The 230686-nt window shown below is 41.5% G+C and carries 215 protein-coding genes, 3 tRNA genes, 1 other RNA gene and 9 pseudogenes (1 of these 228 only partly in view); 136 read left to right on the top strand and 92 right to left on the bottom strand.

Features of this window, described 5'->3' with window-relative positions; translation table 11 throughout:
• The first annotated feature begins 49 nt into the window (after positions 1 to 49).
• From ACQY3F_RS15565 to ACQY3F_RS15505, 13 genes are all read left to right on the top strand, one after another.
• Positions 50 to 508 (top strand): VF530 family DNA-binding protein, encoded by a 459-nt coding sequence (locus tag ACQY3F_RS15565; RefSeq protein WP_428355852.1) that lies wholly within the window; start codon positions 50 to 52, stop codon positions 506 to 508.
• Positions 509 to 619: 111 nt separating this feature from the next.
• Positions 620 to 931 (top strand): type II toxin-antitoxin system HigB family toxin, encoded by a 312-nt coding sequence (locus tag ACQY3F_RS15560; RefSeq protein ID WP_428355851.1) that lies wholly within the window; start codon positions 620 to 622, stop codon positions 929 to 931.
• Entirely contained in the window at positions 928 to 1392 is a 465-nt protein-coding gene (locus ACQY3F_RS15555) for a helix-turn-helix domain-containing protein (RefSeq protein ID WP_428355850.1), read from the top strand. The genes ACQY3F_RS15560 and ACQY3F_RS15555 overlap by 4 nt, the downstream gene beginning before the upstream one ends.
• A gap of 220 nt (positions 1393 to 1612) precedes the next feature.
• Positions 1613 to 2056 (top strand): hypothetical protein, encoded by a 444-nt coding sequence (locus ACQY3F_RS15550; protein WP_428355849.1) that lies wholly within the window; start codon positions 1613 to 1615, stop codon positions 2054 to 2056.
• Between the two features lie 31 nt (positions 2057 to 2087).
• Positions 2088 to 2315 carry a hypothetical protein gene (locus ACQY3F_RS15545; RefSeq protein WP_428355848.1) on the top strand — a complete coding sequence of 76 codons (228 nt, stop codon included), beginning with the start codon at positions 2088 to 2090 and terminating at the stop codon, positions 2313 to 2315.
• Between the two features lie 187 nt (positions 2316 to 2502).
• Positions 2503 to 3447 (top strand): 1-aminocyclopropane-1-carboxylate deaminase/D-cysteine desulfhydrase, encoded by a 945-nt coding sequence (locus tag ACQY3F_RS15540; protein ID WP_428355846.1) that lies wholly within the window; start codon positions 2503 to 2505, stop codon positions 3445 to 3447.
• A gap of 6 nt (positions 3448 to 3453) precedes the next feature.
• On the top strand, positions 3454 to 5550 hold the full coding sequence (ppk1, locus tag ACQY3F_RS15535; RefSeq protein ID WP_428355844.1) for a polyphosphate kinase 1: 2097 nt from the start codon (positions 3454 to 3456) through the stop codon (positions 5548 to 5550).
• A gap of 436 nt (positions 5551 to 5986) precedes the next feature.
• Positions 5987 to 8149 (top strand): ABC transporter substrate-binding protein, encoded by a 2163-nt coding sequence (locus ACQY3F_RS15530; RefSeq protein WP_428355843.1) that lies wholly within the window; start codon positions 5987 to 5989, stop codon positions 8147 to 8149.
• Between the two features lie 471 nt (positions 8150 to 8620).
• Positions 8621 to 9598 (top strand): ABC transporter permease, encoded by a 978-nt coding sequence (locus ACQY3F_RS15525; protein ID WP_428355842.1) that lies wholly within the window; start codon positions 8621 to 8623, stop codon positions 9596 to 9598.
• Positions 9599 to 9910: 312 nt separating this feature from the next.
• Entirely contained in the window at positions 9911 to 10120 is a 210-nt protein-coding gene (locus ACQY3F_RS15520) for a hypothetical protein (protein ID WP_428355841.1), read from the top strand.
• Between the two features lie 53 nt (positions 10121 to 10173).
• Positions 10174 to 10587 carry a hypothetical protein gene (locus ACQY3F_RS15515; protein WP_428355840.1) on the top strand — a complete coding sequence of 138 codons (414 nt, stop codon included), beginning with the start codon at positions 10174 to 10176 and terminating at the stop codon, positions 10585 to 10587.
• Between the two features lie 101 nt (positions 10588 to 10688).
• A complete protein-coding gene (locus ACQY3F_RS15510; RefSeq protein ID WP_428355839.1) occupies positions 10689 to 11291 on the top strand; it encodes a c-type cytochrome in 603 nt (200 codons plus the stop codon).
• 144 nt (positions 11292 to 11435) lie between these two features.
• Positions 11436 to 11720, top strand: a complete 285-nt coding sequence (locus ACQY3F_RS15505) for a hypothetical protein (protein WP_428355838.1) — start codon at positions 11436 to 11438, stop codon at positions 11718 to 11720.
• Between the two features lie 211 nt (positions 11721 to 11931).
• Here ACQY3F_RS15505 and ACQY3F_RS15500 read toward each other — a convergent pair whose 3' ends face one another.
• The 5 genes from ACQY3F_RS15500 to ACQY3F_RS15480 all read right to left on the bottom strand — a co-directional run bounded on the left by ACQY3F_RS15500 (position 11932) and on the right by ACQY3F_RS15480 (position 16152).
• Positions 11932 to 12525: a hypothetical protein gene (locus ACQY3F_RS15500; RefSeq protein ID WP_428355837.1), complete on the bottom strand. Its 594-nt coding sequence runs from the start codon at positions 12523 to 12525 to the stop codon at positions 11932 to 11934.
• Positions 12526 to 12763: 238 nt separating this feature from the next.
• Complete coding sequence (locus tag ACQY3F_RS15495; protein ID WP_428355835.1) at positions 12764 to 12964, bottom strand: hypothetical protein; 201 nt, start codon at positions 12962 to 12964, stop codon at positions 12764 to 12766.
• A 9-nt stretch (positions 12965 to 12973) separates the two neighbouring features.
• Positions 12974 to 13981 carry a M14 family metallopeptidase gene (locus ACQY3F_RS15490; RefSeq protein WP_428355833.1) on the bottom strand — a complete coding sequence of 336 codons (1008 nt, stop codon included), beginning with the start codon at positions 13979 to 13981 and terminating at the stop codon, positions 12974 to 12976.
• Between the two features lie 4 nt (positions 13982 to 13985).
• On the bottom strand, positions 13986 to 15419 hold the full coding sequence (locus ACQY3F_RS15485) for a glutamate--cysteine ligase (protein ID WP_428355832.1): 1434 nt from the start codon (positions 15417 to 15419) through the stop codon (positions 13986 to 13988).
• Positions 15420 to 15882: 463 nt separating this feature from the next.
• Positions 15883 to 16152, bottom strand: coding sequence for a hypothetical protein (locus ACQY3F_RS15480; protein ID WP_428355831.1), 270 nt, complete (start codon positions 16150 to 16152; stop codon positions 15883 to 15885).
• Positions 16153 to 16452: 300 nt separating this feature from the next.
• Here ACQY3F_RS15480 and ACQY3F_RS15475 point away from each other — a divergent pair, with 300 nt between their 5' ends.
• From ACQY3F_RS15475 to ACQY3F_RS15405, 15 genes and pseudogenes are all read left to right on the top strand, one after another.
• The gene (locus ACQY3F_RS15475) at positions 16453 to 17181 is read left to right on the top strand and encodes a hypothetical protein (protein ID WP_428355830.1); all 729 of its coding nucleotides are present in this window, start codon (positions 16453 to 16455) and stop codon (positions 17179 to 17181) included.
• Between the two features lie 5 nt (positions 17182 to 17186).
• Positions 17187 to 17579 carry a hypothetical protein gene (locus tag ACQY3F_RS15470; RefSeq protein WP_428355829.1) on the top strand — a complete coding sequence of 131 codons (393 nt, stop codon included), beginning with the start codon at positions 17187 to 17189 and terminating at the stop codon, positions 17577 to 17579.
• Entirely contained in the window at positions 17576 to 17953 is a 378-nt protein-coding gene (locus ACQY3F_RS15465) for a hypothetical protein (RefSeq protein WP_428355828.1), read from the top strand. The genes ACQY3F_RS15470 and ACQY3F_RS15465 overlap by 4 nt, the downstream gene beginning before the upstream one ends.
• Before the next feature lie 135 nt (positions 17954 to 18088).
• A complete protein-coding gene (locus ACQY3F_RS15460; protein ID WP_428355827.1) occupies positions 18089 to 19759 on the top strand; it encodes a B12-binding domain-containing radical SAM protein in 1671 nt (556 codons plus the stop codon).
• A gap of 206 nt (positions 19760 to 19965) precedes the next feature.
• A pseudogene (locus ACQY3F_RS15455) lies at positions 19966 to 20873 on the top strand (tyrosine-type recombinase/integrase).
• Positions 20870 to 21946 (top strand): IS91 family transposase, encoded by a 1077-nt coding sequence (locus ACQY3F_RS15450; RefSeq protein WP_428352924.1) that lies wholly within the window; start codon positions 20870 to 20872, stop codon positions 21944 to 21946. Before ACQY3F_RS15455 ends, ACQY3F_RS15450 begins: the two are co-directional and overlap by 4 nt.
• A 415-nt stretch (positions 21947 to 22361) precedes the next feature.
• The gene (locus ACQY3F_RS15445) at positions 22362 to 22736 is read left to right on the top strand and encodes a copper resistance CopC family protein (protein ID WP_428355826.1); all 375 of its coding nucleotides are present in this window, start codon (positions 22362 to 22364) and stop codon (positions 22734 to 22736) included.
• Between the two features lie 9 nt (positions 22737 to 22745).
• Entirely contained in the window at positions 22746 to 24386 is a 1641-nt protein-coding gene (locus ACQY3F_RS15440) for a copper resistance D family protein (protein WP_428355825.1), read from the top strand.
• Positions 24387 to 24586: 200 nt separating this feature from the next.
• Complete coding sequence (locus ACQY3F_RS15435) at positions 24587 to 24970, top strand: hypothetical protein (RefSeq protein WP_428355823.1); 384 nt, start codon at positions 24587 to 24589, stop codon at positions 24968 to 24970.
• A 42-nt stretch (positions 24971 to 25012) separates the two neighbouring features.
• Entirely contained in the window at positions 25013 to 25330 is a 318-nt protein-coding gene (gene tnpA, locus ACQY3F_RS15430; RefSeq protein WP_428352923.1) for an IS66 family insertion sequence element accessory protein TnpA, read from the top strand.
• Positions 25327 to 25692, top strand: coding sequence for an IS66 family insertion sequence element accessory protein TnpB (gene tnpB, locus ACQY3F_RS15425; RefSeq protein ID WP_428353150.1), 366 nt, complete (start codon positions 25327 to 25329; stop codon positions 25690 to 25692). Before tnpA (ACQY3F_RS15430) ends, tnpB (ACQY3F_RS15425) begins: the two co-directional genes overlap by 4 nt.
• A 46-nt stretch (positions 25693 to 25738) precedes the next feature.
• Positions 25739 to 27226, top strand: a complete 1488-nt coding sequence (gene tnpC, locus ACQY3F_RS15420) for an IS66 family transposase (protein ID WP_428355822.1) — start codon at positions 25739 to 25741, stop codon at positions 27224 to 27226.
• Between the two features lie 101 nt (positions 27227 to 27327).
• A complete protein-coding gene (locus ACQY3F_RS15415; RefSeq protein ID WP_428352931.1) occupies positions 27328 to 28524 on the top strand; it encodes an ISAzo13 family transposase in 1197 nt (398 codons plus the stop codon).
• A 20-nt stretch (positions 28525 to 28544) separates the two neighbouring features.
• Positions 28545 to 28694: pseudogene (locus ACQY3F_RS15410) on the top strand (transposase domain-containing protein); the annotation flags it as partial.
• 60 nt (positions 28695 to 28754) lie between these two features.
• Positions 28755 to 30041 carry a mechanosensitive ion channel family protein gene (locus ACQY3F_RS15405; RefSeq protein WP_428355821.1) on the top strand — a complete coding sequence of 429 codons (1287 nt, stop codon included), beginning with the start codon at positions 28755 to 28757 and terminating at the stop codon, positions 30039 to 30041.
• Positions 30042 to 30537: 496 nt separating this feature from the next.
• Here the strand turns inward: ACQY3F_RS15405 and ACQY3F_RS15400 are convergent, their stop codons facing one another.
• Genes ACQY3F_RS15400 through ACQY3F_RS15390 form a run of 3 tightly spaced genes read right to left on the bottom strand, consistent with a single transcriptional unit; the run spans position 30538 to position 34903 of the window.
• On the bottom strand, positions 30538 to 31674 hold the full coding sequence (locus ACQY3F_RS15400) for a lipocalin-like domain-containing protein (protein WP_428355819.1): 1137 nt from the start codon (positions 31672 to 31674) through the stop codon (positions 30538 to 30540).
• 2 nt (positions 31675 to 31676) lie between these two features.
• Positions 31677 to 34211 carry an FtsX-like permease family protein gene (locus ACQY3F_RS15395; RefSeq protein WP_428355818.1) on the bottom strand — a complete coding sequence of 845 codons (2535 nt, stop codon included), beginning with the start codon at positions 34209 to 34211 and terminating at the stop codon, positions 31677 to 31679.
• Positions 34208 to 34903, bottom strand: a complete 696-nt coding sequence (locus ACQY3F_RS15390; RefSeq protein WP_428355816.1) for an ABC transporter ATP-binding protein — start codon at positions 34901 to 34903, stop codon at positions 34208 to 34210. The genes ACQY3F_RS15395 and ACQY3F_RS15390 overlap by 4 nt, the downstream gene beginning before the upstream one ends.
• Before the next feature lie 536 nt (positions 34904 to 35439).
• Between ACQY3F_RS15390 and ACQY3F_RS15385 the strand changes: the two genes are divergently transcribed.
• The 4 genes from ACQY3F_RS15385 (at position 35440) to tnpC (ACQY3F_RS15370) (ending at position 39951) form a co-directional block, all read left to right on the top strand.
• Positions 35440 to 37206 (top strand): ABC transporter transmembrane domain-containing protein, encoded by a 1767-nt coding sequence (locus tag ACQY3F_RS15385; RefSeq protein WP_428355814.1) that lies wholly within the window; start codon positions 35440 to 35442, stop codon positions 37204 to 37206.
• Between the two features lie 384 nt (positions 37207 to 37590).
• Positions 37591 to 37908, top strand: a complete 318-nt coding sequence (gene tnpA / locus ACQY3F_RS15380; RefSeq protein WP_428352923.1) for an IS66 family insertion sequence element accessory protein TnpA — start codon at positions 37591 to 37593, stop codon at positions 37906 to 37908.
• On the top strand, positions 37905 to 38270 hold the full coding sequence (gene tnpB / locus ACQY3F_RS15375) for an IS66 family insertion sequence element accessory protein TnpB (RefSeq protein ID WP_428353231.1): 366 nt from the start codon (positions 37905 to 37907) through the stop codon (positions 38268 to 38270). Before tnpA (ACQY3F_RS15380) ends, tnpB (ACQY3F_RS15375) begins: the two co-directional genes overlap by 4 nt.
• Before the next feature lie 46 nt (positions 38271 to 38316).
• The gene (gene tnpC / locus ACQY3F_RS15370; RefSeq protein WP_428355813.1) at positions 38317 to 39951 is read left to right on the top strand and encodes an IS66 family transposase; all 1635 of its coding nucleotides are present in this window, start codon (positions 38317 to 38319) and stop codon (positions 39949 to 39951) included.
• A 137-nt stretch (positions 39952 to 40088) separates the two neighbouring features.
• Here tnpC (ACQY3F_RS15370) and ACQY3F_RS15365 read toward each other — a convergent pair whose 3' ends face one another.
• The 5 genes and pseudogenes from ACQY3F_RS15365 to ACQY3F_RS15345 form a co-directional block, all read right to left on the bottom strand.
• Complete coding sequence (locus tag ACQY3F_RS15365; protein WP_428355811.1) at positions 40089 to 41012, bottom strand: hypothetical protein; 924 nt, start codon at positions 41010 to 41012, stop codon at positions 40089 to 40091.
• Between the two features lie 233 nt (positions 41013 to 41245).
• Entirely contained in the window at positions 41246 to 42268 is a 1023-nt protein-coding gene (locus tag ACQY3F_RS15360; protein WP_428355810.1) for a sulfotransferase family protein, read from the bottom strand.
• A gap of 1220 nt (positions 42269 to 43488) precedes the next feature.
• A complete protein-coding gene (locus ACQY3F_RS15355) occupies positions 43489 to 44565 on the bottom strand; it encodes an IS91 family transposase (protein ID WP_428352924.1) in 1077 nt (358 codons plus the stop codon).
• Positions 44562 to 45469, bottom strand: a pseudogene (locus ACQY3F_RS15350) (tyrosine-type recombinase/integrase). Before ACQY3F_RS15350 ends, ACQY3F_RS15355 begins: the two are co-directional and overlap by 4 nt.
• An 86-nt stretch (positions 45470 to 45555) precedes the next feature.
• The gene (locus tag ACQY3F_RS15345; RefSeq protein ID WP_428355809.1) at positions 45556 to 46551 is read right to left on the bottom strand and encodes an alpha/beta hydrolase; all 996 of its coding nucleotides are present in this window, start codon (positions 46549 to 46551) and stop codon (positions 45556 to 45558) included.
• A 757-nt stretch (positions 46552 to 47308) separates the two neighbouring features.
• Here ACQY3F_RS15345 and ACQY3F_RS15340 point away from each other — a divergent pair.
• The 6 genes and pseudogenes from ACQY3F_RS15340 to ACQY3F_RS15315 all read left to right on the top strand — a co-directional run.
• Positions 47309 to 47893 (top strand): YSC84-related protein, encoded by a 585-nt coding sequence (locus ACQY3F_RS15340; protein WP_428355808.1) that lies wholly within the window; start codon positions 47309 to 47311, stop codon positions 47891 to 47893.
• A 342-nt stretch (positions 47894 to 48235) separates the two neighbouring features.
• Positions 48236 to 48332, top strand: an RNA gene (ffs, locus tag ACQY3F_RS15335) — signal recognition particle sRNA small type.
• A gap of 34 nt (positions 48333 to 48366) precedes the next feature.
• Positions 48367 to 50013: a DNA polymerase III subunit gamma/tau gene (gene dnaX, locus ACQY3F_RS15330; RefSeq protein WP_428355806.1), complete on the top strand. Its 1647-nt coding sequence runs from the start codon at positions 48367 to 48369 to the stop codon at positions 50011 to 50013.
• A gap of 2 nt (positions 50014 to 50015) precedes the next feature.
• On the top strand, positions 50016 to 50339 hold the full coding sequence (locus ACQY3F_RS15325) for a YbaB/EbfC family nucleoid-associated protein (RefSeq protein WP_428355804.1): 324 nt from the start codon (positions 50016 to 50018) through the stop codon (positions 50337 to 50339).
• A 2-nt stretch (positions 50340 to 50341) separates the two neighbouring features.
• A complete protein-coding gene (gene recR / locus ACQY3F_RS15320; protein WP_428355803.1) occupies positions 50342 to 50941 on the top strand; it encodes a recombination mediator RecR in 600 nt (199 codons plus the stop codon).
• A gap of 9 nt (positions 50942 to 50950) precedes the next feature.
• Positions 50951 to 51286: pseudogene (locus tag ACQY3F_RS15315) on the top strand (histidine triad nucleotide-binding protein); the annotation flags it as partial.
• Between the two features lie 311 nt (positions 51287 to 51597).
• Here the strand turns inward: ACQY3F_RS15315 and ACQY3F_RS15310 are convergent.
• From ACQY3F_RS15310 to ACQY3F_RS15285, 6 genes are all read right to left on the bottom strand, one after another.
• Positions 51598 to 52344: a hypothetical protein gene (locus ACQY3F_RS15310; RefSeq protein ID WP_428355801.1), complete on the bottom strand. Its 747-nt coding sequence runs from the start codon at positions 52342 to 52344 to the stop codon at positions 51598 to 51600.
• A 178-nt stretch (positions 52345 to 52522) separates the two neighbouring features.
• Positions 52523 to 54259, bottom strand: coding sequence for a SulP family inorganic anion transporter (locus ACQY3F_RS15305; RefSeq protein WP_428355799.1), 1737 nt, complete (start codon positions 54257 to 54259; stop codon positions 52523 to 52525).
• A gap of 338 nt (positions 54260 to 54597) precedes the next feature.
• Positions 54598 to 55851 (bottom strand): FAD-dependent oxidoreductase, encoded by a 1254-nt coding sequence (locus tag ACQY3F_RS15300; RefSeq protein WP_428355798.1) that lies wholly within the window; start codon positions 55849 to 55851, stop codon positions 54598 to 54600.
• Positions 55852 to 56124: 273 nt separating this feature from the next.
• Positions 56125 to 57216 (bottom strand): MBL fold metallo-hydrolase, encoded by a 1092-nt coding sequence (locus tag ACQY3F_RS15295; protein WP_428355796.1) that lies wholly within the window; start codon positions 57214 to 57216, stop codon positions 56125 to 56127.
• A 1022-nt stretch (positions 57217 to 58238) separates the two neighbouring features.
• A complete protein-coding gene (rsgA, locus tag ACQY3F_RS15290; protein WP_428355795.1) occupies positions 58239 to 59120 on the bottom strand; it encodes a ribosome small subunit-dependent GTPase A in 882 nt (293 codons plus the stop codon).
• A gap of 88 nt (positions 59121 to 59208) precedes the next feature.
• Complete coding sequence (locus ACQY3F_RS15285) at positions 59209 to 60450, bottom strand: M48 family metallopeptidase (RefSeq protein WP_428355794.1); 1242 nt, start codon at positions 60448 to 60450, stop codon at positions 59209 to 59211.
• Between the two features lie 218 nt (positions 60451 to 60668).
• Between ACQY3F_RS15285 and orn the strand changes: the two genes are divergently transcribed.
• From orn to ACQY3F_RS15260, 5 genes are all read left to right on the top strand, one after another.
• Entirely contained in the window at positions 60669 to 61214 is a 546-nt protein-coding gene (gene orn / locus ACQY3F_RS15280) for an oligoribonuclease (RefSeq protein ID WP_428355793.1), read from the top strand.
• A gap of 12 nt (positions 61215 to 61226) precedes the next feature.
• The gene (gene crcB, locus ACQY3F_RS15275) at positions 61227 to 61934 is read left to right on the top strand and encodes a fluoride efflux transporter CrcB (RefSeq protein ID WP_428355792.1); all 708 of its coding nucleotides are present in this window, start codon (positions 61227 to 61229) and stop codon (positions 61932 to 61934) included.
• 313 nt (positions 61935 to 62247) lie between these two features.
• A complete protein-coding gene (locus ACQY3F_RS15270) occupies positions 62248 to 62448 on the top strand; it encodes a hypothetical protein (protein ID WP_428355790.1) in 201 nt (66 codons plus the stop codon).
• A 182-nt stretch (positions 62449 to 62630) separates the two neighbouring features.
• Positions 62631 to 63911: a serine--tRNA ligase gene (gene serS / locus ACQY3F_RS15265; protein ID WP_428355789.1), complete on the top strand. Its 1281-nt coding sequence runs from the start codon at positions 62631 to 62633 to the stop codon at positions 63909 to 63911.
• A gap of 21 nt (positions 63912 to 63932) precedes the next feature.
• A complete protein-coding gene (locus ACQY3F_RS15260; protein ID WP_428355788.1) occupies positions 63933 to 64454 on the top strand; it encodes a hypothetical protein in 522 nt (173 codons plus the stop codon).
• A gap of 92 nt (positions 64455 to 64546) precedes the next feature.
• Here ACQY3F_RS15260 and ACQY3F_RS15255 read toward each other — a convergent pair whose 3' ends face one another.
• A complete protein-coding gene (locus ACQY3F_RS15255) occupies positions 64547 to 65737 on the bottom strand; it encodes an OmpA family protein (RefSeq protein ID WP_428355787.1) in 1191 nt (396 codons plus the stop codon).
• A 106-nt stretch (positions 65738 to 65843) separates the two neighbouring features.
• On the opposite strand from ACQY3F_RS15255, the gene ACQY3F_RS15250 reads away from it, so the two are divergent.
• From ACQY3F_RS15250 to ACQY3F_RS15230, 5 genes are all read left to right on the top strand, one after another.
• A complete protein-coding gene (locus ACQY3F_RS15250; RefSeq protein ID WP_428355786.1) occupies positions 65844 to 66305 on the top strand; it encodes a tetratricopeptide repeat protein in 462 nt (153 codons plus the stop codon).
• Between the two features lie 3 nt (positions 66306 to 66308).
• A complete protein-coding gene (gltX, locus tag ACQY3F_RS15245) occupies positions 66309 to 67718 on the top strand; it encodes a glutamate--tRNA ligase (protein WP_428355785.1) in 1410 nt (469 codons plus the stop codon).
• A 41-nt stretch (positions 67719 to 67759) separates the two neighbouring features.
• Positions 67760 to 67835, top strand: a tRNA-Ala gene (locus ACQY3F_RS15240).
• A gap of 24 nt (positions 67836 to 67859) precedes the next feature.
• Positions 67860 to 67935 (top strand) — tRNA-Glu (locus ACQY3F_RS15235).
• Positions 67936 to 68026: 91 nt separating this feature from the next.
• Positions 68027 to 68102: transfer RNA gene (locus ACQY3F_RS15230), tRNA-Glu, on the top strand.
• A gap of 313 nt (positions 68103 to 68415) precedes the next feature.
• Here the strand turns inward: ACQY3F_RS15230 and ACQY3F_RS15225 are convergent.
• The 3 genes from ACQY3F_RS15225 to ACQY3F_RS15215 form a co-directional block, all read right to left on the bottom strand.
• On the bottom strand, positions 68416 to 68763 hold the full coding sequence (locus ACQY3F_RS15225; protein WP_428357702.1) for an STAS domain-containing protein: 348 nt from the start codon (positions 68761 to 68763) through the stop codon (positions 68416 to 68418).
• 2 nt (positions 68764 to 68765) lie between these two features.
• A complete protein-coding gene (locus ACQY3F_RS15220) occupies positions 68766 to 69194 on the bottom strand; it encodes an ATP-binding protein (RefSeq protein ID WP_428355784.1) in 429 nt (142 codons plus the stop codon).
• Between the two features lie 237 nt (positions 69195 to 69431).
• Complete coding sequence (locus ACQY3F_RS15215; RefSeq protein ID WP_428355782.1) at positions 69432 to 69854, bottom strand: tellurite resistance TerB family protein; 423 nt, start codon at positions 69852 to 69854, stop codon at positions 69432 to 69434.
• A 203-nt stretch (positions 69855 to 70057) separates the two neighbouring features.
• Here ACQY3F_RS15215 and ACQY3F_RS15210 point away from each other — a divergent pair, with 203 nt between their 5' ends.
• Both ACQY3F_RS15210 and ACQY3F_RS15205 read left to right on the top strand, forming a co-directional pair.
• On the top strand, positions 70058 to 70690 hold the full coding sequence (locus ACQY3F_RS15210; RefSeq protein WP_428355781.1) for an Hpt domain-containing protein: 633 nt from the start codon (positions 70058 to 70060) through the stop codon (positions 70688 to 70690).
• A gap of 1 nt (position 70691) precedes the next feature.
• A complete protein-coding gene (locus ACQY3F_RS15205; protein ID WP_428355779.1) occupies positions 70692 to 71876 on the top strand; it encodes a PP2C family protein-serine/threonine phosphatase in 1185 nt (394 codons plus the stop codon).
• A gap of 260 nt (positions 71877 to 72136) precedes the next feature.
• On the opposite strand, the gene ACQY3F_RS15200 is transcribed toward ACQY3F_RS15205, so the two are convergent.
• From ACQY3F_RS15200 to ACQY3F_RS15190, 3 genes are all read right to left on the bottom strand, one after another.
• Entirely contained in the window at positions 72137 to 73009 is an 873-nt protein-coding gene (locus ACQY3F_RS15200) for an IS1634 family transposase (protein WP_428355778.1), read from the bottom strand.
• Entirely contained in the window at positions 72981 to 73940 is a 960-nt protein-coding gene (locus ACQY3F_RS15195; protein ID WP_428353366.1) for an IS1634 family transposase, read from the bottom strand. Before ACQY3F_RS15195 ends, ACQY3F_RS15200 begins: the two co-directional genes overlap by 29 nt.
• Before the next feature lie 114 nt (positions 73941 to 74054).
• On the bottom strand, positions 74055 to 74603 hold the full coding sequence (locus ACQY3F_RS15190) for a hypothetical protein (protein ID WP_428355777.1): 549 nt from the start codon (positions 74601 to 74603) through the stop codon (positions 74055 to 74057).
• 376 nt (positions 74604 to 74979) lie between these two features.
• On the opposite strand from ACQY3F_RS15190, the gene ACQY3F_RS15185 reads away from it, so the two are divergent.
• The 3 genes from ACQY3F_RS15185 to ACQY3F_RS15175 all read left to right on the top strand — a co-directional run bounded on the left by ACQY3F_RS15185 (position 74980) and on the right by ACQY3F_RS15175 (position 79636).
• The gene (locus ACQY3F_RS15185; RefSeq protein ID WP_428354718.1) at positions 74980 to 76476 is read left to right on the top strand and encodes an ISNCY family transposase; all 1497 of its coding nucleotides are present in this window, start codon (positions 74980 to 74982) and stop codon (positions 76474 to 76476) included.
• A 326-nt stretch (positions 76477 to 76802) separates the two neighbouring features.
• Positions 76803 to 77999 (top strand): ISAzo13 family transposase, encoded by a 1197-nt coding sequence (locus ACQY3F_RS15180; RefSeq protein ID WP_428352931.1) that lies wholly within the window; start codon positions 76803 to 76805, stop codon positions 77997 to 77999.
• A 668-nt stretch (positions 78000 to 78667) separates the two neighbouring features.
• Positions 78668 to 79636: a hypothetical protein gene (locus tag ACQY3F_RS15175; protein ID WP_428355776.1), complete on the top strand. Its 969-nt coding sequence runs from the start codon at positions 78668 to 78670 to the stop codon at positions 79634 to 79636.
• Positions 79637 to 79682: 46 nt separating this feature from the next.
• Here ACQY3F_RS15175 and ACQY3F_RS15170 read toward each other — a convergent pair whose 3' ends face one another.
• The gene (locus ACQY3F_RS15170; RefSeq protein ID WP_428355775.1) at positions 79683 to 80453 is read right to left on the bottom strand and encodes an elongation factor-1 alpha; all 771 of its coding nucleotides are present in this window, start codon (positions 80451 to 80453) and stop codon (positions 79683 to 79685) included.
• A gap of 93 nt (positions 80454 to 80546) precedes the next feature.
• On the opposite strand from ACQY3F_RS15170, the gene tnpA (ACQY3F_RS15165) reads away from it, so the two are divergent.
• Genes tnpA (ACQY3F_RS15165) through ACQY3F_RS15155 form a run of 3 tightly spaced genes read left to right on the top strand, consistent with a single transcriptional unit; the run spans position 80547 to position 81917 of the window.
• A complete protein-coding gene (tnpA, locus tag ACQY3F_RS15165; protein WP_428353701.1) occupies positions 80547 to 80864 on the top strand; it encodes an IS66 family insertion sequence element accessory protein TnpA in 318 nt (105 codons plus the stop codon).
• Positions 80865 to 80872: 8 nt separating this feature from the next.
• Positions 80873 to 81226 carry an IS66 family insertion sequence element accessory protein TnpB gene (gene tnpB / locus ACQY3F_RS15160; RefSeq protein ID WP_428355774.1) on the top strand — a complete coding sequence of 118 codons (354 nt, stop codon included), beginning with the start codon at positions 80873 to 80875 and terminating at the stop codon, positions 81224 to 81226.
• 46 nt (positions 81227 to 81272) lie between these two features.
• Positions 81273 to 81917 (top strand): hypothetical protein, encoded by a 645-nt coding sequence (locus tag ACQY3F_RS15155; protein WP_428355773.1) that lies wholly within the window; start codon positions 81273 to 81275, stop codon positions 81915 to 81917.
• Positions 81918 to 81944: 27 nt separating this feature from the next.
• Here the strand turns inward: ACQY3F_RS15155 and ACQY3F_RS15150 are convergent, their stop codons facing one another.
• The gene (locus ACQY3F_RS15150) at positions 81945 to 82949 is read right to left on the bottom strand and encodes an IS630 family transposase (RefSeq protein ID WP_428353111.1); all 1005 of its coding nucleotides are present in this window, start codon (positions 82947 to 82949) and stop codon (positions 81945 to 81947) included.
• Between the two features lie 70 nt (positions 82950 to 83019).
• On the opposite strand from ACQY3F_RS15150, the pseudogene tnpC (ACQY3F_RS15145) reads away from it, so the two are divergent.
• Positions 83020 to 84009: pseudogene (gene tnpC, locus ACQY3F_RS15145) on the top strand (IS66 family transposase); the annotation flags it as partial.
• A gap of 151 nt (positions 84010 to 84160) precedes the next feature.
• Complete coding sequence (locus tag ACQY3F_RS15140; RefSeq protein ID WP_428355771.1) at positions 84161 to 84427, top strand: hypothetical protein; 267 nt, start codon at positions 84161 to 84163, stop codon at positions 84425 to 84427.
• A gap of 26 nt (positions 84428 to 84453) precedes the next feature.
• Here the strand turns inward: ACQY3F_RS15140 and ACQY3F_RS15135 are convergent, their stop codons facing one another.
• From ACQY3F_RS15135 to ACQY3F_RS15105, 7 genes are all read right to left on the bottom strand, one after another.
• Entirely contained in the window at positions 84454 to 84717 is a 264-nt protein-coding gene (locus ACQY3F_RS15135) for a DUF2442 domain-containing protein (protein WP_428355769.1), read from the bottom strand.
• A gap of 10 nt (positions 84718 to 84727) precedes the next feature.
• Positions 84728 to 84994 carry a DUF4160 domain-containing protein gene (locus ACQY3F_RS15130; protein ID WP_428355767.1) on the bottom strand — a complete coding sequence of 89 codons (267 nt, stop codon included), beginning with the start codon at positions 84992 to 84994 and terminating at the stop codon, positions 84728 to 84730.
• A 686-nt stretch (positions 84995 to 85680) separates the two neighbouring features.
• Entirely contained in the window at positions 85681 to 85974 is a 294-nt protein-coding gene (locus ACQY3F_RS15125; RefSeq protein WP_428355766.1) for a DUF2288 domain-containing protein, read from the bottom strand.
• 30 nt (positions 85975 to 86004) lie between these two features.
• The gene (gene mutM, locus ACQY3F_RS15120) at positions 86005 to 86820 is read right to left on the bottom strand and encodes a bifunctional DNA-formamidopyrimidine glycosylase/DNA-(apurinic or apyrimidinic site) lyase (RefSeq protein ID WP_428355764.1); all 816 of its coding nucleotides are present in this window, start codon (positions 86818 to 86820) and stop codon (positions 86005 to 86007) included.
• 18 nt (positions 86821 to 86838) lie between these two features.
• Complete coding sequence (locus ACQY3F_RS15115; RefSeq protein ID WP_428355763.1) at positions 86839 to 87354, bottom strand: adenine phosphoribosyltransferase; 516 nt, start codon at positions 87352 to 87354, stop codon at positions 86839 to 86841.
• On the bottom strand, positions 87354 to 88730 hold the full coding sequence (locus ACQY3F_RS15110) for an FAD-dependent oxidoreductase (protein WP_428355762.1): 1377 nt from the start codon (positions 88728 to 88730) through the stop codon (positions 87354 to 87356). Before ACQY3F_RS15110 ends, ACQY3F_RS15115 begins: the two co-directional genes overlap by 1 nt.
• A 47-nt stretch (positions 88731 to 88777) precedes the next feature.
• The gene (locus ACQY3F_RS15105) at positions 88778 to 91018 is read right to left on the bottom strand and encodes a terpene cyclase/mutase family protein (protein ID WP_428355761.1); all 2241 of its coding nucleotides are present in this window, start codon (positions 91016 to 91018) and stop codon (positions 88778 to 88780) included.
• Between the two features lie 237 nt (positions 91019 to 91255).
• Here ACQY3F_RS15105 and ACQY3F_RS15100 point away from each other — a divergent pair, with 237 nt between their 5' ends.
• The 6 genes from ACQY3F_RS15100 to ACQY3F_RS15075 all read left to right on the top strand — a co-directional run bounded on the left by ACQY3F_RS15100 (position 91256) and on the right by ACQY3F_RS15075 (position 99451).
• Complete coding sequence (locus ACQY3F_RS15100; protein WP_428355759.1) at positions 91256 to 91897, top strand: hypothetical protein; 642 nt, start codon at positions 91256 to 91258, stop codon at positions 91895 to 91897.
• 140 nt (positions 91898 to 92037) lie between these two features.
• The gene (locus ACQY3F_RS15095; RefSeq protein ID WP_428355757.1) at positions 92038 to 93171 is read left to right on the top strand and encodes a sulfotransferase family protein; all 1134 of its coding nucleotides are present in this window, start codon (positions 92038 to 92040) and stop codon (positions 93169 to 93171) included.
• 254 nt (positions 93172 to 93425) lie between these two features.
• Entirely contained in the window at positions 93426 to 96026 is a 2601-nt protein-coding gene (locus ACQY3F_RS15090; RefSeq protein ID WP_428355756.1) for an MMPL family transporter, read from the top strand.
• Between the two features lie 66 nt (positions 96027 to 96092).
• A complete protein-coding gene (locus tag ACQY3F_RS15085) occupies positions 96093 to 97220 on the top strand; it encodes a glycosyltransferase (RefSeq protein ID WP_428355755.1) in 1128 nt (375 codons plus the stop codon).
• A 992-nt stretch (positions 97221 to 98212) separates the two neighbouring features.
• Positions 98213 to 98713: a hypothetical protein gene (locus ACQY3F_RS15080; protein WP_428355754.1), complete on the top strand. Its 501-nt coding sequence runs from the start codon at positions 98213 to 98215 to the stop codon at positions 98711 to 98713.
• A 159-nt stretch (positions 98714 to 98872) separates the two neighbouring features.
• Positions 98873 to 99451, top strand: a complete 579-nt coding sequence (locus tag ACQY3F_RS15075; protein WP_428355753.1) for a hypothetical protein — start codon at positions 98873 to 98875, stop codon at positions 99449 to 99451.
• 101 nt (positions 99452 to 99552) lie between these two features.
• On the opposite strand, the pseudogene ACQY3F_RS15070 reads toward ACQY3F_RS15075, so the two are convergent.
• From ACQY3F_RS15070 to ACQY3F_RS15050, 5 genes and pseudogenes are all read right to left on the bottom strand, one after another.
• Positions 99553 to 99701: pseudogene (locus ACQY3F_RS15070) on the bottom strand (IS66 family transposase); the annotation flags it as partial.
• A gap of 604 nt (positions 99702 to 100305) precedes the next feature.
• Positions 100306 to 101295, bottom strand: coding sequence for an SDR family oxidoreductase (locus ACQY3F_RS15065; RefSeq protein ID WP_428355752.1), 990 nt, complete (start codon positions 101293 to 101295; stop codon positions 100306 to 100308).
• Positions 101296 to 101582: 287 nt separating this feature from the next.
• Positions 101583 to 102773 carry a Rieske 2Fe-2S domain-containing protein gene (locus ACQY3F_RS15060; RefSeq protein ID WP_428355751.1) on the bottom strand — a complete coding sequence of 397 codons (1191 nt, stop codon included), beginning with the start codon at positions 102771 to 102773 and terminating at the stop codon, positions 101583 to 101585.
• Between the two features lie 59 nt (positions 102774 to 102832).
• Positions 102833 to 103435 carry a nuclear transport factor 2 family protein gene (locus ACQY3F_RS15055; RefSeq protein WP_428355750.1) on the bottom strand — a complete coding sequence of 201 codons (603 nt, stop codon included), beginning with the start codon at positions 103433 to 103435 and terminating at the stop codon, positions 102833 to 102835.
• 9 nt (positions 103436 to 103444) lie between these two features.
• The gene (locus ACQY3F_RS15050; RefSeq protein WP_428355749.1) at positions 103445 to 105061 is read right to left on the bottom strand and encodes a cytochrome P450; all 1617 of its coding nucleotides are present in this window, start codon (positions 105059 to 105061) and stop codon (positions 103445 to 103447) included.
• A 244-nt stretch (positions 105062 to 105305) separates the two neighbouring features.
• On the opposite strand from ACQY3F_RS15050, the gene ACQY3F_RS15045 reads away from it, so the two are divergent.
• Together ACQY3F_RS15045 and ACQY3F_RS15040 are read left to right on the top strand one after the other, a co-directional pair.
• Positions 105306 to 106133: an aspartyl/asparaginyl beta-hydroxylase domain-containing protein gene (locus ACQY3F_RS15045; RefSeq protein WP_428355748.1), complete on the top strand. Its 828-nt coding sequence runs from the start codon at positions 105306 to 105308 to the stop codon at positions 106131 to 106133.
• A 1042-nt stretch (positions 106134 to 107175) separates the two neighbouring features.
• Complete coding sequence (locus tag ACQY3F_RS15040) at positions 107176 to 109407, top strand: IS4 family transposase (RefSeq protein ID WP_428355746.1); 2232 nt, start codon at positions 107176 to 107178, stop codon at positions 109405 to 109407.
• A 330-nt stretch (positions 109408 to 109737) separates the two neighbouring features.
• Here ACQY3F_RS15040 and ACQY3F_RS15035 read toward each other — a convergent pair whose 3' ends face one another.
• The 8 genes from ACQY3F_RS15035 to apaG all read right to left on the bottom strand — a co-directional run bounded on the left by ACQY3F_RS15035 (position 109738) and on the right by apaG (position 116489).
• Positions 109738 to 110307, bottom strand: coding sequence for a hypothetical protein (locus ACQY3F_RS15035; RefSeq protein WP_428355744.1), 570 nt, complete (start codon positions 110305 to 110307; stop codon positions 109738 to 109740).
• A 231-nt stretch (positions 110308 to 110538) separates the two neighbouring features.
• Entirely contained in the window at positions 110539 to 111924 is a 1386-nt protein-coding gene (locus ACQY3F_RS15030) for a class II fumarate hydratase (protein WP_428355743.1), read from the bottom strand.
• A gap of 75 nt (positions 111925 to 111999) precedes the next feature.
• Positions 112000 to 112233, bottom strand: a complete 234-nt coding sequence (locus tag ACQY3F_RS15025; protein ID WP_428355742.1) for a glutaredoxin family protein — start codon at positions 112231 to 112233, stop codon at positions 112000 to 112002.
• Positions 112230 to 112727 carry a TIGR00645 family protein gene (locus ACQY3F_RS15020; RefSeq protein WP_428355741.1) on the bottom strand — a complete coding sequence of 166 codons (498 nt, stop codon included), beginning with the start codon at positions 112725 to 112727 and terminating at the stop codon, positions 112230 to 112232. Before ACQY3F_RS15020 ends, ACQY3F_RS15025 begins: the two co-directional genes overlap by 4 nt.
• A 67-nt stretch (positions 112728 to 112794) precedes the next feature.
• Positions 112795 to 114462 carry a hydroxylamine reductase gene (gene hcp / locus ACQY3F_RS15015; protein WP_428355740.1) on the bottom strand — a complete coding sequence of 556 codons (1668 nt, stop codon included), beginning with the start codon at positions 114460 to 114462 and terminating at the stop codon, positions 112795 to 112797.
• A gap of 112 nt (positions 114463 to 114574) precedes the next feature.
• Positions 114575 to 114832 (bottom strand): Rho-binding antiterminator, encoded by a 258-nt coding sequence (locus ACQY3F_RS15010; protein ID WP_428355739.1) that lies wholly within the window; start codon positions 114830 to 114832, stop codon positions 114575 to 114577.
• 185 nt (positions 114833 to 115017) lie between these two features.
• Complete coding sequence (locus ACQY3F_RS15005) at positions 115018 to 115842, bottom strand: symmetrical bis(5'-nucleosyl)-tetraphosphatase (protein WP_428355737.1); 825 nt, start codon at positions 115840 to 115842, stop codon at positions 115018 to 115020.
• Between the two features lie 269 nt (positions 115843 to 116111).
• A complete protein-coding gene (gene apaG / locus ACQY3F_RS15000) occupies positions 116112 to 116489 on the bottom strand; it encodes a Co2+/Mg2+ efflux protein ApaG (RefSeq protein ID WP_428357701.1) in 378 nt (125 codons plus the stop codon).
• 153 nt (positions 116490 to 116642) lie between these two features.
• Between apaG and nadE the strand changes: the two genes are divergently transcribed.
• Positions 116643 to 117476, top strand: coding sequence for an ammonia-dependent NAD(+) synthetase (nadE, locus tag ACQY3F_RS14995; protein ID WP_428355736.1), 834 nt, complete (start codon positions 116643 to 116645; stop codon positions 117474 to 117476).
• A gap of 217 nt (positions 117477 to 117693) precedes the next feature.
• Here the strand turns inward: nadE and ACQY3F_RS14990 are convergent, their stop codons facing one another.
• From ACQY3F_RS14990 to ACQY3F_RS14980, 3 genes are all read right to left on the bottom strand, one after another.
• The gene (locus ACQY3F_RS14990; protein ID WP_428355734.1) at positions 117694 to 117879 is read right to left on the bottom strand and encodes a CbtB domain-containing protein; all 186 of its coding nucleotides are present in this window, start codon (positions 117877 to 117879) and stop codon (positions 117694 to 117696) included.
• Between the two features lies 1 nt (position 117880).
• Positions 117881 to 118603 carry a CbtA family protein gene (locus ACQY3F_RS14985; RefSeq protein ID WP_428355732.1) on the bottom strand — a complete coding sequence of 241 codons (723 nt, stop codon included), beginning with the start codon at positions 118601 to 118603 and terminating at the stop codon, positions 117881 to 117883.
• 109 nt (positions 118604 to 118712) lie between these two features.
• The gene (locus ACQY3F_RS14980) at positions 118713 to 119543 is read right to left on the bottom strand and encodes an outer membrane protein assembly factor BamD (RefSeq protein ID WP_428355731.1); all 831 of its coding nucleotides are present in this window, start codon (positions 119541 to 119543) and stop codon (positions 118713 to 118715) included.
• Between the two features lie 278 nt (positions 119544 to 119821).
• Here ACQY3F_RS14980 and rluD point away from each other — a divergent pair, with 278 nt between their 5' ends.
• The 12 genes and pseudogenes from rluD (at position 119822) to ACQY3F_RS14920 (ending at position 126026) form a co-directional block, all read left to right on the top strand.
• Positions 119822 to 120775, top strand: coding sequence for a 23S rRNA pseudouridine(1911/1915/1917) synthase RluD (rluD, locus tag ACQY3F_RS14975; RefSeq protein WP_428355730.1), 954 nt, complete (start codon positions 119822 to 119824; stop codon positions 120773 to 120775).
• Positions 120753 to 121478, top strand: coding sequence for a peptidoglycan editing factor PgeF (pgeF, locus tag ACQY3F_RS14970; RefSeq protein WP_428355729.1), 726 nt, complete (start codon positions 120753 to 120755; stop codon positions 121476 to 121478). Before rluD ends, pgeF begins: the two co-directional genes overlap by 23 nt.
• Before the next feature lie 215 nt (positions 121479 to 121693).
• Complete coding sequence (locus ACQY3F_RS14965) at positions 121694 to 121924, top strand: type II toxin-antitoxin system HicB family antitoxin (protein ID WP_428355722.1); 231 nt, start codon at positions 121694 to 121696, stop codon at positions 121922 to 121924.
• A 9-nt stretch (positions 121925 to 121933) separates the two neighbouring features.
• Entirely contained in the window at positions 121934 to 122149 is a 216-nt protein-coding gene (locus tag ACQY3F_RS14960; RefSeq protein ID WP_428355728.1) for a type II toxin-antitoxin system HicA family toxin, read from the top strand.
• A gap of 187 nt (positions 122150 to 122336) precedes the next feature.
• Positions 122337 to 122630: pseudogene (locus ACQY3F_RS14955) on the top strand (helix-turn-helix domain-containing protein); the annotation flags it as partial.
• A gap of 12 nt (positions 122631 to 122642) precedes the next feature.
• Positions 122643 to 122828: a hypothetical protein gene (locus ACQY3F_RS14950; protein WP_428355727.1), complete on the top strand. Its 186-nt coding sequence runs from the start codon at positions 122643 to 122645 to the stop codon at positions 122826 to 122828.
• On the top strand, positions 122818 to 123129 hold the full coding sequence (locus ACQY3F_RS14945; protein ID WP_428355725.1) for a type II toxin-antitoxin system RelE/ParE family toxin: 312 nt from the start codon (positions 122818 to 122820) through the stop codon (positions 123127 to 123129). The genes ACQY3F_RS14950 and ACQY3F_RS14945 overlap by 11 nt, the downstream gene beginning before the upstream one ends.
• A 291-nt stretch (positions 123130 to 123420) precedes the next feature.
• A complete protein-coding gene (locus tag ACQY3F_RS14940) occupies positions 123421 to 123558 on the top strand; it encodes a hypothetical protein (protein WP_428355723.1) in 138 nt (45 codons plus the stop codon).
• 15 nt (positions 123559 to 123573) lie between these two features.
• Positions 123574 to 123804, top strand: coding sequence for a type II toxin-antitoxin system HicB family antitoxin (locus tag ACQY3F_RS14935; protein ID WP_428355722.1), 231 nt, complete (start codon positions 123574 to 123576; stop codon positions 123802 to 123804).
• Entirely contained in the window at positions 123804 to 124028 is a 225-nt protein-coding gene (locus tag ACQY3F_RS14930; protein ID WP_428355721.1) for a type II toxin-antitoxin system HicA family toxin, read from the top strand. The genes ACQY3F_RS14935 and ACQY3F_RS14930 overlap by 1 nt, the downstream gene beginning before the upstream one ends.
• A gap of 192 nt (positions 124029 to 124220) precedes the next feature.
• The gene (locus ACQY3F_RS14925) at positions 124221 to 125069 is read left to right on the top strand and encodes a transposase (protein WP_428355720.1); all 849 of its coding nucleotides are present in this window, start codon (positions 124221 to 124223) and stop codon (positions 125067 to 125069) included.
• Positions 125070 to 125219: 150 nt separating this feature from the next.
• Positions 125220 to 126026, top strand: a complete 807-nt coding sequence (locus ACQY3F_RS14920; RefSeq protein WP_428355718.1) for a ZIP family metal transporter — start codon at positions 125220 to 125222, stop codon at positions 126024 to 126026.
• A gap of 141 nt (positions 126027 to 126167) precedes the next feature.
• Here the strand turns inward: ACQY3F_RS14920 and ACQY3F_RS14915 are convergent, their stop codons facing one another.
• Positions 126168 to 126986 (bottom strand): hypothetical protein, encoded by an 819-nt coding sequence (locus tag ACQY3F_RS14915; RefSeq protein WP_428355717.1) that lies wholly within the window; start codon positions 126984 to 126986, stop codon positions 126168 to 126170.
• 15 nt (positions 126987 to 127001) lie between these two features.
• The gene (locus ACQY3F_RS14910) at positions 127002 to 127358 is read right to left on the bottom strand and encodes a SirB2 family protein (protein WP_428355715.1); all 357 of its coding nucleotides are present in this window, start codon (positions 127356 to 127358) and stop codon (positions 127002 to 127004) included.
• Positions 127359 to 127839: 481 nt separating this feature from the next.
• Between ACQY3F_RS14910 and ACQY3F_RS14905 the strand changes: the two genes are divergently transcribed.
• On the top strand, positions 127840 to 129201 hold the full coding sequence (locus ACQY3F_RS14905; protein WP_428352972.1) for an IS1380 family transposase: 1362 nt from the start codon (positions 127840 to 127842) through the stop codon (positions 129199 to 129201).
• A gap of 437 nt (positions 129202 to 129638) precedes the next feature.
• On the opposite strand, the gene ACQY3F_RS14900 is transcribed toward ACQY3F_RS14905, so the two are convergent.
• Entirely contained in the window at positions 129639 to 130529 is an 891-nt protein-coding gene (locus tag ACQY3F_RS14900; protein WP_428355714.1) for a hypothetical protein, read from the bottom strand.
• A 357-nt stretch (positions 130530 to 130886) separates the two neighbouring features.
• Here ACQY3F_RS14900 and ACQY3F_RS14895 point away from each other — a divergent pair, with 357 nt between their 5' ends.
• The 9 genes from ACQY3F_RS14895 (at position 130887) to ACQY3F_RS14855 (ending at position 139565) form a co-directional block, all read left to right on the top strand.
• Positions 130887 to 131810: a branched-chain amino acid transaminase gene (locus ACQY3F_RS14895; RefSeq protein WP_428357699.1), complete on the top strand. Its 924-nt coding sequence runs from the start codon at positions 130887 to 130889 to the stop codon at positions 131808 to 131810.
• A gap of 66 nt (positions 131811 to 131876) precedes the next feature.
• Complete coding sequence (locus tag ACQY3F_RS14890) at positions 131877 to 132383, top strand: hypothetical protein (RefSeq protein WP_428355713.1); 507 nt, start codon at positions 131877 to 131879, stop codon at positions 132381 to 132383.
• A gap of 357 nt (positions 132384 to 132740) precedes the next feature.
• The gene (locus ACQY3F_RS14885) at positions 132741 to 133412 is read left to right on the top strand and encodes a hypothetical protein (RefSeq protein WP_428355712.1); all 672 of its coding nucleotides are present in this window, start codon (positions 132741 to 132743) and stop codon (positions 133410 to 133412) included.
• Between the two features lie 630 nt (positions 133413 to 134042).
• Positions 134043 to 134933, top strand: coding sequence for a hypothetical protein (locus ACQY3F_RS14880; protein WP_428355711.1), 891 nt, complete (start codon positions 134043 to 134045; stop codon positions 134931 to 134933).
• Between the two features lie 665 nt (positions 134934 to 135598).
• Positions 135599 to 136057: a copper resistance protein NlpE gene (locus tag ACQY3F_RS14875; RefSeq protein WP_428355709.1), complete on the top strand. Its 459-nt coding sequence runs from the start codon at positions 135599 to 135601 to the stop codon at positions 136055 to 136057.
• Between the two features lie 284 nt (positions 136058 to 136341).
• Complete coding sequence (locus tag ACQY3F_RS14870; RefSeq protein WP_428355708.1) at positions 136342 to 136875, top strand: glycosyltransferase; 534 nt, start codon at positions 136342 to 136344, stop codon at positions 136873 to 136875.
• Between the two features lie 43 nt (positions 136876 to 136918).
• On the top strand, positions 136919 to 138115 hold the full coding sequence (locus tag ACQY3F_RS14865; protein WP_428352931.1) for an ISAzo13 family transposase: 1197 nt from the start codon (positions 136919 to 136921) through the stop codon (positions 138113 to 138115).
• Between the two features lie 66 nt (positions 138116 to 138181).
• Entirely contained in the window at positions 138182 to 138568 is a 387-nt protein-coding gene (locus ACQY3F_RS14860) for a hypothetical protein (protein ID WP_428355707.1), read from the top strand.
• Positions 138569 to 138650: 82 nt separating this feature from the next.
• Positions 138651 to 139565, top strand: a complete 915-nt coding sequence (locus tag ACQY3F_RS14855; RefSeq protein ID WP_428355706.1) for a glycosyltransferase family 2 protein — start codon at positions 138651 to 138653, stop codon at positions 139563 to 139565.
• A 235-nt stretch (positions 139566 to 139800) separates the two neighbouring features.
• Here ACQY3F_RS14855 and ACQY3F_RS14850 read toward each other — a convergent pair whose 3' ends face one another.
• Positions 139801 to 141492 carry an NAD-dependent malic enzyme gene (locus ACQY3F_RS14850; protein ID WP_428355705.1) on the bottom strand — a complete coding sequence of 564 codons (1692 nt, stop codon included), beginning with the start codon at positions 141490 to 141492 and terminating at the stop codon, positions 139801 to 139803.
• 356 nt (positions 141493 to 141848) lie between these two features.
• Positions 141849 to 142514: a thiopurine S-methyltransferase gene (locus ACQY3F_RS14845; RefSeq protein WP_428355704.1), complete on the bottom strand. Its 666-nt coding sequence runs from the start codon at positions 142512 to 142514 to the stop codon at positions 141849 to 141851.
• Positions 142515 to 142828: 314 nt separating this feature from the next.
• Here ACQY3F_RS14845 and rmuC point away from each other — a divergent pair, with 314 nt between their 5' ends.
• Positions 142829 to 144472: a DNA recombination protein RmuC gene (rmuC, locus tag ACQY3F_RS14840; protein ID WP_428355702.1), complete on the top strand. Its 1644-nt coding sequence runs from the start codon at positions 142829 to 142831 to the stop codon at positions 144470 to 144472.
• Positions 144473 to 144837: 365 nt separating this feature from the next.
• Positions 144838 to 146433, top strand: a complete 1596-nt coding sequence (locus ACQY3F_RS14835) for a BatD family protein (RefSeq protein ID WP_428355700.1) — start codon at positions 144838 to 144840, stop codon at positions 146431 to 146433.
• Between the two features lie 95 nt (positions 146434 to 146528).
• On the opposite strand, the gene ACQY3F_RS14830 is transcribed toward ACQY3F_RS14835, so the two are convergent.
• The 4 genes from ACQY3F_RS14830 to glf form a co-directional block, all read right to left on the bottom strand.
• Entirely contained in the window at positions 146529 to 147944 is a 1416-nt protein-coding gene (locus ACQY3F_RS14830) for a glycosyltransferase family 2 protein (protein ID WP_428355698.1), read from the bottom strand.
• A complete protein-coding gene (locus ACQY3F_RS14825) occupies positions 147941 to 148834 on the bottom strand; it encodes a glycosyltransferase family 2 protein (RefSeq protein ID WP_428355697.1) in 894 nt (297 codons plus the stop codon). Before ACQY3F_RS14825 ends, ACQY3F_RS14830 begins: the two co-directional genes overlap by 4 nt.
• A 133-nt stretch (positions 148835 to 148967) precedes the next feature.
• Positions 148968 to 150026, bottom strand: a complete 1059-nt coding sequence (locus tag ACQY3F_RS14820; RefSeq protein WP_428355696.1) for a S1 family peptidase — start codon at positions 150024 to 150026, stop codon at positions 148968 to 148970.
• A gap of 440 nt (positions 150027 to 150466) precedes the next feature.
• Complete coding sequence (glf, locus tag ACQY3F_RS14815; RefSeq protein ID WP_428355695.1) at positions 150467 to 151621, bottom strand: UDP-galactopyranose mutase; 1155 nt, start codon at positions 151619 to 151621, stop codon at positions 150467 to 150469.
• 624 nt (positions 151622 to 152245) lie between these two features.
• Here glf and ACQY3F_RS14810 point away from each other — a divergent pair.
• The 7 genes from ACQY3F_RS14810 (at position 152246) to ACQY3F_RS14780 (ending at position 158773) form a co-directional block, all read left to right on the top strand.
• Positions 152246 to 152425, top strand: coding sequence for a hypothetical protein (locus ACQY3F_RS14810; RefSeq protein ID WP_428355693.1), 180 nt, complete (start codon positions 152246 to 152248; stop codon positions 152423 to 152425).
• A gap of 493 nt (positions 152426 to 152918) precedes the next feature.
• Positions 152919 to 153335, top strand: a complete 417-nt coding sequence (locus ACQY3F_RS14805; protein WP_428355692.1) for a hypothetical protein — start codon at positions 152919 to 152921, stop codon at positions 153333 to 153335.
• 310 nt (positions 153336 to 153645) lie between these two features.
• Positions 153646 to 155082 (top strand): hypothetical protein, encoded by a 1437-nt coding sequence (locus ACQY3F_RS14800; protein WP_428355690.1) that lies wholly within the window; start codon positions 153646 to 153648, stop codon positions 155080 to 155082.
• Between the two features lie 89 nt (positions 155083 to 155171).
• Positions 155172 to 156062 (top strand): peptidylprolyl isomerase, encoded by an 891-nt coding sequence (locus ACQY3F_RS14795; RefSeq protein ID WP_428355688.1) that lies wholly within the window; start codon positions 155172 to 155174, stop codon positions 156060 to 156062.
• Positions 156063 to 156215: 153 nt separating this feature from the next.
• Positions 156216 to 156665, top strand: coding sequence for a DUF1566 domain-containing protein (locus ACQY3F_RS14790; protein ID WP_428355686.1), 450 nt, complete (start codon positions 156216 to 156218; stop codon positions 156663 to 156665).
• 1167 nt (positions 156666 to 157832) lie between these two features.
• Positions 157833 to 158231: a DUF1566 domain-containing protein gene (locus ACQY3F_RS14785; RefSeq protein WP_428355684.1), complete on the top strand. Its 399-nt coding sequence runs from the start codon at positions 157833 to 157835 to the stop codon at positions 158229 to 158231.
• A complete protein-coding gene (locus tag ACQY3F_RS14780; protein WP_428355682.1) occupies positions 158213 to 158773 on the top strand; it encodes a DUF1566 domain-containing protein in 561 nt (186 codons plus the stop codon). Before ACQY3F_RS14785 ends, ACQY3F_RS14780 begins: the two co-directional genes overlap by 19 nt.
• A 293-nt stretch (positions 158774 to 159066) precedes the next feature.
• Here the strand turns inward: ACQY3F_RS14780 and ACQY3F_RS14775 are convergent, their stop codons facing one another.
• From ACQY3F_RS14775 to ACQY3F_RS14730, 10 genes are all read right to left on the bottom strand, one after another.
• On the bottom strand, positions 159067 to 160134 hold the full coding sequence (locus tag ACQY3F_RS14775; RefSeq protein ID WP_428355681.1) for an acyltransferase family protein: 1068 nt from the start codon (positions 160132 to 160134) through the stop codon (positions 159067 to 159069).
• A 393-nt stretch (positions 160135 to 160527) separates the two neighbouring features.
• Positions 160528 to 162162 carry an IS66 family transposase gene (gene tnpC / locus ACQY3F_RS14770; protein ID WP_428352934.1) on the bottom strand — a complete coding sequence of 545 codons (1635 nt, stop codon included), beginning with the start codon at positions 162160 to 162162 and terminating at the stop codon, positions 160528 to 160530.
• A gap of 46 nt (positions 162163 to 162208) precedes the next feature.
• Positions 162209 to 162574, bottom strand: a complete 366-nt coding sequence (gene tnpB / locus ACQY3F_RS14765) for an IS66 family insertion sequence element accessory protein TnpB (protein WP_428353150.1) — start codon at positions 162572 to 162574, stop codon at positions 162209 to 162211.
• Positions 162571 to 162888, bottom strand: a complete 318-nt coding sequence (gene tnpA / locus ACQY3F_RS14760) for an IS66 family insertion sequence element accessory protein TnpA (protein WP_428352923.1) — start codon at positions 162886 to 162888, stop codon at positions 162571 to 162573. Before tnpA (ACQY3F_RS14760) ends, tnpB (ACQY3F_RS14765) begins: the two co-directional genes overlap by 4 nt.
• Before the next feature lie 42 nt (positions 162889 to 162930).
• A complete protein-coding gene (locus ACQY3F_RS14755) occupies positions 162931 to 163332 on the bottom strand; it encodes a hypothetical protein (protein ID WP_428355679.1) in 402 nt (133 codons plus the stop codon).
• A complete protein-coding gene (locus tag ACQY3F_RS14750; protein ID WP_428355678.1) occupies positions 163284 to 163925 on the bottom strand; it encodes a hypothetical protein in 642 nt (213 codons plus the stop codon). Before ACQY3F_RS14750 ends, ACQY3F_RS14755 begins: the two co-directional genes overlap by 49 nt.
• A complete protein-coding gene (locus tag ACQY3F_RS14745) occupies positions 163922 to 165250 on the bottom strand; it encodes an NAD(P)/FAD-dependent oxidoreductase (protein ID WP_428355677.1) in 1329 nt (442 codons plus the stop codon). The genes ACQY3F_RS14750 and ACQY3F_RS14745 overlap by 4 nt, the downstream gene beginning before the upstream one ends.
• Positions 165240 to 166232 (bottom strand): lysylphosphatidylglycerol synthase transmembrane domain-containing protein, encoded by a 993-nt coding sequence (locus tag ACQY3F_RS14740; RefSeq protein WP_428355675.1) that lies wholly within the window; start codon positions 166230 to 166232, stop codon positions 165240 to 165242. Before ACQY3F_RS14740 ends, ACQY3F_RS14745 begins: the two co-directional genes overlap by 11 nt.
• Positions 166229 to 167248: a glycosyltransferase family 2 protein gene (locus tag ACQY3F_RS14735; protein ID WP_428355674.1), complete on the bottom strand. Its 1020-nt coding sequence runs from the start codon at positions 167246 to 167248 to the stop codon at positions 166229 to 166231. Before ACQY3F_RS14735 ends, ACQY3F_RS14740 begins: the two co-directional genes overlap by 4 nt.
• 9 nt (positions 167249 to 167257) lie before the next feature.
• Positions 167258 to 168430, bottom strand: a complete 1173-nt coding sequence (locus tag ACQY3F_RS14730) for a hypothetical protein (protein ID WP_428355673.1) — start codon at positions 168428 to 168430, stop codon at positions 167258 to 167260.
• Positions 168431 to 168577: 147 nt separating this feature from the next.
• On the opposite strand from ACQY3F_RS14730, the gene ACQY3F_RS14725 reads away from it, so the two are divergent.
• Complete coding sequence (locus tag ACQY3F_RS14725) at positions 168578 to 169378, top strand: acyltransferase family protein (protein WP_428355672.1); 801 nt, start codon at positions 168578 to 168580, stop codon at positions 169376 to 169378.
• Positions 169379 to 169407: 29 nt separating this feature from the next.
• Here ACQY3F_RS14725 and ACQY3F_RS14720 read toward each other — a convergent pair whose 3' ends face one another.
• Positions 169408 to 171162, bottom strand: a complete 1755-nt coding sequence (locus tag ACQY3F_RS14720) for a putative transposase (protein WP_428357615.1) — start codon at positions 171160 to 171162, stop codon at positions 169408 to 169410.
• Positions 171163 to 171200: 38 nt separating this feature from the next.
• Positions 171201 to 171665, bottom strand: coding sequence for a hypothetical protein (locus ACQY3F_RS14715; RefSeq protein WP_428353676.1), 465 nt, complete (start codon positions 171663 to 171665; stop codon positions 171201 to 171203).
• An 833-nt stretch (positions 171666 to 172498) separates the two neighbouring features.
• Here ACQY3F_RS14715 and ACQY3F_RS14710 point away from each other — a divergent pair.
• The 12 genes from ACQY3F_RS14710 (at position 172499) to ACQY3F_RS14655 (ending at position 186699) form a co-directional block, all read left to right on the top strand.
• Positions 172499 to 173287 carry an ABC transporter permease gene (locus tag ACQY3F_RS14710; RefSeq protein ID WP_428355671.1) on the top strand — a complete coding sequence of 263 codons (789 nt, stop codon included), beginning with the start codon at positions 172499 to 172501 and terminating at the stop codon, positions 173285 to 173287.
• Positions 173284 to 174501, top strand: coding sequence for an ABC transporter ATP-binding protein (locus ACQY3F_RS14705; RefSeq protein ID WP_428355670.1), 1218 nt, complete (start codon positions 173284 to 173286; stop codon positions 174499 to 174501). The genes ACQY3F_RS14710 and ACQY3F_RS14705 overlap by 4 nt, the downstream gene beginning before the upstream one ends.
• On the top strand, positions 174498 to 175385 hold the full coding sequence (locus ACQY3F_RS14700) for a lysophospholipid acyltransferase family protein (protein ID WP_428355668.1): 888 nt from the start codon (positions 174498 to 174500) through the stop codon (positions 175383 to 175385). Before ACQY3F_RS14705 ends, ACQY3F_RS14700 begins: the two co-directional genes overlap by 4 nt.
• A 78-nt stretch (positions 175386 to 175463) precedes the next feature.
• Positions 175464 to 175721, top strand: a complete 258-nt coding sequence (locus ACQY3F_RS14695) for a hypothetical protein (protein ID WP_428355666.1) — start codon at positions 175464 to 175466, stop codon at positions 175719 to 175721.
• A 127-nt stretch (positions 175722 to 175848) separates the two neighbouring features.
• Positions 175849 to 178695 (top strand): glycosyltransferase, encoded by a 2847-nt coding sequence (locus ACQY3F_RS14690; RefSeq protein ID WP_428355665.1) that lies wholly within the window; start codon positions 175849 to 175851, stop codon positions 178693 to 178695.
• A gap of 87 nt (positions 178696 to 178782) precedes the next feature.
• Positions 178783 to 180513 carry a hypothetical protein gene (locus ACQY3F_RS14685; RefSeq protein ID WP_428355663.1) on the top strand — a complete coding sequence of 577 codons (1731 nt, stop codon included), beginning with the start codon at positions 178783 to 178785 and terminating at the stop codon, positions 180511 to 180513.
• Between the two features lie 7 nt (positions 180514 to 180520).
• Positions 180521 to 181489 (top strand): glycosyltransferase family 2 protein, encoded by a 969-nt coding sequence (locus tag ACQY3F_RS14680; protein WP_428355661.1) that lies wholly within the window; start codon positions 180521 to 180523, stop codon positions 181487 to 181489.
• Entirely contained in the window at positions 181489 to 182124 is a 636-nt protein-coding gene (locus tag ACQY3F_RS14675; protein ID WP_428355659.1) for a class I SAM-dependent methyltransferase, read from the top strand. The genes ACQY3F_RS14680 and ACQY3F_RS14675 overlap by 1 nt, the downstream gene beginning before the upstream one ends.
• 5 nt (positions 182125 to 182129) lie before the next feature.
• Positions 182130 to 183032: a hypothetical protein gene (locus ACQY3F_RS14670; RefSeq protein WP_428355657.1), complete on the top strand. Its 903-nt coding sequence runs from the start codon at positions 182130 to 182132 to the stop codon at positions 183030 to 183032.
• An 85-nt stretch (positions 183033 to 183117) separates the two neighbouring features.
• Complete coding sequence (locus ACQY3F_RS14665; RefSeq protein WP_428355655.1) at positions 183118 to 183261, top strand: hypothetical protein; 144 nt, start codon at positions 183118 to 183120, stop codon at positions 183259 to 183261.
• Positions 183258 to 184274 carry a glycosyltransferase family 2 protein gene (locus tag ACQY3F_RS14660; protein WP_428357697.1) on the top strand — a complete coding sequence of 339 codons (1017 nt, stop codon included), beginning with the start codon at positions 183258 to 183260 and terminating at the stop codon, positions 184272 to 184274. The genes ACQY3F_RS14665 and ACQY3F_RS14660 overlap by 4 nt, the downstream gene beginning before the upstream one ends.
• A gap of 10 nt (positions 184275 to 184284) precedes the next feature.
• Positions 184285 to 186699: a GtrA family protein gene (locus ACQY3F_RS14655; RefSeq protein ID WP_428355654.1), complete on the top strand. Its 2415-nt coding sequence runs from the start codon at positions 184285 to 184287 to the stop codon at positions 186697 to 186699.
• 313 nt (positions 186700 to 187012) lie between these two features.
• Here ACQY3F_RS14655 and gmk read toward each other — a convergent pair whose 3' ends face one another.
• Together gmk and ACQY3F_RS14645 are read right to left on the bottom strand one after the other, a co-directional pair.
• Positions 187013 to 187627, bottom strand: coding sequence for a guanylate kinase (gene gmk, locus ACQY3F_RS14650; protein ID WP_428355653.1), 615 nt, complete (start codon positions 187625 to 187627; stop codon positions 187013 to 187015).
• A 997-nt stretch (positions 187628 to 188624) separates the two neighbouring features.
• On the bottom strand, positions 188625 to 188810 hold the full coding sequence (locus ACQY3F_RS14645; protein ID WP_428355651.1) for a hypothetical protein: 186 nt from the start codon (positions 188808 to 188810) through the stop codon (positions 188625 to 188627).
• Positions 188811 to 188961: 151 nt separating this feature from the next.
• Here ACQY3F_RS14645 and ACQY3F_RS14640 point away from each other — a divergent pair, with 151 nt between their 5' ends.
• The 4 genes from ACQY3F_RS14640 (at position 188962) to ACQY3F_RS14625 (ending at position 190522) form a co-directional block, all read left to right on the top strand.
• Complete coding sequence (locus ACQY3F_RS14640) at positions 188962 to 189255, top strand: type II toxin-antitoxin system RelE/ParE family toxin (RefSeq protein ID WP_428355649.1); 294 nt, start codon at positions 188962 to 188964, stop codon at positions 189253 to 189255.
• Positions 189256 to 189265: 10 nt separating this feature from the next.
• Positions 189266 to 189577, top strand: a complete 312-nt coding sequence (locus ACQY3F_RS14635; protein WP_428355648.1) for a HigA family addiction module antitoxin — start codon at positions 189266 to 189268, stop codon at positions 189575 to 189577.
• A gap of 234 nt (positions 189578 to 189811) precedes the next feature.
• Entirely contained in the window at positions 189812 to 190240 is a 429-nt protein-coding gene (locus ACQY3F_RS14630) for an REP-associated tyrosine transposase (protein WP_428355647.1), read from the top strand.
• A 57-nt stretch (positions 190241 to 190297) separates the two neighbouring features.
• Positions 190298 to 190522 (top strand): hypothetical protein, encoded by a 225-nt coding sequence (locus tag ACQY3F_RS14625; RefSeq protein WP_428355646.1) that lies wholly within the window; start codon positions 190298 to 190300, stop codon positions 190520 to 190522.
• A gap of 601 nt (positions 190523 to 191123) precedes the next feature.
• Here the strand turns inward: ACQY3F_RS14625 and pip are convergent.
• Complete coding sequence (gene pip / locus ACQY3F_RS14620) at positions 191124 to 192146, bottom strand: prolyl aminopeptidase (RefSeq protein WP_428355645.1); 1023 nt, start codon at positions 192144 to 192146, stop codon at positions 191124 to 191126.
• A 638-nt stretch (positions 192147 to 192784) separates the two neighbouring features.
• Here pip and ACQY3F_RS14615 point away from each other — a divergent pair.
• From ACQY3F_RS14615 to ACQY3F_RS14605, 3 genes are all read left to right on the top strand, one after another.
• Positions 192785 to 194356 (top strand): alkaline phosphatase, encoded by a 1572-nt coding sequence (locus ACQY3F_RS14615; protein WP_428355644.1) that lies wholly within the window; start codon positions 192785 to 192787, stop codon positions 194354 to 194356.
• A gap of 206 nt (positions 194357 to 194562) precedes the next feature.
• Positions 194563 to 196446, top strand: coding sequence for an IS1634 family transposase (locus tag ACQY3F_RS14610; RefSeq protein WP_428353388.1), 1884 nt, complete (start codon positions 194563 to 194565; stop codon positions 196444 to 196446).
• 419 nt (positions 196447 to 196865) lie between these two features.
• A complete protein-coding gene (locus ACQY3F_RS14605) occupies positions 196866 to 197570 on the top strand; it encodes a hypothetical protein (RefSeq protein ID WP_428355642.1) in 705 nt (234 codons plus the stop codon).
• Positions 197571 to 197882: 312 nt separating this feature from the next.
• Here the strand turns inward: ACQY3F_RS14605 and clcA are convergent, their stop codons facing one another.
• Complete coding sequence (gene clcA / locus ACQY3F_RS14600) at positions 197883 to 199235, bottom strand: H(+)/Cl(-) exchange transporter ClcA (protein ID WP_428355640.1); 1353 nt, start codon at positions 199233 to 199235, stop codon at positions 197883 to 197885.
• A 592-nt stretch (positions 199236 to 199827) separates the two neighbouring features.
• On the opposite strand from clcA, the gene ACQY3F_RS14595 reads away from it, so the two are divergent.
• The 7 genes from ACQY3F_RS14595 to ACQY3F_RS14565 all read left to right on the top strand — a co-directional run bounded on the left by ACQY3F_RS14595 (position 199828) and on the right by ACQY3F_RS14565 (position 206784).
• Entirely contained in the window at positions 199828 to 200292 is a 465-nt protein-coding gene (locus ACQY3F_RS14595; protein WP_428355639.1) for a hypothetical protein, read from the top strand.
• 186 nt (positions 200293 to 200478) lie between these two features.
• A complete protein-coding gene (gene ypfJ, locus ACQY3F_RS14590) occupies positions 200479 to 201228 on the top strand; it encodes a KPN_02809 family neutral zinc metallopeptidase (protein ID WP_428355638.1) in 750 nt (249 codons plus the stop codon).
• A 159-nt stretch (positions 201229 to 201387) separates the two neighbouring features.
• Complete coding sequence (locus tag ACQY3F_RS14585) at positions 201388 to 201852, top strand: hypothetical protein (protein WP_428353676.1); 465 nt, start codon at positions 201388 to 201390, stop codon at positions 201850 to 201852.
• Positions 201849 to 203645, top strand: coding sequence for a putative transposase (locus ACQY3F_RS14580; protein WP_428357611.1), 1797 nt, complete (start codon positions 201849 to 201851; stop codon positions 203643 to 203645). Before ACQY3F_RS14585 ends, ACQY3F_RS14580 begins: the two co-directional genes overlap by 4 nt.
• Before the next feature lie 256 nt (positions 203646 to 203901).
• Positions 203902 to 205470 carry a phytoene desaturase family protein gene (locus tag ACQY3F_RS14575; RefSeq protein WP_428355636.1) on the top strand — a complete coding sequence of 523 codons (1569 nt, stop codon included), beginning with the start codon at positions 203902 to 203904 and terminating at the stop codon, positions 205468 to 205470.
• Entirely contained in the window at positions 205467 to 206024 is a 558-nt protein-coding gene (locus ACQY3F_RS14570; protein WP_428355635.1) for an NAD(P)-binding protein, read from the top strand. Before ACQY3F_RS14575 ends, ACQY3F_RS14570 begins: the two co-directional genes overlap by 4 nt.
• A gap of 70 nt (positions 206025 to 206094) precedes the next feature.
• Positions 206095 to 206784 carry a transposase gene (locus ACQY3F_RS14565; protein WP_428353770.1) on the top strand — a complete coding sequence of 230 codons (690 nt, stop codon included), beginning with the start codon at positions 206095 to 206097 and terminating at the stop codon, positions 206782 to 206784.
• Positions 206785 to 206994: 210 nt separating this feature from the next.
• On the opposite strand, the gene ACQY3F_RS14560 is transcribed toward ACQY3F_RS14565, so the two are convergent.
• Positions 206995 to 208071 carry an IS91 family transposase gene (locus ACQY3F_RS14560; protein ID WP_428352924.1) on the bottom strand — a complete coding sequence of 359 codons (1077 nt, stop codon included), beginning with the start codon at positions 208069 to 208071 and terminating at the stop codon, positions 206995 to 206997.
• Positions 208068 to 208975: pseudogene (locus ACQY3F_RS14555) on the bottom strand (tyrosine-type recombinase/integrase). Before ACQY3F_RS14555 ends, ACQY3F_RS14560 begins: the two are co-directional and overlap by 4 nt.
• Positions 208976 to 209108: 133 nt before the next feature.
• On the opposite strand from ACQY3F_RS14555, the pseudogene ACQY3F_RS14550 reads away from it, so the two are divergent.
• Together ACQY3F_RS14550 and ACQY3F_RS14545 are read left to right on the top strand one after the other, a co-directional pair.
• A pseudogene (locus tag ACQY3F_RS14550) lies at positions 209109 to 209900 on the top strand (IS1380 family transposase); the annotation flags it as partial.
• 264 nt (positions 209901 to 210164) lie between these two features.
• Entirely contained in the window at positions 210165 to 210722 is a 558-nt protein-coding gene (locus ACQY3F_RS14545; RefSeq protein WP_428355634.1) for an FAD-dependent oxidoreductase, read from the top strand.
• Between the two features lie 350 nt (positions 210723 to 211072).
• On the opposite strand, the gene ACQY3F_RS14540 is transcribed toward ACQY3F_RS14545, so the two are convergent.
• The gene (locus tag ACQY3F_RS14540) at positions 211073 to 211504 is read right to left on the bottom strand and encodes a hypothetical protein (protein ID WP_428355633.1); all 432 of its coding nucleotides are present in this window, start codon (positions 211502 to 211504) and stop codon (positions 211073 to 211075) included.
• 161 nt (positions 211505 to 211665) lie between these two features.
• Positions 211666 to 212178 (bottom strand): hypothetical protein, encoded by a 513-nt coding sequence (locus ACQY3F_RS14535; protein ID WP_428355632.1) that lies wholly within the window; start codon positions 212176 to 212178, stop codon positions 211666 to 211668.
• Positions 212179 to 212345: 167 nt separating this feature from the next.
• Here ACQY3F_RS14535 and ACQY3F_RS14530 point away from each other — a divergent pair, with 167 nt between their 5' ends.
• A complete protein-coding gene (locus tag ACQY3F_RS14530) occupies positions 212346 to 213755 on the top strand; it encodes an IS4/Tn5 family transposase DNA-binding protein (protein ID WP_428355630.1) in 1410 nt (469 codons plus the stop codon).
• 35 nt (positions 213756 to 213790) lie between these two features.
• On the top strand, positions 213791 to 214510 hold the full coding sequence (locus tag ACQY3F_RS14525; protein ID WP_428355562.1) for an IS4 family transposase: 720 nt from the start codon (positions 213791 to 213793) through the stop codon (positions 214508 to 214510).
• Positions 214511 to 214760: 250 nt separating this feature from the next.
• On the opposite strand, the gene ACQY3F_RS14520 is transcribed toward ACQY3F_RS14525, so the two are convergent.
• Both ACQY3F_RS14520 and ACQY3F_RS14515 read right to left on the bottom strand, forming a co-directional pair.
• Entirely contained in the window at positions 214761 to 215120 is a 360-nt protein-coding gene (locus tag ACQY3F_RS14520; RefSeq protein ID WP_428355629.1) for a hypothetical protein, read from the bottom strand.
• A 354-nt stretch (positions 215121 to 215474) separates the two neighbouring features.
• Positions 215475 to 215900 carry an HIT domain-containing protein gene (locus ACQY3F_RS14515; RefSeq protein WP_428355628.1) on the bottom strand — a complete coding sequence of 142 codons (426 nt, stop codon included), beginning with the start codon at positions 215898 to 215900 and terminating at the stop codon, positions 215475 to 215477.
• A gap of 79 nt (positions 215901 to 215979) precedes the next feature.
• On the opposite strand from ACQY3F_RS14515, the gene ACQY3F_RS14510 reads away from it, so the two are divergent.
• The 7 genes from ACQY3F_RS14510 (at position 215980) to ACQY3F_RS14480 (ending at position 222615) form a co-directional block, all read left to right on the top strand.
• Positions 215980 to 217020, top strand: a complete 1041-nt coding sequence (locus ACQY3F_RS14510) for a hypothetical protein (protein WP_428355626.1) — start codon at positions 215980 to 215982, stop codon at positions 217018 to 217020.
• A gap of 848 nt (positions 217021 to 217868) precedes the next feature.
• Positions 217869 to 218378 (top strand): exosortase H, encoded by a 510-nt coding sequence (gene xrtH / locus ACQY3F_RS14505; protein ID WP_428355625.1) that lies wholly within the window; start codon positions 217869 to 217871, stop codon positions 218376 to 218378.
• Entirely contained in the window at positions 218368 to 218991 is a 624-nt protein-coding gene (locus ACQY3F_RS14500; protein WP_428355624.1) for an exosortase H-associated membrane protein, read from the top strand. The genes xrtH and ACQY3F_RS14500 overlap by 11 nt, the downstream gene beginning before the upstream one ends.
• A gap of 101 nt (positions 218992 to 219092) precedes the next feature.
• The gene (locus tag ACQY3F_RS14495) at positions 219093 to 219461 is read left to right on the top strand and encodes a hypothetical protein (RefSeq protein WP_428355622.1); all 369 of its coding nucleotides are present in this window, start codon (positions 219093 to 219095) and stop codon (positions 219459 to 219461) included.
• Between the two features lie 105 nt (positions 219462 to 219566).
• Complete coding sequence (locus ACQY3F_RS14490) at positions 219567 to 220619, top strand: Druantia anti-phage system protein DruA (RefSeq protein ID WP_428353913.1); 1053 nt, start codon at positions 219567 to 219569, stop codon at positions 220617 to 220619.
• Positions 220598 to 221347, top strand: coding sequence for an ISAs1 family transposase (locus ACQY3F_RS14485; RefSeq protein WP_428353157.1), 750 nt, complete (start codon positions 220598 to 220600; stop codon positions 221345 to 221347). The genes ACQY3F_RS14490 and ACQY3F_RS14485 overlap by 22 nt, the downstream gene beginning before the upstream one ends.
• A gap of 38 nt (positions 221348 to 221385) precedes the next feature.
• Positions 221386 to 222615, top strand: coding sequence for an alkaline phosphatase family protein (locus ACQY3F_RS14480; RefSeq protein ID WP_428355621.1), 1230 nt, complete (start codon positions 221386 to 221388; stop codon positions 222613 to 222615).
• A 239-nt stretch (positions 222616 to 222854) separates the two neighbouring features.
• Here ACQY3F_RS14480 and ACQY3F_RS14475 read toward each other — a convergent pair whose 3' ends face one another.
• The 10 genes from ACQY3F_RS14475 to rsxC form a co-directional block, all read right to left on the bottom strand.
• Positions 222855 to 223031, bottom strand: a complete 177-nt coding sequence (locus tag ACQY3F_RS14475) for a hypothetical protein (protein ID WP_428355619.1) — start codon at positions 223029 to 223031, stop codon at positions 222855 to 222857.
• Positions 223032 to 223348: 317 nt separating this feature from the next.
• Positions 223349 to 223939 (bottom strand): electron transport complex protein RnfA, encoded by a 591-nt coding sequence (locus ACQY3F_RS14470; RefSeq protein ID WP_428355618.1) that lies wholly within the window; start codon positions 223937 to 223939, stop codon positions 223349 to 223351.
• Between the two features lie 27 nt (positions 223940 to 223966).
• Complete coding sequence (locus ACQY3F_RS14465; RefSeq protein WP_428355617.1) at positions 223967 to 224434, bottom strand: GtrA family protein; 468 nt, start codon at positions 224432 to 224434, stop codon at positions 223967 to 223969.
• A 7-nt stretch (positions 224435 to 224441) separates the two neighbouring features.
• Complete coding sequence (locus ACQY3F_RS14460) at positions 224442 to 225908, bottom strand: ArnT family glycosyltransferase (RefSeq protein WP_428355616.1); 1467 nt, start codon at positions 225906 to 225908, stop codon at positions 224442 to 224444.
• Complete coding sequence (locus tag ACQY3F_RS14455) at positions 225901 to 226848, bottom strand: glycosyltransferase family 2 protein (protein ID WP_428355615.1); 948 nt, start codon at positions 226846 to 226848, stop codon at positions 225901 to 225903. Before ACQY3F_RS14455 ends, ACQY3F_RS14460 begins: the two co-directional genes overlap by 8 nt.
• Entirely contained in the window at positions 226845 to 227678 is an 834-nt protein-coding gene (locus ACQY3F_RS14450) for a hypothetical protein (RefSeq protein ID WP_428355613.1), read from the bottom strand. The genes ACQY3F_RS14455 and ACQY3F_RS14450 overlap by 4 nt, the downstream gene beginning before the upstream one ends.
• A gap of 137 nt (positions 227679 to 227815) precedes the next feature.
• Positions 227816 to 228499 carry an electron transport complex subunit RsxE gene (rsxE, locus tag ACQY3F_RS14445; RefSeq protein ID WP_428355612.1) on the bottom strand — a complete coding sequence of 228 codons (684 nt, stop codon included), beginning with the start codon at positions 228497 to 228499 and terminating at the stop codon, positions 227816 to 227818.
• 235 nt (positions 228500 to 228734) lie between these two features.
• Positions 228735 to 229415 carry an FMN-binding protein gene (locus ACQY3F_RS14440; protein WP_428355611.1) on the bottom strand — a complete coding sequence of 227 codons (681 nt, stop codon included), beginning with the start codon at positions 229413 to 229415 and terminating at the stop codon, positions 228735 to 228737.
• Positions 229412 to 230470: an RnfABCDGE type electron transport complex subunit D gene (locus tag ACQY3F_RS14435; RefSeq protein ID WP_428355609.1), complete on the bottom strand. Its 1059-nt coding sequence runs from the start codon at positions 230468 to 230470 to the stop codon at positions 229412 to 229414. Before ACQY3F_RS14435 ends, ACQY3F_RS14440 begins: the two co-directional genes overlap by 4 nt.
• Positions 230463 to 230686 carry the 3' end of an electron transport complex subunit RsxC gene (rsxC, locus tag ACQY3F_RS14430; RefSeq protein ID WP_428355608.1) on the bottom strand. It continues 1123 nt past the right edge of the window, so 224 of the gene's 1347 nt are visible here — the last part of the coding sequence; its start codon lies off the right edge, out of view — the gene reads right to left on this strand; it ends in the stop codon at positions 230463 to 230465. Before rsxC ends, ACQY3F_RS14435 begins: the two co-directional genes overlap by 8 nt.

The following is a 230686-nucleotide window of genomic DNA, read 5'->3' as shown; positions in this document are numbered from 1 at the left end:
ATGTGATGCCACAATAGGTATAATGTAGATATTGACTTAGGTATTTTAAGTGGACATTAACATGAGTAATGAGATCAATTATAAGAACAACCCGTTACACGGTGTTGGGTTGAAAAATTTGTTGGTTGAAATAGTAGATCACTACGGTTTTGAAATTCTCTTTGCCTATTTAAACATTAATTGTTTTAAGATCAGGCCGAGCATTGATTCTAGTGTGAAGTTTTTAAAAAAAACAGATTGGGCGCGTGAAAAAGTTGAAGTTTTCTATTTATACGAGTTTAAAAACTTACCTAGAGCATCTTTCGAACAGTTTTCGTTACCTCCTAGGGATAGAGTTATTCCAGAAGGTCAATCCCCAGGTGAACCAGCAGAGTTAAGTTTAGAAGACGCTGAGCGATTGCGCTCAAAACGCGAAGCTAAATCGGCTGAATGGGGTCAGGGGACAAAACATGGCTCGGATAAGCGTGTCGATCCATGGGCAAACTGGAAACCCAAATCTGAACGCTGAGGTAAAGGGAAGGCTTTCATTTTTAAGTAATCTCAAAGGTTTACATTTTGTAAATCATCAAGCGTGGTAATATAATTCACATTATGTAAACGAAAAGAGAAGCTTATTATTGTGCATGTTATTTCAAAGAAGCCATTTTCAGAAGCATCAAATACATATCCAAATGACCGAGAGGCAATTATTGATATTTATAATGTGCTTAGGAAAGGTGGATTTGAAACACCACAAATATTAAAAGAAACATTTGCTTCGCTTGATAATTTTAAATACAAAGACAAATGGTGGGTTATAGATATTGGAGGCAACAACGTAAGGTTAATCGTTGCAATACTTTTTTCTACTCAAAAAGTATTTGTAAAGCATATTGTTACCCACCCTGAATATGACAAACTGACGCAGAGATACAAGAAAGGAGAATTATGATGTTAGCTTTAAAACCAGAAACTCTAACAAACTCTTTTTTAGGGTTTGCTTCAGAGGCTTCAAATATTCTACATATAAAAACTGAAAAAGATTATCAGGATGCTCTTGCAACAATAGAACATTTATTTTCAGAGGCAAACGATACAACAAATGATCCTTTGAATGATTTAATAGAAATTATTTCAAGAGCAATTGAAAAGTATGAATTAGGTCAAGAGGAGATAGTTTCTTTTGACCAACAGGCTAATAGCAAAAGTCAGGAAATATCTGTCATTAAAGTATTAATGAGCCAGCATAACTTGACACTTGCAGATTTTAAAATGGAAATTGGCTCAAAATCATTGGTATCAATGATTTTGAATGGTAAAAGAAATCTCACAAAAGAGCATATAGCTAAACTATCAAGTAAGTTTAATCTTGACCCTGCATTATTTTTTAATCTTAATTTATTGAAATTATAATAAAAACCATGCAAGTACGTAAAGCATAGGATCTGCTAAAGCAGGGTTGCTTTTTGGCATTCTACTTTTTATTAACAAACCATTCAAACTGACGCGAAAAGAACAATCAAGGCTTCATCCAGCTTGATCCCTCCTCTATTGCCTAGATCATTCACCCGTCAGGGATGAAAAGCATACACTTTGCGGTGCAAAGCCTAACGCCCTCTGATAAGCTTGCCTTATGAAATACGAAGATATTTACAATTTATCTATGCGGTTTGCACCACCTAAAGTTGACCTTAGGAAGGCACAAATACAAGATGATTATGGTGACGAATCTTTTGCAAAGCTAACTGTAGATCATAAAAAACCAGATGATGTGAAAAGAGAGGAGTTCGACTATTATGGCTGGGTTTATCCCTTTATGGAGCCTGAAGATCTCTTGTTCTATTTATATGCAATGGTTATTGAGTTTAGCAATGACCAAGAAATAGATTGTATTGAATCTTTTATGTATTCAATGGATAGAGAAATAAGTGTGCTACAAGCTATCCTGTCAGGCGAAGAGCAACAGACTCTAAAAAATGCATTTCAACAAATTTGGGATATAAGCGGCCATGATTATATCGTTTTTGCACAGTGCAAAAATTTACAAAAATTAATTGGTATTACAGTAGAAGTATAGTGCAAACATGTAAAAAAACCAGGCTATAGCAATGGCTGAATGGCAAGGTCCGAATGCTGGGTTGGTTGTATTGCAATTAATTGATAGCCCGATATGGCTCAACAGTTCGTATCATTGGAGTGCAGTTCTGGCAGAGTTGCAATACCGCTGTGGCATGACTACTTTAGCGCAGAAAAACGCTGAACAGGCGTTACAAAAAGCACCGACGGAGAATATTAAGAAAATGTTGCGTAACCGTCTCGAAAAATACAGTCTTTGAGAAGGTAGCGATACAGCGTTCTAAAAAAGGGAGCTTCAAGGAAAAACTTCAGGGTCTTTGATTTATGATTCTTAATAATATTGACTGATTTTTCTAGGATAAAGTAAATACAGTATGCTGAAAATATTAATTCAATTAACTGAACAACGTTGCAATTTCATCAATGCTGAATTACTAAATTATTGATATGCTAAATAAGCAGCTTGTTGCCCTAGAGCAAAAACTAGGCAGCTCAATATTAAATTTTATCGATGAGCCATTTATAAAAGAGCAGGGCGTAGAGCTCTGGCTAAAAAGGGATGATTTATTGCATCCCGTTATTTCAGGAAATAAATGGCGTAAATTAAAGTATATTCTGGATCATGCTCTCTCACTTAATACCCAAAAGATTATATCTATGGGAGGCGCATATTCTAATCATCTACATGCTCTGGCCTATGTAGCTAAACAATTAGGCATAGCAAGTCATGGGATAGTTCGCGGTGAACGACCTGAAGTATTGAACCCAAGTTTAGTCGATATGTCTGCATGGGAGATGTCTTTGGAGTTTATATCCCGTTGTGAATATCGTAAACTAAGATCATATACACTCTCTACGACCTTGCCAGAGCTGCAACCCGGGGAGTACTGGCTACCTGAAGGGGGGGCTTTAGAACTTGCATTACAAGGGGTTGCCGAGTTAGTTGGTGAGTGTGATATAAACTATGATGTGCTTTGTGTGCCTTGTGGAACAGCAACGACTATGGCTGGACTGATTAACGCAGTGCCTGAAAATAAACAAGTGCTTGGTTTTGCTGCTTTAAAAGGCGCGGGATTCTTAACTAATGAGATAAAAAGATTATTAAATCACGTTGATTGTCATAACCTTGACTGGTTTGTTAACTTAGAATATCACTTTGGTGGTTTTGCAAAAATAACGCCGACTCTTGATTGTTTTATTAATCAGTTTGAGCAAACGCATAAGATAAAATTAGAGCCAGTGTATACTGGGAAAATGCTCTATGGAATTTATGACTTAATAAGGCAGGGCTATTTTAAATCAGGGCAAAAAATCATTGCGATCCATACAGGTGGATTGCAAGGCAATAGAGGGTTTGCTTCACAAAATTTACGTTATATGGAAAAGAGTTAAATATCGATGGCTGATAAAAATGAAAATACACAAGTGCTTGATGAGATTGATCTCAATGATCCATCACTCTATTATAATCGCGAATTGAGTCTATTAGAGTTTAATGAGCGTGTTTTGGCGCAGGCAAAAAATGAAGACTTGCCTTTACTTGAACGCTTAAATTATTTATGTATTTCCTGCTCAAATTTAGATGAATTTTATGAGGTCAGAGTAGCAAGTGTCATTCAGTTAGCCAGCCTAGATCCACAGGCGACTATGTGTGATGGCATGAATGCCCAGGAACAACTGGATGCGATTGCACCAAAAGCACATGAATTAGTTGATGAGCAATATCGTGTACTCAATGAAGTCTTGATTCCACAACTGGCGGAGGAAAATATTCGCTTTATTCGCCGTCATAACTGGACCGATCGACAAAAGGAGTGGTTACAGGTATTTTTCCATGAAGAGTTATTACCGATTTTAACTCCGGTAGGGCTGGATTCTGCGCACCCGTTTCCACGCATATTAAATAAAAGTTTAAACTTTATTATCTCTTTAACCGGAAAGGATGCCTTTGGGCGAAATAGTGGTCGTGCAATCCTGCAGGCACCACGAGCATTACCAAGAATTATACAATTACCCAGCGAAGAAACAGGCAGCGGTGAATATGACTTTGTATTTTTATCCTCTATCATTCACGCGTTTGTTGATGAATTATTCAATGGTATGACTGTTAAGTGCTGCCATCAATTTAGAGTGACACGCAATAGCGACCTATTTGTTGATGATGATGCTATCGATGATTTACTGAATGCAGTGGAAGGCGAGTTAGCCATGCGTAATTATGGCGATGAAGTACGTCTGGAAATTGATGCTCATTGCACTGAGGGTACGGTAGAATTTTTGGCAAAACGCTTTGGTATTACCGATGATCAGGTTTTTCAGGTTAATGGCCCGGTAAATTTGAGCCGTGTACAAGAGATCTCTGATCTTGTTGATCGCCCTGATTTAAAGTTCACCCCTTATAAGCCATCTATCCCTAATCAGTTAGGGCGCAATAAAAATTACTTTCAGGCCATAAAAAAACAGGATATTTTGCTCCACCATCCGTATGAATCTTTTTCTCCGGTAGTAGAATTTATCCGTCAGGCGGCTATAGATCCGGATGTATTGGCGATTAAACAGACCCTGTATCGCACCAGTTCTGATTCGCCTATTGTTAATGCTTTGCTTAAAGCAGCGAGAGCGGGTAAAGAAGTGACCGTCGTTATTGAATTACGTGCGCGCTTTGATGAAAAAGCCAATATTACCTTGGCTGCAAAATTACAGGATGCTGCCGTACATGTAGTGTATGGTGTAGTAGGTTATAAGACACACGCGAAAATGTGTCTTGTGGTGCGCAAAGAAGGCAAGGAATTTAAGGACTATGTGCATTTGGGGACAGGCAATTATCACCCCAATACGGCAAAATTTTATACGGATTATGGCTTGTTTTCGAGTAATCGAGAACTGGGTGAGGATGTCAGAAAGGTATTTGTACAATTAACCAGTTTGGGAAAGGTAACGAAATTAAATAAATTATTACAATCGCCGTTTACATTGCACAAAAGCTTATTAGAAAAAATTGATCGGGAAATAGGTTTTGCTAAAAAAGGTAAGCCGGCAAAAATTATTATCAAAGTAAACTCGGTGGTAGAAATTAAATTAATTCAAGCTTTCTATCGGGCTTCTCAGGCAGGCGTTGAGGTTAAATTAATTGTGCGCGGCATTTGTTCATTAAGGCCGGGTATTAAAGGGGTTTCTGAAAATATCGAAGTGCGCTCGATTATTGGCCGGTTTTTAGAGCATACCCGTGTTTATATGTTTGAGAATGGCGGTAATCCAGAAGTGTTTGGCGCGAGTGCTGATATTATGAGCCGTAATATGTTTAGCCGCGTTGAGGTCTGTTTTCCTATTGAGAAGAAGCAGCTAAAAGAGCGAGTTTTAGGCGATCTGAAAGCGTATTTAAAGGATAGTGCAGGGTCTTGGATTATGCAAAGCGATGGTAGCTATAAGCAGAGTGTCGTTGAAGGAGAAGCTTATCAGGCACAAGCCGCTTTGATGGAGCAGTTCTCTGGCTAGTACAGCAACTTGTTAATCGGGTTAATTGAGAGTTGCGTCTGCGCCGCTCCACTTCACTTTGTTCCGTTAATGTTTTAAAATCAATTGGATGTATACTTCGCGCGGTCGTGACCGCGCGAAGTATAATTGTTCCTTGGCTATCATATCCTCACGGTGTTGTACGAGTTAAAGCTAATCTTTATGAGACGTAAGCCTACTAATAGTTTGCAGGTTTACACTCCGGCAAACGTTCTATAGTCAGTGAGTGTGCAGCTGATATCTGCCAAGACGATATGGCCCTTCTCCAATATGAGATGAGTCTTAAAATAGCGGCCTATTCTAATATAGGATAGATCAGAGCCAATATATGTACAGATTTAAAAGGCGGGGATGTGAAGTTTCGCTGTATGATCTGAACACTATTTGCTAAAGTTGGCAGTATCTTTAAGAGTAGCATTTGCTTATAACTTCCTTACCAGTGACTGACTTATTAAAAATTGTCTTTTTTATCCTTAGCTACCTGAGCTTATCTGCCTGCAATGACGGGGTACTCAATAATCCTTATTCAGCGTCTTCTGGAAATAATCAGGCAGTTCTGTATTCTTCATTTTCAGAACGTCCGCGTCATCTGGACCCTGCAAAATCTTACAGTTCCAATGAATATGTCTTTATCGGCCAAATCTATGAGCCGCCGTTTCAATATCATTATTTAAAACGTCCGTATCAACTGGAGCCGTTAACAGCAACACAAATGCCTGAGCTTATTTATCTGGATAGTGCAGGCAAGGCATTGCCTAAAGACGCACCGGCAGAGGATATTGCCTTTTCCGATTATATTATCGACATCAGGCCCGATATTAGCTATCAACCCCATGCTGCTCTGGCTAAGGATCAACAAGATGAGTATTTATATCATCAACTTACACAAGCGCAGCTATCTGATATCAATTTTCTCAATGATTTTACCCAAACTGGGACCCGTGAATTAATCGCGGCCGATTATGTGCATCAGATCAAACGTTTGGTACATCCCAAAATTTCTTCGCCGATAGGCGAATTAATGAAGCAATATATTGCAGGCTTGGGGGAATATGCTGAAACGATTAAAGATAAACCATTAACTGCTTTAACAGGGGCTGAGATTAGCGGCGTTGAAGTATTAGAAAAGTATCGCTATAAAATCCGCATTAAAGGTAAATATCCACAGTTTACTTATTGGCTGGCGATGTTGTTTTTTGCGCCTATGCCGTGGGAAGCGGATGCTTTCTATAGCCAACAAGGCTTGATTGATAAGAATATTACGCTGGATTGGCACCCCCTAGGTACCGGGCCTTTTATGCTCGAGGAGAATAATCCTAATCTGCGTATGGTAATGTTAAAAAATCCTAATTTCCATGCTGATTATTACCCGCAAGCAGGTGAACCAGAAGATAAGGAAAAAGGTTTATTGGTTGATGCCGGAAAGCAGTTACCGTTTATCGATAAAGCTGTGTATAGACTGGAAAAAGAATCTATTCCTTACTGGAATAAATTTCTCCAGGGTTATTATGATGCCTCGGGTATTGCCTCGGACAGCTTTGATCAGGCAGTGCAATTTACCGGCGATGGTGAGCTGGGCTTAACTGCTGAGATGCAGGATAAAGGTATACAGTTACAAACGGCCGTTACCAGTTCTATTTTTTATATGGGCTTTAATATGCTGGACTCGGTGGTGGGTGGCAGTAGCGAGCAAGCCCGCAAATTGCGCCTTGCGATTTCCATTGCCATTGATTATGAAGAATATATTTCGATTTTTATGAATGGTCGCGGTGTGACTGCGCATGATGTGATTCCCCCTGGAATTTTTGGTTTTAGCGAGGGTAAGCAGGGCATAAATCCTTATATTTATGACTGGGATGGCGAACAGGCGCGGCGCAAGCCTTTACAAGATGCTATACAATTAATGCAGGAAGCAGGGTATGCGGATGGCATTGATAAGCAAACCGGCGAAGCCTTGATTTTATATCTGGATACAGCGGCCAGTGGCCCTGATGACCGGGCGCGGCTTAATTGGTATCGCAAGCAGTTTGCTAAACTGGGTATACAGTTAGTTATTAGAGCAACGGACTATAACCGCTTCCAGCAGAAAATGCTCAATGGTAATGCGCAAATTTTTATGTGGGGCTGGAATGCAGATTACCCTGATCCAGAGAACTTTTTTTTCCTCCTATATGGCGCGAATAGCAAAGTTAAGCAGGGTGGAGAAAATGCAGTAAATTATGAGAATAGCGACTTTGATCGTTTGTTTAAGCAAATGAGCAATATGGAAAATAGCCCTGAACGTTTGGCTATGGTTAAGAAAATGCAGGAAATAATTCGTCATGATGCTCCGTGGGTATTTGGGTTTCATCCCAAGAGTTTTTCCTTATTTCATGATTGGTACTATAATTTAAAGTCCAATTTAATGGCGAATAATAAATTAAAATACCAGCGTATAGACCCACAGAAGCGCGAAGTTTCAAGACAGGAATGGAACCAGCCGATATTATGGCCGGTTTTATTGGTGATTATTCTGCTGATTTTGTTAGTGCTACCGGCAGTACGAAGTTTTCAGCGACGTGCTAGAGAGACTATTAAATAATGCTGTTTATAATTTGCTTTATTCCCATAAAGCGAATGAAGAGAAGCGTGAAGTATGGTTTTAGGAGCGAGGATTTAATAATATCCGAAAGTATGACGCAGGGTTTTGGCATCACAGGCGTGCTAGGAAAACAGGCGCATAGCAGGCTACGTAACTGTTTTTATAGTGCGACTGTGGCGTCAAAAGACAAGTCAGACTCGGGTATTATTGAATCCTCGCTCCTTAATCCTAGAAAAATCAGTTGCTCACAGTTTCTAGCACAAGCTATTGATTCCACCGCACTTCCAAAAAATGCCCACTTAACCTATGGGTGAAGCTAAGATTTTTTGAAAGCACTGTGAAACCAATATCTTGCACTATAAATTCGCGCTCAACTGATTTTTCTAGGTTAATGAACAATCTTGATGAAAAACAGGCGAATACAGCAATTTCTTCATGATAAAAATAATGATATTTTAAGAGCCCCATTCTATGTTTAACTATATCTTACGGCGTTTTTTATATGCCTTTCCCTTATTGCTTGGGGTCAATATTCTCACCTTCGTGTTGTTTTTTATCGTTAATAGCCCTGATGATATGGCGCGTATGCAATTGGGGCAGAAGCATGTCACAGAGCAGGCGATAGATAACTGGAAGCAGCAGCGGGGTTATCATTTGCCACTACTCGTAAATGAACATAAAACAGGATTAGATAAGATTAAAGACACTATCTTTTATCAAAAATCTCTGCGCTTATTCGCATTTGACTTTGGTATTTCAGATAGCGGTAGAAATATAGGTAAGGATATCCAGCAAAGGATGTGGCCTAGCCTGGCTATTGCCTTACCTGCATTGGTAGTCGGCTTGATGGTGAATATTAGCGTGGCTTTAATGATGGTGCTGTTTCGCCAAAGTTATCTGGAATTCAGCATTATTGTGCTGTGTATAGTGATTATGTCGATCTCTTCTTTGTTTTATATTATTGGTGGCCAGTTTGTAGTCGGCAAGCTACTGATGCTGGCGCCAATTTCGGGTTACGATACCGGGATAAATGCATACAAGTTCCTTATACTTCCGGTAATTATCAGTGTTGTGTCTGGAGTAGGCGCAGGAGCGCGTTGGTATCGCACTTTATTTTTAGAAGAAATAGAACAGGATTATGTGCGTACCGCACGGGCAAAAGGACTGACTGAAACTCAGGTATTGTTTAAACATGTCCTGAAGAATGCCATGATTCCTATTTTAACCGGGGTTGTAGTGGTATTGCCGCTATTGTTTATGGGCAGCCTGATTACAGAGTCATTTTTTAGTATTCCAGGGCTGGGCAGTTATACGATTGATGCCATTAACAGCCAGGACTTTGCTATTGTCAGAGCGATGGTTTTTCTAGGCTCTGTGCTTTATATTATTGGTCTGTTATTAACAGATATTTCATATACGTTAGTTGATCCACGAGTAAGGTTGTCATGATACTAAGGAATGCGCACGAAATAACTTAAGCAACTGACTTGTCTTTTTATCCGTTTTCTGCGTTGTAGAAACTGTTACATAGCTGGCTATGCGTCTGTTTCTACGTCTTGAATACGAATAAAAATCCTGCGCCAGATGCTCAACTTATTCCGTGCGCGTTCCTAAGGAGCGAGAATTCAATAATACCCGAAGCCTGGCTTGTTCCTGCCTACGCAGGAATGACGCTAAAATCCTGCGTCATACTTTCGGGTATTATTAAATCCTCGCTCCTAAGGCGTATTTATAAATTTAATTATCAAGCAGGGCGTATTGATGGATAGAAAAGAGCAATTTGAAAAACTCGCTCGAGAATTTAATTTAAAAGCAGCGGATTTTTATTTTCTGGATCTGATTCCATTGATCGAAGTGATGTGGCTGGATGGGAAAAATCAGCAAAGCGAATTAAGGCAACTCGCAATAAATAACCCACCCACCTTGCTGGTCTTTTTGTTCGTCTTCTGCGTTGTAGAAATAGTTACGTAGCTAGCTATGCGCCTATTTCTACGCCTTGAAGACAAACAAAAACCCTACGCAATATGGGTGGGTTATTTATTGCGCGTTACCTAAACCTTCTGTATCAGTTTGTAATAGAGCATATCGCTTTTATAGACCAAGCTGCTGGCGCTCAGGTACTCACCGTTAATGATGCTAATGATTTTCTGGGTCGCTTTGCGCACCGCAGACCGTCACAAAAACTATTAACTGAATTGCACAATATTGTGGCTAATGAAGCGGGTGTCACCGAGTGTCGTAAAATGGATATACTTGAATATTGTCTGGATATTTCGGCTGCCTGTGTAGTGCATTACCCCTACGGTATCCGTGAGCGGATTCGTCATGATGAAAAAAAATATCTGTTGAAACTATTTGCTGAATTTAATATTTCTCCGCAAAAAAAACCGAGTTCTTTTAAGCCGCTAGCGAGCAGTTATGGGCTTGTAGACGAATGATCTCTCGATTGTATTTTTTAGCTTGCAGTATGCACTATTAATAAGCCGTTATTTTGCGTAAAATAGCCTTAAAATTCATTAACTCAGGAAATATTTTTATTATGAAAAACAAAGCAATGGCATTAGCTATAGGGCTTACCGCTTTATCGAATATTCAGGTGACAGCGCAGGCTGCAAGTGTTGATGCAGGAAGAGATGCTTTTGAAACTTGCCGAGGTTGTCATAGTGCGCCTGGCTATAGTAATGTTTATCCGACCTATTATGTACCTAAAATCGGTGGGCAGGTAGCGGCTTATACTGTCGCTGCTTTAACGGCGTATAAGGAATCTAATCGTCCGCACGGTACCATGATGGCAAATACTTATGATTTATCTGAGCAAAAAATTGCAGATATCGCAGCCTATCTGGCAACCAATGCCGACGGTTCTAAATTAGCCAATGCAAATGGTGGAGATGCTAAGAATGGTGAACAATTAGCCGCAGCTTGTTTGGCTTGTCATAATGATGATACTAAGGATGGCGCAGCTAACCCACGTCTTGCAGGGCAGCATGCGAATTATATGGAAAGAGCAATGCAGGAATACCAGTCGGGCGCACGTAAAAATGCATTAATGCAATCGATGCTACAAGGTTTATCAGCTGATGAGATTAAAGATATCGCAGCATATTTCACTAGCTTAAAAGGTTTAACAGCAACAAAGTAACACTAGTTACTAACAGGCAGTGCGTCTATCTGCCTGTTTACCCCCTTATCTATGACTTAGCTGGCTCCCGGCAAATCACTGCCCAGTGCCTTTGCTAAAGCTATACATTCAAAAGTCAGGAACAATACCCAGGAGAAATAAGAAATGGCAGAAACCGTCGAAGAATTAACCGTTACCTATGAAGATGGTGGTATAGAAACGGTCAAAGAGCTGGATAAAAAAGTACTCACAAAAGGCGCGTGGGCAACTGTGATCTACCGCTATAAGGATTGGAACAGAAGCAAAGAAGAATACAGCCTGGACAAATTCACTATACGCCGTTATCAAAAACGAGATGGTGAATATCAACAAAAATCAAAATTCAATATCTCTAGCGAAAAGCAGGCCAGAGAAATTATCGTTGCTTTGCAGGACTGGTTAGAGGAATAGTGCCTAAGGTTGCCTGTATTGGAGCTTGCGGAATGCTGGAGAGGGTGAGGAGAATAAAATCATGCATTTATAATCCCCTCATCCCAACCTTCTCCCTCTGGAGAAGGAGTTTATTCTTAAGTCAACAGAATTGTTGGGTTTTGTACCTCTATTCAATCTACAAAAATACTTTCACAGGCTCTGAAAACCTCGCTTCCGAGTGTGTGTAACACTAAGAAAATAGCTTAGCTATACGCTGATAAATAGTGGGTTTTAATAGCGCTTTTATCTGTAAGGTGTCACTTGCTTTAGGAGCAGCTGCCTGCAATTTCTCAAATAATTCCGCAGCCTGTTCGACTTGCTTTTTCTGGATATAGTATTCGCATATAACAGAAATTAAGCCGGTGTATTCGGTGATATGAAACTGTTGTCTTTTTGGATAAAGCGTTTTTAACTCGATGTGGTTAGCAAAAATTATAGGGATTTCATCCGGGTTATTTTCAGCCAGACATAGGCGTGCATAATTACAGCGGGCAAATATATTTTTTGGGTTTGTCTGGTAATTTTCTTTAATAATCTGCTTTTGTTTCTCTGGGTCTACGCGCCCATAAGCAATCGCCAGACAACTATAAATTAAGGGCAGCGGATAGCTCTGTATCAATTCTTCTAATCTGGGTATGGCTTCTGCACCATTAACGTCTGCAATTTCAGAGAGACTGTTAAATTCATCCTGTATTTCCTGCGGAAGGTTGCGAAAGCGTTGATCTAAAATCGGCGCAGTCGTGAGTTCATAGGGTTCCTCTGTGGCTGCATTATTACTTGCCATATTAGCTGCTGTTCTGCTGGCGTTTCTGATTTTTTTAGACATATAGATTAATTAAATTGATCGTTGTCTGGTTTTAAATTTGGCCATTTGCCGAAAGCAAAAAACCAGATCATAACAATATTAGCGATGGGGATTAATAAGCACAAAACAAAAAATTTAGGGTAGCCTGCTTTTTCTAGAATTATACTGCCTAACCATAAGGTAAAAAGCATAAACAAAAATATTAAGAAAAATTCCATTATTTTTGCTCCTTAGTTTTTGAGTTAGGCCAAGGCAGAAAAGCAAGTTGTAGAAAAATCAATAATAAGCCAAAACCGGGTAGAAAGACTAATAGACCCCAGGCTGGGTGGAAGCCTACTTTTTTATAAATCATGCATACCGGCACTAGTATCATAAGGCCAATGATGACTAGTCGACCAAATTCGGGAAAGATAAACATAGCTTACTCCTACAGATGTATTCGTTCCATTAAATAACACAGACAGTCCTGGCGTATGACGCGCTCATCTAGAGTTAGCATAGAAGGCATGGTATTACGCTTAATTTGTAATTGCTGTTGCTCAATTTTGAAAAATTGCTCTGTAACATCAATTCCATGTTCATCGATAGCGGATAACGGCATTGTGTTATCAGAGTGTACCGTGCCAAAACAGGTTCCTGCAGAAATTTCACTGAAATTCATGCGCTCAATCTCGGTATCAAAAAATAGCTCTGAGTTTTGATCACTAAAACTAAAAGAACTATCTGCTTTGATTTTAACTTGCGCGGTCGTGTGGAATAAATCTAAATCTTGAATATGAGCTGGAAGTCCTACTAATTCAGTTAGATGGATACAGTCTTTTAGATAGGTATATGCGTGGTCAACCCCATGTATCTGCCCTGGGCGACCACATTCCAGCGTGACAGCAGGGCAGAGGTGGGCAAAAGCTGCTGATTGTACACCCAGAGGCCTTAAAAAGTAGACCACTAGTCGGCCAAATAAACGAGCCAGGTGTAGATAGCGATTATCAAGCTTGTTGATACAGGCATAATGAGGGTTTAATCCAGTATTATTATGTATATCGATGCTAGCAAACACCTTTTTTTCACGCATAATATCGACAATCTGACTGGCCATTTTAGTTTCTGCGCAAGGGGATGTCTCTGTTCCGGGCCAGATACGGTTGAAATCAGGTTGCGAGTCTAGTCTGCGTAAACCAGATGCTGCAGCATGCGTATTGCCAAAAAAAACAGATAAAGAACGTGGCAGTTTCTGTAATGCATATTGATTTAGTAAGCGCTGTATCGCCAGAAATCCTGTTGTTTCATTGCCATGCAATAAAACAGAGATAAATAAAGGTTGCGGGTTTTTCCCCTGTAAATGCAGCAGAGTCGGTTGCGGAAAAAGTGTATGTAAATCTTTTGCCTCACAACTGAGCAGTGCTTCAGGGTAGGTGTCTATTTGCTGGAGTTGCATGGCGTTAAGATATATCCCATCGACTGACAGGTAGTTCTGAATATTGGTGTGCTAGATAGGCTTTGGTCATATCCTGGAAGTTTTTCCCCTGTTGCTGTATAAATTGACGCTGCCACTGGCTACCGGTTTGTTTATTGGCGATGCGTTGCTCCATAATGCCTAAATAGGTATCAATATCTTTGTGATCAACTTGCAAAAATTGTAGACCTTTTCTTGCCCGTGATAATAAATCAGTCTGGATTAATTTTTGTAAATTTTGTTTATTGCCATCAAACCAGACGATATTGCCATCTAGGCCAAAACGGGCGGCCTGATAAAAATTATCTTTTGCCTGGGTAAACGGTAAAGGAATGCCATTCGCCATAATTTCGTTACTTAAATCTATCGTCAATCCATAATAAAACGCCGCATTGGCGATGGAATCAATAATGGTGGGCCCGGCCGAAGGGGTACGATGCTCAATTCTGATATGCGGAGTATGATCAGCATCAAAACCAATTAAAGGTCTATTCCAGCGCCAGATAGTGCCATTATGCAGGCGCAAGTGTTCAAAATTATCAATTGGATCATCAAATAGCTCGGGCAGCAACACGGGGAAATGCTCCAGGTTTTCCTGAAAACATTCCATAATGGATGCGCGTGCATAATCAGAGCCAAAACTAACTCGTTTTAAGGGACCGTGTGCAGCTCCACCATATCCCCCAGTTTCTATTGCTTGTTCAAACAGTGGGATACGCGATTCATGCCACAAGCTTTTACCAAATAAATAGGGGGCATTGGCACAGCTAGCAACGATAGCTGCCGAGGCTATGATAGAGGCATTATAAAAATGATGTGCCTGAGTCAGAGGGATTTGCGTATGTAGTTGTAAAGAAGTAGTTGCTGATTCCAGCATGACATCATAATGGTCAAATTTTAAATGTTCCTGCCCCACAATATCCAGATTAATCGGTTTGCCGCGCGCATTAAGGATTTGCTCATTTAGCACCCGGTAGCGATTCATATCCGACATATTGGCTAGGGTCATATCGGAGGGTTTGAGCGTCGGTAAAGTGCCTATAATCAGAATATGATTATCAAGTTCTTTAGCGTGATGACAGGACTTATCCCAGGTTGCTAATAAATTTTTATGTAAAGTGCTGAATACATCTGCTGTTAAGCGCTTTGGCACACCATTAAGTTCGATATTGAACTTTGCTAATTCAGGGAAGGCCAGAGGGTCATTCAGGTTTTGCAGAAAAGAAGCATTATTAGGTGCCGCTTGCATAGCATCATCAATCAGCCAGGCTTCAATTTCAAATCCTGCGGTAGGTGGTAATTCTGAGAGCTGCTTTTGCTCAATTACGCTTTTTAGGTGCTGAGTTTCCAGCTGCAGGTTTTTGTGAAAGTGAGCGAAGTGATCATCATTAAAAAGCGTTAAATTTATTTCCTGCCCCATAATTTCACCCTGCATTCTAACGGTTTGTATTGATCATAATAGCTTGATTGCTATAGACCATAAAGGTTAAGCTGCTTTCCTTGAGATTATCTGTGCTTGATTTTAGGTTGAAGGTCGATCACAAATTAGGTACAAATTTTAACTAGAAGATAACTCAATATGAGCTGGATCGCAATAGATATCACTGTAGACGCTTATTATCGAATAGTTCTTGAGTCTGGAGGAGATATTCTTAGGAAAGGAATTAATGAATTCTATTTTTGAAATTAGAAAGAATTGCAAGGGTAGTTAGAAACAACTGTGAAATTATTTTTAGCTTAACATTTGCTGATAGCGTGGAAGATTATATGAAGGTGCTGGGCTAAAGTCTCTAAGGAACAAGATTAAATAATATACAAAATTATAGGATATGCTGAGGTACGAAGCGCATCAATCGCACTGCTATCCCAGCCAGATCTACAGTTTAAGATAATGTATCTAGCCAATCATTGAGCTGTTCTGCATCTTCAAATTGATAGCGATCCATGATCCGTCTTGGAAGTGGCCAGGCTGCAATAATTTCATCGGTAAAGTCATGTACTGTCGTTTTATATTTTACTAATACATCTATCGCTTCAAGTGCATCGTGTTTACTACTCAGGTCATGACCAAGTAATTCTGCATCGGCTAAAGAACTCGTTTCTGGTGCTTTAGAAAATAGTTGCGAATAGATTTGTTGAATTGATAAAGTCATGATCTATTACCTCATTATTAGTGTTTGATGAGTTATATTGTGACGGGACAACAATACAGAAACTGTGACCAAATACTCAGTTTCTGTATTTGTTAAACATTATAAGTATAGTGGGATTATACAGTCAACAAAAAATAGTTGATTAACATAGTTTAATTAATTTTTACCGCTTTCATTGCTATCTTAAAGCTTTATTTAAGCTACAATTGTTTATAACAAATATTGCCTGTTTTTACACAGCGAAACAGTGTTTATGGCGTGTTGGATTAGCAGTTTTTCAGGGGTGTCAGGGTTATTAATATGCAGAGAAAAATGTTAGCTTTACTAATTTTGTTTGGGGGGATAGTTGCTTGTAGTCAGGTGACCCCGGATATTCGATATCCAGATAAGCACGTGAGTTATGAAAACACTGGTTTTAGCCCTTGGCAGGCAGGGCAGTGGAGTCGCTATCGAACAAGTTCGATTAGCCGTGATGGAATGTTTCACCTGTTTGATTCCAGTGTCTCCAAAGGTGAGATTCTATTGCTAATTGCTGGTAGGGAAGGTAATGGGTATTGGCTGGAAATGCAGGAAAAAGAGCAAGACAGTGTGCAAAATATTGCTGCACTTATCATAGCAGATACCTCTAAAGGCTACCTGGATTACCAAATCAAAGCACTAAAACTTCTTGAAGACGGGCAAGAAAAGTACTTTAGCTCAGTGGATCTAAGGGGTGGCAAAGCCGAAGAGCAGCTGGAAATGGTAAACATCTGGCTTAATTTGCTTGTATTTTCTTTACATGATGGGTTTTACCGGAATATACAACTTCCAGCGGGGCAATTTTTGGCGGTAAAAGAAGTACCGATGACCGTTTCTTTGAGGTTGGGGAGAATGAGTGGCTACCTTTGGTATCATAATACGGTACCAATATTTCCTGTTACAAAAATTAACTTAACCACCAGTACCTCTGAATGGTTTAATACCACAGAGTCGATCGAGTTAGTTGATTTTGGTAGTGTTGGGCAAGCAAATTATTTTTCTTACGAGTAATTAATATGTATTTAAAATCTAAAAGTGCAATACGTATTTTCAGTGTATTAGCCAGTGTTCTATTGTTTTCTGGTTGTGGAACTGTGCGTCTGGAGGTGCCTGAAGGACATCAGGTTAGAATATTAGCACAAGACGAATCAGCCGAGATTCGTGTAGAGAGAACTGTGTGGTTCTGGTTGTGGGGTGCGCGACCTATTTCGGATAACACTACAAAGTCAGATATAGAGAAATATAACTTAAAAGAAGTGCGTGCCTATACAACGCAAACCATGACCGATAACCTACTACTGATAATTACCAGCCTGGTTTCTATTGTGCGCCGAACCTTGATTGTCGAAGGTAATACTGACACTGTTTTACCTACGAGTGTGATTGTCACTGAAGAGGTCAAGTTATGAAAAATCGATTAATACTGGTGTTACTGACACTGAGTTTGAGTGCCTGCTTTTCAGTTCCCCTAGAAGCGCCTTACGGCCAGGATGTGAAACTACTACCTGCTGGAACACCGGTAGAAGTGACCAAAAGATATCAGAAATGGTATGCCATCTGGGGGATTTTTCCGCTAACCATGAGTGATTACCCAGCCGAAGTTATTGCCCGCGAAGATTTAGCAGAAGCACGCATTTACACGGAAGATACTATTGAGGACGCTTTTTCAGGTTTCGTCTACGTGATGCTTATTCCTGCGGGTATTTTGCCTCAATCAATCGTAATTGAAGGCAATCGACGTAAATATGCGCGGCCTACAAAGAGCGTTTTAGAAAATAATTAATCATATACTTTACCATAAAGGAACTTGTTGGCTGCTAGAACAAATAAATACCCGGAAGTGGCATCTTTAGTCCCGCAAATTAGCAGTTGCACAGTTGAAGTGGTTTTGTAGATTTTTCAGTTGGGGGGGGGGGGGGTGAGCAAGATAATTGGCCATAAAGCTGTCCTGATCTATCCAGAATTTGATACTCAGGATACCTTCTGGAGTTATGCAAAAAGTCTGAAAATGTATGCTCCCCCTGGCGAATTTGGACGGCCAAAACGCTTGTTACCTCCGCTAGGGCTTATGGGTTTGTATAATCACCTAAAACCCTATTATGAACAATTATGTTTGATTGACAAAAATATAGACCCACGGCCGATAAGTGAATTTATCAAAGATGCCGATCACGTTTATATCGGCGGAATGATGGCTCAGGAACAGAGCCTGGTAAAACTCGCACAGCAAGTAAAAAAAGCCCATAAAATTTTAATCGTCGGTGGCACTGCTATTAGCCCGCAGTCGCCACTGATGCAAATAGCCGATCATTTACTGGAAAATGAAGCCGAAGGGGTTATCGACCAGTTGTTAGATGAATTAGGTAAAGGTAGCGCCAAGAAATACTACAAGGGCAGTTTTGCGCCAGCCGAGAATTTTTTTCAGCCAGATTATGCGGCAATTAATATGCAGAACTATGTGCATATGGCGGTGCAAATTAGCCGAGGTTGTCCCGAACGTTGTGAGTTTTGTGATATTCCTTCCCGCTTTGGCAAAGCATTTCGCGTTACTCCCTGGCAAAAAACTGAACAATCTTTTCAGCAGATGAAAGATCTAGGCTGGACTGGACAAGTGTTTATCGTTGATGATAATTTTATCGGAAATCCACGAAAAGCACTGGATGTGCTTAAAAGCCTGTATAAAATAGGTGAGAAAATCGGCTACCATCACCCCAAATATACTGAACTGACCTTGCGCCTTGCTGATGAATCACCGGTAATGGCAGAATTACGCCATTGGTTTCATAAGGCAAACTTTATCAACGGCTTTTATGGTGTAGAAACCCCGAATGAAGCATCCTTGCTGGAAACGGATAAACGCCAGAACCTGCGTGGCGAACGTAGTCTGGTGGATAAATTAAGATTCATTTCTGAACAAACGGGTGCGGGGGTGATGATGGGCATGATCTATGGTTTTGATCATGATAGCGATGACTCAGTACAGGAATTTATTGATTTTGTGAATGCCAGCCATGCGCCGATTGTCATGGCAGGCTTACTTAATGCTTTGCCTTGCACTCCTTTAATAGCGCGTATGCAGAAAGAAGGGCGCATGATTCAGGCGAGTAGCGGTAATAATTCAGATGGCATTATTAATTTTATTCCCTACAATTTTTCAGTGCGGCAGGCGGAACAGAATTATCTGCGTATTTTGCAAGGTATCTACCATCCACAGGCATATTTTGACCGAGTGATGAGGCATCTTGAGTTGATTGATCCTGATTTACAAAGTAACTTCCGGGCGAGTAATGGCGCGGTTGCTTATTTAGTCAAGATTTTGTCAAAAAAACATGCATTAACCTATTGGCGATATTTACCTGTCGCGCTGGCAATCGCGAATAGGCGCTGTGGCTTGAATACCTCGGGTTATTTAGCAATAGTGGCTGAGTATTTTTCGCTTTGCGGGCAATATACGCATTTCAGTAGCCAGGTAAATGCACAAGAGAAAAATATTGCGCAACGGGATTATACAGACTCGCAGAAAGTTACATGGAGCGAGTTAAAGTCTGAGGTGAGTACGGTCACAGATGCGGAAAATATAGAGAGCTGAAAGGGAGGGGGTGTGGTGTTACGAATATTTCTATTCTTTTTGCGTCATAACGGATTAAAAGGAATTGTCTTGATTGTTGGACGAAGCCGCTATCGCGGAGAAAAACAGCGCATCCCTTAAATTTAAAGTGTAACCTCATTGCCTGTTATATGCATAACAGGTAACTTGTAAGCTCATCCAACTAACAATAATGAGGTTACACTGTTATGACACCATCGATAGAGCTTAAATTCAACCATTATTATATCCAGCACTGTAAGCATTTAAAGCTTAAGGGACTGCAACCCAAAACCATTGACGCTTATTCACGCGCTATTCGCCGTATCGGGGAACACTTTCAGGGGCATCTGGATAACTTAACGCAAGATCAACTGGTGGATTATTTTCATGCTCTTTTAAGCCGCCTTTCCTGGAGTGCCGTGAAACTAGATCTCTATGGTCTCAAGTTTTTCTATACACATGTGCTACAAAAGCCGTGGGTTGATGTGCTAATGATTAAACCACCACGATGTACGCGTATACCCGATATTGTCACTGTGGTTGAAGCACAACAACTGTTTATGTCGACCCGTAATCTAAGCTATCGAGTTTTTTATTTTACGATTTACAGTCTAGGTTTACGTTTGGGCGAGGGCTTAAGCCTGAAAGTAGGTGATATTGATGCGACACGCATGCGGGTACATATTCGCAATGCCAAAGGCAATAAGGATCGGCTTGTGCCTTTGCCTGTGAATACCTTGAAGGTGTTGCGTAAGTTTTGGGCTGTGCATAAAAATCCAGTGCTGGTATTTCCCAACCGTGCCCGGGGTCTAAAAGGTGCACATCTTGCTGAATCCCCCCTTGATCGCGGTGGCATCCAGAAGACAATCCGTCTTGTGACGCAAGAAATGGGACTAAAAAAAAGATTTCCTGCCACTCGCTGCGCCACAGTTACGCCACTCACCTGTTAGAAGCCGGGGTTGATTTAGTTGAGTTGCAGAAGATTCTGGGCCATACCAGTTTAGTAACCACGGCTCGCTATACGCATTTGACCGATATTACCGATGAGAATGCAGAGCTGCACATTAATCAGTTAGTCAATGACTTTTCTATTCACTGGGGGCAGATTTCATGATAACCCTAGCTGCAGTGATTGATCAATTTCAGTCTGACTTTTTAAGCGAGTATCAATCTCGTTTACGCTCCAATCAGATCAGTGCATTACATGCCATGAAGAGCTGTCGGACACAGCTGAGTCCTGTGATGCAGGTTAACTGTGCAGACTGTGACTATCAAACCTTTGTGCCTCATTCCTGTGGCCAGCGTAACTGCCCGCATTGTCAACATCATGAGAGTCAACAATGGATTGAACGACAGGTACAAAAACAAGTCCCTGCTGATTATTTTATGAATACCTTTACCTTACCTGCGCAGTTAAGGTCGTTAGCCAGGCAGCATCCGCGGTTACTTTACAGTATGATGTTTGACTGTGCCTGGGCGACTTTACAGAGTTTTAGTAAAAATGATAAGCAGTTGCAAGGCGATGCCGGGGCGATTGCTGTCTTACATACACACTCACGCGAATTAAATTATCATCCGCATATTCATGTCATTATGCCTGCGGCAATCGTGGATAAAATCAAGAAGCTCTGGCGCACTAAGGAAGGCAAATACCTGTTTCATCATAAAGCACTAGCAAAAGTATTTCGTGCAAAGATGCTAGCGCGTATGAACGAAGAAAAGTTGCCATTTCCCACAGCTATTCCGGAAAAATGGGTGGTCGATTGTAAGTTTGTCGGTGCAGGCGATAAAGCATTGATATATCTGGGTCGATACCTGTATCGTGGTGTGATTCGTGAACAGGATATCTTATCCTGCCAAAATGGCAAAGTAACCTACCGTTATCAAGACAGCAAAACCAAACGCTATCAAACCAAAACGGTATCGGGGGCTAAATTTCTGTGGCTGGTGCTGCAACATGTTTTGCCTAAAGGCTTTCGTCGTGCGCGCAATTATGGCTTTTTACATCCGAATAGCAAGGGTGTTATTAAGTTGATTCACTCCCTGCTAAAGTTTGACCCGACGAAGATATTGCGTGCACTCAAAGTACGGCCGGCATTCAGTTGCAAATGTTGTGGCGGGGCGATGGTTGTTGGGCGTCGGCAAATACCCAGGGTGGAAATAATGTTTCAGCCTTTGCCAACTTAACAATTGGAATCACTAGCGCTTATGTAAATTTAAACACTTCGACCCAGGCTATCAGCGGATTAAATGCTGAGGGAGTTGCTTGGGCTAAAATCGGAGATTAAGGCAGAATTTTGCTCCGATACTTGGACTTTGAGAGTTGACTGCAATGGACAACGCTCAAAGTTCAGTTAAACAGGTAAAAACAGAGGTTCGATTCATCAGTCGGGCTGATCAACAAAAAGCTATTTTCATAGAGCGCATTAAATGAATTCCTACTATCGTGCCGGGCTTGTCCAACAAACGGTTCAGATTGTGGCTCGCTTCGCGATCACAATCTAACCTTATTCGTTAGAAAATGAGGGCCAATCAGGAAATTCTTTATTCAACTTGAATTCAGTTATAAAATAGAGGGTTTGATTTAACCAGGAATCCATATATGCCCCTTAGAACAAACCAAATGCATCGTCTGCTTTTTCGATCGATACTTTTATTCTGTTGTTTTACGGGCCTGGTAAACGCCCATGCAGTGGTCACGGATCATTCATTAAAAATTCAACCTATCAGTGCCGGTCAGGCAAGTCCGGTTAAATTAAATTTTAATTCGAGTATTGAGCTGGGTTTATCACAGGTTTTTCTGGTAAGTACGGGGGATGTTGAAGAAGTACTTAATATAACTGCAGGCAAAGAACCCGGCGTTGTCATCATCGATGTTCCCGCGTTAGCAACCGGTGTGTACGCCCTGCATTATAAGATTTTTGCGGCAGACGGGCATATTACCGAAGACGTAATCCACTTTACCGTCCAGCCATAAGGGAAGCAGATGCAGGGTATTGCTGATTTTTTAGATTCCATTATTGGTGGAATTGATCTTATATGTTATTCATTAGCCATTGGCGGTTTGATTTGGGGGCTTTTTATATTACGTCCCTGGGAGCAGTCTGATAAGCAAAATCAAGTACAAAGCTTATTGTCAGCGCGAACAATTCGCCTAATTTATCAAGGAGCTTTTGCTTTAGCACTCGTGCAGTTAATTAAAATCATGCTCAAAATCTGGGTGATGGATTCTATATTAGGGCGCTGGCCTTTTCCTGAGTTTGCAGCAACGACACAGTTTATCGGTGGCATAATTCGCATGCTATTAGCCTTGTCACTGGGAGCCTTTGTTTATTATGTGTTGCGTGCTAATGCTACGGTGCGTAAGCAATGGATGTACGCTGCGATCATAGCCGGGCTAATGATTATTTCAGGCGCATGGCTGGTACATGCTGCAGGCCGTTTTGAGGATCGTATTTTATTAATGAGCCTGACGACTATGCATCAGGTCGCTGCGGCTGCCTGGGTAGGGGGTGTATTTCAGTTAGTGAGTATCTGGCAATTAACCCGACAAAAGCAAATCCCTGATAGCTATTGGCCTGACAGTCTGAAACGATTTTCCAAAATAGGCATGATTGCAGTGGCAGGAATATTATTGTCTGGTACGTTTATGGCACTGGGTTATATCACCACCTGGAATGGTTTTATTGGTACCGGTTATGGCAATATTCTGCTAGTTAAAATTTTGTTGCTGGCAATTGCTCTGGGTTTTGCATGGCTTAACCGTAGCGCTGTATTAAAGTATGAAACATCTGCCAATAGACAAGATGTTTTCAATCGAGTGCCGTATTATATTGAAGCAGAAACCTTTGTTTTAATTACCTTATTGTTTACCGCCGCCAGTCTTGCTTCGCAGCCACCTGCGATAGATATTCCTGGTTTAACCGCGAGCTGGAGTGATGTATTGCATTCCTTCGCGCCACGTATTCCGCGCATCACTTCGCCTAGCCATGCGGCACTGCTTGCAGGGGAGGCCGGACGAACAGCGATTATCGGCCAGACACCTTCAGCAGCAGCAACGGCATGGTCTGATTATAATCATAATATTGCCGGTATATTTGTCACGGTGATGAGCCTGTTTGCCATGCTATCGTATAGAAAATCGTTCACTTGGACACGTTATTGGCCGGTGGGTTTTATTGGTCTGGGGATCTTTATCTTATTGCGTGCTGATGCTGAAACCTGGCCAAATGGAACGATGGGATTTTGGGAAAGCATGTTGGAAAATGGCGAGATTTTTCAGCATCGTATTGCCACCCTGTTAGTTTTTTTATTGGGGGGTATGGAATTGCGCGCCAGAATGACTAGCGACCCGGAGAGTAAGTTACCTTATATCTTTCCCATTCTATGCGCCTTTGGGGGGTTAATGTTGTTAACTCATTCGCATGTGGGATTCCAGGCTAAAAGCTCTTTTCTGATTCAGATCGGGCATACTTTTATGGGCTTATTTGCCTTGATTATGGCCATCGGTCGTTGGCTAGAATTAAAACTGGATTCGCCCGGAAAACAGATTGCCGGCTTTATTTCTGTATTTGCTTTTTTTCAAATTGGTTTGATATTGATTTTTTACCAAGAACCTTTGTACTAAAGAAACTATGGAAATATTAGTGTATATTCTGATGGTGGGTTTCTGTAGGCTGGGATGGTGCGTGTAATCCCAACTTTAACTTTTCTGGGTTTCGTACCTCAGCCTCAGCCTCAGCCTACATTGAATGCTTTCAAGGTCCCAAATGCCCCCGCTTTCAGTTAATAGTTATAATTCAATTAACAACTGCTTTCAGAGTTCTTATGATAAAAGTAAGCCTAGTTAAATATCGTCAAATTGTACTTTTTGCACTGGTATTAGTGCTATTCCAGGTACCTGCTTTTGCCAAAGACATAACTGTGGAGGCACCCACAGTCAAGGATATGCTTAAGGTAGATAGCAAGGAGGAAGTTCAGCAGGAAGTGCCTAAGGAGCAAGCGCCGTATGACCGATTAAACCGGGGGACGCCACGTGGTAGTGTAATGTCATTCTCGGAATCAATTAAACAAGGGGAGCAGAATCTTGTTATGGATTTCCTGGATATGCGTCAGGTACCCAGACATATTGCAGATGAAGGGTCGGAATTAATGCGTAAGTTAGGGAGTAAGCGCTCAATAGTCAGCGTACTTCACGGCAACTCAGATTAATGCCAAACTATCCCCATTGTTAAATACCACGGGGAATTTTAAATGGCAGCGTTAGAAAAAATACAGGCAAAGACTTTCTGGCCTATTCACATAGAGCACTGGCAGGCATCAGGCCAATCACAGGTAGCTTATTGTCGACAGCATGATTTATGTCCGCAAAAGTTAGGCTACTGGAAACGTAAATCGACTGTAAAGCCGACTACTTCCCCTACAGGGTTTACACGTATTCGGGTTGACGGGGATCGTTCATCTGCGCCAGTCCCAGGATTATCTTTGCAATTTAATGATGGTATTCGGTTGGAAGGTATTACGCAGGATACTATGCCGTGTATTCAACCACTGCTTGAGCTGTTGCGATGACGGTTGTTATGCGTCCCTCTCTGTCTTTGACAGAAGTGTATCTGTATCGGCAGCCCATTGATTTTCGTAAGTCACATCGGGGCTTATCGGCGATTGTTGAATGTGAGTTAGGGCATAATCCTTTTGAGGGGGCTCTCTATGCCTTTACGAATAAACGGCGGAATAAGATTAAATGCCTGTTTTGGGAAGATAATGGTTTTGTCCTTTATTACAAGTCATTGGTAGAAGAAACATTTAAGTGGCCTAAGGGTGAGGAAGAGACATTAACCTTAACAGGCCAGCCGTTAAACTGGCTGCTGGATGGCTTTGATATTAGCGCGATGAAAGGTCATAAAAAACTTCAATATGAGTCTGTTTTTTAGCTGTTTTTGTGTTCATTATTGCCACTATAAATGCTATAATAAAGCCATGATTTTAGCCGATATTTCAAATATAAAACAACAAGATAAAGCCGGTTCTTTGCTGTCGGAGAGTGTTGCTTTGTTGCTTGAAAAAAAACAGGCTATTGATGAACTGACGCGTGTGATTGAAGTTAAGTCTGGGGTGATTTCCGAACAGAAAAAACGCATCCTTATTCTGGAAGAGGTACTACGCTTATCTAAAATAAAACGCTTTGGATCATCCAGTGAACAATCTCATCAATCCTCTTTGTTTGATGAAGCAGAGAATGAAGCGGATAGCGATGAGGAGCTAGACCTGGAGGCTGATGAAGCACCTGAGGACGAAAAACAAACAAGTTCTACTGGCACCAAGAAAAAGCCGGGACGCAAACCCTTCTCAGATAAGTTACCTCGCGAGCAAATTTTTATTTATTTAACCGATGAAGAAAAAGAAGGTGCTATTGATACTTTCTTTACTAAAGTGAAAGAAGAGCTGGATATTATTCCTGCTAAAGTACGTGTTCTTGAATACATGCAGGAAAAAGCGGTCTTTATCAAACAGATTGAAGGCGAAAAACAACGCCAGGTTAAAGCCGCACAAATGCCCAGACACCCTATTGCCAGAGCAATGGGAAGCATCAGTTTAATGTGCTTTGTTATTATCGCCAAGTATGCTGACGGCTTACCTTTATATCGGCAAGAAGGCATCTTGTCTCGTTATGGGGGTGACATCTCCAGAGCGACATTAGCAAACTGGATGATCGCACTGGCTAAACAACTTCAGCCCCTGATTAACCTGATGCGAGAGCATCAACACACAGGGGCAGTCATACTCGCTGATGAAACGCGGGTTCAGGTATTAAAAGAACCGGGGCGGCCAGCGACCTCAGATAAATATATGTGGGTGACGCTTGGCGGGCCACCGGGTGAAAAAAGCATCCTGTTTGAATACGATCCCTCTCGTAGTGGAGACGTCCCCATGCGCCTGCTTGACGGCTTTAGTGGCTATCTGCAAACCGATGGCTATGCGGGGTACAATGCCGTGTGCCAAAAAAACAGCATCACCCAGCTGGGGTGCTGGGATCATGCGCGTCGTTATTTTAAAGATGCCCAGAATGCACAGCCTAAACGCAAAAAGGGACAAAATAACAAACCCTCAAAAGCAGGTAAAGCGCTGAGCCTGATCAATAAACTGTATGTCATTGAGCGAGAAATTAAAGACCTGTCAGTGGATGAAAAATATCAGCAGCGCCAGGAGAAGAGCATTCCTGTATTGAACCAGCTCAAAGCCTATCTGGAAGAAAACCAGCATAAAGTACCTAAAGATAGCCTGACAGGAAAGGCAATGACTTACCTGAGTAACCAGTGGGAAAAACTCAATGTGTATTGCACCCATGGTGAACTCAATATTAGCAACATCCTGGCAGAAAATGCGATTCGCCCGTTTGTGATAGGGCGCAAAGCCTGGTTATTTTCTGATACCCCTGCGGGTGCTCGTGCCAGTGCAATACATTAGGGAGATGGAAAGAAATAATCATCCAAACGAAGTAAGCTTGTGTCTCAATAATTTATAATAATGAATTCTGAATTTATTCTCACACTAGGCAGATAAGCTTGTTGATATTAACAGATAGCATTATAGGTTGGATTATAAATACAGCCCATCGTTTAAAAGGCTCGGTACGTCGTATATTCATGGCTGAAACGGTGGAGCTACTAGGCTCAGGTGGTGCAAGTATTGCTGAAGAAAAACTAGGATGGAATAGAGGCACTATCCGAAAAGGACAATATGAACTTGAAACTCAGCCCATAGAAGATAATTTTTCAGCGAGAGGGCGTAATAAAAGTGAAGAGCATTTTCCTCATCTACTTGATGACATAAAAAAAATTGCTGAACCGGAGTGTCAAACGGATCCCTCTTTTAATTCCTGTCGATTATATACCCGGCTAACGGCTAAAGAAGTTAGAAAACGTTTACTGGAGATTGATTATTACGATGAAAAAACATTACCTTGCTCAAAAACTATCAATACAAAATTAAATGACCTGAGTTACCATCCAAAAAAGGTACAAAAAACAAAGCCTCATAAGAAAATCAAGGAAACGGATGCAATTTTTGAACAAGTTCATTCAGTCAATGGAATGGCAGATATCAACCCAAAAGAGATTCGTATATCAATTGATGCCAAAGCAAGAATGAATATAGGAAATTTTTCACGGGGAGGACGAAATCGGGTTTTAACAAAAGCAGAGGATCATGATTTAGATGTTAAGGAAAAGTTAACTCCTTTTGGTTTTTATCTGCCTGAACATGATGATTTTTTCCTTTTCTTTACAGCAGGCTATGCCAGCAGTGATTTCATCGTTGACCGATTGGAAGAAATTTGGCCAGAAATTCAAGAAAAATATGGAGTAGATATTCTGACAATTAACGCTGACAATGGTATGGAGAACAGTAGCTCCAGAACTCAGTTTATAAAAAGGCTTGTGGAGTTTGCTGAAAAAAGCAACATAAAGATAAAACTGGCCTACTACCCTCCTTATCATAGTAAATATAACCCAATTGAACGAGTATGGGGAGCCTATGAAAATCATATTAGTGGCGACATAATGGATACAGTTGAAACAACTTTAAAATTTGCCAAAAGTATGACCTACAATGGCAAAGCACCTATTGTTAAATTAACAGAAAAAATATATGAAACAGGAGTAAAGGTAGGTAAAAAAGCAATGAAGACGTATTATCAGTTTGTTGACCGAATGCCATCGTTGGAGAAATGGTTTTTGACCATTTCTCCTGGTTGTTCTGGATGATTATTTCTTTCCATCTCCCTTACAGCCTGATAGAAACAGCTAAAGCAAATGGGCTGGAGCCTTATGCATATCTTAAGCAGGTTCTCACTGCTTTACCTTATGCTGATACGGTTGATAAAGTGGAGGCTTTGTTGCCCTGGAATATTAAAAAATCAGATACGCCTGAATAGGGCAAGTACGTGCTTCGTTGAGCGCTTACGTTAGGGATAGTAGCGGAGCGAATATTCTGGATGGGGCCTGAAAATTTAAGTATTGAACCCACAGGGCACCTTGATGATGGCTTACCCAGCTACCGTGATCGGGTTGCTACGATAAATACCCCGGATGGGCCCGTAGATATCTTAATGCAAAGAGTCCCTGGCGATAAAAAAGGTGATTATATATGGAAAGTTTCTAATCGTACGGTTATGGAAATCCCCAGGCTATATGAACTATATGGTTATGGTGAACTGGGTGATAAACTTTCTACGCTGATACCTGAAATTAAAGGGCTTGCTTTTCAGCCTTGGCAAATGGTAATACTGATAGCTATTTTAGTTGTTGCCTATATCATTGCCTGGCTTTTGACATGGTTGGTCACTTTATTTCTCAAACGCAGTAAATCATCCAAGTCAGAACAGCGACAGAGGTTTTTACAGGGGCCTGTTCGCTTTATGCTTCTGGTCATAATCTTTAGGAACTATTTTTATTTAACTGCACCATCACTTAAGGTGAATGCATTATTTGAGGCAAGAACGCTATATGTTGTTGCTTTCGGGTGGTTGCTTTTTGGCATAGTTAATCTTTTCACGTCTCGATTGGCCGATCGAATGGCTGAAAATGGCAATAGTAATGGTTCTTTGATGTTACGACCTGCCGCCCGGGTAATTAAAGGAATTATTATTCTGATTGCAATTATGGTCTGGCTGGAGAATATGGGCTTTAGTATCTCCACCTTGCTGGCTGGACTAGGGGTAGGGAGTATTGCTGTCGCTTTGGCCGCACAGAAATCCATAGAGAACCTGATCGGAGCTATTACCCTGTATTCCGCTCAACCGGTGCGGGTGGGCGAGTTTTGCCGAATCGGTGATGTCGTTGGTACTATTGAAGAAATTGGCCTGCGTGCTACCAAGATACGTACTCTGGCGAACACGGTAATCGATATTCCTAATGGGAGCTTATCCAATATGGAAATTGAAAATATAAGCCAGCGGCAGAAAATACTTTATCGACATAATATTCGGCTGAGATCGGATAGTACTTCTGACCAGGTTCAATCTGTGTTGGATAGTATCAGTCTATTTTTAAAAGAGCATAGCAGGGTAGACCGGCTTCCAGCAAGGGTGAGGTTTAAAGAGTTTGGCAAATATTCGCTGGATCTGGAAGTTTTTGCCTATTTGCAAACCACTGATTACAACGAATATCTGCAGATTGCTGAAGAACTGAACCTGCTTATAATAGATGCCATCGTAAACGCAGGGACGAGTCTTGCAGTTCCTGTGTCTATACCTTTTCTAGGTTTAAAGAATGAGTGCTGATTCCTCTGGAATATGAGTCATATAGGTACCTGATTACGTACAACTCTCAGCCATAAGAGAATAAAACATTAAAAACAGTATATTAAAAAACTCGTCATTCCCGAAGTCTACCCAGTCAAGCGTGGGCACAAGCTTTATCGGGAATCTATGCTTAACCTACGAGATCCCTGCTAAAAGCATGCAGGAATGAGGGCTACGCACTTAAGACGGGACACCGTAGGCTGGGTTAGATCTTTTTAACGAAGTAAAAAAACGTAACCCAGCAAAGCCCCGTATACGTAAAGTGCTGGGTTACGTTATCTGCGCTTCGCTAGATAAGCTAACCCAGCCTACATTGCTTTGTCCCGTTTTAAAATGGTAGCTGGAATGACGGAGTCTAGCTGAGAGTTGTACGTAATCAGCTATATGTATGAAGCTTTAGCCTATGCCAAGAAAAAATAGGTATACACAATATGACTCCTGTTGTTTTGTTCTGCCTTAGATGGATAGTCAGTCATTATTGATAACCCGTGAGTTCAACATAACCCTGTCCATTAATCACCTCGTCGTATTTTTTGCCTGCAACACTCACCGCGCCCTCCCAGTAACGATATCTGACATTGATCTCCTGATCGCTGGTTAATGGCGTGACATCCAGTTCTAGTCCCAGTTTGGGAATGGATAAATGCCATTTTGCAGGATAGCTGACCTGGGTTTTTGGGCTTTTCCAATGATCCAGAACTTTGATATCAACCTCTGTAAAAGTTAAGCTTATTTTGGAATTATCGGCATTAAAAATGGCCCCGGCGTTATTCTCATCCTGCTTGTCATCTTTGCGTCTAAAGCGGTAAAACATGAGTTCGCTGTGATCGGATAATTGCAATGCAAACCAATCCCAGCCTACTTGCTCAGCAGCAAGCGAAGCACTGCTCCATTCTCTGTCCATCCAGCTTGAGCCACTTACTTCAAATGCTTGTAGATTAAGCTGAATATTGCCTGTTGTAGCCATACGGGTATATGAATAATAATAGGAGGCGTTACCTGCTTGCGCATTCTTTTTACTAAAGCCATCCAGACCCTGCAAGGCGATTTTCTTTTCTGGCTTCAGGTATAAAGAAATAGAAAAATCCTCGGTTTTTGCATCCAAATGAATACTTGAATCAGTTGTATCAACAGCTTCCGCTTTCCAGTCATGTAACCACACATGATATTTTGCTGTTTCCGCGCCTGCTAATTTATTACCGGCACGACTGAAGCGTTCAGCAAAATGAAATTCTTCAGCATCAACATCGGTCAAGGCAAAATGTGCCATATACATTTGCTTATCACGCCATTTAGAGGCTGTTTTTTGTTGCTCGGGTGTTAAGGCAAAGCGAAAAAAGGTTAATTCATAACCAAACTTGCGTTCTGCTGAGGATTGTAAAATGCCGGTAAAATACCACCATTCGATATGATATTCCGGGTGTGCACCATGATCTTGCGGAAAAACAAAGGCCCGTGGTTTTAATACCCGCGCATAGTTTTCATTGTCTGCTGATAAAAGATTGTCGGACGTCGTTAAAGGTTCAGGTGGCTCAGAATTTTGTTGCGCAAAAAACAGTCTTCCTAGTGCTACTATTATTATAATAATCAAAGAGTAAATCACGGTTTTCATTTTTATTCAGACCTCAATGCTTCCGCCGGTTTAGTTTGCGCCATTTTTAACGCAGGCAGCACTCCGGCAAGTAAGGCGGCAAAAAATGCAAGCAGCAAGGCTTGAACAATGACCAAGGCATCAAAATGAAAAGCCATAGTCCAGCCGAATGAACGTTGATAAACCACAAAAATTAACACATAAGCCATGATAAAACCTACTGGCACGGCAAACACTCCCGCTATAAGTCCCATTAAGCCGGTTTCGATACTGATGATTCGACCTATTTGTATAGGTGTCATGCCTATCGCGCGCAATATACCCAGTTGCCGGGTACGTTCAAATTGCAATGCCATCAAGGCACTGAATACGCCGATAAAGGCAATGCTGGCGGCCAGCAAGCGCAAGATTTCAGTGATTTTAAAAGTTTGCTCAAACATTTGCATGGATGCCTGGAAAATAGCCTGTTCGGAGCGCACGCTTTGATAGGGTTTGAGGAGTTGTTTAACGCGCATTTCCAGTTGTTGCCTATCGGCCCTTTGATCAGCATAAATTCCGATGCCAGAATACCCGAGATCTAGCCAGTATTTTTCATAGATATTGCGGCTCATGGCAAGATGACCTTGGTCGCCACTATAATCGGCATAGATAGCTATAACCTCAAAGGCTTGTTCTCCCTGATCGGTACGCAGCAAAATTTTGTCACCTATTTTAGTGTGATGGTGATAAGCGTAGGGTTCAGTAACGAAAAGAGAATTTTGCTGAATAAATGTACCCCAGACATCTTTACCTTTTTGTTTAAAAATAAACCCTTGTCTGGATTTTTCGTTTAATTCAAACACTGACACTTTTGTCAGCTTCTGGTCATGGATTAACTGCGTGTGTAGCACACTGCTGAGCATTTCTACATCTTCTAGCCCAGCGATACTGGCTTTCAATTTTTGATCACTGAGAGATTTATGGGTTGCCTGGGTATTTCCTACCACATTAACATACAGGTCCGCTTGTAAAGAGGTTTGCAGCCATTCAGCAACAGTCAGGCGAAAACTGCCGATCATGATATCCATGCCTATCGAAACAGCAACAGCAATCATTAATGTGGCAATCGCTATACCGGTTCTACTGATTTCAGCTTTGACCATACGCACCGGTAACCTTGCGACTATACTGGAGTAGCGTCCCAAGGTTTGTTCCAGAAAATTCATCAGCAATAGAGTAACCACCGGTGTGAGCAAGGCAAAGCCGAACAATAACAGGAAAATACTGATTAATCCCAGGCTGACATTGGTGCCTGACAGAAAAATAAGCGCAAAACTACAGAGTATAAAGAAGAGAGCCACTACAATAGCTAAACGTATTAATTTCCGTACACCTGATTCCAGTTGTGAACGTAATAAAGTATGTTGCGGTGATTGACGAGTAGCTTCCCAGGCAGGTGCTATCACAGCGAGTAAAGTCGCTCCTACGCCTAATAGCAGACCTTTGGCTATCTGCACAGGGCTTAATATTAACAGGCTGTGATCCACCCGAAAAAAAAAGGCATTAATAGTCCCAGAGATGATATGTAATAAGCTCTGCCCCAGAAGAATGCCTAATACTAGGCCTAAAGTTGTCCCTATTAGTGCCAGAATCAAGGCCTCACTGATTATGAGCTTAAATATCTGCTGCCGGGTGACACCGATTGAGCGCAAATTGCCAATAAGTCCTCTGCGCTGAATAACTAAAAAGGTCATGGTGTTATAAATCAAAAACATGCCGACTAATAGTGAAAGCAGGCCCATGGCATTTAAGTTAATTGCAAAGGCATGAGTCATTTGCTTTAGCGATTCAGCCTGATTATCCAGTGATATCAATAATACATCCGCGGGTAGAACCTGACGTATAGCCTGTATTTTTGCAGCCAGATCTGGCGCTATGATCACGTCAATTGCGCTAAGATTACCCACTAAGCCTAATATTTCCTGCGCGGTGGCTATATCGGTAATCAGTAAATTCTCAAACAATTCCCTGGTTACCGCATCATCTTCGGGTAACCAGTCTATAATGATTAAATCATAAGTACCCGTATCAGTTATAACGGTTATGTGATCATCTATTTGCAAACCCATTTTCTCTGCAGTCTGCTGATTCATTAACACGGTATTAGCTTCGCTAATCAAGCGCAGACCATTGTCTGTTCCCTCTTGTTGCTGCCAGTCGGATTGAAATGTGTTTTCAATCATAGGGTCTATCGCATAAATTTTAAACTTGATTTCAGGTGTTGTAGCGGAAACAACGTAACCGTTAATGGCAGGGGACAAATTACGGATACCATGCTCAACCCTCAAGGCTGTATACAATTTTTCATCCAGGCCGCCATCACTGGCAACAATTCTATGTGTTGCTTTGCCTGATAATGCTTGAGTAGTCTGGGTAAAAGCCTGTAATGAACTATCCAGCGTCAGATCTATCGCAACCACAACAGCAACACCGAGAGTAATCCCTAATATAGCTAAGCATAGCTGCCAGGGGTGCCGGTATAAAAAATTGCGACTGGCTTTGTTAAGAATGCTGCTCATTGGGAATCAGTGACTAACTGCAGTGTTTTATTATTGATGGCAAACACCCGGTCGGCCTGACCGATAACTTCATGGCTGTGGGTTGCCATAATCAGCGTTTTGCCTGCATCGCGAACCAGCTTATCTAATAGCTCTAATACTTGTTCACCCGTTTCAAGGTCCAGATTACCAGTCGGCTCATCGGCGAGAATAATATCCGGGTCATGAATCAAAGCTCTGGCAATCGCAACCCGTTGCTGCTCACCGCCGGATAAACGATCAGGATAGCTATCCAGGCGGTCAGCCAGTCCCAGCCGTGCTAACAAGTCACTGACTTTATCCCGGTCATCGTCGTCTATAGGCTTGATCAGCTCTAAAGGCAATAACAGATTCTCAGCAACCGTTAAGGTCGCGATTAAATTATAGGCCTGGAATATAAAGCCTATATGATGACGACGAAACAAAGTGCGTTGATGTTCGGATAAACTGCAAATATTAGCTGCGTTTACCCAGATATCACCCGATGAAGGCTGGTCTATACCACTGATCAAATTAAGTAAGGTTGATTTACCTGAACCACTGCGACCAAGCAATACGATGAATTCCCCCTCAGCAACAGACAAATTCAAATGCTCAAAAATCAGCTGTTGTAGTCCAGACTCCTGATAATGTTTACTCAGTTGAGAAAATTCAATAGCGGGTTTATTTGTCATAGTGAAGCACCGATAAGTGACAGTTTAGTTTTGCAGGTTAGTTTTTTTTTGAGTATCAAGCAAAGGAAATCCAACAAAATCCGGTTTAGCTTATAGAGGCTGGATTACCCTATCTGTCATAGCCTGTTTTTATTATTGTAAATGAGTTTTTAGGTAATCGTTCGTCCCCCTCATTGGCAAGGACAATGCTGTTGACTTAAGCATAAACGCCTTCTCCAGAGGGTAGAAGGTTGGGATGAGGGGATTGTAAATGCTTGATTTTTTCCTCCTCACCCAACCCTCCAGCAAAAGCGACTTAAGACAACAGCATTGCTTGGCAAGGAGGAGTTAGGGGAGGTTTTATTAAAAAAACTTTGCTCAACCCATGCTTTCCAGAGGGGACGATGAACGGTTAGGTTTTTAGTGGTACAAAGCCTTCCGCTTTAAATCGGGAGACAAAAATCATGGCCAGTAAAAATAACTCCAATTTACCCTCTCAATAGGTGATAATTTAGCCAAAGACGCTTTGATTCTTGTCACCTATCTTGCAAAATCTTATGCCTAAAACAAAATCCAGTTATCGCAGGTTTGACTCATTAATACAACTGATCGATTTTTTTAAGCCATATAAACTACGCCTATTAGTCGGATTTATGGTATTGATAATAGCCGCCGCAGCTGCACTGGCTTTGCCCATAGCAATTAAATTGATTATTGATCAAGGCTATTTACTGCACCAAAGTGACAAACTGAATCAATATTTTCTCTTGTTGCTAGGGATTGTTACGGTTATGGCGGTGTTTTCTGCGGGTAGATATTATATGGTGATGTGGCTGGGTGAACGTATTGTGGCCGATATACGTGCAAAACTGTATCAACATATACTGCAAATGGAGCCTGCTTTTTTTGAGTCTACCCCCACTGGCGAAGTGCTGTCGCGGTTGACTACGGATACCACTTTAGTCCAGTCAGTTGTCGGTGCGGGTCTTTCCGTGACCTTGCGTTGTACTTTGCTACTCGCAGGTAGTTTGATCATGTTATCAGTGACCAATCTGCAACTGACCGGCTTAATTTTATTTATCGTACCGCTGATAATCCTACCCTTGGTTATCTTCGGGCGTAAAGTCAGGCGATTATCAAAGAAAAACCAGGATTGTATTGCCGAATCCAGTGCCATAGCCGGGGAAACATTTAATGCTATACACGTGTTACAGTCCTATAATCTGGAGGGATATTTTACCGGACGTTTTAATAACACCGTAGAAAACTCCTTTGCGACTGCACGGCATCGCTTAACAGCCAGGGCCTTGCTGGCTGCTTTTGCCTTATTCACCGTATTCACAGGCTTAATGGCGATCATCTGGTTAGGTGCCCAATGGGTACAAGCAGGAAAAATGTCATTGGGCGAGCTCAGCCAGTTTTTGCTTTATGGTGTATTGGTCGCCACTAATTCGGCTGCATTAAGTGAAGTCTGGGGCGATATTCAAAGAGCCGCCGGAGCTATGGAACGTATCCTGGAATTATTAAAATATCAGCCGGGTATTATTTCACCGCAAAATCCAGTCATCATACCCCCAGCTAAAGACCAAGCTATTAGCTTCCAGAATGTTTTTTTTAATTACCCCTCAAGACCTGAACAACACGCCTTGCATGATTTTAACCTGAGCATAGCACCCGGCGAAACAGTCGCACTAGTGGGGCCTTCAGGGGCTGGTAAAAGTACTGTATTTCAATTGTTATTACGCTTTTATGCAATTCAGCAGGGAAAAATCTGCATCAACGGGATAGATATTGCACGAGCCGACACCACCCAACTACGTCAACACATAGCCATCGTTCCTCAAGAAACCTCAATATTTGCCGCCAGTGTGATGGAAAACATTCGCTTTGGAAATCCTGCCGCCAGTGATGCAGAAATCAAAATAGCCGCGAAAGCGGCAGCAGCCGATGAATTTATCCAGCGATTACCCGGGCGATACGATACTTTTCTAGGTGAACGAGGTCTCAGGTTGTCAGTCGGCCAACGTCAACGTATTTCTATCGCCCGTGCCATTCTTAAAAATGCGCCGGTCTTATTACTCGATGAAGCCACCAGCTCGCTGGATGCAGAAAGCGAAAAACTAGTTCAAGATGCGCTCCAGCATTTAATGCAAAAGCGCACAACGCTGGTTATTGCTCACCGTCTTGCGACGGTGTTAAAAGCAGATAGAATTGTGGTGATGAATCACGGCAAAATTGTTGCCATAGGAAGTCATCAGCAATTGCTGGAACAAAAAGGGCTGTATGCTAGATTGGCGGCGTTGCAGTTTGGAGAGCTGTCGTGATCAAGCATGAACTATGCATCAGCTGACTCTTTCAGTCCCTAAAAAATGAATTGCACATATTAGTTGAATCTAGGTTATATGAATTCGGGAACTCTTAAACCTAGAAAAATCCGTTGGGCGCGGAATTATAGTGCAAGATATTGAATTAATATAACACTTTCAAAAAATCTTAGATTCACCCGTAAGTTAATCGGGCATTTTTTGGAAGTGCTGTGGAATCAAGAGCGTGTGCTAGAAATCGTGAGCAACTGATTTTTTTAGGTTCAAAGCCATCAGTCATCGAAATCGCGAACCGTTGGTAAGCGCTCAATAGTCAGCGTACTTCACGGCAACTCAGATTAATGCCAAACTATCCCCATTGTTAAATACCACGGGGAATTTTAAATGGCAGCGTTAGAAAAAATACAGGCAAAGACTTTCTGGCCTATTCACATAGAGCACTGGCAGGCATCAGGCCAATCACAGGTAGCTTATTGTCGACAGCATGATTTATGTCCGCAAAAGTTAGGCTACTGGAAACGTAAATCGACTGTAAAGCCGACTACTTCCCCTACAGGGTTTACACGTATTCGGGTTGACGGGGATCGTTCATCTGCGCCAGTCCCAGGATTATCTTTGCAATTTAATGATGGTATTCGGTTGGAAGGTATTACGCAGGATACTATGCCGTGTATTCAACCACTGCTTGAGCTGTTGCGATGACGGTTGTTATGCGTCCCTCTCTGTCTTTGACAGAAGTGTATCTGTATCGGCAGCCCATTGATTTTCGTAAGTCACATCGGGGCTTATCGGCGATTGTTGAATGTGAGTTAGGGCATAATCCTTTTGAGGGGGCTCTCTATGCCTTTACGAATAAACGGCGGAATAAGATTAAATGCCTGTTTTGGGAAGATAATGGTTTTGTCCTTTATTACAAGTCATTGGTAGAAGAAACATTTAAGTGGCCTAAGGGTGAGGAAGAGACATTAACCTTAACAGGCCAGCAGTTAAACTGGCTGCTGGATGGCTTTGATATTAGCGCGATGAAAGGTCATAAAAAACTTCAATATGAGTCTGTTTTTTAGCTGTTTTTGTGTTCATTATTGCCACTATAAATGCTATAATAAAGCCATGATTTTAGCCGATATTTCAAATATAAAACAACAAGATAAAGCCGGTTCTTTGCTGTCGGAGAGTGTTGCTTTGTTGCTTGAAAAAAAACAGGCTATTGATGAACTGACGCGTGTGATTGAAGTTAAGTCTGGGGTGATTTCCGAACAGAAAAAACGCATCCTTATTCTGGAAGAGGTACTACGCTTATCTAAAATAAAACGCTTTGGATCATCCAGTGAACAATCTCATCAATCCTCTTTGTTTGATGAAGCAGAGAATGAAGCGGATAGCGATGAGGAGCTAGACCTGGAGGCTGATGAAGCACCTGAGGACGAAAAACAAACAAGTTCTACTGGCACCAAGAAAAAGCCGGGACGCAAACCCTTCTCAGATAAGTTACCTCGCGAGCAAATTTTTATTTATTTAACCGATGAAGAAAAAGAAGGTGCTATTGATACTTTCTTTACTAAAGTGAAAGAAGAGCTGGATATTATTCCTGCTAAAGTACGTGTTCTTGAATACATGCAGGAAAAAGCGGTCTTTATCAAACAGATTGAAGGCGAAAAACAACGCCAGGTTAAAGCCGCACAAATGCCCAGACACCCTATTGCCAGAGCAATGGGAAGCATCAGTTTAATGTGCTTTGTTATTATCGCCAAGTATGCTGACGGCTTACCTTTATATCGGCAAGAAGGCATCTTGTCTCGTTATGGGGGTGACATCTCCAGAGCGACATTAGCAAACTGGATGATCGCACTGGCTAAACAACTTCAGCCCCTGATTAACCTGATGCGAGAGCATCAACACACAGGGGCAGTCATACTCGCTGATGAAACGCGGGTTCAGGTATTAAAAGAACCGGGGCGGCCAGCGACCTCAGATAAATATATGTGGGTGACGCTTGGCGGGCCACCGGGTGAAAAAAGCATCCTGTTTGAATACGATCCCTCTCGTAGTGGAGACGTCCCCATGCGCCTGCTTGACGGCTTTAGTGGCTATCTGCAAACCGATGGCTATGCGGGGTACAATGCCGTGTGCCAAAAAAACAGCATCACCCAGCTGGTGTGCTGGGATCATGCGCGTCGTTATTTTAAAGATGCCCAGAATGCACAGCCTAAACGCAAAAAGGGACAAAATAACAAACCCTCAAAAGCAGGTAAAGCGCTGAGCCTGATCAATAAACTGTATGTCATTGAGCGAGAAATTAAAGACCTGTCAGTGGATGAAAAATATCAGCAGCGCCAGGAGAAGAGCATTCCTGTATTGAACCAGCTCAAAGCCTATCTGGAAGAAAACCAGCATAAAGTACCTAAAGATAGCCTGACAGGAAAGGCAATGACTTACCTGAGTAACCAGTGGGAAAAACTCAATGTGTATTGCACCCATGGTGAACTCAATATTAGCAACATCCTGGCAGAAAATGCGATTCGCCCGTTTGTGATAGGGCGCAAAGCCTGGTTATTTTCTGATACCCCTGCGGGTGCTCGTGCCAGTGCAATACATTACAGCCTGATAGAAACAGCTAAAGCAAATGGGCTGGAGCCTTATGCATATCTTAAGCAGGTTCTCACTGCTTTACCTTATGCTGATACGGTTGATAAAGTGGAGGCTTTGTTGCCCTGGAATATTAAAAAATCAGATACGCCTGAATAGGGCAAGTACGTGCTTCGTTGAGCGCTTACAACCGTTGGGGCTTCTGGCACATGAGTCAATTTGCTATCGATTACCGTCGATTCTTAGGTGAATTACCTTTTGAAACACGACAGTCAGCGTAATTTATTAAGTAAAAACTAACCGGCTGGAATGGTTATCAATGGCACCGCGTTAGGTGATTGCGGAGCCTGTAGCATATACAGATAGGTTAACAGGCCAAAAGCCTGTTTACTGGCATGATCAGAATGATCAATATAGAACCAGTAATTCTGATATTCGATAGCGACGAAAGCATTATCAGGTTTCGCATCTGAAGAGTGTATATTTACCGGCACAAATAAATCATTGTTTGCTATTTGAGTGATTGCCGGGTTTTGTTCGACGAACTTATTCTGCATATGCTCTTCTGGTACTTCTACGCCATGTGACAGGAAACCCATTAGCGTTAAAAGAGAGCGTAGCTTGAGAATGACTTCGTCAGGTTTGCGATTTATTTGCCGATCGGTAATACGAAAAACTGAAATATCTGGATCTAGTTGTAAGACCTGCTTAAATTGTGCAATTATTGTTTGCGTTTCAGGGCTAGGGTTTTCTGCAAAAACAAGATAGCGGTTTTTGGCATCTTTACCAATACCACGATAACTTTCGAAGCCATTATGTTTTCCCAGTTTAACAATCAGTCTGACTGCAAGCTCAAATTCCTGCATTTGTTCGATTTGTTGCTGACTTAATACCGGGCCAAAAGCAGTATTATTCAGGTGATTTAAACGTTCGAATCCCATCATCATTAATTCTGCTGCAGGCCAGCCGGATTGGGCTAGAGAGAAAATGGAGGCACTGGGTATCGGGGTGAGCAATTGCTGGGCAAATTCTTCACCGCTTAACGGACTGTAGGAAATGGTGGGGCGATCGATATAGGTCACACCCAAACCGCCACCTGCAGTTCCAGCCGCGCCATTGACATTCGCCGACCCTAAATAAACATATTGTGAAAGCACTGAGCTGACGGATAAGAAAACCGGGACATCCCGGTAGCGTAAGCGTACCAGGTTTAATAGCATTTGTTGATTAGCTGATTGACCGATTGACTGATTATAATCGAAGCGATCGGGTACGATGCGGCCGGTGCCCAGTGATGAGCATGCTGTAAGAACTGTGAGGGTAAATAATGTTAGCAGAAAACGCATCGCTAATTTTCGGGTTTTATTCGTCATGGCTCAATTAAACTCTAAAGTTATGCTCTGGATCCTGCGCAGAAGTACCTAAGGTATTACTAGTCTAAGGCTTACAGGGTTTATTCTAGCTCGTGGTATTTTTCATCGAATGCCTGATCCTCGGCAGACTGATTAGCAATATATTGTTCAATTTCGTCGCTAGTGAAACCATAATCCTCAACGGTATAGACATGAGAGCTTTTATAAGATTTTGCGGCAATGCTGTCTTGCTTCAAGCTAGCCTTATATGTATCACTCATGGCCAAAGAAAAATGCTGGTAGATAGAGTTGACCGTCGCTTCAGGGTCGGAGACCAGGTGGTCATACTGGATATCAACAGCATTTTCAGGTGCAAAATTGAGTCTATGGCTGATAATACCCTGATGGTTAGTACGCACCATTTCTATAATACTCATGCTTTCATATTTTCTTTTGTAACAGGCGGGCGAATGAAATGACCAGGGTTTACTAAAGACGCTTAGAGAAGAGGCAATAGATTTGAAAATATCACTATGAATATAGATAGCGCGCATATCAGGGAAAGCTTCCTGATATAGCCCGAGTCTGCCTCCTGCAACAGCATTTTTTGCTAGAAATATTTGTCCACCCGAAGCATAAACATGGCGTTGAACGGATAAACGAAAATTTTTAATGACTTTCTGGCGTGCTTTTTCAGGGAGATTATCAATTGAATAAATCTCTGCGACTTCATGTAGATAGGGGAAAAAGAGAACAAGGCCAGGCGCTAGAAAAGAACTGACAAATAAAAACTCATCTTCTTCAGAAAATCGCAAACCTGCTTTATGCAGACCATCCCAACCTTTAAAAAAATGATTATCAAGATAATCTACTATGCGACCAATTGGGTCACCGATACTCATATCAACCCGAGTAATAAATGCGACCAGCTTATAGATCGTAATTGAATTAAACAGTGACTGCCACAAGGATAAATAGGTGAATTGCTGATCTTTTTCCAGCATACGATGTAAAAAAGTTGAACCACTGCGCGGGTTGCTTAAAATGAACACCGGTTGTTTAACTTGCTGACGCCAAAAACCAGGAAATAGAATATAGTCCAATGCTTGAAACAGGGTGACCATCAGCCTCAGCAACAGAATTGCCGGAACAATAATAAAGCCAACAAAAAACAAATTTCGGCCGAAAATACCTTGGCGTAAACATGCGCGCCATTAATTTCAGAAAAATTGGCCAATACAGAAAATACAAAGGGAATCCTTGTGGTTTACTGCTCTGACGACTTTATATATCAGAGCAAGTGTTTAAATTGTTTCGTGCATGACCCTTAATTAATATGTGAATGTATAACACAAATAATAAGGTCGATAACTCTCTGTTGCTAATGACGGACAAAAATCCTGCCCAAATATTGGGCGTTTATTTATTTCCAGGTGCCTAAGGAGCGCGCACGAAATAACTTAAGCAACTGGCTTGTCTTTGTATCCGTCTTCTGTGTTGTAGAAACTGTTACGTAGCTGGCTATGCGCCTGTTTCTACGTCCCCGTATCAAGCACGGGGCAGGCTTTGAATACGAATAAAAATCCTGCGCCAGATGCTCAACTTATTCCGTGCTCGTTCCTTAAGTTTAAACCAAGTGTGAATTGTCATTTCATTATAAGCGCTAGCATCATATATAAAAAGCAACAAATGTTACATCAAAAATCCGCAATCTACTTAAAGTTTACGCAAGGGTTTGATTGCTATTGTTTCGGTAAGGTATAAGTATCGTCCGAAATTATCCACATATTGACGTTAGCAGGCTCAAGAGGTCTGCCAAACTCTACACCAGGCGCTGCGCCATACCTTAATAACATGATTAAGTCAGAGCTGACAGCCGGGTTGGTATTAAAATAATTATGCCCGAAATTTTCAGCTCTGCCGCGCATTTCAATGATGCTTAGATTATTAGTGAGTATTTGTGGTTGTGCTGAAGTAAGCGATTTATTCTGGGTGTCTTCAATTTTGTCCCTAATAACGAATAAGGTTAGATTGTGATCGCGAAGCGAGCCACAATCTGAACCGTTTGTTGGACAAGCCCGGCACGATAGTAGGAATTCATTTAATGCGCTCTATGAAAATAGCTTTTTGTTGATCAGCCCGACTGATGAATCGAACCTCTGTTTTTACCTGTTTAACTGAACTTTGAGCGTTGTCCATTGCAGTCAACTCTCAAAGTCCAAGTATCGGAGCAAAATTCTGCCTTAATCTCCGATTTTAGCCCAAGCAACTCCCTCAGCATTTAATCCGCTGATAGCCTGGGTCGAAGTGTTTAAATTTACATAAGCGCTAGTGATTCCAATTGTTAAGTTGGCAAAGGCTGAAACATTATTTCCACCCTGGGTATTTGCCGACGCCCAACAACCATCGCCCCGCCACAACATTTGCAACTGAATGCCGGCCGTACTTTGAGTGCACGCAATATCTTCGTCGGGTCAAACTTTAGCAGGGAGTGAATCAACTTAATAACACCCTTGCTATTCGGATGTAAAAAGCCATAATTGCGCGCACGACGAAAGCCTTTAGGCAAAACATGTTGCAGCACCAGCCACAGAAATTTAGCCCCCGATACCGTTTTGGTTTGATAGCGTTTGGTTTTGCTGTCTTGATAACGGTAGGTTACTTTGCCATTTTGGCAGGATAAGATATCCTGTTCACGAATCACACCACGATACAGGTATCGACCCAGATATATCAATGCTTTATCGCCTGCACCGACAAACTTACAATCGACCACCCATTTTTCCGGAATAGCTGTGGGAAATGGCAACTTTTCTTCGTTCATACGCGCTAGCATCTTTGCACGAAATACTTTTGCTAGTGCTTTATGATGAAACAGGTATTTGCCTTCCTTAGTGCGCCAGAGCTTCTTGATTTTATCCACGATTGCCGCAGGCATAATGACATGAATATGCGGATGATAATTTAATTCGCGTGAGTGTGTATGTAAGACAGCAATCGCCCCGGCATCGCCTTGCAACTGCTTATCATTTTTACTAAAACTCTGTAAAGTCGCCCAGGCACAGTCAAACATCATACTGTAAAGTAACCGCGGATGCTGCCTGGCTAACGACCTTAACTGCGCAGGTAAGGTAAAGGTATTCATAAAATAATCAGCAGGGACTTGTTTTTGTACCTGTCGTTCAATCCATTGTTGACTCTCATGATGTTGACAATGCGGGCAGTTACGCTGGCCACAGGAATGAGGCACAAAGGTTTGATAGTCACAGTCTGCACAGTTAACCTGCATCACAGGACTCAGCTGTGTCCGACAGCTCTTCATGGCATGTAATGCACTGATCTGATTGGAGCGTAAACGAGATTGATACTCGCTTAAAAAGTCAGACTGAAATTGATCAATCACTGCAGCTAGGGTTATCATGAAATCTGCCCCCAGTGAATAGAAAAGTCATTGACTAACTGATTAATGTGCAGCTCTGCATTCTCATCGGTAATATCGGTCAAATGCGTATAGCGAGCCGTGGTTACTAAACTGGTATGGCCCAGAATCTTCTGCAACTCAACTAAATCAACCCCGGCTTCTAACAGGTGAGTGGCGTAACTGTGGCGCAGCGAGTGGCAGGAAATCTTTTTTTTAGTCCCATTTCTTGCGTCACAAGACGGATTGTCTTCTGGATGCCACCGCGATCAAGGGGGGATTCAGCAAGATGTGCACCTTTTAGACCCCGGGCACGGTTGGGAAATACCAGCACTGGATTTTTATGCACAGCCCAAAACTTACGCAACACCTTCAAGGTATTCACAGGCAAAGGCACAAGCCGATCCTTATTGCCTTTGGCATTGCGAATATGTACCCGCATGCGTGTCGCATCAATATCACCTACTTTCAGGCTTAAGCCCTCGCCCAAACGTAAACCTAGACTGTAAATCGTAAAATAAAAAACTCGATAGCTTAGATTACGGGTCGACATAAACAGTTGTTGTGCTTCAACCACAGTGACAATATCGGGTATACGCGTACATCGTGGTGGTTTAATCATTAGCACATCAACCCACGGCTTTTGTAGCACATGTGTATAGAAAAACTTGAGACCATAGAGATCTAGTTTCACGGCACTCCAGGAAAGGCGGCTTAAAAGAGCATGAAAATAATCCACCAGTTGATCTTGCGTTAAGTTATCCAGATGCCCCTGAAAGTGTTCCCCGATACGGCGAATAGCGCGTGAATAAGCGTCAATGGTTTTGGGTTGCAGTCCCTTAAGCTTTAAATGCTTACAGTGCTGGATATAATAATGGTTGAATTTAAGCTCTATCGATGGTGTCATAACAGTGTAACCTCATTATTGTTAGTTGGATGAGCTTACAAGTTACCTGTTATGCATATAACAGGCAATGAGGTTACACTTTAAATTTAAGGGATGCGCTGTTTTTCTCCGCGATAGCGGCTTCGTCCAACAAGATTTCCCAGGCGATTAACGCTACTAAAGAGTATCTGCGAAAGTCTGATGGCTCTATCTCCGGCCGAGGTATAGACACTCAGCTGTTTTATATCGTCGCCAATTCTTTCAGCGATCAAACGTTGCGAAAGCACCTCGGTATCAATATCCGGGGCAACCAGAATTAAATTTTCAATACGATAAACATCACCTGGGTCTTTACCTGCCCCAATAGAGACTAAAAACAGTTCACGCAAAGCAGTTGATATGATGTCTGTACCGCGACTATGAGCCAGAATATGGATTTTCTCAATCCCGGGGTGAGCGGCCAAAGAGCGTAAAAATTGTTTGAGGTGAAAAATCGTAAACTCTCCCGACTCTCTATCATAGGCATAACCAGCGGCTCCCCCTCGGCCAGCGGGCCAGGTGTATAGGATAGGTACCATTTCCCGGGCATTAAAATGCCATAACTCGGCTAAAGCATAAGCCGCATCCGCAAAGGTATTACTTACACCATGCACATAAATCAGTACTTCTTTTCTGGGGGCAATAGCAAGACGTTGTGAAAGTTCGGCGTGAAATTTTTGGTTTAATTCGCGTGCTTCCTGGAGGGTAGCGGGATCTTCAATGATATCGCCATTGCTTTGCTTTATTAAAGGGTAGGGGGTTTCCGGAAAGCGAGCCTGTTCAGTAATAAGGTCAATGCTTAATTCAATTTCCTCTGTTCGTTCAGCAACTTGGCTTTCTGTCACCAGTTTCGTCCAGCTTATTTCAGATGTGGTTTTAATAGTCACATTGCCGTAAGCAAGAGAGCGTGAGCGCTGAAAATTATAATTTAAATTTTCTAATTCATCCCGAAAAGGGTGTCTGTCCGTTACATAGAGTATGTTAAAGCTATTGTTTTGCAGCGGGGCCGGGATTTTTTCAAAACCCGCTGAATGATTATCCGCATAAAGGGAAGGCGTGGGCATTAAATATTTTTTGCTATTGCATGCACAAAGCAAAAGACTGATGAGTACAATAAATAGCTTATTATTGATAGCTAAGAGAAATGGGGTATTTTGCATGGGTACTCCAGATATTAGAGCTATACTCCTTGTGCTAGGGGGGCGGGTATAAGGCACAGTGCGTAAAACACACCCTGTTTACTTCGCGCAGTCGCGACCGAGCGAAGTATATACATCTATCAGCATAGATATAGATACAAGTCTGTCTTTCCACATGAAGTTTATGCAATGCTAGAAATAGGTGCCAGAAATATTTCGTATTCCGAATGCTGCATAAGGGGTTACGTTTAATTTATAAAAATGACGGAAGGTTATTCGAAATTTAGTTAATTGTTCTCGTCGATTCTTAATCCAAAATCCTAGAAAAATCAGTTGAGCGCGAATTTATAGTGCAATATATTGAATTAATATAACACCTTCAAAAAATTTTAGCTTCACTCATAGGTTAAGCGGACATTAGTTGCAAGTGCGGTGGAATCAAGAGCTTGTGCTAGACATCGTGGGCAACTGATTTTTCTAGGATAATATGATTTTTCGAAGATGACTATTTTTCTCATTTGCCTGATATTCTGATTATGAATTGAAAATTCCTTGACACCTATCATCAGAAGTGAAAGTATAAAAGTGTAATTACATTAATACGTGGTATGTTTTTGCTTATGGCGGGGAGTAGCCGTTTATTAATTTAGCTAAGATTAACAATAAACCTAAAGGAAATATAATGAAAATAATAAAAGTGTTATCGTTTACAAAAATTGCATCAACAATTGCCGCTGTTGCTCTTGTTGCAGGTTTAGGTGGTTGTGCATCTGCTCCGCAGAAAAATGCAGGCGATCGTCTGGTGCTGGAAACTAAAGTGGGTGTTGCACTAGATGACTTTTATAAAGAAGCCACTAACGCACGGAAAATTGTAGAAATTTCTCAGGGCGTTCTAGTCTGCCCAACGATTACCAAAGCAGGTTTCGTATTTGGCGGTGAAGGTGGAACCTGTGCTATGCAAATACATGGAAAAACGACAGAATATTATCGCGCAGCTGCCTTTAAAGCAGGTTTGCTAGCAGGTGCTGAGTCGTATTCTTTGTTGGTCGTATTTAATGATTCTGGAGCACTTGCCAAGTTCCGCGAAGGCAATCGCAACTGGCAGGTCGGTGGTAATCTTTCAGTTGTTGTAGCTAAGAAGGGAGCTAGCGGTGGTTTTGACACCAAAACTATGGGCGCCCCTATCTCGGTTTACGTGTATAGCCAGTCAGGATTTATGGGCGATATTTCTGTAGATGGTTCAACCTTTAAAAAGCTAGTAAAGTAACGGGCTCGTAGTTGCAGAGAATTCTCTTTTACGCTGTTCTTTTGGGGGAGTTGTATTGTTTCCAGGCTTTTTTGCCTGCTCCCCCTTTGCAATCATGTGCATCTAATTGAAATTTGCTGATTTTTTGACTATCAACTAGAGCGTCTACATCAGGCGAAATATGTACAGCTACTATTAAATAAAAATTAAAATTGCTGCATAGTTCTAAACGTATTATAAAACCCTGTAAAAAAGGTTTTAGCATCAGACATGATAATTTGAGAATTACGCTTGAACTGTACTCATAAATAACGCATAATACTCGCTCTTCAACGCTAGTGGTTGTCGACATTATGGTTACTGTGTCGGTCCTCTCGCAACGATATTCTGTCAACTCCGCCAGGCCTGGAAGGGAGCAACGGTAGCAGAAGATTCGTGTGCCGAGATGTGGCTGGCATGGTATCCGCCCAATATCTACACTCTTCCACTCTGTCATGAATCATCAGGTTCTCGCCAGAAAATGGCGTCCACATAATTTCACCGAAATCGTTGGTCAGGAGCATGTTAGCCAGTCGCTGATCAATGCATTACAACATGATCGTTTACACCATGCCTATCTATTTACCGGTACTCGCGGTGTAGGCAAAACAACTATCGCCAGAATCCTGGCAAAAGCAATTAACTGTGAAAACCTTCAGGATTTTAATCCCTGTGGGCAATGTGCTGTGTGTCAGGCGCTTGATGAAGGCCGCTTTCTGGATTTAATTGAAGTGGATGCCGCTTCACGTACTAAAGTTGAAGACACCCGCGATTTACTGGATAATGCGCAATATGCTCCGAATTCAGGTAAATATAAAGTGTACCTGATCGATGAAGTACATATGTTGTCTGGACATAGTTTCAATGCTTTGCTTAAAACGCTGGAAGAACCTCCCGAACATGTTAAATTCCTATTAGCCACGACAGACCCGCAAAAAATTCCGGTAACCGTTCTTTCGCGTTGCTTACAATTTAATTTAAAGCGCCTTACCCCTAGCCAGATCAGTGACCAGATGGCTTATATACTAGGTGAAGAAAAAATAGAATTTGAACTAAATGCCTTACGCTTAATTGCGCGTGCTGCTGATGGTAGTATGCGTGACGGCTTAAGCTTACTGGATCAAGCAATTGTTTTTGGAAATAATGCGGTGAGTAGTGAAACGGTTAGTCAGATGCTGGGTACGGTTGCTCAGCAACCCGTAGAAGAAATACTGCGTTGCCTGGCGGAAAAAGATGCGCAAAAGGTCCTGCAAACTGTTGCGCAGATGGCTGAACTGTCACCCGACTATGGCGATGCATTACAGCAAATATTACAGATCTTGCATCGTCTTGCATTAGTTCAGCTTGTACCTTCAGTGGCAGAAACAGAAGATGATGCAGAGGTTTTGCAGCAACTTAGCAAGCTGTTTTCGGCAGAAGAATTACAGTTGTATTATCAGATTGCACTAATGGGTCAAAAAGACCTGGGGCTGGCACCTGAGCCACGATCCGGATTTGAAATGATTATGCTGAGAATGCTGGCTTTTAATCCTCTGTCTAATGATGCTAAAACGCAAACTCAAGTTAAAGTTGCGCCTGTAAATATTCAAAAGCCCGTGGCAAGTCAGGCTCAACCCCGAGTAGCTGAACCTAAGGTCGTTAGCAAGGTCGTTTCTGAGCCAGATAATGCACCCGTTGCGGTAAGCCAACCTCTCGATCCCAGAGATGATTTAGTTTGGCATGATATAGTGGATGCAATGAATTTAATGGGGCTTACGCGTGAATTAGCCAATAATTGTATTTTAGATTCAGTAGATGAGATGCAATGCAAATTGATTTTAGACTCAAAGCAGGCGCAAATACGTAGCTCCCGATCGGAAGAAAAATTACAGACAGCGCTGCAAAAATATTTTAGTAATTCACTTAAACTGGTTATTAAAACCGAGGCAGTTGCAAGTGATACGCCGGCAGTAAAAAACCATAAAGAAAAATTAAATCGACAGCAAGAAGCGGTTGATGCGATAGACAATGATGAAAATATACAGGCATTAAAAAAAAATTTTGATGCTCGCGTAATTCCTGGCTCAATTGAGCCAGTGCAAAATAATAGTGAGGAGAATTAAATATGAAAGGTGCACTTGGTAATATCATGCAGCAGGCTCAGCAGATGCAAGAAGATATGCAAAAAGCACAAGCTGAACTTGAGGCACTAGAAGTCACCGGAGAATCTGGTGGTGGCATGGTCAGCATTTTAATGACGGGAAAAAGAGAAGTGCGTAAAGTATCTATCGATGATGCTTTGGTAGGTGATGACAAGGAAATGCTAGAAGATTTAGTGGCGGCTGCAATCAATGATGCCGTGCATAAAGTAGCTAAACTTAAAAAAGATAAAATGGGGGATATCACATCAGGTATTCCTTTACCGCCAGGGTTTAAAATGCCGTTTTAAATATGCCAAAACAGGAATTGCTGACAGAAGTCATAGATGCTCTATGTTGCATGCCGGGTGTTGGTCCCAAGTCAGCACAACGTATCGCCCTGCATTTATTTCAACGCGATAGAGGTGGCGCCGAAAATCTGGCGAAAACATTACAAACTGCTGTTGATAAGCTAGGGAATTGTGCAAAGTGTCGTACCCTTTGTGAGCATGAGCTGTGTGAGTTGTGTGCCAATTCTGAACGCGACGCAGATTTATTATGCGTAGTAGAAAGCCCGGCAGATGTCTGGTTAATTAATCAGGCTACCGATTTTAAAGGTGTGTTTTTTGTCTTAAATGGGCGTTTATCCCCCTTAGATGGCATAGGTCCTGATGAAATAGGCCTGGATGCATTAGAGCAACAACTAGAAAAGAGTCAGATAAAGGAGCTTATTCTGGCGACAAATTCCACGGTTGAAGGCGAAGCGACAGCCCATTATATTGCGCAGTTAGCCTTACCCTATCAGATTAAAGTCAGCCGCATCGCGCATGGCGTGCCGGTGGGTGGTGAGTTAGAATTTATTGATAGTAGTACTCTGGCTCACGCTTTCAGTGGGCGACGCGATATAGCATAGGAGCAAACAATGACTGATTGTCTATTTTGTAAAATGGTGGCAAAAGAAATTGAACCGGATATCGTCTATGAGGATGAGCAGATACTTGCTTTTAGAGATATACATCCGAAAGCGCCTACGCATATTTTAGTGATACCTAAACAGCATGTTGCGACTTTGAATGATTTAGACGATGAACAACTCGCAGGGCATCTATTACAAACCGTAGCCCAGCTTGCAGCTTCTGAAGGCATAGCCGAAACAGGCTACCGTACAGTAATTAATTGCAATAATGCGGGTGGACAGGAAGTGTATCATTTGCATTTACATTTATTAGGCGGCAGACAAATGAGCTGGCCAGCGGGCTATTTTAGAAGGTATGTTCCACCCCAGATTTCAATCTATTTTGTTCTATATACTTCGTGCGGTCACGGATGCGGATTTCTAGCGGCTGAGTTTTTGCCACTAGCTACGTTGCTGAAACCGTTACGTAGCTAGCTATATGCAAGTTTCAGCGTCCCCGTATCAAGTACGGGGCAGGCCTTGTTATCGACAAAAATCAGCTCACTATACAATCGCATCCCTTAATAATATTGCAAAGCTATGTCTTATTTTGTAGCTCTCTTAGACCCCGTATTTTGAAAACAAACAAATTTCTACAATTGGCCCTTAGGCAGTTAATTGGCAGGGCTTGCATTTTGTAATTTAAAAACAAAATTTCCTTGATCTTTGAGAGTCGCACGATAAAAATCACCTTTATAGCCCACTTTAGGGATAAAAAGCTCTCCATTTTCATCATTGTATGAAGCAGACATAGTATCTGAAATTCGTAAACCAGTTAATGGATGGCTTTGGGTAAAAATATCCTCCCGAGTTTTTTCAATTGTTTCGCCAAGACCAAAAAATCCAGTAGTTACACTGTTTTCATGGAGGACTATGAATATTCCTGAAAAAAGATCTTGAGCAATATTGGAAAAACATAAATAAACAATAGTGTCACTTTCGGTGATCACATCGCCACAAATCAAATCAAACCCATTGCCCGCTTGATCTGGAAAATACTTACCAATGGGTAGCACCGTGCCATCACTAGTTGTTGTAGTATCGTTAATTTCGATCTTGTCAGTATGTCTCGTGTCGTCGTAAGTGTAGGACAGCAGCCAGGTCCCCGCCAATTCTTTAAAATCCTGAATATTTCTAGGTGTTCTATGGTTTACAGGTGGAAGCCCAGTATCCATTTCTACATATAAGGTGTTTTCGCTTAAATTATTAACTAGGGTTGCTAAAGATTCGGAGTTAATACCTTCCGTTAAGAGCTGGTTTTCTGAGGTTTCATTTGCATACCCAAGATTAGCTAAAGTTATAAGGCAAGAAGCTAAAAGTAATTTTAGGAGTTTGCTATGCCAAGTATTTAAGTCTTTCATTTAATTTCCCAAGTAATCAAGCTAGAAGTGATAGTTGTTATCGGTGTCTATTGCTTTCAAATATACCGAGTATTCATTTAAATAACAATAGCTTATTTTTAGTGAAGTTTAGAGCATTACCCTACAAAATTTTATCTATCATTACTTCTTGTTTTCTAATTCATTTAAATGGAAATAACTACTTTTTATCTGTAAGCTGCTCAACAGCCATAATAGTTTGAAAAAACACTTTTCCTGGACTTAATTGCTCTAGAAAAGTGGTTTGCTTCAACTTATCAAGCACTGGGCCTTTGACTTCTGCTAAATGTAGCGATATTTGCTGGTTTTTTAACGAGTTGATTAAGTTTTCCAGTGCTTCAAAAGCAGTACGGTCTATATAACTCACTGAAGAAAAAATCAGCACAATATGCTTTAATTCAGCATTGTTAATAGTTTCGTCTTCTATAAAATCAATAATATAACTGACATTGGCAAAGCTTATATTTTCATCAATTCTAATTAACAGCAGATTTTTCCAGGTTTCTACCTGATGGCGTTTTATATTTCTAAAGTGATCTGTTTCCTTTATGCGACCTACGACTGCGATATGGGGGCGGCTGGTACGTCGTAAATAACTTAATATAGTTATAACGACACCCAAGGCAATACCTTCTTCTATGCCTAGTGCGAGTACGCCAAGCAAGGTGATTAATTCAGCAAATCCATCGCCCTGATCGTATTTCCATGTGCTAATTATTTCACGTATTTTTATCAAAGGGAAAATTGCGATAAGGATAACGGCGGCTAAAGCCGCTTTAGGAAGGTAAGTGAATTGCTCGGTAAAAAAGATAACTGCAATGCTGAGTAATGCCACGGCTATTAGCATGGCCATTTGTGTGCGAGCTCCGGCCGTGAAATTAACCATAGTGCGACTAAATCCTCCGGCAACCGACATACCGCCGGAAAATGCTGTTGCCAGATTGGCGACTCCTAGAGCAATGAGCTCCTGATTGGGATTGATTTTCTGGTTTCTTAAATTGGCGGTGACTTTGGCAATAGCCACACTCTCCACATAGGCAATAAGGGCGATAAAAGTAGCGCCGGGTAATAAAGCTTGCCACTGAGTTGCATTGCTGAAAAAAGCAAAACTAATGTCTGGCAAACCAGGCTGAATTTCACCGACGATAGCGACGTTCTGCAGGTCAGATAATTGATAGACAATCACTAGTATAGTGGTAATGATAACGGCTAATAAAGGCGCGCATTTACTCAGGCCGATAATTATATTAGTTTTAACGTTAAAGCGTTTCAGTAGTGTTGCTAAAGGTGAGCCGAATGAGAGCAGTAGTAAAATACTAAACAGGCTTAGCCCCAGTGTGTAATGGTTGATGTGTTGCAGATATTCGTTATAGCAGGATAGGGTTAAACCACACTGGTTTTTTGCTAAACCAAGTAAGTGTGGAATCTGGCTTAAGACGATTAATATAGCTGCGCCACTGGTGAAGCCTGTTAGTACTGGATGACTAATAAAATTGACTAATCCCCCCATGCGCAACATCGCCATAAACAACAAAATAAAGCCACCCTCCGCTGCTAGAATAATGGCATTTTCTACTGGGCTGCCAAGTTCTATTATTTCGGGAGCCGCTAAAACACTGGCAATCATAATAGCTGCGATAGACACAGGGCCCACCGATAAGGTCCTACTGCTGCCTAATAAGGCATAAATAAGCGGAGGTAAAATGCTGGCATATAAACCGACTTGTGCAGGAAGCCCCGCCAGCATGGCATAGGCTATGCCCTGAGGAACCAATAAAATAGCGGTAATAATACCTGCAAAAATATCACCATTCAGGTCTTCACGGGTGTAATTTTTTAACCAGATTGAGATAGGGAAGTAGCTGTTAAGCCAGTTGCTAGTTTGCTGGTTTGCCATGAAACTAAATAGAATATTTTGCGGTTAAGAGTGAAAATGCATAACTCATGGAGTGGGTTATTTGATGAGTTTTATGCACAGACAAGGGGGGTGCGGGAAATTAACCGGAAGCGGGGGCTAATGACCCCACTTCCAGATTGACTTTGTTATTAGGCGCCTGGAAACACACATCATCTAAATTTGCTGGTCTTTTTGTCCATCATTAGCACTGTAGAAATAGTTTCGTAGCCAGCTATGCGCCTATTGCTACTGCACTAATGACAAACAAAAATCCTGCCCAAATATCGGACGCTTATTTATTTCCAGGTGCCTTAGCCTCAAACAAAGAAGAAGTCCAGTTAGTCTTCTTTGGTTAACTTTTCCACATAAGACGCTTTGTGAGGAATATCAAAACGAATCCCTTTAATCATGATATGCCAATACAACCATGGAAACCCGAATGTTTTACCAAACCACCATAGGCGGCTATTGGTTCTAGGGTCAAAAAACGGGAAGGAAGGCGTTACTTTACCAGCATAGGCAAATTCAGCTAGCATAACCGTATTTAATGAAGTGGTTAATGGGCAAGAACCATAACCATCATAGCCTTCAACCAGTTCTTGACTCCCTAGCAACTTGAGAATGTTATCAACGACCACAGGAACCTGCTTTCTGACAGCAGCAGCGGTTTTAGCATTAGGTGTAGAAGTCGCATCGCCCAGGCCAAAAATATTACTGAATTTATTATGCTGCAAAGTACCCGGGTGTACATCGACCCAACCGCCTTCGTTTGCCAGGGGACTAGTCTTGATAAAGTCAGGCGCACTTTGTGGCGGGGTAACATGAATCATATCAAATTCTTTGGTTACCGTAGTCTGATTACCATCGGCATCAGTTGCAGCAAAGGTGGCTGTTTTAGTTTCGCCGTCTATAGCGACTAAATTATGATTAAAGTGCGTGGTAATACCGTAATCTTTAATAACCAGGCTCAGTGCTTTGGCAAAGAAAGGTACACCGAACATGCCTGGGCCAGCATTTAGAAATTCCACATTAACTTTATCGGCTATGCCTTTTTTGCGGAAGCGGTCAGCTGCCAGATACATGATTTTTTGTGGCGCACCGGCACATTTAATCGGCATCGGTGGTTGAGTAAATAAGGCGTTGCCCGATTCTATTTTTTGCAAAACTTCCCAGGTATATTCAACTGTATCTGCAGAATAATTACTGCAAACACCATTCTTGCCTAATGTTTCAACTAAACCGTCTATTTTATTAAAATCCAGTTGCAGACCCGGGCAGACCACTAAAAAGTCATAACTGACAACATCACCAGATCTTAAGGTGATTTTATTTTCATCAGGCTGAAAGCTCTCGGCAAAATCTTTAATCCAGTTGACACTTGAATGTATTAGATCCGCTTCATTCTTAGTGGCTCTTTTTAGCGTATAAGCGCCACCGCCAATTATAGTAAAGCCGGGTTGATAATAATGTTTTTCAGAAGGTTCGATCAGGGCAATATCAATGGTCGCATTTTGCCGACGCATATTATTTGCTACAGAAACACCTGCAGCCCCTCCGCCAACAATAAGAATAGAATGGTGTAGTTCAGACATAGTTCCTCGCTTTATATTATGTTAATTATTATTATTTTTTGTAGGGTAATGATTTACAAAACTTTACCTGATTACCCATAACTATCAGCCATTCTCCGTCATTCCTGCAAGCTTTTAGCAGGAATCTCGTAGGTTTAGTACAGATTCCCGATAAAAGACTTCGGGAATGACGAGGTTTTTAACATGCTAATTTTCTAGGTTTATTCTACCGTAGCTGAGAGTTGTACGTAATCAGGAAACTTTATTAAAGAATTGCTGACTCAATAATACTCTTTAAATTTGTTGTTTCCAAGCTTCATAACCGCCGGCAACAGAAAGCACATTGGTGTAACCCATATTTTGCAGGGTGTTAGCCGAAAGAGCTGAGCGTTTACCACTGGCACAATAAACGATGACTGCAGCAGATTTATCTTCAAGTTGTGCTACCGTATTGATTTTAAATTCCAGTAGCCCGCGCGGTAGCAGGATGGCATTATCAATATGCCCGGCATTAAATTCGTTCTCTTCTCTTACATCTACGATAGTTATTGAGTTATTAGCTATTAGGTCATTGGCTTTATGCGGATCAATTTCGGTAATGTTTTGTTTAATCTGCTTAATCAGCTCGTCCATGCTTGAAGTCTGGCGCTTTGGATCCGAACCTTCAATCCGGTGTTCTGCTGCTTGATTGGCAAGCTCTTCATCTATTCCGCAATAGCGATTCGCAGGCACAGCCATATCAATCAACTTAGGCGTAGGCAAGTTCAGGTTAGTCATAATATCCAGAAATTCTTTTTTAGTTTTTCCCGCGATGCGTGAATTGGCAGTGCGTTCCTGAGCTATATTACTAATCCAGCGGCCTTTATAATCATGTCCTGGATAAACGATGGTATCGTCTGGCAGGGTGAATAAGCGTTGTGTGATGCTATCGTATTGCGCTTCAGCACTACCGCCTTGAAAATCAGTACGCCCGCAACCATCAATAAATAAAGTATCACCGGTAAAAATCCGGTCGCGCCATAAAAAAGACGTGCTACCAGGTGTATGCCCTGGCGTAGCGATTACTTTAATAGATTCACCTGCACCGAATTCAAACACATCGCCATCCTGAATTTGAATATCTGCAGTAGGAGCACCACAAAGCGAACTTACGGCTGTTTGCGCACCTAGTTTTTGTCTTAACATGCCGCTTGCGGTGACATGATCAGCGTGTACATGAGTTTCCAGTGAGTACTTTAGAGTTAGCTCATTTTCTTGTAATAAGTTGATATATTCGTCTAAATGCGTATCCACCGGATCAATTAAAACGGCCTCTTTGGTCTCAGGGTCAGCAATCAAATAAGTGTAAGTGCAACTGTCTTTATCGAATAGTTGTTTAAACAACATGGGAATAACTCCTGATGTAAAGGGTGGGGGTATTATACTTTGCACGGCCACGGCCACGGTTTTTTGGCGGCCCATTTTTGCCGATAGCTGCGTTGCTGAAACAGTTACGTAGGATGGGTAGAGCGTCTTTTTGCGAAACCCATCATTTCACTTATGTGCCTGTTTCAGCGCTTTGCTCTCGACTAAAATCAACTCGCTATAAAATCCGCAATCTTCACCAAGCGAAGTATAATCAAAAATAATAATTTGAAATAATAAAGCTTATAATATAATAAAATACTAATATATGTAAATACTTTGTTGCTTTTATTTTCCATTCGTAAGGTTAAAACCTTCGCCTTTCAGGCGAACAGATTTATCTCAAATATGACAATAATGTTTAGATGTATCCATTGTCAAAATGGCAGAAAATCAGATGTAAGTTAAGGAGGAGGCACCTCATGAAGCAGAGTTTGATTAATTGGGGCGCGCTGGCTTTAGCCTGCTTTTTTACAAAGCATTGCAGGCTGTAAAGCCAGCGCGCCAAAATAACAGGGCTACTCGCCCTGTATCCTGACTTTCAGTCACCAATCTCTCTAACCCACCCGTCTTTTAGCGGGTGGTTGTTTAGTTTATATTCTTTAATTATAGGCAGCAAAATATAAGGTTTCCTGATTACGTATAACCCTCAGCTATACTTCGTCATTCCTGCATGCTTTAAGCAGGAATCTAGTCGGATAAGCATAGATTCCCGATATAAGACTTCGGGAATGACGAGGTTTTTAACATACTGGTGTTTCAAGCTTTATTCTACTATGGCTGAGAGTTGTACGTAATCAGGTAAGATTTTGCCGAAGAAAGGTGTGCGTTCTAGGTAGAAGGGAAAGGTTATCTTCGCGAGAATGGTTTATGGCGTGGGCTAGCAACCAATGAATCAGAAAATTAATAATGGGTACTTCTATATCTTATAGAAATTGTTTAGGCCTTTTTAATTCAGGAGTTCTAAGTTGGCACCAGTAGAGCTTACTCGTTGAATAAAAAAATTAATCTGTAGGCATTTTCTCGCGCAATTTTAAAAAACGCTGATATCGGGACAGTGAAATAGTACCCTTTTCAACTGCTTCCCGTACCGCACAGCCTTTATCTTGCAAATGCCTGCAATTATTGAATTTGCAGTGCTCTATAAAGGGTTGGAATTCTCTATACCCATGGGCTAGTTGATTTTCTGATAGCCCTGCCAAACCAAAGATAGCAACACCTGGGCTGTCGATTAGATCTCCGCCTTTGGGTAAATGATAAAGCGTAGCTGCGGTTGTGGTATGCCTGCCATGTTTGGTAATAGCAGAGACGGTATTGGTTTTAAGCTCCTTATCCGGGATAAGAGCATTAGTTAAAGATGATTTACCTACGCCTGATTGCCCAGAAAAAATACTAATTTTATTGCTTAACTCTTGTTGTAGCTCGTCTATTCCCAGATTGTTTTTGGCGCTTACGCGAAACAAAGGGTAGCCAAGGTTTTGATAGCAAACGAGTTCCTGTTCTATATTTTCAATAATCGCTAAATCCGATTTATTGTAGATTAACAGGGCATTGATATTCCGGTTTTCACAAATAGCCAGGTACTGGTCTATTAATAAAAAATCACAATAAGGTTCGTTGGCAAAGACGACAAAAATCTGATCAATATTCGCAGCAACTGGGCGAGTCTTTGAGCCTTTACTAGGCCTTTCTAGTAAGGAGTTGCGCGGTAAAACCTCTTCAATACGGCCCTGGCCTTTTGCGACGATAGTCATTTTAACTTGATCGCCTGCAGCAACAGTCTCTAATTTACGCCTCGTCTGGCAAAGGATTATATTGCCATCAACTTCAACAGCAACACCCTTACCTAAGTGTGATATGACGAGTCCTGATTGCAACTCTGTCATAAAAGACATGCTAATAATAGGACTGTATGACAGAGAGCATAGCAAGCACAAGTAGACATATGTGCCATCTGTGGATTAATCAGTAGCATTATAATTTTGGCTCCAGATGTGCAATGCGGATAGCAGCAGGAGGGTGACTATAATGGAAGGCAGAAAATAAAGGGTCTGGTGTTAAAGTACTGGCATTTTCTTTATACAACTTTACCAAGCCACTGATTAGTTTACTTGCCTGAGCATGCTCGGCAGCGAAGTCGTCAGCTTCAAATTCAAACTTACGCTGGAAAAATGCGCTGATAGGCGTCATAAACGTAGTGAAAGCAGGTGAAACTAGCATAAACAGTAATAAGGCCGCTGCATTTGAAGGTACATCAACGCCTAATCCAGTGAAGAACCAGTTTTCGGTTATCAGCCAGCCTAATATTGCTAGACTAATTAAACTCATTATCGAGCTTGCGACCAGCATCTTAATGACGTGCTTGCGCTTAAAATGGCCTAATTCATGCGCTAATACTGCTTCCATCTCATCGTCATCCAGAGATTCTGCAAGAGTATCAAAAAAGACGATGCGTTTATTATTACCCATGCCTGTAAAGTAGGCGTTACCGTGGCCTGAGCGTTTTGAACCATCCATAATGAAGATACCGTTGCTGCTGAATCCGCAACGCTCTAATAGCTGATTAATACGGTCTTTTAAAGTACCATCTTCAAGTGGGGTGAATTTATTAAATAATGGCGCGATAAGTGTAGGGTAGAGCCAGCTTAACAACAACGAAAAACTGATCAAAATGGCCCAGGTCCAGACCCACCAGCTACTTCCAAGCGCTTGCATAACCCATAGTATAAGAGCCAATAAAGGGAGCCCTATTAAGGCAACCAGTGCCAATTGCATGACTTGGTCTTTAATAAACTGGCTTACGGTGCTTTTATTAAAGCCAAACTTTTCTTCGATAACAAAGGTGAGATAAAGACTGGTAGGTATTTCAAACAGAGACATAATCAGGAAAACTGAGCCTAATGATGCAATGCCTGTCATGATCTGGGAAAACTCGAAGCCAGCCCAGAAGTTGAATATCAGGCTGATGCCTCCACCCAGTGTTAATACTAATAAGAAGATTAGACCAACAATGCTGTCTATATCACCTAGCTTACCTTTTGCTATCGTGTAATCAGCGGCTTTTTGATGCGCTTCCAGAGTAATAGACTCAGTAAAAGCGGCAGGAACTTCTGTTCGGTGTTTAAGTACGTAGGCTGATTGGCGTCTAGATAGCCAGAATTGCACGGCATAGGACAATGCCAATGCGATTAAAAAAATATAAGTAAAAGTATTCATTGCTAGTATTTTTGATAAATAAGTGGGGGATTATTAAAAATAACCTTATTTTCTAGAGATAAAGATGTATTTTAAATTATTATAGATATTTTTGTTAAAATTCCTGATTTTTGGTGTAATGCAGTATCGGTTAGAGCTTCACCGTGCTGGACTATGGCTATACATATAAGCCAGTGCTACAATTCAGCGCATATTATATTGAACTCTTTGGACAACAAATGTCACAACAGCAAGAAAACCTAGTCTGGCTAGACCTAGAAATGACGGGACTGAACCCGGATACCGACCGGATTATTGAGGTTGCTACCATAGTGACCGATAAGCATTTAAATGTTCTGGCAACAGGACCCGTAATCGCGGTGCATCAAAGTGATGAGGTGCTTGCTGGTATGGATGACTGGAATCAAGAACATCATGGCAAATCTGGCTTAATTACGCGTGTAAAAGCTTCAAGCCTGAGCGAACAAGAGACGATGCAACAGACACTGGGATTTATACAGCAGTGGGTGGGTGCGGGTGAATCACCCATGTGTGGTAATAGTATTGGTCAGGACAGACGTTTTTTATATCGCTATATGCCTGAACTTGAACAGTATTTTCATTATCGCAATATAGATGTTTCTACTATTAAAGAATTAGCGCGGCGTTGGGCGCCTGCTATTTTTGATGGTGTGCAGAAAAAAGAAACTCACCAGGCACTGGATGATGTGCTTGAATCCATAGAAGAGTTAAAGCATTATCGTGAGCATTTTATTAAAATCTAGCACGGGTTAATTATGAATCCATTAATCGCAATAGCTTTTGGGGGCGCTTGTGGTGCAGTACTGCGTTTTTTAGTCTCTAGTGGCGTATACCAATGGTTAGGTCGTGGTTTTCCATACGGAACCTTGACTGTGAATATACTCGGCTCCTTTTTAATCGGTTTATTAACCGAAGTATTAGTATTGCAACGTATTGCTATTACCATGGAATACCGCTCTGCAATATTAGTCGGGTTGTTCGGCTCGTTTACCACTTTTTCGACCTTTTCACTGGAAACCTTGTACTTAATTGAGCAAGGTAATCTACTTAAAGCAGCATTAAATATTTTAATTAGTGTCTGTGCCTGTGTATTTGCAGTTTGGATAGGTTTGCTGGCCGGGCGTGCCTTATTTGCTTATTCGGATGGCGTCATACGCTGGATGGGCTGGATATTTCCTTATGCGCTGGTGGCGGTCAATGCACTGGTTGCTTTCTTAATAGGCTTGTTTGCATCACTGTTAATGTATAAAACTGCTATATCAGACGAGTACAGAGCAGCGCTAATTATTGTATTAGTGGGTATGTTTGCAACGCTATCGAGCCTGTACATAGTGTTATATCTGATAGAAGAAGGCCATCAGTTTGAAAAAGAACTGAATATGATGCTCAGTGTGTTTTTAGGTAATGCACTATTATGTGGTGCTTCTATCTGGGCGGGATTACTGTTAGGCAATCAGGTTTAACAAAGGGTAGAGCGGACTTCAGTCCGCTAAGCTATAAGTACCCAAGCATAATTAATTTAACATTTTTCTTGTCTTTTTTCTCATTTTCAGCGTTGCATAAAGAGTTGCATAGCCAGCTATGCGCCTATTTATGCGTCTTGAAAATGAAAAAAAATTCTGCGTAAAATTTGTTAAATTAATTATGCTTGGGTACTTAGCTATCGGTGATAGCTTGATCAGGGCCTTAAGTTATAACGAATGCTGTCCGAAACATTGCCACTAGCGTTTTATTGCTTATGCTAAAATAACTACAGAATAATAGGCAGGTAAAGCAATGACAGATCAAAATATAAAGTTAGAATTAAACAAGATGTTGACGCAGCAGCAACAATGGCATGACGAATTTGAATTAAAACAAGCAGAGTTTGCGCAGCGTGAAAAGCATTGGTGGTGGCAAAGGGGGTTTTGGTTGGTTGTCGCCAGCATTTCATTGACCGCCTTGCTGATGAAGTTATTGATGTCATTACCTGGGTAACTCTAGAAAAAAATCAATCATCAATTCTTAAAAAAGGACTCTTCGTAGTCCTTTTTTATTTTCTGCTATAAGTTATGCTACGCACGGCTACGGCAAGTATAAGTAATGGTATAGTCACTGGTGAATTTCCTCTATAATTATTGGCATTAATAGTATTCATATTTTAAAGGTAACAAAGAATTATGTTAGATCCGCATTTATTTAGATCAGATCTCGAATTTGTACAGACCCAATTAAAAAGACGTGCGGTGGATTTTGATGCAGATTTTTATACTGATTTAGAGAACAGACGCAAAGCGATCCAGGTTAAAACTCAGGAATTACAAAATGAGCGTAATCTAAGTTCTAAATCCATAGGTAAGGCAAAAGCAAAAGGTGAGGATGTTCAGCCCTTGCTGGATCAGGTGCAAGGCTTAGGTGAGCAGCTAAAGTCCGCCGCAACAGAGCTTTCCGAAATTCAGGCGCAAATGCAGGAATTAATGGAAGGCCTGCCCAATATTCTTGATGCGTCAGTGCCGGAAGGTAATGATGAAGATGATAATGTAGAAATTAGTCGCTGGGGCGATGTGCCTGAATTTGAATATGAAATTAAGGATCATGTGGATCTGGGAGCCTTACATAAGGGAATGGACTTTGAGGTCGGTGCAAAAATAACGGGTGCTCGTTTTGTTGTTTTAAAAGGTAATATAGCCCGTCTACAAAGAGCGATTGTTCAATTTATGTTAGATACTCATGCTGATGAGCATGGGTACTCGGAAACCTATGTGCCTTATATCGTTAATGCAGACAGCTTGTATGGTACTGGGCAGCTTCCAAAATTTGCCGATGATTTGTTTAAGGTCAGTGAAGACCCTGACTTATATTTAATCCCCACAGCCGAAGTGCCGGTTACTAATATAGTACGCAATGAAATTGTCGATAATGTAGATATGCCAGTTAAAATGGTCTGTCACACACCATGTTTTCGCAGTGAGGCGGGGGCCTATGGTAAAGATGTGCGTGGTTTGATTCGTCAGCACCAGTTTGAAAAAGTTGAATTAGTGCAGGTAGTAAAAGCAAGCGAATCAGAACAGGCGCATGAAGCATTAACCAGTCATGCAGAAAATATTCTGAAAAAGCTTAATTTACCTTATCGTAAAGTTTTGTTATGTTCAGGCGATACTGGCTTTTCATCGACTAAGACTTATGATCTTGAAGTCTGGTTGCCGGGGCAGGAGACTTATAGGGAAATTTCATCGTGTAGTAACTTCAAAGACTTTCAGGCGCGCCGTTTAAAAGCGCGCTGGCGTAATCCTGAGACAGGTAAGCCTGAGTTAGTGCATACTTTAAATGGCTCGGGATTGGCAGCAGGCCGGACGCTGGTAGCCATTATGGAAAATTATCAAACAGCAGAAGGGAATATTACTGTGCCTGAAGTGCTGCAACCCTATATGGGTGGTGTTAAGCTTATTAATGTAAAGTAATAAAGTATATGGGTAGTGCTTATGAAGAAAGCAGGTTTGCTAGGTACTACCCTGATTGTTTCAGTTACATTCTGTTTGAACAGCTGCGAAAATAGTTCGGAAACAGAGCATAACAAGTACACAGAGACTAATGATACGGTTGCTGTAATAGGACCTCAGTCTGAGGGTTTAGTCGATAATGGACCTAAGGAAGAAAGCAGGACTGTAGTCGAATCAACTGTTAATACAGATGCCCAGGAAAGCAAAATACTTTCAGGCAATAATGCTTTTACAGATGAAATAGACGTTGTTACAGAAGAAGTTCAGCAAGATCAGCCTGTAGCGCTGGATTTTTCACTGAATTTTGAACAGCTGGAACTGCAGACTTTTTCTGATGTCCAGGCCGGTTATGATCGGCGGGTATTGTTACGCGGAATTTTTGAGTCAGAAGATTACTCTACAAATATAGAAATAGAGACTCATTTTGAAGGGCCTCACGTAGAAAATAAAGAAAGGGATGCGACACCGGATGGTGTGGGAATTGATTTTAAAATAGGATTTTAAAATAGTGCTGTGGAATTTGATATTCCTCAAATTCCACAGCCTATTTCAAAGCATCCCCTAACACAAAGAAACGTTAGGGGAGTCTGTGTCGTCTATCTAGCAGTAATAGTAAAGCCTACACGACGGTTTTCTGCGCGTCCCTCAGCTGTATCATTAGGTGCGATAGGATTTGCTTCGCCAAAGCCTTTAGTTGCTAAACGACTAGCATCAATGCCGTTTTCTACTAAATGGTTCTTAACTGCTTTAGCTCTACGCTCTGAAAGGCCCATGTTATAAGCTTCAGGTCCTGTACTATCAGTATGACCTTCAAGCTCAACAGTCATATTAGGGTTTCTTTTTAGAGTTGAGATTGCATTCTCAAATAATGGTGCAAAAGCTGGAGAGATCTTCGCTGAATCAAATCCGAAATCTACGCTATTATAAGACCAGCACCCATTTGAATTAACTTTTGCGCCACTAGGTGTGTTTTTACATTTATCATAAGCATCATCAACACCATCGCCATCGCTATCTCTTGATGTAACTTGAGCAACTGCAACTGCACCTGACGTATACAGCATGCCTTCTACAAAGCTAGCCATAGAAGAGCTAGAAGATAGCTCAGCTGCAGTCATGCTTTTGCCACAGTTAGAAATATTGGATAATTCCTGTAGTACAACCTGACCAGAAGTATCATAGCTATTACCTACCCAGATAGAGTAGATACATAGGCGTGAGCCAAATTTATCTTCCAATGCTTGTGCAGCAGCTAAAGTATTATCAGGAAGTTGTTGGCCGTCACTAAGAATTAAAACAGCGGTGTTGCCACTAGCCGAGTCAAGATCAGTTGCTGCTTGCAGCAGCGCTTTGTTCATTGGAGAGCCACCGCTCGCACATTGTGTCTGGTCTAGAGCAGTCTGGAAACCTTTAGCGGTATATTTGGTTAAGCTCTGATCAGTTTTTGTTGAACTCCAATCCAGGCAATGACCGGAACCATAGGTCTGCATAGCAGAATTAAGTCTGATATTCGCAGGAATGGTTTTGTTTAAACGGTATAATGTTTGTTTTTCAACATCTAATTTTGAATCACCAGAATCATTGCCATCATAAGTTACTCTAGTTGATGAAGACGCATCTAAAATAACATAAACTGTATCAGTTTTTTGCTTGAATGCTGCAGTTGATGTGGCTTGTGCAACGGGAGCTGCAGTAAAGCTTGGATATGATGTAGGTTCTGTTGCACAGCCCGATAACAGGGCAAGACCTGCAATTGAAACTGCGGGAATGATTAATTTTTTTAACATATTTCTCTCCGGAAAAAGTAGGTGTAGCGAATATTTTAACACTTTCAATATATAAGTTAAGCACGAAATAATAGATATGCAAGAAATTTTACTAAAAGAGGTATAAATGAGACTAATACAAACAATGATTTTGAGCTGTTTTGTAATGTTTAGCATGAACAGTTGGGCGAACACATTTGATGAAATTCAACAACAGGCAGAGCAAGGTGATGCCTTAGCGCAAGCAAAAATGGGCGCTATGTACCAGTTGGGCCGAAATGGCGCGACGAAAAATGTTGAAAAATCGGCAAAGTGGATGTTAAAGGCGGCAAATCAGGGCCTAGTTGAGGCTGAAGTGTTTATGGCGGCACTCTATGACCGTGGTTTAGGGGTAAAGCAGAGCGTTAACACGGCAACTCAGTGGTATGAAAAAGCTGCAGCGCAAAATCACGGTACTGCATTGGCAATTCTAGGTCGAAATGATGCCGCCAAAGGAAGCGTAGCGTTTAACTATAAAGCGATGCGTTTAAGAGCTGCAAAACAAATTCCGGTAGAATACTCCAAGCGATTTTTAAGACAGAAACTATAACAGATGACAATGAAAACACGATTTGCCCCTAGTCCAACGGGGCTCTTACATATTGGTGGTGCACGTACTGCGTTATTTTCCTGGTTACATGCCAAAAAGAATAATGGCACTTTTGTACTGCGTATAGAAGATACCGATTTAGAGCGCTCGACACCTGAATCAGTTGCAGCGATTCTTGAAGGCATGCAGTGGCTAGGCTTGGATTATGATGAAGGGCCTTATTATCAGACCCAGAGATTTGATCGTTACGAAGAAATTATTCAGCAATTGCTTGACCAGGGCGATGCTTACTACTGTTATTGCTCAAAAGAAGAGATAGATGCGCTACGTGAACAGCAGATGGCGAATAAGGAAAAGCCGCGTTATAACGGTAAATGTCGCGATAGTGCAGCAGAGCAGGAAGGTATGAATCGGGTTGTTCGTTTTCGCAATCCCGAAGCCGGTGAAGTGGTTCTGGATGATCTAGTTAAAGGTAAAATTGTCGTTGCGAATAAAGAGCTAGATGACCTGATTATTGCTCGAACTGACGGCAGTCCCACCTATAATTTGACGGTAGTTGTCGATGATATGGATATGGGCATAACTGATGTTATTCGCGGTGATGACCATGTCAATAACACGCCTAGGCAAATGAATATCTTAAAGGCGCTGGATGCAGAATTGCCACGCTATGCTCACCTACCTATGATATTGGGTGATGATGGTGCTAGGTTATCCAAGCGTCATGGTGCGGTCGGAGTTATGCAATTCCGTGACGACGGGTATTTACCCGAAGCCTTATTGAATTATATAGTGCGCTTAGGCTGGTCATATGGCGATCAGGAGGTTTTTACCCTGGAGCAAATGATCGAGTTGTTTGATATCAGCAAAGTTAATGTTTCAGCTTCTGCTTTTAATACTGAAAAGCTGACTTGGCTCAATCATCAATATATTATGAACTCAGAACCTGAATTGGTTGCAGAGCATCTTGAATGGCATATGCAGCAGCGGGGAATCGATGCAGCTACACAAGGCCCAGCTTTAGTGGATATAGTTATAGCGCAGCGGGAGCGTAGTAAGACATTAGTCGAGATGGCTGACGCCAGCGTGTATTTTTATCAGGATTTCAACGAATACGATGAGAAGGCCGCTAAGAAAAATTTTAAGCAGGGTACGGACGAAGTTTTGCAGGCATTGCTGGACGCTTTTAAGTCCGTATCTGAATGGCAGGGGAGTGACTTGCATGATATTGTTTTGCAGACTGCCGAGCAGCTAGAGCTAAAACTGGGGAAAGTTGCCCAGCCTTTACGGGTCGCAGTGTGTGGAACGGGAATGTCGCCTTCAATTGACGTAACATTAGCCTTATTAGGCAGAGACAAGACCTTGAGTCGTATACAACAGGCAATTGATTACATCAAAGAAAATAAATACTAGACAGTTATTTCATATGATGTATAATCGTTGAACTCAACTAAGGGGCCATAGCTCAATTGGGAGAGCGCAACACTGGCAGTGTTGAGGTCGGCGGTTCGATCCCGCCTGGCTCCACCATTAACTTAGTTTGAAAAGTTCTTAGTCCCCATCGTCTAGAGGCCTAGGACACCGCCCTTTCACGGCGGTAACGGGGGTTCGAACCCCCCTGGGGACGCCAATTCAAAACTCATAGGAAGTGAGTTTTAGGCTTATAAAAGCTATTTTATGTAATTCAGGAAAAGCGCTTTGCGCTTACAAAAAAGTTCTTAGTCCCCATCGTCTAGAGGCCTAGGACACCGCCCTTTCACGGCGGTAACGGGGGTTCGAACCCCCCTGGGGACGCCATACAAAAGAAAGGGTTATCTATTCATTTAGGTAGCCCTTTTTTGTTGCTGAAAGCTGATCTATCCTCAAGCCCCTCTGAAAGTGTGTTGATATGTGAAGTATTTGCTCAGATTTAATAGGATATATTTTGTAATTATGCATATTTAACTCTTATATTGAATAGCTGGTTTCGGCTATGAGCTGACTTTGAAACTCATGATTTTTATTGGTTTTGTTTTCAATCGAGTCTGACCCTTTTGGTTTTGACCCTTTTGGTTTCTGACTGTTGTGTCTCCAGTTTATTCTGGAAGATAATAAAATAAATTCACTATGCTTATTCACTAGCACTCATGTTTACTATGGCTAAACCATCGTCGACAGTGTCAAATATTGGAAAAATTTTATCCAGATGTGCTAATGCAAGTACTTGGCGGGTGGCCTCACTGATATTTACCAGGCCAAAATACAATTCGCGAACTTTTGCATTCTGGAAACCTTCAACCAGACTGGCCATCCCGGAACTATCGATATATTCCACTGCTGACATTTCAACTAGGACATGCTGTTTGTTTTTTAAAGTCTTCAGAATGAGCTCTCGTGCTTGTGGAGAAGTCTGTAAATCGATCTCCCCTGTCAAAGTGATAATGATAGTATTATCTACATTAGTCGTTTTATATTCCATATTCAAAGATACTCAATTTGTTTTTTCATTTGTAAGATATTACCGTTTTCTTCTTCCGGAGTTTCAAGGTAGTCAACTCTGTCCATAAGTTCATTTATGAAATGTACTCCCAAACCACCGGGTTGAATATCATCCAGATCTCGAGATTTTATATTGCTTTTATCCACTGTTGGGGCAGAATCGGTCAGGCAAAAAGTTAATTCTTTACCATCCGTATGCACTTCAACTCTAAAAGTCTCGATACCTCGGTTATTATAAGCATGCTGGATAATATTCATACCCGCTTCATTGACTGCCAGTACCATCCGCTGAATAAAATCTTGCTCACAACCTTCTTGTCGCAGACAGTCACGAATTAATTCCCGCAGCAAAATCAGCTGTTCTGCTTTTGCCTGAAACTCGCTGTTCGCTATTTGTCTGCAGTATTGCATTATTGTTATTAAAGCTCGTTACTTAAGTTGAACGATTTTTTGATGTTACTTTAAGTAAGTGCAAAAAATTAATTTAACGTTTTTGTAGGTTCGACAAATTCGTACATTGTGTTTAATAGACTTTTTCGGTACGAATTTGTCGAACCTACGGGTATATCATTCAGTTTATGCAGTCTATTAAAGTGTTAATTTAATTTTACGTGGGTACTTAGTTCCCTTCAGGTATTGACGCGATTATCATTTTACCGGGAGTTGAATAATTTCAATATCGTCACTCGCTTCAATAGTGGATACTAGTTTTTGCATATCCAGGCCCAGCAGGTTGGCATCTACCCCCAACAAACTACATAAAGAAACAATTTCAATTTGCTCAACCATACTGGTTTTTCCATCACTTAAACTAATGGCTAAACATAAACGCACAATAAGTTCAGCAGTTGTTTTATCGGTAGCCACCTTTTTAACCGCCGCCACAGCCTCTGCATGTCCCTCTTTAGGAGTTGCACTAAGTTTTCTGGAGAAGTCATTAAAAATTTCTACACCCTCATGAGGATCAAATATTTTTAGCTTTTCCAGGGTAATTAAAATTTGGTCAAGACGGATCCTTTCACAGAATTCTACCTCACCCTCTGCCATTGAAACCATTGCACAAGCTGCCATTGCCGCTTTTAGAAAAGGCCGGTTTTGGCGTTTCTTCTGGCTTTCGTTGAATAAGTGCGTAAAATTATTAAGTAAACCTGACATAATTCCCTCGAGTGTTTGAAAAATTATATATCACTGTTTTATTTAAGTATATCGTTAATAAATATTTATAGTGACTTTACTGAGAATACAATCACACAACCAAGATCCTAACAAGCACTATGCTACAACATGAAATCATTCCTGAAAAATTGTCAGGCTTAGATCTTACCGAAGGACTTAATCGTGTTGCCGGAGATTCTGAATTATACAAAAAAATATTGCTCTCGTTCTATCTGGATAACAAAAAAAAACCACTGCAAATACAACAGGCCTTGCTAGCAAACGACTTTACTACAGCTCGACACCTCGCTCACTCTGTCAAAGGTGTCAGCGGCAATATTTCTGCCAAGCGACTTTTTACTGCGGCCAGTAATCTGGAGCTTCAACTCAATCAGGAATCTCGGCAAAACCTGCCTGAACTACTGGATCAATTCACAGCTGCAATGGACGAAGTGATCAATTCACTTGCTTTTCTGGACAGAATTAATAGTTTAGAAGTAAACTCCAGCCCGGATGACAGCCCTATCAATTGGGACTCAGTTGCCAGAAATATACAAGAGTTGGCCACTCTACTTGATGACTTCGATATGGATGCAGAACTGTCATTTCGAAGTTTAAATAATCAATTATCACAGCACCAATACCAACAAACCATGCACAAACTCGATAATGCAATGACTAATCTTGAATTCGATATAGCGACAGAAATTCTGCTTGACCTTGCTGACACATTAAAGATCAAACTGCACTGAAATGCTGATTAACCCACCACCGCAAACCATACTGATTGTTGATGATGAAATCACTAATATCAAAGTGCTTTCTGCATTACTCCGAGATGATCAGAAAATAGTATTTGCAACTGATGGTACAACGGCATTAGAAAGGGCTCAAACAAAAAAACCGGACTTGGTTCTGCTCGATATTATGATGCCCGGTTTAGACGGTTATCAGGTTTGTCGTAAACTCAAAGAAAACCCCTTAACTGCTCATATACCCGTCATATTTGTCACCGCAAAAGATCAGGAGCAGGATGAGGCGGATGGATTCGCTGCCGGTGCAATTGACTTTATCACCAAACCATACAGTCCTTTACTTGTTAAAGCCCGTGTACGTAATCATTTAAACTTGATAGGTCAACGTAATAAACTCAAGTTGTTATCGGATGAGCTTGAAGCCTACCGCCAACGAGTGAGCCTCGAGTTGCAATCTGCAAGAGAAACGCAATCCTTTCTGCTACCAAGTAAATCAACCCTGAATGCTATCGAGCAAGCTTACCGAATAAGTGTAGATTCCTATTTCAAACCCTGTTCGGAACTTGGCGGAGATTACTGGAGTATTCGTAAGCTTGATGACCAGTGTGTTGCAGTATTGATTGCTGACTTCTCCGGACACGGTGTCAACGCCGCATTAAATACCTTTCGTCTACATGCTCTGCTGGATAACACAAATGAGCAGGCCAACAACCCGGCCATCTTTCTAAAGCAATTAAATGTTCGTTTGTCGCCACTCTTACCTACCGGCCAATATGCCACTGTGTTTTACGGAGTGATTGACCGCGCCAATCATTTACTTCGATATAGCAGTGCTGCGACCCCCAGTCCCCTAGTTATAATGCCTGGGACTAAAATGCCAGTAATCGGCAATGGTGAAGGTTTTCCTTTAGGTATGTTCGATGAGTCTGATTATGAAAGCAGAGAACTTGCTTTCCCCCCAGGTGCATCATTGCTGTTATATAGTGATGCAGTGACTGAAGCCAAATTAAGCAAAGGTGGACGTTTTCATGAACAAGGTTTAATTGAACTGATAAGCAAAAGTATTGCCATCCTTCCCGGAAAACAACGCCTCAACGCATTAATCAACATATTAAACGAACAATTTGTCCACCCTCTTGCAGATGATTTAACCGTGGTTAGTATTTATAGAGAGAATGACTAAGGAACGCGCACGGAATAACTTATGCATCTGGCTCAGGATTTTTATTCGTATTCAAGACGTAGAAACAGGCGCATAGCCAGCTACGTAACAGTTTCTACAACGCAGAAAACGGACAAAAAGACAAGTCAGTTGCTTAAGTTATTTCGTGCGCGTTCCTAACCCATCTTTCGATTTCAGTGACAACAAATCATTTAAAAACAATTAGATACACACAATCAGGCCTTGCTGTTGGCACTACAGATTTTTTATTTTGAATTCGGCTAAATCACTGTTTTTTTAACACCCCCTGGTTGTGCTGAAATTTCCAGTGCTTTATAAATAACGGATTGTCGCGGCTCTGCATTCGTCGCTTTCCTTAGATGAATGGTTTTTCCATCTTCCCGCCGTAAAATAACGGTAATGCGTTGCTGGTTTTCCATTGTCCGCCGAATCGTCTGCCAGCTATCATTAATATGTTCAGCTTTGAGTTGATAACGAAGCGTCTGGACGAGATGATAGGCAATGAGAGTGATAAAGATATGCCCATTAACCCGTTCTTCTTTTCGATGGTAGATAGGGCGTAGCCCGAGTTCACTTTTCAGACTGCGAAAAACACTTTCTAGATCGGTTAGCAGGGTGTAGGTGCGCCAGAGCGTTTCTTCATTCCAGTCGGTCAGGTTGGTGCGTAAGCAATAGACACCGGGGTGGGTTGCCTGCGAGTTGGCTTTTTCCACACGCTTCCAGCTGATTGAGTTGGCCTTGTCTCCTTCATCATCAGGTACGACCGTTACTTCATAGTGCTGTGCTGCACGCGCGTATTTTTCCTTTATGCGTCCCAGCCGTTCTAACACTTTTGTATAATTTTTTGTGGTTCCTTTTTTGCTCAATCTAGCATGCAGGCTGTTGAGTGCGGTTTCATATTTTTCTGAAAAACTATCCTGCATGGCCTGTTCTTTCTTTTCCCTGAGTTGCGAGTGACAGTACAGTTCAACTTCTCCAGTCTCTTCTACAGTCACTTTTTGAACTTTTACGCGTTGCCCCGGAATATCTTTGATCAGAGTTGCCTTTTCTTCATCGAAATCCCGCTTGCGTTTGCGTGAGACAACAATATAGTGAAAGCCATGCTCAATGAAGATACTGGATGTTTTCTTCACTGGCAATGCCTGCATCAAGTATCACAGTGGATCCTGTTCGCCCTTCCAGTCCTTCAAGTATGGTTTGCAGGGTTTGTGGTTCACTTGCATTACCTGGGAAGATCTGGCTTTTACGTGGAAAGCCACTGCCATCAAGCACCAGCCCTAATGTAACCAGGGGACAGTCACTGCGCTTTTCCTTGGAGCGGCCTCTTTGGGCAGCTGGGTTTGTTTTGGCTTCGCCTTCAAAGAAGGTATTTGTCAGATCATAAAGCGTGATAGTTTCACTGAAGCTGAACAGATCCCGTTCTTGCTGATATAAATGGGTTTCAATGGCTTCCCGGTGTTTCCATAATTGGTCGGATACCTGATACAGACGATCCAGCCCCATGTCTTCGAAGTCATAGTCGATTAACTCACCGAGGCCGCTGGTTGTCTGCAGCCAGCCGTGTGTGGCTAATTCACTTGCAGGACAGGCCATGCGAGCAATGATAGTACCGAGGGAGGCGGCAAGCTGGTGCTGGTTAAATCCCAGAGATTTCAATTTATCATCCAGGGTTAACTGCCTTACAGCGTGCAACGCTATTTGCTCGACTCCCACACGGCGCGGTCGTACAAGCTCTAAACTGCCGATATCAACGGTCTCAAAGTGAACGCTATCGTCAAGGGTTGTACTTCGGGATGTGATGATTTGAGTGGCGTAATATTGTGCCCGTGTTTCGAGTGATTCCTCTAGGTCAATAGTGAGCCAGTCAGTCTGTGCTGTCAGTAATTGATCAATACGACTTGATAATGACTTCCACTGGGACTTGGGCACATCGAAGAAACGACCCAGATTAAGCAGGGTACGTTGCTTGACCTTGCCATCAATTCGCTCGGACTCAACTAGCCGAAACGTTTTGTAGGTCTCGCCAGTTGCCTTGGTTCGGGTCGTTGTGCATCGGATATACATACTTGAATTTTTCCATAAAAATCAAGTGAATGCAACTACTTTTGTTATGTTATGGCACTACGCTTTGCTTGGAAATGCAAATGTTTGTAATGATTAGGTTTTTATTTTTTTATCCTATGAAAATAGACCTGTTAGTGGTTTTTGAGCGAAAAACGACTGAACATGGGCTAGGTAAATATCAATCCAGGTGTTGATGATAGGTGCCAGCACTTCCGCCTGATATCCAATAGCGGCCAGCTCAACGAGGTTGGTATCTGGCACGGCCTGTACAGTGAGCATGCGCCGCAGTTCGGGTGTAGACAACTGATTGGTGATACCGGTATTAGTGTCTTGTTGTTGCTCAACCTCAGCTAAGCGGGTGATAGTTTCAGCTAATAGTTCCTGGCCCGTCAGAATTTGTCTTTGAATTGCTACGTGTTGAATATCAGCTTCACTACTTTGTTGGTCAATAGCTGTTTGCGCTACAGTCAATAATGTTGCGTAGCTTCGATACAAGGCCGGGCGGCTATAGACATAACCCAGGCTAATAACCAGGCTAACTATAAATACCGTGCAGAAAATTAATAGCTTCCTTGATTTGTACCATGGAGCTGGGATTATGCCTGTTTGATCATAAGGAGTCTGATTAGGAATGACCTGTATATCAGGAAGGGAGTTATCCATAGGTAAATTACTCAGGTTAAATAGTGCAACAGTATTGTTGGAAGTACTAACGGTTATATTTTTTTAAGTATAACGTTAAACATAAAATAGTTGCTAAACTTTTGTCTGTATCTTTGATTCGTAATGAATATATTGAAATAACGACTAAGTAGTGCTTGAACGGAAATAACTAAATTCCCTTTAAAATCAGCTAACTATGCTATAATAACAGCTAATAAAACGATTGAAGATTCAAAAACCGCCATTTTAGTATTTTTCATACAAAACACATAAGTCACTGTTTTTAAATAGGTCTTGTTATCCAAAAAGTGCATTAGCAAATACTGAGCCTTCAATATCAGCCCTCTATTAGCAAAACTTCGCCGCAAAAAAAACCATGAGAAATGTCATATCATCACAACTGGAAATAGGACAAGTCGATATTGCCAACATCGTCATTGATGTCACATCACGCGATGATATTCCACTCATCCTGCTGGGCTTGCAACACATCTATACAACTGGCCCTTTAAAAGAAGCTGTTTTCAAAATTCTTCAAGAAGTCATCCCGCGCAAGAACAAAAAAGGCAGTGATGAAACAGCTGCCGTCTCATCAAATAAAGGTCGTCCCGGCATGGAACAGTGGCGTATTCTGGTATTAGGCACCTTACGGGTAGCACTCGGTGCTGACTTCGATCGTATCCAGGAACTCGCCAACGAACATCGAACGCTCAGAATGATGCTAGGGCACGGTACTTTTGATGACAAAAACTATCGCTTACAAACCCTAAGAGATAATCTAAAGTTATTTACACCTGAGATCATGGATCGCATTAATACTGAAGTCATTCGCTCGGGTTATCAGTTGCTTAATTTAGAGTCCACTGCATCCATTCAGGGGCGTTGCGATTCATTTGTCTTAAAAACCGATGTTCACTTTCCAACCGACATTAACTTGCTTTACGATGTGATGAGGGTCTTATTCCGTCAGTGTGTTTACTGGTGCCAGGAACACGACCTTCCCGATTGGCGGCAGCATAAACATAACCTCACTGAATTCAAACGACAATATAGACGGATTCAAAAGCTGCGTCATTCCACCTCGAAGGACGAAAAGAAAAAACGGGCTCAGGCCGATTTGATTTGTAACGCACATCAGGTTTATATTGATTTAGCTCAAAAGTACCTGAACCGAGTCACTCAAAGTTATGCGTTATTAATAAGCACCTATAAGGTTCCAGAAGTCCTATTGCTTAAGATGCAAACCTTTCTCCAGCATGGCGATCGACAAGTCGATCAGATCAGACGACGCGTGATTGAGGGAGAAACCATCCCTCATGATGAAAAAGTATTTTCCCTGTTTCAGCCACATACCGAATGGATTAGCAAAGGCAAGGCAGGGGTTCCCGTTGAATTAGGTATACGCGTCTGTATAGTTGAAGACTACCACGGATTCATACTGCATCATAAGGTCATGCAAAAAGAAACGGATGATAAAATAGCCATAGGTATGGTTGAAGCGACACAAGCGAAATTTCCAGCGTTCAATGCGTGTAGTTTTGACAAAGGCTTTCATAGCAAGAGCAATCAAAGTGGGCTGAAAGAGATACTTGATGAAGTGACTTTGCCGAAAAAAGGGAAATTATCGGTCAAGGACAAGGAACGTGAATATGCCGATCAATTTAAACAGGCCAAAAAGAAACACTCAGCTGTTGAGTCGGCCATTAATGCATTGCAGGTTCATGGATTGAGTCAATGTCGGGACCATGGAATTGATGGTTTTGAACGCTATACCGCACTGGCTGTATTATCAAGGAACATACAAAAAGTGGGCGCAATTAAACGAGATATGGAACGACAACGATTGGCCAAAGAAAAAAAGAAAGCCGCTTAAGTTTTTTAAAGAAAGTGGCCTTACTGAGGGATTAGTATGTCTGAAAAGTGGCACAATAGCATTGTGCTGAGCAAATTCGTAATAATGGGTGGATTGTTATCTCAACTAAGCCAAATCGGAAAATATTATGGTAGATTGGGTGTGATGTTTTTTTAAAAAACTGACTTTTCGTTCAGGCACTAAGTAAAGAAAGGGTAGGGTAATGAAAAAATCTATTTTAATTAGGGAGATGGAAAGAAATAATCATCCAAACGAAGTAAGCTTGTGTCTCAATAATTTATAATAATGAATTCTGAATTTATTCTCACACTAGGCAGATAAGCTTGTTGATATTAACAGATAGCATTATAGGTTGGATTATAAATACAGCCCATCGTTTAAAAGGCTCGGTACGTCGTATATTCATGGCTGAAACGGTGGAGCTACTAGGCTCAGGTGGTGCAAGTATTGCTGAAGAAAAACTAGGATGGAATAGAGGCACTATCCGAAAAGGACAATATGAACTTGAAACTCAGCCCATAGAAGATAATTTTTCAGCGAGAGGGCGTAATAAAAGTGAAGAGCATTTTCCTCATCTACTTGATGACATAAAAAAAATTGCTGAACCGGAGTGTCAAACGGATCCCTCTTTTAATTCCTGTCGATTATATACCCGGCTAACGGCTAAAGAAGTTAGAAAACGTTTACTGGAGATTGATTATTACGATGAAAAAACATTACCTTGCTCAAAAACTATCAATACAAAATTAAATGACCTGAGTTACCATCCAAAAAAGGTACAAAAAACAAAGCCTCATAAGAAAATCAAGGAAACGGATGCAATTTTTGAACAAGTTCATTCAGTCAATGGAATGGCAGATATCAACCCAAAAGAGATTCGTATATCAATTGATGCCAAAGCAAGAATGAATATAGGAAATTTTTCACGGGGAGGACGAAATCGGGTTTTAACAAAAGCAGAGGATCATGATTTAGATGTTAAGGAAAAGTTAACTCCTTTTGGTTTTTATCTGCCTGAACATGATGATTTTTTCCTTTTCTTTACAGCAGGCTATGCCAGCAGTGATTTCATCGTTGACCGATTGGAAGAAATTTGGCCAGAAATTCAAGAAAAATATGGAGTAGATATTCTGACAATTAACGCTGACAATGGTATGGAGAACAGTAGCTCCAGAACTCAGTTTATAAAAAGGCTTGTGGAGTTTGCTGAAAAAAGCAACATAAAGATAAAACTGGCCTACTACCCTCCTTATCATAGTAAATATAACCCAATTGAACGAGTATGGGGAGCCTATGAAAATCATATTAGTGGCGACATAATGGATACAGTTGAAACAACTTTAAAATTTGCCAAAAGTATGACCTACAATGGCAAAGCACCTATTGTTAAATTAACAGAAAAAATATATGAAACAGGAGTAAAGGTAGGTAAAAAAGCAATGAAGACGTATTATCAGTTTGTTGACCGAATGCCATCGTTGGAGAAATGGTTTTTGACCATTTCTCCTGGTTGTTCTGGATGATTATTTCTTTCCATCTCCCTTACGGCGCTGTTCTCAGTGTTGTGTTTAAATTCTACGCATGTGTTTGCTGTTGGTGGTAGTGTTGATAAAAGTGGCAAAAGCGCCTGCAAAACAAAGTAGATTAAAAAATGAGGCCTGAACATTTGGCTAGTGTCGCTCCAAAATCTGAAATTTCCTTTTAGGTATATGGCATCGAAAATGCAAAATTTGTAGAAGTGACGGCAAAGAAAATTTCAGTTGAGGTTTTGCGATGGGTAGAGCGTCTTTTTGCGACTCGTAAGAGCTCGAAGAGAAACCCATCATCTTACGTGGGATTGATGGGTTTCGCTGCGCGCTCTCACGAGTCTCTGCGCACCAAAAAAACCGATGCTACGTTCTACCCATCCTGAATTGTGTGTGTTTACGCAGGTACTTAGCTAACGGGGCATCCATGAAGTATTAGAACCAGGTAGAGAGAATAGCGAAATATTTAATTCCATTAATTAGAAAATGGTTATATTCTAATTAATAAGCGTTATAATACTCATTTAGATGGATCATTGCTACCTGCTTCAGACTCATCTGCTGGTACATTAGCATGACTAAGTACGCAATAAACCGGTTAATAAAATATGTTGGCTCAGAATTTTTCTTTTATACACAGAATATCAATACTTGTTTTCAGTCTGGTGATTTTAAATACTGCACAGGCAGAATGGTCAGCCGGTGGCGATTTCAGTGCTTATTATACAGATGATGTCGGGCTTTTTGCAGTCACGCGCCGGCTATCATTAGAAGAAGACCCCACCCAGCCTATAGTCGATGAACCTGATCAGGGTTCTGACTTTGTTTACGAACCTAATGTATATATTAATTGGGTGACAGAAAATAATCTCGGAGAGTTTCAAGTTTCACTGGATGGAGGCGGTTATATTTTTAATGATCACTCTGAGTATTCGCATGGATTTATGCAATTTACTGTAGGGCAGGCACTTACGGATAGAACGAAAATAAAATTCTTATATGATTTTATACCTAGCTTATATCTTGGGTTGAATTTAGTGCCAGAAATACAAGAAGGCGATGCAGAGGAGCATGAAGAAGTTGAGGCAGGTGAGCGGCTGAATAATCATATTCTGGCAATGCATTTAGAGCATGAGTTAACTGATTACCTGACATTACGCGCTTTGGTTCGTTATGGAGTTAGATTATATGATCAACCATTTAGCTATCGTGATACCCAGTTTTTTACTATTGGGCCGCATCTGGTGTGGATGATTACCCCTGATATTGAGTTGCTAGTCGGCTATCATTTTGAGCAGGGCTATACCGATGAAGATCAAACGGTCCAATATCAGGATGATATTGGATATATCAATCATTTTACATCGGCAGAACTTAAAATCCGCGTGTTGCCTGAATTTTTCATAAAAGCTACATTTGATTATGAACATAATGATTACACCAGCTCCTATGCAACGGATATTCATCATAATGGCAATGAAAATGTTTATCAGGGTGAGCTTGAATTTATCTATGAACTAAATGAATCGGCCGCATTGATAGCGGGCTGGCAACATGGCAAGCGAAAGTTCAGCTATGAGGCACACAGTGTAAAAAATAACAATGCCTGGATCGGTGCCGAATATCATTTTTGATTTTGTGAAAACCCATATCGTGAATTAGGCTGATTATTTAATCAAGCTAGGTATTCTCATTGTACAACTGACCATTGCGCGGCAATATCCACATTTGATACATAGATACGAACCAGGTAACAGCCGAGCAGGCGCTGTAGCCAACTCCGGAAATAATCGTTAGCCAGGCAAATTCCGGTGAGATCTTGGTCAGCCACCAGGAGAATACATCAATCATCAGAAATCCAAAGGGCAGGCAGATAATGGCAATTTTAAGCCAAGGTTTAATGCCTACCGCCAGGCTGAAAATAAGCCCATTAAAAAAGAAGATAAATGAAATGGCAAATATATGAATATGCGAGGAACGGGTTAAAGTTGTCGCCGAAGCACCGCCACTAGGCTGAGATACGCTAAGCACTTCCTCGTATTGAGTGAAATCGGGTAACCCCGGGATTACGCTGTGACAGGAAATACAATTCTTGAAAAAAACTTCTTTGGTTTCGCTCTCCCATTGTTCTTTAGAGGCTCCCTGGCGTACCCATTTGATAATTGCCAATTTATCCGCAGAAGAGGCTTTATCACTCATAGAGCCGTTTAGCTTGGTTTCTATCAAGCTATGTTCAGGATCGCCATGATAACTATAGGCGATATCATCGACCGATAAACCAAACTTCTCATCAGCCATACCATGAGTCATTAAAATTTGCGCACTAGCTAAAATTGCACCCAGGCCGATAGTTAATAGATAACTGCTGAGCATGCACTTGGCCATTAGGTTGAGACTAGGCAGGTTTAGCCAGTTAACATTAGATGAGAATTGATTATCTGTTGCACTCATTTTGTTTGTAAGCGCTCAATAGTCAGCGTACTTCACGGCAACTCAGATTAATGCCAAACTATCCCCATTGTTAAATACCACGGGGAATTTTAAATGGCAGCGTTAGAAAAAATACAGGAAAAGACTTTCTGGCCTATTCACATAGAGCACTGGCAGGCATCAGGCCAATCACAGGCAGCTTATTGTCGGCAACATGATTTATGCCCGCAAAAGTTCGGCTACTGGAAACGTAAATCGACTGTAAAGCCTACTACTTCCCCTACAGGATTTACGCGCATTCGGGTTGACGAGGGTATCTCACCGGATCTAGCTATTGGATTATCCTTACGATTTAATGATGGCACACGTCTGGAAGGTATTACGCAGGACACTATGCCGTGTATTCAACCACTGCTTGAGCTGTTGCGGTGACGGTTGTTATGCGTCCATCCCTGTCTTTAACGGAGGTGTATCTGTATCGGCGTCCCATTGATTTTCGTAAGTCACACCGAGGGCTATCGGCGATTGTTGAATGTGAGTTAGGGCATAATCCTTTTGAGGGGGCTCTCTATGCCTTTACGAATAAACGGCGGAATAAGATTAAATGCCTGTTTTGGGAAGATAATGGTTTTGTCCTTTATTACAAGTCATTGGTAGAAGAAACATTTAAGTGGCCTAAGGGTGAGGAAGAGACATTAACCTTAACAGGCCAGCCGTTAAACTGGCTGCTGGATGGCTTTGATATTAGCGCGATGAAAGGTCATAAAAAACTTCAATATGAGTCTGTTTTTTAGCTGTTTTTGTGTTCATTATTGCCACTATAAATGCTATAATAAAGCCATGATTTTAGCCGATATTTCAAATATAAAACAACAAGATAAAGCCGGTTCTTTGCTGTCGGAGAGTGTTGCTTTGTTGCTTGAAAAAGAAGAGGCTATTGATGAACTGACGCGTGTGATTGAAGTTAAGTCTGGGGTGATTTCCGAACAGAAAAAACGCATCCTTATTCTGGAAGAGGTACTACGCTTATCTAAAATAAAACGCTTTGGGTCATCGAGTGAACAATCTCATCAATCCTCTTTGTTTGATGAAGCAGAGAATGAAGCAGATAGCAGCGAGGAATTAGACCAGGAAGCTGATGAAGCACCTGAGGGCGATAAGCAGACAAGTTCTACTGGCACGAAGAAAAAGCCGGGACGTAAACCCTTTTCGGATAAGTTACCCCGCGAGCAAATTTTTATTCATTTAACGGATGAAGAAAAAGAAGGCGCTATTGATACTTTCTTCACGAAAGTGAAAGAAGAGCTGGATATTATTCCTGCTAAAGTACGTGTTCTTGAATACATGCAGGAAAAAGCGGTCTTTGTCGAACAGATTGAAGGCGAAAAGCAACGCCAGGTTAAAGCCGCACAAATGCCCAGACACCCTATTGCCAGAGCAATGGGAAGCATCAGTTTAATGTGCTTTGTTATTATCGCCAAGTAAGTACCCATGCAAAATTAATTTAACCTTTTATGCAAACTCTACTTTGTAATTCTTTCCAATATTAGACAGCACCTTAAATAATTCTTCCTGAAGAGAGGCATAGGATTCATAAGCTGAAAAAGGAAGCCATTCGTATTTTATTTTACGCCATATAATCTCGATAATATTTAACTCGGGTGAGTATGGCGGTATACGGTAAATGGATAGGTTTTTTTCTTTCCACCTTTCAAGGTTTTCATTAAATTCATTACTCGTATGAGTCGATGCATTATCAATAATAAGAGTTGTTGGTTTTTTAATCTGTTTAGCAAATTCATCAATACAAGCCACAACAACCGAAGTGTTTACACTCCCTTCAAAAACAAAAGAATCAAACCTGCAATCTCTGTTAACAAAACCTAATACATTAAGACGCTTGCTGTTTGAGCTTGGTATTTCAATCGTCTCACCTGACTGTTGCCAAGCATAAGGAACACAGGGTTCTAGTGTAAACCCCGACTCATCAAAGTAGCACAAATCAAGTTCATTCTCTTTATGTTGTTGTATTAATTCTTTTATTTCATCGGTTGCCAAATCAAATTTATCTTGATTACGCTTTATCCTTAAGGATTTTCTAACTCGTTTCCAAACAAGATCAGCTTGTTTACAAATACGTTTTATAGTATCAATGCTAACTGAAATGCCTAGATCTTCTTCAAATTTTGCTAGTACTGATTTTAATGATCTAGGAGATTTTTCAACTCTCTGGACTAAGCTTATTTGTTGTTTTTCAGTTAAAATACCTCGCCGTCCTCTTCCCTGACAGTCAACCAATCCATCGATTCCATTCTTTTCCCAGTTAGAAAACCAAGTGGAAACAGTTTGGCGGCATACGTTATAAATAGAACAAATCATGGGAACAGAATGCTCTTTGAAACTTAATAAAATAGCATGAGCTCGACTTCTACTTAAATGAAGTGGATGGTTTTTATGCATCACATTTAAAGCAGTAATTTCTTCTGGGAGTAGGTGTTTTATATAGAGCACAAACATTTAGAGTCAGCAAAATAATTGTTTATTATGACACCTTTTTTCGTTAAATTAATTTTGCGTAAGTACTTATGCTGACGGCTTACCTTTATATCGGCAAGAAGGCATCTTGTCTCGTTATGGGGGTGACATCTCCAGAGCGACATTAGCAAACTGGATGATCGCACTGGCTAAACAACTTCAGCCCCTGATTAACCTGATGCGAGAGCATCAACACACAGGGGCAGTCATACTCGCTGATGAAACGCGGGTTCAGGTATTAAAAGAACCGGGGCGGCCAGCGACCTCAGATAAATATATGTGGGTGACGCTTGGCGGGCCACCGGGTGAAAAAAGCATCCTGTTTGAATACGATCCCTCTCGTAGTGGAGACGTCCCCATGCGCCTGCTTGACGGCTTTAGTGGCTATCTGCAAACCGATGGCTATGCGGGGTACAATGCCGTGTGCCAAAAAAACAGCATCACCCAGCTGGGGTGCTGGGATCATGCGCGTCGTTATTTTAAAGATGCCCAGAATGCACAGCCTAAACGCAAAAAGGGACAAAATAACAAACCCTCAAAAGCAGGTAAAGCGCTGAGCCTGATCAATAAACTGTATGTCATTGAGCGAGAAATTAAAGACCTGTCAGTGGATGAAAAATATCAGCAGCGCCAGGAGAAGAGCATTCCTGTATTGAGCCAGCTCAAAGCCTATCTGGAAGAAAACCAGCATAAAGTACCTAAAGATAGCCTGACAGGAAAGGCAATGACTTACCTGAGTAACCAGTGGGAAAAACTCAATGTGTATTGCACCCATGGTGAACTCAATATTAGCAACATCCTGGCAGAAAATGCGATTCGCCCGTTTGTGATAGGGCGCAAAGCCTGGTTATTTTCTGATACCCCTGCGGGTGCTCGTGCCAGTGCAATACATTACAGCCTGATAGAAACAGCTAAAGCAAATGGGCTGGAGCCTTATGCATATCTTAAGCAGGTTCTCACTGCTTTACCTTATGCTGATACGGTTGATAAAGTGGAGGCTTTGTTGCCCTGGAATATTAAAAAATCAGATACGCCTGAATAGGGCAAGTACGTGCTTCGTTGAGCGCTTACGCTATTTGCTAACCTGCAGTCGGTATATTGAATTAAATCCTGTGCGTGCAGGAATGGTAAAAGATCCTTCTGAGTATTCTTGGTCTAGTTATCGGTTTAATGCCTTGGGAGAGAAGAATGAGTTGATAACTCCCCATGCTACTTATCAAACTTTGGGAAAGAATCCTAAAGGTTGCAGGCTAAGTTATCAGGCATTATTTCTACGGCATATCCCTGAAGCTGTAATAGGGGAAATTCGCGCCGCAACAAATAAAGCCTGGGTTCTTGGCGATGACCGGTTTAAGGCTAAAGTAGAGCGTTTAATTGCCAGGCAAGTTCGACCAAAGTCACGTGGCGGAGATAGGCGTTCAGAGTTATTTAAGAAAATAGATGATAGCAATCGAGTCTGACTCTTTTGGTTTGGCTCGCTTCGCGATCACAATCTGACCTTGTTCGTTAGGCACTTTTCTTTCACACATTTTTCATATACAAACTGGGGGTCAAGGTCTATACCATTTTCCCATTCAATCGTGTCAAAAGAAACCCGAACCTTTAAAAACAAATTTAAGTCTTTAATTTTATGAAATATACCAAAATTTAAATATGGCTCCATGTTTAATATTCCACATTCATTATTATCAAACTCAACGTAAACTTGATAATTATCTTTAGGTACAACTTTAATTACTGAAGGATACATTTATTTTCCCTTACTGAAGTGGTTGTATTTTAAATGGTTCCTCTCCATTCATTACCAAATTCCAGTCAGCCATCAAATCCTCTTGATGCAGTTCAGCCCAAGCCAAAACTAGCTTCGTTTGTTTCTTTGGCAATTTACCTTCCATAACTTCACATGTTCGTATATCCACACTCGCCTTATATTCAGCATAATAGACATGAAAATGCGGTGGCGGATGTTCGCTTGGTGCATAATACATACGAATAATTATTCCATAAAACATTGATATGGTAGGCATTGTTACTTAGCTTCTCCGTACATTGATTCTTTAGGAAATTTAGTTTCATTATAACGTTTAATCAATAATGTACGAGAATTTTGTGCCTAACGACCTAGCTGTGCGGCGTAAACGAAGCGTTGTTTGACGTCCGAAAGAGCGCCTTGTGTCGCCCAGCATGGCGTGAACTTATGAGGTGAAGGCCCTCTGTAGCAGAACCTACCTTATTCATTTATATTTTGAATAAGTATAACTACTAGCCGACGGCAATTGCAACCCCGCGAGGTGTTGTGAGAAGGAAGCCCCAGCGCAAATGAAGGATCGAATTTGTAAACGAAGACTTAATCGACTAGACTTTTCCATGTTAAGCTTTTTCTTAGGATAAATTGTTTTGTAGGAAATTCAATTATATCCAATATATGGTTAAAGCTTAACTTTAATATTCTTACTATTTTCTTTATATTCAGTCACTTACTGACTGACAGGTAGCGGTATTGGGGTCAGTATCGATTGAAAAACATATTTTTTCCCAGTGGCCGTTTTGGGGCGTTATAAGTCAGTTAATTATGAAAGTTATTTGCACTATGCCGTTTTGTCAAAATTAATCAAAGCTACTTGATTTTTTTCAACACACTTTCAGGAGGGCTGATCTATCCTCAATATTTCTTAGAGTATATTCTTGCCTTTAGAGCTGGGTTAATCTCGACTTATGCAACCTGCACTAGCACCCAGGGCTTTATAACCACTGCCCACATTTGTGCATCTTCACGAATCCATAGTGCAGCTTGCTGGTCTGTTACCAGGTGCACCTGCTGGTTTTTCATCCATTGTTCTACCAGCGTCTTATTATCCTTGGAAAATGCATCCGCAACCTCTACCAAGTCCAGTTCCGGGACGATATTGACGGCTAAGCCCTGGGCAAAAAAACGCTGTAGTTCAGACCAGACAATTTTTGAGGTTTCCCGATTTACTTTTTCTTTTGCTAGGTTTTCTTCGGTCATTTTTCAGGGAGTGTTTCCGGTTTTCTAGGTTTAAGTTTGGCAGTGAGTGCAATAGATAGTCGTTCTTTGTGCTTGTTTGATTTCGCTTAGAGGCTTTGCGCATTGTTTACAAGGCAGGCCTGAGCGGCCATAAGCACTCAATTCCTGTTTAAAGTAACCAGGCTTTCCGTCGCCGCCAACAAAATCACGCAGGGTTGTACCGCCTTGTTCAATAGCCCGACTGAGTGTGCTTTTTATCTGGGTTACCAGGCTGTTGTAGCGCTTTAAGGAAATATTCCCAGCGGCTCGCACGGGGCTTATTCCGGTGTAATGGAGTACTTCTGTGCAATAGATATTTCCCACGCCAGTGACAATATTCTGGTTCATTAGAAACTGTTTGATATTGACTTTTTTCTGCCTGGACTGTGCGTAGAGGTAAGCGCCAGTCAATTGCTCGCTTAGGGGTTCAGGCCCTAATTTGCTTAGTAAGCTATGTTGATAAGGTTCTGTTCCTAGCCATAATACCGCACCAAATCGGCGTGGATCGGTTAAACGAATACTTTTATTATGTGTAAAGGCAATTTCGAAATAATCATGTTTGGCGGGTGGGGTATTGTTAGCTAGAACTCTTAGGCTTCCAGACATGCCTAGATGAATTAATAGCGTGCCTGTGTCGAAGTGTAGTAGCAAGTATTTCGCCCTGCGACTCAAGCTAAGTAGTGTATGCTGTTCTATTAAACGGGGCAGTTCAGAAGGTATAGGCCAGCGTAGTTTTGGCTGGCGAATTATAACTTTGCTAACGGTTTGATTTTTAATGTGCGGGCTAATGCCGCGTAAGGTCGTTTCAACTTCGGGCAATTCAGGCATTACTTTTTTTTATCCGCTTTAGTAATGCAGTAATGAATGTATTTCGTAGTTTTCTAGTTTTTCTCTGCCCTTTATAAAGTCTAATTCGATAATAAAACCCAATGCTTCCACAGTCGCTCCTAGTTGTTCGATTAGTTCACAACTGGCTTTAGCTGTTCCGCCTGTTGCCAATAAGTCGTCTATGAGTAGTACCCGGTCATTTTTATCGACAGCATCAGTATGAATTTCCAGGCTGGCTGAGCCATATTCAAGATCATAGGAGACGCTTTGCGCATCGTAGGGCAGTTTTCCAGGTTTTCTTAAAGGGATGAAGGGCAGTTCAAGTTCCCATGCGACCAGTGAACCGAAAATAAAGCCCCTAGCTTCCATGCCGGCAACCGCAGTAATATTTCTATTAACAAAGGGTTTTGTTAGCTCTTTTACTGCAAGGCGCAGAGCGACTGGATCTTTTACTAAGGGGGTGATGTCTTTAAAGATGATGCCTGGTTTAGGGAAGTCAGGGATATCACGAATTTTATCTTTTAACTGTTGCATTAATGTTGCGTGTTTTTCTTATAAAATGAGCTGGGGCGTAACTCATTGATCGCCAATGGCTTGATAATGCAGAAAGCGTCTTTCATTACGCGGAAAACATTAGATAAATTCATTTTGCTTTTTCCGGATAGGTTGCGGATACACAGAAAGGCGACACTAAAAAAATGTTTGATGAGCACTGTTGGGTTTCTATTTAGGCCCGCTAATAAGGTGATCGGGCCGCCCGAGTTTTCCCCGCCCATGCGTAAATATTCAAACACACCTTGTTTAAGTAAGTCGTTTGACATCACACCGTAGAGCGCATTAGCCATAATGTTTACATTGGTATTGGCGTGGTAGCGATCCTGGTAGTATAGCTCCAGTTTTTCATGGATGAGCTTGGGGTCGTTGAAGTCAGGCATTTCCAGTAAGTGTGTACTGAGCAGGTAGACATCATTAAAAACAGCGGTTAACCCCCCGCCAGTAATAGGGTGGCGCATATTGAGTGCATCGCCTAGTAACACGGCACCTTCTTTTAATACCGGTTTTGCAGGCATATAGTGATTAGGCATGACTTTATAATCATTTTCTGCCATCGCCTGGGTAAGGCAGTGTTTAAATTCATCCGGTAAATAGGGCGCAACATTATCTTCGATGTGCTTTGCAATGTCGTCTTTTTTAGGTGCTTTTTCGCCGGGAAAGTCGATTAGTAGACGTGACTCGGTGCTAGAAATGGGGTAGCAAATAAACGGAGTGGGTGCTGACAGAAAGACATGGCCGTGATGTGGAAAGGGCAGTGTGCAGTCTTTGAGAATTATACCAACAAAAAATGAGGTGATAGTTTTTACATTGTTGCTCAAATCTTTACGAAAGCTAGAGAAAAAGCCATCACTGGTGATGGTGAGTTTGGCCTTGATGGTTTTAATCTCACGGGTATGTTTTTCTTTGTATATAATCCCGGTGACAACATTTTTTTCATCTTCAATAAGTTCAGAAACTGTGCCATGAAACTGGGTGACAGAATCATGGCTGAGGGCATCTTCACGAATTTTTTGTAAAAACCGGCCATTATGCAAGCCAACGCCGTGATAGTTGGTGGAATCATCCTGATTATAAGAAATTGAAAAATTCTTATCATTATTAAAAAGTGCATAACCATAAACGGGTTGTGCATCAAAGCCTTCTAATAAGTGCTCCAGTCCCATTTTCTTTAAGGTTTCAACGGCCCCCGGCTGTAAAAGTTCGCCGACTATACGCCTTTTCTCCGAAAACTCACGGTCTACAAGCGCGATTTTGACGCCTTTAGCAGCCAGATAATCTGCAATAGTAGCGCCAGCCATGCCAGCGCCAACGATACAAATATCAAAAAAATCATTATCTTCAGGTGGAGTGTTCATAAGCAATCTTTTTTATGGCTTTAACTATTTAATTTTAATACGAATAACTAAACTTTAATAGCCTTTTGTTGATAAAAGCGATTCAAGGCCCAGATAGGAAAAATATTTCGGTATGAACTATAAGTAATCATGCAGTTATAGTTAAAAACACCCGATATATTTTCCTGTGCCCAATCACCATCGTCTAGTTGTCTCTCTATCAGTAAATTTATTCCGCGTTGAATCGCTTCCTTATTATCTGCATTTGCTACCTGTAAGGCTAACAGTGCCCAGGCTGTGTTAACAACTTGTGATGTTTTAGCTTGTGTATACTCCATGTTTGCACAAGACTCATAGGTTTCTCCCCAGCCACCGTCAGGCATTTGCTTGTCTAGCAGAAAATCACTTGCTTTATTAATGCATGCGGATCTTGTATTGGCATCAATATAATCTTTACCTTGTACCAGTGCTTCTACTGCAAACCAGGTAGCATAAGTAAAACAAACTGCCCAGCCACCGTACCAGGATCCATCCTGCTTCTGCTGTTTAACTACAAATTGCAAGCCATTGGAAATTGCCTGACGTACTTCCGCTGTTTTATAGTCTGGATAGCATTCCAGTATTTCAAGTAATGCAATAACGCAGGCCGAGCTACATTCAGTCCATGAGTAGTCGATCATGATATCGGCAAATATTTCTGATGGGTTCAGTTTTTCCAGCCATTTAGGTGAGCGGCTTAGTTCATAAGTTGGCCAGCCACCATCTTTGTTTTGAAACGACAGAATAACATCCACTGCTTGCTTTATGCGCGTGTTGCTAATATCTGCTTTAAGCAACCCAGATTTATGAATAGCTAGAGTGGCGCTTAAACCTTCTGCCGTACAATCGGCCACAGGCCAGCCCTGTTCAGCTGTGGAAAAAGGCCAGCTGCCAATCATAGGATGGCGAAAAAATTCTTTATGGGTTTCATGCTCAGAGAGAATCTGCATATTATCGATAAATTGATAACTTTTCTTGATTGTCTCAGGAAATAACAGGCCTAGGTCACTTTCCAGCATGGCGCGCGTTGTGAAAGCAACATCCCATAATTGTGAGCCATTATAACCACTCATTTTCATGCCATCTTCCGCAATCCATAAATAGTCATACCAACGAGCGACATGTTTGTTAAATTGCTCAGAATCTTTGCCGTAGGCATGCCAAATACAGATAGAGTTAATGGTTTTACTAACCGGGCCTATATCCAGATATTCAGTTTGCGCATCCTCGGCATTAATGTACTTTAATAAATATTCACTGGTTCTGGTTTTTAACCAGGCTGGAATAATTTTTTCAAAAGAGTTAGTGAGCAGGTTCATCCATTTTAAAATCGGAGATTGCTGGGTGTAGCAATCTTTTTCACAGACTCTGTTTCTTTGTTTTGCCCAATCTATCGAATCAAAGTCTTCGTTGTATATTTCCTTTCTTAGAGACAGTATCAAATCATTTTCAGGCATTTGAATGCGATGAGTCTGACAGTAAGCCATTGGTAGGTAGACCATGCGGCTATGGCACCAGTATCTAGACGGGTGTACAGGTAGCCATTTGGGAAATAACCACATTTCTGGAAACAGACTATTAAAGCCATTCCAGTCATATAAATTGAGTAATGATAAATAAAACTTCCCCCAGGAGGGGATGCTAGCAGCACCACCGTTGGTTTTAATCCAGGTGCTGGCTTTGAGTAATCTTGGGTCGTCTTTAGCAACACCTAGTAGACGCAAGGAAACGTATTGCATGACCGTGCCAAACATAGTGGGCTGACCTTCAATATGCATGCCCCAGCCACCATCTGCATGTTGATGGTTGAATAAATAAACCTTCATCATTTCCTGATGAGGTTTAGGGAAGGGGGTTTCTGTAATATAAGAGGCTATTAATAATCCCGGCAGTAAAAACAAAGGGCCACCATAGTCGCCAGGCCAGTGACCCTCGTCACTTTGCAGTTGACTGAAATAGTGTATACCTCTGACCAGAGCATCAATTAAAGTTTGTTCTTCAGGTGTTTTTGCTCGAGGCGTTTTGCCAGTATAAGGGTGACTGTTGGTATCAACCGCCTGCTCTCTAAAAACCCGATCCCCTGATGTGGGGTTTTGTTGACGATCAAATGCAAAGTCTTTGTGGAAGGCAAACAGTTCCTGCTCGGTAAAATTATCAGCATTTTTTAAATGATCATCAATGTTTTGCGACTCAGGTTTGAATGCCCACACTTGGCGGCCCATTCTGGTGAGAAGTTTCCAATGATTCCAGCTTGATGTCTTTTGCGGCATGGTGATTTGTTTGTGATCCTGATTTGTTCTTAATTAGAGTGTTTAATATGAGTCGTTGCAATTATACAACATACACAACAAAATGTGATGTAAATAGCACAAATTAACATTAGTATAAATACGGTATATTTATGTAATTGATGTAAATCAATGTATTATGGTTTTTTATTGAGGTTTTTGTTTGTGTTAATAATGATAAAACTTGTATTGTCTGGCTTTGGCGACTATACTTAAATCATGAAAAATCTATTTTTTGTTGTTTTTTTGCTACTTTTTGCCCAGGCAGCGATTGCTGAGTCTATGCAGGAGAGTGTGTCAAAAATTGAAGCAAGCTGGGTTAATACCAGTGAGGCCCAGTCAACAAATGAACGTAAAAATGTTTTTTTACAGTTGGCTGAGGATATTAGCGAGGTTGTGGTCGCTTTTCCTAGTCAGGCTGAGCCGCTTATATTGAAATCAGCTATTCTTTTAACCATGGCCGAAGATGCTTCCAGTTTTGTAGCGCTGGGCTTAGTTAAACAAGCTAAAGAGCTATTGGCAAAGGCGATAGATATCAACCCAGAAGCGCGTGATGGCTCGGCTTTAGTCACCTTGGGTATTTTATATTATAAGGTTCCTGGCTGGCCTGTTGCCTTTGGTGATGACGATGCGGCGGAGTCTTATTTACTAAAAGCTTTAGCCGTTAACCCCAACGGTGTTACCAGTAATTACTTCTACGCAGAATTCTTGATGGAGCAGGGTAAAGATGAGCAAGCTGTCAGTTACCTAAACAAGGCTATTGGCGCAACTCTGGATCCTAGTAATGCTTCGTTTAAAATTAAAGCTAAACATAAGGCTAAAGCAAAAGCAGCAAAAGCAGCAAAAGCAGGTTTATTGTAATTCTTTAATTTCAGATTAGCTGTTGTATTTTTCTATCCCACAAAAGAGGCTTGTTTCAGCCTCTTGGCTATAGGCTATTTTATTAAATAGCAACTCAATTGTTATTGTCAACAGAAGTAAATTACACATGAGGTGTTCACATGTATTTTCTTTATTGGCCCGTCTTTTTAAAATTAATGTTGCGTATGTTTACGCCGCGCTATTTTAGACCAAAATTTGTATTTTTTGTTGGTTTTATCATTATTCCAGCAATATTATGGTTTCGCTTGATCGTCGTATTTTTTCAGGCACTAGACTACATTCTTTTTCCCGGGTTTTGGAGGCAAGAGGTTAAGCAGCCGTTGTTTATCCTAAGTAACCCCCGTAGTGGATCGACATTCTTACATCGAATGCTGGAAAAAGATCAGCAATACACTTATCTGTCCTTATGGCAATCGCTATTTAATTCAATTACCTTATATAAACTCGTCAATCTTATTGGCTCATTAGATAAAAAAATTGGCTGCCCGGTTGCGCAGATGATTGATGCAATTGATAGGCATTTTTTTAAAGGCTGGGATGGTTTGCACAAAGCGGGATTACGCTTTTCAGAAGAAGATGAATTTTTATTTGTCAGCTCATTTCTAGCGCCCGGTCTTATTCTATTTTTTCCTTACCTGCATGAAGTCGGGGATATTTTCGCACTGGATAATCTGCCAGATAAAGCTAGAAAAAGGGTGGTCAAAAACTTTCGCCTATCTGTTCAGCGGCATGTCTATGCTACAGGCGGTGCGACCTTTCTTGCTAAAAATGCAGCGGCAGGGGGTAGACTAGGTATTTATCAGGAGGCTTTCCCTGATATGCGTGTAATTCATATACGCAGTGACATACTCAGGTCTGTTGCGTCCTCGTTGAGTGTGTTTTCTAAGCCTTGGTCTTTTCATTCACCTGCCTGCTATCAACGAAAATATGAAAGTATGAGTGTGATAGAAATGGTACGCACCAATCATCAGGGGATAATTAACTATAGGCACAATTTTACCCCAGAAAATTTGCTAGATATTGAATACGATAATCTGGTGAGCGACCCCGAAAAAACCGTTATGTCAATTTATCAGCATTTTGGCATGCCATTGAATGCTGAATATAAGACCCGATTGCGCCAGGATTGCATCGCGGCTAAATCATACCGTAGTACACATAAGTATACTGTTGAAGAGTATGGTTTTACAAAAGAAGAAATTATCCGGCACTTTGATAGGAAAACTATAGAAAATCAGTTATGCGCAGCATAATAATGTCTCTTTAAGAGTCCTGGTATTACCTTAAGGTACTTCCTCAAAGTACATTTTCCAGCGACTCCATCCAGAATAGCTTATGTTGTTCTCAGTTATTTCGCCACTCTTGCCTGAATTAACAAACCCATGTCAAATTATTTGATTTGCGCTACGCAACTAAAGAATTTTAGCCGTATAATGTCCTTTATATTGAGTAATTGTAATTTCAGACGACCGTAATAACGTATATGAGTAATCATTCCACACTTCTAATGGATAAATTTTTTTTCTGGTGGAGTACTCGTGTACTACGCTTTGCATGGCTACTTATCGTACTTTTTGTTTTTTTATCTGCAGCCAGTCTGTATTACACGGTCAACTATTTAGGTGTAAATACAGATACATCCACCCTGTTATCCCAGGATTTACCTTTCCAGAAAAATCGCATACGCTGGGAGAATGCTTTTCCGCAAGATGCAGCGACCATCGTTTTTGTGGTCGAAGCGCCTACGGCAGAACAGACGAGCATCGCAGCAAACACTCTGGCAAAACGTATTGCCGCTAATACGCAGCTTTTTGAGTATGTTTATATTCCCGATGATAATGCTTTCTTAAAGCAGCAGGGCTTACTCTATCTGACACCGGAAAAGCTTGAAAACTTATCTGCCAAATTGATAGATGCGCAACCTTTTATAGGCTATTTAGCGCAAAATTATCACCTTCAAGGTTTACTGGAAATATTAGGTAAGGCACTAGATAATACGGACAACGGCTTACCTACCAATCTAGATCCTCTGCTGCAAGGTATAGACCAATCGTTGCTGGCAATACAATTAGATCAACCGTATTCACTCTCCTGGCAGAAACTGCTAGCATTCAATCAATCTAGCGATAGAAATACTTTGCGCAGCATTGTCAGCGCCAGACCTATAGCTGACTTTAATAGCATGAAGCCGGTTGAAAAATCGCTGGATTTTGCACGAGAAATAGCGCGAGAAATTCAAGCGATAGACCCGCAAGTTAGTATTCGGATCACCGGTAAAAAAGCCCTGGAAGAAGATGAAATGCGCGTTCTGGCAGAAGATACTGTCTATTCTGGTCTGCTCGCATTATCGCTAATCATCATCGTACTGTTTGTAGGCTTACGTTCGGTTAAGCTAGTGCTGTGTACCTTAATTGTCCTGATTATGGGGCTAATTCTGACCGCTGGATTTGCAACGCTTGCGGTTGGGCACCTGAATGTGTTGTCGGTTGCCTTTGCGATACTCTATATAGGCCTGGGTGTCGATTTTGCAATTCATATCTGTCTGGCTTTCCGTGAATGTTGGGAAGGCAATATGACTAGCGAAGATGCGATAAAAAAGAGTGTTATCAAGCTTGGTTTCTCCCTGTTCTTATGTGCTCTTACTACCTCCATAGGTTTTTTTGCCTTTATTCCCACTGATTATGCAGGCGTGTCCGAGCTGGGTTTAATATCCGGTGGGGGCATGTTTATCGGCCTGACCGTTTCCTTAACTTTATTGCCTGCTTTACTGAAAGTATTTGCCATAAAAAAACTGGCGCATCAGCAGGTAACCAGACTTCCCAGCTGGATTAGTACTTTTCCTTTTCGCTATGCGCGGATCATACGCTACGCATCTGTTTTGCTGGCTATTGCCGCTTCATTTTCGTTGCAGTATGTGTATCTCGACTCAAATCCGGTTAATCTTAGAGATCCTAATAGTGAGTCTGTCGTCGCGTTTAAAGATCTATTGCAGTCGAAAACCCGATCTCCCTTTGTATTGATCGCCTTGAGTGATTCCCAGGCAAATGCAGAAAAATTAGCCCTTGAAATGCAGGGCCTGGATACCGTCAGTAAAACCATTACCCTAGAAAGTTTTGTCGCAAAAGATCAGCAAGAAAAACTAGAGATTATAGAGGACTTAAGTCTGGTTATGGGGCCTGAATTAAGTGGCTTTGATCGCCCGCTGGAAACTGCAGATTCTCGCCAGGCATTACTGGAATTACAGACCAAAATTAATACGGCATTAGTTCAGCCTAGTGCTAATGCCTCTCCTAAACTATTAGAAAAATTACATCAACATATTACAGACTTTATAGTTTTTGCCGATGCCTCTGAATTATCTGCAGCGAAATATCAACAACTAGATAAGAGCGTGTTGGGATTATTCCCCTATACCATGCAGCAATTAAACACCGGGCTACAGGCATACGAGTTTGGTCTGGCTGATATTCCGGACTATATCAGTAGAAACTGGCTTAGCCCATCGGGTATTTATAAAATTATCATAGATCCGAAATATGATCTGAATAAGGCTGAAAACCTGAAGGCATTTGCAATCGAAGTGCAGAGTGTAGATGATTCTGTGACCGGTCTGCCGGTTTCTGATCTGGCTGCCGGGGATGTAATAGCCCAAGTTTTTATTCAATCATTTACCACTGCAATACTGGTTATTTTTATAGTATTACTCATTATTCTAAAAAGTTTTCGTAATACCTTATTAGTTGTCTGGCCCTTATTACTTGCTGGCTTGCTGACAGCAGCGGCTAATGTACTGTTGCAAAACCCGTTTAATTTTGCCAATATCATTGCTTTACCACTATTGATGGGTATGGGCGTTGATAGTGGAATTCATATTATGCATCGCTTACATGCTGGCCTGGGAGAAAATGAACACTTATTGCAAACCAGTACGGCTAGAGGGGTATTCTTTAGTTCTTTAACTACATTGCTGAGTTTTACCAGCCTGGCCTTTACTAATCATCAGGGGATTGCCAGCATGGGCATGTTACTGGCTATAGGTATTACCTTTACTTTGATTTGTACTTTGATTGTGTTACCTGCTTTTAGTGTCAGGCGGGTAAGGCTTTAAAGCCAAAGCAGTAGAGTAGAGGAATAATAAAATTAATAATATGTTTATTCGTGTTTGGAGAGCCTGTTGAAAATCGTATTTGTTGCAGATAATGTTGATGGTGAAAAGTCAGGGGGGGTTGTTTCCACTCGACGCTTTATTGATTATTTCAAAAATACTGATGATTTAACGGTGATAAGTACCGGTAAGGCTGAACAGAATAAAGTGGTTTTCCCTGCCTTTTATTTTCCTTTCGCTAAAAAGCAGATGCAGGAAATGGATTTCTTGTTTGCCTGGCCAAACAAAAAAAAATTGGCAGCTGTTATAGAGAAAGCAGATTTAGTGCATATACAATTCCCCTTTTTTTTGGGTTATCAGGCATTGAAAATTGCCCGCAAAATGAATAAGCCTGTCGTGTTCGGCTTTCATGTACAACCAGAAAATCTGATGTGGAATATTGGCCTGGATTATGAGTGGCTAAATGCCTTTCTATATCGCTTTTTTATTGGTACTTTTTATAATAAAGCAGACTTGGTAATGGCGCCCAGTGAATTTGGCAAGAAAATGCTGGATAAATTCGCTATTCAGGTGCCCGTGGAAATTATATCTAATGGCTTGCCTGAGCAGTTTAAACCCAAACAATGTGTTAAAGAAGCAGAATTTGAAGACAAATTTGTTATCTTAATGGTCGGCCGATTAGCCAGGGAAAAACGTCATGATCTGGTGATGCAGGCGATAAAGCAATCTAAATTTAAAGATAAGATTCAGCTGGTGGTCACTGGGCAAGGTGCATTAAGGGCTGAATTAATTGATCTGGGCAATACCTTACCCAATCCTGCTTTTTTTGAATATGTCAGTCAGGAAAAGTTAATTTCCCTGTTTAATACTGCAGATTTATTTATTCACGCCTCAGAGATCGAGTTAGAAGGCATGGCTGTATTAGAAGCGATAGGCTGCGGTTTGCCTGCTTTAATCTCTGATGCTGAACACAGTGCTTCAGCGCAGTTTGCTTTAAATGAGGATTTTTTATTTTCAGCAGGTGACGTTGAAAATCTAGTCAGTAAATTAGACTACTGGATTGAACATGAAGCTGAGTTGAAAGAATCTAGCTTAGCTTACTTAGAAAAAGCGCAAACTTATACATTTGATGCCAGTGTTAAAAAAGCCAGATCACTTTATCAAGAGCTAGTGGATGATAGCAAGGTAAAAACCTAGAATTAAGCTTTGCGAAATACAGCGCTAGCAGTTCTACTACTATATATCCGTGTTCCTTAAACCACAGCAGTTTGTAAAATATTTGCACTGATTCAGTTTACAGTTTATTGCAAACAAAAGAATTATCCCAAAAGCTAAGGAACGCGCACGGAATAAGTTGAGCATCTGGCGCAGGATTTTTATTCGTATTCAAGACGTAGAAACAGGCGCATAGCCAGCTACGTAACAGTTTCTACAACGCAGAAGACGGATAAAAAGACAAGTCAGTTGCTTAAGTTATTTCGTGCGCGTTCCTAAGGTACTTATAGTTGCCTTTTTCATCTGTGCTTAGTCTTGAAGCTTAATCAATGGCAGCTTTTGGTTGTTAAAAACCGCTCAGGTATTTAATATATGCAATTAAGCAAAAATAAGGACCTATCATTGAACAACCTGTCATTGTTACTATGGTTATAGAGTGCAATGGGAGGCCTTTCCCCTGATGCCCCTTTGCTCTAATAAGGATTCTGGTTTATGTGATATACACAACAGAATACTAATACAAACTTGATATACTTAAGCCGTATTAAATGTCTGGGTGAGTCATGCGTGGAGAGTATTAGCTCTGACACAAATACCAAGTATAGCGCTGTGAAACGCGGTAAATGAAAATTATAAAGAGGAAGAAAATGAAAATATTTAAGGTGCATCACAAAAAGAATTTGACTAAGGATGACTCAAAAATAATAAAAGATATCTGCATTTTTCTTTCATTCGGATTTTTTTTGGTCGCTCCGTTTTCGGCCTCTTCCGGTCCAGACCCAGTCATTACGGTGTAAATCATTCCGGTCGAAGCAACTGCAACCGAGTTTATCGATTGTCATTCGCTTGCAGAAACTGACGACGAGACAGGTCTGACTGATTCTGCAGAGAGCAGTTCGAACAATAAATACGAATGTTTATATCATTCCAGGGACGAATTTGTTGCAATTCTGTACGGCGAGCAGGACCCTGCTTTGTCGGCAACAAAGTTTAATTCCCTCGATAAAGCATTGCAGAATGCCAAAGCCAATCCGTTTCACAGATTTATATTTCTGCATGGGGATCGATTGTTTGAATTGCTCAGCTCCCAGGATACTGCAGCATTGTCTGAAGCTTTCGACGCAGGGGCTCCAGTGGGGACAAGCGCCATGTCTAAACATCTGTTAGCCGAAGCATTAGGGCTTGGAGAGCTGCACGATCATGTACCTGGTGATTCCGACAGAAATGGGTCTATTTATTTTATGCAGGGGAGAATCGTTCCTGCCAATTTGCTCAGCCCGGAACGCAGGGTCATTGATCACCTGGAAGTTGTGTTGGATGTCGAACAGCCTTATCCGACAATCTTGGGCCAGGTCATAGACTGGCATGAGAAAAATCTGGCAAGCAATGAAAGTGAGAAATCTTTACAAACGGTAACTGTTGACGAAACCAAAAGGAGTGCACGAGCTGCAACTCTGGACCCATCGTCAGGCTGAACTCTTTGCAAAACCAGTTCATATGCAGGAACCATTCCCAAGGATGATGGAAGTGCCGGAGGAGCCTATGCGATCGATCTAGCTTTCTATTACACCCTCGGGGAGGAACTGGCCGATGGTAAAGACCGCTGGCTGGTTACCTCTGATTTTACCAGTGCAATGTCCGACTACTACACTGAGGATAAAAACAAGGAAAAAGGCTGGTACATGCGCTCCATGAGTCTAAATGCAGAACTCGGCCAGTTTCTCGGAGATATCGAAGAGTGGTCGCCGACCACCACGGTGGGTTCGACCAGTAAGACGACATCTATCGGTGGGAGCATCAATGCCGCGGGGGCTAGTTCGGGCGGGGGTATAAGCTGGTCGGCTTCAACCACCAACTCTACAGAAGATGTAGAGGTTTTTGTGGGTGGGAATACCACAAACTCCGATGGGGTCAACGGCAGCGACTGGGTAAGCTGGGATGTGACATTCGCCAAGTGCCAGGCAAACAATCTCGGTACCAAGATTAAACATCCGGCTGCAGCCGCCCAGGGGCTGTGGAAAGAGCCGATGGCGATCATTACTGTAAATGATGATCTCAATGAAGGCACCAAGTTCACGCTGATCCCGCAATTCAAGATTGAACATTGCCGCTGTGGCAGCGGTTCTTGCCCGATTAGAAAATCTTCTACCTATTATCCTTGGGGGACTGCTGGCAGAACATTCCAGGTGGTAGCTCCAGAATCCTGCGAATAGTATAAAGTACCACCCGCTCTGCGGGTGGTTTGAAGAAGTCCCCTCCTCAAAGGGGACTAAAAAAAATGTAACTACTCAGCGAAATTGAAAGCCGAATGAAATTATAAAGCAAATTCAGGCAACTTCCCCTCAAACACAAGAGTCATTGCCAAAGTTGCACTGATACCTTGTTTACGGACGTTGATAAATAACCCCTGACACGACAAAATATCTCTTCACCGGTGGTACTACGAAAGCAGCCTGAAATTTTCAGCAGAAAACGGGGGGCAGGTCTTTCAGTGACACATTTGCTTATGCTAAACCTATCCTATGGCAGAATGGTTTATATTATAGTTGACAGAGTGATGTTGCCTGGAAAGACCCCATAACTTTCGAGCCAATGCGTGAATAAAGGAGGCGTTTATGATCATAATAATATGCAGTCCGAAACTACTAGCTTATATTAAGGTAACTACTCAGACAAACTGAGTAGTTACAGCAAAATAAACACAAGGATGGGCAAAGGGCTTCATCCGTGCCCATCAACGAAAACATGATGGGCACGTCGTACCTCCTTTGCCCATCCTACAAAAACGCTTGTTCCATCAGGGTGTTTTTTATCAAATACTTTCTTTTCTGGTGCCTAGCTGGAAATATACAATCTAATTTCGTAACTATCAGATACGCTGAGTAGTTACAAAAAATAAGCACAACCTGGCATTGATGTCACGGTTGTAGAGTGCAATGGGAGAACTGTCCTTTTTGCTTTTTTATTTATCAATTATTTGGGGCGTAGGCGATAACCTACATTTTTCTTGTTTTTCATGCAGGCTAAAGCCTGCGCGCCACTAAATAAATACGCTGAGTAATTAAGCTTATTTTATATATCCGTGTTCCTTGAACCATAGCACAGAATCGCGATAGGCTTCTTTAACGGGTGTCGGTTGTAAACCGAGTTCATTGATCGCGCGAGTATGTGTGCCGTATTTGCCGCAATTTAACAGGCGAATAGAATGGTAGTTAAAGCGTGGGTATACATGGGGGAAGAATTTACGTTCGATCCAGTCTTTTACTAAGGCAATGTTTTGCATAATAAAAGTGGGAATGACGAGTTTGGGCTTGCTAACGCCGGTATATTCTTCTAGCCAGTCTAGTGTTTCATTAATCGTGCGTTGTTCGCCGGTGAGTAAATAACGTTCGCCAACCACGCCTTTTTCCATTGCCAGTAGATGCCCTTGCACAACGTCCTGCACAGGCGTGAAGTCAAATCCTCCGGGAACTGAGGCGCGCATTTTCCCTTGGGAAAATTCAATAATGGTTTTACCCAGCAGGGAGGGTTTGAAATCCCAGGGGCCAACGATACCGCTAGGGTTAACGATAACAGCTTGCAGGCCGCGAACCACTTCTTTATAGACTTCTAATTCGGCAAAGGTTTTGGAAATTTCATAGTCGGTGGTCATTTCATAAGGGCTGACAGCCCACTTTTCATTGGATGCGCCATCGGGGTTGTTGCCAACTGCACCGAATGAGCTGCAGTGTACTACTTTTTTAACGTTGGCTAGTCGGCAGGCTTGCATTAAGTAGCGTGTGCCAAGTACATTGACATCATAAAGTTCATCCCGGTCACCATCACGAATACTGACAAAAGCTGCCAGGTGATAGACATAGTCACAGCTTTTTACTGCTTCAATAATAGACTGCTCATCTCTTAGGTCTCCGAATGCAAGTTCTACATCCAGATTATCAATAGCAGAATTATTACTGTCTTTGCGTATTAATACGCGAACCTTTTCGCCGCGATCTAATAATGCGCGAACCAGGTTTGCGCCTAAGTGCCCGGAGGCACCTGTTACTAATGTCGTCATTTCTTGTGTTGGTGGGTCAATGGGGAGAGAATATTAGTTTAATTGATATACGATTTTCTGTAGGCTAAAGCCTACTCCCCGGATTTAATGAAAGTCTGAGATACTATGCATAGCACAACATCGACAGTTAGTCTTTTTGGCTACGTATTTAAAACAGAGCACTTGCAGGGGAGTAGGCTTTAGCCTACACGTGCAGCAGATCGGTGGTTCGTGTAGGCTAAAGCCTACTCCCCTGCATGTGCGCTGTCTTAGATTAGTAAGTATATTGCTAAGTCCGTAGCCGACTATTACATCTCAAGTTCTTTGCTTTCTTCCAGCATCCGACTGTAATCGCTGAGTTCTTTTTTAGTCAGGCCAGCGCCTGGGAAGATATGGCGTTCTTTAGAATCCAGCTGTTTCTGTTTGCGTAACGCTTCGCTATGGATATATTCATTCCATTTTTTAATACTCAGCTTCTGGAATTCACCGACGATGGGATTAAACTCTTGATGTTGAATATGTGGGTGACGCTCTTGCCCCAGCATTTCTTCTTGCAGAATAAAGACATCTTCTTTAAGGAGGGGGACAATATAGAAAAAGTTGGCTAAGTGAATAACTGTTTTACGTAAGAACTTAGGGACAGGTTTATTAATAAACGGAATTTCCAGTGGCCCAAGTAAGAAGACGAAAAAACATCGAGTGGTTTTTTCATCAATCGGAGTCATAAATAACCAGTGTAAATATTTGTCGGCAGTGTTCGAGCCTTGATACGGGTAATGGTACCATAAGGTCATATCTTCCAGACCTTTACCTTTTTTTTCTCCCGCCACTTTAACGGCACTGCTCTGGCTCATGTCAGTTTCATAATCGACATAGATGATGTCACCTTCATGTCGAGTACCTAATAAATGAGGATCAGTGAACGGTTTAAATTTACGATGTAAAAACGCATGGTTAAAGTCACATACATTTTCTAAAATCATGGTGAAGTGTGCCTTTAAGGTAAAATCAAGTGGCACAAATTCCCAAGGGTTTTCTTGAGTCAGTTGAGGGACTTCTGGGATATGGACCTTATCTGCAAGTGCTGGGTCCCCCGGAAAAACCCAGATTAAACCGTATTTTTCCTGGACAGGGTAAGAATTAACCTTAATATTAGGCAGGCTGTCTTTGGCTTTGCCCTTGCCGAGTTCGTGTGAGATACCTGTGCACTTACCACAGCCATCAAACGTCCAGCCATGATATTGGCAGGTTATTTCATTACCCTGGACAATACCCGAAGTTAAGCGTAGTTGACGGTGTGGACAACGGTTTTCTATGGCAAAGACTTCTCCCTCTTCACCGCGGTACAGTGCGATTGGGCTTTTCCAGAATATGACTTCTACAGATTTGCCTTTTTTAAGCTTGGAACTCATTTCCATGGCATACCAGTAATTACCACTTTGTCCAACGCTGCGCACTTGTTCGCGACGGCTTTTAGGTTGTTCTTCTTCAGTATTCATATTAATCCAAAAATAATAACGTAATATTTATGTGGTTATTGTAGCAGAAAATAATTAACTTACTTATTAAAGATAGCAATACGTATCATCACTAAAAACCCTTTTGCTTTTTGTAACAGGCTGGCTTCAGGGCGTAATTTTTCATGGCCCGGAAGCGGGTGACCTTTCGCCAGTTTACCGATTTTTTCTTTGACTGCAGGGTCTAGCTTACCTGCTGCTGCCAATTCAAAAAATAAGGCTTTGGTATTGCCTAAATCAAAGAAATCCCTTTGCCATTCCCATTTATAATCACCCCCATAACGGAACCAGGAACCACCCACTCCCTCGACGGTATAGTTCGTGCCATCATCTCGTTTGGCAGGGGAAACCTGGGTCCAGAGGCCGATGACTTCACCCTGTTTCTCATCAATAAGAATACGGTGATAAGGATATTTCCATTCTTCAAAGCCCTCCATTTGTTCACCGAGTGCCCATTTTTCGATTTCTTCACGGTTGCGCGCCACAAATTCTTCGTTCGGGCCAATATTCCAGCGATATTCTGCATCATCCGTGTACATGGCACCTAGATGCTTGGGCCAGTCACCATCTTTTTCTGCCTGTCGATTGGCTTCTAGCCAGCGCTCGACCATTTCTTCAAGTTCTGCTCGTGGATATGCTGCCATATTGATTCCTTAATCCTGTTTAATTTTTATTGCACTTGTAGGGCAGTATTGCGCAGCAGCCTGTGCTTTTTTAAGTAAGCTGTTGTCCGGTGCTTCTTGTAATACTGTTAGCATGCCTTTGTCATCGACCTGGAAAATTTCGGGTGCTTCGGCCATGCAGTTGGCATGTCCCTGACATAAATCATAATCAACTTCAATTTTAAAACAGTTTGGCCTGCTGATTGTCTCAGTATCGCTTTCTGTACTTGTTGCGGCGGCTTGTTCGATTGTGCCACGTTTAGTATAGCGTACCATGCAGGGTGAGCTAGGTTGCACCACCATTTGCTTGTAATCGTCCTGATAACTTTCAGGTGGGTCTACTAATTCGAATTTATAGCGGCGTAAAAGAATCGCATAAATCGCTTTCAGCTGTAACAGAGCAAAGGCATTGCCACTACATTTATGACGACCACCACCGAATGCAACCCAGCTAAAGGGCTGTGCATCTTCCTGGCGTTCCTTTGTAAAGCGGTCAGGGTCAAATTTTTCTGGATCAGGGAAGATTTCAGGAATGCGGTGTGAAACCCGGGGAGATACGCAGACGTATTTACCCGCTTTAATCACATAGTCTTTAAAGTGCAGATCTTTAGCGACTTTACGAATCAGCATAATGAGCGGTGGGTGCAGGCGTAATACCTCTTTAATAACGCGCTCAAAAAATGGAATTTCTCGTAAAGACTGGAAGGTGACTTCGCCATCATGACCATATAAAGTATCAAACTCTTCCAGTACTCTGTCCATTTCTTTAGGGTTGCGAGCCAGTTCTAATGTAATCCAGGCGGCTGTTCCTGCTGTGGTATGGTGTCCGGCGAATAAGGTGCCAATCAGTAAGCCGGTAATTTCATGGGGAGAGAGAGGCGTGCCATCATCATAACGTGTTTCAATCAGCATCTGGAAGGCATCATCACTTTTTTCTTCTTTTTTGGCGCGTTTTTCGATGATTTCAGTGACCAGTTCTTGCAAACGGACGCGTGCTTTATCACGACGGCGTAAAATAGGAATCGGCAGGTACGGAAAAATAAAGGCCAGCGGGTGCATGCCGTTTTCCAAGTCATGATAAAGATGGGCAAACTCTTCATTCAATTCATAACGAAATTCATCGCCTAATAAACAATGACTAGAGGTATAGATAGTCAGTTGCTTCATAAACTCCAGCAAATCAACTTCGCCCGTATCGCCCCAGTCTTTGATGGCTTCTTCAACTTCCTGAACTATTATTTTTGAATAGGTGCGCATCGGTTTGTCGCGCAATACCGGCATCAGCATTTTGAGTTGCTGATCTTTGATATGCGGTGGTGCGTCAAAAACAACCCCTTTGCCAAAAATGGGAGTCATGACCTTATAGGCTTCATTTTGGTCTAGCTGATCATCGGGAGCACGAAAGAATGCTTCATTACCTTCTGGGCCAGTCAGTAGAATCATTTGCTGGTGAAATAGGCGAAACTCCCCAATTTCCCCAAGTTTGTTTCTTAGCTGGCTCATATACTCGTATGGATTTTTACCAAATTTGAGCATATTTCCAATGAGTGGCAGTGCACCCGGCATTTTTTCAGGTTCTTTGCTGGTCGTGGTCTGTTTTGCTGTCATAAAAAGTTTCTCATGCCATGATTTTTCTAAAATCAGATTATTGATGATAAAACAATAAACTATCTCAGAAGGTCAGGTAGTTTTATATTAAAAATCTTGTTGATTTTACGCTGTGCTTGCATAATGTACAAACTATCTTGTGTAGAAACGTGATAAGAATAATGCGCTTTGCGGGTAATACACCTATAATATATAGGGATTTTTTAGTCAATGTTCTGTAGGCTTAATTAATAAGAGGTAATCGATGGGTAGCAATGAGTTCGAAGCAAAGAGAAGACAGAAGTTTTTAGTTCAATCGGTAATCTGGTTTGTATTTTTAATTTCCTTAAGCTATTTTCTGCCAGGGGTCATGTTGTTTTATGCTGTCTGTGGACTCTATGATGTGAGTCGTAATGGCAATCTAGACGGGCGCATCTTGTATCGATACTTTTTTGGTAATGGTGTGCCGACTTGGGCTTTATCTCCGTTTAATATATTGATGGATATCGTTACATTACCGTATATCAACAAGAAAATTTACCAACTTCAAGACTTGCCAGAGGATTGCCAGCAGGAAATTAATGAATTACTGGAAGTCGTTAAAGCAGAAAAAGTGGTCGATGAGCTGGCTAGTCGTGCAGAGAAAATCAGGCGCAGTATGATTTTTTTTAAATGGTATGGCAAGAATATAGATAATTTTTATACGGTGCCTGCGTTTCATCAAGACTATAAATATATCAGAACGATAGGCGTTTCTGTTTTTAATAAAAAAGAATCGACGGATGAGCATTTTGGCCCATTAAGAACCACTTTAAGAGTGCTTTATAATATTAATGATATTAAAAGTCAGGACACTTATATCAAGGTACGCGATGTAGAAAATCACTGGTGCGAAAGTAAAATGTTTATTTTTGACGATACATTACAACACCAGTCATTAAATGAAACTGATGAGCCCCGATATTGTTTGTTTGTAGATATTGTAAGACCGAGTAAATGTCATTTTGTCATGAGTTTTTTTGTTAAGTTTGTAGCCATGATTATGCAAAAGATGAATCATATATTTTATAGCAGCTGGGTGCCGCTTAAATAGGCCATAAAGTTAAGGCAACGCGCAATAAATAACCCACCCACCTTGCTGGTTTTTTTGTCCGTCTTCTGCGTTGTAGAAATAGTTACGTAGCTAGCTATGGGAGCGGCCGACAAGGCTGTAAATCTTGGAGGGTGAAAGTCCTTTCACCGTCAGTTGCCCGATAACGGACGGTTAGTATATCCCCTGTTCAGCGAGGTAACAGACTGAAATATGCGGGGAAGTAAAAGCCCTGACTGCCTGGAGTTGAGAAATTCTGCGGTAGGAGCAATTTGGGGGGCGAGCAAATCTGCGGGCTGGAACATTAGAGAATGACTGCAGCCTCGAAAACTACGCCACACAGAAGTTGCAGTGTGGGTTATTGCCAAGCGCCGACCAGTTCATAGCGCTGGGAAGGCCGTTGTCTTGTGGGAAGAAACGGGTAAATGCACCATGAGAGCAGCCGGGGTAGGGGTCCTTGCACGCAGAGAAAGGTTTGTAGAGATAACGTTGGGAAGATCCTACTTCCAGCAGGGGTTGGCAGCAACCTGCAAAGACCTTATGTTCAAGGTTAATTCCGTAGGCATAAGGAGGATTTAGGATTGTCGCATGAGTTCGTATGAGCGATGAAGGCAGGGTAACTCCTGCTGACGGGGTGCTGGATGCCTCGGTGTGAAAGGTAACGCCTTGAACATGCAAAGGGACTCTGGGCGCTTGATAGCCTCTTGAGTACTCGGACAATGTAAGGTCGAGGAACATATTAGAGGTAACCTTGGAAGTAAATTAAGGAGCAGAGGGGTGTATGTGAGTCAACACTTAAGCTTCATGCTCTTTGGGAAGGCGACTGAAGGTATTAATCAAGGTCAGAACCGGACTCGGGAAAACCGACCGTCCGGGATCGTAGGCAATGTCATTCACTTAAATACAAAAATAACAAAAAAAAATAAAGTGATTAAAACTCATAAGCTTAAGCAACACTTTCCTCAGTTACTTTTTGCCTTGACTATATCCATCTAATCTGCCAACATAAGCATGGATAATTTAATTTTTGCAGGCAGGCAACATAATGACAACAGCTATTACCCAACCCCTTACACTTTCTGCTCGTTATTTTTCTAAAAAAGAACTCGCCTACGTTCAGCAAACCGTTAACACGTTCCCCAACTTAAGCCTGACCGAACTTGCCGAAACGCTATGCGAACATTTGCACTGGGTCACGGCAAAAAAACGCAATAAAATTAATGCCTGCCTAAGCGCCTTAGCTAAGCTGGAAAAATTGGGCTATATCAGCTTACCGGTAAAACGCGTTCAAAAGAAACGCGAATCAAAACCGATCATCTGGACATCACAATCGGTTCCTGGTGTACCTATTGAATGTGAGCTCAGTTCCTTGGGGCCTATAGAATTAGAGGTTGTCACAGATAAGGCGGATGTCGCGCTTTGGAAGGAGCTCGTTGATCGGCATCATTACCTGGGTTATCGTCATCCTATCGGTGCGGCCTTAAAATACTTTATCATCTCCAATACACCGACACGACAAATCCTGGGTTGCCTGCAGTTTTCAGCCTCTGTCTGGCACCTGGCTGACCGTGATCACTGGATTGGCTGGCAAACGAAAGATAGGGAACAACGCTTAAACCTGATCATTAATAACACCCGTTTTTTGATTTTACCCTGGGTCAAAGTCAAAAATTTAGCCAGTCACGCCTTATCTATCGTGACTCGTCAAATTGCAGATGATTGGGATAAAACGCACGCTTACCGCCCCGTCTTGATTGAAACCTTTGTGGACACCACGCAATACCACGGCACCTGTTATCTCGCTGCTAATTGGTCACATATCGGCGAAACCAGTGGCAAAGACTGGCAAAAGGCGACGGATAATAAAGAGGGCACCATTAAGAAGTTGTTTGTTTTTCCGCTTAATCCACACTTTAGAGCCGTATTGAAAAATGAACCTGTCAGCCAAAAAAAATCGATCATTGATGACGACTTTTTAAACTTATGGGGCAAGGTTGTCAATATCATCTCTGAGGTGGCTCTTGCCTACGATGCCACCTGGCAAAAACGCAAACGGGTGATAGACTCATTATTACTGGTTTTTCTTATTTTTCGCCTGGTTTTTTCAAAAAACACACAGAGCTATGGCACCACCATTACCGAATTCTGGCACAATTGCCATCGGATGAAGTTTCCCTTGCCCCAAAAACAAGCCATTTCAGCCTCATCCTTTACCGAGGCACGTAAAAAACTGAATGAATCCATTTTTATCGAGTTGAACCAGCGCATTATCCAGGCCTGTCCTGAGAAAACATCAGAACGCTGGTTGGGACATCGCCTGTTTGGAGTGGATGGTAGCAAGATCAATCTGCCCCGAGAATTAATCAAAGCAGGTTATGCCACACCACAACAAAACAGCCATTACCCACAAGGCCTGCTCAGTTGCTGCTATCAACTTAAATCAAAAATCCCCTATGATTTTGATCTGGTCAGTCATGGCAATGAACGCAAGTGTGCTTTGGCGCATTTACAAACACTAGAGCCAAATGACGTTTGCGTCTATGATCGCGGTTATTTTTCTTACGCCTCTTTATCCCAGCACATTCAAGCGGGCGTACACCCTGTTTTTAGAATGAAGAGACACGCAGGAAAAGCGATTGATGAATTTATCGACAGTGATAAAACGGATGAGATCATTACCCTGATGCCAACAAAAGCGCGCCAGAGAGAGATCAAAAAAGAATTTCCTCAGATGATCTTTGTACCGCTAAAGATACGTCTCATCAAATATGTCATTGATGGCACGAGTTACTGTATTGGCACCACGCTAATGGATAAGCAATACACCATTGATGCGTTGAAATCGGTCTATCATGATCGCTGGGGCATTGAGGAGCTTTATAAAGTGAGTAAAAACCTGATTGAGGTTGATGATTTTCATGGGCGCAGTGAGCGCACGGTCAAACAAGAACTGTACGCTCACTTTGTGTTGATCACCATGAGTCGACTCTGCGCGAGTGCCTCTGAGCATTTACTGGCGAGTTTGCTGAATCTTCCTGTCGATGAAGAATCAGAGGCAGAGCAAACCATTCAGGTGAACTTTAAAAATACATTAACGACCGTAGCCCGACATCTTGAGGAGATTTTGTATGCACCCAGTATTTACATCAATCAGGTGATGACTGAGTTGGTTTGTTCAATTTCACGTTACTATCACAAGAAAAGGAAGGGGCGTCATTACGCAAGAGAATCGAAACAGTCAGCACAGCAATGGAATACGCGGAGAAATAGCGCTTGATTTTTTAACATAAGAATGTGGGTTGGGTTGAAGTTTATCTGATTCTTAACCGAATAGGAGTGTTTCTTAAACGAATGACATTGGATCTGTGAGGGGATAGTTGGGTAACTGGCTGTTCTACCTTGATCATGCTTTTAGCAGGGATCTCGAAGGTTAAACATAGATTCCCGATAAAAAACTTCGGGAATGACGAGTTTTTAATATACTGTTTTTAATGTTTTATTCTTTTATGGCTGAGAGTTGTACGTAATCAGGAAATTCTTTGAAAGCGTTATATTAATTCAATGCCTTGCACTATCAATTCGCGCTCAACCGATTTTTCTATGTTGATCATTTCATATACTCAAATTTACTAATTTCCCAGTGTTTAGAAAAAATACTGCTGCAACCCCGCCAACCTTTAATTTGCAGTTGCCTGGCTATAAAATTATTAAATATGCTATGGCCAATTAAAACAACGCTGTCATTTCGCAAGGCCAGTTCATGTAATATATTGGCTGCATTAGTTGCTTTCTGCCTTGCCGTGTCTTTAGGTTCACTATTTTCTGCATAGCCCATAAACCAGAGAATTCTAAATATTACCGACCAGGTTGCTGGGGATAATTTAGGCGATCGCATGGTGGCGTATGGTAATTCAACTTCACGAAATATTGCATCTATACGGTTAATGTTTTTTACGCCGAGTAGTTCAGCAGAGTGAAGCGAACGACGTAAATCACTACAGACTATAGTATTGCATTGTTGAACTAGGGTAATCAGCTGTTCAGGAGGTTCGTGACGAGTATCCAGATTGGCAAGATTATAGGCGTCTATCCATCGATACAATTCATGGGCATGTATCTTAGCCGTTGCAGGAATATTGGGCTTGCCATGTCTGACCAGAGTGATTTCCATGTTCAATGGGTTAGCAATACTGCTCGCCTAAATGCGCAATATTTTCTATCTGGTAATCTGCCTCTAATTCGGCGCAACTGTATTTACCTCTATAGCCATACGGTATTATATATCAGGTGCTGAGACGACTAAAGTACCATCCAGGTCGAAAACTATCAGCTTGGGTTTAAACTGTGTCAAGGTAATATCCTATCAAACGGGTAGAGCAGACTGAAGTCAGTCCTACGCTATTAAATTTTATTCATTTACACCACCGGCAGCCAGATGCTTAGGCTCCAGTATTTTCTCTAGTTCGGCGCGGGGAATATCAGTCATTTCTTCGGCAACATCAATAATAGGTCGTTCTTGTTTATAGGCAGACTTAGCCACTTCAGCTGCTTTTGCATAGCCGATTATCGGATTTAATGCAGTGACCAGTATGGGGTTTCTTGCCAGTGCCTCTTGTAAATTCTCTGCTCGTACGCTGAAGTCGGCAATCGCTTTATCCGCGAGCGCATAACTGACCTGACTGATAATCTCGATGCTTTGCAATATATTATAGGCAATCACGGGTAGCATGACATTTAACTGAAATGAGCCTGACTGACCCGCTACGGTAATCGTAGCATCATTGCCTATTACCTGTGCGGCGACCATCGCGGTTGCTTCTGGAATGACCGGATTAACTTTGCCTGGCATAATACTGCTGCCGGGTTGCAAAGCGGTTAATTCAATTTCACCCAGGCCTGCTAGAGGCCCGCTATTCATCCAGCGCAAATCATTGGCTATTTTCATTAAACTCACGGCAATTGTTTTTAATTGTCCGGATAATTCAACCATTGCGTCCTGACAGCTTAGGCTTTCAAAAAACGAGTCATTGGGACTGAATGCAATGCCCGTAACCTCACTTATGGTACTGGAAAATTTCTGTGCAAATTCAGGATGTGCATTAATACCTGTGCCAACGGCAGTACCGCCCTGTGCCAGCTTTTGTACTCTAGGTAAAGCACTATTCACTCGTGCAATGCCATTACGAATTTGTAAAGCCCACGCGCCGAGTTCCTGTTCCAGTGTCATCGGCATGGCATCCATTAAGTGCGTACGCCCGGTTTTGGTGTAATCTTTACAAGCACGGGCTTTGGTTTCGATCGTGCTAGCTAAATGCTCTAAAGCGGGCAATAATTGCCGCTGACACTCTATCGCTGTACTAATATGAATCGCAGTAGGAATCACGTCATTACTGCTTTGCCCCATATTTACATGATCGTTTGCACCGACTGCTTCTGGGCTGATTTCAGTAGCAAGATGTGCCAATACTTCATTAACATTCATGTTGGTACTGGTGCCAGATCCCGTCTGAAATATATCGATGGGAAATTGTTCTCTATGTTCGCCTTGAATAATCTGTTCAGCGGCCTGAATAATAGCCTCACCTCTTGCCGTATCCAATACTCCTAGCTGGATATTAACTTTAGCCGCCGTTTGCTTAATTAAAGCCACTGTCTTAATAAAAGCTGGCGGTAGAGCCAGTCCACTAATAGGGAAATTGTTAATAGCACGCTGGGTCTGCGCTCCATATAAGGCATCAGCAGGCACTTGTAGCTCGCCCATGCTATCTTTTTCTATTCGGTAATTAGAATTCATATCTTCAAGGTATGTAGAGCGGACTTTAGTCCGCTAGTCAGGAGTAGGGTTTGTAGTTGCGGACTAAAGTCGGCTCTACGATGCTATTTTTACAAAAGCCTGAATATCATCAATACTAAAAGGCCAGCATAGTTCTCGTTGTTCATGGGTATTTAATAACACTGGAATTTTAATCGCATAACGTTCTTGCCATTGCTCCTGCTCGGCTATATCAATTTTTTGATAGGCAATATCAATCTGCTGCAATAACTCTTCCGCTTGTTCGCATAAATGACAGGCGGAAGTACTTAGGAGTAATAATTTATTCACTGCTTTGCTTTAATTGTCTCTAAATAACCCATAAGAAATGCGGAAAGTACAAAGGTGATATGCATCAGCATATACCAGAGTAATTTATCATTTGCTATGTGTTCTACATTCATAAAAACTTTTAATAAATGTATCGAGGAAATGGCTACGATGGATGAGGCCACTTTCATTTTTAGCGAGCCGTAATCGTGTGTACCTAGCCAGGAAAGCTTTTCCGTCCCTTCAGCAATATCCAGGCGAGAAACAAAATTATCATACCCGCTAAACATGACGATAATAGTCAGGCTACCCACCAGGGTTAAATCAATAAAGGTGAGCAATTTCAGAATTAACTGAGTATCTTCCATCGCTAAAATGGCAGGGATAAAATGATACAGCTCTTGAAAGAATTTAACGGCTAAAGCCATCAAAGCAACGCTCATTCCTAAATAGATTGGTGCCAACAACCAGCGACTTGCATATATTAAGCGTTCAATTAAAATTTCCATTATCATTTAAAGTATCAGCAGTCGTTGTGCCGAAATAATATTCAAGCTTAGTGTGGTGGAGTTGTGCCGTAAATTACTCGCCTTGTAGCATTGCCGCGATATCGTTCTCAGCAGTATCAATTCCTTTAACTGCAAGCTCGGCGGTTAATTTCTCTAAAATCCCCGGGCTAAAAAATGGCGGTAAGGTTGGGCCTATACGCAGGTTTTTAATGCCTAGGGCGAATAAAGCCAATATCATTAATATCGTTTGCTGCTCAAACCAGGCGATGTTAAACGAGACAGGTAAATCATTTATATGCTCTAACTGCATGGTTTTTTGTAAATGCCTCAAAAATGCGATGACGGCATAGAAATCCTGTGTTTGTCCCGCGTCTAACAGTCGTGGTATGCCGTTGATTTCACCTAAATCCAGTTGATGAAACCTGTATTTAGTATCGCCTGCTGTTAAAACTAGAGTGTCTGCAGGCAAGGCTTCAACTAAGCCCGTATAATAGCGACGCTCTTTGTGTCGCCCATCTCCGCCTATTATCACGATAATGCGTTTAATATCACCTGATTTAATAGACTGTATAATCTTATCGCTTAAGGCAAGCAGTGTTTCCCGGCCATAACCAATGGTGACGGTGCCTTCTGTTAGAGCTAAAGGTGGCTGACATTGTTTTGCTCGCTCAATAATCGCAGAAAAATCCTTAGTTTCATCGGTTCTGCGTTTTTCTATATGTGTCACATCTGGCCAGCCCACCATGCCTGAAGTATAAGCAATTTCAATGTAGCCTTTTTTAGGTTGTTGCAGGCTGTTGCTGGTTACCAGTACAGGCCCCTGAAACTTGCCAAACTGTGTTTTCTGATCCTGCCAGGCACCGCCATAATTTCCCACCAGATTAAAATACTTTTGAAAAGCAGGGTAACTGTGAGCGGCAAGCATTTCACCGTGGGTGTATATATCAACGCCCGAGCCTGCGCTTTGTTCTAATAAATCCTGTAAATCCTGGAAATCATGTCCGGATACTATAATGCCGGGGTTATCCCAAGTGTCTAGATGTACGGTAGTCGGTGATGGCTGGCCAAATTTTTCTAAATTGATACGTTCCAGTCGAGCCATAATCAATATGGCCTGTTCACCACATTGAAAGTTCATGGCTAGCACATCTTCCAGGCTTTGCTCCTGCTGCAAAGTAAAAGCCACTGCTTCATGCATAAAGACATAGTGCTCAAGTTCAAAAACGCCTAGCATCTGAAGGTGCTCTAAAAGTGCGCCCAAGCCTTTTGCAGCGTAGATCAGAATTTCCCGTGCAGCATGTAAATCCGCAGCTTCACCGGATAGTTCGCCCGCTGAATTAACACCCACTGTTTCGCCTTTTTTTACGAAAGCAGCTTGGTCAATTTTCTCGTAGTACCATTGAGCTTCTTCCGGCTCATCGCTGATAGTGACCGTTTCAATTTCTGATAGTGATCTTTTTAAGTGCTCACGGCGCTGTACCGTTTCAGCAATTAATTGCACAAATACTGCTGCATCGAAATTAACATTAGTCACCATTGAATAGAGTGCACGTGCGACAAACTTATCAATATTGGTTTCAGTTATCCCTGATTCTTGTGCTTTTACTGCGTAGAAGCATAGCCCTTTTAAGGTGTAAGTTAATAAATCATGTAAGCTAGAAACATCCGCTTTTTTCCCACAAATCCCTGCCGTATCACAGGCAATATTTTTTTTAGCTTCCTGGCAATGGTAACAAAACATGTTTTTCTCTGGTATTGATTTTAAGTATTAAGGCCTTGATATGGCATGTATAAACCGTGCTATTCTATCAGGAAAGCAGGGCCTGTGCTTTGACTGAAGTATTTTCTGCTGGTCAAAAAGAAACAGATTGAAATTTTGCCTGAGGCGTCAATACTTGTAATTGTTTAATTTCAATGAGTTCGATTTTTATTTGCCGTTCACACTCTAGCAGTAAGTATTCGCGTTTATCAGCTGAGATAAGAGTATCTACCGCTTTGCCTTCGATCGTTTGCTGATTTTTTAATAGCAGCCTGATCTGATAATTATACAAGCAGGCGATTTCAATATAATCATGTAAGGCGCAGGAAATAATAGCAGGAGATTTAGGCATTTGAACTTGGTATACTTCGCGTGGTCACGGGTGTGGTTGTATAGTGAGCTGATTTTTGTCGATAGCAAAGCGCTGAAACTAGCGCATAGCTAGCTACGTAACGGTTTCAGCAACGTAGCTATCGGCAAAAACTCAGCCGCTAGAAATCCGCACCCTTGACCGCGCGAAGTATAGACAGGTGAAAATTATTTTTGAGGGTCTCGATAGCCTTTACAATCAATGCTGATTCTGTGCATTTTTGTACCTAGCTTTAAGGCAGTGAGTTGCCCACCCCATAGACAGCCAGTGTCTATGCCGTAACAGTTATTCGAGTGGTGATACCCTAGTGCAGACCAGTGACCAAATATAATTTTCAAATGTGCATTTTTTCTGTTTGGCAGATCAAACCATGGGCTTAAGTGTTTTGGTTGAGAGCCTGGTTTGCCATTATATTTAAAGTCAATCGTGCCTTTGTCATCACATAAACGCATGCGAGTAAAGCAGTTCACGGTAAATCGTAATAGCTCATAGCCTTTTAATTTTTCGCTCCACCGATCTGGCTCATTACCATACATATGCTTGAAAAATTTTTCATAGTGATCGCCACGTAACTCATGTTCCACTTTAGCAGCCATTTTTTTTGCCGTGGAAAAATCCCATTGTGGTGGTAAGCCTGCATGTAGCAGACAAAAATCATCATTGTAATGAAATAATGGACGGTGCCTTAGCCAATGCAATAATTCGTCTTTATCTTTGGCATTCAATATCGGCTTTAGCGTGTCTTTTGTACGTATCGGCGAATGTTTATAAGCAACTGCCAATAGATGCAGGTCATGGTTTCCCAGTACGCAAATGGCTGATTTCCCCAATGATTTAATAAACCGTAGAGTTTCTAAGGATTTCGGGCCGCGATTTACTAAGTCGCCAACAAACCAGAGCTGATCGGATTTTTTATTAAAATCTATCTTTTTCAATAAGCGCAGTAAATCATCATAACAACCCTGAATATCACCAATCGCGTAGATAGCCATGGCTAATACAGCCCCCAGTAGGCAGCCATAATATTAAATCTTATAAGACTTAGAAGCGGGAATTCAATAATACCCGAGTCTGACTTGTCTTTTGACGCCACAGTCGCACTAGAAAAACAGTTTCGTAGCCTCACTGTGCCTGTTTTCCTAGCACGCCTGTGATGCCAAAACCCTGCGTCATACTTGCGGATATTATTAAATCCTCGCTCCTTACTCTGGTAGGCATCATAGAGACAGATAGTTAATAGTTATATTTCATGGCTGTTGCATTAGTGCAATGTTCTCGGTATAGATAAGGTAAATTGAGGAACCTGTGCATCAAAATTTTCTCCTGAATCTGAGCGCATGGTGTACTCGCCTTGCATTACCCCAACTGATGTTTCGATCAGCGCACCACTAGTGTAAGTAAATGCTTCACCGGGTTTAAGATAGGGCGTTTTACCGATAACACCTTCGCCACGCACCTCTTCAATCTTGCCATTCGCATCCGTGATTAACCAGTGGCGACTGAGTAATTTTGCAGGGATGGTTCCGGTATTGGTGATTTTGATGGTATATGCAAAGGCATATTTGTGCGCGCTAGGCTTTGATTGGTCGGGGATATACCTGGGAAAAACTTCTATTAATATTTGATTTTCTGCACTCATATATAAATCTGGCTTGTAAAATAATAAATCTAAACACTTTGAAAATATTTTACCACTTATGCTGGCCAATTTAGATACAATTAATGACAAATTTGCATTCAGCAATCACACTGTCATCTAAATATAAAATACCCTGGGCTGTTTAAACAATCTATGAACCAACAAGATATTATTGAAGAAATGAAAGTGCTTCCGGTTATTGAGCCTGAATTTGAAATCCAGCGGCGGATCGATTTTATAAAACGCCAGCTTAAAAGCTCGGGTTTAAAAAAACTATTACTCGGTATCAGCGGTGGTATCGACTCATCAGCCTGTGGTCGTCTGGCACAGCTTGCTGTTGAGCAGCTTAACCAACAAGAAAATAGCCGCGAGTATCAATTTATAGCCGTGCGACTGCCATATAATGTTCAGGCAGATGAAAGTGATGCGCAGTTGGCGATTAGCTTTATTCAGCCCGGGAAAAGTATTGCGTTTAATGTGCAAACCGGGGTGGATGCTATTCATGCAGAAACGTGCCGCGCCCTTGAAGGCCTGGGAGAGCAGCCAGCATCATCCGCTCAGCTGGATTTTAGCAAAGGTAATGTTAAAGCCCGCACTCGCATGATTGCACAATATCAAATGGCTGGTTTATTGGGTGCTCTGGTTATTGGTACCGACCATTCGGCAGAGAATATCACCGGTTTTTTTACTAAATGGGGTGATGGCGCCTGTGATCTGGCTCCGCTTTTTGGCTTGAATAAACGTCAGGTTAGGCAGCTTGCTAAAACTCTGGGAGCGCCTGAACTATTAATAACTAAAGCACCTACTGCGGATTTGGAAGATTTAGCACCGGGTAAAACGGATGAACATGCGCTGGGTCTAAGTTATGACCAGCTAGATGACTTTCTGGAAGGTAAGCCGGTTGTGGAAAAAGTGAGCCAATTAATTATCCGCACATTTCAGCAAACGCAACATAAACGTCAGCCTATTCCGACTTTATATGGCTAGCCTCTGAATCTATTTATTTCCAGGTGCCTAAGCAAGCGTAGCTGACTAATAGAGGCTGTGAGAGTATTTTAATAATACGCCATAAAGGCGGGAGCCGTAGTTTAAAGTGGGCTTACAGCCTCCGCCAGGCAAGTAGCTTTCATGGCCTCGATTATTAGGTTTTGTACCTCTACCCAACAAAATATACTTTCACAGTCTGAAGTCTGCTCTACATTGTCTAATGACAAGGAAAGGCAACACTATGGCGGGTGTCATGAGCCGCATTGTGTGCAATATCCATGGGCGCAAAGCCCACACCAAATAAAATAATAAGCCCTAAAGCTGCTGCTGCAAAGATTTGCAGATTTTTAGAGGCAGAAACTGAAACACTATGTTCCAGGGACGCAGAGTTATTGACATTCATATTAAGCCTTGGTTAATTTGTTAGCTGGTAAGGGTGGCACAGCATCAATAAATTTATGAGATAAAAAACCTGTACTGGTGCCGATTATAAACCATAATAAAGCGTTTGCGATACTGGTTTGCAGGATGAATTGATGCCATAGCTTTGTAAGCATAATCACAGCGTCAGGATCCGGATGACTAAATCCATGGATTTCAGCGACAGGCGCGCCAATTAGCTGTGGCAATAATATTAGGATCAATCCAGCCCCTTTATAGTATCGAGGGCTAAAGGCTAATACAGCCAGGCCTATTGCCGTTAAACAAACAGTTAACAACCACCAGTTCTGGCGTTGAGCTAAATCAGCAGCTTGCATACCGGGAATTTCTGGGGGCAAACCTAGCGCAGGTGCAAGAAAGACGCTTAAATAAGCAGCCATACCCCAGGCGAGCCCTTTTAACATTGAACTGGAACCACGAAAAACCATGCCGCAGACAAGTAAGAGGCTGTAAGCCAGACTCATTAAGAAATTGGCTAATAAAGTGTACAGACCTCGCTCAATGCCGTCCTCCGGTGCCCAGGGCTCTGCCTGTTGTATTTCATTTGCTGCTAAGGGCTCAGCAAGTTCATAAAGTTCGGCTGCAAAGATAATGGGGTTAACTAGAAACCACTGATACAGGCTAAAGCCTATACTAGCAGCGATTGCGCTAAGACAGGAAATTAAGAAAATTTGACGAAAATACATAATAAGCGAAATAAATGAAGGTTGAGTTTCTGCACTCAGGAATAAATAAATTGATACTTTTTACAAAAAAATGCGCTCAATTTGCCAGTGTAAAAAATTAAAATCACGCTTATCTATCGAAAGCAAATATACTCCAGATAAAAGGTACCACAACAACATCGCTGGGGTCCGCTTCAGGGTAGAGTGGGCCTTCAGGGTAGTTATAGTCATAAATTTCTTTGCTTTCATCCGCCAGTCCATTTAGGCCTAAAACTTTATATGCTTTTATTTGAATTTCCAGAGCATAGGGAACTGCCGGTGTACCCTGATAATGCTGTAAAATATAGTTAGTACGGTTTGCCGCTGCTACAAAGGCTTCGCGGTCCATATAGAAGCGTGCAACGTGAAGTTCATGTCGGGCCAGCGCATTTTTTAAGTAAGTCATACGCTGTCTTACGTCGGGTGCATATTTACTGTTTGGAAAGCGGCGTAACAGTTCTTCGAAGTTTAAATAAGAAGTCTGGGTAAATAAGGTATCACGCTGGGTTGCATCCGAAGGAATAAAACGATCAATGAACCCCAATTCACGATTAAAATTAATCAGCGCTTTTAAATAGTAGGCATAATCAACATCCGGGTGGCGCGGATGGGTTTTAATAAAACGGTCTGCCGAGGCTAAAGCCGCTTCCGCATCTCCGTTTTTATAATAGGCATAAGTTAGATCGAGCTGAGTTTGCGCAGAATGAGCACCAAATGGGTAGCGTGAATCAAGCTGCTCTAACAATACTATCGCTTTTTTATAATTTTCATTTTCTAGCTCTTCCTTGCTTGCGGTCACAAATTGGTCTACCGTCCAGCCCGCATGTTCATCTCCCTTTGTTTCATTAGAGAAAAAACTACAGGCCTGTATGAACAGAGATAAACAAAGGATGAATGCTAATTTATGGGAAAATGATGGCATAGTTGCAACGACACGTTGTAAGATTGATCGGTATGCTTTTTGTAAAAGATAAAGCTTTATCCTAGAAAAGTCAGTTGCTCACGGTTTCTAGTACACGCTCTTGATTCCACCGCACTTCCAAAAAATGCCCGATTAACCTACGGGTGAATCTAAGCTTTTTTGAAAGTATTATATGAATTCAATGTCTTGCGCTATAATTCCGCGCCCAACTGATTTTTCTAGGTTTATTGTAAAAGAAATTGTTGTAGATAAGTACAAAATTAGGAAAGAAAAAATATATGGCACTATTAACAGCCGAAGTACCTTTTGAATTGGCAGGTAAGCGATTAGACCAGATTTTGGTAGAAATTTTCCCGGATTATTCAAGAAATAAATTACAGACCTGGGTAAAAGCCGGGCGCGTTACAGTCAATGCGGAGCAGTTAAAAGCAAAAGATCGTCTGGTTGGCGGTGAAGAGCTGATACTGGATGCTGAAGCTGAAGAAGTGACAGAATACCTGGCTGAAGATATTCCGCTGGATATTATTTATGAAGATGATGATATATTAATTGTTAATAAGCCTGCTGGCTTCGTGGTGCATCCCGGCGCAGGAAACTGGAACGGGACCTTACAGAATGCTTTGTTATTTCATTTGCCTGATGCGGTCACGATTCCTCGCTCAGGGATTGTACACCGCATAGATAAGGATACTAGTGGCTTATTGATGGTCGCCAAAACCCTGGCAGCGCATCACAGCTTGGTTGAACAATTACAGGCCAGAACAATTCATCGCGAATACCTGGCCATTACCATAGGCCGTATGACCGGAGGCGGAACACTAGATGAACCGATAGGCAGGCACCCCACCGATCGTAAAAAATTTGCAGTCAGAGATAGTGGCAAACCCGCAGTTACGCATTACCGCGTACTCGAACGATTTTTACGCAATACCTTAATTCAGGTCAAACTGGAAACCGGACGCACCCATCAAATCAGGGTTCATATGGCACATTTGCGCCTGCCTCTGGTGGGTGATCCTATGTACAGTGGTCGATTTCAAATGCCGAAGGATTGTGGCGCGGAATTAGAAAAAATATTACGTAGCTTTAAGCGCCAGGCTTTGCATGCTGAAAAACTGGGGTTAATCCACCCGCGAACTGGCGAATATTGCGAATGGCAGTTGCCGGTACCTGATGATATGCAAGAATTATTAGCAACCTTAAGAGCAAATGACACACTGGATCACTCCTGATTGGCCTGCGCCGGCAAATATTCATGCGGCGACCAGCTTAAGAACAGGTGGAGTGAGCCAGGGGGAATTTAGCAGTTTAAACCCAGCTGTCCATGTCAATGATAAGTTGCAGCATGTTTTCGAGAATCGGCTACGTATCAAAAATATGCTTGCGTTACCTGCTGATCCCGTCTGGCTACAGCAAACACATAGCGTTCAAGCAGTTTGCGCAGATCTAGTGACAGACATGGTAGCAGCGGATGCCAGTTACACGGCTAAAAGGAATGTCGTTTGTACTGTGCTCACGGCGGATTGTCTGCCAATCTTAGTGTGTGACGCGCAAGGAACAATGATTGCTGCCATACACGGTGGCTGGCGCGGCTTATTAAATGGCATTATTGAAAATACCCTTGATAAAATTCCTAGTGTTGGGCTAATGGCATGGCTGGGGCCTGCTATTGGCGCGCAAAGTTTTGTCGTGGGTAATGATGTACGCAATGTCTTTGTCAGTAAATCGACACAGTTTGCCAGTGCCTTTAAAGATCATTCCCAAGGCAAATATTTAGCAGATATTTATCAGATAGCAAGGATAATACTCGCCAAGGCAGGTGTACAACAAATTTATGGTGGTCAATATTGTACTGTCACCGATAAAGACCGGTTTTATTCCTATCGGCGCGATGGCCAGACAGGGCGTATGGCAAGCATGATCTGGAAAATATAAGTATGGGCTTATAGTCTGTGTTTTTTGGGTCTCAGAGGTGTTAGCCTAAATAACATCAGTGGGGTACGGAGTTTCTCAAGCGGATATTAAAAAAGCTTCATAGCCTTGATGATAGAAGACTATACTTAATGGGCTTTCTTTGTATTAAAATAACCTGAATTCGCAATTCGGGACCTGACCCCCACGCTCGTGCTAATTAATGACAGGAGAGAACTATGGAACAGATTGCTAATCTACATATTGAGAAGTTACCAGAAGGCGTTTATCTCGCCACTTGCGATGATATTCCTGGCCTTATCGCCCAAGGCCGAACCATTACTGAAACGGTAGAGATTGCCCGTGATGTTGCCAAGAAATTGCTGGGGGCGCAAGCTGAACGACACCAGCAAAGCAAACTGCTAACCGTCAAAGATTCATTTGATTATCCGTTGATTTTGGGTACCTGATGGGTAGGCTTGCAGGATTTAAATATCGCCAAATTATCAAAAAACTCAAGGAACTGGGGTTTGAATTTGACCGTCAGGCGGCCTGGGTCTCATGAAATCTGGTTTAACCCGATAACGAACAAATATACAACGATTCCCAGCCATCCAGGGGATATGCCAGAGGGGACATTAAAAGCGATTCTCAGGCAGGCTGATATTATGACTGATCAGTTTTTAAATACGTAATTGCAATTCGTTTTACTCGATTAGCTTCATCTTACTGGGCTGAAGTTTGAAACGTTAAGAAAGCTTCATAGTCTTGGTGATAGAAGACTATACTATAAAGAAACTATTCTGAATTCGCAATTCGGGACCTGACCCCGTGGTTTTGTGACCCCGTGGTTTTCCCGCTTTGCGTTAACAACGTGGGTTAACTCAAGAAGCATTAGCTGGTTTTATCGGTATTACCAAAACACAAGTGTATCGTTATGAGAACGACAGTTCTCAACCCACTTTGGACGTGATTAAAAAGCTGGCCGTAACACTTTCTGTTGCAACTGATCAGCTGATTTTTGAGGAAAATGAACGTCAACCCGATGATAGTCTTGTATTATTAATGGAGGGTGTTTCTCGGCTAGATTCTGAGGAAAAATTTGTTATTCAAGAATTAGTTGAAGGCATTTTACTTAAACATGAAGCTAGACGATTAGTCCAAAAAGTATCTTAAAGGAGAATTTCTATGCAAACAGCAAAACAGGCAGCAAAACAGATTATTAATCAGGTATCAGACCAGGCCACCTGGGATGACATCATGTATGAGTTTTACGTTAAACAGAAGATTGAGAAAGGGCTTAAAGCGGTTGAGGATGGCCGCACTGTTTCTCATGAAGATGCAAAGAGACGGTTGTTAGGCAATGCGGGTTAGATGGACAGAACCCGCACTGGAAGATATGGAAGGCATTCAAGATTATATTGCCAAAGACTCTAGTTTTTATGCACGACAATTTATCGAACGAATTTTTGAGGTGGTTAAAAACCTGGAAACTTTTCCAGATATAGGTCGAGAAGTACCCGAAGCCGAACAAAGAGATGATGTTAGAGAATTGATCTTTCAGGGGTACCGGATTATTTATTTACGCCAGACCGATCTCATTTATATCGTGGCTGTGATTCATGGGAGCCGGGATTTATCAGGTATGCAGAATAAACCTTGGGATGAGGGGTAAAAGCGCTGGGGTTTCTGGCATCACCCCAACCTACCGTGCTACTACTATTCCAGTTTATCTCCAAAAATACAAAAATATTGGGGTCTTTTCTTGGTATGATTTTTTTACAAAAATATTATACTTTGAAATTCAGAAATCTTCACTTTTAAGTCCTGTAATCATAAATCAAAGACCCCATGTTTTTTGCTATAAAGAAACTATTCTGAATTTGCAATTCGGGACCTGACCCCGTGGTTTTCAATTCGGGACCTGACCTCGTGGTTTTTGCTCGGAATTAAACCTATTGAAAGTATGCCTGTTAGTAGTCGACTGGAACGCCGAATTCGGCAGATTGAAAAGCTCAGCCCTAAACCACGACAACAAATTACACAGTTAATTGATACCTTTGTTGAAGCTGAGCAACTAAAACAAAAAGCTAACGCTAATTAATGACAGGAGAGAACTATGGAACAGATTGCTAATCTACATATTGAGAAGTTACCAGAAGGCGTTTATCTCGCCACTTGCGATGATATTCCTGGCCTTATCGCCCAAGGCCGAACCATTACTGAAACGGTAGAGATTGCCCGTGATGTTGCCAAGAAATTGCTGGGGGCGCAAGCTGAACGACACCAGCAAAGCAAACTGCTAACCGTCAAAGATTCATTTGATTATCCGTTGATTTTGGGTACCTGATGGGTAGGCTTGCAGGATTTCAATATCGCCAAATTATCAAAAAACTCAAGAAACTGGGGTTTGAATTTGACCGTCAGGCGGCTGGGTCTCATGAAATCTGGTTTAACCCGACAACGAACAAATATACAACGATTCCCAACCATCCAGGGGATATGCCAGAGGGGACATTAAAAGCGATTCTCAGGCAGGCTGATATTACGACTGATCAGTTTTTAAATACGTAATAGCAATTCGTTTTACTCGATTAGCTTCATCTTACTGGGCTGAAGTTTGAAACGTTAAGAAAGCTTCATAGTCTTGGTGATAGAAGACTATACTATAAAGAAACTATTCTGAATTCGCAATTCGTAGACCCCGTAACGAAGGGGTCAGGTCCCGAATTGCGAATTCGCTGCTATTCATATATAATTCTTCCCATGGCAAGACCCCTAAGAATCGAGTTTCCAAATGCGCTGTATCACATTACTTCCCGTGGTGATCGGCGTGAAAACATTTATGATGATGACACAGATCGAACCGTCTTTCTGGAAACATTAGCTAAAGTTGTATCTGATTACAACTGGCTTTGCCATAGCTATTGCTTGATGGATAACCATTACCATTTAATTATTGAGACTTTAGATGGCAACCTTTCACAAGGCATGCGTCAACTTAATGGTGTGTATACTCAAGCATCAAACCGGCGTCACTCACGAACTGGGCACCTTTTTCAGGGGCGTTACAAGGCGATACTTGTTGATAAAGATCAATATTTTCTTGAACTTGCGCGTTATGTTGTGCTTAATCCGGTTAGAGTGAAAGGGTTGATTCGCAATATAGAAGACTGGCCATGGAGCAATTATCTAGCCTTTATTGGGCATACTAAAGTTCAAGAATGGTTAACTTCAGACTGGGTTTTATCTCAGTTTGGTAGAACCAAAAAACGTGCAAGAGAGAATTATCAACGTTTTGTTTTAGAGGGTGTCGGGCAGAAACTTGATATCTGGTCTGGTTTAAAGGGGCAAATATATCTTGGTGATGATAGCTTTGTCTCTAAAATGCAAAATAAGATCGAAAATAGCAGAAGTGACTGGAGCATTCCAAAGAAACAAAAACGACCAATAGCACTGTCTTTATTACAAATAGAAGCGCAATATGTCGATAGAAATGTTGCGATTGTGACGGCGTACAATACAGGTGCATACAGCCAGAGAGAAATTGGTGAGCACTTTGGATTACACCCCAGTTCTGTAGGTGTTATTGTAAGAAAAGCTAGAAATTTGTAATCTGGCTCTGGTTTTCTCTTTCTCAGCCTTTGTTTATTAGAAAAAAGCTAAAGCTTTTTTACGCCTGTTTGTGTATGTTGTTAAACATATGTGCTTTGTTACTAGCGGACTAAAGTCCGCTCTACAGATAACCCCTTATTTTTACTTGCAATGAATTTACTCTTTTTAATTATTATTTTTACTGCTTTAGGCGGCGTTTTAAGCGTTATTGCAGCTTCAGTGTTTTTATTGTTATCTGATAAAACCCGGTCTAAAATTTTACCTCACGGTGTTAGTTTCGCTACCGGTGCCTTATTAGCTGTTGCCTTTTGGGGCTTGATTCCTCATGCCTTTGAAGAAGTGGGGCATGAGCAGATTCAAACTATCTCAGGCTCAATTATGCTGGGCCTACTATTGTTTTTTATTCTGGAAAAGCTATTAATCTGGCGGCATTGCCATTCAGGAACCTGCGAAGTTCATGGAGAAACAGAAGATCACGGTCATTCCCATGGTGCTCATAAGTCTGCAGGTACGATGATTATTATCGGTGATGGTATCCATAATTTTGTAGATGGCGTGCTGATTGCAGCTGCATTTTTAACCGATGTGCAGTTAGGCATTGTCACCAGCCTGGCGGTGGCCGCTCATGAAATACCGCAGGAAGTCGGTGATTTTGCCATTTTATTGCATAGCGGATATTCTAAGGGAAAAGCGCTTTTTTATAATGTTTTGGCGAGCTTAACGACTGTTGTGGGCGGTGTTTTGGCTTATTATAGTTTAGATGGCTTACAGGAAAGTTTGCCATATTTTCTGGCCATAGCAGCATCGAGCTTTATTTATATCGCAGTCGCAGATTTAATACCCACCTTGCATAAAAAAACCGATATTAAATCTTCATTGCAACAAATTGCTTTAATCTTGGCCGGTGTCAGTTTGATAATTTTATTGCATGGTGTTGCGCATGATATTCACTTCTAAGGGGTTACAGCGTGACCCTACGTTTAAAACCTAAACTTAAAGAGCTCGGTTCTGGTGACTTTGCTAGCAACAAAGAAGTGACTGACGCTTTCGGTAAATGGGTTGTGAGGCAAATAAAATGGGTGAAAGGCACAGGGGCCCCTAAAAGCCCCCAAATTTTTGCTTATCCATTTCCTTGCGTAAATAATTCAGCACTATTTTGCCTGGCCCGGGTGATATTTCAGTTAGGTCCAAAGCCTTATGCGGAATCAAAATCGCCCTCTTTCTTAACAAGCTTTTTAACTGTAATTTTTCATTACTGCTAAAACGCCATTGCTCAATAATTTCTGCAAAACCCTCTGCTGCAACAGGTTTATCTAGCGATGCTAAGAGACTTAGTTGCTGCATATAAGCTGCAATGATTGGCAATGCACCCTTTAGCCAAAGGCTAACCTGAGCAGGCTTGATTTGCTCGGTGGAATTGTGTTTATTGTCGGAAATAACTTTTATACACTGAATAAGTTCGCTGGAACTAAAGCGTATTGCCGTTTCATAAAATGATGAGGCTTCCATTTCAAATAACGAATCTGATGGATAATCCGGCAGCGGTTTAGATACCGTGGTGATTGCACTCGTTGAGCAAGGCGGCGTACTGACCAACTGAGGGTAAAATTTACGCCCGGTGCCCTGATCAATGATTTTATCAGCAGTAAAAACACTGCCTATTGAGTATGTACTATGCCCTGCTATGCCGATATTAAGTAATACGGGTAAAGTAGGGCTGGGAAACAGCGCTAAACTATAAGCAACGCCAGCGGCCATAGCTGATTTACCTATGCCGGTTACCGTTAAGCTAATATGGCCGTTGCGATAGATGCTAAAGGCATTGATTGAAAGTTCTTTTTTTAACTTAAAATGCTCGATTAACGGTTTCGCCTCACAAGGTAAGGCAACAAATAGATAGCAAAAAGGCTCAGGCATTGGTGCAAGAAGGCCTTAAATAAAGCCATGCTTGGTAATCGCTACAGATAATATATAGCCAAAACAAGCTAAAGCCGCAATAAAAGCCCCCCAACGCACCATGCCGGTACCGCGCATCGCCATAACACCAAAACCTATATACACCAATAACATAATAAACTTGGTCATAATCCAGCCAAACTCACCGGCTAACCAGTTACCCTGAAAGATTAAAGCGACACCACTAAACAATAAAATCGTATCGATCACATGCGGTGCAATTTTAATTGCTTTAGGCTGTAGCCAGGCAGGCTTAAATTGTGCCAGCATAATGCGAATAATAAAGCCGCCTACAGACAGCACGATAAATAGCATGTGGATAGATTTCAACATTGTATTTCCTTAAAAAAAGAGTGGTCACCCATGCTTTCCAGAGCATGCGCGTAGAAGTTACGAGGTAATTATTCCGTTATTTATAAAATATATCAACAACCAAATAAGGAAATGGCTTTAGCTTGCACACGCAGACTAAAGCCACAGCTTATCAGTTTAACCTAGAACAATCAGTTGCTCACGGTTTCTAGCACAAGTTCTTGATTCCACCGCACTTCCAAAAAATATCCGCTTAAGCTATGGGTGAAGCTAAAATTTTTTTGAAAGTGTTATATTAATTCGATATCTTGCACTATAAATTCACGCTCAACTGATTTTTCTAGTTTTAATGAAAGTGTTAAGTAACTACTCAGCATATCTAAGTAGTTACAAAATTAGATTGTACCTAAATCCTGCAAGCATTATACATAATAATCCACAAAACTCCTTATTAAACAATGATATAATATCATTTCCCTGATTTCACTATCTCATTGTTTTAATGAAGCCCTCTAAAGTATCAAAATCCTCATCTCACGTAAGAAACCGTACCCGAACGGTAAAAATGACATCTACAGCACATGGATTGACAAGCCAGGCGGGACTGATTCCCGTCGTGAAATATTTAGACAGGATAGGTTTTGAAAAAACCGTAAAACAAAGCGTTCCACATCGGCGGGGTGAAAATGCAGACCATCACTTATCTGATGTGGTTCTATTGACGTTGGTTGGCATGATGGGGGGAGCAACATCAATGGCAAAGGTGACGACCGTATGGGCAGATAGCGTACTGCGCAAAGTAGCTGGCTGGATAAAGATTCCTGTTGAAACCACAATTTTACGGATCTTTAAAGAAGTAAGTGATAGGCAGATAAGCCAGTTTGAAACGCTCACGCATACTTTGCGTGGTCAACACTGGCGGCGATTGCTTCGTTCCGGAAAATCGAAAACTGGCATACAATCCGTCCAGTGGGTCGATGTCGATTCAACTGTGGACACCGTTTGTGGTCGACAAGAAGGAAGTGCCAAAGGCTTCAACCCCAAAAAGAAAGGTGCCCGTTCATACCATCCACAACTCGCTTTTCTAGCGGAAACAAAAGAAATTTTACAAGCCTGGTTCCGGACAGGCAATGCCTTTACAAGCAATGGTGTTGTAGAATTTACCAAACAGTTACTTGCACACTTGCCCAATCGGATGCGCATTATTTTTCGCGGTGACAGTGGTTATTTTGTCGGTGATTTGCTTGAATTTCTCGATACCAGAGGGCATGGGTATCTAATAAAGGTTAAACTTAAGAATTTGAACGCATTGCTGGCCAAACAGGCCTGGACAGCCATACAAGGCCGACCCGGTTGGGAGCAGAGCGAGTTTCAATATCGTTGTGGTGGCTGGTCTCGCTCTCGTCAGTTTGTCGCGGTCAGGATAAAGCAACCTAAACAAGTGACAGGACCTCAGTCCGAGCTTTGGGATACGGCAGAATATGACTATTTTTGTTATGTAACAACTGAACCTCTATCGCCTTGGCAAACACATAAGAAGTATGGTGAACGAGCGACGTGCGAAACATGGATTGAAGAAGCAAAATCACAAATGGGTTTAGGTAAAATCAGAACGAATCAATTTCTGGCTAATGCCGCATTATTTCATTGCGCCGTTCTTGCCTACAATACCGTGCGCTGGATGGCTCAATTGAGTGGCAACAAAACGTTGTGCCAATGGGAGCCGGATACACTTCGTACTTATCTGATTCGGGTGGCTGGAAAATTACTCACAGGCAATAATCAGCTGAGAGTCAGAACACCTGCAGATCCGCTCTATCCACAGGAATGGGATGATTGGGTTAAGGTGGGGTTACTCGCTTAACATTAACCGAAGTTAAGTCACTTTGATTAAAAGGTCATGGCACGTTGGCAGGGTGTTTATTGCCTTGGGCTCGGGGGATATCCATACGATACAAAAAATTTCCTCTATTTATGATTTAAATCTGGATATTTTGATCGGTTGGACAAAGAGGGCTGGCAAAGCGGCAGTAAAAACCTAATAACCACTTAGCTAGACAGGTTAATGAGAGTCAAAATATGGGCTTGCAGGATTTAGGTTGTATATTTCCAGCCAGGCACAAGAGAGGCAGGTATTTGATAAACAACATCATAATAGAACAAGTGTTTTGTAGGATGGGCAAAGGAGGTACGACGTGCCCATCATGTTTTCGTTGATGGGCACGGATGAAGCCCTTTGCCCATCCTACAGTGTTTATTTTGCTATAACTACACAGCATGTCTGAGTAGTTACAATATTTATTACTTTTTATTAAATATCCTGTCAAAAGCACTTTTTATTGTGGCAACGACTTTAGGAAACATCTTGTTTCTTAATGCACCTCCTATGAAAGCCAAGCTATTTAAAGTAAAACCGGAAATAACTTTTATAGTCCGCTGACAAGGTGAGTCGGGATTACAAAACCAGGGGTTATCAATAAACCACATTTCTTTTAACGAGACTACCCACATAAAAGCAAATGATGCTCCCATGCCCGTTCCGGCAACCATAATAAGTGAGGCAAACATGGGCGATAATTTAGTTAACCACCAGGATAAAATATCAACAATCAGAAAGGCATAAGGCATGCCGATCGCGATGCTTTTGTAAAAGCTGGATGCGGTTGTTGAAAAACTAAAAATCAGTCCGACGAACATAAAAATAAAACTGATACCAAATAAATGAATATGCGAAACCCGGGTTAATGAAGCAAATGTCGCACCTTCATCCTGTTTGGCAAGTTCTTTGATATTTTCAAATTCAGTAAAATCAGGAATTCCCGATGCGCCTTCGTTATGGCACATCTGACATTTAGCTTCGATAATTTTCTGCGGTTTTAGGGATGTGTACTCTTTCTCTAACGCACCATCTCGCACCCACTGCATCAGGGCAAACCTTTCTTGTTCTGTGGCTTTATCTTTCATAGAGCCGTTTAACTTGGTCTCCAAAACGGTTCCCGAACGGTTTCCATAATAACTATAAACAATATCATCAATGGATAAACCAAATTTCCCATCTGCCATACCGTGGGTGAATAAAATTTGAATTAAGGCAAAAAGATAGCCAATTGCAACGGTGGTTAAATAGCCTGTAAAGAGAATTTTTACAGGCGTATCCAGTTCACTTAATGTGATTTTTAAGTCTTTTGTCATATTATAAGAAAGGTTGAATATTAGGAAATGCTATTTTATCTGATATATAAAATATCGGGTAAAAATCATTGTTTTATTATGCTGTTTTTTTATGATGCAGACCAATACGCTAAGCGATATAGCAGGAATCACGCTATAATATCGTCTTAACCTAAAAAATCAGTTGCTCACGGTTTCTAGCACAAGCTCTTGATTCCACCGCACTTCCAAAAAATGTCCGCTTAACCTACGGGTGAAGATAACATTTTTTGAAAGTATTATATGAATTCAATATCTTGCACTATAAATTCGCGCTCAACTGATTTTTCTAGGATTAACAAGAAATGAATTTTTACGAATATAGGTACAACACAAATGATGACGATGGACGATAGAGACGGCAAAATCTGGATGGATGGTGAATGGGTAGAATGGCGTGAAGCAAAAGTACATGTACTTACCCATACACTGCATTATGGAGCTGGCGTATTTGAAGGTTTAAGAGCCTATCATACAGATCAAGGTCCTGCTATTTTCAAACTCACCGAACACACGGATCGTTTATACCGTTCAGCGCATATTTTGAATATGAAAATCCCTTTTACTAAAGAAGAGATTAATCAGGCACATCTGGGCGCAGTTAGTAAAAATAATCTGGATAGCGCTTATATTCGTTCCATGTGTTTTTATGGTTCAGAAGGTATGGGTTTACGTGCTGATAATCTGAAAGTGCATGTAATGGTTGCGGCATGGGAATGGGGAGCGTATCTAGGCGCTGAAAGCATGGAAAAAGGTATCCGGATCCGCACCTCATCTTATACGCGAAACCATGTAAACAGCACCATGTGCAAAGCCAAAGCGAATGGCAATTACATCAACTCGATTCTAGCCCTACAAGAAGCATTAAGCGCTGGATATGATGAGGCCTTATTACTGGATCATGAAGGGTTTGTTGCTGAAGGCAGTGGTGAAAATTTATTTATGGTGCGTAATGGCATTCTGTATACACCGGAAACCACGTCTGCGCTAGAAGGAATTACTCGCGAGACAATTCTAACCATTGCTAAAGAACAGGGCCTGGAAGTTATAGAAAAACGCATTACCCGTGATGAAGTGTATGTTGCAGATGAGGCGTTTTTCACTGGATCTGCAGCAGAAGTTACGCCGATCCGTGAATATGATGATCGTCAAATTGGTTCTGGCTCACGCGGGCCGATTACTGAGAAAATCCAGAGTTTATATTTTGATTATGTGCATGGACGTAAAGCGGATCATGCTGAATGGTTGGCGCATGTAAAGTAACCGCATTCATTTGTTTATCTGATTACGTTCAACTTACATCCAGAGCAAAAAAAACTGATAAGCTAAATGAGTCTGCTAATTTTACAAATAGTGATCAAACAATGGGACAAGAGCCAAAGAACAGCAGCCCATGTTTTGCAGCGCGTTAATATTCCAGAAACATACCCGCTTATTTTTCCACCGGCTTTTTATGTTTTCGATAAGCAATGCGTCATAGATCAGCACGGTGATGATATTCAAGGTAACCGGGTAAAATATGCGCTGGGCGATGATGGAAATATATATTTAGATCGATATCGAGTCTGTACCGACGACAAGATTTTTACCTATCATGACGCCAAGTCTGATAGGCCCCCCCGAATAATAGGTTCACTCGATAATCAATGGATACAATGCAAATATAATTGTAGATACAGTATCTTAGAGTCTGATATGTATTATTGGTTGTATGAGGAAGTGACTGTAAATGCCATTTATTTGAGTGAATTTAATGAAAAAGTGTTTGTAAGCGCTGCCCCCCTGATTGTTTATAAAGATATCCATGAGCTGGATATTACAAGGAAGCACAAATAAGCAAACGGGTTTGGAGACTGTAAATTTTCTGAGAATTCTCCAAGAAACAAGCAAGTTAAAAAAGATAATTATCACTAAAAAATTCAGCCGCTAGGAATCCGCAGTCGTGGCCACGCGAAGTATATTATCTCGCTGAATAGAAAAAGCTAAGACCAGGTCTTTCCATAGCGTATTAATATATAATCGAATAATTAGTGCTGTGGTATGGAAAGACCAGGCTGTGACATTAACTAAAATTCAAAGGATTTTTACCCCATAAGTTCACGCCCATGCTGGGCTTACACAAGGAAGTAACATGAAAAAAATTGTATTTTATTGCTATTCTTAAGTTTTTCTCAAACTGTTATTGCTGACAACTTGCAAGATTCAAATAAATTTTTCAATTGGGCAGAGGCAAACTATTCACAATATTTTAACCCGCGAGGAGAAAACACATTTGAAATTGACAATTATTTGGTTCGTTATTATAAGAATACAGATATTTATATTGGTACATTAGGAAAAGATGTCTATATATATGGTGAGATTTTTAATGGATTAAAGCATGTAGGAAGTATTGGAGATTTTATAGATTTAACAAAGACCGAAAGTGAAATAGTCAATAAAATCCAGATAGTTGGGAGTAATGAGTTTATAATTCAAACCAAGGCTTCTTTAGAAATATTAAAAAACCTGGCTCCCATTGAATTTGAAAAAATACAAAAGTATGTTGGCATTATTGAGCAAGGTGAGTTCAGCCATATGTGGGCTTTTGAATCCCCGCCAAGATATGAAGTGAGTGATAAAGACTCTTTCTATTCCTTAAAATGGTACGCTGGAGCAATAGCTCATGAAACTAAACATTCAGAGTTATATCAGGCACACCTTGCTAAGTATGGTCTCCCTGTTCCAGACAGTATTTGGAGTAGTGATATAGCAGAAAAAATCTGTCTAGATCATCAAATTATTGTAATGACGATCATTGGTGCCCCTCAATCAGATATAGATTTTATTAACGGCTTAAGTGCTGACTGTGATATTGGTTGTTAAACGCCTCCTTTATAGAGAGCCAAAGGATGGCTCTCCTACGGTCTTGTGAGTGTACTTATGCTCTAATATAGAACATGCTACGATCATAACTGAAGTCTTCTGAGGCTTAAAAGGCTAGGGGTACAGAAATAATTCCATTAGGGAAACTCTGATATCTTGATCCTAATGGGTGACTGGAGCGCATTGGTAACTTGCGCTAAACACAAAATGAGAAGACGGATGCGTATGATCGATGCATATCATGACAAAACGAGAGAAAAACAGATGCAGGATAGCAAGCATATAAACTGATTCAGTGAGCGTGGTAATTATAAAATCAATTTCTTTTGCCTATTGACATGGGCAGGCTAATAGGTGACTCTGAAGCCTGAAACCGGTCTAATATCTATTAGGATACCTGATTGCTTTTCTATTTATCGGAGCAAATACATGAACATAACATCTGAATTTACCGAGCTGGAACTATTTGATCGTGCACATAGCCCCCGAACAAAACGTCGACTACGGGTTTCGGAGCCTGATGTATTTTACTTTGATTCCACTGATGGTGTGCAACTCCGACTTATGCGTTACCAGGGGGGCAGTAAAGGCCCGGTGTTATTATCCCACTGCATAGGCGTTTCCCAACTTATGTACTCTACAGATACGATTGCCACAAATCTGCTGGAATTTCTTTATGAGAATAATTTCGATGTCTGGTTACTGGACCACCGCTTAAGTATTGAATTGTCTGCTTCTCATCGCCAGTCGAAGATGGATGACGTTGCAACCAGAGACTATCCTTCAGCAGTAAATAAAGTGCTAGAATTAAGCAAAACCAAAAGCCTGCAGATAGTGGCTCATGGCGTAGGGTCCTCTACTTTTACCATGGCTATGCTTGCTGGTCTGCAAGGGGTGCGCGCAGCCGTTTGTTCTCAGGTTTCTACCGACCTTTATGTGCCTTTATTGAATCTAGGCAAATCCTATCTGACACCAATTTCCAGAGCACTGGGTTTCAGAACCATGACGACATACACCGATACTGATGCCTCACCTTTAGATCGCGTCTATAACTGGCTAATCAAAGCTTATCCAATGGAAGCTGAAGAACATTGCAAAAACCCAGTATGTCAGAGGGTGACAGGGCTTTATGGCAATCTATACGAGCATGACCAGCTTAGCCCGGAAACACATAAAGCGATGCATGAATTGTTTGGCGTTGTTAACCTGACCGCCATGGTCCAGCTATCTAGAATTGCTACAACCCGTCATCTGGTCAATGCAGAAGGTGAAGAAGTTTATCTACCACATCTGGAACGCCTGGCTATCCCGATCGCCTTTATACACGGCGCTGATAATGTCTGTGTACTGCCAAAGAGTACAGAAATTACGTTGGATCGCGTTACCAAAGCTAATGGCGCTGAGTTGTATGTGCGCCACCTTATTCCTGATTATGGTCATGTCGACTGCATTATAGGAAAAAATGCCGCTACAGACGTGTATCCATTGATACTTAACCATCTGGAAGGCTCGGATACATAAAAAGCACACTCACGAAGGGGCAGAGGTCTTTCTGTCATGCGTTAAAGAATAATATTACCCATAACCCTCAGCTATACATCGTCATTCCTGCATGCTTTAAGCAGGAATCTAGTCGGATAAGCATAGATTCCCGATAACAGACTTCGGGAATAACGAGGTTTTTAACATACTGATGTTTCAAGCTTTATTCTACTATGGCTGAGAGTTGTACGTAATCAGGTAATATTATGCGATGGAAAGCCCTCTCCTTGCTCAAGTCGCCTGTTTTTACAATCTTGCTGCTGATGTTTTTCTCGTGGTAGAAAACCAATGTATAAAAAGGCTACGTTGATTGGGGACAATAAATACGTGGCAAGAGAAAGAATATATGCCAGAAATGGCAATTGAAGGCGCGACTTTGTTTTGTTTTACAATAACCTTGGCGTATTATACTATTGTTTACGTAGAGCTTGTTTAACCCTTTATCCTAGAAAAATCGGTTGAGTACGGAATTATAGTGCAAGATATTGAGTTAATATAGTACTTTCAAAAAATCTTAGCTTCACCCATAGGTTAACCGGGTATTTTTTGAAGTGCTGTGGAATCAAGAGCTTGTGCTAGAAACCGTGAACAACTGTTTTTTTAGGTTTATTAATAACTCCTTTTTCTTATCAACTGAGAATACAATGAAAACATTAACAATATCCTTAAAACAAAAATTGACGCTAATATTACTTAGTGTTCTTATTGTTTCTATTAATTCGGCTATGGCTAAGTCAGATGACGAGAGCCAAGAGTTTCGTGGTGTTTATTATGGTGTCCTGCCATGTAAAGATAAAGGCTGCCCAGCTATTAAGGCGACTCTATCTTTAAAAAACAGGCAGAATTATCTGTTAGTAACGCAGAAAGCCAAATCTTCCTCACGAGAGTATTATGAGAAGGGAAAATATAGCTGGGATGATGAATCCGGCATTGTAACTTTAGTTGCGCGTAAAGATTCCATTATACGCAAATTTCGCATTAAAAATGAAGCAGCACTTATAATGCTTAGCCCAGAGGGTAAGCCCATGACGGGTGAGCAGCGTCAATATACTCTAGCCAAAAGAGTCGATGAGGACAGTTTACGTGAAGTACATGGCCACTAATGCTATTGACGCCCCTTAAGTTTTACTATTAAAGTCGTGGTCTAGGTTTCGATAGCTTTGATAAATAAGCCTGACCTAGGCCAGTCGGGAGCACTAGATTGCTTTACTCACGAACGCTTCCCCTATCCACATTATAAGCATGCTTACTGTGTAATGTTTACTCCTGTAATCCCCCGTTATAAGCTAAATTAAAAATAGAGGGTTTTGCTGCCCCCAACATATGCCTGGGTGGAACACCGCCTATTGCTGAATAAGGTCGTTTTTTTAATCTGTTATGAATTTTTATGGATTTTTATTGTGTTATTGTTACTTTTAACCCGGATATCGGGCTTTTTCAAAAGGCTTTAAAAAGTATTCTAGCCAGTACAAGACACATAATTATTATTGATAATGGATCCTCGAATATAAACGATATACGTAATATTGAAATGGACTTTAAGCTAATACCCCTAAGCAATAATGTTGGCGTCGCTGCCGCTCAAAATATTGGTATAAAAGACGCTTTGTTATGCGGTGCAGAGCACGTTTGGCTTAGCGATCAAGATACAATATACCCCGATGATTACTTAGATAAAATCTGTCAGTGCATGAAAGAACTGGAGCAAAGGGATGTTAACTATTCTGTTATTGGGCCAGCATTTATAGATACATTCAATGATAAAGTTCAGCCCGTTATTAAATACACTCCCTTTGCTCAAAGAATCATTCCAGAAAAAGGGGTGAATTTTGTTTCCCAGCTGATTTCTTCGGGAATGGTTAGGGAGATGGAAAGAAATAATCATCCAAACGAAGTAAGCTTGTGTCTCAATAATTTATAATAATGAATTCTGAATTTATTCTCACACTAGGCAGATAAGCTTGTTGATATTAACAGATAGCATTATAGGTTGGATTATAAATACAGCCCATCGTTTAAAAGGCTCGGTACGTCGTATATTCATGGCTGAAACGGTGGAGCTACTAGGCTCAGGTGGTGCAAGTATTGCTGAAGAAAAACTAGGATGGAATAGAGGCACTATCCGAAAAGGACAATATGAACTTGAAACTCAGCCCATAGAAGATAATTTTTCAGCGAGAGGGCGTAATAAAAGTGAAGAGCATTTTCCTCATCTACTTGATGACATAAAAAAAATTGCTGAACCGGAGTGTCAAACGGATCCCTCTTTTAATTCCTGTCGATTATATACCCGGCTAACGGCTAAAGAAGTTAGAAAACGTTTACTGGAGATTGATTATTACGATGAAAAAACATTACCTTGCTCAAAAACTATCAATACAAAATTAAATGACCTGAGTTACCATCCAAAAAAGGTACAAAAAACAAAGCCTCATAAGAAAATCAAGGAAACGGATGCAATTTTTGAACAAGTTCATTCAGTCAATGGAATGGCAGATATCAACCCAAAAGAGATTCGTATATCAATTGATGCCAAAGCAAGAATGAATATAGGAAATTTTTCACGGGGAGGACGAAATCGGGTTTTAACAAAAGCAGAGGATCATGATTTAGATGTTAAGGAAAAGTTAACTCCTTTTGGTTTTTATCTGCCTGAACATGATGATTTTTTCCTTTTCTTTACAGCAGGCTATGCCAGCAGTGATTTCATCGTTGACCGATTGGAAGAAATTTGGCCAGAAATTCAAGAAAAATATGGAGTAGATATTCTGACAATTAACGCTGACAATGGTATGGAGAACAGTAGCTCCAGAACTCAGTTTATAAAAAGGCTTGTGGAGTTTGCTGAAAAAAGCAACATAAAGATAAAACTGGCCTACTACCCTCCTTATCATAGTAAATATAACCCAATTGAACGAGTATGGGGAGCCTATGAAAATCATATTAGTGGCGACATAATGGATACAGTTGAAACAACTTTAAAATTTGCCAAAAGTATGACCTACAATGGCAAAGCACCTATTGTTAAATTAACAGAAAAAATATATGAAACAGGAGTAAAGGTAGGTAAAAAAGCAATGAAGACGTATTATCAGTTTGTTGACCGAATGCCATCGTTGGAGAAATGGTTTTTGACCATTTCTCCTGGTTGTTCTGGATGATTATTTCTTTCCATCTCCCTTATTCCAAAATCTGTTTTTGAGCATATAGGCTACAAAAGAGAAGATTTGTTTATTGACTGGGTCGATTTTGAGTGGTGTTGGCGGTCGAAAGAAATGGGCTACAGTGTGGTAGCTTATGGCGATGTTGAAATCAGGCATACTCTGGGGGATCAAATGGTGGTTTTTTTGGGAAGAGAAATCACCTTAAGAAGCCCTGCCAGGCGTTACTTTTTTATTCGCAATGGTGTTTATTTATCGCTTTATTCAAATGCTCTTCCGGTATTAGCTAGAATACAAATTTTTACCCAAACATCTTTATGGATGTTCGTGTATGCTCTTGCCTCTAAAAACCATAAAATGGATTATCTCAAGGCATCTTTATTAGGTTTTTATCATGGCATAACTGCTCAATTAGGATCTAAACCATCATCAAACAAAGTGACTCTTGAATAAAAATCAGCTCACTATACAACCGCATCTGTGACCGCGCAAAGTATACTGGGTGAATTTTGCAGCGAGTCCTTTTTTACCTTCCATGAATAAATCTATAGTGCAGTCTACTCATTTAATTGTTACCTATAATCCACCTGAAAATATTTTTAAACAGCAGCTTGCTGCGCTAAAAGATCAACAGGTGATTATTGTTGATAATGGCTCAGATAGCACATCGATTGATATGCTTAATGCCTGGGTAAATAATCTTGCAGAAAAGAGGCATTTAATTGAGCTTGGGCAAAATCTTGGCATCGCAGTAGCGCAAAACAGAGGGATGGAGCTTGCTAAAGGATTAAGTTGTAAATTTGTTTTGTTATTAGATCACGATAGTATTCCTGATGATGCTTTGCTTCAGCAATTGGTTGAAGTTGCTGACAAACAACTTGAGCAGGACTCGCAGCTCGCGGCAGTAGGAGCGCGACTCATCGATCCCCGTTCAAAAAAAGAGTTAGGTTTTTCATCCATGAGAGATGGCGTCTGGCGCACGTGTCGGTGTGCTCATGGAGATAGGCTACTACCATGCGAATTTTTGAATTCTTCGGGGAGTTTAATATATCTTCCTGCCTGGGAGAAGATTGGGCCCTTTGATGAAAGCTTTTTTATTGATCATGTCGAAACTGAGTGGTATATGCGCACCAAGGCATTTGGGTTCAATGTTTATGGCTCTTGCGAAGGGATTTTACATCATTATTTGGGCGACTCTATTGTCAGGTTCTGGTGTTTTGGCTGGCGAACAATGCCTCATCGTAGCGGTTCCAGACACTATACTATCGTACGCAATAGCTTGTGGATGTATCGCCGTAGCTACGTTCCTTATAGTTGGAAAATAAATAATTTTGCCAAGTTAGTTTTTACACTGGTGTATTTTTCTTTATTCGATAATAAACGCTGGGATCAGTTTTATAATATTCTGCGCGGGTTTTATGATGGCCTGTTTAAATATCCTGCCAGATAGCACTATGTTATGACTGACCTTCAACCTAGAAAAATCAGTTGCTCACGTTTTCTAGCACAAGCTCTTGATTCCACCGCACGTCCAAAAAATGTCCGCTTAACCTATGGGTGAAGCTAAAATTTTTTTGAAAGTATTATATTCATTCAATATCTTGCACTATAAATTCGCGCTCAACTGATTTTTCTAGGTTCAATGGAGTGTTTGATTGTCAGGTCTGCTAACCTCATTCCCTTTGCTACAATTTCTGGCGACGATATTCCCTGTATTCAGGAATCCAAAAATTTTCCTGAATACTCTCTGCTAACTCTTCTTTGCTAAGGGCAGGAGCGACTCCTTCTTCAATGGCCTGCAAACCTACAACCAGAGCAATATCAAGACTAACTTCTCTTATTTTACTTAATGCCGGTAACAGGTTTGTGCCACTGCCATCGACCAGAGGAGAGCAGTCTGCCAAAGCTTCACTGGCAACCATAAACATTTTTTCGGTGACTTGTTTGGCATGGCTGGCAATAACTCCCAAGCCCACTCCAGGGAAAATATAGCTGTTATTACATTGCGCTATTACTAGTTGCTTGCCATTATGCTCAACAGGTGCAAAAGGGCTGCCGGTTGCAACGATAGCATTTCCATCGGTCCAGCGAATAATATCTTTAGGTAAAGCCTCAACATGTGAAGTTGGATTGGAAAGCGGTAATATTATGGGGTTAAGGCAATCAGCATACATTGCCTTGATTACATCCTCAGTCATTAAGTCAGGTTGTCCAGATACGCCAATCAATATCGTAGGCTTACTCTCACGGACTAAATCCAATAAGCTAATAGCTTCGCCATTACTGCTCCAGTTGGAAATTTCTTCGCTATCTCTGGCAAATTTTTGTTGAAAATCTAGCAGATGGTCCATGTCAGAAGTTAACAGTCCATGATGGGTAAACATAAAAATGCGATCCAGTGCCTGTTGTTCACTCAAACCGTGCTTAATCATATGTGCAACAATCTGTTCAGCAATGCCGCAACCCGCTGAACCACCGCCAATAAATACCACGCGCTGGTCTGTAATCGATCTATTATAGGTATGGCATGCTGCTAGCAAAGTACCAACGGTGACCGAAGCTGTGCCCTGAATATCATCATTAAAACAGCAGATTTCATGCTGATATTTTTTTAATAAGGGTGTCGCATTTGCCTGGGCAAAATCTTCAAATTGTACCAAAACCCCAGGCCAGCGCTTTTTAATCCCTTGAATAAATAGATCAACAAAGTCAAAATATTCTTTGCCTGTAATGCGCTCATGTCGCCAGCCCATATACATTGGGTCATCCAGTAACTCTTTATTATTTGTACCTACATCCAGCGTTATAGGCAAAGTATAGGCGGGACTAACCCCTCCGCAACCGGAATAAAGCGCCAGCTTTCCTATGGGTATGCCCATGCCTCCAATGCCTTGATCGCCTAAGCCTAGAATGCGCTCACTATCGGTGACAACAATGACTTTGACATTATTTTTATCCAGATTTCTGAGCATATCCGACATTTTTTCACGATCCGGGTAGGATAAAAACAACCCCCTTTTGCGCCGATAAATACGTGAAAATTGCTGACAAGCCAGCCCGACTGTCGGGGTATAGATTATCGGCATGACTTCTTCAAAATGCTTAGTCAGAAGATTGAAATAAAGCGTTTCGTTAGTGTCCTGAATATTACGTAGAAAGATATGCTTGTTCAGGTCATTTCTAAGGTGAGAAAACTGGTGATATACTCTTTTTTCCTGATCTTCTATGGTTTCAATCGCATTAGGTAGCAAGCCGTCCAGATTAAATTCCTGCCGTTCCTGTGCCGTGAACGCTGAACCTTTGTTGAGCAATGCAGTTTCCAGCAATACTGAGCCTGCATAGGGCGTGAATAATGGACGTTTTTTAATCTTTAGCATTGAGTTTTTCTGTTTATTATGTGGCTTGAGCAGCAATAACAAGCAAAACATATACCTGGCTGAATGAAATTAAGTGATATATTGTGGATGGCTTTGGCTTTCAGCTACAAAAGCGGCGCGCTGAAACGTGGAACTTGCTACTGAATTACCAGGTAATATGTTTAATTAAGCTAATTATTATAAGAGTTTGAAGAGATATAAACTAGCCTTAAACTTAGAAAAATCAGTTGCTCACGGTTTCTAGCACAAGCTCTTGATTCCACCGCACTTGCAAAAAAAGTCCGCTTAACCTATGGGTGAAGCTGACTTTTTTTGAAAGTATTATATTAATTCAATATCTTGCACTATAAATTTGGCTAGGACATCCGGTTTTTTTGTAGTCGATAAACTTTTTCTACTAGATTGCTTAAACCCCGTTGCTGAAAGTTATCATTATTTTGTAAAACATCTTCCGCAAACAGGCGCTCAATGGCATGAGTATCTGCGAATAAATTATGTACTTCATCTTCATCGACACTGAATGGTGGGCCCGACATTTCTTCCTGTGCATATTCCAGTGTGACTAATAAGCTACTCTTTAAATCTGGAGTAATTTTATTCAGGTGTAGAACATATTGCTGGCGCATCTCTGCTGGTAGAGCTACCAGTGCGGCTCTATCATATATTGCTGTACAATCAGTCAGATGATCACTACTGAGGTCGAAGAAATCACCCAGGTAAATGCTAAGATTATCGGCTTGCCAGAGCTGAAAAATACCACAGTCAGTGACTTTTGCCTGTAATTTGTTTGCTGAAAAAAATTGTTCTACTGCGAGTGGACTAATTTCTACACCGACAACTTGGTGACCCAGGGACAGCAACCATAATATATCTCTGCTTTTTCCACAAAGAGGTACAAATATCTTATTACTCAAAGGGGTTTGGAGAGTCTTCCAGAATTTTTGTAAATGTCCGTTTATGTCATGTTCGTGGAAGCCAATCTGGTTTTTCTCCCACCTTTCCAGCCAAAAATTTGCGTGCATTATATTACCTCTTGTTTGTGTGATGGTTTATTATAATTGATAAACCCCCAATAACTTTGGTCAGTCGGTTTAATTTAGGGCTTAGACGTTGTTAATTACGAAGAGCTGACCTGTAATAGGGGAAAATCTGTGCACCAAATTTTGCGAGAATTAATCAATGATTTTAAAGTCTCGTGTAAGGCTTTGCCCGCATGGCCTTACAATATCGTGCCAATATGAAGGCTATGGGGCGATTCATACTATCGATAGCTGATATTTTGGGTGTGTCGCCAGCACTAGGCGAGCAATAAACATTACTTTAATAAACTATATGAATGAACCAATTAATTAATGATCCAATCCTGGTGTTTGCAGCAATAAGCGCTTGCCTGCTGATTATCTGTCTGTTGTTGCTGTTTTTTATATTGAGCAAGGTCAATGCATTGTCCCAATCCAATGCAGAGCAAATCAAGCTGGAATTAGTTAGTTTGCTGCAGCAAAATGAAGAGACACTAAAAGACGGTTTAATTGATTCACGTAAAGAATTACGCGATGTCAGCGCGGATAATCGCCGCGAAATACATGAATTATTTAATCGTTTTCAAGATACTTTATTAAAACGCGTAAGTGAAAATAGCGGTGAACAAAACCGCCAATTAGAAGCGTTTAAAATTTCACTCAATACTCTATCAGAAAACTTAATTAGCAATTCTTCTGAGCTTAAGCGCAGCGTAGGTTTGTCATTTCAGGAAACCAGTGAAGCCTTAAATAGAAAGCAGGATGAATTCAGGGAAAAAACGCAGGAAAAGTTAATTGCTTTTGAGCAAAGTATTAAAAATGATGCCAAAGATAATCGCCAGGAATTAAATGCCAGCCTTAAATCATTTGAACAAAAATTCTCTCAGGTTATTAAAGAATTTACGGAGCAATTAAAGCAGAAATTTGCTGACCTGAATTCCCAGCAACTTAGAGCAAGCCAGCAGGCAAAAAATAGCATTATCGAAATCCGCGAAGCGATTGAAAAACAATTGAAAGCTATTCGAGAGGATAATACTCAGCAGCTGGGCGAAATGCGTAAAACAGTGGATGAAAAGCTGCATGAGACACTGGAAAAAAGATTAGGTGAATCTTTTAAGCTGGTAAGCGAACGCCTTGAACAAGTACATAAGGGATTAGGTGAAATGCAAAACCTGGCGGTCGGCGTCGGTGATTTGAAAAAAGTGTTATCCAATGTAAAAACTCGCGGAATCCTCGGAGAATATCAATTAGGTAATATACTCGAGCAAGTGCTCAGCCCTGACCAATACGGTATCAATGTTGCAACTAAGAAGAATAGTCAGGCAAATGTCGAATATGCCGTCAAATTGCCAGGTAAGTCCGATGAAAAAACGGTCTGGTTACCTATTGATTCTAAATTTCCTCTAGAAAGCTACCAGCTTTTACTGCAAGCTCTGGAGGAAGGCAATACGGTTAAAATAGATTTGGCTCAGAAGCAGTTATTGAAGGCTATTGAAAGCTTTGCCAAGGACATTAGTACAAAATATATTGATCCACCGAATACTACCGATTTCGCGATTATGTTCTTGCCGGTAGAAAGCCTATATTCCGAGGTCTTGCGTCATCCGCAATTGTTTGAAAAATTGCAGCGCACTTACCGCATTACCATTACCGGTCCGACAACTTTATCCGCTTTGCTTAACAGTTTACATATGGGTTTTAGAACCCTGGCTGTACAAAAACGCAGCAGTGAGGTCTGGAACGTGCTGGCTGAAGTGAAAACTGAATTTGTTAAATATGCAGGGCAATTGGAGCGGGTACAAAAACAATTGCACACCGCATCAAGCTCTCTGGAGACTTTGCAATCGACACGTACTAGTGCAATGGAGCGTAAACTACGTGGCGTAGAGACGCTGGAAATTGACAAACCCAAGGAGACTATAAAAATGATGGATAACCCTACTGATAACCGAGAGGCCTAAAGGCATCAGAACTTATTCGTCTAGTTATACTTCGCGCGGTCACGGATGCGGGTTTCTAGCGGCTGAGTTTTCCCCATAGTTACATTGCTGAAACCGTTACGTAGCTAGCTATGTGCCCGTTTCAGCATCCCCGTATCAAGTACGGGGCAGGCTTTGCTATCGACAAAAATCAGCTCACTATACAAGCGCATCCGTGACCGTGCGAAGTATAAGCCCTGTTTTTAAAAAAATTAAAAGGTAAAATGACCCAGTTTTTTCAAATGACCACTTTTCTATCAGGTATGACTTTTTTCAATAATTATAGATTTTTTATATTACTGCTTGTTTGCGTATTTACAAGGCCATTGCTAGCTGCAGATATCAGCGTGAGTGTGGATCGCAACCCGGTTAATCTACAAGAATCCTTTCAGATAACCTTTACAGCTAACGAACAGCCGAATGCTGAGCCAGATTTTGCGCCATTGGATAAAGATTTTGAAATTTTAAACCAGTCGCAACAACAGTCTGTGCAAATCAATAACTGGAAAAAAACCAACTCCATACAATGGATTTTAACCGTTATGGCGAAACATGCGGGTAACCTAGTTATTCCAGCCATTAATTTTGGCCAGGATAATAGCCAATATACTTCAATACTTGTAAATGAGGCTCAGGATACAGGGATGGTTAATGAAGACTTGTTTTTGCAAGTTGAAGTTGATACACCTAAGCCTTACATACAGGAACAGGTTATCTATACCTTAAAACTATTTCGCAAAGTTAATATCTCGCAGGCTAGCTTAACCGAGCCAGAACTACAGGATGCAATGGTTGAAAAACTAGGTGAAGACAAGAATTATAATACTCGGTTTCAGGGTGAGAATTATGTAGTGACCGAACGCAAATATGCTATTTTTCCACAAAAAAGCGGCACGCTGACAATAGCACCGTTAAGATTAACTGCTGGAATTATCATCCTAGGTCAGCGTCAGACGAATAGCTTTTTTAATCGCCAACGAACCCGGAATAAGCGAGTGGTATCTGCAGCGATCACTCTCGACGTTCAGCCTAAGCCAGCCAATGCAGGAGTAGATTGGCTACCGGCAAAACAAGTCTTTCTACAGGAGGAGTGGACTGACAATCTGGAAGAAATGGTCGTGGGGCAACCGTTTACGCGTACTATTACGTTACAAGTTGAAGGTGCAACTGTGGGGGGATTGTCAGAATTATATAAAGATAATATGCCGCCGCACTTAAAAGCCTATCCCGATCAGCCTGTATTAGAGGAAAAAGCCACAGATAGTGGCATGCTTGCCCTTAGACAAGAAAAAGTAGCGCTAATTCCTAGCCGGGCGGGTAGCTTCACCTTGCCTGCGATAGAAATTCCCTGGTGGAATACCCGAACGCAGAAAATGGAAGTCGCGCGTATTGCAGAGCGCACAATTACCGCCATAGCGGCAACGGGAGCAACGACAGTATTAGAGCCCACTCCTCCCCTTGTTTCCCCTGCGCAAGCAGCAGCAGGGGGTAAAGGCACGCAAAAAACATTGCCTATTCAGCAACAAAGCACATTATGGTTCTGGTTAACACTGTTTTTTGCATTGGCCTGGCTAGTTACATTAGCGTACTTTTTATCTAGAAAACTGGGTAAAACTAAAAAGCAGCCTGTCACAGTAGAAAAAAAATCAACAGCTAAAAAGATGTTGCAAAAAGCCTGCGCTGATAATGACCCTATACTGGCCAAAGATGCTTTGCTACAGTGGGGGCGAGATCAATTTAAGCAGTCTAGTTTAACTAAAATTGCTGAGCAAAGTGGGCCGTTATTACAGGCTGAAATCTTAGTTTTAAATACTATTCTATATAGCGATAAAACACAGGCATGGCAAGGAGCTGAATTATGGGCTGCTTTTCAAAACAACCAATCAGTAGATGTAGTTAAAAAAGATCTAGCAGATCCATTGCCGCCATTGTTTAAGATATAAGCAAGGAATGTGCTAAGGGTTTCAGTGATAGTCTGATGAATATATCTACGTTGCCAAGAGTGTTGTTACCTTTTATAAAGTATTCAACGAGGCAGTTATGTTTTCGTATTCAGCCATTTTTTTATTAATATAGGTAAGGCATGGATAATTTCAGGCAGCTTTGGCGAAGGGCGTAGGCAATAATTTTCATAATTGACAAATAAGTTCTGTTTAGCTATCCAGGATAGAGGAATTATAGGCTGGTAATCTGATTGTAAAGCCAGATCAAATTGATTACGTAAGCGTAGATACTTTAGATAACGTGAGATAACAAAGTTTGGCATTGCCAGTGGGATCGCATTTGGAAATTGACGTAGAGGCAAAGGTATATGACTAGGCGGCACTATATAAAATACCTTAAGTTCAGGACGCGCTCTCATGGCAGAGACCAGAGAGTCGAATATTGACGTCGCTTGTAAATTGACAGTCCACGGAATAATAATATTTTTTATACTGGGGTCAGTAAAAACCCGCTGTATGTCGCACAAGGATTTGGCCTGATACGGCAGTTGAATGTCTTTTTTACCCATAGCACCGCGATCATAATCTTCTAGTGCTTGTAAATGCAGCTGGGCTAAGTCGTCTTTACCTAGCAATTTATAATATAAGGTTTTTTTCAGTATCCAGCGTTGGGTATTTTTTATAGCTAGCGGGTCACTATGCTTATCTAGTAAATATAATACATTACGATTATCGTAATAAAGTATCCAGCTGGGTACTTTGGCAATCGCAGAGACATGCCAGATTAATGATTTAGCAGAGACGACTATCCGGTGTCCAGATTGAGCAATACGCAAACACCACTCCACGTCATCAAAATGAATAAAAAAATCCATCCATAAACCCGCCTGTTTAGCGACAGGAGCACGAATCAGTAATGAAGCAGCGGCAACATAGTCTACATCCATGCTAGGCTGGCAGTAGTCGAGTTTTTTACTTAAATCAGCATCACCTACTAATAATTCCGGCAAAGTTTTTTCTCGCCAGCCGGGAACTTCTTGCAAATGCCGGTTAAATAATAAAGTGCCACGTCCTCTATCGACAAATGCGCCCATTTCATTGATACGCCATGGATAATCAAGTTGCATCATGGTAGAGCCAGCAATAGCTATGTCAGTTTGGGAGTCTAGTAGTGTAACTAATTCACTGAGTGCATTCTGATGTACCACGACATCATTATCTAACAGCCATAAATAATCATATTGAGCTTCTGCTTGCTCAAATGCCCAGGCTAAGCCAGTATTAAAACCTCCGGTTCCACCCAGGTTTTCAGAATTACGTATAATCTGAATATCACTAAATTCCGCCTCTAAAGCTTCAACAGTACCGTCATTACTTGCATTATCAATAACTAAAATATCTAGCTGATCTCTGGGGAAAGTAAGGGTGGACAGAGAGTTTAATAGGTCAAGCACATAGCTTTTTTTATTCCAGGTAACAATAATAATTAGAATTTTTGCTGTTGAATTCATGTGCGTCTTAGTAATTGATGAATAAGGCTATTTTGTTTCCAAAAGGGAAGAAATGTTTTGCGCAGTGCAGCAGGTAATATATTTTTTGTAATCGGCTGAAGTAAGCCATCACGTACGGCTTTGAAGTAAGGCCTTAGTTCATTAAATTTAATAGCCCGAGTCAGGCCCACGATGATACGCGAGAGAATTAAATAACTTGCTTGAGGTTGAGGATAATATCGGCGAATTAGCCATAAAGTATTACGCGTTGGAAAAAAAACTCTTCGCCAACCAGGCCGCTGGCTAGGTATGCCCCGGTGTTCAATAATGCAGTCAGGATCATAAAAAATATCATATCCCTGTAAGCGGACTTGAAAGCTGACATCAATTTCATTCTGGTAGAGAAAAAAGTTTTCTGGGTACCAATTGATTTTTTCGAATAAATCGCGGCGGATAATAAAGCCGCAACCTATAAAAAAGGGTGAGCTAGCAAATTCGTTGTTGACCGGTAAATGCCAGCTCCATTGTGGTTTGCCATCAGGTGTCTGGATATGTGCCGCAATAACACCGATATCTGAGCGTTGATCTAAAATATGTAATGCATGGTCGATACCGCAAAGGTCTAGCGGGCAGGAGTCATCATCTAATATTAATATACACTCTCCCTGTGCACTACTAAAACCTACGTTATAGCCTGCAATACCACTGTTATCTGCAAGTAAAATGCAGTTAATACCCGTTTGGTCCTGTAAATATTCAGCAGTACCGTCTGTAGAGCCATTATCAACAGCAATAATTTCTATATCATCTCGAGACGCACAAAGTTCCTGGAGCCGGGTGCTGGTTGTACGGCTTTCTTCTAGTTTATTAAAGTTAAGAAAAACAATGCTTAATTTTATCGATGAAGTCATTTTTTACGATAAATATAGCTGTATAGCGTAGAGAGTCGAGGGGTGTTTTGATGCATAAGGCCGGGTCCGTTACTTAGGGCGTTAAAGTGGTAGAACGCATCATGCTGTTCTACATTTACAAATACAGTTTTGTTTAATTGAGAATAAAATGCTCAATATTTGAATACTGGCTAAGACAATTTCCATTGTAGCCAGTTATAGCCACATAAAAAGCGCTGCCGGTATTAAGCTCCACAGACAAGTCAGTCGTTTGATTTAAGTCTAGGCTATAGATTGTTTGCGCTTCTGGATAAGGCGTGAAATTTAAACGATAGCCTGAGATATCATTGATAGCATTCCAACTTGCGCTGACTATATTACCATCAATATCTAGGTTAAGAGAAGTAGCAGGGGGCATTTCTTGTGTACTACAGATATGCTCGGATATAAACTGGGCATAATTTTTAAGGCGAGTATAGACACCATAAAACCCAGTGGCTGCGCAATCAAATCCCCAGCTGGTAATACCTGCTTGACGCCAGGTGCCGCTTTCAGTATCAAAAACAACAAGAGGGCCGCCACTATCACCGAAACAGGTGTCTCTTTCACCTAAACCATCTCCGGCACAAAGCATATCTTCAGTAATATCGCCCATTGCAATATCGCAACGGGGGTTATCAATAATGGGTAATTCAACTTGTTGAAGGGTGGATGGGTATTGTAAGGATGACGAAGAGATAGATCCCCAGCCTAAGGCGAAAGCGGGTTTTCCAGCACTATCCTGAGTTGAAAAAGGAGCAAGTACATTAATGGGTTTAATGTTTGAAGGTGTCGCTAATTTAATTAAAGCCAGGTCATTTTCTAACAAAAAATCATTATATAAGGGGTGAAACAAGATAGCGCTTGCGGATAAGCGTTCGCCACTATCGCTATCAAGTTGAGCCTGATTAATAATAATCTCAAAGTCAGAGATACCTACACCGATAACACAGTGTGCCGCTGTTAACACCCAATCTGGGGCAATTAAAGTGGCACCGCAAAAAACCTCATTAGTAATTTCAGTGTTTTTATATACTAGGCCGGCCATCCAGGGCCAGGCTTCCGAATTTACAGGTTTGCCACCAATAATTCTGGCCAGCCTTTCAGTTGCAAAGGAGCTATTAGTGCTGAGTAGTAGTAATGTGAGTATAGAAATAATTATTTTGTTCGGCATATCGATTATCCTTGTAGGAATGTTTTCTTTATACGGACTGAGGAGCCCGGTGTATCATTTGGCTCAGAAACAATTGCTTCTCCGTTATACGCGAGAAGTTTTGTAAATAGGCAATTATATAAAAGCAGGCAAGTATATATAATATAAGTACCTTTATACTAATATAAACATCAGAAACTAGCAGATTTTTAGCTTAGATTTATCTACTGCAGCACACTTTTAACAAAATTAAACCTGTTTAAGTATAACTGTCTGGGGAGCTAGTATTGTGCTCTAATTTTAGGCACCTGGAAATAAATAAGCGTCCAATATTTGGGCAGGATTTTTGTTTGTCATTAGTGCTGTAGCAGTAGGCGCATAGCTGGCTACGTAACTATTGCTACAGTGCTAGTGACGGACAAAAAGACCAGCAAAGTTGGATGATGTGTGTTTCTAGGTGCCTAAGTTATCTCATCAAATACTTGTAGTGCTCTGGCGACTATATCATCCATGTCATAATAGCGATTTTCTGCCAAGCGACCTACTAAGGTAATATTTTCAAATTGTTTGGCAAAGTCTAGATAGCGATCTAACTTTTGCTTGTTCTCGTCAGTAAAAATAGGGTAATAAGGGATGTTTTTGTTAGGGTCATTGCGATCAAAGTCTTGGGGAAATTCTTTAACGATAGTGGTGCCAGGGGTTATTTGCTGGGTGATATGCTTAAATTCGGTTATGCGTGTGAAGTCGTAATCATTGGGGTAGTTGATAGTCGTTTTTTGTTGAAACTGCTCAATCGGCAAATGTTCAAAATTAAAGGCGAGTGAACGATAAGGGAGCTCTCCAAATCTACTAGCAAATAGCTCATCAATTAGCCCAGTAAAAATTAATTGGCCCTTAAATTCACTTTGCATAAACTGCATCTTACCAGTGTCAAAATCAAGTTTAAAAACATCTTTAAAATCAGTGTTTAGCATTAAACTAATATTTCGTTGATTGAGCATTTTTTGAAAAACTTGAGTATAGCCTTGGGCGGGAATAGCTTGATACTTATCCTGGAAATATCGGTTATCACGAGAAATATGAACTGGCACGCGCCCAGTTACCTCAGCAGAAATGTCCTCAGGCTTTTTGCCCCATTGCTTAGCCGTGTAATTTACAAAAATCTTTTCATAAATAAAATCGGCAAGAAATTTGAGTTCTTTATCATCAATTTCGCGCAATTCAAGAATAGGGACTTTAACACCATAGCCAAAGCGTTCAATAAGCTTTAATTCCAGAGATTCAGCGAGTGACTTTGGTAGCAGGCTGTGCAAACTATTCAGGTTAAAGGGAACAGGTACCTTCTGTCCATCAATCAAGGCAAGTACTTCGTGCTGATAGGTAAGCCATTCGGTGAATTGGCCTAGATAATCGAAAACCTTTTTATTGTCGGTATGAAATAAATGCGGCCCATATTGATGGATTAAAACTCCGTGATCATCAAAACAGTCGTAACAGTTTCCACCAATATGCTGGCGCTTATCAATAACTAAAATGCGTTGTTGTTTTTGGGTTGCAAGTCGCTCGGCAAGAACAGCGCCAGCAAAGCCTGCGCCAACAATGATTGTGTCAAACATAGACAAAGGAAGTTAAAATTAAATAATAGAGCATTATACTTCACCTTATGAGTCTACGCAGATATCAGAAAAGATTTATTAAATACGAAGGATCGTAAAAGTATGAAAATGGCATATTTGTGTTCTGGAGTTGTGGGTTCCTAGGGTGAGGTGGGTTACTTGTAATAAGCTTGTCATGTGTATCGCATAAGATATTCAAGCTGAGAGTGTTAAGGTGAAAGGAGTTGCCTGCATAAAGACAGAAATAAATACGCCTTTATATATAGAATGACGTTCCTCGCAAAGCCCCTTATTTTTTCGTAAATAAATATTATTGGCGTGAAGCATGCTTTACTACAAAGTAGGTTAACTCTAATGCAATTAGGAGAATAAGTATTCCAAAGGTTGAGAGGCTGGATTTGAAAAGGCTTATTAGCAATTTTAGAAGGTGTAAAAATTAGCTACTTGATTTAATAGTCATGTTGAACACTAATTAAGGAGTAATTTGGTGCGTGTCTATCTAGTAAAGTACTGAAATGGTGCCATGCCCTTATTTTGCTGTAGGATGGGCAAAGGGCTTCATCCGTGCCCATCAACGAAAACATGATGGGCACGTCGTACCTCCTTTGTCCATCTACAAAACGCTTGTTCTATCATGATATTTTTTATCAAATACCTGCTTCTCTGGTGCCTGGCTGGAAAGATACAATCTATTTTAGTAACTACTCAGATACGCTGAGTAGTTACATTATTGTTTCAATAGCTGTGGTTAAAAATGAGAATGAGTTTGCAAAACGAGGCAATAAGGCACCTGGAAATAAATAAGCGTTTAATATTTGGGCAGGATTTTTGTTTGTCATTAGCACTGTAGCAATAGGCGCATAGCTGGCTACGAAACTATTACTACAGTGCTAATGACGGACCAAAAGACCAGAAAAGTTGGTTGATTATTTGTTTCCAGGTGCCTAAGCTTGATTTTCAAAAAATTACCCTTATATTAATTGCGGTACTAAAAGAATATAAATCCTGTTTTGTTATCCTTGAGATTGTTAATTAATTATTCTGATTAGCTGTGTTGGAGATGGATACTTAATCCTATGATAACTGTGAGCTAAGGGGTGGATAATTGAAGGGCTTGGTGCTGTTTGGTGCCAATATTGGGAAGGTTTTTTTGCCAAGTAATGCAAAATTCTGGTATAGAAACTTGTTTTTTTTAAATTCATAACTATAATATGCACTTAAGTGATAAAGCTAAAGTGTTTTGCCACGAAATGTTTGTACTATTTGAATATTATGAAAGATAGGAGGTGCTAATTAAGTGTATATAAAACCCATAAGGTGGGGGTTGTTAACTCTTATATTATTAATTGTAAGTGGATGCGCCTCTTTTGTTGCACATAATCCTGAAGAGATTGTGAGGCAGCGTGTTAACGAACGATGGGATGCGCTAATTGAAGGCCGGTTGGAAACGGCTTATACTTTTGAAACACCTGAGTATAGAGAGCTATATTCCTTTTCGGACTATAGAAATACAGTTCATGGAGTGGGATCCTGGCGTAAGATTGAGATAGAAGATATTGACTGTGTAGAAGATAAATGTGTTGCAAGCATTGTAATTTATGCTACAATTAAACTTGGTATGGGCTTTGAGGCTGTTGAAAGTGATGCTCGGGCCAAGGAGAACTGGATACACCATTCCACATCAGGACAGTGGTATCATATCTCAGACCATTAAATTTTATAAAATTTATTTTTAATTTTGGAGAAGTAGATGTTTAAAAAAACGAAAATTGCTGCAGTTTCTGCGGCGGTATTAGGGCTGTCAAGTTTGACTGCTCAAGCTGTGTCATTAAATGACTCAGGGTCGGAAGGTTCGGTGTTAATTTTCCCTTATTTACAATGTTAATAACAATTATATTACTAACTTTAATATCACTAACACAACGGATGCCTATAAAGCAGTAAAAATTCGTTTTCGTGAGTCAGAAAATTCTAACGATGTACTGGATTTTAACTTGTATCTGTCTCCATATGACGTTTTCACCATGCAGCTTAGAGAAGGCTCTGATGGCGGTGTTAATTTAACAACAGCTGATAAGTCATGTACGCATCCTACGATTCCTGCTGATGGTGTGCTATTCAGACATACTGCTTACGATTCTACTGATGTAGCTGATGTACGTGAAGGTTATCTGGAAGTGATTGAAATGGGTGAGGTTGCTGAAGACGCCACTATCGCTGTAGGATCTAAATCGCAACTAATTGCTAGTGAAGGTATTTTGCATGAACAGCCTTCTGGTGTACCATTTGACTGTGGTGTAATCAATGAAGCCTGGATTCAAGGTGTATTTGTTCAGGGTGGTGCTGCATCAAACGGTGTAAGTGATGGTGGTCTTAACTGGGTTAATCCAAAACCAACTGGTTATCCAAAACAAGATATCACTAGTGCTGCAGGATACTATGGTCAAGCTTCAATGACTAGTGTGGATGGTAATGATCAAGTTGCAATCACCGCACCTACAGGTGGTTTAGTTGGTTCATCAATCCTGATTGATGGCGCTCATGTTGCCGGATTTGTTGCTGAGCCTGCTTCAGTTACTAACTACTCAACAACTGCACAGCATTATTTGTCTTCAGATGAGAATTTCTACCTGCTACCTTCTCTAGCATCAGGTAATAGCGAAGAATCTGATCGTGTTAATGTTGCAGAAACTGTAACTTTTTCTCCTGTAGTAAGAGACTGGGGTTTGGATGATACTGACGTTCGTCCAAGAACATCAGTTCCTTCAGGTATTAACCCTATGCCTATTTCTGATGCTTTATTAGTGACTGAGTTAGGTAATCAATATTTCTTATCAGGTGGTACATTAACTGATTTTGTGGTTTCTGCTCCTATGAGAAAGCATGCGATTTATAATAACTATGAATATGTTGCTGCAGGTGTTTGGGATGCTGATAAAACCTTACCTGTAAAAGATATTGCAGTAGGGATAACAGATCCTGATGCTTCATCTGATGAAAAAGCACAATTAGCAGCAGACAATGGTTACTGGAATTATCTGGATGCTACTGATGTAAAAGCTGGGTTTGTTTACTGGAATAGAGAAGAAGCTGAAATAACTCCTGAGCCGGGTGATTTCTCTCCACCAATTACAACTCCTGATGTATTTGTTCCATTTGAAAGAGAAGTAAACATTCTTGCTTTAAATACAGATGGTACAACAGATTCAGTACTTGGATCTGATAATGCACAGAGCCTGACTCTAGTTGATGGCTTTAGCGATGGTTGGGTACGTTTTACTTTCCATAGTTCTGTTTATGACTTAGCAGGCTCTCGTTATGCAAGTTGGGTATCTGCTGCTATGACTGGTGGTGCTTCAGCTAAAGGTGTACCTCTACAGGGCTTTATGTCTGCTAGAGCAAATCTAGGTGCACAAAGCTTAGGTGAGACATTCCCACATTTTTACAAAAGAGATCGTTAGTTGTAAATATTTAGTTTAAATTATTTAACTAAACTAAGTAACAAAGGGTGGGGTTTTATACCTCACCCTTTTTTTTTGGAGTTTGAAAAGTGAAAAAAACAATCATGATTGCTCTGTGCTATAGCTTTGCATCTATTGCACAAGCGGAGTTAGTGAGTGATAAACAAGATAATCAGGTCAGTACTACAAGTCTGGAAATTTTATTAGAAAGAGCGCCAGCCCATGCGCAAATAAAATTATTAAAAAATAAAGCACAAGTAAAAGAACAACTAGAGCAGCTTTATCTTAGGGAAGTGATGGCGCAAATGGCTATAGCCGAAGGCCTGGATAAACAAGGGATAAATGCGCAGCGCTTAAAAGCGATCAGATATAATGGCTTATTTCTTCTTAAACTAGACGAAGTTAGAAAAGAAAATAAGCGAAATTACATCAAATACGCAAAACAGAAATATCAGGTAAACAAAGCTAATTATCCTGTCGAAGCGCGTGTCGATGCAGCACATATTTTGATCTCTAACAAAACATTATCCGATGCTGAAGCCTTAAAAAAAGCGCAGAACATCAGAATGCAGCTAATGCAAGGCGCCAATTTTACCGAGTTAGCAATAAAAGAATCTGATGATAAATCAGTGAAAAAGAATAAAGGCGAGATGGGCGTGTTTACCCGAGGACAGATGGTAAAGCCTTTTTCGGATGCGGTATTTACGATGCAGGTAGGAGAGATATCCGAGCCAGTTAAAACGCAATATGGCTATCATATCATCAAGCTGAATAAAAAATTCCCTGCAGGTTTCAAGTCATTTGATGATGTTAAAGCGCAAATGATCAGTGAGTTAAAGAAAAAAGACTGGGAAATAGCAAGAACAGCTTACTATGAGCAACTCATGAAAGAAAATGATATGCAGATAGACGAACTTGCGCTTGATGAATTTATTAGTAAAAAAATTGCAGAGCTAGAGAGCAAGACAAAAAGTAAATAATTTATACTCTTGCCAAGATTCGACAGGATGTGTTGAGGTACGAAACGCATCACAAAGCCATGTCGCTCATGATGCGTTTCGTACCTCAACACATCCTATGGATTGGGTTAAAGCTTTTATATTCTTTTCTTCATGCGTTTCATGGTGAAATCAATGGTTTTTTTGAAATCATCTGTATTACTACTTTTACTGATAGCACTAGCAATCAGTGTTATTCGATACGAACATCGCCAATTACAGCAATATCATACCCAAACTGCAGGTCTGTCATGGCAATATTGCCGTCCTAGGCTATTTGCTCAGTGCCCAGAACCTGTATTATTAGATTGGGGGCAGGCATTACGGTATTGCGCCCAGCTAAATTGGACAGATTATCAGGATTGGCGCTTACCCAATCGCAGCGAATTACTGAATCTTGTTAATAGACAAAAACGCACACCTGCCATCACTGAAGTATTAGCCAATAATACTAAAGATAATGTTTACTGGTCATCCAATACAGATAGTGATCATCCGGAATTAGCCTATTATATTTCCTTTTTTAGCGGTAATAGCTATGCGAATAGCAAACAGGTGCATGCCTACGTGCGTTGTGTTAGGTAATTACTTAATATAGGGTAAATGAGGCACGTAGCGCACCTTTCGCGAATGATGCGCTACACCATTAAGATAAAAGTTTCACCACGAAGAAAAGAATTTAAAGGCTTTATGCTTCAGTACCTTCATGTCCTTCATGGTAAAACAGTTAATATCTACAACATAAATTCACCATGAAGGGCATGAAGTTCACGAAGAAAAGAATTTAAAGGCTTTATCCTTCAGTACCTTCATGTCCTTCATGGTAAAACAGTTAATATCTACAACATAAATTCACCATGAAGGGCATGAAGTTCACGAAGAAAAGAATTTAAAGGCTTTATCCTTCAGTATCTTCATGTCCTCCATGGTAAAACAGTTAATATCTACAACATAAATTCACCATGAAGGGCATGAAGTTCACGAAGAAAAGAATTTAAAGGCTTTATCCTTCAGTATCTTCATGTCCTTCATGGTAAAACAGTTAATATCTACAACATAAATTCACCATGAAGGGCATGAAGTTCACGAAGAAAAGAATTTAAAGGCTTTATCCTTCAGTATCTTCATGTCCTCCATGGTAAAACAGTTAATATCTACAACATAAATTCACCATGAAGGGCATGAAGTTCACGAAGAAAAGAATTTAAAGGCTTTATCCTTCAGTATCTTCATGTCCTTCATGGTAAAACAGTTAATATCTACAACATAAATTCACCATGAAGGGCATGAAGTTCACGAAGAAAAGAATTTAAAGGCTTTATCCTTCAGTATCTTCATGTCCTTCATGGTAAAACAGTTAATATCTACAACATAAATTCACCATGAAGGGCATGAAGTTCACGAAGAAAAGAATTTAAAGGCTTTATCCTTCAGTATCTTCATGTCCTCCATGGTAAAACAGTTAATATCTACAACATAAATTCACCATGAAGGGCATGAAGTTCACGAAGAAAAGAATTTAAAGGCTTTATCCTTCAGTATCTTCATGTCCTTCATGGTAAAACAGTTAATATCCGCAACATTAATTCACCATGAAGAGCATGAAGAGCATGAAGAAAACAAAAGGCTTTAGCATCGTGTTCTTCGTGGTTTAATATAATATCCAGATATACCACGAAGAGTACACATCACATAAAGCGTACGCATCTACACAATATTCTTATGAAAACCTCTCTAAAGGTCATATTTTTATTGATTTTCAATATAAACCTGCTGGCCTGCAGTAGTGAGCCACAGGCCTTTTTTGATCAACAAACCGGGCTCTACTGGACACATTGCCCGGCAGAGCAAGTGTTTACCGATCAACTATGTCAGGGCAATGCAATAACAATGCACTGGGATGAGGCTTTACGTTATTGTGCCGAATTAAATAACTCAAAACGACAATGGCGATTGGCAAATCGTGATGAGTTATTAAGTTATTATGTACATTTTGGTGCGCTGAAAATGGATATGGTTAATTTATACTGGACTAGCAGTACACAGCCTGATAATCCAGAACTGGCCTGGTATTTGATTCCTAAATTAAATTTACTAGTTGCAAATTTAAAAGAACTGGATGGTTTGGTATTATGCGTTACCTCACAATAATTATTTTCGGTCTATATGCTCAAATCGCCGCTAGTCAAACACACTGTTATGACCTGGTAAAAATTATTCCTTGCGGCAGTGCCGATTTTCCGAGACAAACCGGTGATTATGCAGTAGCAGATAAAGAACCACGTTTCAGTATAGTGCAAGCTGGAATTATTAAAGATAAAGAAACGGGTTTGCAATGGCTACAATGTATATCAGGCGCAGGTCTGAATGACTGTATTAACCCAGAAGCCAAAACGTGGGAACAGGCTAAGCAAAGCTGTGCAATAATTAATGTGCAACAACAGCAATGGCGATTACCTACCATTATGGAGCTTAATTCTTTAATAGAACTGGATCATAAGTCAATAAAAATTAATACCGATTTTTTTCCTGATACTCAAAAAGCAGCATACTGGACAAACGCTCGCTCACTCACTTATAAAACCCGGGGCAGTCGAGCCTGGTTTGTTGACTTTGCCCAGGCTTCAATCTTTGATGCCCCTGTTAAAAGTAAGCATTTTGTACATTGTGTCAGCGCGGGGAGTAGGCTTTAGCCTACACTTACCCAGTTAATATTCTTTTACCACGAAGAACACGGAAATAAAAGCTTTTGTGATGTATTCTTCATGAACTTCATGCTCTTCATGGTGAATTAGTGTTGTAGATATTAACTGTTTTACCATGAAGGGCATGAAGATAATGAAGGTTAAAACCTGTATATTCTTTTCTTCGTGCTTTTCGGGTCCTTCGTGGTGAAACTTTTTTGCTTTTAAAAGGGTGAGCTGGATTTTATTTTAAACCACGAATGTTGAATTTTTTTCTTCGTGCCTTCGAGGTAAAACCTCCTTTATCGTTTATGGGGTATAGTTGCCCTGTTTGATATATATATGACGCCACGGCTGAAGATGCCCAGTAATTGTTGGAACAATGTTGCAGTTATAACACACACTAAAAATAATCCCATAAAATTCAAGCTATTATATTTAGTTAAATATTCCCTATTCATTATAAAAAAATGGATGACTAAAAAATGATATAAATAAAATGTATAACTTATATTCCCCAGTTTCAGCATCATGGCAGAAATAAGTTTTGGTAAATAAATAGGTAAAAACAAATAAGCTCTGATTAATACCACAAAGAGCACCGCAATAAAATTAAGCCACAAAACGCTAAGCCAGGAATAGTCCAGGGGCGTCTGCCAGGTATTCTGGTGAAACCATGCTAGAGTCATTAGAAAAACAAGTACGACTATGGCTGCAAGTAGTTTGTGTCTTGATTGGCTTGATTGATAGGCAGCTAACATACCTAATATAAAGTGGCTAAGACATAGCACTAGGGAGAAGTAGTAGTCCGGTAAAGTCGCCTGAAAATGTATGACCCAATATGCCCCGCTAGACAGACAAAACAAATAAATCACAGTCAAACCAACCCGCCCGGTTTTTTGAACTATCCACCATAACAGGGGGAAGCTCAGGTAGCATTCTAGTAGGCGATTAATAAACCACAAGTGTCCAATTGCACCTGGATAGGTGCTTAGATCATAACTGAAAATGGCGAGCATGAGATTAGGACTTGGCAAGGATGTGGTGAAAAGCAGGCAATATACCGCAATACACAGATAGTAGGCGGGGATGATGCGACCTATACGTCTGGCGAAAAAACCTTTTAAATCCAGCTTATCTGGATAAGCTTTAGCCAATAAAAATCCACTCAGTACAAAAAATAAATAAACGCAAAAATACCCGTGATATGCAAGTAGCTCAAGGAGGTTTGAGCTTTTCAGTGGGGCAAAAAAAGCATGCGCGATAAAGTGCTCATAGTGAAATACAAATATTCCGAATGCAGCAAGTGCTCGAATATGGTTGATTCTTTCTGAGTATTTAGGCTGAATGATTGCAAAAGCAAAAAGCATTGTAAGAAACGAGTGTGTAATTAAGTTGAATGTAGGGCGCGGCTTTAGCCCGCCATTATTGAGCTTATAGCAGGCGGGCTAAAGCCGCGCCCTACAAGTTGATCACCATGGTGATTTTATTTGCGCCATAATTTCATTTTTAATACAGCGAGTCTGTTTTTTACATAAGTGTAACAAGTGATTTTTGTTTTCTTTGTTCATTAATTGCAGGACCAGCCCTAGAAATAATAGAAAAATAAGTTCTTTATAGCCTATTAAACTGGTATTACCATTGCTACCTAAATAGTGTTTAAAGAGCTCTATATGTAGCCCGTCACCAGATCCAAATAGGTAGATTGTTCCAGCAATAGTATACAGTGCATACGTAAGCGCTCAACGAAGCACGTACTTGCCCTATTCAGGCGTATCTGATTTTTTAATATTCCAGGGCAACAAAGCCTCCACTTTATCAACCGTATCAGCATAAGGTAAAGCAGTGAGAACCTGCTTAAGATATGCATAAGGCTCCAGCCCATTTGCTTTAGCTGTTTCTATCAGGCTGTAATGTATTGCACTGGCACGAGCACCCGCAGGGGTATCAGAAAATAACCAGGCTTTGCGCCCTATCACAAACGGGCGAATCGCATTTTCTGCCAGGATGTTGCTAATATTGAGTTCACCATGGGTGCAATACACATTGAGTTTTTCCCACTGGTTACTCAGGTAAGTCATTGCCTTTCCTGTCAGGCTATCTTTAGGTACTTTATGCTGGTTTTCTTCCAGATAGGCTTTGAGCTGGTTCAATACAGGAATGCTCTTCTCCTGGCGCTGCTGATATTTTTCATCCACTGACAGGTCTTTAATTTCTCGCTCAATGACATACAGTTTATTGATCAGGCTCAGCGCTTTACCTGCTTTTGAGGGTTTGTTATTTTGTCCCTTTTTGCGTTTAGGCTGTGCATTCTGGGCATCTTTAAAATAACGACGCGCATGATCCCAGCACCCCAGCTGGGTGATGCTGTTTTTTTGGCACACGGCATTGTACCCCGCATAGCCATCGGTTTGCAGATAGCCACTAAAGCCGTCAAGCAGGCGCATGGGGACGTCTCCACTACGAGAGGGATCGTATTCAAACAGGATGCTTTTTTCACCCGGTGGCCCGCCAAGCGTCACCCACATATATTTATCTGAGGTCGCTGGCCGCCCCGGTTCTTTTAATACCTGAACCCGCGTTTCATCAGCGAGTATGACTGCCCCTGTGTGTTGATGCTCTCGCATCAGGTTAATCAGGGGCTGAAGTTGTTTAGCCAGTGCGATCATCCAGTTTGCTAATGTCGCTCTGGAGATGTCACCCCCATAACGAGACAAGATGCCTTCTTGCCGATATAAAGGTAAGCCGTCAGCATACTTGGCGATAATAACAAAGCACATTAAACTGATGCTTCCCATTGCTCTGGCAATAGGGTGTCTGGGCATTTGTGCGGCTTTAACCTGGCGTTGTTTTTCGCCTTCAATCTGTTTGATAAAGACCGCTTTTTCCTGCATGTATTCAAGAACACGTACTTTAGCAGGAATAATATCCAGCTCTTCTTTCACTTTAGTAAAGAAAGTATCAATAGCACCTTCTTTTTCTTCATCGGTTAAATAAATAAAAATTTGCTCGCGAGGTAACTTATCTGAGAAGGGTTTGCGTCCCGGCTTTTTCTTGGTGCCAGTAGAACTTGTTTGTTTTTCGTCCTCAGGTGCTTCATCAGCCTCCAGGTCTAGCTCCTCATCGCTATCCGCTTCATTCTCTGCTTCATCAAACAAAGAGGATTGATGAGATTGTTCACTGGATGATCCAAAGCGTTTTATTTTAGATAAGCGTAGTACCTCTTCCAGAATAAGGATGCGTTTTTTCTGTTCGGAAATCACCCCAGACTTAACTTCAATCACACGCGTCAGTTCATCAATAGCCTGTTTTTTTTCAAGCAACAAAGCAACACTCTCCGACAGCAAAGAACCGGCTTTATCTTGTTGTTTTATATTTGAAATATCGGCTAAAATCATGGCTTTATTATAGCATTTATAGTGGCAATAATGAACACAAAAACAGCTAAAAAACAGACTCATATTGAAGTTTTTTATGACCTTTCATCGCGCTAATATCAAAGCCATCCAGCAGCCAGTTTAACGGCTGGCCTGTTAAGGTTAATGTCTCTTCCTCACCCTTAGGCCACTTAAATGTTTCTTCTACCAATGACTTGTAATAAAGGACAAAACCATTATCTTCCCAAAACAGGCATTTAATCTTATTCCGCCGTTTATTCGTAAAGGCATAGAGAGCCCCCTCAAAAGGATTATGCCCTAACTCACATTCAACAATCGCCGATAAGCCCCGATGTGACTTACGAAAATCAATGGGCTGCCGATACAGATACACTTCTGTCAAAGACAGAGAGGGACGCATAACAACCGTCATCGCAACAGCTCAAGCAGTGGTTGAATACACGGCATAGTATCCTGCGTAATACCTTCCAACCGAATACCATCATTAAATTGCAAAGATAATCCTGGGACTGGCGCAGATGAACGATCCCCGTCAACCCGAATACGTGTAAACCCTGTAGGGGAAGTAGTCGGCTTTACAGTCGATTTACGTTTCCAGTAGCCTAACTTTTGCGGACATAAATCATGCTGTCGACAATAAGCTACCTGTGATTGGCCTGATGCCTGCCAGTGCTCTATGTGAATAGGCCAGAAAGTCTTTGCCTGTATTTTTTCTAACGCTGCCATTTAAAATTCCCCGTGGTATTTAACAATGGGGATAGTTTGGCATTAATCTGAGTTGCCGTGAAGTACGCTGACTATTGAGCGCTTACGTGCATACATGATATTCCAGTTGACAGCGAGGGCAACTATACAGATTGCCAGATATTGATTGGCAACAGCGGATGAGAAAGTCACTAATGCAATTGTGTAAATTAATAAACTTTCTAACGGCTTTTTAGTGCGTAACAGTAGGCCAAGAATAATTAAACAGCCAATAAATAAAAGAAAAATAGGTAGATTATCAACAATGACACTCGGTGCAACCCCCTTCCAGAAAGGGGCATTGGCAAATCCTCGATACAGGAAAACGTGATTTATTATTCCTTCCTTGCCCTCAGCTATAAAAGGTAAAAATGCAGCTAAAAATATCCCGTACGGAATAAAAATCGATAATAGTTTTCCCGCCAACGGGTATTTTTAAAGGCCAGCCAAAGCGGAAATAAAAATAGAACATGCTTAATGCTCAGAGATAGTCCGAGTAAGCCTAGTGCAGTAATAGAGGTATAGTTAAAATTTTGTGTATTATTATCGAGCGTTTTGACGCTAATCAAGGCAACCAGAATAGCCAAATTATCAAAGTTGCTATGATAGCCGGTAATAATAATTGCAATTGGATTTAGAAAAAACAACGACGCAACTTTGAGGCCATACCAGCGATACAGTAATATTACTATGGTAATATCGCACAGACTTAAAAAGCAGCTCACTTTCCAGCGTAAACTTAGCAGCGGGTCAGCGACAGGGAAAGGAAGGTAGTCCAGAAACGATAGGATATAAAACCATATAGGCCCATAATTATAACGCTGAGTTTCTGCGTAAACATTACCGCCATCAGCCATAATATCGGCAACGATTCTATAGGAAGCAATATCAAAGTTATAGCCTTTTTGCGCAACAGCTAAGCGAAAAAAGGTGCCTACAATGATTAGCAAAGTAAACCATGCCATAGGCGGAAACTTATTTTTTTCAGCAAATGATTTAGTCAGTCTATTGCTCATCATTTAAGTTGATTAATTTTTGTAGCGAGTCGTTTTCCTAAGCTGCGCCCTTCACGTATTGCATAGTTAGTACCTCGATCTTCAGGGTAAATTTGTGCCATAGTGCATAGATGAAAGCCCTCTCTAGGTCCTTGCTCAGAAGGAATAAGTTGGCTGTAATGTTTTTCTACTACGGGTTGTGACCAACGCGCTCTCCATACCTGATGATCAAGAATCCAGTCCTGCTGTAGATCGGGAAACATTTTCTGCAAATAAGGTAATGCGTAATCCAGAACCTGGTCAGGAGTCATTTGAAAAAGCTCATCTGTATGCGGCAAATATTTGGATAGATAAACGATATGCCGTCCGGCGTAGCTCTCCGGGCGTTCAAAATTAGTGTGTTCTATGACCCCGACAAAAGGAAAGCTCGGGTCATTTACATTCAGCCAATAGGTGTCTGATAGCGAGTGTTTTAATTGCAGAACCAGGCATACATTGGCCAGATATTGAATCCGCCTTAAGCTGGCAAGATAGTCAGCACTGGCCCAGGTTTGAATCATGTCTGCGATTAAAGGCAGGGCAGGCGTAATTATTACGTGATCAACAATGAATTTATCTGTAGATGTGGTCACTTGCCATTGGCTTTCCATCGGCTCAATAGTAGAGACTTTAGAGTGTGTTACTACTAAGCCCCCCTGTATTTGAATGCGTTCTGCTAATGCATCTACAAGAGCTACAAACCCTCCCTTGAAATAGGCCAGGCGTTCTTCACCCCCTTTACCACGGCTGCCGCCCCTAAGTTTTAATTTATTCCAGAACCAGACGGCTGAAATTTGTTCGGCAACGGGGCCAAATTTGCCTTTAAGTAAGGGTTCCCAAACTATGCGATAGACATTTTCACCGCCCAGTTCTTTAAGCCACTGTGCTGCTGTTTTATCTTCCAGTTCCTGCCAGTTTTTAACCCGTCGTGCGCGCAATGCAAGTAAACCCAAGCGTATGCGATCCAGAAAAGGTAAGGGAGTGAAATTCAGTAAATCCCAGGGAGTGGATAATTTGAAAAAGTTATTGGCATAATACACACCCGTATTAGTGGGATTGATGCTTACCTTATCATTCAAGCCTAATTCATCAATCAGCTGCATAACATGCTGGTCATTCGTAAACCAGTGGTGGTAGAAGCGCTCCAGTTTTTCGCCTTGCACATCAAAAGCGGCGGCTAGTCCGCCTAGATCTGAACTAGCTTCATGTACAGTGACTTTGATACCCTGTTTAGTAAGTTCGTAAGCGGCAGCTAGGCCGGTAAAGCCGCCACCGATAATGGCGACGCTAGGCTGAGGGTTATTGCTCATATAGTTTTTGGTGCGATTTTCGCAGGTTCAGTTGCAATAGGTATAAACCCCCGGCTAAAGTGGGCGGTAACCAAAGTACCGCGTGAACCAGTAATGCATAAACGGTCGATGGCGTGCCAGTATTGCCAAGTGCGGTCATCGCTTTAATGGTGAAATAGTCAAAGGTGCCGATATAGCCCGGAGTACCAGGAATTAATGTGGCGAGTGTGCCGACAGGTAATGCTAGCCATCCCGCCATCGGGTATTCAATAGCGGGAAATAGTGCCATTGCAATGCATAAGAAAACGGTACCTTCTGCCAGCCAGGCTGCACAAGACCAAAGCATTAAGATGAGCATAGTGCCTTTGTTTGAAAGATGCAGCAGAGTATTTATGGCTTTATTAATTTCAGCGGCTAGTTTACTACCCAATCGGGGGGATAGCTTAATGAGGATGTGATTTAAAGTGCGTATTAGCGGAATAAATAATCTGGGGAAAAGTAGCGCTAGAATGATGAGCAATGACAAGCTGATTAGCATTAAGCTACTCACACCCGCAAAGCTTTCAAAGTCTAAGCGAAATATTGCCAAAGCCGCTCCCAGCATAAGCAGAACCATTAGTAAATCCAACAGGCGCTCGACAAAAAGCGAGGCTAACACGATGCCAGAGCTGGTACCTAATTGGCGGTTAAAGGCAAAGGCTCGCATAACATCACCAGAACGAAAGGGTAATACGTTATTGATGGCAAAACTTGCCAGCAACGGCCCTGCGCAGTTAGCAAAGCTTAGCCGGGGGGAGTCCTGCAGCAACATTTTGCGCCAACGGGCAATGCGGCAGGCATACCCGCAACAGAAGGCGAGTAAAGCTGCTAGTATCCATACTGGGTTTGTGGTGCGCAAAGTATCAGTTAAATCGCTAAGGTTAACCTGATTTACAATCAAGTAGATAAAAAATGCAGCAACTATCAGCCCCACAGATATTCGGACAATTTGAGCGATTTTCATTTGTGTTTAACGACTGGGCTACGAGAGTGTGCTGGCTGTTCATCAGCAAACCCCAGATATTCTTCCACAACGTATAAAGGTCGCTGCTTTACTTCGTTGTAAATCCGCCCGATATATTCGCCGAGAATGCCAACGCAGATAAGTTGCACCCCGCCTAAAAAGAGTACGGCAATCATTAACGCAGTCCAGCCTTCAACCCAGATATCAGTAAAAATACGCATACCAATAGCATAGATTATACCTCCCATAGCGATAAACGCGGCCAACATGCCCAGAGCTATAGACATTTGTAAAGGCTTAGTTGAGAAGGAGAGGATACCATCAGTGGCAAAGCGTAGCATTTTGCGTAGTGGGTATTTGCTTTTACCTGCAAAACGTTCAGCGCGCTTGTAAGGAATGGAGATTTGTTTAAAGCCTACCCAGCTAACCATGCCCCGCACAAAACGATCCCGCTCTGGCATCGCCTTTAGTGAGTCGACTATGGGACGCGACATCAGGCGAAAGTCACCGGTATCAAGGGGAATGGGAACATCGGATAGTTTATTCAGCAAGCGATAAAAACCACGTGCGCTATTGCGTTTGAAAATTGATTCTCCCGGGCGTTTGGTTCTTGTGCCGTAGACCACATCGTATCCTGCTCGCCACTGCTCGATCATTTGATGGATGACTTCAGGAGGGTCTTGCAAGTCAGCGTCGATAAGTACAACAGCATCGCCTCTTGCGGCATCCATACCTGCAGTAACAGCAATTTGATGGCCAAAATTTCTGGCAAAACAGATTATTTTAATACGTGGGTCTCGGGCTGCATGATCACGCAAGATAGCCTGAGTCTGGTCTTTACTGCCATCATCAATAAAGATAATTTCTGCAGTAAGGCCAGTGAGTTCTGAGCAGAAATGGGTTATTCTGCTCAGGGTTTCTGTTATCACCTGTTCTTCGTTATAACAGGGAATGACTAGTGACAGTAGCTCTAATGAGGTGTCTTCGGCTGGTTGTAGTTCTGAAGTTAAAACCATGAGTCAGGCTTAGTTTGCAAATAAAAACATAAATTTACTACGCATAAAATCTCTGGAGTCTTGGTGGCGCATTTTCCAGATTCTGCCATCAACCCAGTAATGAATTAAGGATATACTACTTGCGAGGCCAAAAGTGGCCCTTTTTATCTCGCTTTCTGAAAAGTTAAAAATTGCTGGAGGGTTAACCTGATATAGCTGTTTCCATAAATAGGCTGATAATGCTGTTAAGACTACAAAAAGAATAAGATTATAATAACGGAGAAATACTCCCTTGATATGCTCGGTATCTAATAGCTGCTGGATTTTATTGCTATTTAAAGAAGCGATTGCGATAAATAAATAATACTGTAGACCATGGGCTGTTGCATACATAAAAAAAGCGGTTTGTTTATCTTCAATAACAAGCATCGGCCAGAAAAATGTGACCAAGGCCAATAGTAATAGTGCTCTTAAATATTGCCGTTTTGATGCCTGGATAAACAAATAGTTTTTACAGATATAATAGAGTGTATATAAGGTCAAGCTACATAGTATTAGCAGGCTAGCGCTTTCAAAGCCATCCTTATAAGTTGAAAACACCGTGCCTTGGAACAGAGTGCGCTCTATCGGCCAGGTAAATATCAGCATGCCGACAATTGCTCCTCCCATAATCAAGTGGCGCTCAATAGGTTGCATACGTTCCGGTCCTAGCGTAGGTGCCAGCAGGCTATACACGCCAATATTTTGTTTTTGATAATGATAAATGGTTAACATGGCATAGCTTTGCAAAAGATAGCTTTCCAGCCATAGGTTATCTACCATATAAAACAGCATAATACTGCTTGCGATCATAAGTGGCCAGAAATAGAAATACCATTTATGTTTGTTAATGATCTTTTTTGCATCTTTATCAAAATAAAGATAAACAGAAGCAACCTGGTGATAACCGCCGACCATTAAAATAAGATAAAAAAACTGTTGTGCGATTTCTGAGTCAGTATAAACATTGCGTAGCAGTGGGCCTAGAATAAAGGGAATGGCTGTTGCTAGTAATAACAGACTTATAAATCCGGTCGGATTATTGCTGGCTTGTTTTTGAGAGTCAATATTTGTGCTTGTATAAGAAGGTACTTGCATATAGATAGAAAAATTACGCTTAAGTAGGCTTATAAAATACAGTAACATGTATGAATCTGCAAACATCAATGCTCCCTATGTCTAGAATAATCTGGCTTAGAGTGCTATGTAATGAAACTGCCTGGTTTAATTTGTAAACTATTGATAAAAAGCAACCCTTGGTAAACGCAATGACCACCTTTAATAATACTGAAAGTTTAGCTAGAGAGACGGATGATAATTAAAGCAAAAACCAAGCAGCCTGCTTTTGAAATATTTCGAGCTTTGGCGGTTAGCATGGTGCTTGTAGGGCATTTCTCGGATGCCGCGCAGGACCTGCCGATAGCCGTAAAAAAAACATGCTTTGCTTTTGGCTATTACGGTATCCCTTTGTTCTTTATTATTAGTGGCTTTTTACTGACAGCTTCTTTTGTTTCAATATTAAAAAACAGGCAAAGTCAGTTTGCGTTAGCGAGCAAAATATTCATGCTTAAGCGCATGCTGAGAATTTTTCCTGCATACCTGGTTTCTTTGCTTATATTTTCTCTGTACTTTAACGCTTCGGCTTATGATTTTTTGCTACATTTTTTTAATGTACATAACCTGGTTGAAGGGTTTAACAGAAGTATTAATGTAGTCTACTGGACATTGGCAGTAGAGTTTCAATGGTATATCGTTGCGCCATTATTGATTATGCTATTTATCAAGGTCAGCATTAAGCAACAAGTTATTGTATTAGCTTTGTTTATTATAATAAGCGTTATTTTGCGCTTTTATTTTTTCAATGAGTATCTGAATCATAAATACAGCCTGGCAAGTCTGGTCTGGATTGGCAATGATCAACTATATATTCATGTATATAATTTTTTATTAGGCGTTTTTTTATTTCAATTCAGAAATATACAAATAAAACCACATCGATTGCTAATGTGTTTTTTAATGCTGGTATTATTTGTAATAGGCTATATCGAGAGTGATCTAATTACGGGAATTAATCATTACAACGAACAAGCTACCCAGATTCAGACATCTTGATTCAGACGAAACTAATTTGAGACCATTTCCTAATTTTTTGCGGATGAAGTCAGCTCATAAATTAAGCGCAGATCGGTTCCTGGATAATTGAGTTCCGTTTGATTGAGTTGTTCAAATAACTTTTCTATTGCTTTATTACTTGCAGGTCGGGAAGTACTATGCACACGTATCCGAAGTTGTTTTTTTACTTCATCGGGTAATATATCTGCTTCTGTCACAAACAGCGTTTGTAATAGTTGCCTTGCCATCGGAAAGTCGATTGTCGGTGAGGTTAGCAGAGCGGCCATTGCTGTTTCTGCCCGATAAGCGATCATGTTGACAGTATCTATCAGCCGCTTTTTCCCTGGCAGAAGCTGTTCGAACTTATCTTCGTCTCTCAACTCTTGCCAGGTAATGTGTTTGGGCGTTTGGCTTAGTTTTTCCTTGATGGTTTTTAGTTCATTTTCATAATGCTCTATTTCTTCGAGTAATTCTGCTCGTTTTCTTTCCCATTTCTTGTATTTCACATCTTCCGTTTCATCTTTTTTAATCACCGGATGAAGTTCCATCGCTGCAAATCGAGATAGACGGTAATTGAGTTTGGATTGTATCGAATTACGCTGTCCTTCCTGTTGGCGCCTATCAGGGTTGACCACCTTTTGGGTATCGGATAGTGGCTCTATTCCATACTCCTGTAGCATATCTAGCCCATAGTGGTGCTTCATATATCTAAAAAAGTTCTCTTGGCACCACCGGCTAAACATTCGCCCAGAAACAGCCGTCAATTCTAGTTCATAGGCTGTGGTAATAATACTGGTTTGGTGACCAGAATCAGTCAACTTGCGCACTTCTCTCATCCACATCGCCTGTTTTTTGGTTCCAACCAGACTGCCTCGTTCGGCGAGTTTCATGATGACTTTTTCACCACTCGGTAGTGTGATCTCCTGACTGGAAAAATTGTCCAGTGGCCAATTTTCGGTGGGAAATTTATGATAGGTCATGCAAGCGACACGATGCTTGTCCCACATCTTTCTAAAGAATGCGGGGCTATAGCCTTCTCTATCAAACACCAGGATAAAACGACAGGCTTGTTTGTTTTGCTGTAATGCTTGTGCACTCGGTTGATTCGGAATGTCTTTGAGTAATCGGGGGACGATATCTTCTTCCAGCGTTTTTAGTAAGCCCGGATCCACCGTTTTTTCAACGACAAAGAAGGGACGCCCCGTACCATCATTAACCCAGTAGTCGGTGATACCCCGTAAGCAGAGTTTTTCGCGTGAAACATGCCGTTTGGGAAGTTTAGTCAAGTGTCCATGATAGACACGGACATGACCATCTATGTAGAGTGTTCCTGCTGCCTCTGGTTCATTTTCCATCCATTGTCGACTGAGGTCGGCCGCCCAGCTTTCAACTGATTCTGGATCAGACAGTCCTTTTACTTTGGTTCTTAAACAGCGCACTTCGGGAACCCGATCCAGGCCAAGTAGTTTGCCGAATTCACCCGGTGCATGCTCGCGAAGTTGTTCGGCATTTTTGATGCGACATAGTCCCATAAAGGCGAGTAGCAATAGGATATGAAAGGTTTGATAATAACCTGTCAGTTTGCCAAGGTGGTGCTCAATGTCATTTAATAAGCCATTGCTAAGTAACGCGGGCAATGCACATAACACACCGCCTTTAGGAACATCTAAACAGGATTCGAATTCGATTGAGGCTCCCTTTTCCTGCTCACCCAAAGCCGCCTGGATTCGCTCTTCTACTCGAGTGCAGGCCGTACCGAGTGACTCGGCTGCACTGGCATCAATAATATCACGGGCTGATTTGGTACTGCCATCATTGGGGTCTATTGATACGGCAGACTTTTTTTTAAACGTCCATCACTGATCGCCTTGCGAAAGGTATCTGCCCGGATGCCTAATTCTTTAGCGGCTTCGTTAGGCGTCATACCTTGATCCAGATATTCCTGAGCTTGCTGCAAAACCTCAAGCGTAAAGAGTGGTCCTCCCTTGCGAGTCGGGCGAGGTTCAAAAAACGAATCAGCCCCTTTTTCTCGTAGTTGCCTTAATGAGCGCATAACACTACTTTTAGAGACACCAAAGGTTGTAATAATATCGATTGAACGACAGGAGCCGGTATTGATGAGTTGAGAGGTGTGAAGTCTAAATAATCTCTTATTGTCAGCCTGGTGAGAATAGATCGGGATACCGCCGAGGAAATAAAACCACTCATCATTTCGGTTATCAACACTGACCTGACCATTTATAATAGTCGTACCCTGAGGAATTATTGGGAGCATGAGTTGCTGCATTAATTGAATACCTCGTATGATATGAGGGCTTAGTTTAACCTAAATGAGTACCGTTTTCATTTCTTTAGCTGAAAATATCAATCATTTGACAATAATTCCCTAACCCTTTAATTATATTGCCTAGTTTAAGTTTTAATGGATTTCTTTCAGGATAGCGAATCAAGATGTCTGAGATTCGAATAATCTTGGCTTATGTTGCCATCCTGGTTCTGTCGTTTGTCGTGTTTGTCAGTTTACATGTTAAGTTAAGTAAAAATTCCTATCGGCTGATAGCCTTTATTTCGCTGATTAGCTATAGCTTGTACTTATATCACCTGCCTTTGTTGAATTATATAGACCAATATAATTTAGTCTGGTATTTGTATTTGCCCACTTTTTTAGCGAGTTCCATTTTCGTTGCTGCAATTTCATACTATTTAATTGAGGCTCCTTTTCTAAGGTATTCCTCGGGCTTAGCCAGAAAATAAGTATTATGACATCTACAGTCGATTATATAATTTTGCCTTCGTCAAACAGTTCAATACAGAATAATTCTACTGTAGTAGATAACCCTAGAAAAATCAGTTGCTCACGTTTTCTAGCACAAGCTCTTGATTCCACCGCACTTGCAAAAAATGTCTGCTTAACCTATGGGTGAAGCTAAGATTTTTTGAAAGTGTTATATAAATTCAATATCTTGCACTATAAATTCGCGCTCAACTGATTTTTCTAGGGTAATGCGATGGAGAATGCAGCTTGTTTTACTGTTTTTTATGCTAAAGTATGTGACCTCTTAACTACTGATAGTAGTAGAAGGCAGAACATTGTTTATCAAATCAGTTTAGGACGCTTTCTTGACCAAAGTACCCCATATTTTTTCACACACACATGCGCTGCGACTGCTGATCTCGCGGGAGCTTTCTAGCCGTTATAAAGGGACTATATTAGGAATTTTCTGGCTGTTTTTACAACCCTTGATGATGGTTGTTGTCTACTCATTTGTGTTTTCGGTGATTATGAAGGTAAGAATTCCGGGTATGGAAAATTCTTATCATTTTGCCTTGTATCTTATGGCTGCGATGATGCCCTTTTTTGCGTTTCAGGAGGCAATACTGGCAGCGAGTAATTCTTTGTTTGCGGGCAGTTCTCTATTACATAAATCGACCTTACCTGCAGTGTTAATACCTCTGGTGCCTATGTTGAGCACTGTGGTTACGGAGCTAATTGCTTTAGTGATTATAGTGATAGCGACATTTTTATTGCTAGAGCAAGTGTCCTGGTATTTATTATTGTTACCTGTACTGGTTTTGATACGGCTTTGTTTAAGTCTTGCAATAGGTTATATGGTAGCCACCTTATCGGTGTTTATTCAAGATTTGCGTCAGGCGCTGGGGTTGTTGTTGACCATGCTGATGTTCTTAACGCCTATTCTGTATCCAGTTAGTATGATTCCTGCTCAGTTTCTCCCGATGAATAATTTAAATCCTCTGTATCATTTGCTGGATGCCTATCGTGCGGTCATACTTAGAGGAGAGCTGCCTGATATCGGCCTGGTTTACGTTGCAGGTTTTGCTGTTGTGTTGTTATTTATCGGCGTATATTTTTTTCAAAAATCCATCGCTCGCGCCAAGGATTTTGTATGAGTGCTTTAATCGCAACTGATCTGGCCAAGGCGTACCGACGCTATGAAAAACCCATTGATAGTTTAAAAGAACTGATTTTCAGACGCCAATATCATGAGCAGTTCTGGGCGCTTAAAGGGGTAAGTTTTCGCTGTGAGCCTGGCGAAGTATTGGGTGTGGTCGGTGATAATGGTGCCGGCAAAAGTAGCCTCTTAAAATTGTTAGCAGGCACTATGCAACCTACGCAGGGTGAATTGACAGTTAACGGGCGTGTATCAGCAATTCTGGAATTAGGCTCAGGTTTTCATCCGGACTTTAGCGGGCTGGGAAATATTCATCTGGGCTGTGCGATGCTGGGCTTGAGTGCTGAACAAATTGCCGCTAAGGTGGATGATATTATTGATTTTTCCGAGTTAGCTGACTTTATCAATCAACCTGTGAAAACTTACTCTTCAGGCATGTTTGTGCGCCTGGCTTTTTCAGTAGTCACTTCGGTCGACCCTGATATTCTGATAGTTGATGAGGCCTTGTCGGTGGGTGATCAACATTTTCAGAAAAAAAGTATGGATCGTATGATGGAATTTAAAACACAGGGTAAGGCTTTAGTGTTTTGTTCGCATAGTCTTTATCATGTAAAAGAGTTATGCAAGCGCGCGATCTGGCTAGATAAGGGTGTGATTCAGGCGCAAGGGGAGAGTGGTGAGGTCATTGATCAGTATAATGATCATGTGCGCATGCAAAATCGCTTGTCTGTAGCGAGTCCCGTGAAATCTGTAGACAAAGAAAAAGCAGATAAAAGCCAGTTAACTGCCTATTTAACGAGTGCGACTTTATTGCGCCCGAAACGGGTAGAAGATGATTGTGTTGTATACCAGACAGGTGATACTTTCCAGGTTAAAGTTATGGCCCAAAAACAAAATAGTCTGGCAATCGAAGATGTGCATATAGGTATCATCATTAAGCGTAATGATGGTGTGCAATGTTTTGGTGTCAGTACGGTACTGGATGGGGTGGCCTTATTTAGTGGTGATGAGCAAAACGAATTGGGCGTCGTTTATGAAATTCCTGATTTAAATTTATTATCTGGGCACTATAGTCTGGAAATCTGGCTAATTGATACGACCAGTGCGCATGTCTATGACTCCATGCTAAGTTGCTGTGATTTTAAGGTAAGGCAGTCGGGGACGGAAGTGGGGCTCACCTACCTACAGCATCAATGGAGTGCGCCGGCATGAACTTGGCTTTTAAATATCGTTTTTTATTGCCTTTTCTGGCACGGTTTCCGCAAAAAATAGCTTATCGCCTGGCTAGCTTAACCGGGCGCTTTTCTCTGGCTGAGCATGCTCTGGAGAAAAAGACTATTATTGAGCAAATGCAAACAGTCTTTACTGAAAAAAGTAAAGCAGAACTGGTGGCGAGTGCAGAATATTTTTTTTCCATGGTTGAACGCGAAGCGTTGGATAGTTTTTTTTTTCGCACCTGTAAAACAGCGCAGCAAGTCGATAAATTTATTCAGTTAGATGACTTTCATCATGTAACAGATGCTCGGAAAGCGAGGCGACGAGTGGTCATCAGCAGTGGGCATTTTGGGCGTTTCTGGATGGCAGGTGTGGGTATGCAGTCGCAGGGCGTGTCAGTGGGTACTGTCACCCGTGATGGTGGAGAGACTAATGAGCATGGTCTACCTGAAGAAGAATATCAGTATCGCTTAAAAAAACTGGCCTGGTTACAACAATGTTTTGACGGGCCTTTTCTGGTTGAAGGTGATTCGGCTCGACCTATTTATCGTGCATTGAATGAGCATGTGATGGGTTTGTTTATCGATGTTCCTTATGCTGGAGATAAAAATGGCTGTGTGAGTTTGCCTTTTCTTGGAAAGGAGGCTCGTTTTCCTTTAGGGCCAGCAAAAATAGCAAAAAGAGCCGGGGCGCTAATAGTCCCCTTTTATGTTTTCGAGTCACGATCAGGATTAAAAGCAAAATTTTATCCACCTATAGAGACAGAAGACCTAAGTGAGCAGGAAATTATGCTGCAACTGGTAGGTTTATTAGAGCAACAGATTCTTGCTTATCCTGAGCAATGGTGGTTGTGGCAGGCATTGCCATTAATGAGGCAGTAAGTTTTTAGTGCAAGTCTAGCGTGAGTTTTCTGTTTAGAAAATTGATTAATTATTTGTTTATAGATTAAGGTGTGAAATATGGCTGAGCCAACAATGCGTGATTATAATTTATTATCCGAGCGGTTTATTGCATTAGCGAACGAAATGAAGGATGAAGGTAAAAGTCTGCAAATGGTGAATGCAGCACTTATGTCAGCATCGGGTATTTATGCAACTTATACTGCGGCAGGAAACGATGGTGGTTTAAACTCCACTGGGGTAGATAAAGTGGTTGCGGTATATAAAGCCAACCTGGAAAATGTACAGAAATTAAAACAGCAACAAGAAGCAAAGTAGCGACGGTAGAGCGGACTTTAGTCCGCTAATGGGAGCGATAGTAGTAGCGAAAAAGTGCTGGTTGAGTGGACAAAAGTCCGCTCTACAACCGGATACATCCAGATTGCCAAACCTTTAAAAACTATTTATGAGTAACAACAAATACGAATTTACCCTGGATACTGCCGAAAAAAATGATTCGCATATGGGCCTGGCTACTCGAATCAAGCCTAAGCAGCGCATTCTGGAATTAGGCTGTTCTAGTGGTTATTTGTCTAAGTTTTTAATGCAGGATATGGCTTGTGTAGTGGTTGGTGTGGACATTAATCAGAGTGTTTTGCTACAGGCAGCTCCCTATTGTCAGCAAACGATTGTTGCTGATCTGGATAGCAACGCCTGGCTGGCAGAAATAGCAGGACAGCAGTTTGACGTAGTCCTGTGTGCTGATGTTCTGGAGCATTTAAAAAATCCAGCGGCTATGCTGGCAAGCTTAAAGCCTTATTTACATCAGGATAGCCGCCTGTTGGCATCGGTACCCAATGTGGCGCATGCCTCTATACGCCTGGAGCTATTGCAGGGACATTTTGATTATGAGTCACTTGGCTTACTGGATGATACGCATCTACACTTTTATACCCGTGATGGCTTGATCGCTATGCTTATGCAAGCAGGTTATGTCGGTTGCGATATTAGCTATAGCATACAGGATTTAGCGGATGAAGCGATTGATCAACACCTGGCAAATGCAGGGTTGCAATCATCAAATACTGCACGTGAATTATTACATGCGCCAGATGCTGTCGCATATCAGTTTATTATTGAGGCGCGTCCTGCCCAGAAAGAACTGGTGCAGCATCTGCCTCAGCCTTTAGCGCCCAAACCATTAGTAAGCTCCGGGGTGTTTTATGGTGAAAAACAAGAAAAGATAGTTGCTTTAGAGCAACAGCTAAATGTTGAAACTGAACATAACCAAAATCACCAGCAGGCGATAAAAGCCTTGCAAGAAACCACACTGGTTTTGGATGATGCTTTATTTGATACGGCGGCACAGCTAGCACTAGAGCAGGAGAAAAATACTCGTTTATCTGCTGAAGTGTTTCAATTACGCGATAAAGAGTCAGGCTTAGCTGATGATACTCAGCGTCTGGAAGAAGTTTTACAGCGTGTACATAATAAAATTAGTTATCGCGTAGTACGAGGGATGAAAAATGCCCCGAAAAGACTAAGCGGATTGTTAAGTAAGGAAGACAAGATTGATAAGCAAGGTTTGCTGGACTTTTTTGATTATGATGCCTGGCTTATAGCGCATGGCGATGTGAATATGCAGTTATTATCTACCTATCGGGAAGAGTCCAAGGCTTGGCCCGAGCCGCCTAAAGTCGCTGTGTTAATGCCGGTTTATAATCCAGATAAAGCATGTCTGGTGAATGCCATTGAGTCTGTTTTGCAGCAGGCCTATGAAAACTTTGAATTATGTATTGCTGATGATGCCTCAACAGCAGATTATGTGCGTGAAGTGTTGCAATCTTATATGCAGAAAGACCCACGGGTCAAAGTGATTTTCCGCGAGCAAAACGGGCATATTTCTGCGGCATCAAATAGTGCCTTGTCTTTAGTTGATGCCGAGTATGTGGCCTTAATGGATCATGATGATTTATTAACCCCCGATGCCCTATATTGGGTAGCAAAAGCCATTTTAAAGAATCCTGATACACAGTTGATCTATTCTGATGAAGATAAAATGGATTTGCAGGGCAAGCGATATGCGCCGTATTTTAAGCCGGACTGGAACCCGGAATTATTATTGTCGCATAACTTTATTTGCCATTTAGGCGTTTATAAAACTGAGCAAGTCAGGACTTTAGGGGGATTTGATTCCGCTTTTGATGGCGCTCAGGATTATGATCTGGCACTGCGTTATGTGGCAGAGTTAAAGCCAGAACAGATTATACACATTCCACGTGTGTTGTATCATTGGCGCGCTGTTGCGGGTAGCACTGCGAAAGGTGTACAGGAAAAACCTTATGCCGAGGCAAAAATCGAACAGGCTGTAGTAAGCGCCTTGGAGCATCAACAGCGCCCCGCCGAAGTGTCTGCACATAAGCATTTGCCAGGCGCTTTACGAGTACGTTATGTATTACCTAAGGTCTTGCCACTAGTCAGTATTGTGATACCCTCCCGTAACGGCTTTCATTTATTGCATCGTTGTGTTGAGAGTATTTTTGCTAAGACGACTTATACGAATTATGAGCTCATCATTATTGATAATGGTAGTGATGATTTAGTGGCTTTAAGATATTTACAGCGCCTACAAGAGGACGCTCGAGTAAGCATTATTCGCGATGATAGCCCCTTTAATTATGCGGCTTTAAATAATAAAGCGGTTGCACAGGCCAAAGGCGAAGTTATTGCATTATTGAATAACGACCTGGAAGTGATCAATGCTGACTGGCTGGATGAAATGGTCAGTCATGTAGTGCATCCCGAGGTTGGGGCTGTAGGGGCTAAACTATATTACCCCGACGATACGATCCAACATGCGGGTGTGATTGTTGGCTTAGGAGGTGTCGCTGGGCATTCACATAAGCACTCGCCGCGAGATAACCCTGGTTATTGCGGGCGACTACTCCTGACACAGAATTTATCTGCAGTCACCGCTGCCTGTTTACTGGTAAGAAAAGAGGTATTTGATGCTGTAGGTGGTTTTGATGAACAGCATTTGTCTATAGCATTCAATGATGTAGATTTGTGTTTACGCATCCAGGAAAAGGGCTTTTTTAATGTCTGGACTCCGTATGCTGAAATGTATCATTACGAATCAGCTAGCCGGGGTTATGAAGATACCCCGGAAAAACAGGCGCGTTTTAATAAAGAAATCGATTATATGCGGCAACGTTGGGGAGAGGGTTTGTTACAAGACCCCGCTTATAACCCCAACTTAACGCTGGATCGAGAGGATTTTTCTTTTGCCTGGCCGCCACGATATTCGGACTAAAGAAGGCCATTCATAACGCAAAAAAAGGAGTTATGCATAAATGGGTTTAGCAGTATTGATTCGCTAAACTAAAGACTGATTTAAGCTTTGAAATTTACAATTAAGATGTCAAGAAATACAGTTTTTTATAGCCTTCAACTTATTGTCGTCGCTATTCCAGCGTCTTTAATTTTCTATTATGCTATTAATGCGGGCGGGCTTCCTGATAATGATTACTGGGGAGAGATTGCGCAAATTATTAATAAGCAAAGCGGCAGGTTATCCCTAAACTTTCTAGATTGGGTGCAGCGCGGTAATGAGCATTACACCCTATTTCCCAAAGTAGTTTATGCAGCAAATTTAATTATAACGGGGGGTAATAACGTAGGTCTAAGCTTGTTCACCTGGTGTATGGCTTTGCTTCAAGTATTATTGCTTTATCTATTATTACCCATTAGAAATCAGCAAAGGCCGGTGTTATTTACGCTGCTGTTATTTGCAGTTGCTGCATTTACCTTCAGTCCTAGGCAAGCACATAACTGGATTTTAGGCATGAGTGGTGTGGCCTGGGTCAGCGCGAATGTTTTTTCGATTGCGACTATTGTAGCTCTGCAACATTATGCAATAACTCGCAGTAGGGTAAGTGGGTACTTGATTTTTGGTTTTAGTCTATGTGCTATCGCCACTTATAGTACCAGTCTGGCGTTATTTCCCACGCTAGTTGTTGGGGCATTTTTATATCGTTTAAGCCGCAGGGAGCAACTCTCGATTTTGCTCTTTAGCCTGGGTATTTTAGGTCTTTATTTTTTCACTTATAGTACCCCGGATCATCATCCCGCTATTCAGCAGTCTGTGCTGGTGTTGGTACAGTATATATTTAGTTTTATCGGTGCCTTATTTACGCTGGATTTGAATTACGCTTTGATTAGCGGTGTTGTTGGAGTAGTAAGCTCACTGCTTATGCTCGTCTATATTTTTTATAAAAAAACTTACTGGCTTGCTGCCATACCATGGTTGAGTATTCAGCTTTATGTGTGTGGTAACGCAGCGATGGCTGCATTGGCACGTTCTGGCTTCGGATTGGAGCAGGTCTTTGCTTCGCGATATGGAAGTTTACCGGCATTATTCTGGTTGTCCTGGATTATCATAGGGTTACTTTTCTGTTTGCAATTACGCGGGGTCTTGCGTCAGGTTTCACTGTTTATTTTATTCTGTAGCAGTAGCCTGCTTATTTTTAATACATACAGGATAGGACAAAGCGTTGCTGAACCTTTGTTGCAGCGTGCCGAAAAAAAGGCATTTTCATTGGCCTCTATTTATTCGCAGGCTATTGATATTGAATTAATAAATGCTACTGGGCTGCCGCCTTTTTCTTATCAGGAAATGCAGTCAATTACGAGTAAACTAGCTGCTATTGGGCATATTCCTTTTAATGGTTTATTTAAGCACTGCCCTACTATAGGTAGCAAGATTATCAAGATTCAATCTACGGATAACCAGCAATTTCTGGGTACTTTTGATGAACTGCGGTGGCGTAATGACCAGATTATTGAAACCAAAGGCTGGGCTTATAATAACGGCTCCGAACCGGGCTGTATTGTATTAACTAATCAGGATAATATAGTCAGAGGTGTCGCTAGTTATGGACAGGAACGCCTTGACGTTGCTCAGGCCATACCCAGAATTAAGACAGACTATACTGGTTGGCAAGGCTACGGAAAAGTGCATAAGCATGATAGTATGGTTAAAGTTTATATGCTGACCGACCATGGGTATTGGCTGCTATTAAACGGTAGTTTTAAAGTATTGCACCATCCTCTTGAATTCCAAAAAATATAATCTTTACATGACTTCATCAAATAGCAGCACCTGTTTTTTAAGCTTTGTTATTCCCGTTAAGGATGAAGCGCAGACCTTGGCTAACTTATATGAAGGTATATTCGATGCAGTAAAGCAAGTCGATGGAGGACTGAGTTTTGAAGTCATTTTTATCGATGATGGCAGTACGGACGATTCCTGGAAACAGATGTCTCGCTTGACTGAACAATACCCCGAAACGATAAAAGCCATAAAGTTACGACGTAATTTTGGCAAAGCGTTTGCGTTGTCGACGGGGTTTAGTGCATCGAGTGGCGATATAATATTTACCATGGATGCGGATTTGCAGGATGATCCGGCGGAAATTCCCAAATTTCTGGATAAGATGGCTGAAGGTTTTGATGTAGTATCCGGCTGGAAAAGCAACCGTCAGGACCCCTTATCGAAAACTCTGCCCTCTAAAGTATTTAATAAAATCACGGCTGTAATGACGGGTGTTTCATTACATGATTTTAATTGCGGTTTCAAAGCGTATAAAAAAGAAGTTTTAGAGGGTATCAAAATTTATGGTGAATTACATCGCTATATTCCGGTATTAGCGCATGAACTCGGGTTTATTAGTGCTGAAGTCAGTATTAAACATAATAAGCGAGAATTTGGTGTTTCAAAATATGGCTGGGAACGTTATACGCGGGGGATGGTTGATTTACTGACGGTATTGGCGACTACCCGTTATCTAAAAAAGCCAGGCCATTTATTCGGTGGACTAGGCGTGTTGGCAGGTATCGTAGGTACTCTTATTCTCAGTTATCTGGGCGTACATTGGTTGGTAGATGAAAGCGCTATTGGTACGCGCCCTCTATTTGCGGTTGGAATATTAATGGTTATTCTCTCTATACAAATGGTTTCTATCGGAGTATTAGCAGAACTGATTACTCGGCATAATGATAGGGGGCCTAGCGATAGTGCTATTGCAGAGAAGCGAGGTTGTCACTGATGGCAAAAACACCGCTTATTGAAGACGGTCTGGTGGTTGGGACTGGCTCTGATAAATATGAAACTAAAAACCCGCTGGCACAATATCTGTTACGTCAATTTGATAATAGTATTGCCGAACTGGTCAAAATGGCTAAGCCCAAAACCATTCTGGAAGTCGGTTGTGGAGAAGGGCATGTTACCGATATATTGCTAAACAATTCTAGCGCCAGCATACAGGCGATGGATATTTCACAAACCATCGTGGATATTGCCAAAGACTCAATCGATTCTCCCCGGGTTAATTTTCAGCAATTTAATATTTACGATCTGGCCGCAAAAGACAGCGCTGATTTAGTGGTTTGCTGTGAAGTGCTAGAGCACCTGGAAACGCCTGAAACAGGCTTGCTCAGATTGGCAGAAAAAGCTGCGCCCTATGCAATTATCAGTGTGCCACGAGAGCCCTTATGGTGTTTGCTTAACTTTATTCGTGGTGCTCACGTAAAAAGCTTGGGTAATAGCCCGGGGCATATCCAGCACTGGTCGCGTAAAGCATTTATATCATTTGTCGAGCAGCAGTTTGAAATTGTCAGTGTTAAATCGCCATTGCCGTGGACAATTCTATTGCTTAAATCCAGACATTTTAAAAATAGCTGATACGCTTGTTAAAGAAACTACTCACATCATTAGGCTCGATCGTTGCAGTTATCTCGCTGGGTTTTATTGGACTGCAATTATTTGACAATTGGCATAAGGTTGTAGCTTATCAATTCACAGCTGAATCACTGGCAGGCTTATTGGCAGGTGCCTTGGCATATGCGGGAGCTTGTTTCTTACTGTCTTCATCCTGGTATCAAATTCTCAGTGCACTGAGTTCGCACGTTTTATCAGCAGCTAGCATACGTTCTATTTATGCCCGTAGCCAGATTGCCAAGTATATTCCCGGCAATGTCATGCATATTGCTAGTAGGCACATGATGCTTAATCGTCTGGGAGTCAGGCATAAGCCTCTCGCTGTCGCTAGCTTAACTGAAATCCTGGGGTTAGTCTCCGCCTCAAGTACCTTTGCCTTGGTTGGCGGTGCTGTATTTGGTTTATGGGGAGATTATATAACGCAACAGCAGCTGTATTACATTGTTGCAAGCATTGCCTTAGCCATACTCTGTTTGCCTTTAATCCGAGCGGCTTGTCTTAAATATATCCCGGCTAGTCAGGATTTGTTAGCAAACCCTCGTTTACATTGGGTTTTGCTCCGGGTTTATCTGGCATATCTATTATTTTTTGCTATTGCTGGAGCGGTACTCGTCGCCTTGGTTTTTCAATTTGATGGTAATCCTGGTTTTAATAAGGTCTTTGCCATCATTGCCAGCTTTGCTGTTGCCTGGTTGGCTGGCTTTATTACCCCGGGTGCACCTTCGGGCATAGGTATTCGTGAGACTATTCTGGTGGTGTCCCTAGATAAAATCTTACTTGCCGGAAACGGCGTATTAATCGCCATTTTATTCAGGCTTATCACGGTTAGTGGCGATGTGTTGTTTTTTGCTCTTGCAGGCAGGAGTAAGTAGAAAAAATGCGCTTAGCCTGTGAACTAGGCAATAATCTTTGTATAATTCTTTGCAGTAAATTTAATAATATATTCAGGAATTTAATGTGGAACTGACAATTTTAATGCCTTGCTTAAATGAGGCGGAAACACTTGCCGTATGTATAGAAAAGGCGCACTCTTTTATTCAGCAGAATAATATTGTTGGTGAAGTGGTCATTGCTGATAATGGTAGCACTATGGTTCGATAGAGATTGCAGAGTCCCTGGGTGCTAGAGTCGTTCATGTCCCTATTAGGGGTTATGGCGCGGCTTTACAAAAAGGTATAGAAGAAGCAAAAGGCGAGTTTATCATCATGGGTGACTCCGATGATAGCTATGATTTTAGTAATTTGATGCCTTATGTCGAGCAATTACGTGTGGGCTATGACCTGGTAATGGGGAACCGCTTTAAAGGCGGTATTGCTAAAGGCGCAATGCCTTTTCTACATAAATATCTGGGTAATCCGGTGTTGAGCTTTTTGGGGCGTTTGTTTTTTAAAATTCCAGTTGGCGATTTTCACTGTGGATTACGCGGCTTTCGTCGCGATACTGCGCTTTCATTAGGGCTAACAACCCCAGGTATGGAATATGCCAGTGAACTAGTTGTCAGAATGGCCTTGGCAGGTGGTTCAATTAAGGAAGTTCCAACAACCTTATCTAAAGACGGGCGTAGCCGTCCACCACATCTAAATACCTGGCAGGATGGCTGGCGACATTTAAGGTTTTTATTAATGTTCAGCCCGCGCTGGCTATTTTTTTATCCTTCCTTATTTATTCTTTTAGTAGGTATTACTCTTACTGTTTTATTAGCGCAGGGCGCAGTAAATATCACGCCGAATATTACTCTAGATATTCACAGTATGATTGTTGGCTGCTTTTGTGTGCTAGTGGGTATGCAAGGCGTGTCCTTTGCTATTGTTGCTAGACGGTATGCTGCTTTGCGGGGTTTTTTACCGTTTACCAACCAGGTTCGCTATCTGGTAGATGCGATAACGCTGGAGCGGGTGCTGATTGTAGCTTCGGTCTTCTTTCTGGGTGGTCTAGCTGGGTTAATTTATTGTGTCAGTAACTGGTTTTCGGTCCACCTTGGGGCATTAGAATACGGCAGCCTGGTGCGCGTGTTAATGCTTTCGGGTACTGCCGTGGCCATCGCAGTGCAGCTGGCGTTTACCTCTTTTCTGGCTGAAATTCTGGAAATAAAAACCAGTAATCAATACGAATAAACATCCCTGAGTGATTGAATTAAACTGGAAAACGGTACGCTTTATAGTCGTCGGTGTTTTAGGCGCGCTGGTGTATTTTATTTGTAGCTACCTGTTTTTGACCTACACAGAGCTACCCGCTTTTATAGCAAGTCTGCTGGCCTATACCTGCTCGTTTGGTTTTGCTTATTTGGGTCAGAAATTTTGGGCTTTTCGCTCCATTGCTCCACATTCAGTGACGCTGTTTCGTTATGCGGTATTGCAGGCTTGTTGTGCGACCTTTGCGGCGACCTTTACTCAGGTATCTGTTTCGTATACTGACGTATCACCGTTGTTATTATCAGGTCTGGCTACGGTATTTACCAGTGGTATAAGCTACGTTGTTTCTTCTTGCTGGGTGTTTGCCGATTCAAGCGATCGGGTTGAGCCTATGCGTGACAATAAATCAAGTTTGTCCGCAATTCAGGTAGATGGAAAATTATTCTCCACGCAGAACATACTGATTTTACTATGGCTATCTACCTGTCTATTGTATATTTTCATGTACTATCATATGCCCTGGATTCTGAGCATGTATGGGATACACGATGATCGCCTGTTTATCAACTTGGCGTATTCATTGATTCATGGAAACTGGCTGGGAAGCTTTTCGCAATTTACTTTAATGAAAGGCCCGGGGTATGCTTTTTTTCTCGCATTAACACATATTATCGGGCTACCCTTATTTCTCTCGGTCGCAATATTCCATACTATCGCAGTCAGTTTCTTTGCCTGGTGCGTGTATCGTTTAAGTCGCTCAAGGTTATTTACAAGTTTACTATTCAGTGCTGTTCTCTTTGTACCGCTGGTTATTTCGAATGGTCGAGTTATTCGGGACCAGATTTATCCGGATCAGTTTTTATTGGGCTTATCCGCGCTAATTTTTAGTTTATTTATTGCCGATACTCTGCTTAAACGCAGCTCATCAGCTATATTAGCAGGCCTCACATTTGCCTGGCTTTGGCTGACAAGGGAAGAGGGGGTATGGATTTTACCTAGCATTGGAGTATTAATAGCATTTGCATTAGTACAATGTTGGCGTAGGCGTTGTTTAAAACAAATATTGCTTAGTTCGGTTTGCGTATGTTTATTAAGCTTTCTCTGTGTGCATTTTGCGTTTCAGTTTACTAACCAACAAGTCTATGGAAAATTTGTTGGTGTAGATATAAAAGAAAAGAATTTTAAGGAAGCCTTGGCTGGCTTGCAAAGCGTTCGCGAGGGAGGGATGATTTCTCATGTGCCAGTATCTCAGGAGGCGATACAACGTATTTTTGAAGTAAGCCCCAGCTTTGCAAGACTAAGGCCCTTTTTTAACTCTCCTGGTGCGCGGGGGTGGCTGAAGTTTGGTTGCGACCTGTATCCCTGGACCTGTAGTGGTGAGTATGCCGGAGGATGGTTTATCTGGTTGTTACGAGATGCTGTCGCTGATCTTGGGTATTATCGTACACCCGCAGAAACAGCTGAATTTTTTGGACGTATGGCGGGCGAAATAAACAAGGCTTGTGACTCTGGGCAAGTCATCTGTGAAAAAAGCTTGTTGGCACATATGCCCAAAATTGCACAGAGAGATATAGACTCTATCCCTGATGCTATAGAGCAATTATATAAAATGCTGTTAATTAGCGAAATGGAGCCAAGGAATATAGGCTTAAAATCATCTCTGGATGGGGTATTTGCAGAAAAGTTGGCAGTACTGAACCTTTTACATAGCCAGGACCGTTTCCATTTTAAAAAAGTCGCAACAATTACTGGAAAATATGCCGTTACCAATGAGAATTTATATAAAATTGAAATACAAATATCGAATAATAAAGGGGAGAATTTTTCTTATGCTTTAAAACAGGGTTCATTGATACCAGGTTCCCCAAAATATTCCCCATTTACGCTAATAACTGCTTGCACTGGAGAATGTCGTATTCATATTAGTATGAATGGTGAAGAGAAATTAAATGTAAAAATTCCAGATGAAGATCAGGATTACACGGCATTAGAACCCTTATTGATCGGAAACTTGAAGCTTGTATTTGAGAAATTAGAGTGGGAAAAAACTTTGACAGCTGTGTTCTCTTCGGAGGAGGAGATTACTTATGAGTCACGACAGGTGTTGCTGGTATTTTTTCGTAGCATTTTTCCATTTTTGTTAATACTGGGGCTTGTTGCCTTTTTTACAATGACTCTCGTGTATGTCAAACAAAGACGTTTACCTGTTTTATTTGTCATGGCTGGCGCTGTGTGGCTTGCACTTTTTGTGCGTATGACCATATTATTACTGGTTCATATTAGCTCTTTTCCAGCGATTATCACGCTTTACTCAATGCCTTTATACAGTTTGTTGATCATTGCATCGTTCATTAGTTTGTATTTGTTTTTTTGTTTTATCCGTTTATTTGCAACGTCAAGCCAGTAGGTTTGTGTCTTGAAACGTGTTCAACGGTTAGCTAAAGAGGCGCTTTTGGCGTATTTCAGGGTGTTTTGCCGATATTGCTACCTCTCTGAGCTTAGTCGCTTTTGTCATACTGACAGTCATAGCAATTAAGCAGCGTTCCATATTGGTATTATATACTTCGCGCGGCCGCGCGAAGTATATGTACTCAGTGTCGCAATCTGGGAGGCTATTTTTTCTCGGCTGACAATATTATTTTTAGTGCATATAAGCTCTTTTTCTGCTTTGAATGTATTATATTTTATGCCGGTGTACAGCTTAATCATAATTAGCTTGTTTAGGCTAATAAATCAGTGAGCAATGATTTTTGCTGCACTTGTTGCTGCTCTATTACCAGACGTCTGGAAAGAATAATAGACTTTAGTTCGGTTAGAGCGGTATGAAAATCATCATTGACAATCAGATAATCATATTCAGCATAATGTACTATTTCATTCACAGCATCTTGCATGCGTCGGTTAATAGTTTCTTCACTGTCCTGACCCCTACCTTGCAAACGTTGGCGTAATATTTCTGTGGATGGCGGAAGAATAAAAATACTGATACTATCTTCGATTAAGCGCCTTATCTGTGCCGCACCTTGCCAGTCTATTTCTAAAATAACATCGATGCCGTTTTTCAGGCTTTGCTCGACTGAGCTTTGTGCTGTGCCATAATAATTATCAAATACCTGAGCGTATTCAAGAAAGTCAGAATTATTGATCATTTCTTTAAAACTATCGACTGAGGTAAAAAAATAATCGATACCCTCTATTTCACTTGGGCGTTGGCTACGAGTGGTGTGAGAAACTGACACCATCAGACGATTCAGGTTAGGTACCAGTTTCTTGATTAGGCTGGTTTTACCCGCGCCAGATGGAGCCGATATAATGTAGAGTTTACCTTTGTTCATTATGTTATCTTATTCAGTACTTTAATATTGAGTGAAGTATTAACGTATTGTTTCATATGTAATAAATATTCTTATTGGTATTTTGGTGCATGCTTTGGCACACAGAATAAGCGAGTGCCTATAATACGCAATGAAACGACATAAAGTTTAAACCTAGAAAAATCAGTTGAGCGCGAATTTATAGTGCAAGATATTGAATTCATATAATACTTTCAAAAAATCTTAGCTTCACCCGTAGGTTAAGCGGGTATTTTTTGGAAGTGCTGTGGAATCAATAGCTTGCGCTAGAGGCCGTGAGCAACTGATTTTTCTAGGTTAAAGGTAATTTTAACAAAGAATTGATTGATTAAATATAGCACTCATTGCGAGTTAAGAAACAATCAAAAAAAAAAGCTAAAAACGCGGAGGTTAAGCATTGATAAAACTGACTTATTTATTTCTCAGGTAGTGGAGAGAATGTTAGGTGAAGATTATCGGTTCCAAATTTCTCAAATACCCGGGAGAAAAAATAAAATGCGGGGCTTTGTAATGCTCAGGCGCCTGGAGACACACATCGTCCATAATTTGGGCAGGATTTTTGCTTGTCTTCGGTGCTGTAGCAAATGGCGCATAGCTGGCTACATAGCTATTGCTATTGTGCTGATGATGGACAAAAGGACCAGCAAAGATGGATGATTATTTGTTTCCAGGTGCTTTAGGTTAGGGTATAAAAAGGCTATGTCTGCATTAGCTGTTGGTAAGACTTAAAGGCTAATGATTGCAGGTATTTATCTATTGCTATGGCCACCTAAAAACAATAACTTAGGTGGTCACTACCACTTAATGACTACATAGCCTATAAAAATACTTCTATGTTACGTTTAATCGCTGCAGTATGACACGAAGCCACCCCTAAAATGAATTGTACTGACTCAAACTTGATCGGACATATTTATTTGTAATTTTGGTTTGTACTGACAACATCAAAAAGAGTTGAGCATTATCAAATTTGACTGGCTCAATACAGCCAGGAGCTGGCATTGAAACAAGTAATTTCAATCGAGACTGACCCTTTTTGTTCTTTTTGTTTCAATCGAGACTGACCCTTTTGGTTTTCTTTACCTGGCAGGCTAAAGGCAACCGCTTGTGATCCCTCCAAAAATGATTGTAATTCTTCCGTATTTTTTAGTGCTTTAAGATTCATGATGGCTTTCATTCCTTCATCATGAACAGATTATCTGGTTTTGTCAGTTTAGACTCATTCTATATTAGAATACGAGGTTACTTTCAGACTCATTTCGTATTGGAGAAGGCTCGAGATCGAAATAACATGATAACCGTGTTATTATGTTTATATGATTGCATTCTTCAAAAATCAAGGTACTGAAGATATATTTAATGGCAATAATACCAAAGCTGCTAGAAAATTGTGTCCTCAAACTTTGTGGAGAATTGCAGCAAGGAAATTAGACCAACTCGATTCGGTGGGATTGCTTGAAGAATTAAAGATTCCACCTGGAAACAGGCTTGAAATATTAAGCGGGGATAGAAATGAGCAATATAGTATTCGTATTAATGATCAGTACAGAATTTGCTTCTTTTGGGAACAGAGTTCCCCGCATAATGTAGAAATCGTAGATTATCATTAAAGGTTTTATCATGATACGAATACCAACAAATAGAGAACCAACTCACCCAGGTGAAATGCTGTTAAAAGAATTCCTGGAGCCAATGGGTATTACACAGCGAGAATTAGCAACATCAATTCATGTTCCGTATCAACGTGTTAATGAAATAATCAATCGAAAAAGAGGTGTTACCCCCAGTACAGCTCTTCGGTTAGCAAAGTTTTTTAATATGACAGAAGACTTTTGGTTGAATTTACAATTGAGATGGGACTTATATAAGGCTAAACAGCTTGAATCTAAAGAACTAGATTTAATTCATGTTTTTACTGCAAAAAGTGCATAACCGGGTAAGAGCTGGTTTCTCCAGCCTTCCGCACACCACCGAAGAATAATTTAAAGGGGGCTTTCAAGAGGCTAGCTTGATTTCTATAGTTTTTACTTTCTCACCAGAATTCTCAATTCGGGATCTGATCCTATTTTTGATGACCCTATTTTTGCAGCGCATGGTGGAGATAGGAAAAGTGAAGACTATAGGAATCAAGCTGTCTGACCCTTTGATTCACGATATAGTTCCTCAATGGCCAGATTATCCAGAATCGTCGTTCCCAATCAACCCGTGCATATTATGCATAGGGGTAACAACAGACAAGACATCTTTGAATCTGAAGAGGATATGAGTCGCATGACAGAAGATATTGCACATGTACTATCTAAATCTGATTGTCACCTACATGCTTATGTCATCATGCGTAATCACTTACACCTCCTTATTACCCCTGCGGAGAAAGAGCAGCTTAGTAGATTTATGCAAGCGGTAGCTAATCGATATGTCCGTTTTTTTAATGCAACACGTAATAGAACAGGACCTATCTGGGAAGGCCGGTTTAAGTCATGCCTGGTCGATAGCGAGAATTATCTTTTTACCCTTTATCGATATATTGAAATGAATCCTGTTAAGGCTAATATGGTTAAAAATATTGCGGACTATCCTTGGTCAAGCTATTGACATAATGCGTTAGGTGAAAAAAATAGTTTAATCACGGAACATAAGCTATATCAGAATTTGGCTGAAAGTTCTGTACTAAGGGCTGAAAGTTATCAGAAAATATTTGATGCGCTAAACACAGCAGAGCAAGTGCAACAAATGACAGAAGCAACGATGCGAGGCGAAGTTTATGGCACTAGTGGGTTTCATCATGAGATAAGCAAATTAATTTCAAGAGCAACAAAGCTTACAGCGCATGACGGAGATAGGAAAAGTGAAGACTATAGAAATCAAGCTGGCTGACCCCTTGATTCCCTTACTGGGTGTTTGTGTAAGGGCAATTCTGCGCCAGGGGGAATTACGATTTTCAATATTGATATCTCAGATTGTTCATTTAGATAGCTAGGTAAATTTATACCGTCCCAGCTTTTAGTAGATTTTGTTAAGACTTCAACATCGATTTTATTATCTATCTTTGCTGAAGCACTCATTCACAATAACAGTGCTAAACTTATTCCTTTAATCCTAAAAACCGCAGTTGAACGCTAAAAAACACTCTAAGCATTTGAATGTAAAGCATAATGACCGTAACAACTTATCACCTGCAGGGTAAACAGACTCCGCTTCACGGTTTTGTGAATAAATCTGAGCGCGAAATACTGCGTTACAGCTATTGCCAAGGGCTACGGCCATTGCCTGCTAGCTGTGCCTTGTCTTTCGCACTCAGATTTTCCACAAAATCCGTGCTCAACTGCGGTTTCTAGGTTAATTAAAGTTTTCATTTTTCTGCTATTTTTACACATAATGACAAGCGTTAGTTGAGGCAGGAAGACAGTCGATAAATCAATAGTAAATCAACAGGAACATAATGGTTTGACTTCTCTGTTTGTGAGTCAGAGAGGGGTTATAAATTTTTGTAGTCATCCATTATTCGAATCAACCGGTCAACGGTTCCAGGCTCCTTTGCAGAGTGACCAGCATCTTCAATAATATGCAATTTAGCTTCCGGCCAGGCTTTTTGTAAGTCCCAGCAGTTTTCTATGGGGCAGATCATATCGTGTCTGCCATGGACAATCTGGCAGGGAATATTGCGAATACAATCAATATTTTCAATTAACCAGTTATCAGTTTGAAAAAAAGAATTATTAATAAAGTAATGGCATTCAATTCGGGCCAGGCTTAAATCCGCATCTGAAAATTCATTGAGGCTACTTCTCCTTTTTTGCACAAATGAACAAGAGGCTTCCCAAGTACTCCAAGATTCAGCCGCTTGTTGCCGTATCAATGGATCTTCACTCGTCAAACGCTTGTAATAGGCGGCTGCAATATTCTGTTGCTCTTGTTCGGGAATAATCTCAATGAATTTTTCCCAATCTTCTGGGTAAATTTTCCCTGCCCCCTTTTGATAGAACCATTCGATCTCTTTTGGCCGACTCAGAAAAATTCCTCTTAATGCTAAGGCCTTCACTTTTTTAGGATGTGTTTCTGCATAGGCTAGCGCAAGAGTGCTACCCCAACTACCTCCAAATACTATCCATTGGTCAATCCCAACATGTGTTCTTAATTTTTCTATGTCAGAGACTAAATCCCAAGTGGAATTGTTGACTATGTCGGCTTTTGGAGTGCTTTTCCCCGCACCTCTTTGGTCAAACAAAATCACTCGGTAAAAATTGGGGTCGAAGAACTTTCTATTGTCTGATTCAATACCACCGCCTGGTCCACCATGTAAAAAAACAACCGGTTGTCCATCAGGATTTCCCACTTCTTCATAATAAAGCTCATGCCGGTCATCAACTTTAAGGCGGCCGGTTTTATAGGGTTGTATATGAGGATACAGATACTTAAGCTGACTCATGGCTTTAATTTGAAAATATGAGTTTTTAATCTTCTGAAATACCTGGTTTTTTGTTAGCTGAAATTTATTCATTCTATCCTCAGTAAAATTTTACAGGCTGGTAACTCTGGAAACGCTGCCTCAGCGAAATGGAGGGCTTTAGCCCCTGATCCATTGAGTACTGAGTGTTTTACAGAATATGTGTAGGTGTCGACATGATAAATTAGAAGTCTAGTCTTTGCTATCAATATTAAAGAAGGGAAAAAGAATGCGAGGGTTAGCGTATAGAAAGAAGCCTCTAGTCCTATCTAACAGGACTTATTTTTATGCAGAATTCATAGGGAGAGCCAAGAATCGTAACTCTCCAACTTTTTTCATGCAACAATGAGCATTTTTCTGCTAAATCTTGATGTGTTTATACTTCGCGCGGACACGGTTACAGATTTTATAACGAGTCGATTTTTGTTGAGAGCTATGCTCTAGTTTCAGCGCCTTGCTATCGACAAAAATCAGCTCACTATATAACTGCAACCGTGACCGTGCGAAGTACAACCTTCTAGATTCCGGCTATAAGTATAGCTGGGAATTATGGGTAATCAGGTATCTTAATTTAGATAATTCTACTTAAGCCTTGCCCTTATACTATTTTATTAATAGATTCACAATTACATAATAAAGCTTTAATAATGATGAAATCTGTTCTTCGAATTGTAATAATCGCTATGACGATAATGACGGGCCTTGTGACTCAGCCGATTGCTGCTCCCTTAGGTGATACCTCGGATGAAAACTCGCTAAGATGGTATAAGCAAGGCGAGCTGACTACAGTAAAAGCAATGGACCTGGCTAACAAAATAGCCGAAAATAGTACTAAACAAGCCAAAAATATTATCTTATTTATTGGTGATGGTATGGGGATTTCCACAATCACTGCCGCGCGAATTTACGCGGGCCAGTTGGAAGGGCAGTCGGGTGAAGAAAATATACTTTTCTTTGAAACATTTCCATACCAGGCACTGGCTAAAACCTATAATACCAACCAGCAAACTCCTGATTCTGCAGGCACTATGACGGCAATAATGACCGGTATGAAAAGCAAGGCTGGCGTTCTTAGTGTAGGGCAATCGATGACGCGCGGGAATTGCTCGGGGATAAAAGGAAATATACTGACCACTGCATTAGAGCATGCTGAGGAAATAGGTATGTCTACCGGTATTGTGAGTACTGCACGGCTGACACATGCGACTCCTGCGTCAACCTATGCGCATGTTCCAGAACGTAATTATGAAGATGACCGTGATGCTTCTAAAATGAGCAATAGCAAAGGTTGTAAAGATATAGCTTCTCAGCTGATTGACTTGAAAGACCGCTATGGTGATGGACTAGAGGTCGCATTAGGTGGTGGGCGTAAAAACTTTCTTCCGCGAATAAAGGGTGCTGATCCCGAAAATGGTGGCAAAGGTGAGCGAGAAGATGGCCGCGACCTGACTGCCGAATGGCTTGCAGAATATACAAACTCGGCCTATATATGGAACCAGGCTCAATTTGATGCAATTAATGTTAAGGTGACTGATCATTTGCTGGGTTTATTTAATATGACTCATATGGAATATGAAGAAGATAGACTGACCGGTACTGAGGGTGAACCTTCGCTTTCGCAAATGACGGCTAAAGCAATTGAAATGCTGGAAAAAAATAAACAAGGATTTTTCCTGCATGTGGAGTCAGGGCGGATAGATCATGCCCATCATGCTGGTAATGCGCAAAGAGCTCTTAAGGATACAGTCGAATTTGCTCATGCAGTCAAAACAGCTTATACAATGACAGACCCTGAAGACACCTTAATTATCGTTACTGCAGACCATAGCCACGTCTTTACTATTGCCGGTTATCCAACACGTGGGAATCCTATTCTGGGAAAAGTCATTATGAATGATGGTGCGGGTAACCCTAAGATTAAAGCTGAACTGGCACTAGATGGTCTTCCGTATACAACGCTGGGTTATATCAATGGCCTGGGGTATGCAAATTTAGCCGTAGGCGGTGAAGCACGTTATAAAGTCCCTAATGCAGCAGGTACTAGAGCCGATTTAACGGATGTAAATACACAGGGTCAGGGTTTTCACCAGGAAGCTCTGGTTCCCTTAGCAGCGGAAACACATGCCGCTGAAGATGTTGTTGTTTATGCAAGTGGCCCAGGGGCAAGTTTATTTCAGGGAACCATAGAGCAGAATGTTATTTTTCACATTATGAATAAAGCAGGACGTATGAGTAAGAGGTCTGGTCTTCCTCCGATGAAATAAAATTAAAATTTGTAATTGCTTAGCAAAAGAACCTTAGCCCATCTTCGTCACTTTTATCTTTCCAAGTTATTGATTTATCGTTCGCATAAAATTTTCATCAAAAAAGCTCCTTTAAAATCAAAGGTGTTTTTTTTGAGGCTCCTGTAGTGCCATTTTAGTTTGCTCTGCCTATTGATTTTTCCTGGTTTTTCCTTGATGCTAGTGGCATGTATATTCGAAGAACCAAAACAAAGAGTCTGGAAGACGGCTCCGCTTATTTCACTTACCGCATTGTTGAGTCTTTTCGTATAGGGAAACAAGTCAAGCAACGCACATTGCTCAATATAGGTGCGGACTTTACTATCGAGAAAAAGTATTGGCCCCTGCTAACGGCCAGAATTGAACAATTACAACAAGGTTCGGAACCCCATCAGGAAGAGCTATTCCATTTAGCTGATGATTTAAATCAACTGCTGGAAGCAACGGCTCAACGCTATAGCGCACTGATGACTGCAAAACTGTCACAACCACTAGACTCACAAAGCTCAGAACGGGATTATCATTCTGTTGATATTAACCATGTCGAAGCCATTAATGCCCGCAGTATAGGCGTGGAAACCTTGGCACTGCATGCTGCACAGCAATTGCAGCTAGATGAGAAACTCACAGCACTGGGCTTTAATAAAATCGATACGGTGACAGCACTGGGCAGTATCATCGGACGTATAGTTTCACCCGGCAGTGAATTGAAAACACATGATTGGTTGCAAAATCGAACGGGGCTGGGTGAGCTGCTGGATCATGACTACGGCAATACAAGCCTGACACGATTATATACGGTCAGTGACAAGTTACTCAAACACCAGGCAACTCTTGAATCATTTCTGGCTAACCGCGAGCAGACTTTATTCAATTTAAACCGCAAGATTGTATTGTACGATCTGACCAATACTTATTTTGAAGGCCAATGTACCCAAAACCCGAAAGCGCAATTCGGTCGCTCCAAAGAGAAACGCACAGACTGTCCACTAGTGACCCTGGGGCTGATTTTGGATGGTGACGGTTTCCCATTGAGTAGTCAGGTTTTTCCCGGCAATGCCAGTGAGCCCGCGACTCTGAAGCTCATGCTTGAGGGACTGCGAGACAAGGATCCCTTTCATCAAATAAAGCCGGTGGTTATCATGGATGCCGGCATTGCCAGTGCCGACAATGTTGCCTGGTTAATCGAACAAGATTATCATTATCTCGTCGTCAGTCGAGAACAGCACGTAAAAAACCCAAGAGACCAGGAAAGCCCGGTAACAGTCAGGGATACCCCGGACAGTAATGTCGTTGTGTATCGTGAAGTTGATCCAGAAACCAGGGAAACCCGACTCTATTGTCACTCAGAACAAAAGGCAAAAAAAGAACAAGGTATCCGTAACCGCTTTCATGTTCGTCTGGAAGAAGCCCTGGAAAAACTGCACACGGGCCTGAGCAAAAAAGGCACCCTTAAAAAATACGACAAAATACTGGAACGTATCGGCCGGCTACGTGAAAAACATAGCCGCGTTGCTGCTGACTACACCATCAACGTCATGGCGGATGACAAAAAAAACAAAGCCACCAGTATCGAATGGAAACGTAAACCTGAAAGTGACCAGAAAGATCAACACTGTGGTGTGTACTGCCTAAGAACAAATATCCCTGACTGGTCGGAAGAACAGTTATGGACGACCTATACCATGCTCACAGAGATTGAAGCGACCTTTAGAAGCCTGAAAACCGAACTGGGTTTGCGCCCTGTCTACCACCAAAAAGAAGACCGGGTTACCGGACAGCTATTCATTACATTATTAGCTTACCACTTGGTACATACACTGCGTTATCAGCTTAAACTGCAGGGCATTCATCTAAGCTGGGAAAGCATTCGCAACATTATGTCGACCCAGCAACGTTTGACCATTACCTTACCCACTGATAACGATACAATCATTCACTTGCGAACCACAAGCAAAGCAGAAACCAGACAAAAACAAATCTATACTGCTTTGAATATTAACCCCGACCCGATAGGAAAAATTAAAACGACCGTTGATATGAAATCTGTAGTGCCAACTGAGACCGATTGAAAAATTTAACTCATTGAAATAATGGGGAATTGACTGTATAAGTCACGAAGATGGGTTAGGAACGCGCACGGAATAAGTTGAGCATCTGGCGCAGGATTTTTATTCGTATTCAAGACATAGAAACAGGCGCATAGCCAGCTACGTAACAGTTTCTACAACGCAGAAGACGGATAAAAAAACAAGCCAGTTGCTTAAGTTATTTCGTGCGCGTTCCTTAGAAACCTGGAAATAAATAATCGTCCAATATTTGGCCAGGATTTTAGTTTGTCATCGGTGCTGTAGCAATAGGCGCATAGCTGGCTACGTTACTATTGCTACAGGGCTGATGACGGGCAAACAGACCAGCAAGGGTGGATGATGTGTGTTTCCAAGTGCCTTTTTTTAAGGGTCCTTTATACTGCCGAAAGAGAGGTGTATCAATGCCTATGAAGTTTATACAGGGACAAATTATAAGCATACTCGCACTGCTAATGACAAGTATTGCTGTTTACGCAGAAATGGCTAAAGTCTCATGTGTGTATCAGACCACTGAAAGCATTATTCATGCAATAGATAAAGATCAGCAGCACGATCATAAAGTCAGGCAATGGTATTTTTGGCGTGCTGAAAATCAGCTTGAAGTCGCGAATGCGGAGCAGAGTCTAGGGAAAAAGTGGATATACAATGGACAGCAAATGGTGGTTTATCAAGTGCTATATCACGACAGGAAGTTTGTTCTAGAATTCCAGCCTACAGATTTAAAAATTTTAGGGCTACAGTCTAACTGGAAAATGCGAGCCAGTTTGTTTCCTCCAGAGATCCTAACGCAATTACATCAACAAGGAAGTGGAAAATTCCAGGAATATGCGACTGTTAATTATCAGGGAAACGTTGCCGGGCATCGTTATCAGGTAGACTGGATACCCGTGCTAAACTTGCCCTCGCGCGTGGTGAAACAGTTGGGAAATATGATTATTATTACTCAGCTTAAAGAAGTTTACCCGCTGGATAAGTCTCCTTATAAGCAGCTAAGCAGTGATCAATATGACGATATGGAGTATGCGGATATAGGCGATAATGAAAGCCACCCTATCGCTGCACAATTGCAAAAAGATATCGCCATTGGGTATTTCCATCTGCATTAAATGAATTGCACTTATTAGTTGAATCTAAGAATCATTAGTTAATCTGTAACTACTCAGACAAGCTGGGTAGTTACAGCAAAATAAACACTGTAGATGGGCAAAGGGCTTCATCCGTGCCCATCAACGAAAACATGATGGGCACGTCGTACCTCCTTTGCCCATCCTACAAAAAACGCTTGTTCCATCAGGGTGTTTTTTATCAAATACCTACTTCTCTGGTGCCTGGCTGGAAATATACAATCTAATTCCGTAACTATCAGATGCGCTGAGTAGTTACGTTAATCAATAATAAAATTAGTAAGGAAATCTGACTCAGGACTGCTTTTCTCGTTTAAGAGTACGCTCCAGTAATAGGCTGTATATCGGCTTGCCACCTAATAATTCCGCGGTGACGGTGGCGGTGGCGACAGTTAGAATTAAAGGCAGGATAAGCGTGTAGTTATTCGTTAATTCTATACTTAAGGCAATCCCGGTGAGCGGTGCCCTTACGGTTGCGGCAAATAGCGCGCCCATTCCGGCAATTGCAAACACACCAGGTTGTAAATCTAGCATGGGAAAGTACATATTTACATAATGCCCGTACCATAAGCCGAATAAGGTACCTAGTGCCAGCATAGGGGCAAATATTCCCCCCGGGGCGCCAGTGCTATAACTGATTAGGGTGGTTCCAATACGCACAAAAAATAATAATATAAGCAGGCTGATTGCCCCCGTGTGCTGCATGGCCCAAAGCAATGTCTGGTCTCCACTGCCTGTGGTATGCGGCCATAAACTCCCTAGATATCCGATAAGTCCACCGCAAAGTAAAGTTAGTGCAGTGTTGGCTGATCCCTTGGTCTGCGCAAACAAGTTCAGGCCGATAATAAGGTAGCGGTTAAATAATATTCCCAGAATGCCGAAGATTAGCCCTAAAACCAAAAAAACTGGTAAAGACTTGAGAGGGGGGGCTACAAAGTGTGACATATTGATAGCCGGCACTTGCCCCATATACAGCCTAACAACAACGGCGGCGACAAAAACCGCCATAGCAACTGCCTGCACTGAATAGGTACCGTATTTAAACTGTGCGCGCATTTCTTCAATAGCAAATAAGATCGCGGCTAAAGGCGTGTTAAATGCTGCCGAAAGTCCAGCTGCTGCACCGGCGGTAATTAAGGTGTTCCTATTGTCGCTATTGGTTTTGAATAGCCTGGAAATCATATGCCCTATATTTCCGCCCATATGAATGGTGGGACCTTCCCGGCCCATAACCATGCCACTACCTATGGTTAGAACGCCGGTAATAAACTTGACCGGCAGCAAGCGATGCCAGAAAACTTCTCTGGATCCTTCCAGAGCCCCCTCTATTTCTTGCACACCGCTACCCCCTGCTTCCGGGGCAAAACGGCGTACGATTAGCAAAGCCATATATAGCATTAGGGCTGTACTCGCTGCAGGCAAAAACCATTGCAGGGTGGGCTGTTGGCTAAATTGTTGTAGAAACTCAATGCGCCAGCGGAAGATAGTATTGACGCAAATATGGAACAATGTACCTATAATTCCAGTTATCAGTCCAGTTAGCATGCTAAGCCCCAGTAATGCGACTATGTATTTGGTTGGCATTAAAAATGCTTTGTTGATGCGCGCTGAAAAATGGAAGGTTTTTTTAGGAATGTTGAGTTTCATTAGGTTAAGGTATGGTAAAAGCTGAACATATACTTCACTCAGGTCACTGATGCGGATTTCTAGCGGCTGAAACCTTTACGTAGCTAGCTATGCGCTAGTTTCAGCCTCTTGCTATCGACAAAAATAAGCACACTATACAACCGCATCCGTGACCGCGCAAAGTATTGGTTACGAAGCTGTTTATGCTAGGGCGTCATTGTAGAGGTGTATTTTATTACAGCTCTGTTTGTATAATATACGGTTATTTAACCTAGAAAAATCAGTTGCTCACGTTTTCTAGCACAAGCTCTTGATTCCATCGCACTTCCAAAAAATGTCCGCTTAACCTATGGGTGAAGCTAAAATTTTTTGAAAGTATTATATTAATTCAATATCTTGCACTATAAATTCGCACAACTGATTTTTCTAGGTTTATTCTAAGTGATTTGTTATGCAGTCGCTATGAATTATAGTAGAGCAAGTGGCACTTCAGTAGTGATAATAAATATGCTTGCACTAGAAACTGAGTGCAGCTGATTTTTCCAGGGTTAAGAATTCATTTTATGAGTAAGGAATATTACAACAAATGGCACGAATAAGTTGGCAAGATGCCGTGACAGGAGCAATTCTTTTTTCCGCAGGCGACAGCATAGGCTCCTTAATCAGCGGGGACTTTTTATATCAACGTATGCTGGGGATGATGGTTTTAGGTGGCACTCTTTATGCTTGGGAAATTCCTACCTATTTTGCGCATTTGCAACGCCGCTTTAATAAACCAGGTTTTTTGAATGCATTTCAGCGTACTGTGTCAGCGGGGCTGTTTTTTAATCCTTTATGGATTGCCCGGCATATTGTCTTTATTAAAATCTTTGCCGGAGAGTGGCAAACTATTTCTCTGCAAATTTTACCACTCGCCACGCTGTCATTTCTCTACTGCTTTCCTTTTTCTTTAGTAGCAAATTATTTAATTCAAAATGTCATAATTTTTCGCTGGCGTTTTTTTGTAAGTTCTATTTATTCAGCGTTTACGGTTATTTATTTTGCTTTGGTCGAATTTATTTTTGTATCGGACGGCTAATTTTTAACGCTTATATTTAAAGAATATGGCAGAATACTGGGTCTCACACACGCTAATAGTTGGAAGCGAGGTCTTTAGCCTCGCAAGGTGCTGGTGGAGCTAAAGAATCCACTTCCAGAATATTGTGTAAGATCTTTTAGTTCCCCGCAGAAGCAATTATTAATAAAGAGTAAAGAGAGGATACCCATGAAATGGCGAAATCGCAGAGCTAGTAATAATGTCGAAGATAGAAGAGCATCGGGTGGAGGCAGGCCTACAAAGAAACTAGGTGGGATAAGTGTACTTCTCATTACTCTGGGGGCTATGTATTTTGGTGTTGATCCTAAAATCATTCTGGGTTTACTGGATAATTCAGCAACACAAAGCCCAAGCACCCAGCAGTCTTCTTACCAACCCTCTGCTGAGCAACAGCAATTGGCAGAATTTGTTAGCGTGGTGTTAGCGGATACCGAAGATACCTGGCACATGCTGTTTCAGCAACAAGGTATGCGCTATCAAGAACCTAAACTGGTACTCTTTAGCAATTCAGTACGTTCGGCCTGTGGTCATGCTGAAGCGGCAATGGGTCCTTTCTACTGTCCCGGAGATCAAAAAGTTTATATCGATCTGGGTTTTTACCAGCAACTTAAAACGCAGCATAATGCACCGGGTGACTTTGCACAGGCTTATGTAATTGCCCATGAAGTAGGTCACCATGTACAGACTTTGCTTGGAATATCCGGGGAAGTGCATAAAGCACAACAAGGACTTCCGCCTGCTCAGGCGAATCAATTATCAGTCAAACTAGAATTACAGGCAGACTGTTTTGCAGGTTTATGGGCGCATCATACCGAAAAGGCAAAAAGTATTCTTGAGCAAGGTGATATTGCCGAGGCGCTGAATGCAGCCAGTGCAATAGGTGATGACCGCCTGCAAAAACAAGCTCAGACATCTTGATTCGCTATCCTGAAAGAAATCCATTAAAACTTAAACTAGGCAATATAATTAAAGGGTTAGGGAATTATTGTCAAATGATTGATATTTTCAGCTAAAGAAATGAAAATGGTACTCATTTAGGTTAAACTAAGCCCTCATATCATACGAGGTATTCAATTAATGCAGCAACTCATGCTCCCAATAATTCCTCAGGGTACGACTATTATAAATGGTCAGGTCAGTGTTGATAACCGAAATGATGAGTGGTTTTATTTCCTCGGCGGTATCCCGATCTATTCTCACCAGGCTGACAATAAGAGATTATTTAGACTTCACACCTCTCAACTCATCAATACCGGCTCCTGTCGTTCAATCGATATTATTACAACCTTTGGTGTCTCTAAAAGTAGTGTTATGCGCTCATTAAGGCAACTACGAGAAAAAGGGGCTGATTCGTTTTTTGAACCTCGCCCGACTCGCAAGGGAGGACCACTCTTTACGCTTGAGGTTTTGCAGCAAGCTCAGGAATATCTGGATCAAGGTATGACGCCTAACGAAGCCGCTAAAGAATTAGGCATCCGGGCAGATACCTTTCGCAAGGCGATCAGTGATGGACGTTTAAAAAAAAGTCTGCCGTATCAATAGACCCCAATGATGGCAGTACCAAATCAGCCCGTGATATTATTGATGCCAGTGCAGCCGAGTCACTCGGTACGGCCTGCACTCGAGTAGAAGAGCGAATCCAGGCGGCTTTGGGTGAGCAGGAAAAGGGAGCCTCAATCGAATTCGAATCCTGTTTAGATGTTCCTAAAGGCGGTGTGTTATGTGCATTGCCCGCGTTACTTAGCAATGGCTTATTAAATGACATTGAGCACCACCTTGGCAAACTGACAGGTTATTATCAAACCTTTCATATCCTATTGCTACTCGCCTTTATGGGACTATGTCGCATCAAAAATGCCGAACAACTTCGCGAGCATGCACCGGGTGAATTCGGCAAACTACTTGGCCTGGATCGGGTTCCCGAAGTGCGCTGTTTAAGAACCAAAGTAAAAGGACTGTCTGATCCAGAATCAGTTGAAAGCTGGGCGGCCGACCTCAGTCGACAATGGATGGAAAATGAACCAGAGGCAGCAGGAACACTCTACATAGATGGTCATGTCCGTGTCTATCATGGACACTTGACTAAACTTCCCAAACGGCATGTTTCACGCGAAAAACTCTGCTTACGGGGTATCACCGACTACTGGGTTAATGATGGTACGGGGCGTCCCTTCTTTGTCGTTGAAAAAACGGTGGATCCGGGCTTACTAAAAACGCTGGAAGAAGATATCGTCCCCCGATTACTCAAAGACATTCCGAATCAACCGAGTGCACAAGCATTACAGCAAAACAAACAAGCCTGTCGTTTTATCCTGGTGTTTGATAGAGAAGGCTATAGCCCCGCATTCTTTAGAAAGATGTGGGACAAGCATCGTGTCGCTTGCATGACCTATCATAAATTTCCCACCGAAAATTGGCCACTGGACAATTTTTCCAGTCAGGAGATCACCCTACCGAGTGGTGAAAAAGTCATCATGAAACTCGCCGAACGAGGCAGTCTGGTTGGAACCAAAAAACAGGCGATGTGGATGAGAGAAGTGCGCAAGTTGACTGATTCTGGTCACCAAACCAGTATTATTACCACAGCCTATGAACTAGAATTGACGGCTGTTTCTGGGCGAATGTTTAGCCGGTGGTGCCAAGAGAACTTTTTTAGATATATGAAGCACCACTATGGGCTAGATATGCTACAGGAGTATGGAATAGAGCCACTATCCGATACCCAAAAGGTGGTCAACCCTGATAGGCGCCAACAGGAAGGACAGCGTAATTCGATACAATCCAAACTCAATTACCGTCTATCTCGATTTGCAGCGATGGAACTTCATCCGGTGATTAAAAAAGATGAAACGGAAGATGTGAAATACAAGAAATGGGAAAGAAAACGAGCAGAATTACTCGAAGAAATAGAGCATTATGAAAATGAACTAAAAACCATCAAGGAAAAACTAAGCCAAACGCCCAAACACATTACCTGGCAAGAGTTGAGAGACGAAGATAAGTTCGAACAGCTTCTGCCAGGGAAAAAGCGGCTGATAGATACTGTCAACATGATCGCTTATCGGGCAGAAACAGCAATGGCCGCTCTGCTAACCTCACCGACAATCGACTTTCCGATGGCAAGGCAACTATTACAAACGCTGTTTGTGACAGAAGCAGATATATTACCCGATGAAGTAAAAAAACAACTTCGGATACGTGTGCATAGTACTTCCCGACCTGCAAGTAATAAAGCAATAGAAAAGTTATTTGAACAACTCAATCAAACGGAACTCAATTATCCAGGAACCGATCTGCGCTTAATTTATGAGCTGACTTCATCCGCAAAAAATTAGGAAATGGTCTCAAATTAGTTTCGTCTGAATCAAGATGTCTGAACTTTCAGCCTTCTTATATACATTGTAGCCCGTTATAGAGCATTTGGAGTGCGGGGTATTCGTGACAGAAATTTCCAACATGCCGTAACAATTTGCGGGCTTGCATACCATGAATATGTAGATATATTATGGTGGTTGAAGCTTTTGAGTAATCAGGTAAAGATAATAAATGTAAAAAAAGACAACTTTTTTAATCCATCTCGCAGGTACCAAGATGCCAAACTCACAGTCACAAACAGTCCCCGACTATCTGATACTGGGCAGTGGATTAGCCGGATTATCCTTTGCAGCATTGATGGCGAAGGCTGGAAAGCAAGTAAAGGTGCTTGAAGCGCACGAATTTGCGGGTGGATATGGTCATACATTTGTCGAGGGGGACAAATACCACTTTAATGCACAACTGCATTATGTGTGGAATTGCGGTGCTGGGGAAACGGTAAATATGTTTCTCAGGAAGCTGGGCTTAGCGGATGCTGTGACATTTGAGCAATATGATGCGGATGGTTTTGATCATATGCGTATACCTGGATACGAGCTGGATATTCCTTTTGATAAAGAGAAATTAGTCGCGCGTCTAGCGAAGCTTTTTCCCGAGCATGCCAATTCTATACAGAAATTCATCAAGGAAGTCTGGCGTACTGCCGCCGAATTAAAAAAACTCCCCGAGTCCGCCAATATTTCTTATGTGCTGAGTCATGCTCTAAATAATCAGCGCGTCATTAAATATCATAAATCTACCCTGCAGGATGTTTTTAACGCTTATAAATTACCGCTAGAGGCACAAACCCTTTTAGCTCTGCAATGGCCCGACTTTCTACTGCCACCGAATAAACTTTCATTTTTTGCCTGGGCGGCTTTATTTACCGGGTATTGCCGTGGCGCTTATTATCCCACTCACCATTTTGAGCATGTTATTGATTCATTAGTTAAGGTGATTGAAGAAAATGGCGGGGAAATAATTTATCAGCAAAAGGTAACAGACTTTATCCTCGACAATAAACGGGTGGTCGGTGTAAAAACCATGCATGCAATTGATCGCAGCAAACGGCAAGAATACCAGGGGCAGGATATTATTTGTAATTTTGACCCAAAACGCACTGCGTCGGTGATCGGTATGGATAAGTTTTCCAGTACCGTACGCGCGAAACTTGATTATGATTATTCGCCTTCAAATTTTGTCGCCTATTGCGTAGTCAAAGGCATAGATTTAAGTGATTACGGCTTTGGGCGCTGGAACTTATTTCATAGCGAACAAGCCGATTTGAATAAGGTTTTTGATGATATGTATGAGCGAGCCGATTATAGTGCGCTTAGTTTTGGTGTAACAACGCCTGGATTTCTCACGGATGATGCCAGTGATTGCCCAGATGGAGAGCAGATCATACAGTTTATAACGGTTGCCAATTATCAGTATTTTCACGACCTGAAGATTCGCGATGCGGGGGCTTACCGAAAAATGAAAAAAGAAATTTTTGACGCTATGATTAATGTCATCGAACAAAAATACGTGCCCAATTTCCGTGAGTATATAGTCTTTAAAATGACCGGCAGCCCAACAACCAACGAAAGCTTCTGCGGTGCTCCTGAAGGGAACTCCTATGGATCGAATCTGACACCGGGAAATTTTTCTGCAGGTCGCCTGGATCACAGAACGTCATTGAAGAATTTTTATTTTTGCAATGCTTCATCAGGCGCACCAAGTTTTACCGGTACAATTCGAACCGGTTGCGTATTGTACGAGAAATTATCAGGCGACCCGGTCTTAGGTGCAGATTTGTCATGAAAATTGCCATAGTGGGCGGCGGTGCGGCTGGCATGACAGCCGCTTATCTATTGGATAAAGTGCATGATGTCACCGTGTTCGAAAAAGCATCGGTTCTGGGTGGAAATATACGTACACTGAATAAAAATGTTCCCTGCAGCTCGCTGGATCAAAGCATGACACTTGATAATGGGGTGATCGAATTCCAGCGTGATTATTTTCCGAATTTCCATAAATTAATGTGTGCACTGCAGGTTGAGCTTGAAGAGGTTTCCGTTTCCAGTGAGCTTTTCCTCGCGAATGGTGATTATTATAAATCTACCGGGGCAATACACTACGGTTGTAAAACCTTACAGGAACAGATTTTCGAGGTTCTCAAGCAAACGCCTGTGATATTCTCGTACTTTTGTTTTCTTACCCGGATGACTTTTACCCGCCCGAATTCATTTAGCCATCGACCCGTCTCGGATTATCTTGGGAATAGTATCAGCGCAAGGTGGCTAAAAATGCTGCTGATGTATGCTTATTCCATGCCTTATAAAATGATACCTAAATCCTGCAAGCATTATACATAATAATCCACAAAACTCCTTATTAAACAATGATATAATATCATTTTCCTGATTTCACTATCTCATTGTTTTAATGAAGCCCTCTAAAGTATCAAAATCCTCATCTCACGTAAGAAACCGTACCCGAACGGTAAAAATGACATCTACAGCACATGGATTGACAAGCCAGGCGGGACTGATTCCCGTCGTGAAATATTTAGACAGGATAGGTTTTGAAAAAACCGTAAAACAAAGCGTTCCACATCGGCGGGGTGAAAATGCAGACCATCACTTATCTGATGTGGTTCTATTGACGTTGGTTGGCATGATGGGGGGAGCAACATCAATGGCAAAGGTGACGACCGTATGGGCAGATAGCGTACTGCGCAAAGTAGCTGGCTGGATAAAGATTCCTGTTGAAACCACAATTTTACGGATCTTTAAAGAAGTAAGTGATAGGCAGATAAGCCAGTTTGAAACGCTCACGCATACTTTGCGTGGTCAACACTGGCGGCGATTGCTTCGTTCCGGAAAATCGAAAACTGGCATACAATCCGTCCAGTGGGTCGATGTCGATTCAACTGTGGACACCGTTTGTGGTCGACAAGAAGGAAGTGCCAAAGGCTTCAACCCCAAAAAGAAAGGTGCCCGTTCATACCATCCACAACGAATAAGGTTAGATTGTGATCGCGAAGCGAGCCACAATCTGAACCGTTTGTTGGACAAGCCCGGCACGATAGTAGGAATTCATTTAATGCGCTCTATGAAAATAGCTTTTTGTTGATCAGCCCGACTGATGAATCGAACCTCTGTTTTTACCTGTTTAACTGAACTTTGAGCGTTGTCCATTGCAGTCAACTCTCAAAGTCCAAGTATCGGAGCAAAATTCTGCCTTAATCTCCGATTTTAGCCCAAGCAACTCCCTCAGCATTTAATCCGCTGATAGCCTGGGTCGAAGTGTTTAAATTTACATAAGCGCTAGTGATTCCAATTGTTAAGTTGGCAAAGGCTGAAACATTATTTCCACCCTGGGTATTTGCCGACGCCCAACAACCATCGCCCCGCCACAACATTTGCAACTGAATGCCGGCCGTACTTTGAGTGCACGCAATATCTTCGTCGGGTCAAACTTTAGCAGGGAGTGAATCAACTTAATAACACCCTTGCTATTCGGATGTAAAAAGCCATAATTGCGCGCACGACGAAAGCCTTTAGGCAAAACATGTTGCAGCACCAGCCACAGAAATTTAGCCCCCGATACCGTTTTGGTTTGATAGCGTTTGGTTTTGCTGTCTTGATAACGGTAGGTTACTTTGCCATTTTGGCAGGATAAGATATCCTGTTCACGAATCACACCACGATACAGGTATCGACCCAGATATATCAATGCTTTATCGCCTGCACCGACAAACTTACAATCGACCACCCATTTTTCCGGAATAGCTGTGGGAAATGGCAACTTTTCTTCGTTCATACGCGCTAGCATCTTTGCACGAAATACTTTTGCTAGTGCTTTATGATGAAACAGGTATTTGCCTTCCTTAGTGCGCCAGAGCTTCTTGATTTTATCCACGATTGCCGCAGGCATAATGACATGAATATGCGGATGATAATTTAATTCGCGTGAGTGTGTATGTAAGACAGCAATCGCCCCGGCATCGCCTTGCAACTGCTTATCATTTTTACTAAAACTCTGTAAAGTCGCCCAGGCACAGTCAAACATCATACTGTAAAGTAACCGCGGATGCTGCCTGGCTAACGACCTTAACTGCGCAGGTAAGGTAAAGGTATTCATAAAATAATCAGCAGGGACTTGTTTTTGTACCTGTCGTTCAATCCATTGTTGACTCTCATGATGTTGACAATGCGGGCAGTTACGCTGGCCACAGGAATGAGGCACAAAGGTTTGATAGTCACAGTCTGCACAGTTAACCTGCATCACAGGACTCAGCTGTGTCCGACAGCTCTTCATGGCATGTAATGCACTGATCTGATTGGAGCGTAAACGAGATTGATACTCGCTTAAAAAGTCAGACTGAAATTGATCAATCACTGCAGCTAGGGTTATCATGAAATCTGCCCCCAGTGAATAGAAAAGTCATTGACTAACTGATTAATGTGCAGCTCTGCATTCTCATCGGTAATATCGGTCAAATGCGTATAGCGAGCCGTGGTTACTAAACTGGTATGGCCCAGAATCTTCTGCAACTCAACTAAATCAACCCCGGCTTCTAACAGGTGAGTGGCGTAACTGTGGCGCAGCGAGTGGCAGGAAATCTTTTTTTTAGTCCCATTTCTTGCGTCACAAGACGGATTGTCTTCTGGATGCCACCGCGATCAAGGGGGGATTCAGCAAGATGTGCACCTTTTAGACCCCGGGCACGGTTGGGAAATACCAGCACTGGATTTTTATGCACAGCCCAAAACTTACGCAACACCTTCAAGGTATTCACAGGCAAAGGCACAAGCCGATCCTTATTGCCTTTGGCATTGCGAATATGTACCCGCATGCGTGTCGCATCAATATCACCTACTTTCAGGCTTAAGCCCTCGCCCAAACGTAAACCTAGACTGTAAATCGTAAAATAAAAAACTCGATAGCTTAGATTACGGGTCGACATAAACAGTTGTTGTGCTTCAACCACAGTGACAATATCGGGTATACGCGTACATCGTGGTGGTTTAATCATTAGCACATCAACCCACGGCTTTTGTAGCACATGTGTATAGAAAAACTTGAGACCATAGAGATCTAGTTTCACGGCACTCCAGGAAAGGCGGCTTAAAAGAGCATGAAAATAATCCACCAGTTGATCTTGCGTTAAGTTATCCAGATGCCCCTGAAAGTGTTCCCCGATACGGCGAATAGCGCGTGAATAAGCGTCAATGGTTTTGGGTTGCAGTCCCTTAAGCTTTAAATGCTTACAGTGCTGGATATAATAATGGTTGAATTTAAGCTCTATCGATGGTGTCATAACAGTGTAACCTCATTATTGTTAGTTGGATGAGCTTACAAGTTACCTGTTATGCATATAACAGGCAATGAGGTTACACTTTAAATTTAAGGGATGCGCTGTTTTTCTCCGCGATAGCGGCTTCGTCCAACTCGAACTCGCTTTTCTAGCGGAAACAAAAGAAATTTTACAAGCCTGGTTCCGGACAGGCAATGCCTTTACAAGCAATGGTGTTGTAGAATTTACCAAACAGTTACTTGCACACTTGCCCAATCGGATGCGCATTATTTTTCGCGGTGACAGTGGTTATTTTGTCGGTGATTTGCTTGAATTTCTCGATACCAGAGGGCATGGGTATCTAATAAAGGTTAAACTTAAGAATTTGAACGCATTGCTGGCCAAACAGGCCTGGACAGCCATACAAGGCCGACCCGGTTGGGAGCAGAGCGAGTTTCAATATCGTTGTGGTGGCTGGTCTCGCTCTCGTCAGTTTGTCGCGGTCAGGATAAAGCAACCTAAACAAGTGACAGGACCTCAGTCCGAGCTTTGGGATACGGCAGAATATGACTATTTTTGTTATGTAACAACTGAACCTCTATCGCCTTGGCAAACACATAAGAAGTATGGTGAACGAGCGACGTGCGAAACATGGATTGAAGAAGCAAAATCACAAATGGGTTTAGGTAAAATCAGAACGAATCAATTTCTGGCTAATGCCGCATTATTTCATTGCGCCGTTCTTGCCTACAATACCGTGCGCTGGATGGCTCAATTGAGTGGCAACAAAACGTTGTGCCAATGGGAGCCGGATACACTTCGTACTTATCTGATTCGGGTGGCTGGAAAATTACTCACAGGCAATAATCAGCTGAGAGTCAGAACACCTGCAGATCCGCTCTATCCACAGGAATGGGATGATTGGGTTAAGGTGGGGTTACTCGCTTAACATTAACCGAAGTTAAGTCACTTTGATTAAAAGGTCATGGCACGTTGGCAGGGTGTTTATTGCCTTGGGCTCGGGGGATATCCATACGATACAAAAAATTTCCTCTATTTATGATTTAAATCTGGATATTTTGATCGGTTGGACAAAGAGGGCTGGCAAAGCGGCAGTAAAAACCTAATAACCACTTAGCTAGACAGGTTAATGAGAGTCAAAATATGGGCTTGCAGGATTTAGGTGATAGATAATTTTCCTGCAGAAATAGGCATGCCCTTACTTAATCACTCGGGCATGCTTACCAAATGGGATCGTATTGTTGGAGGCGTCTATACCTATATAGAAAAAATCTTATTAAACTTTCGCGGCTCGATTCAGTGTAATGCAAGGCTTGTGGAAGTCACCAGAAGCTCAACTGGGGTACAAATACAATTGGCCGAAGGAGAGAGTCAGCATTTTGATAAAGTTGTTTTTGCTACTACTCCAGGCCAGGTATTAAAGCTGCTGACAGACCCCTCGGAGAATGAAATCAAGCGCTTTCATGCCTGGCAGGAAAATACTATCGATACGATGATTCACACGGATACATCAATATATCAGCATTTCGGTGTAAGCTATTTCTGTGAGTTTGATCTTTTCCAGAATAAAGGGGATCAAGGCTGTGGTTATAATGCCTATTTAGATCGCTTATGCAGCATTGACGCCCAATCGGACACGCACTATAACCTGGCCTACAATCTGCAACAACAGATAGACCCTGAGAAAGTGATAGATATACAACAGCACACCACCCCAGCTTATAATGTAGAGGCTATCCGCTATAGGTAAGAGATAATAGCTACAAATGGAGAGAATAATACGTATCATGCGGGAGCTTATCTATATGACGGATTGCATGAAGGGGCTATAACTTCGGGTTTTGTGGTGTCCAAGCTCTTAGGTGGTTTAAACTTGTGAAATTTTTAATTGAAGGTGGGCTAAGGCAACTCGCAATAAATAACCCACCCACCTTGCTGGTCTTTTTGTCCGTCTTCTGCGTTGTAGAAATAGTTACGTAGCTAGCTATGCGCCTATTTCTACGCCTTGAAGACAAACAAAAATCCTACGTAATATGGGTGGGTTATTTATTGCGCGTTACCTAATCTCTTTTGCAAATTTCACACTGTTCTAGTTTACTCCTAATTTTCTTGATTAATCTTACAAACGGGTGATTGAGAAGAGCTGCAGGTAGCCGGAGGCTGGCGACTTTGAGTCGGGTTTACTAATTTTCCTTTCCAGCTATTTTCGTCTATATCAATAGTCATATATGCAAAACGACTTAAACCGTTAACTATGCCTGATTGTTTGCCGAATTGAATGGATGTCTGTTTAGCTGGATGATTACTCGCAAGTGATACACCACCAGTACCGACGACTATTTGCTCTGGGCTATGTGTAATGCTGGTGTATTGAAAGCGGTGCATATGGCCGGATACAAAGAGATTGATCAAGGATGAAAGAGAATGCTTTGCATCTGCTGTTTGTAGAGTCTGGCTGATACAACTATAGGTTTTTGTCCCTTTGGTGGTTGTGCAAGAGGCTCCTTTGCCAGAGTTTTTGATACCATACAACGGGCGATGAGTCTGCAACCAGATGTTTTGTGCTTTTTTCTTGCGGTTTTTGAGCCATAGTTCGATTACTGCAAATTGACTGATATATTCAGTTTCATGAAGATTGCCCGAATCACAGGCATTGGCTGAGTCTAGAACAAATAAGTCCAGGCTACTAAACGTCAGCTCAAAGGGCTTTGCAAATACCAGCGGCTTAGGGGGCTACTTGCCGCCGGGCAGCTTAGCTGTTCTCCCCCAGTAAGCGGTGAGTTTGCATCAAGAAAATAGAACCAGCCTGGGCCAGCACGGCTGCATAATTCGTGATTGCCACGGGCAAACACCCAGGGTGCGGAAGCTAATAAGCCTTTCGCGGCATGAAAAAAGTCATGTTGCCAGTATTTCCACTGATCGGGAAAGTTACTCTTTAGCGAGTTTTGCCCGAAATAAGTAGATGATGCCTTGCAACTCCCATTTTTAGCATGATCACCGGCATCGTAGACTCTCACTTTATGCCCATCCACCTTAATGGAACCAGGAGTTCCGCTGTAATTATAATCTCCTACATGCATAATCAGATTGGGATGTTCGGCAAGTGCTGATTGAGCAAGCTGAGGAAAAGGCCAATGTGTAGGGTTCGCACATTTTTCTTTAAAATCAGTGGAGTGTTGGTCACAACCTGTATCACCTAAAATCACAATTTTTGAAACCTGGGTACTTAGGCAACTCGCAATAAATAACCCACCCACCTTGCTGGTTTTTTTGTCCGTCTTCTGCGTTGTAGGAATAGTTACGTAGCTAGCTCTGCCTATTACCCATAAATTACAGCTGGACAATCAAGAATAATTATTGCATGCTATAGGGCATGAATAAACAAAACCAAATCAAACGAACACTCTCCTTATCAAGCAACATAGAATACATCAAACAATTACTGGAAGGCAAGGGGGTTGCACATAGAAGCGATTTAGCCAAACAAGTCTGTACACACTTTGAATTTCACGATGCACGTGGGGAAATGCAAACCAGTGGCTGCCTGAAAGCACTCCGTGATCTAGAATCATCGGGGCATTTTGAGCTACCCAGGGTGCAACACAAAACGGGCACAAAATCACCCCGCCGTTTAACGGACTCCGTACCACATCCTGTTGATGTACCCGATGAAGTCAGGCACATTGCAGCGCTTGAATTGGTACTAGTACAAGAGGCAGATCAGATGCGAACCTGGAATGAACTGATGCTTACAGAACACTACCTGAAAGCAGCAATATTGGTGGGCAGGCAAATGCGCTACCTGATTCGTTCCGAGCATGGCTGGTTAGGAGGGATTGGGTATGCCGCGCCGGCTTTGCAATTATCCGCCCGCGATCAATGGATAGGGTGGAATCAAGAAGAACGTCAAGCGCAGCTCCATATGATCGTAGGGATGAATCGTTTTTTGATCCGTCCCAGTGTCAACTGCAAAAACCTGGCATCGAAAGTACTAGGCATGAGCATGGCAACGATAGCAAAAGATTTTAACCGGCAGTATGGATACTCACCCTTGCTCATTGAAAGCTTTGTTGATACCGAGCACTATTCGGGCACCTGCTATAAGGCTTCAAACTGGTTGGCGATCGGAAAAACCAAAGGGCGGGGACGCCAGGACCGGTATAATGACTCGACATTAAGTCAAAAAACGATTTATATGTACCCACTCGACACCTCTTTCAGGAAACAATTGGGATTATCAGCCAATGCAGGTCTGGGCGCACTGACTATCAGTGAAGGACTGGATGCTGAGCAATGGGCCGAACATGAATTTGGCGGTGCGCCACTGGGCGATAAACGATTAAGTAAAAGGCTCGTCAACGTCGCTGATGCTAAAGCCCAGAATCCTGGCAGTGCCTTCTCAGGGACAGTTGAAGGTGACTGGCCCGCCACCAAGGCCTACTATCGCATGATTGACCAGCCAGAAGGCTCAGCCGTTAATCTGGAAAATATCTTGCAACCTCACCGCGAACGGACAGCGCGACGAATGATGGGGCAAAAAACGGTTCTATGTCTGCAAGATGGCAGTGAACTCAACTACACAAACCTGGATAAATGCAGTGGTTTAGGGGAGTTGAAAGCCAACCAGACCGGTGCAAAAACCAAAGGACTGAATTTACACTCAAGCTTCGCCATTGCGCCCAATGGCTTGCCATTGGGCGTCCTAAAAGCACAGTGTATTGCTCCGCACCCCCGATTGCCCGATGACAAACGTAAACCATCAAAAATACCTTTGTCTGGATAGAGCACCACCGTGACCTGGTTGAATTAGCGGCAACCATGCCGCAAACACAACTGATTAATGTCTGTGACCGGGAAGCTGATTTTTTTGAATTGTTTGATGAACAAAGAAAAAATCCCTGTGTTGAACTGCTTATTCGTGCTCAGCACGACCGTAATATTAATGAATCCCCCTTCAAGCTGTTCGCAGCCATTCGTGAAACCAGAGTACAAAGTCGAGTTAGCGTCAATGTTCCCCAGCAAAGTGCCCGGCCTAAAAAAAGCAAGCAAAAAGCCAAAGCAGCAAGACCAGGAAGGCGGGCAGAACTGGCATTGCGTCACTTAGCCATACAACTCCCTGCTCCCAGCTATTATCATGACAAAGAGCCGGTTGAAATACAGCTTATCCATGCGCTAGAAGAAAACCCGCCTCAAGGCACAAAGGCCGTCGAGTGGTTTTTACTGACAACGATTAAAATTGAATCCGCAAAGGACATTGAAAAGTGTTTGCGTTGGTATACGTTGCGCTGGCGAATTGAAGACTGGCATCGTGTGCTAAAATCAGGCTGTAAAATTGACGATCTTGCTCATGAAACGGCTGAGCGGTTGCGTCGGGCGATTGGTATCAATCTGGTTATCGCCTGGCGGATCATGCTCATGACGCTTCTGGGTAGAGAAACGCCTGAGCTTCCTGCTGAAATATTATTTTCTGATGTTGAATTGCGTACCCTGCACGCCTACGCAAAAAAAAAGATTAAACCCCCCTTTGTTACTAGGTGAAGCTGTACAATTGGTAGCAAGAATTGGAGGACATCTGGGGCGGAAAAAAGATCCCCCGCCCGGTCATCAAATCATGTGGCGAGGGTACGCAGCTTTGCAGCTTTTGTGTGCCGGGTTCTTGCTGCTGGAAGGCGGGTGATATTGTGTGTCATGATTTATGGGTAATAGGCAGAGCTAGCTATGCGCCTATTTCTACGCCTTGAAGACAAACAAAAATCCTACGCAATATGGGTGGGTTATTTATTGCGCGTTACCTAACGATAGGTAGAAAGGTGCTTGTGCCTGCTATTTTTACACTCTGCCCATAAGGGTAAAGTGCTTCGCAAACGGTTACCGGAAAGTTAATCGGATCAGGGTTTCTGCGCGTCGACATGGCAATGCTATGGTCTCCCGATGCGCTAGTGTAAATTAATTGCGGGCAGTGACTATTTAATCCTTTGAGAATGACTCTGGCAAGTGGCACTGTCTCGGCTTGATTGTCGTTCGTTTGCGTATATAGCACATAAGCCGCTTCGACATAGCCTGTGGGCGTTTCGGCAATAAGCGCTTGTGGTGTAACCTGACAAGCAGTCAAGATAATGCAAGCTGTGATAATGTATAAATTGCGCATACAAGCCTCAGGGGGTTATTAGGAGTCTATTTATATTATGCTGTTTTGTCTAAGGAATATGCACGAAAAAAATTCTTCAACCTGGAAGCGGGATCTTTAGTCCCGGATAGAAATAGCGGGACTAAAGATCCCGCTTCTATTACTTGTTGTAGATTTTATTTCGTGCACATTCTTAACTTGTTTAGGCACCTGGAAATAAATAATCGTCCAATATTTGGGCAGGATTTTTGTTTGTCATTGGTGCTGTAGCAATAGGCGCACAGCTAGCTACTTAACTATTGCTACAGTGCTGATGACGGACAAAAAGACCAGCAAGGGTGGATGATGTGTGTTTCCAGGTGCCTTAGTATTGAGCTACCACTCTTTAGTTACTGAACTTTTGATTAACTCTTGCAGCGGATCCAGGGTAACCTCCAGTTCTTCGGCAGTATAGGCTAGTGCATCAAACTTCCCCCAGATAGGTGCGGGCCAGGCACTGTCGGTTTGATAACGAACAACATGATGGATATGCAATTGCGGCACCATATTGCCCAATGCAGCGATATTCATTTTATCTGCCTGGAATAATGTCCCCAGTTGCTCAGCAATATAGCTGGATTCACGAATTAGCTGTTGTTGGTCATCAGGGCTAAGCTGATATATCTCGGTAATATTTTCCCGCTCGGGTACCAGTATCAGCCAGGGAAACTGACGATCGTTCATCAGTAAAACCCGGCATAGCTTCAGTTTGCCTAGTTCGATACAGTCTTTTTCTAGATTAGGGTGTAGGGTAAAGGACATAAAAGCAGAGTGGGGCTTGAGTTTTATAGTAAAAACAGTGTAACGTTAGCAACAAATAATAACAATAATAAACGTCCTTATGACCACTCTTACTGCCAGTCCTACCCACGGGAATGCACCACTTGCTGTTTCCTATAAGATGTTGCTGAGCCTGTATGCCATTATTCCTATCTGTGTGATTTTACAATTGGCAGATAGCTATGCTTTCGATGGCGAATTTTTGCATTATCTACCCAGTAGCCCAAGTCACTTTATAATTTTTCAGTTGTTATTTGGTACGCCGCATATCCTTGCCAGTGGGATTTTAATAACCAGCAATAAAGATTACTTCAGTTATTATCAGAAAAAAATTCTGCTGATGACTCTGGCGCTTATGATATTTTTTACCTTAGCCAGTCAGTTAGTTTCTTATCTTGTGCTTTATATTTTAGTCTCTTCGTGGACCGTTTATCATGTATTAAAGCAGCAGCATGGTGTAGGGCGCGGCATTTATCAATTACCGACCTGGGCGTTTTATTTATTATTATGGTTAAGTATAGCCGCGGGGATTAGTGTTTATATGGGGATTTTTCTTAAAAATACCTTAACCGTTCAACAAGCCGAATGGGTTAAGCAGGCTGCTGGTGGTCTGGTTATCTCTCTGTTATTAAGTACATTCTGGTGCCAACAATACGTCAAGACTCGCTTTGGTTCGTTGTTTATGTGGTCGAACTCCTTTTTGATTATTAGCAGTTTTTATTTTTATATACAGGAGTATTACTTCCTGGCAATTTTAATCCCGCGCCTGGTGCATGATGCGACGGCTTATATTTTTTATGTGACACATGACTTCAATAAACATGCCGGGCACCCACAGAATTTTTTATATCGTTGGGCGGAGAAAATTAAGCTTAATGTGTTTATTGTATTGCCGTTGCTTTCTTTCGCTCTGACCTTTCTTTTACAAGAATATGGAGATCAGTGGGCTGATGCTCTGACGCAATTTTTTATGGATATGCAGTTCAGGCAGGTTGTCAGCGTGGGGTTGATTGGCTATTTTTCTTTGATGCATTATTACACAGAGGCGTTTACCTGGAAGTATGGTTCGCCTTACCGGAAGTATATACGTTTTAAGCCGTGAAAATTAACCCATCTTCGCCTCTTATACTGTCAACTCCAAATTATTTCAATGAGTTAAGTTTATTGATCGGTCCCAGTCCTCACCGATATTAAGTAAGGTGCGCTGCTTGACCTGACTGCTTATGCGGACTGGTTCGACAATGCGATACGTATAATAAGCGCTACCGTCTTCCAGTTATTTTGTTTTGGTTCGTCGAATATACATACTGTTAGCCTCGGCGAAAAACCAGGAAAATGCAATGGGGTGATGCAGCTAAAAGGGCACTCTATGAAGCTAGCCGAGACGTCCACTTAAGTGGACGTCCGCTATGACAGGTTAAGGTTACCTCCTTAGGCTCTATCTGGGAAACATGAAATCATTCAACATATGAAATGCCACATGAAAAAACGGTCTGCTGAGTGATAAATGTCAGAAAGAAGGTTTTCGTGTGGAAAGTGGGTAGTTAGAATAGATATATACTTCGTGCGGTCACGGATGCGGAAAATATAGTGAGCTATTTTTTGTTTATAGCAAGGCGTTGAAACTGGCACATAGCTGGCTACGTATCGGTTTCAGCAATGTAGCTATAAGCAAAAACTCAGCCGCTAGAAATCCGCAGTCGTGACCGTGCGAAGTATAGTTAGAGCTTTACAATGTTATGATAGGATAATGTGTTGTAGCTAAAGCCTTACACTAAAATGCATGGTTTTGAACTAGTGATATGGGGCAGTAATAAAGCAGGTGGTTATGATCTGAAAATTAAAATTTACGCTCCATGTGTGAATTTGGGTATTGGAAAATTAGAGTATCAAACCCAAGTTTGATACTCTAATCCAATGATTGTCTCTTAAAAAAATAAAATTACTTTAATGTTTAAATTCTTTTTTTATTTTATCGGCATACAGCTTGCTTTGTTTTCGATAGAACAAACGAACTATGTGTATAACACTATCATTATTCCATTTACTGGAATGATAGCTTATATTAGTGGCTGGGTGATTAAGTTATTTGATGAAAATGTCATTTCACAGGGCGTTATATTACAGCAAGTTAATAATGGATATTCAGTTTCGATACAATCAGGCTGCAATGGAGTTGAAGCAGTATTGGTTCTTTTCTCGGCCATAATAGCTTTTCCATCACCTTGGAAGTATAAGTTCATGGGAATTATCAGCGGCTTTTTTGCGGTGGAAGTGATTAATATCATACGCATTATTTCCTTATTTTATTTAGTCCAATGGAACTCGCTTCTTTTTGAATGGGCACATTTATATGTCTGGCAGGCACTTATTATGCTAGATGTATTAATTATCTTCTTATTGTGGCTACGATTTTTACCTGTCCAGCCAGAAACAGGGGCCGAAAGCCTTGCAAGTTAATCCCCTTTTTTTATTTATATGCAAAGTTTTCCTATTTTTACCGCTCTGTTATTGGAGTTGGTATTACTTGGCTGAGCAGGGCACTTTTCTTACGGTGTTTTTTACTAAACCCTTGCTTCAAACTATATATCCGGAGCTTATTGCTGATGTTCAGCAAAGTGGTCATTTAATCGAAGTCGTGGCAAATGTCATCGTACCAATGCAGAATGTACCGCAAGGCACGTATGCCGAACTACCGGTACTAGTTAAACCCTTGAAATATAGCTATAGCTTGCCGCTAACTCTTGCATTGATTCTGGCTTCCCCTATAAAGCCAGCGAAGACCTTAAGCTGTATCATTATAAGTATTCTGATATTTATAATGATTCAAATCTGGGGGGTCAGTTTTGAGTCATTAAAAACCCTGTATTTTCAAGCGCCTCCTGAAGTGCTTCTCAGGTATAGTCCTAGCGTCTTAGAGACAAATGTAATAGCACTATGCTACCAGCTAGGATACTTAATGTTCCCCTCCGTTACACCAATCATCATCTGGGTTCTATTTTATCAGGAATATATTCTCCAGCTGACTTCTATTATTGGCAATAAAAGAATTGGTAAAAAAAGAAAAAAATAATTGTTTAAGATAGTGGAGTGGAAAAGGTTATTGTATTTATGTTACTCTGATTTTGAAGAAACATTACTGGTATGGCAATCACAACATTTTAGGAGGTAGTGATGGATGCTAAAAACCCGATGAAGAAGAATATAAAAAAGATCGTTTATGTTATGTTTGAAAACAGGTCTTTTGATACTATGCTGGGGTGGCTTTACGATGGAGCAAGTAACCCAAAGGTCAATAATATTCCCCCCGATCCAGAGGTTACTTTTCAAGGCTTGACTGCCGAACTACAGAAAACCTTTGCCCAGCCGATTAAATATAAAATCGAATCCTGGGAGAATGGTACTAAAGATATCGTACGCGGAGTTCAGGGGAATCATTTTCCATGCTTCACTCCGCTTGTTGATCCTGAGGAAACCTTTTGCAATATCAACTATCAGATTTATAAAAATAAGCAAGGGACGGGCGATCCCACCCACGGCTAATTTGTTCTAGCTATAAAGGGTAAGCATGGTAATGAGTTACACCCCAAGATGGACAAACCCATGAAAAGCATGTATAGTTTCTATCCAGTTTCTTGAGATAAAACGATGCAACTCAACCAAATATCAGTCAGGCCCATTTTAAAGCAAGAAGAACCAAAATATCAGGATTTGATGGAGGCCCAGCATTACTTAGGTGCTATTCCAAAAATTGGTGAAACCCTTTGGTATGTGGCCTATTCTGAAACAGAATGGATTGCACTGATCAGCTTTTCGGCCGCCGCATTAAAGTGTGCGGCTCGTGATAGCTGGATAGGATGGAGTTATCGCCACCAAACGGGCCGCTTAAAACTGATTGCCAACAACAGCCGTTTTTTGATATTACCGACGAGGCATGATAAAAACCTAGGATCACGCCTCCTTTCACTGTGCCTTAAACGCTTATCCAATGATTGGGTTGAAAAGTATGGACACCCTATTTTGTTGGTCGAGACCTTTGTCGATCCAAAGCGATTTCATGGAGGTGTTTATCGAGCCAGTAACTGGCAGGCTATTGGTTACACGAAAGGGTTTCGCAGGGTAACAGACGGTTACTCTGCTCAAACAGAGCACAAAAAGCTGATTTTCGTTAAGCCACTTCATCGTCGAGCACAATCTGTTTTATCTCACACTATATTAAGTCATCATTTTTTATTAGGTGAGGTAAAAATGAAAATAACGCGTCATCAAATGCGTTCATTACCGGATTTCTTCAAGGAAATTAATGATCCCCGTAGAGCCCAAGGGCGACGCCATAGAATACAGACTGTTCTGGGAATAGCCGCTGGAGCTGTGTTATGCGGCATGAGGAGCTATGAATCTATTTTTGACTGGGCTGAAAGCTTATCTCAAAAGTCCAGAGCGCATTTTCGTTGCCGTTATGATAAAGGCCGTTATGTGATTCCAAGCCTAAGCATTTTTAGAAATATCTTAGTAAGAGTAGACCCGAATGAACTTGACGCAGCCTTTAATGCCTGGAACAAAGCCTATGCCCAGGATGACAACTCACTCGCAATAGATGGCAAAGTCATGTGTAATGCGATTGATGAATCAGGGCGCCAAACACAAATAATGAGTGCTGTTGGGCATACCACAGGAATTTGCTACGCCCAAAAAAAGTAGGTACTTTGCCTGTTGGAGATGGGTCGGATGAAGTTAAGCAAACCAATGAAATAACATTTGCTCCGAAATTATTAGATACACTACCGATTGAAAATAAAGATATCACCAGCGATGCTTTGCACACCCAGACTGAATTCGCGCGTTATTTAGTAGAACAACGAAAAGCGCATTATTATTTTAGTGTCAAAGGAAACCAGCCGACACTGCTTGATGATATTACCACCTACTTTTCAAATGATAGCCGTTTGGCAGATTATGAAGACAAAGTGTCTGTCGGGCACGGACGAATTGAGATTCGTAGAATCTGGGTCACATCGGAATTAAGTGAGTATGTATTATTCCCTCATGTTGCCCAGGTTTATCGCATAGAACGAGAAATAACGGACAAGAAAAGTGGGAAAACATCACTTGCGACCGCTTACGGTGTGACCAGCAGAACAAAAAAAGACGCAGATCCGAAAACCATCTTATATAAAGTTCGAGGTCACTGGTCTATTGAAGTCAGTCATTATATTATTGACTGGGTTTTTGATGAAGATCGCTCAACAATTCGTACCGGTTATGGCCCTGAGAACATGACCCGTCTTAGGCGCTTTGCTATCGGATTAATAAAATCAAAAGTTGAGAAAGGGATTTCAAAGAAAATGAGGCAACTCAATAAGAATACCAGAGCTGTTTTAGACTATTTGAAAATTACAAAAAATACCAGGAGGCCTTGTGCCGCATAAGGTTTAGAATATGAACAAATTAACCCTGCGATCCCACCATGCTTGGTTTTTTACAAAACTATTACAATCATCATGGTGGCGATATAGGTGTTGAGCTGGAAATTCTAGACACCTACGATTACGATCAGTTACCCATCTTAAATACGCTGGCTAAATCTTACGGTGTGTCGGATGAGTGGTTTAGTTCTATTCCTTCACAAACATCGATTAATCGTGCTTTTTCTATTTGTGGCAATTCAGTCGGTAATATGCCAACCAGCATGCAAGGTATTAGCGAAGAAATGGCCATGGTGAATAACCATTATATGAATGATGAGTATTTACCCGCGACCTTTACCGGGAAAACTATATGGGAGGTATTGTCGGAGAGCCCAGATTATCATCCCGCTGACTGGAAGTTTTATTATTCCAGCAAGTACCTGGACGGGCTTTTTGGTACTTACGAATACAGTTATTCCTATTATTTGTTTAAGGGCTTTCAAGACCTTCTTAAGAAACCGGGAATGGCTGATAAGTATCAGCCTATAGAACAGTTTTACCTTGATGCGCAAGCAGGCACACTACCTCGATTTAGCTATTTGGAGCCAAAGTACACTAATGATTTGATTGGCTCCGTAGGTATGCACGGTAATGACTATCATCCCCCGGGAAATGTAGCATGGGGAGAAAAGTTTTTGGCATCCCTTTACGCAGCAGTGAAAGGATCACCAGACTGGGAAGATATTTTGTTTGTGGTTGCCTGGGATGAGCATGGGGGTACTTTTGATCATATTATTCCACCAAACAAGGCTGTAGATCCCAGCCCTTCGGTTCCCCACGAAGATCACTTTGATTTTAAACGTTTTGGCGTTCGAGTACCCATGCTATTCATCTCACCCTGGGTTAAGGAAAATACCGTTATTCGCAGTTCAAGCGCAAATACTCCTTTCGACCATACCTCATGGTTAGCTACTTTGTTGGATTGGTTTGATTTAAAACCTCAGTTATTGGGCGCACGTACCAAAGTTGCACCGAAATTTGATGCAGTGATATCCGATTGTAAACGACCCGCTACTGATCTGCCCCCAGTGTGGGACTGCCAAAGTAATAGTCAACTCGCTGACATTGAACTCAGTGTGCGCAAAGCAGCAGAAGTAGCACGTGTCATGAGTGCTCATGATCCTTCCAGCGATCCTTTAGCTTTACTCAAGGATTCTCTGCAGGGGGCAAAAACTGAAAAGGAACTTGCGAGTTTTTATGGGCAGTGGATGAAGCAACTAAATACATGATCTTAGAAAAATCAGTTGAGCGCGAATTTATAGTGCAAGAGTTTGTGCTATAAATCGTGAGCAACTAATTTTTCTAGGTGCCTGTCTATGATTGCTGATCAGGGTGGGAGGTTTCTGCTTTCATTACTGACTAATACTCAGTAATGAAAGCAGAATAAATAGGCGGATAAATATAGGTATTGTTACCCGCTTTATTTAGCTAAATAAAATACGCGGATTCAAGCCAACGTATATAAAGTTTATTTCTCACACACGCCACCTTTACAGCCACAGTTTTTGCCGCAACCTAAGCCTTCTTCTTTCATGGCTCCAAATTCAGGGTGTTTCGCGGCATAGTTTCTAGCCGCTTGCTGGATATAGACCCAGGCGATCATCAGCCCGAATATAACTGCCATTGCGATAATAAAATTTAGCATTTGATTCTCCGTAATTTTTGTCAGCTACCTACTTAACAGGAAATATTAATATGAGTTGTTGTAAGTAAGCTATTGGGTATTAGCGGACTGAGGTCCGCTCTACAGTTTGTTTTATTGTATATTTCCAGCCAGGCACCAGAGAAGCAGGTATTTGATAAAAAACACCCTGATGGAACAAGCGTTTTTTGTAGGATGGGCAAAGGAGGTACGACGTACCCATCATGTTTTCGTTGATGGGCACGGATGAAGCCCTTTGCCCATCCTACCGTGTTTATTTTGCTGAACTACTCAGCATGTCTGAGTAGTTACGTTTTATTTTATGCCGTCGCTCCGCCCAGGCCAGCAAAACCCATAAAAGTCAGGGATAAAATTCCCGCCAACATCATGCTTAAGGCGGCTGCCTGGGTGATATTGGGTAAGTTAGATAATTCCAGTTTTTCGCGTAGTCCTGCCATTAAGATGATGGCCAGACCAAAACCTGCGCCGGCACCTAAGCTAAATGATACTGATTGTAAAAAATCATATTCACGTGAGGTTTGAAACAGAGCAACGCCTAATATTGCGCAGTTAGTGGTAATCAAAGGCAGGAAAATCCCCAGGGCTCTAAACAATGCCGGGCTAAATTTCTTTAATACCATTTCGACTAGTTGGACTGATGATGCAATCAGGGCGATATAGCTGATCAGACGTAGAAACTCTAGGTCAAATGCAGTTAACACCAGGTTAATTCCGTAGGCACAAGTCGAGCTGACGAACATCACAAAAGTGGTTGCCAGGCTCATATTAAAAGCGGTATCGCGTTTGGCTGATACGCCCACGAACGGACATAAGCCTAAAAACATGGCGAGTACAAAGTTGTTAATTAGAAATGCGCTGAGAAATATATAACTGAGAGATTCCGGGTTCATTGGTATTTCCTTATCCAAATTCAATCATTATGATTGTACAGGTTTTGCTCGTTTGATGGGCTTGAATGTGTAATAGCGGTTAACCAGAAAATTACATAAAAAAACGATGCCTGTTGCAATCACCTGTGCATACCAGTAAGCAATATTTTTAGGTTGCGGGATTTGCTTAGGATAGGGAAGACTTTTTAATAATGCAAACATTTCAGGAGTCGTTGCCAGCCAGAAGATCGCAGCATTTAGCCCGAACATCGTGCCGCTTACAAATAAGTATCGAATGAAAAAACGCCTATGTGGGCCGCTTACTTTAAAGGTCCAGTGAAATTGAATATGGTAATTGACCAGAAAGCCGCAAGCAGCACCGATCATGCTGGCATGTAAGGGTACAGCTAGTTGAAATTCCAGCAGGGCTATTAATACGCCAAAGTGTACTGCAGTTGCCAGACCTCCCGAAATTAAATAGCGGAATAGTGTGTAAAAGAAGTTATTGCGATTCATAGATTGCTTATTTTTCTTTTAATAAGGCGTATTTGCGATATTTTGTTATGAGTTCAAAGTTTTCTAACACGCTATCGGGTAACTTGGGGATATTCTTCTTTTTCACAATTAAATAGTCTTCAATTGAATTATTGGTTAATGCTGCTATTGATTGTACATTTATTGTTATGCGTTTTGCATGGCCCTGGGTGTGAAAGTCAATCGAAAATAAACGCCTCCCTGCATAAGAAAGCTGGCTATTATCAGCTTGTCGGGTATTTAAGAAGATTTCGACTAAGTGTTTCTGATTTTTTTCGAATTTTAATTTTTCGGGCATTGTCCATGCCAGGCCCATAAACACTAGGCCAACTACCGGAATAATAAAGCCTGCATACAGCCATTTGCTGTGCATGATAGCTTTAATATCAAATCTCAGGCACAGCATTTCAGTGACCATCATGGCAAAGGCAGGTAACCCGGGCAAGACATAGGTATACAGGATATTGCCTGATAAGCTAAAAAAAACCATGGGCGCAATGGCCCATAATAAAAGATAGCTATGCCAGTTACCCTGACAGGAATTTTTTAAAGTAATCGTCTTGTTTTTTCGCAACGGCCAGCTTACAGCACTGCCAATAAATATAAACGACCAGGGGAAGCTGGCGAATAGCCATAACAACCATATTTTGCCTCGTGGATGTTCATGAGCAACGCCATATAAATCACCATGCCAGCCCGCATCGACAAAGCGCTTAAAGTGTTCACCCACTAAAAAATAATTGATAAAACCCGGGCTATCAATTTCCGCAATGATATACCACGGGACAGCAATTAATAACATCAGTGCTGAGCCTTTAAACCAGGGAATCTGTTGCCAGGCAGCAAGCCATTGCTTTTCTAATATGACCCAGGCGATCAGCGGTAATAAAACCAGTACGCCAACGATAGGTCCTTTAACCAATAAACCCAAGCCCATACCCACAAAGAATAGATAGCTCCATTTTTTTGCTTGCTGTGCACTCGGGTTGTTTAAGGCATGCCAAAAGCTAATCATCGATAAACTGATACACAGACATAAAGCCATATCCGTCATGACTGCGCCACTGGCAATAAAGAATAATGCTGTGCTGATTAATACGACACTGCTAAAGGCTGCTTTTTCTGCGCCCAAGATTACTTTTGCGAAGCGATAGCTTAACCATAAGACGATGCTAGCTAATAGAAATACGGGTAAACGTGCAGCGAATTCAGAATAACCGAAAAGTTTAAATGAGATCGCTGTAAGCCAGAATGTCAGTGGTGGTTTGCCCCAGAAAGGCACATCATAGTCAAACGGCGGCATGATCCAGTTGCCAGTCTCAATAATTAACCGGGGGATTTCTGCGTAACGTGCTTCGGTAGGGTCGTGTAGAGGGTATTCAATAATACCTAATAGGCGCGTTAAAACTGCCAACAATAAAATGGCTAAGGATACGTGGCTGAAAGTCTTAATCATCTGACTTGGCTGAGTAGGTTTTTTTAATAAAATAGAGCGGCCTTTGTTTGGATTCTATAAACATATGCCCGATATATTCCCCTAAGATACCAATGGATAATAACTGTACCCCTGAGAAAAATAGAATAACCGTTATCAAAGTTGGGAAACCTTGTATTAGTTCACCAAAAATCAGGGTTTTGATAATAAAATACATCCCTAAGCCAAAGGCTCCCAGAGCGGTAATAAACCCCATATAAGTCGCTAAACGCAGAGGCTCTTGAGTAAAAGAAGAAATTCCTTCAATGGCAAATTTTGTGAGTTTTCTGTAATTCCAGCTCGTTTCACCCGCTAGGCGTGGGTCTCTGCTATATTCAATGGCCGTTTGGGAAAAGCCGATCCAGGCAAATAAACCTTTCATAAAGCGCTTACGTTCGCGTACCTGATTTAACGCATCTACTGCCTGGCGACTCATTAAGCGGAAATCACCGACATTTTCAGGGATTTCATGATCACTGATTTTGTTAATCAGTTTATAGAATAAGCGAGCAGTGGCTTTTTTAACAAAGCTTTCACCTTTGCGTTGAGTGCGCTTGGCATAGACCACATCAAAGCCGGAACGCCAAGTGCTTACCATCTCGGCAATAAGCTCGGGAGGGTCTTGCAAGTCAGCATCAATAATCACCACGGCATCGCCTTGTGCTTGATCCAGCCCGGCTGTCATGGCCGCTTCTTTACCGAAATTTCGACTTAAGTCGATGACTTTAATGCGCTTATCCTGTTGCATAAGATCGAGCAGGATAGTTAAGGTTTCATCTTTACTGCCATCATTAACATACAGTATTTCAACTTGCATATCGATTGCGTTAACGGCTGCTGATAGTCGCTGCTGGCATTCACTAATCACTTCCTGTTCATTATGAAAAGGAATGATGATGGATAATAGTTCAGAGTGTTTCATAATTCATGTTTTGCGACGACGATACGGCGTGGGTCCTGGTAAATGATATGCATCGGTATTTGTTGTTTTAACCAGTTCTGGTAAGTTTCTAGCGAAACAATAGCTAAAGCCTGGGATGATGCCAACCATGCGGGCATAAAATCAGCTTCACTCGCTATCCAGCCTTCTGGTTCACGGCCGATACCAAATTCCATATTGCCTTGATAGCCCACCGCGTTAATATTACGCTGTAAATAATAAGGCAATGAGTATTCGAACAGGTTTATGGCGTAAATTTTTAGATCTTCTTGCTCGCTAAAGAGGCGAATGGTATTTGCCATTTTTTTAGCAGAGCGTATTGTGCTATGACTTTGGTAACCCCAGGAGCCTAGTTGGAAAGCAAACATGGAGCATAAGGCGATAGCAGGAATTGCAATGGATTGTTTATTTCTATAGATAAAGGAAACTAAACTCGCCATCGCCAAACTGATGGAAGCTGCAATTAGCCAGGGCCTAAACTCCAGAAAAATAGAGATAGGTTTATGTGGTCGGGCAAACTCGACTATTTTCCAGGCAACAATTGCAACGGCGATCGCTAATATGCCGGTTATTATACTTGAACTCAGAGTCAGTTTATACTTAGCCATTTTTTCGCCTGCTAATAAAGCTAAAAATGGAAAAACAGGCAATATATAGGGTACTAATTTAGAGTGTGAGTAGGAAAAGAATAGCAAGATAAGTACGGCATAAACCCAGAATAATCGTGAAGCGTCAAATTTACCCGGATGAATGACCTTCCAGCCAGACACCAGAGAAGCAGGTATTTGATAAAAAACATCGTGATAGAACAAGCATTTTGTAGGATGGGCAAAGAAGGTACGACGTGCCCATCATGTTTTCGTTGATGGGCGCGGATGAAGTCCTTTGCTCATCCTACAGTGTTTATTTTGCTGCAACTACTCAGCATGTCTGAGTAGTTGCCTTGAACTTAACTAAAACTTTCTGAGGGTAAATTGCCATTTGCTTTAGCATCATCCTGCAAAATTAATTTGCCGGTTTTGCGTTGCTCTATATAATTAATCAGTAATAACCAGCAACCTAGGACTATAAAGCCGCCTGGCGGTAAAATCATCACCACCCAAGGCTCAAACTGAGTGCTAAAGACCTGAAAGCCCAATAATTGCCCGGCACCTAATAATTCTCTTACGCCACCCAGCATTACCAGTGCCAGAGTAAATCCCAGTCCCATACCCAAGGCGCTAACGACAGATTTAGTAAATGAGTTTTTGGAGGCATAGGCTTCGGCACGCCCCAAAATCAGACAATTGACCACGATTAACTGAATAAATGCACCGAGCCTATTATATAAATCCAGACTAACTGCCTGAATAATATAATCAACCAGAGTCACAAATGTGGCAATAATTATAATATACGTAGTGATGCGCACTTGTTTGGGAATAAAATTGCGCAACGCTGATACCAATGCATTAGAACAAACCAGTACAAAAATACTGGCTATGCCCATAGCCAGCGAGTTCAATACGGAATTAGTTACCGCTAGTACCGGGCATAACCCAAGCATCATTACGAATACTGGGTTTTCTTTCCATATGCCCGCTGTAAATACATCGAGTGTTAAGGGGGTTTCTTTTTTGTTAGCTTGAGTCATATTTACCTCATTAAAATTTTGTTCCAATGCTTTGAGTCACTGCCATTAAGCTAAGGAATGTTTTAAATAACAAAATGCTACAACGTAGGCTGGGTTAGATTTTTTGCGTAGCAATAAAAACGTAACCCAGCATCTTAGAGGGAGCGTAAAATGCTGGGTTACGTTATCTGCGCTACGCTTGATAATCTAATCCAGCCTACCTGTGACATTGATTATAAAATAATAAATCATTAACTTATTGCTTTCCCTGTTTTAACATATCTAAATTCTGGGTGACCACCGGTAATACGGCCTGTGCGCTTTTATTCAACATCCGCCCAATCGCATTTGATGTAATGGTAGAGCCTGAAATGGCATCAATTTGCCAATCATGCTTTTTAGTGCCATGACGCACGGAGGTAATTGCGTTAGCTAAAGCTGATTGTGTCACATTCAGCTGCGCATCTAAACATTTAAAATTGGCTAAAAAATCTTCATCTGTGGTGATCTTGGTACCAAAGCCTGGTGTTTCAGTGCTTTTTAAGACATCAAAACCAATTATGCAGGCGCTATTCGGATTATAGCCATAGAGTATTTTAACAATATCCTGATAACCTTGTCCGGCGGCATTTATAGCAACACCCACTAATTGATTCTGTTTATCATAGCCTGCATAAACAAGATTGCCGATTGTTTTATCATCGGCTAGAACTAACTTATTTTGGTTTACAACAAAAGTTAAGCGACTTTTTGCTTTGGGGAGAACCTTAAAAATAGCGCGTTCTGTCGCCAGTCGCTGATTTTCGGCAATAATGGGTTTAGTAAATTCATACACTAGAACGACTAATAGCCCAGAGATCATTGCAACCGATGCCAGAGTAGTAATCAGCTTGGTACTTGAAGGAAATTCAGGAACCTGGTTTTCTGGCGTACTCATGATTTATCCTGCGTTTTCTTACGCGCCCCATAAATACGCGGCTGGGTATAAGTTTCAATAATAGGGGTGGCTGCATTGCCAAATAATATGGCGTACATCACGGCTTCAGTTAATCCGCCAAATAAACGAATAATAACCGTTAAAAATCCGACCAGGCAACCAAACACGAAAATGCCTAAAGGCGTAACAGGCGAGGCGACCATATCACTGGCCATAAACACGGCGGCAAACATTAGGCCACCGGAGAGTAGCATAAAGGTAGGAGAAGGGTATTTATCCGGATCAATTAAATAAAAGAGTTCGGCAGATATGGCAGTGCCAAAAAAGACGGCTGCCGGAATGCGCCAGTCGAGCATTTTTTTAAACACCAGATAAGCACCGCAGACTAAAATTAACAGCGTGGAGGTCTCACCAGTAGAGCCTGCAACATTACCCATAAATAAATCATATGAATCGGTGATAATGCCCTGAAATTTCATTAAAGCCAAAGGTGTAGCGCCGGTAAAGCCATCGATTGCAACCTGAACTGACCATTCTGCTGTAGGTAATGGTTTCATAAACGGCAAAGCGAGTGTCGATGGAATAAACTCGACAAAACGGTCCGTTGCCAAAGCAGGCGTCCAGGTAGTAATAGATACCGGGAAAGCCGCTTGTACAAAGGCACGCCCAACTAAGGCCGGGTTAAAGATATTAAACCCCAATCCGCCAAACAGAGTTTTACCCATCGCTATCGCAGTAAATCCGGCAACAGCTGCCATCCATAAGGGAAATCCGGGTGGTAAAGTCATGGCCAGTAATAAGCCAGTCACAGCCGCACTGGCATCTAATATGGTGGATTTTTTACCCGACATCTTGCAGAAAAAATGTTCGGTTGCCATGCATGAAAATGCTGTGACTAGTATTAATGCCAAGGCACTGATACCAAAGTGGTAAACGGAATAAATTACCAGAGGCAGCAAGGCATACACAACATTACGCATAATCTGCGCAACCGTCGGGGCCTTGCGAATGTACGGCGAAGTGCGTATATCAATTTTTAAGTCAGATTTAGCCATCTTGTCTGTGCCTTTCACGGTTTAATGTTTTTGCTATTCTAAAGTACTGAACGAGTGGAATATTAGAAGGGCAAACATAACTACAACAGCCGCATTCAAAACAGTCATTCAAGTGATACTGCTCTTCCATCACATCATACTGACGCTTAGCAGCCAATAAACCCAGTTCGGATGGGTTTAGATTAATAGGACAGGCCTGCAGGCATTGTGAGCATT

The organism is Methyloprofundus sp. (genome assembly GCF_965251085.1).
Taxonomy (GTDB): Bacteria; Pseudomonadota; Gammaproteobacteria; order Methylococcales; family Methylomonadaceae; genus Methyloprofundus.
This window is presented reverse-complemented; position numbering and strand designations above follow the sequence as displayed.

What these genes read in the sequence shown, in the direction of transcription:
- ACQY3F_RS15555 (WP_428355850.1), top strand. Translation starts at nt 928, where the DNA reads ATGATGTTAGCTTTAAAACCAGAAACTCTAACAAACTCTTTTTTAGGG.
- ACQY3F_RS15550 (WP_428355849.1), top strand. Translation starts at nt 1,613, where the DNA reads ATGAAATACGAAGATATTTACAATTTATCTATGCGGTTTGCACCACCT.
- ACQY3F_RS15545 (WP_428355848.1), top strand. Translation starts at nt 2,088, where the DNA reads ATGGCTGAATGGCAAGGTCCGAATGCTGGGTTGGTTGTATTGCAATTA.
- ACQY3F_RS15540 (WP_428355846.1), top strand. Translation starts at nt 2,503, where the DNA reads ATGCTAAATAAGCAGCTTGTTGCCCTAGAGCAAAAACTAGGCAGCTCA.
- ppk1 (WP_428355844.1), top strand. Translation starts at nt 3,454, where the DNA reads ATGGCTGATAAAAATGAAAATACACAAGTGCTTGATGAGATTGATCTC.
- ACQY3F_RS15525 (WP_428355842.1), top strand. Translation starts at nt 8,621, where the DNA reads ATGTTTAACTATATCTTACGGCGTTTTTTATATGCCTTTCCCTTATTG.
- ACQY3F_RS15520 (WP_428355841.1), top strand. Translation starts at nt 9,911, where the DNA reads ATGGATAGAAAAGAGCAATTTGAAAAACTCGCTCGAGAATTTAATTTA.
- ACQY3F_RS15515 (WP_428355840.1), top strand. Translation starts at nt 10,174, where the DNA reads ATGGGTGGGTTATTTATTGCGCGTTACCTAAACCTTCTGTATCAGTTT.
- ACQY3F_RS15510 (WP_428355839.1), top strand. Translation starts at nt 10,689, where the DNA reads ATGAAAAACAAAGCAATGGCATTAGCTATAGGGCTTACCGCTTTATCG.
- ACQY3F_RS15505 (WP_428355838.1), top strand. Translation starts at nt 11,436, where the DNA reads ATGGCAGAAACCGTCGAAGAATTAACCGTTACCTATGAAGATGGTGGT.
- ACQY3F_RS15500 (WP_428355837.1), bottom strand. Translation starts at nt 12,525, where the DNA reads ATGGCAAGTAATAATGCAGCCACAGAGGAACCCTATGAACTCACGACT.
- ACQY3F_RS15495 (WP_428355835.1), bottom strand. Translation starts at nt 12,964, where the DNA reads ATGTTTATCTTTCCCGAATTTGGTCGACTAGTCATCATTGGCCTTATG.
- ACQY3F_RS15490 (WP_428355833.1), bottom strand. Translation starts at nt 13,981, where the DNA reads ATGCAACTCCAGCAAATAGACACCTACCCTGAAGCACTGCTCAGTTGT.
- ACQY3F_RS15485 (WP_428355832.1), bottom strand. Translation starts at nt 15,419, where the DNA reads ATGGGGCAGGAAATAAATTTAACGCTTTTTAATGATGATCACTTCGCT.
- ACQY3F_RS15480 (WP_428355831.1), bottom strand. Translation starts at nt 16,152, where the DNA reads ATGACTTTATCAATTCAACAAATCTATTCGCAACTATTTTCTAAAGCA.
- ACQY3F_RS15475 (WP_428355830.1), top strand. Translation starts at nt 16,453, where the DNA reads ATGCAGAGAAAAATGTTAGCTTTACTAATTTTGTTTGGGGGGATAGTT.
- ACQY3F_RS15470 (WP_428355829.1), top strand. Translation starts at nt 17,187, where the DNA reads ATGTATTTAAAATCTAAAAGTGCAATACGTATTTTCAGTGTATTAGCC.
- ACQY3F_RS15465 (WP_428355828.1), top strand. Translation starts at nt 17,576, where the DNA reads ATGAAAAATCGATTAATACTGGTGTTACTGACACTGAGTTTGAGTGCC.
- ACQY3F_RS15450 (WP_428352924.1), top strand. Translation starts at nt 20,870, where the DNA reads ATGATAACCCTAGCTGCAGTGATTGATCAATTTCAGTCTGACTTTTTA.
- ACQY3F_RS15445 (WP_428355826.1), top strand. Translation starts at nt 22,362, where the DNA reads ATGCCCCTTAGAACAAACCAAATGCATCGTCTGCTTTTTCGATCGATA.
- ACQY3F_RS15440 (WP_428355825.1), top strand. Translation starts at nt 22,746, where the DNA reads ATGCAGGGTATTGCTGATTTTTTAGATTCCATTATTGGTGGAATTGAT.
- ACQY3F_RS15435 (WP_428355823.1), top strand. Translation starts at nt 24,587, where the DNA reads ATGATAAAAGTAAGCCTAGTTAAATATCGTCAAATTGTACTTTTTGCA.
- tnpA (WP_428352923.1), top strand. Translation starts at nt 25,013, where the DNA reads ATGGCAGCGTTAGAAAAAATACAGGCAAAGACTTTCTGGCCTATTCAC.
- tnpB (WP_428353150.1), top strand. Translation starts at nt 25,327, where the DNA reads ATGACGGTTGTTATGCGTCCCTCTCTGTCTTTGACAGAAGTGTATCTG.
- tnpC (WP_428355822.1), top strand. Translation starts at nt 25,739, where the DNA reads ATGATTTTAGCCGATATTTCAAATATAAAACAACAAGATAAAGCCGGT.
- ACQY3F_RS15405 (WP_428355821.1), top strand. Translation starts at nt 28,755, where the DNA reads ATGGGGCCTGAAAATTTAAGTATTGAACCCACAGGGCACCTTGATGAT.
- ACQY3F_RS15400 (WP_428355819.1), bottom strand. Translation starts at nt 31,674, where the DNA reads ATGAAAACCGTGATTTACTCTTTGATTATTATAATAATAGTAGCACTA.
- ACQY3F_RS15395 (WP_428355818.1), bottom strand. Translation starts at nt 34,211, where the DNA reads ATGAGCAGCATTCTTAACAAAGCCAGTCGCAATTTTTTATACCGGCAC.
- ACQY3F_RS15390 (WP_428355816.1), bottom strand. Translation starts at nt 34,903, where the DNA reads ATGACAAATAAACCCGCTATTGAATTTTCTCAACTGAGTAAACATTAT.
- ACQY3F_RS15385 (WP_428355814.1), top strand. Translation starts at nt 35,440, where the DNA reads ATGCCTAAAACAAAATCCAGTTATCGCAGGTTTGACTCATTAATACAA.
- tnpA (WP_428352923.1), top strand. Translation starts at nt 37,591, where the DNA reads ATGGCAGCGTTAGAAAAAATACAGGCAAAGACTTTCTGGCCTATTCAC.
- tnpB (WP_428353231.1), top strand. Translation starts at nt 37,905, where the DNA reads ATGACGGTTGTTATGCGTCCCTCTCTGTCTTTGACAGAAGTGTATCTG.
- tnpC (WP_428355813.1), top strand. Translation starts at nt 38,317, where the DNA reads ATGATTTTAGCCGATATTTCAAATATAAAACAACAAGATAAAGCCGGT.
- ACQY3F_RS15365 (WP_428355811.1), bottom strand. Translation starts at nt 41,012, where the DNA reads ATGCTATTAAACCTGGTACGCTTACGCTACCGGGATGTCCCGGTTTTC.
- ACQY3F_RS15360 (WP_428355810.1), bottom strand. Translation starts at nt 42,268, where the DNA reads ATGGTCACCCTGTTTCAAGCATTGGACTATATTCTATTTCCTGGTTTT.
- ACQY3F_RS15355 (WP_428352924.1), bottom strand. Translation starts at nt 44,565, where the DNA reads ATGATAACCCTAGCTGCAGTGATTGATCAATTTCAGTCTGACTTTTTA.
- ACQY3F_RS15345 (WP_428355809.1), bottom strand. Translation starts at nt 46,551, where the DNA reads ATGCCCACGCCTTCCCTTTATGCGGATAATCATTCAGCGGGTTTTGAA.
- ACQY3F_RS15340 (WP_428355808.1), top strand. Translation starts at nt 47,309, where the DNA reads ATGAAAATAATAAAAGTGTTATCGTTTACAAAAATTGCATCAACAATT.
- dnaX (WP_428355806.1), top strand. Translation starts at nt 48,367, where the DNA reads ATGAATCATCAGGTTCTCGCCAGAAAATGGCGTCCACATAATTTCACC.
- ACQY3F_RS15325 (WP_428355804.1), top strand. Translation starts at nt 50,016, where the DNA reads ATGAAAGGTGCACTTGGTAATATCATGCAGCAGGCTCAGCAGATGCAA.
- recR (WP_428355803.1), top strand. Translation starts at nt 50,342, where the DNA reads ATGCCAAAACAGGAATTGCTGACAGAAGTCATAGATGCTCTATGTTGC.
- ACQY3F_RS15310 (WP_428355801.1), bottom strand. Translation starts at nt 52,344, where the DNA reads ATGAAAGACTTAAATACTTGGCATAGCAAACTCCTAAAATTACTTTTA.
- ACQY3F_RS15305 (WP_428355799.1), bottom strand. Translation starts at nt 54,259, where the DNA reads ATGGCAAACCAGCAAACTAGCAACTGGCTTAACAGCTACTTCCCTATC.
- ACQY3F_RS15300 (WP_428355798.1), bottom strand. Translation starts at nt 55,851, where the DNA reads ATGTCTGAACTACACCATTCTATTCTTATTGTTGGCGGAGGGGCTGCA.
- ACQY3F_RS15295 (WP_428355796.1), bottom strand. Translation starts at nt 57,216, where the DNA reads ATGTTGTTTAAACAACTATTCGATAAAGACAGTTGCACTTACACTTAT.
- rsgA (WP_428355795.1), bottom strand. Translation starts at nt 59,120, where the DNA reads ATGACAGAGTTGCAATCAGGACTCGTCATATCACACTTAGGTAAGGGT.
- ACQY3F_RS15285 (WP_428355794.1), bottom strand. Translation starts at nt 60,450, where the DNA reads ATGAATACTTTTACTTATATTTTTTTAATCGCATTGGCATTGTCCTAT.
- orn (WP_428355793.1), top strand. Translation starts at nt 60,669, where the DNA reads ATGTCACAACAGCAAGAAAACCTAGTCTGGCTAGACCTAGAAATGACG.
- crcB (WP_428355792.1), top strand. Translation starts at nt 61,227, where the DNA reads ATGAATCCATTAATCGCAATAGCTTTTGGGGGCGCTTGTGGTGCAGTA.
- ACQY3F_RS15270 (WP_428355790.1), top strand. Translation starts at nt 62,248, where the DNA reads ATGACAGATCAAAATATAAAGTTAGAATTAAACAAGATGTTGACGCAG.
- serS (WP_428355789.1), top strand. Translation starts at nt 62,631, where the DNA reads ATGTTAGATCCGCATTTATTTAGATCAGATCTCGAATTTGTACAGACC.
- ACQY3F_RS15260 (WP_428355788.1), top strand. Translation starts at nt 63,933, where the DNA reads ATGAAGAAAGCAGGTTTGCTAGGTACTACCCTGATTGTTTCAGTTACA.
- ACQY3F_RS15255 (WP_428355787.1), bottom strand. Translation starts at nt 65,737, where the DNA reads ATGTTAAAAAAATTAATCATTCCCGCAGTTTCAATTGCAGGTCTTGCC.
- ACQY3F_RS15250 (WP_428355786.1), top strand. Translation starts at nt 65,844, where the DNA reads ATGAGACTAATACAAACAATGATTTTGAGCTGTTTTGTAATGTTTAGC.
- gltX (WP_428355785.1), top strand. Translation starts at nt 66,309, where the DNA reads ATGACAATGAAAACACGATTTGCCCCTAGTCCAACGGGGCTCTTACAT.
- ACQY3F_RS15225 (WP_428357702.1), bottom strand. Translation starts at nt 68,763, where the DNA reads ATGGAATATAAAACGACTAATGTAGATAATACTATCATTATCACTTTG.
- ACQY3F_RS15220 (WP_428355784.1), bottom strand. Translation starts at nt 69,194, where the DNA reads ATGCAATACTGCAGACAAATAGCGAACAGCGAGTTTCAGGCAAAAGCA.
- ACQY3F_RS15215 (WP_428355782.1), bottom strand. Translation starts at nt 69,854, where the DNA reads ATGGCAGCTTGTGCAATGGTTTCAATGGCAGAGGGTGAGGTAGAATTC.
- ACQY3F_RS15210 (WP_428355781.1), top strand. Translation starts at nt 70,058, where the DNA reads ATGCTACAACATGAAATCATTCCTGAAAAATTGTCAGGCTTAGATCTT.
- ACQY3F_RS15205 (WP_428355779.1), top strand. Translation starts at nt 70,692, where the DNA reads ATGCTGATTAACCCACCACCGCAAACCATACTGATTGTTGATGATGAA.
- ACQY3F_RS15195 (WP_428353366.1), bottom strand. Translation starts at nt 73,940, where the DNA reads ATGTATATCCGATGCACAACGACCCGAACCAAGGCAACTGGCGAGACC.
- ACQY3F_RS15190 (WP_428355777.1), bottom strand. Translation starts at nt 74,603, where the DNA reads ATGGATAACTCCCTTCCTGATATACAGGTCATTCCTAATCAGACTCCT.
- ACQY3F_RS15185 (WP_428354718.1), top strand. Translation starts at nt 74,980, where the DNA reads ATGAGAAATGTCATATCATCACAACTGGAAATAGGACAAGTCGATATT.
- ACQY3F_RS15170 (WP_428355775.1), bottom strand. Translation starts at nt 80,453, where the DNA reads ATGAGTGCAACAGATAATCAATTCTCATCTAATGTTAACTGGCTAAAC.
- tnpA (WP_428353701.1), top strand. Translation starts at nt 80,547, where the DNA reads ATGGCAGCGTTAGAAAAAATACAGGAAAAGACTTTCTGGCCTATTCAC.
- tnpB (WP_428355774.1), top strand. Translation starts at nt 80,873, where the DNA reads ATGCGTCCATCCCTGTCTTTAACGGAGGTGTATCTGTATCGGCGTCCC.
- ACQY3F_RS15155 (WP_428355773.1), top strand. Translation starts at nt 81,273, where the DNA reads ATGATTTTAGCCGATATTTCAAATATAAAACAACAAGATAAAGCCGGT.
- ACQY3F_RS15150 (WP_428353111.1), bottom strand. Translation starts at nt 82,949, where the DNA reads ATGTTTGTGCTCTATATAAAACACCTACTCCCAGAAGAAATTACTGCT.
- ACQY3F_RS15135 (WP_428355769.1), bottom strand. Translation starts at nt 84,717, where the DNA reads ATGTATCCTTCAGTAATTAAAGTTGTACCTAAAGATAATTATCAAGTT.
- ACQY3F_RS15130 (WP_428355767.1), bottom strand. Translation starts at nt 84,994, where the DNA reads ATGCCTACCATATCAATGTTTTATGGAATAATTATTCGTATGTATTAT.
- ACQY3F_RS15125 (WP_428355766.1), bottom strand. Translation starts at nt 85,974, where the DNA reads ATGACCGAAGAAAACCTAGCAAAAGAAAAAGTAAATCGGGAAACCTCA.
- mutM (WP_428355764.1), bottom strand. Translation starts at nt 86,820, where the DNA reads ATGCCTGAATTGCCCGAAGTTGAAACGACCTTACGCGGCATTAGCCCG.
- ACQY3F_RS15115 (WP_428355763.1), bottom strand. Translation starts at nt 87,354, where the DNA reads ATGCAACAGTTAAAAGATAAAATTCGTGATATCCCTGACTTCCCTAAA.
- ACQY3F_RS15110 (WP_428355762.1), bottom strand. Translation starts at nt 88,730, where the DNA reads ATGAACACTCCACCTGAAGATAATGATTTTTTTGATATTTGTATCGTT.
- ACQY3F_RS15105 (WP_428355761.1), bottom strand. Translation starts at nt 91,018, where the DNA reads ATGCCGCAAAAGACATCAAGCTGGAATCATTGGAAACTTCTCACCAGA.
- ACQY3F_RS15100 (WP_428355759.1), top strand. Translation starts at nt 91,256, where the DNA reads ATGAAAAATCTATTTTTTGTTGTTTTTTTGCTACTTTTTGCCCAGGCA.
- ACQY3F_RS15095 (WP_428355757.1), top strand. Translation starts at nt 92,038, where the DNA reads ATGTATTTTCTTTATTGGCCCGTCTTTTTAAAATTAATGTTGCGTATG.
- ACQY3F_RS15090 (WP_428355756.1), top strand. Translation starts at nt 93,426, where the DNA reads ATGGATAAATTTTTTTTCTGGTGGAGTACTCGTGTACTACGCTTTGCA.
- ACQY3F_RS15075 (WP_428355753.1), top strand. Translation starts at nt 98,873, where the DNA reads ATGTCCGACTACTACACTGAGGATAAAAACAAGGAAAAAGGCTGGTAC.
- ACQY3F_RS15065 (WP_428355752.1), bottom strand. Translation starts at nt 101,295, where the DNA reads ATGACGACATTAGTAACAGGTGCCTCCGGGCACTTAGGCGCAAACCTG.
- ACQY3F_RS15060 (WP_428355751.1), bottom strand. Translation starts at nt 102,773, where the DNA reads ATGAATACTGAAGAAGAACAACCTAAAAGCCGTCGCGAACAAGTGCGC.
- ACQY3F_RS15055 (WP_428355750.1), bottom strand. Translation starts at nt 103,435, where the DNA reads ATGGCAGCATATCCACGAGCAGAACTTGAAGAAATGGTCGAGCGCTGG.
- ACQY3F_RS15050 (WP_428355749.1), bottom strand. Translation starts at nt 105,061, where the DNA reads ATGACAGCAAAACAGACCACGACCAGCAAAGAACCTGAAAAAATGCCG.
- ACQY3F_RS15045 (WP_428355748.1), top strand. Translation starts at nt 105,306, where the DNA reads ATGGGTAGCAATGAGTTCGAAGCAAAGAGAAGACAGAAGTTTTTAGTT.
- ACQY3F_RS15040 (WP_428355746.1), top strand. Translation starts at nt 107,176, where the DNA reads ATGACAACAGCTATTACCCAACCCCTTACACTTTCTGCTCGTTATTTT.
- ACQY3F_RS15030 (WP_428355743.1), bottom strand. Translation starts at nt 111,924, where the DNA reads ATGAATTCTAATTACCGAATAGAAAAAGATAGCATGGGCGAGCTACAA.
- ACQY3F_RS15020 (WP_428355741.1), bottom strand. Translation starts at nt 112,727, where the DNA reads ATGATAATGGAAATTTTAATTGAACGCTTAATATATGCAAGTCGCTGG.
- hcp (WP_428355740.1), bottom strand. Translation starts at nt 114,462, where the DNA reads ATGTTTTGTTACCATTGCCAGGAAGCTAAAAAAAATATTGCCTGTGAT.
- ACQY3F_RS15010 (WP_428355739.1), bottom strand. Translation starts at nt 114,832, where the DNA reads ATGCCTAAATCTCCTGCTATTATTTCCTGCGCCTTACATGATTATATT.
- ACQY3F_RS15005 (WP_428355737.1), bottom strand. Translation starts at nt 115,842, where the DNA reads ATGGCTATCTACGCGATTGGTGATATTCAGGGTTGTTATGATGATTTA.
- apaG (WP_428357701.1), bottom strand. Translation starts at nt 116,489, where the DNA reads ATGAGTGCAGAAAATCAAATATTAATAGAAGTTTTTCCCAGGTATATC.
- nadE (WP_428355736.1), top strand. Translation starts at nt 116,643, where the DNA reads ATGAACCAACAAGATATTATTGAAGAAATGAAAGTGCTTCCGGTTATT.
- ACQY3F_RS14990 (WP_428355734.1), bottom strand. Translation starts at nt 117,879, where the DNA reads ATGAATGTCAATAACTCTGCGTCCCTGGAACATAGTGTTTCAGTTTCT.
- ACQY3F_RS14985 (WP_428355732.1), bottom strand. Translation starts at nt 118,603, where the DNA reads ATGTATTTTCGTCAAATTTTCTTAATTTCCTGTCTTAGCGCAATCGCT.
- ACQY3F_RS14980 (WP_428355731.1), bottom strand. Translation starts at nt 119,543, where the DNA reads ATGCCATCATTTTCCCATAAATTAGCATTCATCCTTTGTTTATCTCTG.
- rluD (WP_428355730.1), top strand. Translation starts at nt 119,822, where the DNA reads ATGGCACTATTAACAGCCGAAGTACCTTTTGAATTGGCAGGTAAGCGA.
- pgeF (WP_428355729.1), top strand. Translation starts at nt 120,753, where the DNA reads ATGACACACTGGATCACTCCTGATTGGCCTGCGCCGGCAAATATTCAT.
- ACQY3F_RS14965 (WP_428355722.1), top strand. Translation starts at nt 121,694, where the DNA reads ATGGAACAGATTGCTAATCTACATATTGAGAAGTTACCAGAAGGCGTT.
- ACQY3F_RS14950 (WP_428355727.1), top strand. Translation starts at nt 122,643, where the DNA reads ATGCAAACAGCAAAACAGGCAGCAAAACAGATTATTAATCAGGTATCA.
- ACQY3F_RS14945 (WP_428355725.1), top strand. Translation starts at nt 122,818, where the DNA reads ATGCGGGTTAGATGGACAGAACCCGCACTGGAAGATATGGAAGGCATT.
- ACQY3F_RS14940 (WP_428355723.1), top strand. Translation starts at nt 123,421, where the DNA reads ATGCCTGTTAGTAGTCGACTGGAACGCCGAATTCGGCAGATTGAAAAG.
- ACQY3F_RS14935 (WP_428355722.1), top strand. Translation starts at nt 123,574, where the DNA reads ATGGAACAGATTGCTAATCTACATATTGAGAAGTTACCAGAAGGCGTT.
- ACQY3F_RS14930 (WP_428355721.1), top strand. Translation starts at nt 123,804, where the DNA reads ATGGGTAGGCTTGCAGGATTTCAATATCGCCAAATTATCAAAAAACTC.
- ACQY3F_RS14925 (WP_428355720.1), top strand. Translation starts at nt 124,221, where the DNA reads ATGGCAAGACCCCTAAGAATCGAGTTTCCAAATGCGCTGTATCACATT.
- ACQY3F_RS14920 (WP_428355718.1), top strand. Translation starts at nt 125,220, where the DNA reads ATGAATTTACTCTTTTTAATTATTATTTTTACTGCTTTAGGCGGCGTT.
- ACQY3F_RS14915 (WP_428355717.1), bottom strand. Translation starts at nt 126,986, where the DNA reads ATGCCTGAGCCTTTTTGCTATCTATTTGTTGCCTTACCTTGTGAGGCG.
- ACQY3F_RS14910 (WP_428355715.1), bottom strand. Translation starts at nt 127,358, where the DNA reads ATGTTGAAATCTATCCACATGCTATTTATCGTGCTGTCTGTAGGCGGC.
- ACQY3F_RS14905 (WP_428352972.1), top strand. Translation starts at nt 127,840, where the DNA reads ATGAAGCCCTCTAAAGTATCAAAATCCTCATCTCACGTAAGAAACCGT.
- ACQY3F_RS14900 (WP_428355714.1), bottom strand. Translation starts at nt 130,529, where the DNA reads ATGACAAAAGACTTAAAAATCACATTAAGTGAACTGGATACGCCTGTA.
- ACQY3F_RS14895 (WP_428357699.1), top strand. Translation starts at nt 130,887, where the DNA reads ATGACGATGGACGATAGAGACGGCAAAATCTGGATGGATGGTGAATGG.
- ACQY3F_RS14890 (WP_428355713.1), top strand. Translation starts at nt 131,877, where the DNA reads ATGAGTCTGCTAATTTTACAAATAGTGATCAAACAATGGGACAAGAGC.
- ACQY3F_RS14880 (WP_428355711.1), top strand. Translation starts at nt 134,043, where the DNA reads ATGTACTCTACAGATACGATTGCCACAAATCTGCTGGAATTTCTTTAT.
- ACQY3F_RS14875 (WP_428355709.1), top strand. Translation starts at nt 135,599, where the DNA reads ATGAAAACATTAACAATATCCTTAAAACAAAAATTGACGCTAATATTA.
- ACQY3F_RS14870 (WP_428355708.1), top strand. Translation starts at nt 136,342, where the DNA reads ATGGATTTTTATTGTGTTATTGTTACTTTTAACCCGGATATCGGGCTT.
- ACQY3F_RS14855 (WP_428355706.1), top strand. Translation starts at nt 138,651, where the DNA reads ATGAATAAATCTATAGTGCAGTCTACTCATTTAATTGTTACCTATAAT.
- ACQY3F_RS14850 (WP_428355705.1), bottom strand. Translation starts at nt 141,492, where the DNA reads ATGCTAAAGATTAAAAAACGTCCATTATTCACGCCCTATGCAGGCTCA.
- ACQY3F_RS14845 (WP_428355704.1), bottom strand. Translation starts at nt 142,514, where the DNA reads ATGCACGCAAATTTTTGGCTGGAAAGGTGGGAGAAAAACCAGATTGGC.
- rmuC (WP_428355702.1), top strand. Translation starts at nt 142,829, where the DNA reads ATGAACCAATTAATTAATGATCCAATCCTGGTGTTTGCAGCAATAAGC.
- ACQY3F_RS14830 (WP_428355698.1), bottom strand. Translation starts at nt 147,944, where the DNA reads ATGAATTCAACAGCAAAAATTCTAATTATTATTGTTACCTGGAATAAA.
- ACQY3F_RS14825 (WP_428355697.1), bottom strand. Translation starts at nt 148,834, where the DNA reads ATGACTTCATCGATAAAATTAAGCATTGTTTTTCTTAACTTTAATAAA.
- ACQY3F_RS14820 (WP_428355696.1), bottom strand. Translation starts at nt 150,026, where the DNA reads ATGCCGAACAAAATAATTATTTCTATACTCACATTACTACTACTCAGC.
- glf (WP_428355695.1), bottom strand. Translation starts at nt 151,621, where the DNA reads ATGTTTGACACAATCATTGTTGGCGCAGGCTTTGCTGGCGCTGTTCTT.
- ACQY3F_RS14800 (WP_428355690.1), top strand. Translation starts at nt 153,646, where the DNA reads ATGCAGCTTAGAGAAGGCTCTGATGGCGGTGTTAATTTAACAACAGCT.
- ACQY3F_RS14790 (WP_428355686.1), top strand. Translation starts at nt 156,216, where the DNA reads ATGGTTTTTTTGAAATCATCTGTATTACTACTTTTACTGATAGCACTA.
- ACQY3F_RS14780 (WP_428355682.1), top strand. Translation starts at nt 158,213, where the DNA reads ATGCGTTACCTCACAATAATTATTTTCGGTCTATATGCTCAAATCGCC.
- ACQY3F_RS14775 (WP_428355681.1), bottom strand. Translation starts at nt 160,134, where the DNA reads ATGCTTTTTGCTTTTGCAATCATTCAGCCTAAATACTCAGAAAGAATC.
- tnpC (WP_428352934.1), bottom strand. Translation starts at nt 162,162, where the DNA reads ATGATTTTAGCCGATATTTCAAATATAAAACAACAAGATAAAGCCGGT.
- tnpB (WP_428353150.1), bottom strand. Translation starts at nt 162,574, where the DNA reads ATGACGGTTGTTATGCGTCCCTCTCTGTCTTTGACAGAAGTGTATCTG.
- tnpA (WP_428352923.1), bottom strand. Translation starts at nt 162,888, where the DNA reads ATGGCAGCGTTAGAAAAAATACAGGCAAAGACTTTCTGGCCTATTCAC.
- ACQY3F_RS14750 (WP_428355678.1), bottom strand. Translation starts at nt 163,925, where the DNA reads ATGATGAGCAATAGACTGACTAAATCATTTGCTGAAAAAAATAAGTTT.
- ACQY3F_RS14745 (WP_428355677.1), bottom strand. Translation starts at nt 165,250, where the DNA reads ATGAGCAATAACCCTCAGCCTAGCGTCGCCATTATCGGTGGCGGCTTT.
- ACQY3F_RS14740 (WP_428355675.1), bottom strand. Translation starts at nt 166,232, where the DNA reads ATGAAAATCGCTCAAATTGTCCGAATATCTGTGGGGCTGATAGTTGCT.
- ACQY3F_RS14735 (WP_428355674.1), bottom strand. Translation starts at nt 167,248, where the DNA reads ATGGTTTTAACTTCAGAACTACAACCAGCCGAAGACACCTCATTAGAG.
- ACQY3F_RS14730 (WP_428355673.1), bottom strand. Translation starts at nt 168,430, where the DNA reads ATGTTTGCAGATTCATACATGTTACTGTATTTTATAAGCCTACTTAAG.
- ACQY3F_RS14725 (WP_428355672.1), top strand. Translation starts at nt 168,578, where the DNA reads ATGATAATTAAAGCAAAAACCAAGCAGCCTGCTTTTGAAATATTTCGA.
- ACQY3F_RS14715 (WP_428353676.1), bottom strand. Translation starts at nt 171,665, where the DNA reads ATGCAGCAACTCATGCTCCCAATAATTCCTCAGGGTACGACTATTATA.
- ACQY3F_RS14705 (WP_428355670.1), top strand. Translation starts at nt 173,284, where the DNA reads ATGAGTGCTTTAATCGCAACTGATCTGGCCAAGGCGTACCGACGCTAT.
- ACQY3F_RS14700 (WP_428355668.1), top strand. Translation starts at nt 174,498, where the DNA reads ATGAACTTGGCTTTTAAATATCGTTTTTTATTGCCTTTTCTGGCACGG.
- ACQY3F_RS14695 (WP_428355666.1), top strand. Translation starts at nt 175,464, where the DNA reads ATGGCTGAGCCAACAATGCGTGATTATAATTTATTATCCGAGCGGTTT.
- ACQY3F_RS14690 (WP_428355665.1), top strand. Translation starts at nt 175,849, where the DNA reads ATGAGTAACAACAAATACGAATTTACCCTGGATACTGCCGAAAAAAAT.
- ACQY3F_RS14680 (WP_428355661.1), top strand. Translation starts at nt 180,521, where the DNA reads ATGACTTCATCAAATAGCAGCACCTGTTTTTTAAGCTTTGTTATTCCC.
- ACQY3F_RS14675 (WP_428355659.1), top strand. Translation starts at nt 181,489, where the DNA reads ATGGCAAAAACACCGCTTATTGAAGACGGTCTGGTGGTTGGGACTGGC.
- gmk (WP_428355653.1), bottom strand. Translation starts at nt 187,627, where the DNA reads ATGAACAAAGGTAAACTCTACATTATATCGGCTCCATCTGGCGCGGGT.
- ACQY3F_RS14645 (WP_428355651.1), bottom strand. Translation starts at nt 188,810, where the DNA reads ATGAATCTTAAAGCACTAAAAAATACGGAAGAATTACAATCATTTTTG.
- ACQY3F_RS14640 (WP_428355649.1), top strand. Translation starts at nt 188,962, where the DNA reads ATGATTGCATTCTTCAAAAATCAAGGTACTGAAGATATATTTAATGGC.
- ACQY3F_RS14635 (WP_428355648.1), top strand. Translation starts at nt 189,266, where the DNA reads ATGATACGAATACCAACAAATAGAGAACCAACTCACCCAGGTGAAATG.
- ACQY3F_RS14630 (WP_428355647.1), top strand. Translation starts at nt 189,812, where the DNA reads ATGGCCAGATTATCCAGAATCGTCGTTCCCAATCAACCCGTGCATATT.
- pip (WP_428355645.1), bottom strand. Translation starts at nt 192,146, where the DNA reads ATGAATAAATTTCAGCTAACAAAAAACCAGGTATTTCAGAAGATTAAA.
- ACQY3F_RS14615 (WP_428355644.1), top strand. Translation starts at nt 192,785, where the DNA reads ATGACGGGCCTTGTGACTCAGCCGATTGCTGCTCCCTTAGGTGATACC.
- ACQY3F_RS14610 (WP_428353388.1), top strand. Translation starts at nt 194,563, where the DNA reads ATGTATATTCGAAGAACCAAAACAAAGAGTCTGGAAGACGGCTCCGCT.
- ACQY3F_RS14605 (WP_428355642.1), top strand. Translation starts at nt 196,866, where the DNA reads ATGCCTATGAAGTTTATACAGGGACAAATTATAAGCATACTCGCACTG.
- clcA (WP_428355640.1), bottom strand. Translation starts at nt 199,235, where the DNA reads ATGAAACTCAACATTCCTAAAAAAACCTTCCATTTTTCAGCGCGCATC.
- ypfJ (WP_428355638.1), top strand. Translation starts at nt 200,479, where the DNA reads ATGAAATGGCGAAATCGCAGAGCTAGTAATAATGTCGAAGATAGAAGA.
- ACQY3F_RS14585 (WP_428353676.1), top strand. Translation starts at nt 201,388, where the DNA reads ATGCAGCAACTCATGCTCCCAATAATTCCTCAGGGTACGACTATTATA.
- ACQY3F_RS14575 (WP_428355636.1), top strand. Translation starts at nt 203,902, where the DNA reads ATGCCAAACTCACAGTCACAAACAGTCCCCGACTATCTGATACTGGGC.
- ACQY3F_RS14570 (WP_428355635.1), top strand. Translation starts at nt 205,467, where the DNA reads ATGAAAATTGCCATAGTGGGCGGCGGTGCGGCTGGCATGACAGCCGCT.
- ACQY3F_RS14565 (WP_428353770.1), top strand. Translation starts at nt 206,095, where the DNA reads ATGAAGCCCTCTAAAGTATCAAAATCCTCATCTCACGTAAGAAACCGT.
- ACQY3F_RS14560 (WP_428352924.1), bottom strand. Translation starts at nt 208,071, where the DNA reads ATGATAACCCTAGCTGCAGTGATTGATCAATTTCAGTCTGACTTTTTA.
- ACQY3F_RS14545 (WP_428355634.1), top strand. Translation starts at nt 210,165, where the DNA reads ATGCCCTTACTTAATCACTCGGGCATGCTTACCAAATGGGATCGTATT.
- ACQY3F_RS14530 (WP_428355630.1), top strand. Translation starts at nt 212,346, where the DNA reads ATGAATAAACAAAACCAAATCAAACGAACACTCTCCTTATCAAGCAAC.
- ACQY3F_RS14525 (WP_428355562.1), top strand. Translation starts at nt 213,791, where the DNA reads ATGCCGCAAACACAACTGATTAATGTCTGTGACCGGGAAGCTGATTTT.
- ACQY3F_RS14520 (WP_428355629.1), bottom strand. Translation starts at nt 215,120, where the DNA reads ATGCGCAATTTATACATTATCACAGCTTGCATTATCTTGACTGCTTGT.
- ACQY3F_RS14515 (WP_428355628.1), bottom strand. Translation starts at nt 215,900, where the DNA reads ATGTCCTTTACCCTACACCCTAATCTAGAAAAAGACTGTATCGAACTA.
- ACQY3F_RS14510 (WP_428355626.1), top strand. Translation starts at nt 215,980, where the DNA reads ATGACCACTCTTACTGCCAGTCCTACCCACGGGAATGCACCACTTGCT.
- xrtH (WP_428355625.1), top strand. Translation starts at nt 217,869, where the DNA reads ATGTTTAAATTCTTTTTTTATTTTATCGGCATACAGCTTGCTTTGTTT.
- ACQY3F_RS14495 (WP_428355622.1), top strand. Translation starts at nt 219,093, where the DNA reads ATGGATGCTAAAAACCCGATGAAGAAGAATATAAAAAAGATCGTTTAT.
- ACQY3F_RS14490 (WP_428353913.1), top strand. Translation starts at nt 219,567, where the DNA reads ATGCAACTCAACCAAATATCAGTCAGGCCCATTTTAAAGCAAGAAGAA.
- ACQY3F_RS14480 (WP_428355621.1), top strand. Translation starts at nt 221,386, where the DNA reads ATGCTTGGTTTTTTACAAAACTATTACAATCATCATGGTGGCGATATA.
- ACQY3F_RS14475 (WP_428355619.1), bottom strand. Translation starts at nt 223,031, where the DNA reads ATGCTAAATTTTATTATCGCAATGGCAGTTATATTCGGGCTGATGATC.
- ACQY3F_RS14470 (WP_428355618.1), bottom strand. Translation starts at nt 223,939, where the DNA reads ATGAACCCGGAATCTCTCAGTTATATATTTCTCAGCGCATTTCTAATT.
- ACQY3F_RS14465 (WP_428355617.1), bottom strand. Translation starts at nt 224,434, where the DNA reads ATGAATCGCAATAACTTCTTTTACACACTATTCCGCTATTTAATTTCG.
- ACQY3F_RS14460 (WP_428355616.1), bottom strand. Translation starts at nt 225,908, where the DNA reads ATGATTAAGACTTTCAGCCACGTATCCTTAGCCATTTTATTGTTGGCA.
- ACQY3F_RS14455 (WP_428355615.1), bottom strand. Translation starts at nt 226,848, where the DNA reads ATGAAACACTCTGAACTATTATCCATCATCATTCCTTTTCATAATGAA.
- rsxE (WP_428355612.1), bottom strand. Translation starts at nt 228,499, where the DNA reads ATGACTCAAGCTAACAAAAAAGAAACCCCCTTAACACTCGATGTATTT.
- ACQY3F_RS14440 (WP_428355611.1), bottom strand. Translation starts at nt 229,415, where the DNA reads ATGAGTACGCCAGAAAACCAGGTTCCTGAATTTCCTTCAAGTACCAAG.
- ACQY3F_RS14435 (WP_428355609.1), bottom strand. Translation starts at nt 230,470, where the DNA reads ATGGCTAAATCTGACTTAAAAATTGATATACGCACTTCGCCGTACATT.